This window comes from Candidatus Poriferisocius sp. (assembly GCF_965208355.1).
GTDB lineage: Bacteria > Actinomycetota > Acidimicrobiia > Acidimicrobiales > Bin134 > Poriferisocius.
This window is the reverse complement of record NZ_CBDBOM010000003.1, coordinates 2,813,585-3,042,367: the sequence shown is the minus strand read 5'-3', so window position 1 is coordinate 3,042,367 and position 228,783 is coordinate 2,813,585. Positions and strand designations below refer to the sequence as shown.

At 64.8% G+C, this 228,783-nt stretch carries 209 protein-coding genes, 4 tRNA genes and 2 pseudogenes (2 of these 215 only partly in view); 119 read left to right on the top strand and 96 right to left on the bottom strand.

The window, feature by feature from the left end; all coding sequences use genetic code 11:
* Positions 1–2,438 carry the 5' portion of a hypothetical protein gene (locus tag ACOGXH_RS15420; protein WP_419929973.1) on the bottom strand. It extends 223 nt beyond the left edge of the window, so 2,438 of the gene's 2,661 nt are visible here — the first part of the coding sequence; it begins with the start codon at positions 2,436–2,438; its stop codon lies beyond the left edge, outside the window.
* Positions 2,435–3,433, bottom strand: a complete 999-nt coding sequence (locus ACOGXH_RS15415; protein ID WP_419929972.1) for a hydroxyacid dehydrogenase — start codon at positions 3,431–3,433, stop codon at positions 2,435–2,437. Before ACOGXH_RS15415 ends, ACOGXH_RS15420 begins: the two co-directional genes overlap by 4 nt.
* A 62-nt stretch (positions 3,434–3,495) precedes the next feature.
* Here ACOGXH_RS15415 and ACOGXH_RS15410 point away from each other — a divergent pair, with 62 nt between their 5' ends.
* A complete protein-coding gene (locus ACOGXH_RS15410) occupies positions 3,496–4,347 on the top strand; it encodes an SDR family oxidoreductase (RefSeq protein WP_419929971.1) in 852 nt (283 codons plus the stop codon).
* Between the two features lie 13 nt (positions 4,348–4,360).
* On the top strand, positions 4,361–5,200 hold the full coding sequence (locus tag ACOGXH_RS15405) for an acyl-CoA thioesterase (protein ID WP_419929970.1): 840 nt from the start codon (positions 4,361–4,363) through the stop codon (positions 5,198–5,200).
* Positions 5,201–5,217: 17 nt separating this feature from the next.
* Here ACOGXH_RS15405 and ACOGXH_RS15400 read toward each other — a convergent pair whose 3' ends face one another.
* Both ACOGXH_RS15400 and ACOGXH_RS15395 read right to left on the bottom strand, forming a co-directional pair.
* Positions 5,218–6,684, bottom strand: coding sequence for an aldehyde dehydrogenase (locus ACOGXH_RS15400; RefSeq protein WP_419929969.1), 1,467 nt, complete (start codon positions 6,682–6,684; stop codon positions 5,218–5,220).
* A gap of 4 nt (positions 6,685–6,688) precedes the next feature.
* Positions 6,689–7,573, bottom strand: a complete 885-nt coding sequence (locus ACOGXH_RS15395) for a fumarylacetoacetate hydrolase family protein (protein ID WP_419929968.1) — start codon at positions 7,571–7,573, stop codon at positions 6,689–6,691.
* Positions 7,574–7,598: 25 nt separating this feature from the next.
* On the opposite strand from ACOGXH_RS15395, the gene ACOGXH_RS15390 reads away from it, so the two are divergent.
* A complete protein-coding gene (locus ACOGXH_RS15390) occupies positions 7,599–8,105 on the top strand; it encodes a MarR family winged helix-turn-helix transcriptional regulator (protein ID WP_419929967.1) in 507 nt (168 codons plus the stop codon).
* Positions 8,106–8,107: 2 nt separating this feature from the next.
* On the opposite strand, the gene ACOGXH_RS15385 is transcribed toward ACOGXH_RS15390, so the two are convergent.
* The 13 genes from ACOGXH_RS15385 to ACOGXH_RS15325 form a co-directional block, all read right to left on the bottom strand.
* The gene (locus ACOGXH_RS15385; RefSeq protein WP_419929966.1) at positions 8,108–9,571 is read right to left on the bottom strand and encodes an aldehyde dehydrogenase; all 1,464 of its coding nucleotides are present in this window, start codon (positions 9,569–9,571) and stop codon (positions 8,108–8,110) included.
* Positions 9,571–9,810 (bottom strand): ferredoxin, encoded by a 240-nt coding sequence (locus ACOGXH_RS15380; RefSeq protein ID WP_419929965.1) that lies wholly within the window; start codon positions 9,808–9,810, stop codon positions 9,571–9,573. Before ACOGXH_RS15380 ends, ACOGXH_RS15385 begins: the two co-directional genes overlap by 1 nt.
* Entirely contained in the window at positions 9,807–11,066 is a 1,260-nt protein-coding gene (locus ACOGXH_RS15375) for a cytochrome P450 (RefSeq protein ID WP_419929964.1), read from the bottom strand. Before ACOGXH_RS15375 ends, ACOGXH_RS15380 begins: the two co-directional genes overlap by 4 nt.
* Before the next feature lies 1 nt (position 11,067).
* Positions 11,068–12,411, bottom strand: coding sequence for a glutamine synthetase family protein (locus ACOGXH_RS15370; RefSeq protein ID WP_419929963.1), 1,344 nt, complete (start codon positions 12,409–12,411; stop codon positions 11,068–11,070).
* Between the two features lie 23 nt (positions 12,412–12,434).
* The gene (locus ACOGXH_RS15365) at positions 12,435–13,415 is read right to left on the bottom strand and encodes an alcohol dehydrogenase catalytic domain-containing protein (RefSeq protein WP_419929962.1); all 981 of its coding nucleotides are present in this window, start codon (positions 13,413–13,415) and stop codon (positions 12,435–12,437) included.
* Between the two features lies 1 nt (position 13,416).
* Positions 13,417–14,583, bottom strand: coding sequence for an acyl-CoA dehydrogenase family protein (locus ACOGXH_RS15360; RefSeq protein ID WP_419929961.1), 1,167 nt, complete (start codon positions 14,581–14,583; stop codon positions 13,417–13,419).
* Positions 14,584–15,276, bottom strand: coding sequence for a GntR family transcriptional regulator (locus ACOGXH_RS15355; RefSeq protein WP_419929960.1), 693 nt, complete (start codon positions 15,274–15,276; stop codon positions 14,584–14,586).
* Positions 15,273–17,165, bottom strand: coding sequence for an ATP-binding cassette domain-containing protein (locus tag ACOGXH_RS15350; RefSeq protein WP_419929959.1), 1,893 nt, complete (start codon positions 17,163–17,165; stop codon positions 15,273–15,275). Before ACOGXH_RS15350 ends, ACOGXH_RS15355 begins: the two co-directional genes overlap by 4 nt.
* A complete protein-coding gene (locus ACOGXH_RS15345) occupies positions 17,165–18,052 on the bottom strand; it encodes a branched-chain amino acid ABC transporter permease (protein WP_419929958.1) in 888 nt (295 codons plus the stop codon). The genes ACOGXH_RS15350 and ACOGXH_RS15345 overlap by 1 nt, the downstream gene beginning before the upstream one ends.
* Positions 18,049–18,759, bottom strand: a complete 711-nt coding sequence (locus ACOGXH_RS15340) for an ABC transporter ATP-binding protein (RefSeq protein WP_419929957.1) — start codon at positions 18,757–18,759, stop codon at positions 18,049–18,051. The genes ACOGXH_RS15345 and ACOGXH_RS15340 overlap by 4 nt, the downstream gene beginning before the upstream one ends.
* Positions 18,760–18,806: 47 nt before the next feature.
* Entirely contained in the window at positions 18,807–20,030 is a 1,224-nt protein-coding gene (locus tag ACOGXH_RS15335; protein WP_419929956.1) for an ABC transporter substrate-binding protein, read from the bottom strand.
* 117 nt (positions 20,031–20,147) lie between these two features.
* Positions 20,148–21,188, bottom strand: a complete 1,041-nt coding sequence (locus ACOGXH_RS15330; protein ID WP_419930389.1) for a peptidase M29 — start codon at positions 21,186–21,188, stop codon at positions 20,148–20,150.
* Positions 21,189–21,205: 17 nt separating this feature from the next.
* Complete coding sequence (locus ACOGXH_RS15325) at positions 21,206–22,417, bottom strand: acyl-CoA dehydrogenase family protein (RefSeq protein WP_419929955.1); 1,212 nt, start codon at positions 22,415–22,417, stop codon at positions 21,206–21,208.
* 120 nt (positions 22,418–22,537) lie between these two features.
* Between ACOGXH_RS15325 and ACOGXH_RS15320 the strand changes: the two genes are divergently transcribed.
* Genes ACOGXH_RS15320 through ACOGXH_RS15305 form a run of 4 tightly spaced genes read left to right on the top strand, consistent with a single transcriptional unit; the run spans position 22,538 to position 26,188 of the window.
* Complete coding sequence (locus tag ACOGXH_RS15320; protein ID WP_419929954.1) at positions 22,538–23,353, top strand: acetoacetate decarboxylase family protein; 816 nt, start codon at positions 22,538–22,540, stop codon at positions 23,351–23,353.
* Entirely contained in the window at positions 23,353–24,624 is a 1,272-nt protein-coding gene (locus tag ACOGXH_RS15315; RefSeq protein ID WP_419929953.1) for a cytochrome P450, read from the top strand. The genes ACOGXH_RS15320 and ACOGXH_RS15315 overlap by 1 nt, the downstream gene beginning before the upstream one ends.
* On the top strand, positions 24,624–25,484 hold the full coding sequence (locus tag ACOGXH_RS15310; protein ID WP_419929952.1) for a catechol 1,2-dioxygenase: 861 nt from the start codon (positions 24,624–24,626) through the stop codon (positions 25,482–25,484). Before ACOGXH_RS15315 ends, ACOGXH_RS15310 begins: the two co-directional genes overlap by 1 nt.
* A complete protein-coding gene (locus ACOGXH_RS15305) occupies positions 25,481–26,188 on the top strand; it encodes a type 1 glutamine amidotransferase (RefSeq protein ID WP_419929951.1) in 708 nt (235 codons plus the stop codon). Before ACOGXH_RS15310 ends, ACOGXH_RS15305 begins: the two co-directional genes overlap by 4 nt.
* Positions 26,189–26,209: 21 nt before the next feature.
* On the opposite strand, the gene ACOGXH_RS15300 is transcribed toward ACOGXH_RS15305, so the two are convergent.
* Together ACOGXH_RS15300 and ACOGXH_RS15295 are read right to left on the bottom strand one after the other, a co-directional pair.
* Positions 26,210–27,523, bottom strand: a complete 1,314-nt coding sequence (locus ACOGXH_RS15300; RefSeq protein ID WP_419929950.1) for a glutamine synthetase family protein — start codon at positions 27,521–27,523, stop codon at positions 26,210–26,212.
* Between the two features lie 48 nt (positions 27,524–27,571).
* A complete protein-coding gene (locus ACOGXH_RS15295; protein WP_419929949.1) occupies positions 27,572–28,375 on the bottom strand; it encodes an alpha/beta fold hydrolase in 804 nt (267 codons plus the stop codon).
* 51 nt (positions 28,376–28,426) lie between these two features.
* Here ACOGXH_RS15295 and ACOGXH_RS15290 point away from each other — a divergent pair, with 51 nt between their 5' ends.
* Positions 28,427–29,134, top strand: a complete 708-nt coding sequence (locus ACOGXH_RS15290; protein ID WP_419929948.1) for a gamma-glutamyl-gamma-aminobutyrate hydrolase family protein — start codon at positions 28,427–28,429, stop codon at positions 29,132–29,134.
* Here ACOGXH_RS15290 and ACOGXH_RS15285 read toward each other — a convergent pair.
* The 4 genes from ACOGXH_RS15285 to ACOGXH_RS15270 form a co-directional block, all read right to left on the bottom strand.
* Complete coding sequence (locus tag ACOGXH_RS15285) at positions 29,131–30,156, bottom strand: sterol methyltransferase (protein ID WP_419929947.1); 1,026 nt, start codon at positions 30,154–30,156, stop codon at positions 29,131–29,133. The two genes, ACOGXH_RS15290 and ACOGXH_RS15285, sit on opposite strands and share 4 nt — an antisense overlap.
* Positions 30,157–30,305: 149 nt before the next feature.
* A complete protein-coding gene (locus tag ACOGXH_RS15280) occupies positions 30,306–31,226 on the bottom strand; it encodes an alpha/beta hydrolase (RefSeq protein ID WP_419929946.1) in 921 nt (306 codons plus the stop codon).
* Positions 31,219–34,176 (bottom strand): ABC transporter permease subunit, encoded by a 2,958-nt coding sequence (locus tag ACOGXH_RS15275; protein ID WP_419929945.1) that lies wholly within the window; start codon positions 34,174–34,176, stop codon positions 31,219–31,221. Before ACOGXH_RS15275 ends, ACOGXH_RS15280 begins: the two co-directional genes overlap by 8 nt.
* Entirely contained in the window at positions 34,176–36,377 is a 2,202-nt protein-coding gene (locus ACOGXH_RS15270) for an MFS transporter (protein WP_419929944.1), read from the bottom strand. Before ACOGXH_RS15270 ends, ACOGXH_RS15275 begins: the two co-directional genes overlap by 1 nt.
* 336 nt (positions 36,378–36,713) lie before the next feature.
* Between ACOGXH_RS15270 and ACOGXH_RS15265 the strand changes: the two genes are divergently transcribed.
* Entirely contained in the window at positions 36,714–38,162 is a 1,449-nt protein-coding gene (locus ACOGXH_RS15265; protein ID WP_419929943.1) for an ABC transporter substrate-binding protein, read from the top strand.
* Between the two features lie 58 nt (positions 38,163–38,220).
* A complete protein-coding gene (locus tag ACOGXH_RS15260) occupies positions 38,221–38,958 on the top strand; it encodes an SDR family NAD(P)-dependent oxidoreductase (RefSeq protein ID WP_419929942.1) in 738 nt (245 codons plus the stop codon).
* A 3-nt stretch (positions 38,959–38,961) separates the two neighbouring features.
* Here ACOGXH_RS15260 and ACOGXH_RS15255 read toward each other — a convergent pair whose 3' ends face one another.
* Together ACOGXH_RS15255 and ACOGXH_RS15250 are read right to left on the bottom strand one after the other, a co-directional pair.
* Positions 38,962–39,639, bottom strand: a complete 678-nt coding sequence (locus ACOGXH_RS15255; RefSeq protein ID WP_419929941.1) for an SDR family NAD(P)-dependent oxidoreductase — start codon at positions 39,637–39,639, stop codon at positions 38,962–38,964.
* Between the two features lie 20 nt (positions 39,640–39,659).
* Entirely contained in the window at positions 39,660–41,399 is a 1,740-nt protein-coding gene (locus tag ACOGXH_RS15250) for an IlvD/Edd family dehydratase (RefSeq protein ID WP_419929940.1), read from the bottom strand.
* 330 nt (positions 41,400–41,729) lie between these two features.
* Between ACOGXH_RS15250 and ACOGXH_RS15245 the strand changes: the two genes are divergently transcribed.
* From ACOGXH_RS15245 to ACOGXH_RS15225, 5 genes are all read left to right on the top strand, one after another.
* Positions 41,730–42,590, top strand: coding sequence for an SMP-30/gluconolactonase/LRE family protein (locus ACOGXH_RS15245; protein WP_419929939.1), 861 nt, complete (start codon positions 41,730–41,732; stop codon positions 42,588–42,590).
* A gap of 138 nt (positions 42,591–42,728) precedes the next feature.
* A complete protein-coding gene (locus ACOGXH_RS15240; protein ID WP_419929938.1) occupies positions 42,729–45,194 on the top strand; it encodes a glycoside hydrolase family 2 TIM barrel-domain containing protein in 2,466 nt (821 codons plus the stop codon).
* 8 nt (positions 45,195–45,202) lie between these two features.
* A complete protein-coding gene (locus ACOGXH_RS15235) occupies positions 45,203–46,111 on the top strand; it encodes an SDR family oxidoreductase (RefSeq protein WP_419929937.1) in 909 nt (302 codons plus the stop codon).
* 111 nt (positions 46,112–46,222) lie between these two features.
* Positions 46,223–48,253 (top strand): GMC oxidoreductase, encoded by a 2,031-nt coding sequence (locus ACOGXH_RS15230; protein WP_419929936.1) that lies wholly within the window; start codon positions 46,223–46,225, stop codon positions 48,251–48,253.
* A 197-nt stretch (positions 48,254–48,450) separates the two neighbouring features.
* Positions 48,451–49,311: a fumarylacetoacetate hydrolase family protein gene (locus ACOGXH_RS15225; protein ID WP_419929935.1), complete on the top strand. Its 861-nt coding sequence runs from the start codon at positions 48,451–48,453 to the stop codon at positions 49,309–49,311.
* Positions 49,312–49,340: 29 nt separating this feature from the next.
* Here ACOGXH_RS15225 and ACOGXH_RS15220 read toward each other — a convergent pair whose 3' ends face one another.
* From ACOGXH_RS15220 to ACOGXH_RS15210, 3 genes are all read right to left on the bottom strand, one after another.
* Positions 49,341–49,994, bottom strand: coding sequence for a GntR family transcriptional regulator (locus tag ACOGXH_RS15220; protein WP_419929934.1), 654 nt, complete (start codon positions 49,992–49,994; stop codon positions 49,341–49,343).
* Positions 49,995–50,176: 182 nt separating this feature from the next.
* Positions 50,177–50,599, bottom strand: a complete 423-nt coding sequence (locus tag ACOGXH_RS15215; protein WP_419929933.1) for a nuclear transport factor 2 family protein — start codon at positions 50,597–50,599, stop codon at positions 50,177–50,179.
* Between the two features lie 6 nt (positions 50,600–50,605).
* Positions 50,606–51,343 (bottom strand): hypothetical protein, encoded by a 738-nt coding sequence (locus tag ACOGXH_RS15210; RefSeq protein ID WP_419929932.1) that lies wholly within the window; start codon positions 51,341–51,343, stop codon positions 50,606–50,608.
* A 26-nt stretch (positions 51,344–51,369) separates the two neighbouring features.
* Between ACOGXH_RS15210 and ACOGXH_RS15205 the strand changes: the two genes are divergently transcribed.
* The 3 genes from ACOGXH_RS15205 to ACOGXH_RS15195 all read left to right on the top strand — a co-directional run bounded on the left by ACOGXH_RS15205 (position 51,370) and on the right by ACOGXH_RS15195 (position 54,616).
* A complete protein-coding gene (locus tag ACOGXH_RS15205; RefSeq protein ID WP_419929931.1) occupies positions 51,370–52,140 on the top strand; it encodes a DUF1295 domain-containing protein in 771 nt (256 codons plus the stop codon).
* A gap of 98 nt (positions 52,141–52,238) precedes the next feature.
* Positions 52,239–53,195 (top strand): YbaY family lipoprotein, encoded by a 957-nt coding sequence (locus ACOGXH_RS15200; RefSeq protein ID WP_419929930.1) that lies wholly within the window; start codon positions 52,239–52,241, stop codon positions 53,193–53,195.
* A 227-nt stretch (positions 53,196–53,422) separates the two neighbouring features.
* On the top strand, positions 53,423–54,616 hold the full coding sequence (locus ACOGXH_RS15195) for a Fic family protein (RefSeq protein WP_419929929.1): 1,194 nt from the start codon (positions 53,423–53,425) through the stop codon (positions 54,614–54,616).
* A 178-nt stretch (positions 54,617–54,794) separates the two neighbouring features.
* On the opposite strand, the gene ACOGXH_RS15190 is transcribed toward ACOGXH_RS15195, so the two are convergent.
* Genes ACOGXH_RS15190 through ACOGXH_RS15175 form a run of 4 tightly spaced genes read right to left on the bottom strand, consistent with a single transcriptional unit; the run spans position 54,795 to position 59,384 of the window.
* Entirely contained in the window at positions 54,795–56,369 is a 1,575-nt protein-coding gene (locus ACOGXH_RS15190; RefSeq protein WP_419929928.1) for a sulfatase, read from the bottom strand.
* A complete protein-coding gene (locus tag ACOGXH_RS15185) occupies positions 56,366–57,808 on the bottom strand; it encodes an alpha/beta hydrolase domain-containing protein (RefSeq protein WP_419929927.1) in 1,443 nt (480 codons plus the stop codon). Before ACOGXH_RS15185 ends, ACOGXH_RS15190 begins: the two co-directional genes overlap by 4 nt.
* Before the next feature lie 15 nt (positions 57,809–57,823).
* Entirely contained in the window at positions 57,824–58,603 is a 780-nt protein-coding gene (locus tag ACOGXH_RS15180) for an SDR family oxidoreductase (RefSeq protein WP_419929926.1), read from the bottom strand.
* Positions 58,587–59,384, bottom strand: coding sequence for an SRPBCC family protein (locus ACOGXH_RS15175; RefSeq protein ID WP_419929925.1), 798 nt, complete (start codon positions 59,382–59,384; stop codon positions 58,587–58,589). The genes ACOGXH_RS15180 and ACOGXH_RS15175 overlap by 17 nt, the downstream gene beginning before the upstream one ends.
* 87 nt (positions 59,385–59,471) lie before the next feature.
* Between ACOGXH_RS15175 and ACOGXH_RS15170 the strand changes: the two genes are divergently transcribed.
* Positions 59,472–60,263 (top strand): phytanoyl-CoA dioxygenase family protein, encoded by a 792-nt coding sequence (locus ACOGXH_RS15170; RefSeq protein ID WP_419929924.1) that lies wholly within the window; start codon positions 59,472–59,474, stop codon positions 60,261–60,263.
* Between the two features lie 13 nt (positions 60,264–60,276).
* On the opposite strand, the gene ACOGXH_RS15165 is transcribed toward ACOGXH_RS15170, so the two are convergent.
* The 5 genes from ACOGXH_RS15165 to ACOGXH_RS15145 are packed head-to-tail and all read right to left on the bottom strand — an operon-like array spanning position 60,277 to position 68,378.
* Positions 60,277–61,269 carry an endo-1,4-beta-xylanase gene (locus ACOGXH_RS15165; protein ID WP_419929923.1) on the bottom strand — a complete coding sequence of 331 codons (993 nt, stop codon included), beginning with the start codon at positions 61,267–61,269 and terminating at the stop codon, positions 60,277–60,279.
* Entirely contained in the window at positions 61,266–61,847 is a 582-nt protein-coding gene (locus tag ACOGXH_RS15160; protein ID WP_419929922.1) for a TetR/AcrR family transcriptional regulator, read from the bottom strand. The genes ACOGXH_RS15165 and ACOGXH_RS15160 overlap by 4 nt, the downstream gene beginning before the upstream one ends.
* A complete protein-coding gene (locus ACOGXH_RS15155) occupies positions 61,844–64,666 on the bottom strand; it encodes an ABC transporter permease subunit (protein ID WP_419929921.1) in 2,823 nt (940 codons plus the stop codon). The genes ACOGXH_RS15160 and ACOGXH_RS15155 overlap by 4 nt, the downstream gene beginning before the upstream one ends.
* Positions 64,663–66,879 carry an MFS transporter gene (locus tag ACOGXH_RS15150; RefSeq protein WP_419929920.1) on the bottom strand — a complete coding sequence of 739 codons (2,217 nt, stop codon included), beginning with the start codon at positions 66,877–66,879 and terminating at the stop codon, positions 64,663–64,665. Before ACOGXH_RS15150 ends, ACOGXH_RS15155 begins: the two co-directional genes overlap by 4 nt.
* Positions 66,880–66,893: 14 nt before the next feature.
* A complete protein-coding gene (locus ACOGXH_RS15145) occupies positions 66,894–68,378 on the bottom strand; it encodes a hypothetical protein (protein ID WP_419929919.1) in 1,485 nt (494 codons plus the stop codon).
* Between the two features lie 86 nt (positions 68,379–68,464).
* Between ACOGXH_RS15145 and ACOGXH_RS15140 the strand changes: the two genes are divergently transcribed.
* Entirely contained in the window at positions 68,465–70,864 is a 2,400-nt protein-coding gene (locus tag ACOGXH_RS15140; RefSeq protein WP_419929918.1) for a glycoside hydrolase family 3 protein, read from the top strand.
* 30 nt (positions 70,865–70,894) lie between these two features.
* Here the strand turns inward: ACOGXH_RS15140 and ACOGXH_RS15135 are convergent, their stop codons facing one another.
* From ACOGXH_RS15135 to ACOGXH_RS15110, 6 genes and pseudogenes are all read right to left on the bottom strand, one after another.
* Positions 70,895–71,563: a type 1 glutamine amidotransferase domain-containing protein gene (locus tag ACOGXH_RS15135; protein WP_419930388.1), complete on the bottom strand. Its 669-nt coding sequence runs from the start codon at positions 71,561–71,563 to the stop codon at positions 70,895–70,897.
* A 141-nt stretch (positions 71,564–71,704) separates the two neighbouring features.
* Positions 71,705–73,477: pseudogene (locus ACOGXH_RS15130) on the bottom strand (sulfatase-like hydrolase/transferase); the annotation flags it as partial.
* Positions 73,474–73,926: an SRPBCC family protein gene (locus ACOGXH_RS15125; RefSeq protein ID WP_419929917.1), complete on the bottom strand. Its 453-nt coding sequence runs from the start codon at positions 73,924–73,926 to the stop codon at positions 73,474–73,476. The pseudogene ACOGXH_RS15130 and the gene ACOGXH_RS15125, both read right to left, overlap by 4 nt.
* A 31-nt stretch (positions 73,927–73,957) precedes the next feature.
* Complete coding sequence (locus ACOGXH_RS15120) at positions 73,958–76,240, bottom strand: arylsulfatase (RefSeq protein WP_419929916.1); 2,283 nt, start codon at positions 76,238–76,240, stop codon at positions 73,958–73,960.
* Positions 76,233–77,075: an MBL fold metallo-hydrolase gene (locus tag ACOGXH_RS15115; RefSeq protein ID WP_419929915.1), complete on the bottom strand. Its 843-nt coding sequence runs from the start codon at positions 77,073–77,075 to the stop codon at positions 76,233–76,235. Before ACOGXH_RS15115 ends, ACOGXH_RS15120 begins: the two co-directional genes overlap by 8 nt.
* 64 nt (positions 77,076–77,139) lie before the next feature.
* A complete protein-coding gene (locus tag ACOGXH_RS15110) occupies positions 77,140–77,751 on the bottom strand; it encodes a DinB family protein (RefSeq protein ID WP_419929914.1) in 612 nt (203 codons plus the stop codon).
* Between the two features lie 37 nt (positions 77,752–77,788).
* Between ACOGXH_RS15110 and ACOGXH_RS15105 the strand changes: the two genes are divergently transcribed.
* Positions 77,789–78,796 (top strand): NADP-dependent oxidoreductase, encoded by a 1,008-nt coding sequence (locus ACOGXH_RS15105; protein ID WP_419929913.1) that lies wholly within the window; start codon positions 77,789–77,791, stop codon positions 78,794–78,796.
* 77 nt (positions 78,797–78,873) lie between these two features.
* The gene (locus tag ACOGXH_RS15100; RefSeq protein WP_419929912.1) at positions 78,874–79,527 is read left to right on the top strand and encodes an NYN domain-containing protein; all 654 of its coding nucleotides are present in this window, start codon (positions 78,874–78,876) and stop codon (positions 79,525–79,527) included.
* Positions 79,528–79,725: 198 nt separating this feature from the next.
* Here the strand turns inward: ACOGXH_RS15100 and ACOGXH_RS15095 are convergent, their stop codons facing one another.
* A complete protein-coding gene (locus ACOGXH_RS15095) occupies positions 79,726–80,706 on the bottom strand; it encodes a hypothetical protein (RefSeq protein WP_419929911.1) in 981 nt (326 codons plus the stop codon).
* Between the two features lie 231 nt (positions 80,707–80,937).
* Here ACOGXH_RS15095 and ACOGXH_RS15090 point away from each other — a divergent pair, with 231 nt between their 5' ends.
* Positions 80,938–81,453: a hypothetical protein gene (locus tag ACOGXH_RS15090; RefSeq protein WP_419929910.1), complete on the top strand. Its 516-nt coding sequence runs from the start codon at positions 80,938–80,940 to the stop codon at positions 81,451–81,453.
* Here ACOGXH_RS15090 and ACOGXH_RS15085 read toward each other — a convergent pair.
* The 8 genes from ACOGXH_RS15085 to ACOGXH_RS15050 form a co-directional block, all read right to left on the bottom strand.
* Complete coding sequence (locus ACOGXH_RS15085; protein WP_419929909.1) at positions 81,446–81,862, bottom strand: P-loop NTPase fold protein; 417 nt, start codon at positions 81,860–81,862, stop codon at positions 81,446–81,448. The genes ACOGXH_RS15090 and ACOGXH_RS15085 overlap by 8 nt on opposite strands.
* 118 nt (positions 81,863–81,980) lie before the next feature.
* Positions 81,981–84,935, bottom strand: a complete 2,955-nt coding sequence (locus ACOGXH_RS15080; protein ID WP_419929908.1) for an N-6 DNA methylase — start codon at positions 84,933–84,935, stop codon at positions 81,981–81,983.
* Positions 84,936–85,353: 418 nt separating this feature from the next.
* Positions 85,354–89,514, bottom strand: coding sequence for an NACHT domain-containing protein (locus tag ACOGXH_RS15075; RefSeq protein ID WP_419929907.1), 4,161 nt, complete (start codon positions 89,512–89,514; stop codon positions 85,354–85,356).
* Positions 89,511–90,767 carry an ATP-binding protein gene (locus ACOGXH_RS15070; RefSeq protein ID WP_419929906.1) on the bottom strand — a complete coding sequence of 419 codons (1,257 nt, stop codon included), beginning with the start codon at positions 90,765–90,767 and terminating at the stop codon, positions 89,511–89,513. Before ACOGXH_RS15070 ends, ACOGXH_RS15075 begins: the two co-directional genes overlap by 4 nt.
* Before the next feature lie 212 nt (positions 90,768–90,979).
* Positions 90,980–91,588: a TetR/AcrR family transcriptional regulator gene (locus tag ACOGXH_RS15065; RefSeq protein WP_419929905.1), complete on the bottom strand. Its 609-nt coding sequence runs from the start codon at positions 91,586–91,588 to the stop codon at positions 90,980–90,982.
* A 32-nt stretch (positions 91,589–91,620) separates the two neighbouring features.
* Entirely contained in the window at positions 91,621–92,790 is a 1,170-nt protein-coding gene (locus tag ACOGXH_RS15060; protein WP_419929904.1) for a glutathione S-transferase family protein, read from the bottom strand.
* Complete coding sequence (locus ACOGXH_RS15055; protein WP_419929903.1) at positions 92,787–93,722, bottom strand: haloalkane dehalogenase; 936 nt, start codon at positions 93,720–93,722, stop codon at positions 92,787–92,789. Before ACOGXH_RS15055 ends, ACOGXH_RS15060 begins: the two co-directional genes overlap by 4 nt.
* A complete protein-coding gene (locus ACOGXH_RS15050) occupies positions 93,722–94,438 on the bottom strand; it encodes a hypothetical protein (RefSeq protein ID WP_419929902.1) in 717 nt (238 codons plus the stop codon). Before ACOGXH_RS15050 ends, ACOGXH_RS15055 begins: the two co-directional genes overlap by 1 nt.
* A 65-nt stretch (positions 94,439–94,503) precedes the next feature.
* Between ACOGXH_RS15050 and ACOGXH_RS15045 the strand changes: the two genes are divergently transcribed.
* The 3 genes from ACOGXH_RS15045 to ACOGXH_RS15035 are packed head-to-tail and all read left to right on the top strand — an operon-like array spanning position 94,504 to position 97,730.
* Positions 94,504–95,583, top strand: coding sequence for a DUF2855 family protein (locus ACOGXH_RS15045; protein WP_419929901.1), 1,080 nt, complete (start codon positions 94,504–94,506; stop codon positions 95,581–95,583).
* Positions 95,584–95,629: 46 nt separating this feature from the next.
* Entirely contained in the window at positions 95,630–96,565 is a 936-nt protein-coding gene (gene gshB / locus ACOGXH_RS15040; RefSeq protein ID WP_419929900.1) for a glutathione synthase, read from the top strand.
* 7 nt (positions 96,566–96,572) lie between these two features.
* Positions 96,573–97,730: a glutamate-cysteine ligase family protein gene (locus tag ACOGXH_RS15035; protein ID WP_419929899.1), complete on the top strand. Its 1,158-nt coding sequence runs from the start codon at positions 96,573–96,575 to the stop codon at positions 97,728–97,730.
* 22 nt (positions 97,731–97,752) lie between these two features.
* Here ACOGXH_RS15035 and ACOGXH_RS15030 read toward each other — a convergent pair whose 3' ends face one another.
* A complete protein-coding gene (locus tag ACOGXH_RS15030) occupies positions 97,753–98,334 on the bottom strand; it encodes a hypothetical protein (protein WP_419929898.1) in 582 nt (193 codons plus the stop codon).
* Between the two features lie 279 nt (positions 98,335–98,613).
* Here ACOGXH_RS15030 and ACOGXH_RS15025 point away from each other — a divergent pair, with 279 nt between their 5' ends.
* From ACOGXH_RS15025 to ACOGXH_RS15015, 3 genes are all read left to right on the top strand, one after another.
* The gene (locus ACOGXH_RS15025) at positions 98,614–99,942 is read left to right on the top strand and encodes an ABC transporter substrate-binding protein (RefSeq protein WP_419929897.1); all 1,329 of its coding nucleotides are present in this window, start codon (positions 98,614–98,616) and stop codon (positions 99,940–99,942) included.
* A 33-nt stretch (positions 99,943–99,975) separates the two neighbouring features.
* Positions 99,976–102,699, top strand: a complete 2,724-nt coding sequence (gene ppc, locus ACOGXH_RS15020; protein ID WP_419929896.1) for a phosphoenolpyruvate carboxylase — start codon at positions 99,976–99,978, stop codon at positions 102,697–102,699.
* 96 nt (positions 102,700–102,795) lie between these two features.
* Entirely contained in the window at positions 102,796–105,153 is a 2,358-nt protein-coding gene (locus ACOGXH_RS15015) for an ATP-binding protein (protein WP_419929895.1), read from the top strand.
* 3 nt (positions 105,154–105,156) lie between these two features.
* On the opposite strand, the gene ACOGXH_RS15010 is transcribed toward ACOGXH_RS15015, so the two are convergent.
* Positions 105,157–107,814, bottom strand: a complete 2,658-nt coding sequence (locus ACOGXH_RS15010) for a heterodisulfide reductase-related iron-sulfur binding cluster (RefSeq protein WP_419929894.1) — start codon at positions 107,812–107,814, stop codon at positions 105,157–105,159.
* A gap of 188 nt (positions 107,815–108,002) precedes the next feature.
* Between ACOGXH_RS15010 and ACOGXH_RS15005 the strand changes: the two genes are divergently transcribed.
* Positions 108,003–109,367 (top strand): ammonium transporter, encoded by a 1,365-nt coding sequence (locus ACOGXH_RS15005; protein ID WP_419929893.1) that lies wholly within the window; start codon positions 108,003–108,005, stop codon positions 109,365–109,367.
* Positions 109,368–109,390: 23 nt separating this feature from the next.
* Here the strand turns inward: ACOGXH_RS15005 and gpmA are convergent, their stop codons facing one another.
* Positions 109,391–110,158 carry a 2,3-diphosphoglycerate-dependent phosphoglycerate mutase gene (gene gpmA, locus ACOGXH_RS15000; RefSeq protein ID WP_419930387.1) on the bottom strand — a complete coding sequence of 256 codons (768 nt, stop codon included), beginning with the start codon at positions 110,156–110,158 and terminating at the stop codon, positions 109,391–109,393.
* A gap of 130 nt (positions 110,159–110,288) precedes the next feature.
* On the opposite strand from gpmA, the gene dnaK reads away from it, so the two are divergent.
* The 13 genes from dnaK (at position 110,289) to purQ (ending at position 122,676) form a co-directional block, all read left to right on the top strand.
* The gene (dnaK, locus tag ACOGXH_RS14995) at positions 110,289–112,145 is read left to right on the top strand and encodes a molecular chaperone DnaK (RefSeq protein ID WP_419929892.1); all 1,857 of its coding nucleotides are present in this window, start codon (positions 110,289–110,291) and stop codon (positions 112,143–112,145) included.
* Positions 112,142–112,708, top strand: coding sequence for a nucleotide exchange factor GrpE (locus ACOGXH_RS14990; protein WP_419929891.1), 567 nt, complete (start codon positions 112,142–112,144; stop codon positions 112,706–112,708). Before dnaK ends, ACOGXH_RS14990 begins: the two co-directional genes overlap by 4 nt.
* Before the next feature lie 18 nt (positions 112,709–112,726).
* On the top strand, positions 112,727–113,626 hold the full coding sequence (locus tag ACOGXH_RS14985; protein WP_419929890.1) for a DnaJ C-terminal domain-containing protein: 900 nt from the start codon (positions 112,727–112,729) through the stop codon (positions 113,624–113,626).
* The gene (locus ACOGXH_RS14980; RefSeq protein ID WP_419929889.1) at positions 113,623–113,955 is read left to right on the top strand and encodes a heat shock protein transcriptional repressor HspR; all 333 of its coding nucleotides are present in this window, start codon (positions 113,623–113,625) and stop codon (positions 113,953–113,955) included. The genes ACOGXH_RS14985 and ACOGXH_RS14980 overlap by 4 nt, the downstream gene beginning before the upstream one ends.
* Before the next feature lie 34 nt (positions 113,956–113,989).
* Complete coding sequence (gene egtB, locus ACOGXH_RS14975) at positions 113,990–115,270, top strand: ergothioneine biosynthesis protein EgtB (RefSeq protein ID WP_419929888.1); 1,281 nt, start codon at positions 113,990–113,992, stop codon at positions 115,268–115,270.
* Positions 115,267–116,247, top strand: a complete 981-nt coding sequence (gene egtD, locus ACOGXH_RS14970) for an L-histidine N(alpha)-methyltransferase (RefSeq protein ID WP_419929887.1) — start codon at positions 115,267–115,269, stop codon at positions 116,245–116,247. Before egtB ends, egtD begins: the two co-directional genes overlap by 4 nt.
* A gap of 111 nt (positions 116,248–116,358) precedes the next feature.
* Positions 116,359–117,645: an adenylosuccinate synthase gene (locus tag ACOGXH_RS14965; RefSeq protein WP_419929886.1), complete on the top strand. Its 1,287-nt coding sequence runs from the start codon at positions 116,359–116,361 to the stop codon at positions 117,643–117,645.
* Between the two features lie 64 nt (positions 117,646–117,709).
* Positions 117,710–118,990: a phosphoribosylamine--glycine ligase gene (gene purD, locus ACOGXH_RS14960; protein ID WP_419929885.1), complete on the top strand. Its 1,281-nt coding sequence runs from the start codon at positions 117,710–117,712 to the stop codon at positions 118,988–118,990.
* Positions 118,987–119,442, top strand: coding sequence for a 5-(carboxyamino)imidazole ribonucleotide mutase (gene purE, locus ACOGXH_RS14955; protein ID WP_419929884.1), 456 nt, complete (start codon positions 118,987–118,989; stop codon positions 119,440–119,442). Before purD ends, purE begins: the two co-directional genes overlap by 4 nt.
* Positions 119,435–120,835 (top strand): adenylosuccinate lyase, encoded by a 1,401-nt coding sequence (gene purB, locus ACOGXH_RS14950; RefSeq protein WP_419929883.1) that lies wholly within the window; start codon positions 119,435–119,437, stop codon positions 120,833–120,835. The genes purE and purB overlap by 8 nt, the downstream gene beginning before the upstream one ends.
* The gene (locus ACOGXH_RS14945; protein ID WP_419929882.1) at positions 120,832–121,722 is read left to right on the top strand and encodes a phosphoribosylaminoimidazolesuccinocarboxamide synthase; all 891 of its coding nucleotides are present in this window, start codon (positions 120,832–120,834) and stop codon (positions 121,720–121,722) included. The genes purB and ACOGXH_RS14945 overlap by 4 nt, the downstream gene beginning before the upstream one ends.
* Positions 121,719–121,979: a phosphoribosylformylglycinamidine synthase subunit PurS gene (purS, locus tag ACOGXH_RS14940; protein ID WP_419929881.1), complete on the top strand. Its 261-nt coding sequence runs from the start codon at positions 121,719–121,721 to the stop codon at positions 121,977–121,979. The genes ACOGXH_RS14945 and purS overlap by 4 nt, the downstream gene beginning before the upstream one ends.
* A 34-nt stretch (positions 121,980–122,013) precedes the next feature.
* Positions 122,014–122,676: a phosphoribosylformylglycinamidine synthase subunit PurQ gene (purQ, locus tag ACOGXH_RS14935; RefSeq protein ID WP_419929880.1), complete on the top strand. Its 663-nt coding sequence runs from the start codon at positions 122,014–122,016 to the stop codon at positions 122,674–122,676.
* Here the strand turns inward: purQ and ACOGXH_RS14930 are convergent.
* Positions 122,673–123,071 (bottom strand): hypothetical protein, encoded by a 399-nt coding sequence (locus tag ACOGXH_RS14930; protein ID WP_419929879.1) that lies wholly within the window; start codon positions 123,069–123,071, stop codon positions 122,673–122,675. The two genes, purQ and ACOGXH_RS14930, sit on opposite strands and share 4 nt — an antisense overlap.
* 149 nt (positions 123,072–123,220) lie before the next feature.
* On the opposite strand from ACOGXH_RS14930, the gene purL reads away from it, so the two are divergent.
* Genes purL through purM form a run of 3 tightly spaced genes read left to right on the top strand, consistent with a single transcriptional unit; the run spans position 123,221 to position 128,005 of the window.
* Positions 123,221–125,419 (top strand): phosphoribosylformylglycinamidine synthase subunit PurL, encoded by a 2,199-nt coding sequence (purL, locus tag ACOGXH_RS14925; RefSeq protein ID WP_419929878.1) that lies wholly within the window; start codon positions 123,221–123,223, stop codon positions 125,417–125,419.
* A complete protein-coding gene (purF, locus tag ACOGXH_RS14920; protein ID WP_419929877.1) occupies positions 125,412–126,917 on the top strand; it encodes an amidophosphoribosyltransferase in 1,506 nt (501 codons plus the stop codon). The genes purL and purF overlap by 8 nt, the downstream gene beginning before the upstream one ends.
* Before the next feature lie 29 nt (positions 126,918–126,946).
* On the top strand, positions 126,947–128,005 hold the full coding sequence (gene purM / locus ACOGXH_RS14915; RefSeq protein ID WP_419929876.1) for a phosphoribosylformylglycinamidine cyclo-ligase: 1,059 nt from the start codon (positions 126,947–126,949) through the stop codon (positions 128,003–128,005).
* On the opposite strand, the gene ACOGXH_RS14910 is transcribed toward purM, so the two are convergent.
* Positions 128,002–129,288: a cytochrome P450 gene (locus ACOGXH_RS14910; RefSeq protein WP_419929875.1), complete on the bottom strand. Its 1,287-nt coding sequence runs from the start codon at positions 129,286–129,288 to the stop codon at positions 128,002–128,004. The two genes, purM and ACOGXH_RS14910, sit on opposite strands and share 4 nt — an antisense overlap.
* A gap of 99 nt (positions 129,289–129,387) precedes the next feature.
* Between ACOGXH_RS14910 and ACOGXH_RS14905 the strand changes: the two genes are divergently transcribed.
* From ACOGXH_RS14905 to ACOGXH_RS14880, 6 genes are all read left to right on the top strand, one after another.
* Complete coding sequence (locus ACOGXH_RS14905; RefSeq protein ID WP_419929874.1) at positions 129,388–130,392, top strand: hypothetical protein; 1,005 nt, start codon at positions 129,388–129,390, stop codon at positions 130,390–130,392.
* A 51-nt stretch (positions 130,393–130,443) separates the two neighbouring features.
* The gene (locus ACOGXH_RS14900) at positions 130,444–131,337 is read left to right on the top strand and encodes a TIGR03619 family F420-dependent LLM class oxidoreductase (RefSeq protein WP_419929873.1); all 894 of its coding nucleotides are present in this window, start codon (positions 130,444–130,446) and stop codon (positions 131,335–131,337) included.
* 79 nt (positions 131,338–131,416) lie between these two features.
* The gene (locus ACOGXH_RS14895) at positions 131,417–132,226 is read left to right on the top strand and encodes an alpha/beta fold hydrolase (protein WP_419930386.1); all 810 of its coding nucleotides are present in this window, start codon (positions 131,417–131,419) and stop codon (positions 132,224–132,226) included.
* Positions 132,227–132,296: 70 nt separating this feature from the next.
* A complete protein-coding gene (locus ACOGXH_RS14890) occupies positions 132,297–132,545 on the top strand; it encodes a toxin HicA (RefSeq protein ID WP_419929872.1) in 249 nt (82 codons plus the stop codon).
* Positions 132,538–132,858 (top strand): type II toxin-antitoxin system HicB family antitoxin, encoded by a 321-nt coding sequence (locus ACOGXH_RS14885; protein ID WP_419929871.1) that lies wholly within the window; start codon positions 132,538–132,540, stop codon positions 132,856–132,858. The genes ACOGXH_RS14890 and ACOGXH_RS14885 overlap by 8 nt, the downstream gene beginning before the upstream one ends.
* 90 nt (positions 132,859–132,948) lie before the next feature.
* A complete protein-coding gene (locus tag ACOGXH_RS14880; protein ID WP_419929870.1) occupies positions 132,949–133,590 on the top strand; it encodes a uridine kinase family protein in 642 nt (213 codons plus the stop codon).
* 43 nt (positions 133,591–133,633) lie between these two features.
* Here ACOGXH_RS14880 and ACOGXH_RS14875 read toward each other — a convergent pair whose 3' ends face one another.
* The 5 genes from ACOGXH_RS14875 to ACOGXH_RS14855 are packed head-to-tail and all read right to left on the bottom strand — an operon-like array spanning position 133,634 to position 138,853.
* Positions 133,634–134,434, bottom strand: coding sequence for an HAD hydrolase family protein (locus tag ACOGXH_RS14875; RefSeq protein ID WP_419929869.1), 801 nt, complete (start codon positions 134,432–134,434; stop codon positions 133,634–133,636).
* Between the two features lie 29 nt (positions 134,435–134,463).
* Positions 134,464–135,453, bottom strand: coding sequence for a mechanosensitive ion channel family protein (locus ACOGXH_RS14870; protein WP_419929868.1), 990 nt, complete (start codon positions 135,451–135,453; stop codon positions 134,464–134,466).
* A 41-nt stretch (positions 135,454–135,494) separates the two neighbouring features.
* Complete coding sequence (locus ACOGXH_RS14865) at positions 135,495–136,337, bottom strand: hypothetical protein (RefSeq protein WP_419929867.1); 843 nt, start codon at positions 136,335–136,337, stop codon at positions 135,495–135,497.
* A gap of 52 nt (positions 136,338–136,389) precedes the next feature.
* The gene (locus tag ACOGXH_RS14860) at positions 136,390–138,060 is read right to left on the bottom strand and encodes an AMP-binding protein (protein ID WP_419929866.1); all 1,671 of its coding nucleotides are present in this window, start codon (positions 138,058–138,060) and stop codon (positions 136,390–136,392) included.
* Positions 138,061–138,091: 31 nt separating this feature from the next.
* Positions 138,092–138,853, bottom strand: a complete 762-nt coding sequence (locus tag ACOGXH_RS14855; protein WP_419930385.1) for an enoyl-CoA hydratase/isomerase family protein — start codon at positions 138,851–138,853, stop codon at positions 138,092–138,094.
* Positions 138,854–138,917: 64 nt separating this feature from the next.
* On the opposite strand from ACOGXH_RS14855, the gene ACOGXH_RS14850 reads away from it, so the two are divergent.
* The 4 genes from ACOGXH_RS14850 to ACOGXH_RS14835 are packed head-to-tail and all read left to right on the top strand — an operon-like array spanning position 138,918 to position 142,659.
* Positions 138,918–140,072, top strand: coding sequence for an acyl-CoA dehydrogenase family protein (locus ACOGXH_RS14850; protein WP_419929865.1), 1,155 nt, complete (start codon positions 138,918–138,920; stop codon positions 140,070–140,072).
* A gap of 3 nt (positions 140,073–140,075) precedes the next feature.
* The gene (locus ACOGXH_RS14845) at positions 140,076–140,834 is read left to right on the top strand and encodes an SDR family NAD(P)-dependent oxidoreductase (protein WP_419929864.1); all 759 of its coding nucleotides are present in this window, start codon (positions 140,076–140,078) and stop codon (positions 140,832–140,834) included.
* A gap of 42 nt (positions 140,835–140,876) precedes the next feature.
* Positions 140,877–141,635 carry a carboxymuconolactone decarboxylase family protein gene (locus ACOGXH_RS14840; protein WP_419929863.1) on the top strand — a complete coding sequence of 253 codons (759 nt, stop codon included), beginning with the start codon at positions 140,877–140,879 and terminating at the stop codon, positions 141,633–141,635.
* Positions 141,636–141,678: 43 nt separating this feature from the next.
* On the top strand, positions 141,679–142,659 hold the full coding sequence (locus ACOGXH_RS14835) for an amidohydrolase family protein (RefSeq protein ID WP_419929862.1): 981 nt from the start codon (positions 141,679–141,681) through the stop codon (positions 142,657–142,659).
* Here ACOGXH_RS14835 and ACOGXH_RS14830 read toward each other — a convergent pair.
* Complete coding sequence (locus ACOGXH_RS14830) at positions 142,656–143,165, bottom strand: nuclear transport factor 2 family protein (RefSeq protein WP_419929861.1); 510 nt, start codon at positions 143,163–143,165, stop codon at positions 142,656–142,658. The two genes, ACOGXH_RS14835 and ACOGXH_RS14830, sit on opposite strands and share 4 nt — an antisense overlap.
* Before the next feature lie 50 nt (positions 143,166–143,215).
* On the opposite strand from ACOGXH_RS14830, the gene ACOGXH_RS14825 reads away from it, so the two are divergent.
* Genes ACOGXH_RS14825 through ACOGXH_RS14815 form a run of 3 tightly spaced genes read left to right on the top strand, consistent with a single transcriptional unit; the run spans position 143,216 to position 146,305 of the window.
* Positions 143,216–144,049 (top strand): SDR family oxidoreductase, encoded by an 834-nt coding sequence (locus ACOGXH_RS14825; protein ID WP_419929860.1) that lies wholly within the window; start codon positions 143,216–143,218, stop codon positions 144,047–144,049.
* A gap of 54 nt (positions 144,050–144,103) precedes the next feature.
* Entirely contained in the window at positions 144,104–144,967 is an 864-nt protein-coding gene (locus ACOGXH_RS14820) for a hypothetical protein (RefSeq protein WP_419929859.1), read from the top strand.
* A gap of 15 nt (positions 144,968–144,982) precedes the next feature.
* Positions 144,983–146,305 (top strand): amidohydrolase family protein, encoded by a 1,323-nt coding sequence (locus ACOGXH_RS14815; RefSeq protein ID WP_419929858.1) that lies wholly within the window; start codon positions 144,983–144,985, stop codon positions 146,303–146,305.
* On the opposite strand, the gene ACOGXH_RS14810 is transcribed toward ACOGXH_RS14815, so the two are convergent.
* The gene (locus ACOGXH_RS14810) at positions 146,302–147,507 is read right to left on the bottom strand and encodes a cytochrome P450 (protein WP_419929857.1); all 1,206 of its coding nucleotides are present in this window, start codon (positions 147,505–147,507) and stop codon (positions 146,302–146,304) included. The genes ACOGXH_RS14815 and ACOGXH_RS14810 overlap by 4 nt on opposite strands.
* 91 nt (positions 147,508–147,598) lie before the next feature.
* Here ACOGXH_RS14810 and ACOGXH_RS14805 point away from each other — a divergent pair, with 91 nt between their 5' ends.
* From ACOGXH_RS14805 to ACOGXH_RS14770, 8 genes are all read left to right on the top strand, one after another.
* Positions 147,599–149,047 carry an ABC transporter substrate-binding protein gene (locus ACOGXH_RS14805; RefSeq protein WP_419929856.1) on the top strand — a complete coding sequence of 483 codons (1,449 nt, stop codon included), beginning with the start codon at positions 147,599–147,601 and terminating at the stop codon, positions 149,045–149,047.
* 102 nt (positions 149,048–149,149) lie between these two features.
* Positions 149,150–150,247, top strand: coding sequence for a branched-chain amino acid ABC transporter permease (locus tag ACOGXH_RS14800; RefSeq protein WP_419929855.1), 1,098 nt, complete (start codon positions 149,150–149,152; stop codon positions 150,245–150,247).
* Between the two features lie 3 nt (positions 150,248–150,250).
* Complete coding sequence (locus ACOGXH_RS14795) at positions 150,251–151,354, top strand: branched-chain amino acid ABC transporter permease (RefSeq protein ID WP_419929854.1); 1,104 nt, start codon at positions 150,251–150,253, stop codon at positions 151,352–151,354.
* On the top strand, positions 151,351–152,298 hold the full coding sequence (locus ACOGXH_RS14790; RefSeq protein ID WP_419929853.1) for an ABC transporter ATP-binding protein: 948 nt from the start codon (positions 151,351–151,353) through the stop codon (positions 152,296–152,298). Before ACOGXH_RS14795 ends, ACOGXH_RS14790 begins: the two co-directional genes overlap by 4 nt.
* Positions 152,298–153,008: an ABC transporter ATP-binding protein gene (locus ACOGXH_RS14785; protein WP_419929852.1), complete on the top strand. Its 711-nt coding sequence runs from the start codon at positions 152,298–152,300 to the stop codon at positions 153,006–153,008. The genes ACOGXH_RS14790 and ACOGXH_RS14785 overlap by 1 nt, the downstream gene beginning before the upstream one ends.
* Positions 153,009–153,013: 5 nt before the next feature.
* On the top strand, positions 153,014–153,700 hold the full coding sequence (locus ACOGXH_RS14780; RefSeq protein ID WP_419929851.1) for an SDR family NAD(P)-dependent oxidoreductase: 687 nt from the start codon (positions 153,014–153,016) through the stop codon (positions 153,698–153,700).
* Positions 153,693–154,208: a VOC family protein gene (locus ACOGXH_RS14775; RefSeq protein ID WP_419929850.1), complete on the top strand. Its 516-nt coding sequence runs from the start codon at positions 153,693–153,695 to the stop codon at positions 154,206–154,208. Before ACOGXH_RS14780 ends, ACOGXH_RS14775 begins: the two co-directional genes overlap by 8 nt.
* Before the next feature lie 30 nt (positions 154,209–154,238).
* Complete coding sequence (locus tag ACOGXH_RS14770) at positions 154,239–155,561, top strand: FAD-dependent oxidoreductase (RefSeq protein ID WP_419929849.1); 1,323 nt, start codon at positions 154,239–154,241, stop codon at positions 155,559–155,561.
* Here ACOGXH_RS14770 and ACOGXH_RS14765 read toward each other — a convergent pair whose 3' ends face one another.
* Genes ACOGXH_RS14765 through ACOGXH_RS14755 form a run of 3 tightly spaced genes read right to left on the bottom strand, consistent with a single transcriptional unit; the run spans position 155,562 to position 158,135 of the window.
* A complete protein-coding gene (locus ACOGXH_RS14765; protein WP_419929848.1) occupies positions 155,562–157,043 on the bottom strand; it encodes an FAD-dependent oxidoreductase in 1,482 nt (493 codons plus the stop codon).
* A complete protein-coding gene (locus ACOGXH_RS14760) occupies positions 157,043–157,381 on the bottom strand; it encodes a nuclear transport factor 2 family protein (RefSeq protein WP_419929847.1) in 339 nt (112 codons plus the stop codon). Before ACOGXH_RS14760 ends, ACOGXH_RS14765 begins: the two co-directional genes overlap by 1 nt.
* Positions 157,374–158,135 (bottom strand): SDR family NAD(P)-dependent oxidoreductase, encoded by a 762-nt coding sequence (locus ACOGXH_RS14755; RefSeq protein ID WP_419929846.1) that lies wholly within the window; start codon positions 158,133–158,135, stop codon positions 157,374–157,376. The genes ACOGXH_RS14760 and ACOGXH_RS14755 overlap by 8 nt, the downstream gene beginning before the upstream one ends.
* A 64-nt stretch (positions 158,136–158,199) precedes the next feature.
* Here ACOGXH_RS14755 and ACOGXH_RS14750 point away from each other — a divergent pair, with 64 nt between their 5' ends.
* The 6 genes from ACOGXH_RS14750 (at position 158,200) to ACOGXH_RS14725 (ending at position 163,629) form a co-directional block, all read left to right on the top strand.
* Positions 158,200–158,415, top strand: coding sequence for a ferredoxin (locus ACOGXH_RS14750; RefSeq protein ID WP_419929845.1), 216 nt, complete (start codon positions 158,200–158,202; stop codon positions 158,413–158,415).
* A 65-nt stretch (positions 158,416–158,480) separates the two neighbouring features.
* Complete coding sequence (locus ACOGXH_RS14745) at positions 158,481–159,248, top strand: SDR family NAD(P)-dependent oxidoreductase (RefSeq protein WP_419929844.1); 768 nt, start codon at positions 158,481–158,483, stop codon at positions 159,246–159,248.
* A gap of 29 nt (positions 159,249–159,277) precedes the next feature.
* On the top strand, positions 159,278–160,471 hold the full coding sequence (locus ACOGXH_RS14740) for a cytochrome P450 (protein WP_419929843.1): 1,194 nt from the start codon (positions 159,278–159,280) through the stop codon (positions 160,469–160,471).
* Between the two features lie 14 nt (positions 160,472–160,485).
* On the top strand, positions 160,486–160,902 hold the full coding sequence (locus tag ACOGXH_RS14735; RefSeq protein WP_419929842.1) for a Zn-ribbon domain-containing OB-fold protein: 417 nt from the start codon (positions 160,486–160,488) through the stop codon (positions 160,900–160,902).
* Positions 160,902–162,428: a class I adenylate-forming enzyme family protein gene (locus ACOGXH_RS14730; protein ID WP_419929841.1), complete on the top strand. Its 1,527-nt coding sequence runs from the start codon at positions 160,902–160,904 to the stop codon at positions 162,426–162,428. The genes ACOGXH_RS14735 and ACOGXH_RS14730 overlap by 1 nt, the downstream gene beginning before the upstream one ends.
* A 34-nt stretch (positions 162,429–162,462) precedes the next feature.
* Positions 162,463–163,629 (top strand): thiolase family protein, encoded by a 1,167-nt coding sequence (locus ACOGXH_RS14725; protein ID WP_419929840.1) that lies wholly within the window; start codon positions 162,463–162,465, stop codon positions 163,627–163,629.
* A 10-nt stretch (positions 163,630–163,639) separates the two neighbouring features.
* Here ACOGXH_RS14725 and ACOGXH_RS14720 read toward each other — a convergent pair whose 3' ends face one another.
* Positions 163,640–164,530, bottom strand: a complete 891-nt coding sequence (locus ACOGXH_RS14720; protein ID WP_419929839.1) for a phosphotransferase — start codon at positions 164,528–164,530, stop codon at positions 163,640–163,642.
* Between the two features lie 94 nt (positions 164,531–164,624).
* Here ACOGXH_RS14720 and ACOGXH_RS14715 point away from each other — a divergent pair, with 94 nt between their 5' ends.
* Entirely contained in the window at positions 164,625–165,809 is a 1,185-nt protein-coding gene (locus tag ACOGXH_RS14715) for an MFS transporter (RefSeq protein WP_419929838.1), read from the top strand.
* 39 nt (positions 165,810–165,848) lie between these two features.
* The gene (locus tag ACOGXH_RS14710) at positions 165,849–167,663 is read left to right on the top strand and encodes an NAD(P)-binding protein (protein ID WP_419929837.1); all 1,815 of its coding nucleotides are present in this window, start codon (positions 165,849–165,851) and stop codon (positions 167,661–167,663) included.
* 15 nt (positions 167,664–167,678) lie between these two features.
* Here the strand turns inward: ACOGXH_RS14710 and ACOGXH_RS14705 are convergent, their stop codons facing one another.
* From ACOGXH_RS14705 to ACOGXH_RS14670, 8 genes are all read right to left on the bottom strand, one after another.
* Positions 167,679–168,761, bottom strand: a complete 1,083-nt coding sequence (locus ACOGXH_RS14705) for a hypothetical protein (RefSeq protein ID WP_419929836.1) — start codon at positions 168,759–168,761, stop codon at positions 167,679–167,681.
* A 553-nt stretch (positions 168,762–169,314) separates the two neighbouring features.
* The gene (locus tag ACOGXH_RS14700; protein WP_419930384.1) at positions 169,315–170,019 is read right to left on the bottom strand and encodes an ABC transporter ATP-binding protein; all 705 of its coding nucleotides are present in this window, start codon (positions 170,017–170,019) and stop codon (positions 169,315–169,317) included.
* A gap of 85 nt (positions 170,020–170,104) precedes the next feature.
* A complete protein-coding gene (locus ACOGXH_RS14695) occupies positions 170,105–170,896 on the bottom strand; it encodes an ABC transporter ATP-binding protein (protein ID WP_419929835.1) in 792 nt (263 codons plus the stop codon).
* Positions 170,893–172,785, bottom strand: a complete 1,893-nt coding sequence (locus ACOGXH_RS14690; protein WP_419929834.1) for a branched-chain amino acid ABC transporter permease — start codon at positions 172,783–172,785, stop codon at positions 170,893–170,895. Before ACOGXH_RS14690 ends, ACOGXH_RS14695 begins: the two co-directional genes overlap by 4 nt.
* A complete protein-coding gene (locus ACOGXH_RS14685; RefSeq protein ID WP_419929833.1) occupies positions 172,782–173,888 on the bottom strand; it encodes a branched-chain amino acid ABC transporter permease in 1,107 nt (368 codons plus the stop codon). Before ACOGXH_RS14685 ends, ACOGXH_RS14690 begins: the two co-directional genes overlap by 4 nt.
* Positions 173,889–173,993: 105 nt before the next feature.
* Positions 173,994–175,265, bottom strand: coding sequence for a branched-chain amino acid ABC transporter substrate-binding protein (locus ACOGXH_RS14680; protein WP_419929832.1), 1,272 nt, complete (start codon positions 175,263–175,265; stop codon positions 173,994–173,996).
* Positions 175,266–175,410: 145 nt separating this feature from the next.
* Positions 175,411–176,595: an alpha-hydroxy acid oxidase gene (locus ACOGXH_RS14675; protein ID WP_419929831.1), complete on the bottom strand. Its 1,185-nt coding sequence runs from the start codon at positions 176,593–176,595 to the stop codon at positions 175,411–175,413.
* 7 nt (positions 176,596–176,602) lie between these two features.
* Positions 176,603–177,550, bottom strand: a complete 948-nt coding sequence (locus tag ACOGXH_RS14670; RefSeq protein WP_419929830.1) for a ketopantoate reductase family protein — start codon at positions 177,548–177,550, stop codon at positions 176,603–176,605.
* Positions 177,551–177,584: 34 nt separating this feature from the next.
* On the opposite strand from ACOGXH_RS14670, the gene ACOGXH_RS14665 reads away from it, so the two are divergent.
* Positions 177,585–178,271, top strand: a complete 687-nt coding sequence (locus tag ACOGXH_RS14665) for a class II aldolase/adducin family protein (protein ID WP_419929829.1) — start codon at positions 177,585–177,587, stop codon at positions 178,269–178,271.
* Positions 178,272–178,318: 47 nt separating this feature from the next.
* Here ACOGXH_RS14665 and ACOGXH_RS14660 read toward each other — a convergent pair whose 3' ends face one another.
* A complete protein-coding gene (locus ACOGXH_RS14660; protein ID WP_419929828.1) occupies positions 178,319–179,170 on the bottom strand; it encodes a ChbG/HpnK family deacetylase in 852 nt (283 codons plus the stop codon).
* Between the two features lie 32 nt (positions 179,171–179,202).
* On the opposite strand from ACOGXH_RS14660, the gene ACOGXH_RS14655 reads away from it, so the two are divergent.
* From ACOGXH_RS14655 to ACOGXH_RS14645, 3 genes are read left to right on the top strand one after another with little or no spacing between them, the layout of a single operon-like run.
* Positions 179,203–180,093, top strand: coding sequence for a phytanoyl-CoA dioxygenase family protein (locus ACOGXH_RS14655; RefSeq protein ID WP_419929827.1), 891 nt, complete (start codon positions 179,203–179,205; stop codon positions 180,091–180,093).
* Between the two features lie 24 nt (positions 180,094–180,117).
* Positions 180,118–180,585 (top strand): VOC family protein, encoded by a 468-nt coding sequence (locus tag ACOGXH_RS14650; protein WP_419929826.1) that lies wholly within the window; start codon positions 180,118–180,120, stop codon positions 180,583–180,585.
* A gap of 20 nt (positions 180,586–180,605) precedes the next feature.
* The gene (locus tag ACOGXH_RS14645) at positions 180,606–181,679 is read left to right on the top strand and encodes an isopenicillin N synthase family dioxygenase (RefSeq protein ID WP_419929825.1); all 1,074 of its coding nucleotides are present in this window, start codon (positions 180,606–180,608) and stop codon (positions 181,677–181,679) included.
* Positions 181,680–181,762: 83 nt separating this feature from the next.
* On the opposite strand, the gene ACOGXH_RS14640 is transcribed toward ACOGXH_RS14645, so the two are convergent.
* The 3 genes from ACOGXH_RS14640 to ACOGXH_RS14630 all read right to left on the bottom strand — a co-directional run bounded on the left by ACOGXH_RS14640 (position 181,763) and on the right by ACOGXH_RS14630 (position 182,089).
* Positions 181,763–181,838, bottom strand: a tRNA-Phe gene (locus ACOGXH_RS14640).
* A gap of 13 nt (positions 181,839–181,851) precedes the next feature.
* Positions 181,852–181,926, bottom strand: a tRNA-Asp gene (locus tag ACOGXH_RS14635).
* A 90-nt stretch (positions 181,927–182,016) separates the two neighbouring features.
* Positions 182,017–182,089 (bottom strand) — tRNA-Glu (locus ACOGXH_RS14630).
* Positions 182,090–182,187: 98 nt separating this feature from the next.
* On the opposite strand from ACOGXH_RS14630, the gene ACOGXH_RS14625 reads away from it, so the two are divergent.
* Positions 182,188–182,652, top strand: coding sequence for an NfeD family protein (locus ACOGXH_RS14625; RefSeq protein ID WP_419929824.1), 465 nt, complete (start codon positions 182,188–182,190; stop codon positions 182,650–182,652).
* Between the two features lie 9 nt (positions 182,653–182,661).
* Positions 182,662–183,600 (top strand): SPFH domain-containing protein, encoded by a 939-nt coding sequence (locus tag ACOGXH_RS14620; protein ID WP_419929823.1) that lies wholly within the window; start codon positions 182,662–182,664, stop codon positions 183,598–183,600.
* Positions 183,601–183,604: 4 nt separating this feature from the next.
* On the opposite strand, the gene ACOGXH_RS14615 is transcribed toward ACOGXH_RS14620, so the two are convergent.
* From ACOGXH_RS14615 to ACOGXH_RS14605, 3 genes are read right to left on the bottom strand one after another with little or no spacing between them, the layout of a single operon-like run.
* On the bottom strand, positions 183,605–184,081 hold the full coding sequence (locus tag ACOGXH_RS14615; protein ID WP_419929822.1) for a DUF2017 family protein: 477 nt from the start codon (positions 184,079–184,081) through the stop codon (positions 183,605–183,607).
* Positions 184,081–184,389 (bottom strand): ATP-dependent Clp protease adapter ClpS, encoded by a 309-nt coding sequence (gene clpS / locus ACOGXH_RS14610; RefSeq protein WP_419929821.1) that lies wholly within the window; start codon positions 184,387–184,389, stop codon positions 184,081–184,083. The genes ACOGXH_RS14615 and clpS overlap by 1 nt, the downstream gene beginning before the upstream one ends.
* Positions 184,386–185,297: a COX15/CtaA family protein gene (locus ACOGXH_RS14605; RefSeq protein ID WP_419929820.1), complete on the bottom strand. Its 912-nt coding sequence runs from the start codon at positions 185,295–185,297 to the stop codon at positions 184,386–184,388. Before ACOGXH_RS14605 ends, clpS begins: the two co-directional genes overlap by 4 nt.
* Before the next feature lie 132 nt (positions 185,298–185,429).
* Between ACOGXH_RS14605 and ACOGXH_RS14600 the strand changes: the two genes are divergently transcribed.
* The 10 genes from ACOGXH_RS14600 (at position 185,430) to serS (ending at position 196,272) form a co-directional block, all read left to right on the top strand.
* Positions 185,430–186,398 carry a heme o synthase gene (locus tag ACOGXH_RS14600; protein ID WP_419929819.1) on the top strand — a complete coding sequence of 323 codons (969 nt, stop codon included), beginning with the start codon at positions 185,430–185,432 and terminating at the stop codon, positions 186,396–186,398.
* Positions 186,399–186,527: 129 nt separating this feature from the next.
* Positions 186,528–188,171: a cbb3-type cytochrome c oxidase subunit I gene (locus tag ACOGXH_RS14595; protein WP_419929818.1), complete on the top strand. Its 1,644-nt coding sequence runs from the start codon at positions 186,528–186,530 to the stop codon at positions 188,169–188,171.
* Positions 188,171–188,767: a cytochrome c oxidase subunit 3 gene (locus tag ACOGXH_RS14590; RefSeq protein WP_419929817.1), complete on the top strand. Its 597-nt coding sequence runs from the start codon at positions 188,171–188,173 to the stop codon at positions 188,765–188,767. The genes ACOGXH_RS14595 and ACOGXH_RS14590 overlap by 1 nt, the downstream gene beginning before the upstream one ends.
* Before the next feature lie 57 nt (positions 188,768–188,824).
* Positions 188,825–189,658, top strand: a complete 834-nt coding sequence (locus tag ACOGXH_RS14585; RefSeq protein WP_419929816.1) for a hypothetical protein — start codon at positions 188,825–188,827, stop codon at positions 189,656–189,658.
* Between the two features lie 34 nt (positions 189,659–189,692).
* Positions 189,693–190,967, top strand: a complete 1,275-nt coding sequence (gene coxB / locus ACOGXH_RS14580) for a cytochrome c oxidase subunit II (protein ID WP_419929815.1) — start codon at positions 189,693–189,695, stop codon at positions 190,965–190,967.
* A gap of 19 nt (positions 190,968–190,986) precedes the next feature.
* Complete coding sequence (gene ctaD, locus ACOGXH_RS14575) at positions 190,987–193,092, top strand: cytochrome c oxidase subunit I (RefSeq protein WP_419929814.1); 2,106 nt, start codon at positions 190,987–190,989, stop codon at positions 193,090–193,092.
* A 4-nt stretch (positions 193,093–193,096) separates the two neighbouring features.
* The gene (locus tag ACOGXH_RS14570) at positions 193,097–193,723 is read left to right on the top strand and encodes a cytochrome c oxidase subunit 3 (protein ID WP_419929813.1); all 627 of its coding nucleotides are present in this window, start codon (positions 193,097–193,099) and stop codon (positions 193,721–193,723) included.
* Positions 193,724–193,731: 8 nt separating this feature from the next.
* Positions 193,732–194,082 (top strand): cytochrome C oxidase subunit IV family protein, encoded by a 351-nt coding sequence (locus tag ACOGXH_RS14565; RefSeq protein ID WP_419929812.1) that lies wholly within the window; start codon positions 193,732–193,734, stop codon positions 194,080–194,082.
* A gap of 7 nt (positions 194,083–194,089) precedes the next feature.
* Positions 194,090–195,001, top strand: a complete 912-nt coding sequence (locus ACOGXH_RS14560; RefSeq protein ID WP_419929811.1) for a cytochrome c oxidase assembly protein — start codon at positions 194,090–194,092, stop codon at positions 194,999–195,001.
* A complete protein-coding gene (serS, locus tag ACOGXH_RS14555; protein ID WP_419929810.1) occupies positions 194,998–196,272 on the top strand; it encodes a serine--tRNA ligase in 1,275 nt (424 codons plus the stop codon). Before ACOGXH_RS14560 ends, serS begins: the two co-directional genes overlap by 4 nt.
* A gap of 6 nt (positions 196,273–196,278) precedes the next feature.
* Here the strand turns inward: serS and ACOGXH_RS14550 are convergent, their stop codons facing one another.
* The 7 genes from ACOGXH_RS14550 to orn all read right to left on the bottom strand — a co-directional run bounded on the left by ACOGXH_RS14550 (position 196,279) and on the right by orn (position 201,058).
* A complete protein-coding gene (locus tag ACOGXH_RS14550; RefSeq protein WP_419929809.1) occupies positions 196,279–196,602 on the bottom strand; it encodes a fluoride efflux transporter FluC in 324 nt (107 codons plus the stop codon).
* Positions 196,599–196,985 carry a FluC/FEX family fluoride channel gene (locus tag ACOGXH_RS14545; protein ID WP_419929808.1) on the bottom strand — a complete coding sequence of 129 codons (387 nt, stop codon included), beginning with the start codon at positions 196,983–196,985 and terminating at the stop codon, positions 196,599–196,601. The genes ACOGXH_RS14550 and ACOGXH_RS14545 overlap by 4 nt, the downstream gene beginning before the upstream one ends.
* Positions 196,986–196,992: 7 nt before the next feature.
* A complete protein-coding gene (locus ACOGXH_RS14540) occupies positions 196,993–198,120 on the bottom strand; it encodes a cytochrome c biogenesis CcdA family protein (protein ID WP_419929807.1) in 1,128 nt (375 codons plus the stop codon).
* A 68-nt stretch (positions 198,121–198,188) separates the two neighbouring features.
* Positions 198,189–198,728, bottom strand: coding sequence for a TlpA family protein disulfide reductase (locus tag ACOGXH_RS14535; protein ID WP_419929806.1), 540 nt, complete (start codon positions 198,726–198,728; stop codon positions 198,189–198,191).
* An 18-nt stretch (positions 198,729–198,746) separates the two neighbouring features.
* Positions 198,747–199,085, bottom strand: a complete 339-nt coding sequence (locus ACOGXH_RS14530; RefSeq protein WP_419849009.1) for a WhiB family transcriptional regulator — start codon at positions 199,083–199,085, stop codon at positions 198,747–198,749.
* 348 nt (positions 199,086–199,433) lie between these two features.
* Positions 199,434–200,510: an MBL fold metallo-hydrolase gene (locus ACOGXH_RS14525; RefSeq protein WP_419929805.1), complete on the bottom strand. Its 1,077-nt coding sequence runs from the start codon at positions 200,508–200,510 to the stop codon at positions 199,434–199,436.
* A complete protein-coding gene (gene orn / locus ACOGXH_RS14520; RefSeq protein WP_419929804.1) occupies positions 200,510–201,058 on the bottom strand; it encodes an oligoribonuclease in 549 nt (182 codons plus the stop codon). Before orn ends, ACOGXH_RS14525 begins: the two co-directional genes overlap by 1 nt.
* 101 nt (positions 201,059–201,159) lie before the next feature.
* Here orn and dut point away from each other — a divergent pair, with 101 nt between their 5' ends.
* Entirely contained in the window at positions 201,160–201,597 is a 438-nt protein-coding gene (dut, locus tag ACOGXH_RS14515) for a dUTP diphosphatase (RefSeq protein ID WP_419929803.1), read from the top strand.
* Here dut and ACOGXH_RS14510 read toward each other — a convergent pair.
* A complete protein-coding gene (locus tag ACOGXH_RS14510; RefSeq protein WP_419929802.1) occupies positions 201,594–201,968 on the bottom strand; it encodes a hypothetical protein in 375 nt (124 codons plus the stop codon). The two genes, dut and ACOGXH_RS14510, sit on opposite strands and share 4 nt — an antisense overlap.
* Before the next feature lie 97 nt (positions 201,969–202,065).
* Between ACOGXH_RS14510 and ACOGXH_RS14505 the strand changes: the two genes are divergently transcribed.
* Positions 202,066–202,845 carry an aspartate dehydrogenase gene (locus ACOGXH_RS14505; RefSeq protein WP_419929801.1) on the top strand — a complete coding sequence of 260 codons (780 nt, stop codon included), beginning with the start codon at positions 202,066–202,068 and terminating at the stop codon, positions 202,843–202,845.
* A 95-nt stretch (positions 202,846–202,940) separates the two neighbouring features.
* Positions 202,941–204,215, top strand: coding sequence for an ammonium transporter (locus ACOGXH_RS14500; protein WP_419929800.1), 1,275 nt, complete (start codon positions 202,941–202,943; stop codon positions 204,213–204,215).
* A gap of 22 nt (positions 204,216–204,237) precedes the next feature.
* Here the strand turns inward: ACOGXH_RS14500 and ACOGXH_RS14495 are convergent, their stop codons facing one another.
* Both ACOGXH_RS14495 and ACOGXH_RS14490 read right to left on the bottom strand, forming a co-directional pair.
* The gene (locus tag ACOGXH_RS14495) at positions 204,238–204,987 is read right to left on the bottom strand and encodes a hypothetical protein (RefSeq protein ID WP_419929799.1); all 750 of its coding nucleotides are present in this window, start codon (positions 204,985–204,987) and stop codon (positions 204,238–204,240) included.
* 37 nt (positions 204,988–205,024) lie between these two features.
* A tRNA-Lys gene (locus tag ACOGXH_RS14490) sits at positions 205,025–205,097 on the bottom strand.
* Positions 205,098–205,149: 52 nt separating this feature from the next.
* Between ACOGXH_RS14490 and ACOGXH_RS14485 the strand changes: the two genes are divergently transcribed.
* Positions 205,150–205,338, top strand: coding sequence for a hypothetical protein (locus tag ACOGXH_RS14485; protein WP_419929798.1), 189 nt, complete (start codon positions 205,150–205,152; stop codon positions 205,336–205,338).
* On the opposite strand, the gene ACOGXH_RS14480 is transcribed toward ACOGXH_RS14485, so the two are convergent.
* On the bottom strand, positions 205,335–205,931 hold the full coding sequence (locus tag ACOGXH_RS14480; protein ID WP_419929797.1) for a histidine phosphatase family protein: 597 nt from the start codon (positions 205,929–205,931) through the stop codon (positions 205,335–205,337). The two genes, ACOGXH_RS14485 and ACOGXH_RS14480, sit on opposite strands and share 4 nt — an antisense overlap.
* 70 nt (positions 205,932–206,001) lie before the next feature.
* Here ACOGXH_RS14480 and ACOGXH_RS14475 point away from each other — a divergent pair, with 70 nt between their 5' ends.
* From ACOGXH_RS14475 to hemL, 11 genes are all read left to right on the top strand, one after another.
* Positions 206,002–206,238 carry a MoaD/ThiS family protein gene (locus tag ACOGXH_RS14475; protein WP_419929796.1) on the top strand — a complete coding sequence of 79 codons (237 nt, stop codon included), beginning with the start codon at positions 206,002–206,004 and terminating at the stop codon, positions 206,236–206,238.
* A 65-nt stretch (positions 206,239–206,303) separates the two neighbouring features.
* Positions 206,304–207,518, top strand: a complete 1,215-nt coding sequence (locus ACOGXH_RS14470; protein WP_419929795.1) for a glycosyltransferase — start codon at positions 206,304–206,306, stop codon at positions 207,516–207,518.
* A 10-nt stretch (positions 207,519–207,528) separates the two neighbouring features.
* A complete protein-coding gene (locus ACOGXH_RS14465; protein ID WP_419929794.1) occupies positions 207,529–207,984 on the top strand; it encodes a YbjN domain-containing protein in 456 nt (151 codons plus the stop codon).
* Between the two features lie 153 nt (positions 207,985–208,137).
* Positions 208,138–208,932 carry a pyrroline-5-carboxylate reductase gene (gene proC, locus ACOGXH_RS14460; protein WP_419929793.1) on the top strand — a complete coding sequence of 265 codons (795 nt, stop codon included), beginning with the start codon at positions 208,138–208,140 and terminating at the stop codon, positions 208,930–208,932.
* A 138-nt stretch (positions 208,933–209,070) separates the two neighbouring features.
* The gene (locus ACOGXH_RS14455; RefSeq protein WP_419929792.1) at positions 209,071–209,265 is read left to right on the top strand and encodes a helix-turn-helix domain-containing protein; all 195 of its coding nucleotides are present in this window, start codon (positions 209,071–209,073) and stop codon (positions 209,263–209,265) included.
* 45 nt (positions 209,266–209,310) lie between these two features.
* Positions 209,311–210,174 (top strand): SAM hydrolase/SAM-dependent halogenase family protein, encoded by an 864-nt coding sequence (locus ACOGXH_RS14450; RefSeq protein WP_419929791.1) that lies wholly within the window; start codon positions 209,311–209,313, stop codon positions 210,172–210,174.
* Between the two features lie 98 nt (positions 210,175–210,272).
* Positions 210,273–210,908, top strand: a complete 636-nt coding sequence (locus ACOGXH_RS14445; RefSeq protein ID WP_419929790.1) for a precorrin-2 dehydrogenase/sirohydrochlorin ferrochelatase family protein — start codon at positions 210,273–210,275, stop codon at positions 210,906–210,908.
* A gap of 18 nt (positions 210,909–210,926) precedes the next feature.
* Entirely contained in the window at positions 210,927–212,177 is a 1,251-nt protein-coding gene (locus ACOGXH_RS14440; RefSeq protein WP_419929789.1) for a glutamyl-tRNA reductase, read from the top strand.
* Positions 212,178–212,187: 10 nt separating this feature from the next.
* Entirely contained in the window at positions 212,188–213,048 is an 861-nt protein-coding gene (gene hemC, locus ACOGXH_RS14435) for a hydroxymethylbilane synthase (protein WP_419929788.1), read from the top strand.
* 31 nt (positions 213,049–213,079) lie between these two features.
* Positions 213,080–214,543 (top strand): uroporphyrinogen-III C-methyltransferase, encoded by a 1,464-nt coding sequence (gene cobA / locus ACOGXH_RS14430; protein WP_419929787.1) that lies wholly within the window; start codon positions 213,080–213,082, stop codon positions 214,541–214,543.
* A gap of 47 nt (positions 214,544–214,590) precedes the next feature.
* Positions 214,591–215,844, top strand: a complete 1,254-nt coding sequence (hemL, locus tag ACOGXH_RS14425; RefSeq protein ID WP_419929786.1) for a glutamate-1-semialdehyde 2,1-aminomutase — start codon at positions 214,591–214,593, stop codon at positions 215,842–215,844.
* Here the strand turns inward: hemL and ACOGXH_RS14420 are convergent.
* The gene (locus ACOGXH_RS14420; protein WP_419930383.1) at positions 215,841–217,064 is read right to left on the bottom strand and encodes a geranylgeranyl reductase family protein; all 1,224 of its coding nucleotides are present in this window, start codon (positions 217,062–217,064) and stop codon (positions 215,841–215,843) included. The two genes, hemL and ACOGXH_RS14420, sit on opposite strands and share 4 nt — an antisense overlap.
* Before the next feature lie 17 nt (positions 217,065–217,081).
* A complete protein-coding gene (locus tag ACOGXH_RS14415) occupies positions 217,082–217,858 on the bottom strand; it encodes a c-type cytochrome (protein ID WP_419929785.1) in 777 nt (258 codons plus the stop codon).
* 201 nt (positions 217,859–218,059) lie between these two features.
* On the opposite strand from ACOGXH_RS14415, the gene ACOGXH_RS14410 reads away from it, so the two are divergent.
* The 13 genes and pseudogenes from ACOGXH_RS14410 to nuoF all read left to right on the top strand — a co-directional run.
* A complete protein-coding gene (locus ACOGXH_RS14410; RefSeq protein ID WP_419929784.1) occupies positions 218,060–218,644 on the top strand; it encodes a hypothetical protein in 585 nt (194 codons plus the stop codon).
* Entirely contained in the window at positions 218,644–219,060 is a 417-nt protein-coding gene (locus ACOGXH_RS14405; RefSeq protein WP_419929783.1) for an NADH-quinone oxidoreductase subunit I, read from the top strand. The genes ACOGXH_RS14410 and ACOGXH_RS14405 overlap by 1 nt, the downstream gene beginning before the upstream one ends.
* 99 nt (positions 219,061–219,159) lie before the next feature.
* Entirely contained in the window at positions 219,160–219,885 is a 726-nt protein-coding gene (gene extP / locus ACOGXH_RS14400) for a selenite/tellurite reduction operon b-type cytochrome ExtP (RefSeq protein ID WP_419929782.1), read from the top strand.
* Between the two features lie 42 nt (positions 219,886–219,927).
* A complete protein-coding gene (locus ACOGXH_RS14395; RefSeq protein WP_419929781.1) occupies positions 219,928–220,716 on the top strand; it encodes a menaquinol-cytochrome c reductase cytochrome b subunit in 789 nt (262 codons plus the stop codon).
* Positions 220,717–220,725: 9 nt separating this feature from the next.
* Positions 220,726–221,598 carry a ubiquinol-cytochrome c reductase iron-sulfur subunit gene (locus ACOGXH_RS14390; RefSeq protein ID WP_419929780.1) on the top strand — a complete coding sequence of 291 codons (873 nt, stop codon included), beginning with the start codon at positions 220,726–220,728 and terminating at the stop codon, positions 221,596–221,598.
* Entirely contained in the window at positions 221,598–222,929 is a 1,332-nt protein-coding gene (locus ACOGXH_RS14385) for a c-type cytochrome (protein WP_419929779.1), read from the top strand. The genes ACOGXH_RS14390 and ACOGXH_RS14385 overlap by 1 nt, the downstream gene beginning before the upstream one ends.
* Positions 222,930–222,931: 2 nt before the next feature.
* A complete protein-coding gene (locus tag ACOGXH_RS14380; protein WP_419929778.1) occupies positions 222,932–224,068 on the top strand; it encodes a hypothetical protein in 1,137 nt (378 codons plus the stop codon).
* Between the two features lie 23 nt (positions 224,069–224,091).
* Positions 224,092–224,559 carry an NADH-quinone oxidoreductase subunit A gene (locus ACOGXH_RS14375; RefSeq protein WP_419929777.1) on the top strand — a complete coding sequence of 156 codons (468 nt, stop codon included), beginning with the start codon at positions 224,092–224,094 and terminating at the stop codon, positions 224,557–224,559.
* A gap of 109 nt (positions 224,560–224,668) precedes the next feature.
* Positions 224,669–225,133 (top strand): annotated as a pseudogene (locus tag ACOGXH_RS14370) (NADH-quinone oxidoreductase subunit B); the annotation flags it as partial.
* 56 nt (positions 225,134–225,189) lie between these two features.
* A complete protein-coding gene (locus tag ACOGXH_RS14365) occupies positions 225,190–225,663 on the top strand; it encodes an NADH-quinone oxidoreductase subunit C (RefSeq protein ID WP_419929776.1) in 474 nt (157 codons plus the stop codon).
* A gap of 114 nt (positions 225,664–225,777) precedes the next feature.
* Complete coding sequence (locus ACOGXH_RS14360) at positions 225,778–227,067, top strand: NADH-quinone oxidoreductase subunit D (protein ID WP_419929775.1); 1,290 nt, start codon at positions 225,778–225,780, stop codon at positions 227,065–227,067.
* A gap of 3 nt (positions 227,068–227,070) precedes the next feature.
* Positions 227,071–227,691: an NADH-quinone oxidoreductase subunit NuoE gene (gene nuoE / locus ACOGXH_RS14355; protein ID WP_419929774.1), complete on the top strand. Its 621-nt coding sequence runs from the start codon at positions 227,071–227,073 to the stop codon at positions 227,689–227,691.
* Positions 227,688–228,783: the 5' portion of an NADH-quinone oxidoreductase subunit NuoF gene (gene nuoF / locus ACOGXH_RS14350; protein WP_419929773.1), read on the top strand. It continues 242 nt past the right edge of the window; only the first 1,096 of its 1,338 coding nucleotides appear in the window; it begins with the start codon at positions 227,688–227,690; its stop codon lies beyond the right edge, outside the window. The genes nuoE and nuoF overlap by 4 nt, the downstream gene beginning before the upstream one ends.

The following is a 228,783-nucleotide window of genomic DNA, read 5'->3' as shown; positions in this document are numbered from 1 at the left end:
GCAGGCACCCCTGCCCCCAGGCAGTCAAACGCGGTGCCGGTGGTGAGCATCCCGGAGGGGGCGAACGGGAGGATGACCGCGTCAAAGGCCTTCATACGCCGCAGATACTGATTGAAGTCGAGATGGCCATGCTCAGCGATGATGCGGGGATCGTCGGGAACAGCTACCGACAGGTCCACCCGGATGACCAGCTGGATGTCGTCTCGGGCACAGGCGGCCACGGCGTCCACCACCAGTTGCAGGTCTTTCTCGACTCGGGGGGTGCCGATCACCGCCACTCGGAGCCCGCACGGCGCCCATCCCTCGGACAACTCCACGTCTTGTCGGGTGGTATTGGCCACCGCTTCGTATTCGCGGCCCCAGTGGCCGTGAGGAATGACATGGTGCTCGGTGTGAGCGCCGTAGCGGTAGGTGCCCAGGGCCACGTCCCGACCCACTTCGCTGTGATGGATGACCGCGTCGGCCGCGTCGGCCCACAGTTGGTAGCTGGCCCCGGCCTCGTCAGTCTTGAAGAAGTGGGGGAGCAGGTTGTGCTGGGTCCACACGACGGCGGTGCCGGTGGCCTTGACCTGCTCCAGCACTTCGGCGGTGCGCTCGGGGTCGACACCGCTCCACCACTCGGGCCAGGCCATGTGCAGCACGTCGATGTCCCGCAGCCTTCTGATCAGCTTGTCGTCGGGAATGCCCGCGCCGGATGCCACCACTCGGTCGGCCAGCGGGTCGTACAGCGATCGGTCGTAGGGGTGGCCGTGGATGGTGCTGGCCACCCGCAGCCGGGGAGTAATCCTCCAGGTGAAGTCCACCGACGCGGCTGGTTCGATCTCAGCCTGGATCACCCGGGGCAGCTCGCCCCAGAAACTGCGCCACTCTGCTAGCCCGGCAGTGTCGATGGTCTGAACACGACCGGTATCGATCCCCACGTCAATCGGCCGAGCATCGGATTCGGCCACCGAAAGGGTGAGGGGGCCGGGCAGGGCGTCGGGGTCGTCAAATCGGAGTTGTTCGGACACGACCAGCGAACGGGCTTCTACCTTGTATGTGGCGGTTCTGCTTCCGGCCACCACCGGATCGCTGCTTCCCGCTGGTGCCCACCCGTCGTGGACCACGGTGACTGCCCCTGGAGTGTGCTCCACCAATACGGGCAGACCAGCGGGAATCAGCGGGGCACTGCTGGTGCCAGCCATTTCGTCTCGCCCCCGGGGGGAAATCACCGGCAACATGACCGGATGCCCAGAAGTGGGCTGCTCCAACAGGCCAGGTCCCCGAGGGGAAGAGGCGTAATCGGCGGAGAAGCCAAAAACAGTGGGCAGGGCGAACGACAGTGACTTCGACCGGTACGACCACACCGTGGCCCGCCCGGAATCGTCGAATCGGATGAAGCGCTCGGCCGGCAGGAAGGCATCGGTAGATGGCGCGCCCCCTACATCTGGTCTGCGGCGCAGCTCCAGGGCCGACAGAAGGAGCTTTCCATAGATGTCCAAGGTCATCTGAAGCCGCCGGGCCGGGCCTCGGTAGAACATTGCCGCCCGGTTCTGGTGGGCGGCGATCACCCCGTTGGGGAACCATTCCAGTAAATCTTCGAGCGTGGCTTCGGCCCGGGCCAACCAGCGGTCTTGCGGGGCGTTCAGGTCGCGCCCGGCGGCGATGGCGGCTAACTCAATGGTGATGGCCATGCCCAGCGCGCCGATGGAGCGCCCCCACACAACGGCCCCGCCCGGCTGGGCGACCTCGTCGAGATCGCGAAGCACCTGGGACAGCCCATCGGCCCAACCCGGGCCGAGTTGGTCCACGAGGGGCTCGGCGAACAAGTACATGTCCGGGGTATAGATGTCGAAGTGGGTGAAGGCGCCCATGCCGTCGTTTATCCAACCGGTGGGGCTGGTGAACATGGAGCGCACCCGGTCGAGCAGAGCAGGCAGCTCGGCAGGCTCATCGTCGCCCCGGAGGCGGGCCAGGGCCCGGAGACACCGAGTGGCAACCACCGCAAAATTGGGAGGGATGGCGTCGGTGTCATCGAGCCGGGCGATGATCTCCTTGGAGTACACGGCGTCGAGCACGGGTTGGCGTAGTTCAGCGGGCAGCGCATCCAGGCCGCCCAGACGCAACGCGGTCTCCCCAACCCGATAGCTGTAGAAGCCCTCGACCGCGCCAGGGTCGAGCGAGGCGATAAGCGGCGGGATTCGATCTTGCAGGTCGCACCCGGCGACCTCTTCGACCCCGCAGTCGATGAGCAGCCCCAGCACGTACATCAGGTCGGCAGTGGTGTCGTCGAGCACCGGATGGCCGGCGAATATGCCGGGCAGCTTGAAGCCGGGAGCAGCCGACTGCTCGAACTCGGCCATCTTCTCGGTCGTCGCCGTCACCAGGCGGTCGGCCAGCGCCCCTGCGGTGGTGGCCTCGGCTAGAGGAAGCTCGGGAAAGCGAAAGTCCATGCTCATGCCATGGTGGCCAATCGGTCGCGAGTCACCTCATTGAGGGCCGGCTCACCAGCGGACCACCGGCGGACTTCCTCGATCACGTAGTCGGTCATGCGGGCCAGCTCAGTGCCCTGGCTGCCCGCCAGATGGGGGCTGATCCACACGTTGGGCATCGCCAGCAGCGGGCTGTCTTCGGGCAGCGGCTCGGGATCGGTCACATCCAATATGGCGTACAACCGCCCCGACGACAGGTGGGGCAAGAGCGCCTCGTGATCGATCAGGGGGCCGCGGGCGGTGTTGATCACCGTGGCGCCGTCGGGCAACGCCGAGAGCTGGTCGGCGCCGATCATGTGCATGGTCTCGGGCAGGGCCGGCGCGTGGATGGACAACACGTCGGCACCCGCGCACAGTTCTTCCAATTCCACCTTGTCCACTCCCAACGAAGCCGCCTCTTCGGGGGAGACATAGGGGTCATAGAGCGTCACCTTCAAGTGGGGGAAGGACCGCAACAGCTCGATCACCCGCCGACCGATCAACGAGGCCCCGACAATGCCGATGGTGCGGCCATAGTTGCCCCACTGGCGGTCGCCCATAGCCGACAGGGCCGAGAAGTCCGCCGGGCCCCGGCGCCACAGCACCCCCTTGTTGGCAAACATGATGGCGGCCAAAGTGAACTCGGCCACCGGCTCGGCGTTGGCGTTGGCCCCGCTGGTCACCCGGATACCGCGATCCCACACCGCCTCGGTCAGAGTCATCTTGACCGTGCCCGCCGCGTAGGCGAAGAGGCCCAGCTGGGGGGCCCGATCCAGCACGGCGGCGTCCAGCGGGGGGCATCCCCAATGGCCGACGATCACCTCGGCTTCGGCCAGCACGGCGGCGGTCTCGTCGTCCCATGCTCCGATGGGCTTGTCATTCAACAGCGGCCCCAATGCCCGCAGCCGGTCGAGATCGGCCTCGCCAAACAGATCCATTCCCGGCCAATGGGCGATTGCGATGTTGGGTTGCCCTCTGCTCATTGCCAGCAGTCTCCCAATATCGGCTAGACCATTCACAAGCAAGACCAAAAAGGGGAACGGATATGGCTGATCTGGTCAACTACGAGGGCAAGCGGGTGCTGGTGGTGGGCGGGGCCACCGGGATGGGAGCGGCGGCCGCCCAGAAAGCGGCCTCGCTGGGGGCCCACACCATCGTTTTGGACATTGCCGACGTCGCCTACGAGTGCGGGCAGTCCATCCATGTGAATCTGGGCGACCAGGCCAGTGTGGACGCGGCCGTCGAGGCCATCGAAGGGCCAGTGCACACCGTGCTGGCTTGCGCGGGGGTGGCCGACGGCACCGGCAACCTGATGCTGATCAACTTCACCTCGCAGCGACATCTCATTGAAGCGCTGATCAAGGGCGGCAAGCTGGGCCGAGGCAGCTCGGTGAGCTTCATCTCCTCGGCGGCCGGGTTGGGCTGGATGAGCAACCTCGAGCAGGTGCAGGACTTTCTGGCCACCCCCGACTGGGACACCGCGGCGGCGTGGATCGACGAGCACGAGGGCACCGACAGCTACATGTTCAGCAAGCAGGCCATCAACGGCTACGTGGCCGGTCAGGCGTTCCCCTTCCTGCAAAAGGGCATGCGCATCAACTCCATCATGCCCGGCCCCACCGACACGCCCTTGGCCCGGGCCAACGCCGACCTGTGGCTCGGTTTCGGGGCCAGCTACCGGGAGGCCGCCGACGTGCCGACCCTGGTTCCCGAGCAGATGGGCGACACGCTGCTGTTCCTGAGCAGCGACGCGGCCAGCGGTATCAACGGGATCAACCTGCTGGTGGACCAGGGCCACACCAATGCCTCGCTGGTGGACGCCTGGGACGATCCATTTGTGAAGGTCATGGCCGGGATGATGGATTTCGATCCGGCCATGTTCGGGATGGATGAATGAGCACTAGCGCCCGATGAGCGGCGAACTGCCCGACATTTTGGAGCTCACCGAAGTCGGGGAGCGGCGCTATCACGTCTTTCAGCCGGCAGAGTCGGCCGAGGGGCGCGATGTGGTGTTCAGCGGGCAGCTCATGGCCCAGATGATGATGGCGTCGGATCGGGAGGCGGGCGGCGCCAAGGACATTCGCTCCGTCCACTCCATCTTCGCCCGGGCCGGCACCTACACCCTGCCCATCGAAGTGGACGTCGACTCCATGCAGGCCGGGCGCACCTGGGCCAGCGATGCGGTGACCGCCACCCAGGGGGGCAAGCTGCTCAGCCGGGCGCTGATTTTGATGAGCACGCTGGACGACGACTTGATGCGCCACGAGCCGGTTATGCCCGATGTGCCCGGTCCCGACGGTTTGGACCCCGGATTCGCCTTCATCTTTCCGGGGGCCGATTGGCGGCCGGTGCCGGGCGAGCCGGCAATCGACGGAGTGCCGGTGGAGCGGGCCTGGCACCGCTACGAGCCAGGGGTGGACTCCCAGGCGGCCAACCAAGGCATCGCCGGGTGGGCCACCTGCGGCAACATCATCGGATTGGCCATGCGCCCCCACCGGGACACGATCCGCATCGAGGACGCCCACCGCACCCTTTCCACCGGGGTGATCGCCCACACTCTGCATTTCTTGGACCGCCTCGACGTTTCTCAGTGGCTGCTCATCCAGATGCTGGGCACCAAGGCGGCCAACGGACGGGTCTATGGCCAGGGCGAGGTGTTCACCGCCGAAGGCCAGTTGGTGGCCACGTTCCAGCAAGACTCCATGGCCAAAGCCGCCCCCGCCCCTATGGACCCCTCCCGCTCGATGTAGCAGAGTTTGCCCAGCGTTCACTTGGTGGTGTCGTCGAGGATCATCAGGGTTTTGATGTCGCTGTGGAAGTCGAGGGCGTAGTCGCCGCCCTCCCGGCCGATTCCGGAGATGCCGCAGCCGCCGAATGGGGCGGTGAGGTCGCGCACCAAGAAGGTGTTGACCCACACCAGACCGGCCCGCACCGCCGCGCCCACCCGTTCGGCCCTTGACTGTGACGCTGTCCAGATCTGGGCCGACAGGCCGTAGTCGGTGCTGTTGGCCAAGGCGATCGCCTCGGCCTCATCGGCGAATGTCTGGAGAGTGAGCACCGGGCCGAAGATCTCCCGCTGCACCACCTCGCTGTCGTTGGACACCGGTTCGATAAGCGTCGGCTGGTAGTGGAGGCTGCCGTCAATCGGTTGGCCACCCCGCACAACGATGTCGCCCGCCTCCCGGGCCCGCTCCACGAATCCGTGGACCCGGTCGCGGTGGTCGGGGTGGGCCAGCGGGGCAATGTCGGTGGCCGGATCCCGGGGGTCGCCCAGCACCAGCGCGTCGGCGTGGTGGTGGAACCGCTCCAGAAACTCGTCTCGGATTTCGGCGGCCACCAGCAGCCGGGTGCCGGCCAGACACACCTGTCCCGAGTCGTCGAACTGCCAGGCCGCTCGGTGGGCGGCAGCGTCGAGATCGGCGTCGGCGAACACCACGAACGGACCCTTGCCGCCCAACTCGGCGGTGAACGGGACGATGTTGGCCGCGGCGGCCCGCCCAATGTGGCGGGCCGTCTCGGGCGATCCGGTGAAGGTGATGCGGCGCACTCGGGGGTCGGCCACCAGCGCGGCGCCCACCTCCTCGCCGATGCCCTGCACCAGGTTGTAGGCGCCGGGCGGGAATCCGGCCTCCAGGGTGAGCTCGGCCAGCAGTGCGGCCGACAGCGGAGACCACTCGGCCGGTTTGTGGATGACGCTGTTTCCGGCGGCCAGCGCAGGGGCCAGCTTCCAGGTGCTGAGCATGAACGGCGCATTCCAGGGGGTGATGACCACCGCCGGGCCAGCGGGCATGCGCTGCACTTGGTTCCGCATGCTCTTGGCGTCCCAGGTGCTGTTCTCGTGCTCGGTGATCAGGTCGGCATAAGTGCGGAAGTTGAGCGCGCCCCGAGCCACCAGCCGCTGCTTCATGGACTCATAGAGAAAGCCCATGTCCAAGGTCTCAACCAGGGCGATGTCGTCGTTGCGGGCCTCAATCAGATCGGCCAGTCGGTGGAGCGCGTCGGCTCGCTCCCCGACGCTGAAGGCGCTCCAGGCCTCGAAGCCCTCCACCGCGGCAGCCACCGCGGCGTCCGCCGTGGCATCGTCGCCCCGAGCGATGTCGGCCAGATGCTCCCACCCCATCGGCGACCGGGTCTCAAACCGCTGAGGCGAGGACACCCACGATCCCCCAATCAAATGGTCGACCGGCACCGACACCCCGCCGACGTCCTGGCGGGTCCCCATGCCAATCTTCACCGCGTTATTCCTCCTCGACAGTGGACTCGTAGTGCTGGGCGCCGGGGCCTTGGGGGGCACGAATGCCCCGAAACTCCCAATCCCCGCCTTTGGCGGTTGACTGCACTTCTTCGGAGTTCGACGGCTGCGCGCCCACGTCGTCCCGGATGGGGGTGGGGCCGGAGACGATGGTGTTGGTGAGCGCGCCCAGGCCCTCCACCTCTACGGTGACCACGTCGCCGGGCTCCACCGGGCGGGAGTAGGCGGGGGTGCCCGACAGCAGGATGTCGCCCGGCACCAGGGTGATGGTCCGGGCGATGTCGGCCACGATGTAGTGCATGTCCCATTCCATCTCGTCGGTGGTGGCGTCCTGCTTGACCTCACCGTTCACGATGGTCTGGATGCGCTTGCCCTGGAAGTCCCAATCGGTGACCAGGCCGGGGCCCACCGGGCACAGGGTGTCGCTGCCCTTCACCCGCAGCATCGACCCGGCATCGGTGTCCCGAAAGTCGTGGAGGCCGTAGTCGTTGGCCACGCTGTAGCCGGCGATGTAGTGACCGGCGTCGGCGGGGGACACGTTGCGGCAGGTCTTGCCGATCACGATGGCGATCTCGCCCTCGTAGTTGAGCCATTCACAGCCGATTGGGCGCACGACGTCGCTTTTGTGGCCGGTTAGTGCGGTGATCGGCTTATGGAAGTAGGTCGGCGCGGGCGGGAGCTTGGTCATGAACTCCTCCACCCGGCTGCGGTAGTTCAGGTGGATGCAGATGATCTTGGTAGGCGTGACCGGCGCCAAATGGACGGCATCATCGATGGTCACCGATCGGCCGTCACCGGAGACCAGCCGGTCTCCAACGCGTTCGACATCGCAAGGATAACCGTCGAGGAGGATGCGGCGGAATTCGGGCATGTCTGGCAATCTACCTAGGGATCCCATGGCGACAGACTCCACTCACGACGAACGCCTCCTTGATGCCGAGGTCGACATCCAGGCTCGGCTGGGTGACCAGCCCCTCGATTTCGACTCGATGCAGGCCATCTCCAACATTTACCGGGCCGCCGCGGCCGTGCGCCGCCGGGCTGAGCGAGAAGTGCTGGCCGAAGCCGGTTTGTCGTGGGGCGGCTTCACCATCATGTGGGTGTTGTGGGTGTGGGGAGAGATGGAAGCCGCTCAACTGGCCTCCGAGTGCGATCTGGCCAAAGGCACGTTGACGGGGATGGTGACCACCCTGGAAAAGCAGGGTCGGGTGGAGCGCACCCGCATGCAGTCGGACCGCCGCCGAGTGACCGTGGCTCTCACCCCGGCCGGACTCCGGACAATTGAGCAGCTGTTTCCCCAGTTCAACGAGTTCGAGGGCAAAATGAGCGGCGGCCTCAGCGTTGCCGAGAAACACGATCTGGCCCGGCTCCTGCGAGCAGTCACGACGAACGCCTCTGAGTAGGGTCATCCGATCACAAACGGGTCGCGGGTGGCGCCGGTGAGCTCGATCCAGACTGTCTTTGTCTGGAGGAAGCCGTCGAGGGCTTCGAGCCCGTTGTCCCGGCCGTAACCTGACTGCTTGAAGCCGCCGAAGGGGGCCATGTAGCTCACGTTGCGGTAAGTGTTTATCCACACCGTGCCCACCCGGAGTGCTCTCGACACTCGGTGGGCCCGGCGGATGTCGTTGGTCCAGATGCCTGCGGCGAGCCCGTAGTCGCTGTCGTTGGCCAGCTTCACCACCTCGTCCTCGTCTTCAAAGTCCAGCACCGCCAGCACCGGGCCGAACACCTCCTCCCGGACGATGGTGGACTGGTTGGTCACCCCGGTAATCACGGTGGGGCGAACGAACCGTCCGCCGAGTTCGGGGTCGACCACACCCCCTGCGGCAATGGTGGCCCCCTCAGTGCGGGCTTGGTCGATCATGGCCAGGATCCGATCCCGCTGAGCGTCAGAGGCCGACGGTCCCATCTCGGTGGCAGTATCGGCAGGATCGCCCAGCACCAGCTCATTGGCTCGGGCCACCACCCGGCCCACCACCTCGTCGACGATGTCCCGGTGGATGTAGGCCCTCGATCCGGCAATGCAGGTCTGACCGCTGGCCGCGAAGATCCCGGCCAGGAGCCCGTTGGTCACCGCTTCGGGGTCGGCATCGGAGAAGATGATCTGGGGCGACTTTCCCCCCAGCTCCAGCACTGTGGGGGTCAGGTTGTCGGCTGCGGCCCGGGCCACGTGCTTGGCGGTGGCTCCGCCGCCGGTGAAGGTGATCTTGTCGATGTCGGAATGAGAAGTGATGGCCGCGCCCACCTCGGCGCCGCCGGTCACCACGTTGATGACCCCGGGGGGAATTCCGGCCTCTGCCGTCCGCTCGGCCAGCAACAGGGCGGTGACCGGGGTGATGTCGGAGGGCTTGACGACCACCGTGCATCCGGCGGCCAAGAGCGGGGCGAGCTTCCAGGTCAACAGGGCCAGCGGCGAGTTCCACGGGACGATGGCGCCCACCACCCCGATGGGCTCGCGCTCGGTGTACACCAAGAAGTTGGGCGACGGGCTGGGCAGCTGCTCCCCGCCGATCTTGTCGGCCATCCCGGCGAAAAAGTCGTAGTAGCCCTGCAAGCCCTTGGCCTGGGCTGACGTCTCGCGGATGATCTTGCCGTTGTCCCGGGTCTCGACCTGGCCCAACAGCTCGGCGTCGCGGGTTAGCAGCTCGCCCAGGCGGCGCATCAGCCGGGCCCGCTCGGTGGCGGCCATGGTGGCCCAGGGGCCGTCGGCGAACGCCCGGCGAGCGGCTCGGACGGCGTCGTCCACAGCGGCCGGGTCGTCGGCCACCTCGGCCCAGGGCTCCCCAGAGAACGGATTGGTTGTGGCCATGCGCCGGCCATTGGGCGGGGGAGCGAATCCCCCGTCGATCCAGTTGTCGTAGGTCTCCATCAAAACTCTCCTTCCACTATGGATATGGCCTGCCCTGGGCAGCGATCCACTACTACATCGGCTCGGTCTCGGGGCAAGAGGCCGTCGCCAACCACCGAGGAAATGACTATGTCGTCGTCCAACTCGAATACTTCAGGTTCGAGCATCTCGCAGACTCCGCCGCCGATGCACAGCTCCCGGTCCACCGCCACCCGAACCATCGCTTCGGCCCTGCCGCCTCTGTCGGCCCCTGCACTCATCGGGTGCCCTTCGGTTGCATGCCCACCGACTGCACGCCGTGGACGAAATTCGACCGGGCTCGCACCGGCTCCGAGGTCTGCTCCAGGCAGATCGACCGCTTGGCCATCTCCTCCAGCAGCACGGTGACTTCCAGCCGGGCCAGAAAGGCCCCTAGGCACAGGTGGGGACCGCCGCCGCCGAAGGCGAAGTGGTCGCTGTTGGCCCGGCTTACGTCGAACCTGAATGGGTTCTCGAACACGGTCTCGTCGCGGTTGGCCGAGGCGTACCACATCACCACCTTGTCGCCCTTGGCGATGCGGGTGCCGGCCAGTTCAGTATCGGTGGTGACCGTGCGCCTCATGTGCATCACCGGGGTGGCCCAACGCAGGATCTCCTCGGCGGCCGACTCGATCATCGACGGGTCGTCGAGCACTCGCTGCCACTCATCGGGATTGGCGGCTAGCGCCAGCGCCCCATGGCTGATGGCGGTGCGGGTGGTCTCATTTCCGGCGAACACCAGCAGGTGGAACATGTTGCGGTACTCGCTCCTCGACATCCGCTCGTCGTCGGATTCGGCCTGAACCAAGTGGGATACCAGATCGTCTTGGGGATCATCTTGGCGCTGTTGGCGCATCCCCTCGCCATACTCGAACAGCGCGTGGCTGGCCGGGCTGTTGAACGGCAGCAGGCGCAACTCGGTGGTATTCCCGAACGCATCGGGGGGAATCGACTGGGCGTCGCCGGTGCCCTCCACCAGGTAGTTGGACAGCTCCACCAGGTAGTCGGCGTCCTCGACCGGTACGCCGAGCATGGTCAAGATCACCTGAATGGGCAGCGGGGCGGCCACCATTTCCACCCAGTCGCCTCCGCCCTGGGCGGTGAACTCGTCGAGCAGTTCGATGGTGATGGCCCGCACCGTCTCCTCCCACCGGCGGATGTTCTTGGGGGTGAAAGCACCGGCCACCAGGCGTCGGAGCCGGGTGTGGTCGGGGGCGTCGGTATCGATCAGCGATCGGCGGGCCTCCAGCGCGTCGGCCTCCAGATCCCACAGGTTGGTATGGCCGATAGCTGAGGAGAACAGCTCGGGGGTCCGGGACACATAGCGCACCTCGGCGTGGCGGGTCACCGCCCAGAAGCCCCCGTCCTCGTAGGGGTGCCAGGCCAGGCCGGAGATGGCCCGCAGTTGGGTGAAGCGGTCGTGGGGGATCCCCTCGAGATACAGGCTGGGCTCGGTGACGTTGGGTGTCTCCACCACGGCGGCCGATGTCGCAGCCATCTCAGCAGTGCTCCGCATACCGGGCCCGCTCCCAGTTGTTCACCTCGTCGGGATGGGGCGAGTTCTCCGCGGCCAACGAAAGCTCGTGGTCGGCCAAGCACAGGAACCCCTCGGAGAACATCTTTCCCAGAAGCTCGGACAGCGGGCTGTTCCGGTAGGTGGCAATAGCCCCGGCCAGATCGGTGGGCAACGCCAGAGAGTCGCCGGGGTCGGCGTACATGTCGCCCTCACTCATGGCCGGCAGAGGCAGTGCCCGCTCGATCCCGTCGAGTCCGGCGGCCAGGATGGCGGCAATCATCAGGTAGGGGTTGGCGTCAGCCCCCGCGGCGCGGTGCTCCACCCGGTTGGCCGCTGAATCGGGCTCGCAGATGCACCGGCAATACACCGAGCGGTTGTCCAGGCCCCAGTGCACGTGGGTGGGCACGAACGTGTAGGGGCGGATGCGCTTGGGTCCGTTGATGGTGGGGGCACCCAGCAGCGTCATGGATTCGGCGTGCTCGAGCAGCCCGGCAACCCAGTGCGCCATGAGCAGGTTGGGCTTGCCGTCGGAGTCGGCAAAGGCGTTGGCCCCGCCCTCGGACAGGCTGGTGTGGATGTGCATGCCCGAACCCGACGGCTCGGTCCACAGCTTGGGCATGAAGGTGGCCCGCATCCCGTGCTGGACGGCCACCTGCTTGACGATGCTCTTGAGCAGCACGGTGTTGTCGGCGCAGGTCATGGCGTCGGCGTGGCCGATGTTGATCTCCATCTGCCCGGGTCCGTACTCGGGGTTGGACGACTCCAATTCCAGCCCAGCGGCCAGCAAACCGTGGCGCATGTCCCGCACGCAGTCCTCCAGCTCCAGGGCGTCGGTGAGCGAGGAGTACTGGATGTGGTTCTGCACCGGCGTCCAGTCGGGAGCACAGATGTAGAACTCAAGTTCGGTGGCCACCACCGGGTCCAAACCGGCTTGGCGGCACCGTTCGATCTGATCGGCCAGCACGTTGCGGGGGGCGGCGAAGTGCGGTTGGCCGTGGGGGTCGAAGGTGTCGGCGAACACCAGGGCATAGCCCGGACGATGCGAGAAGATGCGCCCGGTGGAGACGTCGGGCACGAGGTGGCAGTCGAGAAAGCCCGACTCCATGTTGATGTAGGGGTGATCGGGGAGGTCGTTCTGCATGTCGAACGTGAAGATGGCATCGGCGATGTTGAGGCCGCCATCGACGGTCGTCGAGAAGAACCGCTCCACCGGCACCCGCTTGCCCCGGATATGGCCCAGGGTGTCGAGTGTGGCCACCTCGACGGTGTGAACCTCGGCCTGCTCACAGGCGGTGCGGAAGTCGTCAACGCCGGAAAATTCAGCCATGTTTCAAGTACCTCTCTGACGGTTCAGTTGGCATGGGCTTGGTTGATCAGCAATACCAGTCGGCCTTGGACGTCGCCGGTGCGCAGACGGTCGTGGGCGAGTTGGGCATCGGTGAAGGGCATGGTTTCCACCGGGGCGATGATGGACGGCTCCCGGCGGGCCAAGTCGAGGAGTTCCCCCAGCTGCGGCCGAGTGCCCCAGATGCTGGACATGAAGTGGGCCTCGTGGGGAACGGCCCCAACGCCGAACGGAATGCGGCCGCCGTACAAGCCGACTGCCACCACCAGGCCCTGCCTGGCCACCGCACTGGCCGCTATGGCCAGCGTGGCATCGCTACCCACGAAATCGATCACTGCATCGCACAGCGGCAGCTCGTCGTCAGCGTCAAGCGCCCCGTCGGCGCCCATGGCCAGCGCCGTGGCCCGCTTGTCGGCGGCCCGGTCGAGGACCAGCACTTCGGCGTCGGACAGCAGCTTGAGGTAGCGAAGGGCGAACTGGCCGATCCCGCCGGCGCCGATGACCAGCACCCGGCGCTTCCGACCAGGACGGCGCAGCGTCTCCAGAGTCTGCTGCACCGCCCGGTAGCCGGTGAGGCCCCCGCAGGCCAGCGGCGCGCTGGCCACCGGATCGAGATCGCCCAGCGGATACAGGTACGCCCGATCGGCGATGGCCATGCGCTCGGCATAGCCCCCGTCCACCACCAGGCCGGCCTCGGTGGCATCGGCGCAGATCATCTCGTTGCCGTCGGCGCACTCCCGGCACTGCCCACAGCCCCAGGGGGCGTACACCATCACCGGTCCCAGGTCGGGGTGGAATCCGGTGACCTCGTGGCCCAACACGATGGGCAGGGGACTGGGGAATTCGCCGGCCACCACATGCAGGTCGGAGTGGCACAGCCCGCAGGCAATGACGTCGATGACCTCGGTGCCGTCGGCACCGGGCTCGGGGTAATCGTCCACCACCACGAGGGGCGAATTCCGAGCTTCAAGGACGACGGCCTGCATGTCAATAGCTCTTGGGCAGGCCGAGGCACTTCTGAGCCACGAAGGCCAGCACCAGGTTGTTGTTGACCGGGGCTACTTGATACAGCCGGGTCTCGCGGAACTTGCGCTCGATGTCGTACTCCACCGCGAACCCGAATCCGCCGTGGGTGTTGAGCGCGGCATTCCCGGCCTCCCAGGAGGCCTCCGACGCCAGCAGCTTGGCCATGTTGGCCTCGGCACCGCACGGCTCCCCGGCATCGAACAGGTTGGCCGCCTTCCACCGCATGAGGTCGGCAGCCTCGAGGTTGGCGTAAGCCCGGGCCAGCGGGAATGCCACTCCCTGGTTCATGCCGATGGGCCGTCCGAACACCTCTCGACCCTTGGCGTACTCGCTGGCCCTTTCCAGGAAGAACCGGCCGTCGCCGATGCACTCGGCGGCGATGAGAATCCGCTCGGCGTTCATGCCGTCGAGGATGTGGCGGAAGCCCTGGCCCTCGGTGCCCACCAGGGCATCGCCGGGCACCACCACGTCGTCGAAGAACACCTCGGTGGTGTTGTGGTTCATCATCGTGGGGATGGGGTTGATAGTCAGCCCTGGCACCAGCTCCCCGTTGTCATCTCTCAGCTCGATGAGGAAAACCGACAGGCCATCGGTGCGATTGTCCCCCTCGTCGGCTGGGGCGGTGCGGGCCAGCAGAATCATCAGATCGGAGTACAGCGCCCGCGACGTCCAGATCTTCTGGCCGTTGATGCTCCAGCTGTCCCCATCCCGAACCGCTCGAGTCTGGATAGCGGTGGTCTCCGATCCGGCGGTGGGCTCGGTTACCCCGAAAGCCTGCAATCGCTTGCGCCCGTCGGCCACCAGGGGCAGGTACCGCTGCTTTTGCTCCTCGGACCCGTGGCGCAGCAGGGTGCCCATCACGTACATCTGGGCGTGGCAGGCGCTGGGATTGCCCCCGCTGGCCGAAATCTCCTCCACGATCACCGACGCCCCGGCCAGGCTCAGCCCGCCGCCGCCGTACTGCTCGGGGATGAGCGATCCGAGCCAGCCGTGAGCAGTCAGCTCGGCCACGAACTCCTCGGGGTAGCCGCTGGGCTCGAGCTCACGCCAGTACTCGTTGCCGAACTTGTCGCACAGTCGGCGCACCTCAGTGCGGATGAGTTCGAAGTCGTCGGGTGCGGCGGTCACTCAGTCCTCCCAGAATCCTTGGCGCTCCAGATGAGCCACCGCCGCCATGCCCGACTCGTGGAGGTGATGCTCCATCCGGCGGCGCGCCTCCTCGGGGTCGCGGTCGACGATGGCCTCGAGGATGGCGGCGTGGTGCTGAACGGCCTGAGCGTCCCATCCGTCGGTGAACTCGTAGTAGTCGGCCGGGACCGAGCGCTCCAGCAGGCGAAGGAGCCAGCGGGTCCGGCGGGGAGCGGTGCGGTTGATGATGCGGTGGAAAGCCCAGTTCAGAGCAGAGAGGTCGTCGCTGGTGCCGTCGACGAAACGCTCGTGAATGGCTCGCAGCTGCTCGATCTCATCTTCGCCCAGAGTGTCGGCCGCGATGGCCGCGGCCCGGCCCCCAACCACGCCGAACAGCTCGTAGTGGTCGACGATGTCTTCGGGGGTCAGATCGGCCACCACGGCGCCCCGCCGGGGAATCAGGTCCAACAGGCCTTCCTGGCCGAGGATGACCAGCGCCTCCCGGATCGGGCTCCGGCTCACATCAAGCGCGGCGGCCAGAGCTTCTTGGTCGATCTTGGTTCCCGGCTTCAACGCACCGGTGAGGATCTGCTCCCTCACATAGAGCACCACGTCGTCGGCCAATCCGCCCCGCCGGCGGTTGGGCGGTCGGGTGCCCTGATAGGGATCGGGGAAGACGGCCAGTTCGGTCATGACGCCGCCGATCCGAGGTAGGCGGCCTGCACCGAGGGGTCGGCTTGGATCTCCTCTGGGGTGCCCACCGCGATGACCAAGCCGCGATCGAGGCAGTAGATGCGGTCGCAGATCCCGATGATGAAGTCCAGATCGTGATCGATGACCACCACCCCGGCGCCCACCAGCGCCGCCATGGTCTGGACTTGCTCGACCATGGCCAGCGACTCGGTATCGCTCATTCCCGAAGTGGGCTCGTCGAGCAAGAGGAACAGCGGTCGGGCGGCCGCGGCCCGGGCCAGCTCCAACCGGCGGGAATTGCCGTAGTCGAGTTCGCTGGCCCGCCGGTCCCGGTGGTCCCACAATCCGGCGGCGGCCACCAAAACGTCGGTTTCCGGGGTGGAGCGATCGTCGTGTTCGGCGATGGCCACCAGCCGGGTCACCTCCACGTTCTCCCGAACAGTGAGCGATCCGAACAGCCGGAGATTCTGGAAAGTGCGCACCAGCCCGGCTCGGGCGACCTCATGCGACGGGGTGCCGATGAGGTCAACACCGTTCAACTTCACTTGGCCCGAGGTGGCGGGGACCAGTCCCGTAATGACGTTGAGCATCGTGGTCTTGCCCGCGCCGTTCGGTCCGATGATGCCCACCACTTGGCCGCTGCTCACTTCGAATCCCGACTGGGAGAGCGCTTGGAACCCGCCGAAGACCACGCTGACATCGCCTACCTCGAGCCGGGCCTCCTGGTCGGCATCCATGGTGGCCTGCGGTACCGGGGGCGCGCTTTGGGTCCTGGTGAATCGACGATAGAGCCACTCGTCGAATTCCCAGTCGCTGAGGATTCCCTTGGGCCTCCAGATCATGAAGCCGAGCATGGCCACGCCGAGGAACACGGTTTGGAGGTTCTCCCGGAAGATCCAGTCCAACGGCTCGCTGTCGAGACCGAGGCCGAAGACTTCGAACCCGTCTTGGCCCATTCGGCGGGCCAACTCCCGTCCTACCGTGATCACGGCCACGCCGAACAGCGCCCCGGTGACGCTGTTGCGTCCTCCCACAATGAGCATCGTCAGCGTCAGCAGGGTGAAGAAGAAGAAGAAGTCTTCGGGAAGGAGCGAGCCAGTCTCATAGACCTTCAAGCTGGCCCCTACCGAAACCACGGCCACCGAAGTCAACAGCGCGATCATTTGCTGGACCATGGGGTTCACGCCCATGGCCCGGGCCGCCAGGTCGTCCTCCCGCCCCGCCTTGGCCAGTCGCCCCCGCCGGCTCTGGGCGAAGAGACGGGCCAGCACCAGCGAACCGGCCAGCGCCGAATAGATGGGTACCCGGGTGTCGAGTTTGCCCCCGATGCGGAACGACAGACCGGCGCGCTCACCGCCGGTCAATTCCGGCCAATGGCGGGCCACTTCGTGGGTCACAAACAGCAGGGCGAGCGTGATGACGGTGGCGGCCACCGCCCCCGACTCGGCCCCCGAACGGGCCAGGCCGATGCCCACGAAAAAGGCCACCACCACCGTGACGGCGATGGCGACGCCCACTGCCCCCCAAGAACCCATATCCACATCGGTCAGCCCGAAGGGCGCGTCGGGGATGCGCTTGGCTTTCTCGACTGGGGCAATGGCGAAAATAGCGAACGTGTAGCCGGCAATCGCTCCGAATCCGATGTGGCCGAACGACAGCACTCCAGTGTTCCCGACATAGATCTGGATGCCCAGCACGATGACGGCGTTGATCATGGCGGTGGTGACCAGGCGCTCGCCCGCTCCGCCGAAATAGCTCTGATAGAGCAGCCCGAAGGCAATGAAGACGCCGAACAGGACCCCCACCCCGACGATGGGGAAGGCCACGTCGCGGCGCCAGTTGGGGAACATCCCGGCGTGGGCGGTCGAACGTCCCGTGTCCTCAGCCATCACACTCGCTCCGCGTGGGCTACCCGAATGAGGCCCTGCGGCCTGAAGATGAACAGCAGGGCGATCAGCAAGAACACGAATCCCTCGGTAAGGCTGGCCACCGAATCGGGCAGCCGCGACCGCAAGAGAACCTCAGCTAGGCCGAGCACGAAGCCACCCAGCACTGCGCCTCGCAGACTGCCCAAGCCCCCGATCAGCGCGGCCAACACCCCCTTGAGCATGGGAGTGATCCCGACAGTTGGAGTGGTGTGCCCTGATCGCATGAGCCAAAACACGCCGGCAATACCGGCCAGCAGGCCAGAGAGGGCAAATGCCCCTCGGATCACCGTGTCGGAGCGCACCCCCATGAGCCGGGCGGTATCGAAGTCGGCGGCGGCCGCTCGGAGGGCCAGTCCGAACATGGTGCGCTGAACGAGCCAGGACGTGCCCAGCAGGGTCACCAGAGTCACTCCGATCACCACCGCGTCGTACACCTCAACATTCAGCGAGCCGACTGGGAAGGTGTTGGCAACCCATCCTGGTTCTGAGAACGTCTTGACCGACGCGGACACGTAGAGCAAGAAGATGGCCGACACCACGAAATGGACGCCGAAAGACGTCAACAACAGGGTGAAGTCGGAGCTGCCTCGGACCCGGCTGAATGCAACCCTTTCAATGACGAGCGAGGTGACGATGGCGGTCCCGATGATGACCGGGGCGACCAGGTACCACGACCAGCCCTCGTTGATGGTCCAAAACGCCACATAGCCCGAGACGGTGATCAACTCGCCATGGGCGAAGTTGAGCAGGTGCATGACGCCGAAGATCACCGCCACTCCCAGGGCCAGCAGGGCGTAAATGCTGCCCCGACCCAGGCCGTCGATGAGGTTCTGGAGCAGTTCGGTCATTGCCCGTTGCCTCCGACGAAGGTGTCGAACAGGTCGGGGCGCTCCCGCAACTCTGCTCCCGTCCCTTGGGCCACGATCTCCCCCGACCGCAGCACGTAAGCCCGGTCGGCCGCCTCCAGCATGCGGGTGGCGTTCTGCTCCACCACCAGCAGGGTCCGTCCTTGGCTCCGGAGCGACTCGATCAGCTCGAACACCACATCCACCAGCACAGGAGCCAGCCCCAGCGATGGCTCGTCCATCATCAGCAATCGAGGCTTGGACATCAGGGCCCGGGCGATGGCCAGCTGCTGAGACTCCCCTCCCGAGAGATAGCCTGCGGCCACCGTCCGCTTTTCTCGCAACACCGGGAACCGCTCGCCCATCTCGTCGAGCAATTCGGCTCGCTCGTCGCGGGACTGGGTGATGCCGCCGATCTTCAGGTTTTCCTCCACGGTGAGGTCGCCGAAGATGCGCCGATGCTCGGGGACCAGCGCCACCCCCAGGCGCAGCAGCTTCTCCGGCGAGTGGCCGGTGATGTCAGCGCCCTCGAATGTGACCGATCCGGCTGCGGGGGAGAGCAGCCCGGCAATCGATCCCAACAGTGTGGTCTTGCCCGCGCCGTTGGGCCCGATGAGGCCGACCACCTCACCGGACCCGACGCGCAGTTCAGCGTCTCGAAGCGCTGAGATCGCCCCGTATCGGGTAGTCAATCTCGAGACTTCGAGCATGGGACTAATCGTATGTAAGCATCAGGCCTGAGTTATCCGGCCTGCGGTTACCCGATGGTGGCAACCAGGGTGTCCACGCCATCAACGATACGGTTGATCGGCACGGCCTTGGGCGGGATGCCGTTGGTGCCGGCGAAGGTGATCTCACCAGTCAGGCCTTCGAAGCCCTCGATTTGGGCCACGGCGGCGCCGATGTCGGCTGGCTCGGTGCAGCCGCAGTCCAGGATGCCCTGGATGCCCAGGAACATCGAGTCCACGTACAAAGCCATGAAGCCCCGGCTATCCAGCGCCTCGCCCTTGGCCGCTTCGTAGTCGGCCAGCATGGTGTCGATGCGATCACCAGGGGAGATGCTGGTATGCGGGGTGTGGGCGATGCCCTCGTTGTTGTCCTCGAACTGGATGCCGGTGGCGTCCAGGGCGTCGGTGCCGATGTAAGCGAGGCCGTCGAGGCCTTGGCCCTCGAGTTGGCCCCTCAGTGCGGTGACCTGGAATCCCAGGGCAGCGGAGAACACCACCTCGTTGTTCTGGGAGATGCCAGCGATCTCGTTTACTTGAGCCGAGAAGTCGGTGTCAACGGCCCAGACATAGGTCTGGACACTCACCACTTCGCCGCCCAGTTGCTCGAACTTGGCGATGAAGGCATCAGGGTTCACGCCGGTATAGGGGATGCCTGCACCTTCGGTGAAGACGATTGCTCGGGTGATGCCCTGGTCATAGGCCCACTGGGCCGCGGCACCGGACATGCCGAAGTCATCGAAGGTCACCAGGTACGAATTGTTCGAAGCGTCGGCCAGCGTCGGCTCGGTGGAGGCGGCTACGAACAGCGGGACTTGACCCTCGGTGGTCTGAAGGATCGGCAAGGCGAAGTCGGCGAACGGCGGGCCAATCAAGAAGTGGGCGCCCCAGTCCAGGAGCTCCTGGGTGGCCAGCACGGCGTCGTCGCCCACCTCGGCCACTCGGACCTCGACGGGGGAGCCGTAGATGCCGCCGGTGCAGTTGACCTTTTCGGCGATGAATGGCACCAGCTTCGAACCGGGGATGTCCACAAATCCGACCACGTCACTGAAGTCCATGGCCATGCCCACCCGGATCGGATCACCGGATGGCGCGTCGGCGCAGTTGTTCAGGTCGGCGGCCAGGATGGCGTCGATGTCAATTTCGGCTCCATCAGGCGCCGAGGTGGCTCCTCCGTCGTCGTCATTGCCGCAGGCAGACACCACCAAAGCGAATACCGCCAGCAAAGTGATCAAGAACTTGAACTTGAGTCTCATGAACTCCCCCTCCTCGGTCAGGTTTCGCGAACCTTACGGGAAAAGTCGTTTGGGAGCAAACGACCTTTGTATACAAAATTAAAAATACAGATTATGGCTGATGCTGTCAATGGCTCTTCAAGAAGGCAACAGTTCAGCGGCCAACTCGCCCGCCACCACCACGGGATTGCCGTCCAAAGTCACCGTGCAGCCTCGCATGGGCAGGTCGAAGTGGCCTCGGCAATATCGCCCGGCCACCTCGTTGGCCCCAGTCGAGTACAAGAAGTTGCCGGCGAAGGCCCGAAGCTCGGTCCCGTTGTGGTCGGCCTTGTCCCACAGGGCCATGGCCTCCCACCGGGCCGAGGTGTTCATGCCCCAACCCACGTGGCTTACGGCGTAGGCGTCAGGCTCATCGAAGGCAGCCAGATAGGAGCGGAACAACTCGGCGTCCACCCCGCTCCCCTCGATGGCGGTGATGTAGTCGTCCACCACGGTCAGAGTCACCGGGTCGCGGACGTACTCCTTGAAGGTGAGGTTCACGTCGCCGGGAGCCAGCACCACCGTGCCGTTCACTTTCCCCGAGGCCGGGAACGCCAGCACCAGACCGCCGGGCCAGTGGGCGATGGTCCCTGGATCGGTACACCAGCCGTGCGACCCGGCCCGCACCGCGCCGGCGAGGTCGACGGTCAGGTCGGTGCCCGCGTCGGAGACCACCTCCATCACTTCGGACTGCTCCAACAGGGCGACCCCGGCAGCCACTCGATCAGCCAGGGCCGGATCATGGGGCCACCGCTCGGTGTTCTCGGGATGCTCGTTGGAGATCATCAGCACCCGGGCGCCACCGGCCAGGATCTGGCCTAGCTCGGGAGCGTGGAGCAGCCCCTCCACCGTGCAGTCCACGATGAACTCGGCGTTGGTCAGCGCCCCCATTGCCGCCGGGTTGGCGGCCAGCGCCACCGACGCCCCGGTGGAGCGGATGGGCAGCGGCCCCGGGTTGGGCGGGGTGGTGACCACGACGTCGACGGGGGTAACCCCGCATTGCGACAGGGCCAGGCGGGCAGTCTGCACGATCTCGGGTCGGCTCCGGGTCTCCGACAGCACTACCGCAATCTCGGTCGGCACCAGCCTGCAGGCTTCGAACTGCTCGGCGTATCGCCTCACCCAGGTGCTCTCGATCATCGATGCTCGCCCCCTGCTCACACCGGGTTCTCAGTGGCGTCGTCGAAAAGGCCGGCCCGGCCCAAGCGCTCCAGGCACACATCCATACTCCAGGGGTGCATGGCTGCGCCGCATCGGGCGTCGCGGTAGAACTGCTCCAAGCGAGACGGCCGCAGCAGCGCCCGTCCCCCGCACACCCGCAGCGCCAAAGAGGCCAGTTGGGGGGCGCCATCCATGGTGGAGACCATCGAGCTCCACGCCCGCCGCACCGCATCTGGCTCAGGATCGACGCCAGACTCGGCCAGCACTCGATAGCACAGCGCTTGGGCCCGGTCGTAGATGAGGTTCATTTCGGCCCAGCCCTGCTGCTTGATGGGGTTGGAGCGCCGGGCGGTGGTTTCGCCGTCTCCGATGAGGTATTCGGCGGTGGCGTCCATGATGGCTCCCATCAGGCCGAGGTAGGCGAACGACAGGGTCATGAAGAAGTACGGCCAGCGGGCCGCGGCCTGATCGAACATCCCCGTGGGGATCCACTCCCGCTCGGCGGGGACGAACACATCCTCCAGCACCAGGTTTCGGGAATCGGTGGCCCGCATGCCCAGTGAATCCCACTCGCCCTCGATGTGCAGGCCGTCGGAGTCGGCGGCCACCCCCAGCAGGCGCACCCGGGGGTCGCCTTCGACGACGCACACGACGTTGTGGATGTCGGCCGCCCCGCTGAGCGAAGCGAATATCTTCCGACCGCTTACCCGGTAGCCATTGTCAACGGGAACGGCGGTGGTGGCGTACCCCTCGGTGGCCCCAGCGGCGATCCCCTCGGAGAAAGGCTGGCTGTGGATGCGTCCATGCTCGACGATGCCCTGCCACAGCTCGGCCCGACGTGAGAGCAGCGCGGACCGATCTTGGGAGTCGAGCTCCATGTCGTCGGCGATCTGGCCCACCAGCAGCGTGGTGCACACGTGCATGTTGAACGTCAGCCCGGTGGCGGCACAGTGTCGCCCAAGTTCCTCGGACGCCAGGGCATAGCCCACGAAGTCGGCGCCCAAGCCGCCTGCTGACTTGGGAATGCAAATGGCCAGCAGGCCGGCCTCGGCCAAGTCCTGCCAATTCTCATAGGGAAAGGACGCATCGCGGTCGTACTTGGCCGAGCGAGCCGCCAGCGCGGGGCCGAGCGCTCGAACCCGCTCCACGACGGCTTCCCGCTCTGGGGTCAGCACACCGTCTCGCGCCGCGAGATCGCCAAGCGTCACTGGGTTGCCTCGCATTTTTCGGTAGCAAAACCGTTTTCCACAGCCTCGACTCTATTTCCAGGATGGTCTGGAGCGTTAGCCCAGTTGAATCGTTTGGTACCAAACAAATATACTGCCGACGTGGCCGAACTCGAGGGGTTTATGTATCCCCGTACGCCGACTGGCGCCGGAAGCATTCTGCCCGGTCCGCCGTGGCACTACTCGGGCGACATGTTGACCGTGGAGTTCCGCACCGATCCGGCCAATGTGGCCGAACTCCTTCCCGAGCCGCTGAAGCTGGTCGACGACGATCCCGGTGCCGTGGCCCTCATCTGGGCCGATTGGCAGAGTTGCGGCGACAGTTTCGAGGAGATCCTCGATCCGGCCCGAGCCCAGTACAAAGAGGTGTTCTTGGTGGTGCGATGCTCCTATCGGGGCCAGATCTTCAGCCGGGCGGCCTACATCTGGGTAGACAAGGACTTCGCCATGGCCCGGGGCCACATCCAGGGCTATCCCAAGAAGATGAGCGAGATCTGGATGACCCGGCCGGTGGCCTACGGCAAGGCCGGACCCCGCCTCGAGCCCGGCGGTCAATTCGGCGCCACCCTCAGCACATGGGGGCGGCGGATCGCTGAGGCCCGGTTCACCATCTGGGGCACCGCTGAGTCGCCCGGGTTCGTCAACAGCCATCCCATGCTGCACAGCCGTCAAATGCCGGCCATCGAGATGGACGGGCGTGACTCTCTGGACGAGCTGGTGACCATGCGGGGCTATGACGCCGACCTCGGCCCCGTGTTCAGCGGCGACGCGGAGCTGGTGCTGCCGGAGAATCCCACCGAGGAGCTCACCCGCTTGGCGCCCTTCGAGGTGATCGGCGGCTACTACCGGCAAGTGGGCAACTCGATGGCTGGGGGCACCACGCTGTGGGCCGCCCCCAACCCAATGGAATCCGAGTGATGGCCGAGCCAGCCTTTGTCGATGACTACCTGGCCGACCTCGGCCCCGACGACGCAGACATCACCGACCACGACACGTATGTAGCCGGCGTCCCCCACGCCACGTTCTCCCGGCTGCGGGCCGAAGATCCGGTGCATTGGACCGAGGAGGCCGATGGCGCCGGTTTTTGGTCGATCCTGCGCTACGACGACTGCCTGGCGGTGAGCCGCGACGTCGAGACGTTCACGTCGTCACTGGGCATCCGCCTGGAGGAGATGGACGCCGAGCAGACCGAGGCCCGGCGGACCATGATGGAGATGGACCCGCCCGAGCACACCCGGCTGCGGCGCCTGGTGAACAAGGGCTTCACCCGCCGGACCGTCGAGACCTTCGAGGATTCCATTCGGGAGCTGGTGGGGGAGGTGCTCGACAAAGCGCTGGCCAACGACGAGTTCGACTTCGTCCACGACATCGCCGAGGAGCTCCCCATGAGGATGCTCGGTCGTCTGCTCGGCACCGACGATGAAGACGGCCGCAATCTGGTGGCTTGGGGCGATGCGCTGCTGGGCAATACCGATCCCGATTTCACCGACTACCCGGTTGACCTCACCGACACCGAGCAGTTCCGGATGGTGCCGTTTCGCAGCCCCGCCGCCATCGAGATTTTCCAGTACGCCCAGGAGGAGGCCGCCGATCGGCGGGTCTGCCCCCGAGACGACATCATCACCAAGCTGCTGGCCCCCACCATCGACGGCGATCCGCTCACCGATCTGGAGTTCAACAACTTCTTCACGCTGCTGGTGGCCGCGGGAAACGACACCACCCGCTACACCATGACCCACGGCATGTGGACCATGCTGAACCATCCCCATCTCTGGGAGGCGTGGAGGTCTGATCCCAGGCTGACCCCCACTGCGGTAGAAGAGATTCTCCGCACCGGGTCGGTCACCATGCACTTCCGCCGCACGGCCACCCGCGACCTGGAGATGCGGGGCTCGTCGATCCGGGCGGGCGACAAGGTGGTCATCTGGTTCATTTCCGCCGACCACGACCCCGAGGGCTTTGAGCGACCGTTTCGATTCGACTTGGGCCGGGAGCCCAACGACCACATGGCGTTCGGCCGCAACGGGCCTCATCTGTGCCTCGGAGCCTGGCTGGCCCGAATGGAGGTGAGGCTGGTGTTCGAGGAGTTGATGAAGCGGGTGAGCCGTTTGGAATCCGCCGGCCCCATCGATCGGCTGCGCTCCAACTTCATCTCGGGGATCAAGCGGCTTCCGGTGAAGGTGATTTGATGGGGGAGATTGTTGGGGCTGGTCTGATCTCCCACGTGCCCCCGCTAGTGATGCCCGAGGCGATTCGCCGCGAGCTCAACAACGGCGAGGACACCACGCTCTATCAGGGTCTCCACGAGTTGGGTGCCCAGCGGCTGGCCCCGCTGGCGGCCGACACCGTGGTGGTGGTGGACACCCATTGGTTCACCACCGTCGAGCACATCGTGACCTCCCACGATCGCCGCTGCGGACTGTTCACTTCCGAAGAGCTGCCCCGGGGTATGTGCCAGATGCCCTATGACATGCCCGGCGACAGGGAGCTGGCCGAGGTGTGGGCCGCCCAGGCCGCCGGGCGGGACGACACCTGGATCACCGCTATCGACGACCCCTTCCTGCCGGTGCACTATCCCACCATCAACCTGCTGCGGTTCTTGCAAGGCAATGAGGCTTGGGTTTCAGCGGGCATTTGCCAGACCGCCGAGCCGGACGACTTCCTGCTGTTCGGCGAGCTGTTGGCCCAGGCGGTGGCCGCTTTGGACCGCCGGGTAGTGGTGCTGGCCAGCGGCGGCCTGAGCCACCGGTTCTGGCCGCTGAGGCAATTCCGCGACCACGAGGCCGCCGATCCCGCGCTCCACCTCCGCACCCCTGAGGCCAGAGCCGCCGACGAGCGTGTCATCGACTCCCTCATCAAGGGCGATCATGCCGGGGTGCTCGACTTCTTGCCCGAGTTCTCCACCCATGCGCCCGAGGGATTCTTCGGCCACTACATGACCATGGTTGGCGCCCTGGGCGGGACGGCCTGCACCGTTCCCGGCGAGCAGTTCGGTGAATATGAGTCGGTCGCCGGAACCGGCCAAGTACATCTATGGTTCAGCCCGTGAAGCGCGCCCTGGCCATTGCCCACGAGTTGGACGGCCTCCCCGGCCAGATTGCCACTCGCTTGCGCCAGCGGGACTATGAGGTTCACATCCACGTGGTGACCCACGACTACGACCACCCCAACGTCTCTGTGCCCTTCCCGTCCAGAGACGATTACGACCTGCTGTTGCCGATGGGTTCAGTACGCACGCTCACGAACAAGGACGAGATCGACTCCTGGATCTACGACGAGCTTGAGATGATCAAACAAGCCCATGACGAAGGGCAACCCGTTTTGGGGATCTGCTTTGGCGGTCAGCTGATCTCCGAGGCGCTGGGCGGCATAGTCGAGGTGTCCCCGGTGACCGAGATCGGCTGGTTTGAGCTTGACGACGGCGAGGACGGCCCCAACCCCGCTGGGCCGGGGCCATGGATGCAGTGGCACCACGACCGGTTCACAGCGCCCCCCGGCGCCGAGGTGCTGGCCCGCAACGACAGTTCGGTGCAGCTCATCAGGATCGGACCCACGGTAGGAACGCAGTTCCATCCCGAGGTCGACGTGGCCCACGTCGAGTCGTTCCTCCGCCTCGCCCCCCAGGACTACTTGGACGAGTGCGGGGTGGACTTCGACCAGCTCATGGAGGAGACCCGCCAGCACGAGATGGCCAACATCAAGCAGTGCCACGCCTTTGTCGACTGGTACCTGGACGAGGTGCTCGCCGACTGAACCGGCCCCCAGCCGAACCGCTCAGTGGTACATGAGGTATTCGTCGAGCTCCCACTGGGTCACCTCGCCGCCGGGCTTGTCTTCGCCCACCGCAGCGATATAGCGCTCCCATTCAGCCTGTTTGTTGGCGATGAAGTTCTGGCACAGGTCGTCGCCCACCGCGGCCATCAGCGCAGGATCGGCCGTGAGATGCTCCAGCGCCACGGCCAGGCTGGGTGCCGCTCCCACATCGGTGTTGACCTCTTCGAAACCGTCAGATGTGAGTGGGTCGGGGCACTCCAAGCCATCGACCACGCCGAGCCGGGCAGCTTGGAGGACGGTGGCCACCCCCAGGTGGATGTTGACCGCTCCGTCGCCCACCCGGTTTTCGATCCGCGTGGCATTCCCCCTCGCCTCGGGTATCCGGTTGGCCGCGCAGCGGTGATCGTGACCCCAGTTGGCCCAGTAGCCGTTGAGCTCTGCCGGCTGGAGACGCCGGTAGGCGTTCACCGTGGGGGCGCACAGCGCGGTGAGGCCCTGGTGATGGGCAACCAGGCCGGCCAAGCATCCTTTGGCCAACCTAGACAGGCCGTCATCGGCTGAGGGGTCGTTGAAGGCGTTCTGGCCGTCGCCGTCGACCAGCGAGAAGTTCACGTGTACGCCGCTGCCGGCCACACCGACGAAGGGCTTGCCCAGAAACGTGAGGTCCAAGCCGTGGGCCAGGGCCACCTCCCGAGCCAGTACCCGGAACAAGAAGGCTTCGTCGGCCGCCTTGAGGGCGTCGTCGTATTCCAGCGTCAATTCGAACTGCGACTCGTCGTACTCGGCGTTGATGCTCTCCAGCGGAAAGCCGCATTCCCAGGCGATGCGCATAATGTCGTCGAGCAACCCGACCGGATCGGCTGAGCGGCCGGTGCCGTAGACGAACGACCGGGGAGTGTCCCACCGCTCCCAGCCACCCTGCCCGTCGGGCTGGAGCACATAGGCCTCGAACTCGATGCCCACCTTGGGTGCATAGCCGAGCTCGGCCCAATCGGCGATGGCCTGCTGGAGGGCATAGCGGGCTGAGACGGCATAGGGCAGCCCCCTGAAGTCCAGATGGCCGACGACCACACCGGTGGCGTCGTCCTCCCAGCTAGGGCGCACCTCGTCGGGGTCGAAGGAGGCCACCACGTCGGGGAGCCCTTCCAGCAGATAGGCGCCGGGGGCCGGGATCAGGCTGCGGTCGTACCCGAGGGCGAATGTGGTGATGCAGTGCCCGGTGCCCTGTTCGGCCAGATGGACGGGCAGATACTTGCCCCGGGCCAGGCCGAGATGGTCGGGCCACAGCACGCGAATCCGGTCGTAGTCGCTCATGGGGTGGTTCCTCTCATGACGAAGATGCCGCCAATTCGTCAAAGCCCATCATGGCTGAGTCGCCGGGAGCGAACCCAAGAACTCGCGGACGAGGTCATTGAACGCCTCGGGAGCTTCCGCCGGGCTGACGTGGCCCGCCGCCGGGATTATCTCCAGGCGGCTGTCTCCGATTGCGGCGTGAAGTTCCTCGCTGTAGGCCGGCGGGGTCTCTTCGTCGAGGTCGCCCACGATCACCAGTGTGGGCACGGTGATCTCACCAAGTTGGTGGCGTACATCGTGAGTGGGCAACAGCTGGCAGGCGGCCCGGAACCCAGCCTCGGGGACGCGGGTGAAGGCCGCAATGGTGCGGTCGCGCTCGACGCCCTCGAACCCTGGGGCGGTGATGCTGTCGATGACAGGTGCAGCGATGTCGGCCAGCAGAAGTCCGGCATCGATCATCTCGGTGCGCTCCTGGCGCCATTGTTCAGGGTCGGTCCCATCGCCCCCGAATACGGCGCTGGTGTCAGCCAGCACCAGCGATCGGACTCGCGTGGGATAGCGCAGGGCGGTGTGCAGGGCATGGTGCCCGCCGAACGACAAGCCGCACAGATGGGCGGAATCCACTTCCAGTTGGTCGAGCAGTTCAGCAATTGCGTCGGCGATGGCCTCGAAGGTGAGCGGGCTCACCGGGGACGACGCGCCGTAGCCGGGCATGTCCCACGCCACGCAGCGCCACTGGTCGCTGAGCGACTCGAGTTGGGGCTCCCACGCAGTCCGCGATCCGCCCAGGCCGTGGAGAAAGACCACCACATCGCCCTCGCCGGCCTCCCGCCAGGCAATGGTGTCGTCGACGTCTCGAATCGAGGAATCCACCACAATCCAAACTATCTTTGACAGTGAGAGCGTTTGGAAGCGAACAATTCGATGGCCACTAGACCCCCCTTGATAGGACTGCCGGGCCGGCGCAAGCGAGCCTTGGAGATGTCTGGCTTTCCCGAGGTCTTCGACGACCGTGATGTCGACCTGTACTTCGCCGACTACGCCCGCGGCGTCATGGAGGCCGGGGGCATTCCCGTTCACCTGCCCATTGAGGTCGATCCGGCGGTCGTGGGTGAGCGCCTCGACGGGATCGTCCTTCCCGGGGGGACCGACATCGACCCGATTCGCTACGGAGCTGAACCCCATCCCGAGCTGCTGACCCCTGAACAGGAGCGCGATGACCTGGAGCTCGGGCTGCTATCGGCTGCGATGGATGCCGATATCCCCGTCCTCGGCATCTGCCGGGGCATTCAGGTCATCAACGTCCACCAGGGAGGCACGCTGCACCAGCACGTTCCTGAGCACGGCCGCTTCGATCTTCCCATCGACACCGCCATCCACCAGGTGAGCTTCGTCGAGGGATCGATTCTGGGCGAGCTGTACGGCCCGTCTGCTCAGGTCAACAGCCTCCATCACCAAACGGTGGATCAGCTCGGCCGCGACCTGACCGTCACCGCAAAGTCCGACGACGGCGCCATCGAGGGCTTGGAGATGGGCGATCTGGTGGTGGCCGTCCAATGGCACCCCGAGATGATGCCCACCCGCCCCACCGACCCGATCTTCGGCTGGTTGGTCGAACGGGCCCGCCGCTAGTCCGGCTTGCGGGCGTGAATGAAGTACGCCGGCGTGAAGATGCCGAGCTTGCCGGCCTCGGCCAAGCCCGAAGCGCCGATGTTCAAGGTCTCTGAGACCCGAACCGCACCAGGCGGCACCACTCGGAGTGCCTCTAGGGCCCTCAGCGAATTGTGGGTGATCCATCGGCCTATAGCCGAGGCACGAATGCCGGTCAGGGAGAAGCCAGGGGTTACCAGGGGTTGATACCAAGGAATTGATGGACCGCCCTGGGCATCGAGATCCGTTGTCTCCAAGACCTCGAAGCCCACCGATTTCAACGCATGGTCAACGGTTGGCAGATCGTCGAGGTCGGTCAGGCCGGTTCCCAATAGGAGGTCGTTCTTGATTTTGAGGTGGTGGGGATTGTCAGCGTCGAAGCGATCTGTCAGACACCATTCGTAAGCGGCGAAGCACGCGCCGGGCTTCAGCAATCGATAAGCCTCGCCGTAGATGCTGACTTTGTCCGGGGCGCAGCAGGTGGCTTCGATTCCGTACACCGCGTCGAACGACTCGTCGGGTGCGTCGACGTTCAAGAAATCGCAGTGCAGGAAGTCGGCCAAATGGGATAGCTGTGCTTCTTTCGCCAGCTTCCGGGCCCGTTCGAGTTGGTAGGCATTGCTGTTCACGCCGACGATCTTGGCCCCAGAAAATCGGGCAATCTCCAAGAGCGGCCCGCCGATACCGCAACCGAGGTCGGCCACCACCATTCCAGGTGAAAGAGCGAGCTTGTGGGCCAAATAGTGCTCGTGGCGCCGGATGGATGCCTCCAAGCTCTCACCGGGGACGCGGGGGGCAAAATGGAATGACCTGCCCCACCCGTATTCGTAGAAGTCCGTTGCCACGTCGTAGTAGAGATTGTTGAACTCTTCGTGGTCGTGTTTCCCGACGCCAGGCTTGCTCTCCTTGACCGTCTTGAATCGGCGTTGATACTCACGGATGGTCGAGTCGACCCCTAAAGCTGCCTCTTTGTCTTTCAGCAGGTTGGCGAGCCTGGCAAGCAATGAACCCCTCCAATATGAGCTTCGACGGTGTTAGCACTGGCGGCCACACCGACGGGCTAGCCTAACGGTCCCCCTAGCCGCGATGCTCGACGACTAAGGCAGGGCGGCATGCAGTATCCGCTCGTGCTGCCGGAACTCGGCGCCGTCGGCTAGCCGGCGAGCGACTCTGCCGCGAAATCGACGGCTGAGGCGATGAACCGCTGGGAAACGGAGGCTTTTGGGACGAGCCTGTGGTATCCGTGCGGCCCTCCTCTTGCGACTTCGAGCGTGACCGGAACGCCAGCCTCTCGCAGGCGGTCGGCGTATTCGAGGTCCTCGTCGTAGAAGAGGTCGACGTCTCCCACCCCGATCCAGGCCGGAGGGAGACCGGCGAGTTGCTCCCGACGAGCAGGGACCGCGAATTCCGGGGCGGTGTCGCCGCCGGGTTCGGTTCCGAGGTAAGACGACCACCCAAAATAGTTAGAGCCGTTGTTCCACCCCCGAGGCTCTCTCCGTCCGATGTCAGGTCTGACCGCGGTCCGGTCATCTAGCATGGGACAAGCAAGGAGCTGACCTCTGATGGTTACGCCCTCATCGTGGAGACGCTGAACGAGCGCGGCTGCGAGCCCGCCGCCAGCGCTCTCTCCTCCGATGACGACCGTATCGGGGTCGAGGCCGTGGCTGGCACCGTGGTCGAGCACCCATCCCATTGCGGCCCTCAAGTCGTCCAGAGCTGAGGGAAATGGGTGCTTGGGAGCGAGACGGTAACCGGCAACAACAACGACGCAGTCGATGCTCCGGCAAAATGCCTCTCCCCAGTAGTCCTCGGTCTTGTTCGATCCCATGATGTAGCCGCCGCCGTGTATCCAGAACACCACGGGGGCGGGAGCTTTGGAATCGGAGCGCCTGTAGATGACCATGGATGTCGAGGCCTCAGGCGTCGCAATCTCGCCGACCATCAGACCATCTGTGTCGGGTTTTGCGGAGGAAAAACCCACCAGCCATTGCAGCAGACGTGTGCTTGTCGGCCCCAGAATCAGTCTGGGCATTCTGCGGAACGTTCTCCTCAATTCGGGGTCGATGTCACTCATTGCCTCCATTCCTTTGTTCTTGAGCGTGAGGCCGCCTCTCTTGATCTCGGGAGCGGGTCAGGCCGTCGCTGATGGCAATGGCCCGCTCGTCGGTGCCGAGGTAGCTGGCGATCACCAGGGGGTCGTTGCGAACCTCGGAGGGGGTTCCCTCGGCGATCACCTTGCCGGCCTCGAGGCAGTACACCCGGTCGCTGATGCTCATGATGAGGGGCATGTCGTGCTCGATGATCAGCATGGCGGCGCCCAGTTCCCGGCGGATGTAGACGATGAGCGGCCCGAACGCCTCGGTCTCCCGCTGGGCCACCCCGGCGGTCGGCTCGTCGAGGCATAGCACCCGGGCGCCGAGGGCCAGCAGCCCGGTGATCTCCACGATGCGCCGGGTGCCGGTCGAGAGGTCGCTGATGTAGGAGTCGCCGTAGCGTCCCAGCCCCAAGAAGTCGATCAACTCGTCGGCCTCAGACCGCCTTCGCCGCTCCAGGGCGAAGGAATGGGGCAAGTGCAGCGCAGTGCTCATGATGGGAGTGCGGCCGCGGGCCTCCAAGGCCACCTGGACTGTTTCCCGCACTGTCAACTCGGGGAACAAAGCGGCGGCTTGGAAGGTGCGGCCAAGTCCGGCTCGAGCCCGCCTGGGGGCAGCAAGACGGCTGATGTCGACGCCGAGCAGCTCCACGTTTCCAGTGGATGGGACGTAGCCGCCCACTGCGTTCATGAAGGTGGACTTGCCTGCGCCGTTGGTGCCGATGAGGCCGACGACCTCGTCCGGGTGGACCAGTATGGTGGCCTCCGACACGGCTTCCACCCCGCCGAATCTCACGCTGATGTCGCGCCCGGCAAGCATGGGGTCGGTGGCGGGACGCGGGTCGCGCGGCCGGGACAGGCTGGTCGGCGAGGATCGGATGGACTTCCCTCCCGGGTCGGGGCCCAGTCGCCGTTCGGCCGCGGCGATGAGAGCGTTTCGGGCGCTGTAGCCGATCTGAACCAACCCGCCGGGGAAGTACATGATCACCAGCAAGAGCCCGACGCTGGACGAGAAGAGCACTACCGTTTGCGAGCTGGTGAACAGGTTGGGCAGCCCGTATACCCAGATCGCCCCCAGAAGCGCGCCGACCGACGAGCCGAGCCCGCCGATCACCACCATCCCGATGATTTCCAGCGAGTTCTCTACTTGGAAGAAGCGCTCGCTCAACGGCACGTTCTGCACCAGTCCGGCTAGCAGGGCCCCGCCGAGTCCGGCAATGCCGCCGGCTAGGGCGAACGAAGACATCTTCGAGCGCACCGGCCCCACTGTGTAGCCTGCCGCGGAGTCGGCGTTGTCGCGCACCGCGATGATGGAGCGGCCGACGCCCGAGCGGCGCAACCGGCTGACGATGATCACCACGATCAGCAAGAAGGCCAGGCATACGTAGTAGTAGGCCTTCTGTGACTTGAGGTCGAGGCCAAACAGCTCGCCCCGGCGGAAAGACACCGACGAAGAGCTGCCTCCGGTGAAGAACGGCCGCCGGTAGAGGTACTGCTGGGCGGCGAGGGCAAACACGAACGTGGTCACGGCCAGATACAGGCCGCGAACCCGCAGGGACCCGACCCCGATTGCTGCGGCTACCAGCGCGGAAAAGAGCGCGGCCAGCGGGATGGCTGCCATGAACGGGATCCCGCCTGCTTCAAATTCGACGTCGAAGAAGTCGTACGACAGGGCGTCGCCCGGCAAGAACCCGGTTCCCACGGTGAAGTCCATGGCCAGCCCTCGTCGGAGGCCGGCAGCGAACAGGGCACCCATGCCGGCGAATGCCATCTGGGCCAAAGAGAGCTGTCCCGACCAGCCGGTGATGATAGTTACCGACAGCCCGCACACCGCGAAGCACAGCACCGTGGCGTATAGGAGCTGGCGGGAAGGCAGGTTGGATATGCCCGGCAGCTGGACCAGCACAATGCCGAGCGCCAGCAGCGCGCCCAGCGCGATCGGGGACAGGTGGCGTAGCCACCACACCTGGCGCAGTCGTTCGGGTACCGGCCGGACCTTGGGCGTGAAGGAAAAGACACCTGTTTCGCGCTGGCTGCGGCTCTGGAAGTAGACGGCCACCAGCGCGCCCAAGAAGATGACGAAGTCGAGGAGCCCGATCTCCAGGTAAAAGTTGAACCGGAGCAGGGCGTCGAGGATGCCGATAGCCATCCCGGCCAGAATCGCCCGGGGAAACGAGACCATTGCGGCCAGCACCGCGGCGACCATCGCCCGGCCCAGGGTTTGCGAACCGAGGTCGGCCAAGCCGGCAATCTGCCCGGTAGATCCGGAGAGCATGATCATCGACGCCGAGGCCAGCAGCCCGGCCATTACCCACACGAACGTGGACACCGTCTTAGGGTTGATGGCCGACAGGCGGGACAGGTTGGGGTTGGAGGCCGACGCGGTCACCGATTTGCCGAACGTCGTGCGGTTCATCAGCCAGCCCAGCAGCAGGGCCAGCAGCGGTACCGCGATGAGGATGGTGAGCTGCGGGCCGCGGACGCGGATTTCGGTGAACCAGACGTCTTCCCAGATCGAACCGGCTACCACAGGGTAGGTGTTGCCGGACACCTCAATTTCGGGGAGCAGCGATATGACGAGTTGGGCTAGCTGGGCGATGCCCACCGTGGCGACCAGCACGATCACTCGGGGCGATCTGAACAGGCGGCGAATCACAGTCAGTTCCGCCGCGGCGGCGAACAGCACGCCCAGCAGCAGCGAGAACGCAAGTGCCAGCCAGAACGGCCAGCCGTAGTTCACCACCAGCAGCGCCATCATCGAGGCGGCGATGATCCCCATATTGCCCACCGCGAAGTTGATGACTCGGGTGGAGCGGTAGATCAGCACAATGCCCATGGCCACCAATCCGGTGACCAGTCCGTTGACCACCCCGTCGAAAACGATCTGTTGGGTGATCCATGTCCCCAGCACTGGGAGGGAGGCGATGCCCATCAGCCGCCCTCGGTGCCCAGGAACACGGCCCGGGCCAAGTCGTCGCGCTCGGCCAGCTCCCGGGCCGGCCCCTCGAAGCGCACTTGGCCCTTTTCCAAGAACACGGCCCGGTCGGCGATGGCCAGCGCCACGTTCAGCGACTGCTCGACGATGATCATGGTCTGGCCCTGCGCTTTGAGCTGCTCGATGCTCTCCAGCAGCGACTGCACCACCACCGGCGCCAGGCCCAGCGACAGCTCGTCGATCATCAGCACTTCGGGCTCGTGCAGCATCACTCTGGCCAATGCCAGCATCTGCTGCTGTCCGCCCGACAGATTGCCGGCCAGCTCCTTGGGGCGTGCAGCCAGGTCGGGGAACATCTCGAAGACCTTCTCGATGCGGCGGTCCCGGTCGTCGGGGTCTTTGCGATACGCGTATGCCCCCATGAGCAGGTTGTCGCGGACCGACAAATCGATCCACACCCCTTCCCCGCCGGGTAGCAAGTGAAGGCCCATGATCGCCCGCTGCTCGGGGGTGGCGAAGGTGATGGTCTGTCCGTGCAAGCGCACCACTCCCCGCTCAGGGGTGACCAGCCCGGTGATCACTTTGAGCGCGGTGGACTTTCCCGCGCCGTTGGTGCCTAGCAAGGCCAGCGTCTCCTGCTTGCGGACTTCGAAACCGAGGTCGAACAGCACCTGCACCTGCCCGTAGCTGAAATCCACTTGGGCCATTTGGATGGCCGGGATGTCGTCAGGATCAGTCTCGGCCCGTCGGCGCTCTTCGGCCTGCTCCTCTTGGAGCTCGCCGACGATCAGCGAGAGGTCTCGGCGTAGCCGGCCGGCACCCCGCAGCACGAAATAGGCGCCGACCGGCATGGCTGACGCGGTGATGATGGTGATGGCGGTCTGCTCGCCAAGCTCGTTCTGGAGGAAGCCGGCGATGATGCTGCCTCCCACGCCGCCGCCCATCACCATGAAGAACGTCAAGAAGGTGGCGCCCATGCCCCTCAGCCGATAGGGGAACACCGCCTGGATGGCGGGCTGCACCATGGAGAATGCCCCCCCCAACAGGGTCGAGTTGATAGCGGCAAACAAGATGAACAGGGCGAGGTTGGGCATGGCGTATTGGATGGGCACGAGCACCCCAATGGGCATCAGCAAGATCCCGATGATCCGCAGCGCCCGGTCGGGGTCTTTGCGGTAAGTGGCGTCAAACCGGCGCCCCACGAGCGGCAAGACCGCCAGCAGCCCTATTCCCGCAGGAGCCGCCGCCAGGCCGCGCTCTAACGCGTTGAGGTCGAATTTCTCTTCCAAAAAAAACGACCCGATCGAACCCGCCGGGAACAGGGCGAAGCCCATTGCCGCGAAGGCGATGGTCAGGTTGCGGATGGTGTCGATGTTCCAGATGCGGGCAAAAGCGGCCTCTACCGAGATGGGCATCTTGTCGTCCTGTTGGAGGCCGGCGCCCAGTACGTGCTTTTGCTCCCACTGGCCGCGGGGCGGCTCCCTCAAGAAGAAGGCGAAGAACGCAAACGCCGCTGTGGGCAATCCGAGAAGGTAGAACGCCCAGCGCCACCCGTCGTCTCCGCCCATCCACACAGCGATGCCTCCGGCGAGGATTGGGCTGACAGAGCCGAAGACGAGTCCTGCCCCGGCGTTGGTGGCGAACATGCGGCCCCGGGTCTGGACCGGGTAGGCGTCGGCCAGCATGCTGGGATGCACAGTGATGGTGTTGGACTTCGAGACTCCGGAGAAGAACCGCATGAAAAAGAACATCAGCGCGTTCACCGCCGCGCCCGACAGGGCGGTGAACGCGGCGAAGGCCCCGCTGGCGATGCCCACTATGGGGCCTCGGCGGAACCGGTCGGCCAGCCACCCCAGCGGCCCTGCGCCGAGCACCAAGAAGAAGAGCGATGCTGTGGTAATGGCGGTCATGGCGCCGTCGCTAACGCCGAAGCTCTCGCCGATGTCAGGGCCCAAGATGGCCAACGAGCTGCTCTCCAGCTCGTCGAGGCTGTTCAGCGCCAGCAACACAAGAAATGTCCGGTAGCCGCCCTTGAGCAGGCCTTCCTTCAGGGTCATTTCCTCCCCGCCCACACCGGGCAGCAAGTCGTCGGGGAACAGCACCTCGGCCTTTTGGGCATCGCGCCGGGCGGCCTCGCCCTCAAGCACCGTCGACGCTAGATCGTCGATGGCCTCGCCTTGAGAACGTTCGTTATCCAACTGCCCCCCTCGACAGGCGCCAGCCCGGCCCGTTTGCGCCAGGATATGGCGGTGGCGTTTGTCGCCGATGTCCGTGTGTGTGCCGAGCGCTTACTCGACGCAGGCCCAAGCGATGTCAAGAAATCGCGGCACCTTGCCAATGGGCCATACTATATTATAATAACTTCGAGTCGCGCTAACCGAAGCGGACGCGCCCGATGACAAAAGCGGCTGACCGGGGCTCAAGCATCCCTCGGATCAAGCACACAGAATCGGAGGAACAACATGGTAACCACAGTGGGGAATTCACAGGCCATGAGGAGGAGATGGTGGTGGCTACTCATCGCGCTGTCTCTCGTGGCCGCAGCATGCGGCGGCAACGACGACGATGCCGGTGCCGACACCGCTGAACCGGTGATCGCCGAAGAGCAGACGGCCGCGCCGGCCGAACAGTCCGCCGAAACGCCGGCGGCCGAACCTGCCGACGAACCTGCCGACGAACCCGCGGACGAACCGGACGACGAACCCGCTAGCCAACCCGGGGAAGCGCCGGCGGCCGAACCTGCGGACGAACCGGCCGAGCCGACGCCCGCCCCGACGCCGGTAGTTCTGACGGCCAGCTATCAGGGGGTGACTGAGTCTGAGATCGCCATTGGCGCGGCCGTTATCGATCTAGAGCAACTCGCGTCGTTTGGCATTGATCTCAGCCCGTTCCCGTTTGAGAACTTCTACCAGGCCTTAGCCGACGATTTGAATCAGCGGGGCGGCATAAACGGCCGCAACGTGGTCGTCCACCTCAGTTTGTTCCTTCCCTTCGGGGAGGCCGACAACGAGCGGGTGTGCACAGAGCTCATGGAGGACAAGAAGGTGTTCGTGGTCACAGGGCAGTTCCTCGAAGACGGCCCCCTGTGCATCACTGAACTGCACGGCCATCCTTATGTGGGACACTTCGGGGAGAACACCGAGCGCCAAGCCCGGTCCAACGGCCTGTTCTTCGCCACAGAGATGAACCAGAACCATATTCGAGTCGCCGCAGTGACCGAGATGATCCGGGCCGGAGACCTCGACGGCTTCAACGTGGGCATCTTCCACGGGCCCCCAACTGAAAAAGAGTACGCGGACGCGGTCGAGCCGCTGCTGGCAGATGCGGGAATAAGCGTCACGGGTGTTTACACATCGGGCCCGTTTCTCAACGACACGTTGGCCGACCAGCAGGCAGGCGACAACGTCGCCAGGCGTATGCAGGCCGATGGAGTGGATCTGATCCTCAATGTTGCCACCGGCGCGTTCGGCATCATCGGGTCGGTGCAGCGCATCGGATGGGAGGTGCCCATTGCCCAAACCAGCGGCCAGGCGTCCGGCCGGCTGACGCTTGCAGATGACCTGTCGCTCAGCGACGAGGTACTGGCCCGCACGTTCGCGGTGACGGTCTACGCTCCCAGCCCGGAGGAACTGCTGGCCGATCCCGGCGTGCAACAGCAGTGCATTGCCGTCTACGAGGAGCGCCATGGCGACGAGCCGCTCGACCTGGCCGACGACGAGGTGGTCGACACTGCTGTGGGCCACTGTGGGGCCTTCGCGCTCACAGTGAAGATCTTGGAGGCGGCAGGCGGCAACATCACACCTGAGACGTTTGTGGCCGCGGCCGAGGGACTCGGAACATTCGACCTCCCCGGCTTAGCCGGGGCGAGCCTATCGCCCAGCAAGCACTCGGTCGGCACGCTGATGCACCGCTACGAGTACTCCCCCGAAGCGAGAACCTGGCTGCCTGTCGGCGACCCCTTTCAATACGTGCACGGCGAATGACCGAGCAACTCGAGCCCTTAGTAGCCCCCAAGACGGGTTCTGACAGGACCTAATAGCCGTGGGTGCCGTCGCGATCACCGGTGCGGCCCGCGGAATCGGGCGGGCCATCGCGCAGCGTTGTGTGGCCGACGGTTGGAGAATTGCAATCCTAGACATCGATTTGAATGCGGCGAATGAAGCCGCAGCCCAACTCGGCTCACCGGCTGTGGCGGTGAGATGCGACGTTGCCGACGAGGCGTCCGTGAAGTCCGCGTTCGAGCAGGCGGTGGATGTTTTGGGTCCGCTTGATGGGTTGGTGAACAACGCGGGCGTCAACGCCTATGGCACGGCGACCACGATGACACGCGCCGAATGGGATGCGACCTTTGCTGTCGATCTCGAAGGGGCCTGGCTCTGCGCTCGGGAGGTGTTGCCGTCGATGATCGAGCGCAGCAGCGGCTCGATTGTGAACATGTCGTCGATCCACGCCCGGCTTACCCAGCCCGGAATGTTCCCCTATGCGGCCGCCAAAGCGGGGCTGCTCGGCCTGACCAGGAGCTTGGCCCTCGACTACGGGCCGATGGGCATACGAGTCAACGCGGTCTCGCCAGGCTGGACCGCTACCAGACTGGCCCTCGAGGGGGCGGCCGCCACCGGCGTCGACATCGAAGCCGTCGCGGCCCGCCATGCGTTGGGAAGGATCGCTCAGCCCGAAGACGTTGCCGCAGTTGTCGCTTTCTTGCTGTCGGATGATTCAGCGGCGATTACCGGCGCTGACATTCCGGTTGATTGCGGCCACTCGATCACATTCGCATAGCGGTCAATAGGTTGCGCGTCCGCCGCTGATGTCATAGACCGCCCCGGTCGAGAATGACACTGCGTCCGAGGCCAAGAACGCGATGAGTTCGGCCACCTCCTCGGGCCGACCGATTCGCTGCATCGGGATGAGCCCGGAGATGTGCGCCAGCACTTCGGGGTCGGTGTCTGAGTTCATGGGGGTGGCGATGACCGCTGGCGCTATCGCATTGACGATGACGCCTGACGTGGCCAGTTCCTTGCCCAACGACTTCGTCAGCGCGATCACTGCTGCCTTCGACGCCGAATAGATCGACAGATTCGGGTTCCCGTCTTTGCCCGCCATGCTGGCAAGGTTCACGATCCGCCCCCAACCCGCCTCGCACATTCCGGGAGCAAAAACACCCACGGTGTTGACCACGCCGACGACGTTGACATCGAAGACCCGGCGCCACTCCTCAGGGGCGGTGTCCAGCAGGGGTTTACCGGGGCCGACGATCCCCGCCGAGTTCACCACCACATCGACCGGACCGATCTTGCGGGCGGCGCGGGCGAGCTGTTCACGGTCGACGACGTCGGCGATGACGTCGGGGGAGCCCGAGAGATCAAGGGTGATGACCTCAAGCCCGTCCTCTCGGAGCTTGGCCGCCGCCGCTGCGCCGATGCCGCTGGAGCCGCCGGTGATGAGGGCTTTGCGTGCCATGCCGTACCTCTCCCTGGTTGTCAGTGCGAGTCGCGGCTCACGTCGGAACCGCTCGCCCCGATCAAGAAGTCGAGGTCGGCTCCGAGATGGGCTTGCAGGACAGAATCAACGTAGAGACGGCTCCAGCCTCGTGCTGGCGCCGCGAGCGCATCGGTGAACGCGGGCGGCGGGCGGCGGTCGGCCAGTTCTGTGCCGGGCACTTCAAGGCACAGCGACCTTGCTGGGACGTCCAAGGCGATGATGTCGCCGTCGCGTACTTTCCCGAGAGGCCCCCCGTCGGCGGCCTCAGGCGACACGTGCAACACGACCGTCCCGTAGGCAGTGCCGCTCATGCGGCCGTCGCAGACGCGCACCATGTCGCGCACGCCGCGCTCTAGCAGCTTCTGCGGCAGGGGCATATTCGACACCTCCGGCATGCCGGGGTAGCCCTTGGGGCCGCAGCCTCGAAGGACGAGAACCGAGCCCTCGTCGACGTCGAGATCCGGGTCGTCGATGCGGGCATGAAAGTCCTCGATGCTGTCGAACACGACGGCACGGCCCCGGTGTTGCAGAAGGTGTGGGGACGCGGCTGACGGTTTGCAGATCGCGCCCTCCGGCGCGAGGTTGCCCCTGAGCACAGCGAGCCCTCCCTCGGCGGCAACGGGATTCTGCAGTGGGCGGATGACCTCTGAGTCCCAGCTCTGGGCGCCGTCGAGATAGTCGACGAGCGGGCGGCCGGTGACGGTGGGAGAGTCGCTGCGGAGCTCGTCGCCGACCTCCTTCAACACGGGCAGGAGTCCGCCCGCCCGGTGAAAGTCCTCCATCAGGAAGCGGCCTGCCGGCAACAGGTCGACTAGGACCGGCACGTTCGAGCCGACGCGGTCGAAGTCGTCGAGGCTCAAATCGACTCCTACCCGGCCAGCGATGGCGAGAAGGTGGATGACCGCGTTAGTCGATCCGCCGATGGCGGCGAGGGCGACGAGCGCGTTGTGGAAGGCGCTCTCCGTGAGTATGCCTCTCGGCCGCCGACCTTGTTCGACCAACTCGACCGCCAGACGGCCGCTGCGCTGTGCCGCCTCCAACAGCCGGCTGTCTGCCGCCGGCGTGCCGGCAACACCCGGGATGGTCATGCCGAGAGCCTCTGCGACCAGCGCCATCGTGGACGCGGTCCCCATGGTGTTGCAGTGTCCCTTGCTCCGGATCATGGAAGACTCCGACGCGTCAAACAGCTCCTGGCTGAGAGTGCCGGCGCGGACCTCTTCGGCCAGACGCCAGGTGTCCGTGCCGCAGCCCAGCGGCACCCCGCGGAACGTGCCGGACAGCATCGGCCCACCAGGCACGAGGATTGCCGGGAGGTCCACTGAAGCTGCGGCCATGAGCAGCGCCGGGATGGTTTTGTCGCAGCCCCCGAGGAGGACCACGCCGTCGATCGGATTGGCACGCAGCATCTCTTCGGCGGCCATCGCAGCCAGATTTCGCCACAGCATCGCCGTTGGCTTGACCTGGGTCTCACCTAACGACAACACCGGAAGGTTCAGGGGCACACCGCCGGATTCCAAGATCCCGGCCCGCACAGAACCGGCGATCTCGTCCAGGTGGACGTTGCAGGGGGTGAGATCCGACGCGGTGTTCGCAATAGCGATCTGCGCCCGCCCGCGCAGGGCATCATCGGGAATACCTCGACGCATCCACGCCCGGTGAATGTAGGCATTCCGGCTGCTGCCCCCATACCACTGATCGCTCCGCAACTCGACCGGCGTTTCAGCCTCAGGTGGCGGCACAATCGCTCCTCTCCACAATCTGTCCCGAAAAGCAGTCGCCGCACGACGATACCAGGCCGAAGATTGGCTGCTGCCTTGACCCTCGAGTGCCCACTGCGACAAGCGTGTCGCGGTCGCCGTCGGGCATGACTTGAATTATAATATAATTTGATAACACCGCGAATGCCTGGGGTAGTCTCGGCCAGAGTCGCCGATCGGCAACGGATCCAAGGAGAAGAATTGCGCCAGATTCGGATCAGCCCAACAGGCAGGAAACTGGCGACCGTCACAGTCGTTGTTTGAAGGACCAGTGTTGTTCACAATGTCCCCCGATTCGGAAGCGATAGCCGCATGAATTCGGAGTGGGAAGTCGTTGTCGATGCGGGCGCTGTCCTAGGGGAGGGGCCTCACTGGGACGGAGAACGGCTCTGGTGGGTCGACATCGACGGCCACCAAATCCATCGCACTGATGTGGGCGACCGCTCCGACGAAGTCATCGACATAGGCGAGAAAGTCAGCTCGGTGATACCGCGAAGCGGCGGCGGGTTCGCGGCCGGCTACAGCGACGGTGTCGGGCTTCACAGCCCGGACGGCCACCACGAAATCCGACTGCTTATAGAAGCCGGCGATGCGCAGTCTCGCATGAATGACGCAAAGTGCGACCCCCGCGGGCGTCTCTACACCGGCACCATGTCGCCGGACGGCGCGAGTTCGGCCTTGTACCGAATCGACCATGACCTGGGCATCACCACCGTGGTTGACGGGGTGGGAATCTCCAACGGCATCGGCTGGAGCCCTGAAGGGACGCGGATGTACTACATAGACACCCCGGTTCTGCGCTTGGACGTGTTCGACTACGACCTGCTGCGAGGACAATGCGAAAACCGAAGGCCCCTCGTCGATTTTGCCAGTCAGACCGGGGCCCCAGACGGGCTGGCCGTCGACGCCGAAGGCTGCATTTGGGTAGCGCTGTGGCAGGGCTGGGCCGTTCAGCGGTACGACCCCGAGGGCGAGCTAATGCGACAAGTCTCCCTGCCCGTGTCCAAGGCCACGAGTTGCGCCTTCGGCGGCCCGGATCTCGACCGGCTCTTCGTGACCTCCGCGTCGGTCGAACTCAACGACGCGGAGCGCGCCGATCAGCCCCTCGCCGGAGCCCTCTTCGAAATCGGCCCGGGTTGCCGAGGCCAAATCGGAGTGCCGTTCGATGGGTAGAGCACCCGCTCAGCTCGAATGCTCCCGCTTGAGCGGAGCCGATCTCCTTGGTCGGTTCCCCCCGGCGGTCGGTCCTGACCCGCACCCGCACATTTCGACCACCTTGCACAAGACTCGAAGCAGAAAGGCAGCAATGAGATGTTGACTCATTGGAACCATGGCTGGACGGCCAGCACCCGATGGACATTCGCGGGCAAGAGCCCAGACGGGGCCGAAGTTCGACTGCCCCACGATCCCGTCATCTCCCTGGAGCGAGACCCCGAGGGTTCACCGTCGACCGGTTACTTTCCCGGCGGCGCATGGCAGTACGAGAAGACGTTCGAGGCGCCCGAAGAATGGAGAGACAAGAGGGTCACGGCATTCTTCGAGGGCGTCTACCGCAGCGCTTCGGTGTTCATCAACGGGGACTTCGTCACGAACCGCCCCTACGGCTACTCCGAATTCACCGCAGAGCTCGACCCCTACTTGAACTACGGAGGCGAGAACACCATCCGCGTCGAAGCCCGCTCCCACGACGACTCCCGGTGGTACTCAGGCGCCGGGATCTACCGCCACGTATGGCTCCACGTGGCCGATCTAGTTGACATCTCGCTCGACGGCGTGTCTGTGGCCACCTCGGAATTCGAAGCAGACACGGTAATGGCGACCGTTGAGACCGAGGTGCGGAATGCGACGCACAGCCTGCAAACCCCTCGAGTGAGTCATGAGATCATCGGCCCCGACGGACAGGTGGCTGCCACGGGCTCTGCGCCGATCTCGCTTCGGCCCGGGGAAACGGGGACGTGCCGCCAGCGAATCCTGATCACCGGTCCCCGACGCTGGGATCTCGATGCCCCCAATCTCTACGAATGCCGGACCCGCCTCTCCCTCGAGACCGGCGAGGAAACCGACCCTGATGCCACGGTCTGCTTCGGCATTCGAACGCTCGCACTCGACCCGACCCACGGCCTGAGACTGAACGGCAATGCCGTCAATCTCCGCGGCGCGTGCGTCCACCACGACAATGGGCCGCTCGGCGCCGCCACGATCGACCGGGCCGACGAGCGCCGGGTCGAGCTGCTCAAACAAGCGGGGTTCAACGCCATCCGCAGCGCTCATCAGCCGATGAGCCGGGCCATGCTCGACGCCTGCGATCGAATCGGCATGCTGGTGATGGACGAGACCTTCGACAGCTGGACGTGGGCGAAGTCGAGCTATGACTACGCGCTTCACTTCCCCGACTGGTGGCGCGCCGACCTCGAATCGATGGTCCGCAAGGACCGGAATCACCCAAGCGTCGTCATGTACAGCATCGGCAATGAGATCCCCGATGTCGGCAGCTCGGCCGGATCGATCCGCGCCCGCGAGATGGCCGAGGTGCTGCGGTCGAAGGACCCGACGCGCTACGTGGTGAACTGCACCCAACCCCTGCTGGCCATCCCCAAGTTTGCGGACATGTTCAGGGACATGGTGACCGATCGCCAAGAAGAATTAGAAGAAGAGTCGCTAGACGGCAACGTGAACGATTGGATCACTACGTTGCGGGAGATGCTCGACCCGATCCTGACCTCCGATCACGTGGGGGACGTCCTCGAGGAGTCGCTGGCCGTCCTCGACGTCGCGGGGTACAACTACACCGAAGTCCGATACGAGCTCGACGGCGAGAAGTACCCCAATCGGGTCATCGTCGGATCCGAGACCTCCCACGACGGAACCGCGACGAACTGGGCCACCGTGGAGCGGCTTCCCCACCTGATCGGGGACTTCTGCTGGACCGGATGGGACTACCTAGGTGAATCTGGCGTCGGGCGGGTGCAGTACGCAACCGGCGACGACGATTTCGGCGACCCGCTCGGCATCACCGGCCCGTACCCGTGGGTGCTCGCCCACGCCGGAGACATCGACATCACCGGCCACCGACGCCCGGCCTCCTACTTCCGCGAGATCGTTTTCGGGCTCCGCTCCGAGCCCTACATCGCCGTCCTGCGCGCCGATAAGCGCGACGCCGACATCGCCTACCAGGGCTCATGGTCCTTCAACGACGTGCTAGCCAGCTGGCACTGGCCCGGGTTCGAAGGCCAGACGGTCACAGTCGAGGTGTACTCAGCTGCCGACGAAGTCGAGCTCCTGGTCAACGGCGAGTCCCTCGGGCGGCAGCCCTGCGGCTGGTCGAACGGATTCACAGCCAGATACGACGCCGAATTCTCGCCCGGCGAGCTGGTCGCAATCAGCTATGCCGACGGCGCCGAAGTCGCCCGCAGCGCGCTGCGGTCGCCGACCGGGGACGTGCAGCTCCAGCTTTGCGCCGACCGCCCGACGATCCGGGCTGACGACACCGACCTGGCATATGTCGCGATCGAGCTCGTCGACGGCGCCGGCACTGTCTTCTCAGGAGTCGACCGGCAAGTCTCGGTGTCCGTAGAAGGCCCCGGCATACTGCAAGCTCTCGGCAGCGCCGACCCGACCTCGCTCGAGTCGTTTACCGGCGACCAGCGCCGCACCTACGACGGGAGGGCCCTCGCCATCATCCGGCCAACAGGACCGGGCCAGATCGCCGTCTCCGCCCGAGCCGACGAATGCGAGGATGCAACCGCAACTGTGGAAGCGGTCGGCTCGAATGAATAGCACCGCCAGTGGCTGAAACCCGCCCGGCTGGTACGGCTATGCCATTCGACATGGCCTGGGACATCGCCGACAAGGTCGTCCTCATTACCGGCGGCACAACCGGCATCGGACGCGCCACAGTGGAAGCCCTCGCGGCCCGGGGCGCTCATGTCGTCTTCACCGCACGCGACGCTGCCCTCGGCCGAACTGTCATCGATGAAGTCACGGCAACAACCCGCAACCCGTCGATCGAGCAGCGCCAGCTCAACCTTGACGACCTCGGAGCGGTTCGGAGCTTCGCATCAAACTTCATCGCCGACCACCCGGCCCTGCATGTGCTCATCAACAATTCTGCCGTGATGCTCCGAGAAAGACGCAGCACCGTCGACGGACACGAGCTCACATTCGGCGTCAACCATCTCGGCCACTTCCAGCTCGTCCGCTCGCTGCTGCCTCTGATCCAAGCGTCAGCCCCTGCCCGGATCTTGAACGTGGCCTCCGACGCCCACAAATGGGTGCGAGGAATGGACTTCGCCGATCTCAGCGCAAAAAGCGGCCGCTACGGGGCTCGGCGCGGCCGAAAGGCCTACGCCGCATCGAAGCTCGCAAACATGCTATTCACCCGAGAGCTGGCCAAGCGCCTCGACCCGGCCGCGGTGACCGCGAATAGCCTCCACCCCGGCGCGGTCCGCACGAGGCTCGGTCGCGACACCGAAGCCACGCAAATGGGCGAGTTCTTCTGGACTGTCATCGGAATGTTCTTCACGACCCCCCAAAAGGGGGCGCAAACCACGCTGTGGGCGGCGACAAGCCCAGAGTTGTCCCTAGTAAGCGGGCAGTACTTCGCAAAGTCCAAGATCGCGACACCGAACAAGAACGCATGCGACGACAACGCTGCCGCGAGGCTATGGGAAATCTCCGAGAGCCTCACGGCATGAGAACCCCGGCTAGATCAGCTCGCGCCAGAACACCTGCTTGCAGTGCCAGCCCATGGCGGCGAGCCGGCGACAGCGTTGAACCTTGCGGCCCGAACCTGTGAGCATCGTCTCGTGGAAGAATTAGCGGCTTCCCAACGTGCCCCGCTGACCCTGGCAGACCGGGCGAGGCTCCAGAAATGGATCGAGGAAATCATTCCACCCGAAGTCGATCACCGCGGGGGCTGGCTGGACGGTGTGGAGTCCTATCTCGACACCGAGTGGGATGGCCTCCTCACATGGGCGCAGGCGCCGGTCCGCGCCGCACTCGCCATGGACTCCGACACCTCGGAATCGGTTGCCGCGCTCGCCGACGAGCTTCTCGGCACTCTGATCCGCGTCGCCCACGAGGGCTTCTACGGCGCACCCCATCTCACAGACCCGCCAGGCTGGCGAACAGTCGGGTACTCGCCCCTGCCAGAGGGCGTGGTTCCCCTCGAACCCGATCCGCTGCCCGAAATCGCCTTGGGCGGCGCCGCAGAGCACTACGACACCATCGTCATCGGGGCGGGCACCGGAGGGGGCGTCGTCGCCGGGGTGCTCGCCGATGCCGGAGAACGCGTGCTGCTCGTCGAGCGCTCCCGCCAGCACCGAAGCGACGAACTGCGAAACGACCACCTCCGAGGCAAACGCGCCGCAATATATGCGCCCACAGCTGGCCCTGAGAACCCCGCTGATGAGCCCCGGGTGCAAGTCGACATTGGCGGCCGCGAATCAACGCTGTATGCCGACGATATGGGCTGGGGCCTGAACGCGATGACGGTAGGGGGCGGCACCCGGCTTTGGCAGGGCCAGGCCTGGAGATTCCTGCCTGAGGATTTCCGCATGGCGAGCGTCTACGGCGTGCCCGAAGGGTCGACGCTTGTCGACTGGCCAATTGGCTACGACGACATGGAGCCTTGGTACGAAGCAGCCGAACACCAGATCGGCGTGTGCGGCGACGCGGCCTTCCTTCGGAACTATCGTCCCCAGGCAAGCGACTTCCCGATGCCGCCGATGCCCAAAGACCTACGCGCCCACGCCTTGCAACGCGCCGCTGACGAGCTGGGGTGGCGCAGCGGGCCCCTTTCTTTCGCCATCAATACCCGCGCCCGCCACGGACGCCTGGCCTGTGTGAGGTGCTCACAGTGCTGCGGACACTCGTGCCCGGTCGACGCTAAAGCTGGCAGCCACAACACAGTGCTTCGCCGCGCCATGTCGCGCTCCTCGAACCGCATCGACCTTCTGCCCGCAGCACGCGCGCTGCAGATCACCGCACGGGGGCCTCGGGTGACCGGCGTTGCCATTGCCGCCGGAGACTCGACCCGGACGATCAGCGCCACACGAGTGGTTGTGAGTGCTGGCGCTGCTGAGACGCCCCGACTCCTGCTGTGGTCGGGGATTGGCAACGACCACGTCGGCCGCCACCTCCAAGGCCACACTTACGCGATTGTGTACGGGACACATCCCGACGGATTCGATCCCTGGACAGGGCCGGGGCACTCGTGGTCGACGCTGGACTTCAACCACCACAACCCAGACGTGATCGGAGGCGGCGTGATCCACGACAGCAACCAGAACCTGCCGATCTCGGCCGCTGGCACGTTCCCGGCAATGTCGGGCCTACCGCTCTACGGGCAAGAGCACAGCAACTTCATGCGAAACGACTTCGCCCGGGTGGTGACGATGATGGGCTGCGGCCAGCAGATCCCCAGCCAGACCGCACGAGTCACTTTGGACCCCACAGTGCGAGACAGCCACGGGGTACCCGTGGTGCGGTTCTCAGGAGGGGCACACCCCGCCGACGGCCCGATGCACGAATACCTGTCGGATCGTTGCACTGACTGGCTCGAAGCGATGGGATGTACCAGCATCATCGACCTCGGCGCTTACCTGCGTCAGTACTTCGCCCAGTTCGCGTCCTCCGGCGAGCACGGTGCCGGAACCTGCCGCATGGGCGACGACCCCGCCGAAAGCGCAACCGACCGGTTCGGCCGCGTCCACGGGACAGACAACGTCTTCGTCGCCGACGCGTCCCTACACCCCACCAACGCCGGTCTCAACCCGGGCCTGACAGTGCTGGCCAACGCATTCCGAATCGCCAACCACCTAGCAACAACCAGCTAACCGACCTTCCCACAAACACACCGGGTACCACTACGCGACGACCTGCTGTAGACGGCACGATACAGCCGATTCTCGACAAATAATATAATATAAGCTGCTCGGCTGACGCAGGTGGTAGTGCCCGGTCTCTGTCACAGAGCAAGTGACCCGACTGGGTTCTTGCCGTCAAGTTCAAGGCAGGTCGAGAAGGAACATCCGTGAAATTGATTCGAGTCGGTCCTGAGGGCCACGAGCGTCCCGCTGTTTTGGACCCCGTTGAAGGGTCGGCGTTGAGCGCTAGGTCCGTTACCGCGGACTATGACACCGAATTCTTCCGCAATGACGGTATCGACCGCCTGAGGGAGGCACTCGACGCTGGCAGCCTCCAGCCGCTCCAATCGAACATCTCGCGCCTCGGCCCCCCTATCAAGCGGCCCGGCAAGATCATCGGCATAGGGCTGAACTACCGAGGTCACGCCGCGGAATCGAACATGCCGATCCCCGATGAGCCAATTCTCTTTATGAAGGCACCCAACACCGTCATCGGGCCATTTGACAAAGTGCGAATTCCGCCCGGATCAACCAAGACTGACTGGGAAGTCGAGCTCGGCGTCATTATTGGCCGGCAGGCAAGCTACTTGCGGACTCCGATGGAAGCGCTCTCGCACGTCGCTGGGTACGCCGTTTCCAACGATCTCTCGGAACGGGAGTATCAGCTGGAACGCGATGGCCAGTGGGACAAGGGAAAGTCCTGCGACACTTTCAACCCCCTTGGGCCATGGCTCGTGACGAGCGACGAGATTCCCGACCCGCAAACGCTGAACTTGTGGCTCAACATCGACGATGTCAATGAACAAGCTGGCCACACCTCCGATATGATCTTCTCCGTCGAGCACATCGTTTGGTTCGTGAGCCAGTTCATGGTTCTTGAACCGGGCGACCTGATCAACACCGGAACGCCCTCGGGGGTTGGACTCAGCAAGACTCCCCCTCAGTACCTTCAGCCTGGCCAGGAAATGCATCTCGGAATCGACGGGCTGGGCGAGCAGAGAACGCAAACGATCGCCACGCCTAGCTAACGGCGCTGTGGTGTGCCTGTGCGGCACCTCTATGAGGCTGCTGCCACCTCGTCGCGGTCCTTAACGCTGGCCGCCTCGACAGCGCCCCGAATCAACTCAGCCGTGGATGCCAGATGGCTGCGCAGGGCTTCGGCTGCAGCAGAATGATCGCCATCGCGAAGGCACTCCACTATCAACCTGTGCTCGTCACTGGCGGCATCATGTCGGTAGTGAAGCGACAGCCGCTGATATCGAGCGGAGTGCAGCCAAAGCTGCTCGATCAGTTTCAGTCGCCGTGGTGAATCAGCCATTTCATAAATCGCAAAGTGAAAGTCGCGGTTGAGGGCGACAACTTCCGCGTGGTCGCCCCGGGCATAGCACTCCTGGGCTGCACCGAGATTGTCGAAGAGCATGTCGATCTTTTTTTCGTCGAAACCCGACGCTCGGCGCACCGCTTCGCATTCGAGTTCCGTTCGGATGCTGTATAAGTCATCGAGGTCTGCCACGGACATCGACGAAACCCACGCACCCCGGTTGTGGAACACCGTGACGAAGCCTTCGGACTCGAGAATTCGAAACGCTTCGCGCACGGGAATGAAGCTCGTACCGCACCTCTCAGCGATCAGCTTCGGTTGCAGCTTCGACTCTGGCTGATAGGTGCCGTCGATAATGCCCTCGCGGAGGTGGCGCACCACAAGCTCCACTGTGCTATCGGGGTCATGCATCGGATTGAACCATCGTTGGCGAGATCGGCAACAAAATATTATTTCATTTGGTTAGGAACTTTCATGGTTTGGCTTACAGGTGATGCCGTTACCCCCGGCGATGCCCCCTAATCGTTGGCAGCAACTCGGGGCCGCATCCTATGACGGAGGGATCGAAGCGGTCAGAGGCCGAAGCCGGTGAAGTCGCCGGACATGTCGGGTGGGCCGTAGTAGATGCGGTTGAGGGCCCGGCGGGCGAATCTCCACTGGCCGTCTTCGAGGCAGTACTCGTCGTCGTAGTAGCCGTACATGGTCATGGGGTCTTCGCCTGGTCGCTTGAAGTGCTCGATCACATACCAGCGCCCGGTGCCGGTGCCCGTGTCTTCGTCGAGGTCGGCCCAGCCGTTGAGGTAGGCGTGGATCACCCCGTCGAGGCGGGCCAGCATGCCCTGCCAACTAGACGAGATCTCGTCCCGACCGGTCCTTGTCATCGGGCCCATCTCCCACACCGCGTTGGTGGCCCAGGTTGACGCCCACTGCTCGGCGTCGAATCGGCACACTCCGTCGGAATAGCGGGCCAGCAGGGTTCGGATCTCGTCTGACATGGCGGCTCAGGCTAGCGGCGTGTAGCGCCAGGCAATGATCTCGTCGTAGTCCATCGAGCCGTCGGGGAAGACGGTGAAGTTCTTTCGCTGCTCCTCTAGCGCTGGTTTGGCTTCGGCGTACCGCGTGCCCACCTCGTACACAACGAGGTGCTGAAACGGCATCCCGTTGGTACCGACTTCGCCGTGATCGACGGCCCACTGGGGGGTGAGAACGTTGGCGGTGGCCCAGTAGCGCCGCCCGGTGAGGAAGCCCGGAGTCGCCATTACTTCCCGATAGTGGATGGTGTACCAGTGCTCGAACCACTCAAGGTTGCCCTTGGTGGGATTGGCCAGCGAGATCCCCAGATGGTCAACCTCAGTGGGTTTGGCCGTGCCGATCTGGGCACCGGCCTGGGTGAAGGCCCACATGGCCACGGTGTCGTGGTCCAAGCTGTCGCCGGGCCGAATGGAGTAGTCGCTCTTGGTCGTGATCGCCTGGACAGCCGCGGCCAGGTCGCCCTCGATCTCATAGATGGCCAAATACTCAAACGGCATCGGCAGATCGCGGCGGTCGGCGTGGTTGCGCATCCACTCGGGCGTCAGCACGTCGGCATCGGGGCTCATCCGGAAGCGCCGCCCGCTGACCACCCCGTGGCATGACGCAACCTCGTGGAGATGAACGTCGTACCACCGGCGGTACTGGTCCTCTTGGCCGATAACCGGGTTGGTGAAAACCAGCATCACATGGCGGTCGGCGGGGTCCACGAACCACCACGGTACGCTGATCGCCGATGGTCTTGTGGGTAGCGGCCGTGGTGATCGCCGGGATGATGCTGACGGTGTGGGCCATCAGCGTGGCGGTTCGAGACGCCGGCATCGTCGACATCCTGTGGGGCTTCGGCTTCGTGGTGGTGGCTTGGTTGAGCTGGCTGGTCACCGATGGACACGACGTGCGAGCCGCGCTGTTGGTGTTCATGGCCACCGCCTGGGGGCTGCGCCTGGCCATCCACCTGGCGTTTCGCAACATCGGCCAGGAGGAGGACTTCCGCTACCAATCCATGCGCCGCCGGGCCGGGGACCGATTCTGGATCACCAGCCTGGTGCGGGTGTTCGGGTTGCAAGCCGCGGCCATGTGGGTGATGTCGCTTCCCCTCATGTTCGGCATAAGCGACGCCGATCGCGGGTTGACCCCTTTGTGGGTGATTGGGACTGCGGTGTTCCTGGTCGGATTCGGGTTCGAGGCGGTCTCCGACTGGCAGCTCACCCGGTTCAAGGCCGACTCGGCCAACGCCGGCACAGTGATGAATCGGGGCCTGTGGCGCTACAGCCGCCATCCCAACTACTTCGGCGATGCCACGGCGTGGTGGGGGATTGGCCTGGTCGCCGCCTCAACTCCGATCGGGATCGTGGGACTGATCGCCCCGGCGCTCATCACCTGGATCCTGGTCAAGGTGTCCGGGGTGCCCATGGTGGAACACCGAATGAAGCGGAAGCGCCCCGGCTACGACGAGTACATCCAGCGAACCAGCGCGTTCTTGCCTCGCCGGCCAAAGTCGCTCTAAGCCGGGAACTTGATTGGCAGTTGCTTCGTCTCATTTGGTGAGGTCGAGCCAAGAGACATCGACCCACCCGTAGACTTTCCCGAGAGCGAGGTTTGCCGATGAAGGCCAAGCGCACGATCCAATTGATCGCCACCATCGGAGTAGCAATCGCTCTGCTAGTGGCCGCGGGATGCGGAGGCGGCGCCGAAGAGGAGCCGATCGCCGTGGTGGGCTCAGAGCCGGATGCCACCGCCACCAGCACTGCTCCACCATCCCCAGAGGCAACTCCTACGGGTGTTCCTCAGGAAGAATCTGAGTCGACTTCAACGACAGACCCCGTCGCCACCCCCACCGCCGATCCCGACGCCAATGCCGCAGTCACCGGCACCGTCACCTATCGGGAGCGGATTGCGCTTTCCCCGGGGGCGGTGGTCACCGTGCAGCTTCGGGACACTTCCCTGATGGATGTGGCCTCTGAGCTGATCGCCGAGCAGGTCATCACCAACCCGGGCCAAGTGCCGATTGCATTTGAAGTGCGCTACAACGAAGCCGACATCAACCCCCGCAACACCTACTCCATCCAGGCGCGGATCACCGAGTCTGACGGCCGGCTGGCCTTCATCAACGACACCGCCTACGACGTGATCACCCGGGGCAAACCCACCAGGATCGACATGGTGCTGGTGATCGTGCAGCCGCCCCCCGATCCCACCGGCGAGTGGAACGAGGAGAACTCCCGCCAATATGTAGAAGAAGAGGTCGAGGTGATCGGAGCCGAGGTGGTGGAGTACCACCCTGAGGTGATCATTCTGGTGGAGCACCACCAATCGACCGTTGAGAACTGCGTCCGCCGGGGCAGCCAGTCATTCGAAATCAGGGGATCGGACATCTACGCCACCATCACCCTTATGGTGCCGCCCCCCACCCCCTGGGCCATCGACTGCGACGCCGAAAGGGTCGTAGTTGAAGAGGTTCTCCGCTTCGGCGATGAGCTCACCCCCGGCCAGACCTACCGGGTATTCGTCAACGGCGTCGATGTCACCACCTTCACCACCCCCCTGGCCAACACCCAGTAGACGCCAGCCCTGACTGGGGAATCTCAGGTGGCCTGAGGAAATGCCGCCGCCAAAATTAAGAATGCCGAGGGCAATAGCCCGAGGAAGTGGAGCCCGGTCCCTCTCCGGACGGTGAGCGGCCGGGCTCTTGCGCGCCAGACTCAGCGGAAATTAGCTGCGCAACCCTGCGGACAAGAATTGAGACAACCTGATGGACAATTTATGGGGTAGATTGTAAGTTCCTGCTGGTGAAGGCCTACGAGGAATCCCATCCGTGGATCACGTTCAGCGCCGCTGATATCAACGATTTGCGACCTCAAACGTGGATGCAGCTGGGCGAGGCCAGGGCAATTTGCGAACAGATCTCCAGCACCCCGCTCACACCCGGACTCGCCGAATACCTCAAGGAAGTGGCGCTCATTAAGGGAGCGCATGCGACAACAGCCATCGAGGGCAACACTCTTGACGAAGATCAAGTAGCCGGCATTCACCGTGGCGAGTACACCGCGCCCCCATCACGGGCGTACCAAGAACGTGAAGTGCGAAATGTGCTTGATGCCCTCACCGACATCGACCGCCAGTCTCTCAGCGGAGAGCTACCGCCGGTCACGGCTGAATTGATCTGCGACTACAACCGGCAAGTGCTCAAAGACACCGAGCACGCATCTGACGCGAGGCCCGGCATGTTTAGAGATCACTCCGTCGTAGCGGGCAACTATCGAGGAGCGCCCGCGGAGGACTGCCCGCTACTGGTTGGCCGTCTCGCCGAATGGCTCGAGGGCGCCGAGTTTCGCTCCGACGACGCGGACTCGATCTTCGCGCTCAGCATCATCCAAGCGGTGTATGCCCATCTCTACATCGCATGGATCCACCCCTTCGGCGACGGCAACGGACGCACCGCAAGACTCTTGGAGTTCATGCTGCTGGCTCGATCTGGGCAGATGCCTCTGCTGGCCGCACACCTGCTCTCCAACCACTACAACCTCACCCGCGATCAGTACTACCGCGAGTTGCAAGCCTCTAGCCGATCAGGCTCGACAGTCAACTTCGTGACATACGCCATTCAGGGCCTGCTAGATGGACTGCAAGAGCAAATCGAATTGGTGCGCGGACAACAGCTCGAAGTCTCTTGGGCTGACTACGTCACCGAAGTAATGAATCGGTTCCCAACAAGTTCAGCCAGCGCACGCCAACGCTCTCTGGTGCTGGCCATGCCTGCGGATCGGGCTGTCTCCAGAGATGACCTGATTGGTCTCACCCCGGCACTGGCCGCCGCATACGCCCGAACTGGCCCTCGGACTCTGAGCCGAGACCTGAATCGACTAGCCAAAGCAGGATTGATCGTTCGAGACGGTCAAGAGTGGAAAGCAAACGTCAACCTCCTTTACGCCTTGCTTCCGCCCCAGGCACCGCTCAGTCCGAGAAGTTGCCCCCCGGCATAACGCACAGCATTTCGAACAGCAGGTTGGCGGTGAGGGCGAAGATGGGGAACACCTCTGTGCCTCTCAAAAACGAATATGCCCCGCCATTCCCGGCGTAACCGGGAAGGCGGGGAACAGTCCATTAACTTTACCAATGCCCCACCAAGAACGTCACAAGCGTGCTCCAGCGGGTGCTGAGCTAAACCATCCCCAAGCGGGCCAGTTGGTCGTCGGGGGCGGACACTTCGACAAGCGCGGTGTGGAGCAGGTCGAGCATTTCGCTCGCGCACGATTCGGTGCTGCGGTTCTCCTGCTCGTCGGGGTCGACATCGAGGTCGAACAGGAAGTGCCGGTCGACGCAGTTGCCGGCGCTGGCCCAGAACGGGAGCATGTCGCCGGGTTGGAAGGGCTGGCGGATCACCGGGATCTCCGACCCGGGCATCGTGTCCAGCCAGGCTCGGTCGTCGGGCATCGGCAATTCGGCCACCCCCTCCATGCCCAGGGGCATGGTGGACCACCGGTTGGACCACATCGACAGGGGGAAGTTGTCGTCTACTGATCCCCGGGCGTACTTCCGGGTGCCGTCGGTCACTTGCACCCACAGGCTGTAGTAGCCGCCCAGCGCCCATTCCCGAATGGAGTCGGCCTCGCCAGTGAGCAGCGGCGCCATTGATTGGCCGTGGGTGGGCTGCATCACCTCGGCGTCGAACACGTCGGCCACGGTGGCGAAGATGTCCACGTTGGTGGTCAACGCGTCGCACACCCCGCCACCGGGCTGGCCCGGCCAGTGGATGAGAAGCGGCGTGTGGGCCAGGGGCTCATAGGTCGGCACCCCCGGCTTGCCCCAGATGTCCCGACCCTCCCGAACGTCGCCGAAATAGTGGCCGTGGTCGGTACACACCACCAGCGCGGTGTCGTCCCACAGCCCCTGCTCGTCGAATCGGTCAAGGATGCGTCCGAACCAGTGGTCGATCATCGACAGCTTGGCTCCGTAGTTGGCCCTCACGTGACGAGCCTCCCGCTCGGAGAGATCGCCGGTGGTGAGGGCGCCGTCGGCGTAGGGGGGCATGAGGATCCACTCCTCGTCCCACACCTCCTCGTGGTAGCGCCCGGCCCACGGTTCGGGGGTGTCGAATGGCTCGTGGGGATCGAATTCGTCCACGAACAGGAACCACCGGTCGTGGTGGGAGGTGTCCTCGGCCAGGAACCGGGCTGCGGCGCTCATCGTCTGGGGGCCGGGGTAGTCGTCCTCGGTCCGGAAAAAAGTTCGGGACCGGTCGTACTCGTTGGCCTTCTCCGGGAACCCGAACACCCGGGAGTACCACCAGTTGCTCCGCCGGGCGGGCATGGCCGGGGTACCGATCCAGGAGGGGTCGTGGAAGGTGCGCCACGGATCGCCCTTGTGACCCCGCAGGTAGTCCCAGGCGTGGAAATCGGTGTGGTAGTTCTCCCCGCCCACTTCAAACAGGTGGGGGTGATCGGACACCAGCGCGGTGGTGACCCCTTTTCGGCGCAGCACCCGGGTGATTGGCTCTTCCCACAGCTCAATCGACCCCCACGGCTTCCACAGAAAGTCCAAAGCCCCGCACAAGATGTCGTGGCGCGCCGGCATGCAGGGCAGTGATCCCGTCACATGGCGGGTGAAGCGGGTGGCCCGCTCAGCCGCAAATCGATCCAAGTTCGGCGTCTCGAACTCTGTGCCGTCGTAGCACCCCAGCATGTGCCGGTTGAGCGAATCCAGCAGGATTACCGCGACGTTCGACGGTTTGCTCACTGGCTGCCTTCCTTCGTGCCCTCTGAAGGGCTGACCAAGTTGTAGGTCTCCGCGGCCACCGCGATGATCTCCTCCCGATCGACTTCCAGGATGAATCCGGCGGCGATGGTCTGGTCGAGGGCGGCGGTGAACGCCGATACGTAATCGTCGCGACCCCCTGGATAGAGGCGGGAAATTGCCCCCGGTCCTAAGGGGAAAGTGGTGCCGAACAGGTAGGCAAGGCCCTGTCCCGTTTGGCCTTCCCCGGACAGCACTCGAAGGGGAATGTCCACCCATGGGTTGCGGATGCCGCCAAGAGCATTGCCGAGCTCGTCGCGTCTGCAATTGGTGCCGCCCTCACCCAAAGCCAATCGGGGGGCGGCGGGTGGTGGCCCACCACCGCCCGCCCAGCGGTCAAGGTGCTCAAGGGCGGCTTGAGCCACATAGTGCTGATGGGGTGCGGAGTTGATGGGATTGTCCGTGGTCGTGATCACCAGCTCGGTGATCGGTTCGAGCATTCGGGCCATTTCCAAGGGTTCCAATTGACCGCCATCATCTCGCGATGCCACCAGCAGATAGGTGTCGGCATGGGAGGCACCCGGCAATTCCCAAACCCGGACGTTCGCGCTGTCGGGTTGCTCAATCGCTGCGTTGCGCAGCACGGTCACGTCGCTCTCGCTGCTCATCAGCAGCACTGGTACCCGGACGTCGGCGCGGATTTGCTCCGGGCAGTGAGTCATGACGTCGTACCGATCGTCGAGCACCCGAGGGCCGAAGGTGCCGGACAAGTCCGTTCGCACTCCGGGTCGCCCGAGGAGGAAGAAGCCGTCGAAGGTCTGCACTAGCGGATCGATGGCGTTTACGTAGGTGGACAGAAACGCCGCCGACTGCGACTCGCCTGCCGCTAACAGCCGTACTGGTACCAGATCGCCCAAGAGCGGCGAGCCGCTTTGGCGCAGGGCTTGGCCCACCTGGGTGAAGATGTCGTAGCTGAAGGCGTCGCCGGGATGGGACAGATGCCCATAGCGCTGCGGTTTGTACAGCTTGAGATGGATGCCGTCGGTGATGCCGCCACCGTCGATGCCGGCCTTTTGAGCCGAGACTCCCACCCAGGCATCGCCCCTTCGGATGATGTGGCGGTGCAGGAAGTCCCAGTGAGGGGAGGCGTCGATGCCCCCCGACACGTTCAGCCACTCCACCACCACAGTGCCGCTGAAATTGGCCTCGGCCGCCGGGCGTCGCACCAGCAGCCGAGTTATGAATGGCGCAGACTCCTCCGGCTCGGCGGCAATCTGCCCGTTTCGGGGCTGCTCACCAACTGCCCGGTACGACTGGGACTGGCCGCGGGCTTCAAACTCGGCTTCCAGGTAGCCCAGCTGCTCGAGGTCGAAGTTGCGGGGGATCAGCACCGGAGGGGTGCCGGGAAGCTCCTCGATGGCGATTGGCGTTGGTGTGGTCACCTCGGCGTGCCCGGACTATTGCTGCTCGACATTAGGGGAGAACTGGTTGGCCACTTCGGGTTCGGGAGATCGCAGCAAGAGCGACTCGATCCCGAAGGTGGGGGCGGCGAACAGTGCCGCGAAGCAAGAGACCAGTCCGTGGGCCACTTCATGGCCGTTCATGATTCCGGTGCGGAACCCTTGGCGCTGCCAGTGGGGGATGGCCGCTTCGAATGCCTCTGGGGTGAACGAATTGGCGAATTCGGTGGGCATGGTGGGCCCGAGAATGACGGTGACGAATCGGCGAGTCCCCAGTGACTCAGTGCGCCAACCTTCCATGGTCGCCTCTAGAGCTCGCTTGGAGGCGGCATAGGGAACCAACGAGTGGCGGGGCATCTCAGTGGAGTCGGAAGACACCGCGGCCACCACTGCGTCCTCGCTGAGATGGGGCAGGGCGGCCTTGATTATCAGGTTCGGTCCGAACGTGTTGACTCCGAACACCGCCTGCCAGTCCTCTTGAGTCAACTCGGCCATCGGCGCCATGGGCGACATGCCCGAGGTATAGACGATGCCGTCGAGGCCACCGAGCGCGTCAACCGCGTCGGCTACTCCCTGCTCGATGCTGGAAGGGTCGAGGGCGTCGATGACCACCACATGGCCGCCTCCGGCCTCGGCTACCGCTTCTTCGAGTGCTTGGCGGCGCCGGGCAGCGAACACCACATTGGCGCCATTGCGCTGAAGCTCGATGGCGGTTGCTCGGCCCAGGCCCGACGAGGCCCCTACCACCAGGATCTTGCGTTCACTCAGTGCTTCCATCTGCTCCTCCTTTACCAAGGGCACCAGTCAGCCAATCCTGCCAAAGGGGTCCATCCCGCTCGGCGGCCTCAGCTCCGTCGGACCCGTATAGGTATAGCCAGACCGAAGTGCCGGCGTGCTCGCCAAATGACTCCACCGCCACAAAGGCGGTGCCCGGTGCGGGCTCATCAAGCAGAAGGGCAATCCGGTACGGTCCGGCTTCCACCACCGTGCCGGCCAGCGGGGGAGCATCGGGCGAGTTGGCTTCGATCCGTTCGCCCACTTTCGGGGCCGACGGGATACCCAGTGCGGTTGTGAGCTCGGCCCATTGCTCATCTCGGGAGCTGGTTCCCATGGCGGTGGGCAGCACCGAGACGGCCGTCTGCCCTCCGAAGTGCTCCAAGTGCAGCCCGAGGTTGGACATGAACAGTCCCCAGCCCTCAACCATGGCGTCATATTGGGCGTCCCACTCGTTGCCTTCGCCGAAGCCGGAGTTCACCAGCCGCACCACACACCGGTCTTCGCCTGCGGGCTCCACAGTCCATTCGAACTCCAGTCCGTCCACACCCTCACCGCCGTCGAAGCAAATTCGCCGAGGCGGCTCCCACACCGCCACCCGACCGGGAATTTGCATCTCCGGCCCTGGTCCAAACGAAGCCATGGCCGCACCCCCGGCTCGTTCCTCCACCGTATGGGGCACATACCAAGAGGAGATCCCCGGCCCCGTGGCCACCGCCCGCCACACCTCCTCGGGCATGCCCGCTACCTCAACTTCCAACTCAATCGAGCGCTCTTCAACCATGGCCCAAACCCTAGACACTTGGGCTGAGAATGGCTTAGGTCGACCTGGCCACTGCCCACAGAATCGACCGTTGGTATATTTCTGGCGATGGGGTTGACTGAGGCGCAGCGGGCGAGCTGGGAGGAGAACGGGTTCTTCATTGAGCGGGGGTTCGCCGACCGGGTGATCGCCGACGCCATGATCGACCGGATAATCGAGATCGCCCGGGCCGACGCTGCCGGTGAGCAACGGCCCGATCTGTTCATCACCCCCGACAAGACGAAGGAGAACCCCCCCACTCCAGAGGTTGGAGTCTCCAAGATCTTCCGGGTCATGCGGGCCGAGCCGGTGTTCCACCAGTTCGCCACCGACCCCCGGTTGCTGTCGATGGTGGGCGATCTCATCGGTCCCGACGTGGACTGTTTCTTGTCCCAGTTCATATTCAAACATCCCGGCACCCTCGGCCAGCCCTGGCACCAAGACGACTACTACTTCCGCATGACCCCCTTGCCCCAGGTGGGGGTGTGGCTGGCCTGCACCGCGGCCACCCCGGACAACGGGCCGCTGTGGATCGTTCCCGGCTCCCATACCGAGCCGATACACGATGCCGTGCCCGACACCCGGGAAGGCGCCGGTTTGGCCTACGTCGAGATTGTCGACGCAGCCACCGACAACGAACAGGTGGTCCTCATGGAACCGGGCGATCTCTTGGTGTTCCACTCCCACCTGCGGCATCGGTCAACCGACAACCTCACCGATGGGATGCGGGCAGCCATGGTGTACCACTACGCCGCGGCTTGCTCAGAGGGATTCCTCGCCTTCAACCAGGATTGGACTGAAGTGCTGCGGGATGGTCAGCCGGTGCAGGCTTCCACCGACCCGGTGCCCATCGAGTTCTGAGCGCCAGGCGCGATCAACCGACGGGCGTGCGGCGGGCTCGGGACGCGAACGCCGCGGTCACCGCGTCGTAGGCCGGCTTCGGATGGCCCTCTCGGTCGAACAGCAGGGGGGCGCGATCGGGCCCGAAGTGCTCGTCCACCCACGAATGGGCGTCGCTCAATCCCCAGAATGTGACCTCCTGACAGGCGTCGACCGACAGCGCGGCGTCGACTAGCTCGCCGTAGATCCGGCCCTGCACGTCGAGGCGGGCGGGGTCGGTCGGATGGGCCAAGACGTCCATCTCGGTGACGGCCACCTCCAGCCCCATGTCGGAGAAGGTGGTCACCCCCCGGTAGAGCTGATCTGGATCGGGAGGACCCGGGGAGAAGTCGGGATAGAGCTGGTGGCCCTGGATGCCGATGCCGTGGAGGGGCAGATCCCGCTCAACCAAGTCGGCCACGATCCGGGTGAACAGGTCGTGTTTGTCGGGGATCACCTCGGTGTGGGTCTCATTGATCCACAGTTCGATGTTGGAATCGGCTTGATGGGCCACGGTCAGTACCTCGGCCAGATAGTCCTCGCCCAGCAGGGAGCGCCAGACGGAGTCGGCGGGGCGGCCCTCCAGCCAGTGCAGCGGCTCATTGACCACATCCACTCGGGCCACCGAGCCTGCCCAATGCGAGAACAGCTCATGGACGTGGTCGACAAGGTGTTGGCGAAGAGCGTCCGCGTCGGCGCATTGGGTGATGTAGTCAGGCGTGCCCCAATGGGGCCAAACCACGGTGTGGCCGCGCACCTGCATCTGGTGAGCCTCCGCAAACTCAACCAGCTCGTCACTAGCCTTCCAGTCCCAGCGGTCGGGCTCGGGATGGATCCATGACCACTTCATGGCCCGCTCCGCGGTCACCGAGTTGAACTCGTCGGCCAACAGCGACCGGTAGTGCTCGTCACCGGAGCCGAAGATCTGGTCGTTGACCGCAGCCCCGACCCGAACACCACCGGCTGCGGCCAGATCCCGCAAGCTCATGGCGCCTGCCTTGACGATTTGGTGACCCCGAACATTCGGGCCACGGTCTTGGACCACAGCTCGGGGTCGGGGGCGGGCCGGCCGTGGGCTTCCTGCACCCCGACGCCCGCCGACAGGGCGTTGATGACGTAAAGCACCACCTCGGGGGCGTCGAGGCGGCGGAGGGTGTCGAGGATCCAGGTGTTGCGGGCTGAGAAGATCTCCGCGACCCCGGCAGCAACGTCGGGATCATGGCGGGCCGCCGCGGCGGCGTCGATCTGCAAGAGCCGAAGGTGGCGGCTGTCCGGGTTGATGAACTGGAAGAACGTCTCCATCGGCCGCTCGACCGCGGCTTGGGCGTCGAACTGGGCATCGCGCTCGGCCAATTGCGTGCGGATCACCTCCACCAGCAGCTGGCCCTTCGAGCGGAAGTGCCCGTAGATCGCCCCCTTGGTGACCCCGGCAGCCACCGCAATGTCCCGCAGCGAGACCGCGGCGTAGCCCCGCTCGACGAACACTTCGGCGGCCACCTCCAGCAGCCGGGCCCGGGTGGCCTCGGCCTTGGGGGTGAGCGGGGGATCGGCGAACACTGAGCTCATGTCTCACCTCCTGCATCCGAACGGGCGATGGCCCGGGTGTCAGTGCCCAGGTAGCTGGTCACCACCCGGGGGTCGTCGCGCACTGCGGCCGGGGTCCCCTGGGCGATCACCTCCCCGGCGTCCAGGCAGTAGATCCGGTCGCTGATGGACATCACCAGGGGCATGTCGTGCTCGATCAACAGCACCGATGCGTCGAGCTCCCGGCGCACTCCGTGCAACAGCGGCACCAGGGCCTCAGCCTCCCGCTGGGCGACCCCGGCGGTGGGCTCGTCGAGACAGAGCAGGCGGGCTCCGCCCGCCACCAGGCAGGCAAGTTCCACGATCCGCCGGGTGCCAGTGGACAGCTCGGCCACAAACTTGTCGGCATAGTCGCCGAGGCCGAAGAAACCGATCAGGTCGTCAGCCGCGCTGATCTGTCGCCTTTCGCGGCGATCACCCGGAGGCAGAGCCAGGGCTGCGGGCCAGAACCGAGTGGGAATGCGCCGCTCCAGCGCCACCTGCACCGTCTCGCGCACGGTGAGATCGGGGAACAGGGTGGCGGCCTGAAAGGCCCGACCCAGGTGATGCCGGTGGCGGCGATGAGCGGCCAGCCGGCTCACATCGGTCCCGTAGATCTCCACTCGCCCGTTGGCCGGGACTAGCCCGCCCACCCCGTTCATGAACGAGGTCTTGCCCGCGCCGTTGGTCCCGATCAGTCCCACGATCTCCCCGTGGCCCACTTCGAGGCTCACCCGGTCTACCGCCACCCGGGGGCCGTAGCGTACGGAGAGCTCGTTAGTGGCCAGCGCGACGTTCGACGGCGGCGACGGGATCGAAGCCGGTGCGGGAATATCGCGAACTCGTACCGAGGGCGCCGGATGCCGCTGGGCGAACCAGCTGAGAAACGAGTCCCGGGCCAGGTACCAGAGCTGCACGAAGCCCCCCGGCGCGTACATCAACAGCACCAGGATTCCCAAGCTGCTGGTCAGCACCGGGATCAGAGCCGAGTCGGGCCAGAAGGCGGGAAGCCCGATCACCCACAGCGAGCCCAGCACTGGGCCGATCACCGAGCCGATGCCGCCGATCACCGCAATGGCCACCACCTTGAACGAGGTGTCCACCGAGAAGAACGAGAACAGCACCGTCGAGTAGAGCCCGGCCAACAGCGCCCCGGCGAACCCGGCCAATCCGCCGCCCAAGGCGAAGGCCAGCACCTTCGAACCGGTGGGCCACACGGTGGCCGCTGCCGCGGCCGACGGGTTCTCCCTGGTGGCCACGATCCGGCGGCCGATGCCGGTGCGACGCAGGTGGGCGGTGAACCCCACCCCCAGCACCAAGCCGATCAGGGCCAGATAGAAATAGGTTCGCTGGGGGGCCAGGTCGATGGGCCCGATATGGGCTCGTTCCAAGAGAGCGGAGGTTTGGCTGCCCCCGCTGAGGAACGGCCGGGTGAAGAAGAACTTCTCCGCCGCCACCGCGAACGCCAGGGTGACCACGGCCAGCAGCAGTCCCCGGGCCCGGAGCGCGCCGATGCCGACAACCACCGACGCGGCGGCGGCCACGGCTGTGCCCCACACCGCAGCCCACAAGAAGTGCAGCTCAGGCATGGGCACCACCACGTCTAACCCGGCCACCCCGAGACCGACATCGTTCCCCCTCGCCAAAGCGGTGGTGGTCAAAGCGCCCAGGCCGGCGAACGCACCTTGTCCCAAAGAGATCTGACCGCTCCAGCCCACCAGCACCACCAAGGAGAGCGCGGCCAGCGCCATCAACAGGATCTCGCTGTAGCGGAAGGTGCGGCTGGCCGTGGTGACGAAAACCGGCACCACCGCCACAATGGCCACCCCGACCGCGGCCAGGATTCGAGAATGGTGGCGAACCCACCAGATCGGGCGCAACTGCGCCGGTATGGGGCGAATCCGGGGGCTGAATGAGAAGGCGCCGGCTTCGTCGGGGGCGCCTCGGCGGGTGGTGGCAAAGATCCCGACGATGGCCACCAGCAGCAGCACTGCTTCGAACCGTCCCAAATCCAGGGGGTAGTTGAGCCGGATGAGCGCCTCGACAATGCCGAGGATTATCCCGGTGGACACCGCCACGCTGAACGAGACGAACGAGGCGCACACCGCCACCACCAACACCCGGGTCATGGTGGCGTGACCGGGACTAGTGGCCACGAACGAGCCGATGGAGTCGGCTTCCTGGAACACCGTGACCAGTCCGGCGAATGCTCCGGTGAGGGCCCACACCACCGTCGACACCCGGCCCGGGTGGATGCCGGCCAATCGGGCTCGATCGGGATCGGCCGCCGTGGCCCGGATGGCACGACCCCACGCCGACCACCGCACCCAGATGCTGAGCGCCACCACCGCGGCGGTCGAAGCCACGAACAAGACAAACTCCCCACCCTCAATCCGTATGCCGAACCACTCCAACTCTCGATTCCAAGGCGTGGGGAAACGATGGCGCTTATCCTCGGCCGACGCCTCGGGCAGGGCGAAGATGAGGGCTTGGGCCAACTGGGCCAGCCCTATGGTGGCCACCAGCAGGATCACCCGGGGGGCGGTGAACAGGCGGCGTACTACGGTCAGCTCGGCCAACCCCAAGAACAAGGCCCCGCCCAGCACCGCCAGCACCACCCCCAACCAGTAGGGCGCGCCGTAGCGGATCACCAGGTGGGCCAGCACCTGGCTGGCCAGCACCCCGGTGGCGCCCACCGCGAAGTTGATGATCCGGCTCGACCGGTAGATGAGGATGACGCCGAGGGCCAACAGGGCGTACGAGAGGCCGTTGACCGCCCCGATGAATATGTACTGCCGTCCGACCTCGAAGGCGAGGATCACGACGGGTCCTCCGGCTCTGGGCGGTCGTCGCCCAAGAAGACGGCCCGGGCGATGTCGCCCCGCTCGGCGAGCTCCGCGGTCGGTCCGTCGAAGCGGACCTGACCCTTCTCGATGAACACCGCTCGATCCGACAGGGCCGCTGCGATGTTGAGCGACTGCTCCACGATGATCATGGTCTGGCCCTCGGCCTTGAGCCGTTCCACGATCTCTATCAGCTCGCCAATCACCGCGGGGGCGAGGCCGAGCGACAGCTCGTCGATGAGCAACACGTCGGGCTCATGCATCAGCACCATGGCCAACGCCAGCATCTGCTGCTGCCCGCCGCTGAGCGCGCTGGCGGACTCGTCGAGGCGATCGGCCAACTCGGGGAAGATCCCCAGCACATGGTCGATGCGGGCATTGAGCTGGGCCCGATCCCGCCGCATGGTCCATCCCGCAGTGCGCAGGTTGTCCTCAATGGACAGCGGCAGAAACACCGCTTTTCCTCCGGGTAGCTGCTGGATGCCCAGATCTACTCGGGTCTGAGGCGAGGTGAGGGTGATGTCGCGACCGTGGTGGGCGACGATGCCCCGCGACGGCACGGCCAGCCCGCTGATCACCCGCAAGATGGTCGACTTCCCGGCGCCGTTGGTTCCGAGCAGCGCCAGGGTCTCACCCCGGTCCACGTGGAGGTTGACGCCGAACAGCACCTGTACCGGCCCGTAGGAGAAGTCGACATCCCGCAGGCCGACGGCCGGCAGCTGATCGGGATGGGCCCGCCGTCGCTGCAAGTCGGCGTGGTCCTTCTCGATCTCGTCCACCACCAGGGAGAGGTCGTGGCGGATGTGTCGGGCCCCCCAGATCAACAGAGCACCGCCGATCAGCTTGAACGGGATGGCCACGACCAGGATGGCGGTGCGCTCGTCGGTGGCATCCGACAACAGCCCGGCCACGATGGGCCCGAGCACGCCGCCGCCCAAGAAGATCACCATGATCGACAAGGCGGTGGACTGGGCCCGCAGCCGGTAGGGGACGACCCCCACCAACAGCGGGGAGATCATGCCGAAAATGACCACGCTCAGCACCGCGGGCACGATGCCCACCGCGGCGAACAGCACGGGATGGGGCATGAAGAATTGGATGGGAATGGCCACCGCGATGGGAAAGAACAGAGCGCCCACCCAGGCCAGCGCCCGAGCTGGGCTCTCCCGGTAGAGGGCGTCGTAGCGCTTGGCCGCCCACGGCGCGGCGGCGAAGGCCAGCATCCCGGGGACGAACCCGATCATCGCCCGCTCGAACGGGCTCAGCCCCCATCGGTCTTCGAGGAACAGGTTGACCAGAAAGCTCTGCCCGATGATCGAGAACACGATGATGCTGAACGAGATCCACGCCAGCTTCAGCGTCTTGATGGCCATCAGGCGCTGCCAAACCGCCCCCAGCGAAACCCGGGGCGGGTCGTCGTCTTCCTCCATCACCTCCCCGAGCACCGACTTCTGCTCGAATTGCCCCCGGGGCGGATCGGGAACGAACAGCGCCCAGATCCCCAAGGCCAAAGTGGGCCAGGCGAAGACCCAGTAGGCCCAGCGCCAATTGTCGTCCACCAGCAGCATGAGGCCGCCCACCAGCAGCGGGGCTATCCGCTCGCCGCCCCGGCCGAGCACGTTCTTTACCGCGTAGATCCGGCCTCGAGCCGAAATGGGGTAGGCGTCGGCTAGCACCGCCCCTTGCACCGGAAAGGTGTTCGACGTGCCAATCCCCATGAGCACGCCGACCATGAAGAATCCCAGAGCGGTGGCCTGGAACCCCCGGGTGAACATGGCCACGCTCCAGAAGATCGTGGCCAGCCCCACCAGGCGCATGCGGTTGACGCGATCCCCCAGCTTGCCCATGGGTATGGCGCACAGCGTGGTGGCTATGAGACCGCCGACTCCCATCGCCGCCAGACCAGCGTCGGAAACCCCAAATGAGTCTTGGATTTCGGGACCGAGGAGGCTGGGGATGGCCAGCTGGAAGGCATCGACCGCATCCAGGGTTCCCAAAACGGCCAGCACGCCGACGCCGCCGGTGGCCACCGCCTGGCGCAGCGTCATCGCTTCTTCGCCGACTCCGGGGAGGTCCTCGTCAGCGCGGACCTCGAGTTGATCGGCCTCAATCGCCTCCCGGGCCGCCTCTTCGTCGAGCAGCGCCCGGCTGAAGTCGGCGAAGCTGCGGCGATCGCCCGACGACTCGGTCATCTGCTGCTATGGAGTTACGGGGTGAGGTCGACTGGGTCGCCCAGTCCGACGATTTCGCCGTCCTCATCGGCATCGCCGTCGAACTGCACCAGCCGCATCGTGTCGTTGCCGTTGTACTTGCCCGGCCCGAACGACAAGAACGGGATCTCCGGCAGCGATGCCTGGGAGAGCGAGTCCAGTCCGGCCTGGAAGGACTCGTTGGTCAGATGCGGTCCGGCCGCGGTAGCGATCTGGATGAACATCGATAAATCGCGGCACGCCAACACGGTGTAATTCCAGTAGTTGGGGTCTTCCTCGCTGTTCTCCACTCCCGGACCGGGACGCTCGAAGCGAGCGTCGGGAAGCGCGGCCATCACCACGTCGAGGCACTCCTGGGTCTCAGCGTCCACTGGGTCGGTGGCCAGATCGAGTCGCTCCGCCGAAGAGATGATGCCGTCCAGCGCCATCGGATCGATGCCCGAGGAGATCGCCGTGGTGAAGTTGGTGGAGTCGACCGCGGCCATCTGAATCCCCAGCTCGCCGTAGGTGATGAGGCCGGTGGCCGCCGCTCCAAAGATCACCATGCGGTCAATACCAGCGTCGGTCACCTGCTCTTGCATGATCTCGGTCTGACTCTCCATTGCGTCTTCGTCGAGGACGAGATCGTCGATGTTCATGGTGATGGCGATCTCCACGCCGGCGTCGGCGAAGGCTGCTTCCACAACATCACCCATTTGATTTTGAGTTTCGGAACCGTCGTAGTGGGCGCCCACCGCGTTAGCGCCGTCGAACCAGCCTCTGCGGGCCAGTTCGGCGATGAACATCTCCTCTCGGGCCGTTCCCTCAGTTCTGAAGCTGGCCAGAGGGGCCCTGGCCCGTTCCAGCAGCTCTCCTCGGGCATTTACCTGAGAGCCAATGTGGATGGTCTCGTGCTGCTCCGACACGCAGAAGTTGGCGTCGCCCCGCAGCCCGCCCAAAACCGCGAACACCTGGTGATCCTCGGTGAGCGTGATACAGGCGGCCAGCATCTCGTTGGGAAGGGCCGGGTTGAAGCCGGCGATGTAGGCCTCAAGGGAGCGCCCATAGATGCCGCCTTCGGCGTTCACCGCGCCAATCAGGGCATCCCACACCGGTTGAGGCTCGCCGAAGAAGCCGAAGCCGAACACGGATACGTCCCAGTATCCCACCCCGATGCGGATGGTGTTCTCGGTGACGCCCCGGAAGCTGGCGGTGAGCACGATCGGCGTGGGCTCGGGAGTGGGCTCAGGCTCAGGCTCGTCCTCTGCTGGCGGCTCATCGGGGGCTTCCGCGGCCGGCTCAGGCTCGTCTTCTGCCGGTGCTGGCTCATCGGGAGTTCCTGCGGCCGGTTCGGCCTCTGGCTCGGCCGCTGCCGCAGTGGGGGACTCTTCGGCGGCCGGCTCGTCCTCGCCGCCGCCCCCGGTGGTGCAGGCGGTGACGACCACCGCCAAGGCCAGTAGCAAAGCCAACAGTAAGGCCGACAACGTCCGTGGGTATCTCATCGCGTTCCCCCTGATCCCTTCGCCGTTGCGCTCAAAATATACCAGTGGTAGAAAACTTGTCCAGAAGATGTTGAGGAGCGGGTTTCATGGTTGATGTGAAAGCGTTGGTTGGCGCTCTGACGCTGGAAGAGAAGTGCCTCATGGTCGCAGGCCAGAGTGCCTGGATCATCCCTGGGTGTGAGCGTTTGGGCGTCCCCGACTGGTGCGTCAGCGATGGACCCGTCGGGGTGCGGGGCCGCACGATGGGACCGGGCCTGGTGGTGCCGGGTCCCTCCGCGCTGGCCGCCACTTGGAGCCCCGCCCTTGTCCATGAACTGGGCCAGGCTCTGGCCACCGAGGCCGTCGACCGGAGGGTCGACATGATCCTCGCCCCCACGGTCAATCTCCACCGTTCGCCCCGTGGTGGCCGCCACTTCGAGTCTTACAGCGAAGATCCCGAGCTGAGCTCCCGGATGGCTGTGGCCTACATCACCGGAGTCCAGTCGCAAGGGGTGGGGGCCTGCGTCAAGCATTTTGTGGCCAACGACCAGGAATTCGAGCGCCGCACCATCAACGTCGACGTCGACGAGCGCAGCCTGCGGGAGATCTACCTCCCCCCGTTCGAAGCCGCGGTCAAAGAGGCCGGGGTGCGAGCGGTCATGGGCGCTTACAACTTCGTCAACGGCCACCACGCCTGCGCCCAACCCGAATTGCTGGTAGGAGTGCTCAAGGATGAGTGGGGGTTCGACGGGCTGGTGGTGTCGGACTGGAGCGCCATCAAGGAGACCGTGGCCCCCGCCGTCCACGGGTTGGATCTGGAGATGCCCGGTCTCGGCCGGTGGTGGGGCAAAGGCAAGTTGCTAGAGGCGGTCGAGGCTGGACTGGTTGACGAAGCGCTGGTTGACGACAAGGTGCGCCGCATTGTCGGCTTTCTAGATTGGGCCGGACGTCTCGGCACTCCCACCGATCACGACGAGGCCAGCATCGAGCGTCCCGAGCATCGCACTTTGGCCCGGCGGGCGGCGGTCGAGGCAATGGTGCTGGTTCGCAACCGCGACGACACGTTGCCCTTGGCTCCCGACAAGACGATTGCCCTGATCGGGCCCGGGGTGGTGGACACTGCCGTGCTGGGCGGTGGGTCGGCCAGCCTTGTCCCCCATCGCACCACCACGGTGCTGAATTCGCTGGAGGAACGCCTGGGCGAGCGGTTGATCGGCCATGCCCCTGGTGTAGACATGCGCCGCAAGGCCGAGGCGGTGCCCAAGTCGTGGATTGCCGATGGCGTGCGCTTCGAGCTCTATGACGGCATCGGATTCGACGGTGAGCCGTTTGAAACCCTCACTCAGCCGCTGCCGTTCAACGTTTGGTATGGCGAGCTATGGCCGGAAGGTCTCGAAGCCATGTCGGTGCGGCTTGAGTTCACCATGACACCCGAGCAATCCGGCCGCCACCGATTCTGCGCCCTGGGCTTCGCCCACACCCGCTTATACGTGGACGGTGAATTGGTAGCCGATAACCACGTCGATGGGTTCAGCGCCGGCCTTGGACTGCACGGTGGCCACGGCTTCTTCGATCTCGAAGCCGGCAAGCCCTACCAGATCCGCCTTGATCACGTTCCCCCCGAAGGCGGTCAGTGGATCTCCATCGTTGACGTGGGCGTGGAGTTGGCCAATCTCGACCGGGAGACGGGCCTGGACGAGGCGGCCGCATTGGCCGCTCGGGCCGAAACCGCAATCGTGGTGGTCGGTTCCAACGCCGAGTGGGAGTCGGAGGGCGGCGATCGGGATTCGATTGAGCTGCCCAACCAGCAAGACGAGCTGGTGGAGCGGGTGCTCGACGCCAATCCCAACACTGTGGTGGTGCTCAACTGCGGCGCACCGATGACCCTGCCGTGGCTCGACCGGGCCAAAGCGGTGCTGCTGGCCTGGTACCCCGGCCAGGAGGCGGGCGAGGCCATCGCCGACGTGCTGATGGGCGACGCCGACCCCGGCGGGCGCATGCCCACCAGCTGGGCGTGGCGGGAGCAGGACACCCCGGCCTATCTCAACTATCCCGGAGAGGCCGGCGTGGTGCGCTACGGCGAGGGGATCTTCGTGGGCTACCGCTGGTACGACGCCCGGGGCATCGTCCCAATGGTCCCGTTCGGCCACGGCGGCTCCTACACCACCTTCGAATGGGGTGCGCCTGAAGTATCCGGCGAGGGCACCGATGTCACCGTTTCAGTCCCGGTCACCAACACCGGCGAGCGGGGAGGCAACGACGTGGTGCAGGTCTACGTCGCCCCGCCGGAGGGCGGAGTGCCCCGACCCCCCAAAGAGCTGGCCGGCTTCGCCAAGCTCACCTTTGCCCCCGGCGAGACTGGCACTGCGGAGATTGAGCTCAACGAGCGCTCCTTCGCCCGCTGGGACCCCGAGGCCCACTGCTGGACCGTGGACCCCGGCCGGTACCAACTTCTGGTGGCCGCCTCAGCCACCGACATCCGCTCAGCCGTAACCGTCGAGGTCTGAGGCTCGACTCTGCGAACGGCGGACCTGATGTCAGGCTTCGCGAAGGGCCTTCGTTACGAGTTGCATCATTTCCCGGGCCACCATGGGAGCGGCGTTCTGGTTCTGGCCAGTCACCAGGTTGCCGTCGACCACCCAGTGGTTGGCCAGGGTGTCGCGGAACCGGGTGGTGCTCTGGAAGATGGCCCCGGCTCGGCGCAGTTCGGTCTCGGGATGATGGGGAGTGCTCTCGATGCCGAGTTCGTGTACCTGCTTGTCGGTCACCCCGGTCACCCGCCGGTCCTTCACCAGCAGCTCACCGCTGGCCCCTTTGGCCCGCAGTAGGCCGAGCGGTCCGTGGCAGACGCCGCCGATCACCCGGCCAAGTCGATTGGCCTCGGTGACTTGGGTGCCGAGGTCCTCCGAGAAGCCGAAGTCGAAGGCCGCCCCCCATCCTCCAGCCAAGTACACGATGTCGTAGTCGGCCATGTCGAGATCACCGATGGCCAGCGACTCGGTGACCTTCTGGCGTAGGTCGTCATCGGCCATGAACCGGTCGTCGGCCTCGGTGCGGATCACCGGCTTCAGCGACTGGGGTTCGATGGGGATCTCGCCGCCGGACGGGCTGGCCACGTGTACCTCCATGCCCGCGTCCAAAAAGGCGTAGTAGGGCACGGTCATCTCGCTGGAGAACACTCCGGTGGGCTTACCGATGTCGAGCATGCCGTGGTTGGTGGCCACCACCAGGGCCCGGCGGCCGCTGAGGTCTGCCTCAAAGCGCCGGTCGTCTTCAGGGTGCATGCCGACCCGCTGAAGCGCCTTGCGCAGCAGGCGGGCGGGAGGTGGGGGATTTTTCTTCATTGGACCCTCCGAGGGGATGCGATCGACGTAAGGCCAGGGCTGATTGCGGTCGGGTACACACCGGGTCCGTTCGGCAGCCAATTGGCCGGCGAGGTGAGCGAAGACGGCTTCGAAAGCAGAGTCGGCGGCCAGGTTCTGGGCTTCGATCGGATCGGCATCGAGGTCGTACAGCTCCCACTGATCGGGGAGCGGCTCGAAGCGGTGGACCGGACCGGCCGGTCCGTTGGCAGCCAGGTGGCGGACGCCGGGCTCGGTCCAGGTGGCCGGGTCGTCGAAGCTCCGCACGACTTTCCACAAATGGCCCGAACCGCCGGCCGCGTCGGCATCAGGCACCCGGGCCACGAGACCCTCGAAGTTGGCGGCGACGTGGGCGGGCACCTGAATGCGCAGTGGTGCCGGCGGCTTCGCCGCCCGCAGCATTTGCCGAGCCATTGCGCTCAAATTCGAGTCGCCCTCGGGCATGTTGTCGCGGGTCAACAGATAGACCGCCCGATCGGCGTCGGGTGCCGAAGCGCCATCCACCACCGGCATGAGATTGCGACCGGGCAGGGGATGAACCTCGGTGTGGGTCTTGCCAAGCAACGCGGCGGTCGACTCCTGGTCGATGCCGGCCGCGGCCAACAGCGTGGGTACGAGATCGACATGGGAGGTGGGGGCATCGTCGACCTGGCGGCCTCCGGTCGCCTCAGGCCCGACCCGGGCGATGGTGAAAGGAATCCGGGTGGCCTCGTCGTACAGGTTGAACCACTTCTGGTGGAGCCCGCCGTGGGCCCCCAACAGCTCACCGTGGTCGGCCGTCCGCACCAGCACTGCGTTCTCTGATCCTTGGTCGGTGACGGCCCGGCGAACCCGGTCCAGTGGGCCGTCGACCTCGGCGTGAAGGCGGTAATAGAGATTGCGGTAAGCCTGGGCCCGCGTCCGATAGGCCCGGTCGATGAGAGGCGGCGGCCCGTAGCACGACAAATACGAAGCCCGAAAGGCGACTTGGGCGGCTGGCTTGGTCGAGAGGTTCTCGCCATCGGTCGGCGACCGCGGCACCGGTGGTGGATCCTCAACCCCGGCGGTGCGGGGGCTGCCCCGTCGCAGCCACCCGGGTGCGAACACGATGTCGTGGGGGTTCACGAAGCTGGCCACCAGTAAGAACGGCCGAGCGGCCTGCGGGTCGCCGGCACGGCGGCGGGCATACCGGTCTTCGAGCCAGGCCACTACCCGGTCGGCGATCAGCGGGTCGCGCACGAATCCGGTGTTGGCGAACGACGGACCGTGGGGCTCGGGGCCGATCCATCCTGAGAATCCAAACGCATCCAGGGGGTCGGCATCGAGGTAGGTCTGGACGGCCATCTGGTCGACCGCACCCTCGCTGTCGTTGGTGGCCAGGGCGTCGCCGGTTGCCGGGTTGAACAGGTCGGCGTGGCTCATGTGCCACTTGCCCTGATAGTGGGTGTCGTAGCCCGCGGCCCGGAACCAGTGGCCCAGCGTGGGCACCTCATCAGGGCGCAGCCACCGCATCCGGGAGTCGTTCCACATCTTCCCCAAGCCATCGGTCTGGGTCACACCGTGGACGTCGGGGTACTGCCCGGTGAACAGGGTGGGCCGGCTGGGCACACAGGCCAACGAGCCGGTGTAGTGGCGCATGAACGAGACCCCGTGGTCGTCGAACCACCGGGTGCCGACGAGGGTCTGACGACGCCATTCCCTCAGCTCATCGGACTCGTAGGGCGGCACCGCCCGCTCTTGATCAGTCATGATCACTACCACGTCAGGGCGATCGGTCATCGGTCCGCTCCTGCGGTTTTGGCCATGTGCCTATCGAGTCCGGCGAGCATGGTCTCCGATGCCTTGGCCAATCGCCGGGCCACAATCTCGGCGATCAACTGCTGAGGCGGTCTAGGCCCGGCGTTGACCCGGCTGGTCAGCGAAACCCGGGTCCCCCGTGTCGTTTCCCGCAACGACCAGGTGTTAGCCACCGATCGGATCACCGGCGGGAGACCTTCGATGGAGTAGGACAGCGTTACCCCCGGCGCCCAGTCGACGACCCGCTCCACCAGCGAGGAGCGGCCCACCTGCACCCGGCGCACAGTGCCGACGCCCTCAGCCTGCTCACTCATCAGACAAGAGTGTTCGACGTTGGATGCCCACCCGCTTATGGCGCCGAAGTCGGCCAGCACGGCCCACACCGCCCCCGGTTCGGCGGCTATGTCTCTGGTGCAGGTGATCTCGGCCATGACTTCTTCGTGGTCTTCCTATTGCCAGCTCTTATTGACGGGCCATCTCGGTGCGGGCCGCGGCCTCGACATCTGCGGCTGATTGCCTGCCGAGCTCGATGACCACCTCATGGATTTCTCCGGTGAATGGGAACGAACCCTCATAGCGCTGCGAGACCGGCGAACCATGATCGAATCCGATGCTGTCGCTCAGCAGGGAAATCGACCTCATCATGAGCGGCAGCTCGGCTCGACCGCAGACACTTCCATCGATGGCGACACTCACGACCCCGCTCGAACGGCTGGTGCGACGGAGGCTCACCGCCAAAGTGCTGCGGCCCTGGGGCACTGGCAGTTCGGACTCCAAGATGGTGCGATTCATGAAGGCGTTGTAGTCGACCACCAGCCGTTCGTTCTCCACAAACACCGATATCCCGGCGCTGGCGCTCCCCGAAGCCCAGATAACCCCGTCGTCTCCGGCGGCCCTGGTGATCTCCGCGGCCAAATCCCATGCCCTTCCCCCCGGGGACGGGGAGGCCGACGACGGTATCGGTGAGATCGGCGGCCGGTACACATACCGACGGCTGGTGGGGTGGGGCGAGCGGTCGTTCGGCCTCGCGGCGAACAGCTCGATCGTGCGGTCGTCCAATGGGAGAACTCCGTGGCGTTCGGCCTCCTCCCACCACAGGCCAATCAGCTCTTCCAATACCTTGGGCTGATCGTCAGCCAGGTCGAAACACTCGGAGGGATCGGAGGAAAGGTCGTAGAGCTCCCATCGATCGTCATCGAAGTCCTGGCCATGGATATGGCGGGTGACGGCCTTCCACCACTTGCCGTCCTGTTCCACCACTAGCGCCCGCGAGCCGAACATCTCGAAGTACTGGAGTCTGTTGGTTGCCGGGGCGGCGGCGTCGCCCAGCACCGTGGCGAACGAGTGGCCGGTGACCGGGAGCTGCTCATAGCCGTTCAACGTGTTGGGCGGCGCGATCCCCAGCAGGTCGTACAGCGTCGGTGCCAGATCGGAAACGTTGATGAACTGGCGGCGCTTGGTGCCGCACTGGTCAGCCGCGATGCCGTCGGGCCAGTGGACGATCAACGGGACGTGGACGCCGCCCTCGTGGGTGTTCTGCTTGTACCACTTGAACGGCGAGTTGCCGCACTGGGCCCAACCCCAGGGGTAGTTGGTATGGCTGTGAGGACTGCCTATTTCGTCAAGGCGCTCGATGGCCTCATCGGGGTCTTCGAGTATGCCGGTGAAGAACTTCATCTCGTGCAAGACACCGAATGGCCCGCCCTCTTGGGAGGCGCCGTTGTCGGCCAGCACCACCAGGATGGTGTTGTCGAGTTGGCCAATGTCGCGCAGGCCGTCCACAAAGCGCCCGATCTGGTCGTCGGTGTGGTCGAGAAAAGCGGCAAAGGCCTCTTGGAGTCGGCAGGCCAGCAGTCTCTGATTCTCCGGCAGGCTGTCCCAGGGCTCTACCCCGTCATTTCGGGGAGCCAGCTCGGTGCCCGGCGGTATCACACCTGACTCGAGCTGCCGCTGGTACCAGCGCTGTCGTACCACGTCCCAGCCCTCGTCGTAGCGGCCGCGATACTTCTCCAGGTATGCGGGCGGGGCTTGATGGGGGGCGTGGGTGGCGCCGAAGGGCAGATAGGCAAAGAAGGGGCGGTCGGGTCGAACACCCTTGCTGTCCCGGATCATCTGGAGCAGTTGATCCACCAGGTCTTCGCTCAGGTGATAGCCGTCTTCGGGGCCCGCCGGTGGGTCGATGTGGTGGTTGTCGACTACGAGTTCCGGGTGGAACTGATCGGTCTCACCTTCCAAGAACCCGTAAAAGCGGTCGAACCCCCGACCCAGGGGCCACTGGTCGAACGGGCCAGCCGCCGATGCGTCCTGGGACGGCGCCAGGTGCCACTTGCCTGCGCAGAACGTGGCGTAGCCCTCCGCTCTGAGAACCTCGGCCAGTGTGGCGGCGTGGTTGGTGATGTGGCCGAGCTGGTGGGGGAAGCCAGTGCAGTGGTTCGACACCGACCGCATTCCCACCGTGTGCTGCGAGCGGCCGGTCAGAAGCGATGCCCGGGTGGGAGAGCACAGAGGGGTGACGTGGAAGTTGGTGAACTGGAGTCCGTCGGCGGCCAGCCGGTCCACGTTGGCGGTGTCGATGTCGGAGCCGTAGCAGCCGAATTGGGCGAAGCCGGTGTCATCGAGCAGCACGACGACCACGTTGGGCGCATCCTCGCCGGGGTGGGGTGGCTCCTCGAAGAACGGCTCGGAATCGGCCAGGGTCTTGCCAATCACGCCGGGGAACGGACGTCTGGTCGAAGAGTCAGCCATGAGCGTCGCTCTGTGCTGTGGTGACCGTGGTCAGGTCGTCGCCGATCACGATCTCGCCGGCGAAGTGCTCAGCGGCCCGGGCGATCCATTCGGGGTACTGCTCGGCGGTGGGGGCGGGCACCATGTGGGTCAATACCAGGCGCCGGGCGCCGACTCGGGCCGCGGTCTGGGCCGCCTCCACCACGCCGGAGTGATAGTCGAGGATGTCTTGGACCATGTCGTTGGGGATGAGCTCCACCAGATCCCGGCGAATCACCGTCTGCACGTAAGCATCGACGTCGGCGGCCAGAGCGTCCACGCCCGGGCAGGGAAGGGTGTCGCCCACCAATGCCACCGTCGTGCCGTTGTGCTCAAGGCGGTAGCCGATGGTGGGCCTTGCCGGCGCGTGGACCGTGGCCGCGGTGGACACCTGCACGTCGTTGACCGCGAACTGATCGTCCGGCTCCACCTCGGTGACCTCCACATTCGGACCCCTGGTGAGGACATCGTGGTGCTCAATGCGGTAGCCGATGTCGGCTTCCAGAGCATGGAGTTGGCGTTCCACGAACGGGGCGGTGCCCGGTGGCCCGAACACCGGAAGCGCAACGTTGCCCTGAGTCATGATCCAGTGCGTGGTGATGACATCGTTGAGATCGCAGATGTGATCGCTGTGCAAGTGGGTCACCAAGACGGCAGCCAAGAACGCCGGCAGCGAACCTCCCCCGGCCATGCGCATCACCACCCCTCGACCGGCATCGACCAGGATGTGGGTGTCGCCCGCCTTCACCAGCGTGGATGGACCGGCCCGATTGGCATCGGGCAACGGGGATCCGGTTCCCGTCAACACGATTTCCATCTCTCGCTCCTTTGCTGTGCGTGGATCGTCTGGCTCGAGGAGCGCCGGTGGATCCTCTGGGCGGTCAAGACGTCATGCCGCCCAGGCCCACCAGGCCCCGAGCCAGCTCGATCTCGCCCATGTGGCGCAACCCGTGTTGGTAGTGCCAGCACTCGAAGGCGTCGAGCACGGTGATGCCCTGGGGGCCAGCGCACATCGCACTGTAGGTGCTGGCGATCTGGGGCGGATAGGGCGGGGCGACGATGACCCGCTCGAAATCGGCGGGATCCATGTGCTCGATGTAGGCCTCAGTCCGGTTGAACACCGTCCGCTGGTACTCCTTGAACGCCTCGAAGTCGCCGATGCGCTGGTGGATCATGTCGCTGACCGGCCGCTCCTTGCCGTGGTCGTTTATGGCCATCTGCACTCGGGCTTGCCAATCGTCATTCCAGATGGGCAGTTCACCGGAGATACCCATGAAGGTGGCGTCCTGCATGTTGGTGTAGTGGAAAAGCGAGAACGCGATGGGCAGTACCCCTTCCCGTTCGAAGTGGTTCACGTGATGCAGCTCCATGGTGCTCACCGCTTGGTAGTAGAGCGAGTGCATGGTTCGCATGCGGCGCAAGAGCGAGTCTTGGATGAGGTTCAGCGTGTCGACGTTGCCCATGGCGGTTCCCTGGTCGTTCGTAGCGATCATTTGCCAGTATTACCCGCAAAACTTAGGCTGTCGGCTCATGACCTCGCAACCTTCGCAGGTCCGCCTGGTGGCCTACCCCTACGGGATTCCCGGCGACGATGTCTGGGAGTTCACCCACGATGCTCCGCCCGAGTTGTCCGATGGCGAAATCGAGGTGGATGTGCAGCTGATCTCCATTGATCCGGGGATGAAGGGGTGGGCGACACCCATGCGGAGCTACATCGAACCAGTGGCCTTGGGCGACGTCATGCGGGCGTTCGGAATTGGGCCGGTCGTGCGCAGCGCCAGCGATTTCTTCTCGGAGGGCGATGTAGTCTCCGGGTTCACTGGCGTGCAGACCCGTGCGGTGGTGGCCGCCCGCTCCATGCGCCCGATCGACATGGCGCTGGGACCGATCGAGCACCATATGAGCGTTTTGGGCATGACCGGATTCACCGGTTACTTCGGCATGCTGGATCTGGGGCGTCCTGAGGCCACCGACACCGTGGTGGTGTCGGCCGCATCTGGGGCCGTTGGCAGCGTGGCGGCCCAGATCGCCAAACGGCAGGGGGCGCGGGTCGTCGGCATCGCCGGCGGTCCGGCCAAGTGCGCATACCTGCTTGATGAACTGGGCCTCGATGCCGCCATCGACTACAAGTCGACGACCCAATCGGTGGTCGACGGATTGCGGGACGCCGCGCCCGGCGGGGTCGATGTGTACTTCGACAACGTGGGCGGCGAGATCCTTGGCGCGGTGTTGGGGCACATCAACCGACACGCCCGCATTGTGCTCTGCGGGGGAATCTCGCAGTACGGGGATATGGCCAACGCCACCGGACCCGACAACTACCTTCAGCTCATCACCAAGAGCGGTCGCATGATGGGGTTCACCATGCTCGACTACCTCCATCGCATCCCCGAGGCCGTGACCGATTTGGCCGAGTGGGTGGCCGATGGCTCAGTGAAGCATCGCCAGCACATCATCGACGGAATCGAGAACTTCCCCGAGGGCTTCCGCATGCTGTTTCGCGGCGAAAACCAGGGCAAGCTCTTGCTGCGGCCCTGACGGCCCCACCCATCTTCGAGGATTAACGCCTCGCGCCCCACAAGTTTTGTTCAGTGCCTCCCGTAGACTGATACGCCATGTCTCAGCAGCCTCAACCGCGCGCCATTGTGTACGTCGATGGCTTCAACTTCTATTACGGAGCCCTCAAAGGCAATTCGGATCTGAAGTGGCTCGACTACCGCAAGTTGGCCAGTCGTTTGCTGCGGGGGCACCACGTCGGTGCTGTCAAGTACTTCACAGCCCGAGTTCAGGATCGGCCTGATGACCCTGGACTAGCTCAGCGGCAGGACGTTTACATTCGCGCCCTCAAAGAGCATGCCAGAGCCGAAGTCCACCTGGGTCAATTCAAGCACAGGGAGAAGAATCTGCCCCTTGCCCGCGAACACCGTAAGGGGAAGATCAAGATGGCTCGCGTGGTACACACGGAGGAGAAGGGATCAGACGTCTCCCTTGGCGCGCATTTGGTGCGGGATGCCTGCCACAAGAACATGGATGTCGCGTTGGTCTTGTCGAACGACAGCGATCTCCAGACTCCGGTCACGATGGCCGAAGAGGAGGGAATAGTTGTCATCACGGTCAACCCCCACAAGCAGACCCAGCAGCCGAGACGCTTGTTAAGCGGTGATAAGCGGACATTGAGCCGGAAGCTGATTGAGCGATGCCAGCTGCCCGACCCGGTGACTACCCGGGCAGGCAAATTGATCCACAAGCCCAAAGAATGGAAGGCCTAGCGCGCAAAAGTCCGCCGAAGCGGACTTCTGCTGGGCCTAGCCCCTTGACAGAGAACTAGGTGGTTCGCCTTCATTTTAGGGACTCAGATGGATTTTTCAAGCCATTCTGTGCGCAACTTCGCCCTGTTGCCTCTGGCTGAGTTGTTCGAATTGCGGTTCATTGAGCAGGTTTCACTGCCAAGCGGATGCGGGCACCGTTCAACGGCTCCGCCCGCTATTGCCGATCTCCTCTGCGTACAGGAAATCACCGTGGATGGTGGGGCCGGTTCCCGAAGACTCAGTCAGCGCCTCGATATCAATTTCTGCTGTCCTAGCGGCGCTGTGCCTCACACGGTCCAAGCGCTTCCATTCCGCGCTGGTACTGGTCATGCGAAGTGCCATGTGGTGATTCCCGTTGAAAGACCTGGCGAACGCCCAGACCTCGTCGAAGCCCTTCATGTCGAATCTGGTATTGATGTCCGAGTACCGTTCGCCGTCACCGTCCAAGACGCTGTTGCATACTTCCTCTAGCTGTTGGGAGGCGCGCGATCCGTCGAGGGCCGCTACCAACCAGGCGGCACCCTGCCCGTGTGAGTCCTTCTGATCGATGCAGTCCTGTACCGCTTCCACCAAGTGGTCAACCCCTTCAAGGCACAGGGCGTAGCTTGTGCCAGCCCATGTCTTTACCAGGCCTGGCCCGCTGCTGACAGGCTCAGGCGTTCGCCAAACGCTGATGCGCCGCCTTAGCGATCGGGGTCTACCGGAATCGAAGACAACCTGGGCGTTGCGGAGTAGCTGCTTCGCCCGAGTACCCATCGCCTCCGCAGTGCCGCCAGCCGATTCGGCGTCGACCAGCAACGGAATAATCGTCTCGTCAACCAGGGCTTTGAATAGCTCGGAGGTCTCCGCAGTCGGTTCGCTTGCCGCCGGGTCGTTTATCCTCACTTCCCACCGGCACTTGAGATACCGCGACGGGAACTCCTTCCCATCGGCAGAGAACAGGTGATGGGAAGCCGAGTAGGTATGCATTCTGACCTCGGTGAGCACCTTTTGACCCGTCGTTAGCTCTAGCCTCAAGTCCGGGGTGCGCACACCTTTTTTCTTGCCGGCTTCCAACCACTCAAATGCCGCTACCACGCCCCAGCCGCAAAGCACTTCAAGTGCTTCCCGCTCCTCGACTTTCTGCCCCGACCTGGCCATCTCCAAATCATATTTTCCGCATCTGTCCAGTCCCTCCGGAATAAACGGCCTTACAAGCAAAAATGAGCTGGATGCGGTTCCTAGCAGGGCCCCCGTGGGGTTTTCTTCTGGCCGGGTGGTGTTGCCCTTCGTGAGCCGGCCAGCCTCCCGCTGTGATCGACAGACCGTTGTCCCGCATTCCAACTGCCAAACAGCAGATTGCAACGCAGCACCTGCCTGTGAGGTGAAAGGGTGACCGATTCCGGACTAGCTCGCCCGCAGGTAAGCGGGTTCGAGCGTGGCCAGAGGGTCAGGCTGCCGGGCGGCACGGGTATCGAGACGGTCGAAGCGGCCATTCCGAGAGCCGATGTCGGCTGGGACTTGTTCATCGTAGACGGCTCCAATCCGGGCGGATACCGGATGGAGAGCTTCACGGTGGCTGAGGCGGAGCAGGTTGTGGTGGTCGAAGAGAATGGCGCTGCCCCGCCAAAGAGGGTTATCGCCGGTTTGTGGGCTGAGTGGATGCTGAATTCGGCCCGGTCCGCCCGGTCGACGGTGCTGGCGTCTGTGCCGCTTCGGCCGTTCCCGCATCAGATGGAGGCAGTGTACGATCGCATGCTCCGTCAGCCGCTCTTACGGTTCTTGTTGGCCGACGAACCTGGGACGGGCAAGACGATCATGTCAGGTTTGTGGCTTCGCGAGTCGCAAAGTCTCGGCCGGGTCAAGCGTTGCCTTGTGGTCTGCCCCGCCCATCTGGTCATCAAATGACTGCGGGAGCTCCCTGGCCAATGGCATCCCGGTCGATCACCCCGCGGGACGCCACTTTGGCCAAGTGCCAGCTCCCGTCGATCAGAGCCCTCTTCAGGTCATCCCTCAACGAGCCGCCGAGCTCGGCGGCAATGGCAGAAACGACATCGACCAGAGGGTTGTTGGTGTAGCTCTGCTGCCAGGCATTGAACTCAACGACAGGGACGCTTCGGCCGCGTAGCACCGCGGCGCACATCTTGACGAAAGCGGTCTTGCCCGATCCCCACGGCCCGTCGATCGACACCACGCCATGACCGTCCACCCGTTGCATCACATCGCACAAAGCCCTGACCTGAGGGGCTCGATTGAGCCGGTCCCGAAGATACGGGGCACCGGGCGCAGCGGTGAACTCAGAAGGGGCAATTCGCATCCGGCCAATGTAGAAGAACAAGGCGACATGGCTGACACCCGGCCATCCCCCATCCAGAAGACCTACGACAACGGCACCGGCGGGCCACCTGCCGTGGCGCCGACTTGGCCAGAGGGGGCTACAAATCTGGGGCAATCGTTTGGTCGAGCAGAGATACGACCGCTCTCTCTATTTCTTGGCCGAGCTCATTTTCGGCCAGTTGTTTGCGGATTTTCGCCCGCATTGCTCCGTGCGCCTTCGAGGGTCTGATGTCCAGGCTGGCGACGAAGTGCTCGGCTTGGTCTCCAAGGTCAGCGAGGCTCATGTGGAGTTCGTCTTCGGCGTTGTAGAGCGGTATGGGCAGTCTCCAAAGGTAGGAGTTGATGTGTCGTCCTCCGCCCTTTCCTGAAGTCATGAAGGGTTCTACTGCCTTGGTAACGGCCACGCTGTTGAGGACGGCGCACAGGTATTGGGCTTCTTCGGTTGTTCGTGCGGCAGCCCAGTTGAGTTGATGTTCCACGATGGCTTGCTCGTCGACGACGCGGCAGGCCGTTACGTGCATTCCAGAGGCGCCGTAGACCACGCGGATGGGGGCAAGAGGGAACTGGGAGGTCAGCTTGTGGTAGTGGTTGATGTTCTCGTCGAGGGTCTGTTCGCCTTTGCCGTGTTGGTCCCACAGCGGGCGGGCTTCGTGCCACCAGCGCTTTAGTCCTTGATGGTCGTCGATTTCTTCATTCCGCATAATTTTGCCCTTGCGCAGCGGAAGGACTGCTTCAAGGGGGGTTCGCTGCCAAAAGGGCATGACCGATTCGCCGAGCAGCACTTGGTGGATGAACTGCGATTCGATGACTCCTTTAAGGGCGTCAATCTCCTTCCATGGATCGTTCTCGTAGATGCCTCTAGAAGAGCGCACTGGTCTGCGACCCTCGCCGACGCCGAGCGGTGGTTCTTGATCGAGTTCTACCATGATCAACATCCGTGGGGTGAGGTTGGCGCCGTTGGCGAAGCGCGCCTTGTAGGGCGATTCAATCTCGTCGTCGATGTCGATGCTGACCCGCTCGCCAAATTCTCGCTCGATGGACTCTTGCACCTCGGCCCACGGGGCGCCTGGGTCGAGCAGGTTGCCAGACCACCGCTCCACCTCATCTGGCAGCGCAGTGTGCTGGTCAGAGCGCCTGCCGAAGGCGACGCATGCGGTGCGGGGGAAGAACCGGTGGCTAATTGGAGAGATATCCCAGGCGGGGTCGAACTCCACGAGGGTGTGGCCTCCTTTGCTGAGGGGAAACACTCCGGATCGGAACCCTGAGGACTGCCCGCGGGTAAGCACGCCCGCGGGCATCACAAACGCGAACCGCCCTCCTGGAGCGAGATACTGTTCCACGGATCGGGCGACGAACAGATCCGCGAGATCTTGGTGAGTGGCGACGTTCCCGCCCGACCACAGCTTTCGCTCCTTGGCCATCAGTTGGAACACGACTTTCATGGCATCGGTCATATGCCGATACGCCAGCCACGGCGGATTTCCCACCAGAACAGTTCGCCGGTTCTCCTTGCGGGCCAGCCAGGCGGGCCGGGCCAGATTCCTCACGTAGTAGCCCCAAATGTGGTCGCGGCGTTCGTCATGCAGGCGGCACATTGTCTTGAATGTCGCCTCAACGGTGTCCAGGTCGGCCCCGGAAAGACCGTGGCGCTTAGCGATCCCAGCGATTGACGGAGCGTCTTTGCCCCGCTCCCGATCTGTGGCCATCTCGGCCATGTCAGCCACCAAGGCATCGAACGTGTCGGCGTCGTCTAGGAGCCGTTGTGGGAATCGGAGCTGATCGGCGAACATCTCCGCCCCGTCGTCGGTGCTGACGTTGAGCGTCTCGGACGCGAAGATGTCGCCGCGCTGGCCCCATTGAACGCTGTCACCCAGGAACACCGGGACCCGCAACGGCCGCCTGTCCGGCGCCGATAGCCGCACTGTGCCAATGGCCAGCAGATAGGTCACGCGGGCCAGGGTCACAGCGACGGGATGGACGTCCACACCGAAGACATGCGACGAGACGCCGGCGACGGCATCGCCATTGGACACTCCGGCCTTTTCGGCCGCCTCCAGATATCGCCGGACAGCGTGGAAAAGGAAAGTTCCCGATCCGCAGGCCGGGTCCATCACCGTCTCGGTGAGTGGATCGTCGACGACTTGCTCGGTGATGGCCTCCGCCAAGAAGTCCGGCGTGTAGTACTCGCCGAGGCGCCTGCGGGTCTCGACGGTGATAACGGACTCATAGATTGTCTTCATCACATCGTGGGTGACGGTTCCCCAGTCGAATTGCTCGAGCCTGCGAGCAAGAGAGGCAACCCATCGGCGCCCCGCGTCTCCGCAGTCCAGCGGCCAGTCGAAGAAGTCCTGCTCGACAACTCCGTGAATCTGGGACTCGTGCGAAAGAAGGTCGCCGCCGAGCAGGGTCGCTGGGGACAGATGGGAGATCGGATAGCCCAAAACGGCGTGTGCGACGCATTCCGCGGTGGCCACCAGCAGGGTGTGCTCGATGAATAAGTCCTCTTCGTCGGCGCTGAACTGGGTGCCCAGCGCTGTGGTAAGCAGCTTGGCCCACAGCTCCCGCTTGATCGCCACCTCCGGTTGACCTCGGTGGGCATCGTAGAGAACGCGCAATGCTGCGCGTTCAAGTTCGTGGCCGGGGCTGGCTGCCCCGATCCGGTCGGCTATTGCTTGCCTGGTCGGTTCCACCCGCTCCTCTGTGGTCAGCACCGAGGAGAGCCAGGTCACCAGCGCTTCCACGTTGGGCGCCGTCGCATCCACGTGATGCTCCGCGACGGCCACCAGCCCATCTTCGGTGTGGTGGAACAGATGCCAGTCACGCCCATCTGTGACGATGCCCACGTACTGTTGGGCGAGACTTCGGCTCCGCATCTCCACATAGCCGGCCAACTGGTCAGCGGCGTTGCCCAACGCGCCCGCCGGCGCCAGGTTCCGCTTCACCTCGATGACAGTGCAGCCCATCTCGATGTCGATTCGGCGGCGGTCGGCGAGCTGTGCTTCCAAATCAACGTCCAGGATGTCGCCTTCGGTGAGATTCAACCCCGACGCCAACAGCAACATTCGAACATCGGCCTGGACAGTCGCCTCCGTACGGCCACGGCGAGCACGATTCGCCAACCGCGAGACCAATTCGCCCAGATCGATATGGCCATCCAAACCCATAAATCGACTCTAGGCTAAGGCCTGCGGCTCCACCGGTTGCGTAGTTCCAGAGTTGGGAACTCGGGCGGGTAGGCGTATGACTCGCAGGTGTCGAGGCGCACTCCAGCGAAGGAGAAAATACGCTCATTCTTCGTCGATACTTCAAGGTCAACCGAGACGCAGCGAGATTATCTTGCCAATTGGCGCTGAACTCCTATGTCTTCTTCAGGAACTGCTTTCCGGCACGACGGGCATGTTAGATGCTCTATCAAAAGAAAGTCAGGGCCAGCGACCAGGAGACTGTCATCCTCTATTGATTGGGCCCCAATTAGGGTTTGGTGACATCAAGGACTCTGACAGAGGTCTTACTTGCTTGATCCGGGGTCAGATCGCCTTCCAGCAGCTCTCTCAACTCATCGGGAGTGGCCGGGTGATTGCCGTCTGGCCTTCGACTGATCTTGTCGCCGCCCGTCCACAGGACGAGGTAGATGCCGTGCCCGGAGGTTGCTGGGTCAGTGGTGTATTGCTCGATCAGCTGCTCTTGGAGGGCGCTCCAGAGGTCTCGGTGGGAGTCCTTCTTGATTTCGACAGGCACGTTGTACCCCCCGTAGCTCACTCGGATATCGGCACGCTTGTCCGATACGTAGTGGCCTTCGCGGGCCGCGTCGATTTCAGGAGGAAAGCGGGCTTGCAACATTGCAAGCAGCGCGTCTCGGCAGGCATCTTCGTGCTTCGCCGTAAGCTCAGGTTCCTCATTCCAGAATTGGCGCCAGATGTTGCTGCTGCTGCCCCGGATGTCATCGGCGATGCCGTCGAGGTGGTCATTCAGTAGCGCGGCCAAGTCGGATGCGTTGGCCGGCAGGCCGTTATCGAGTGTTCGCTGGACTTGTTCTACGCTGGGGTGGCTGTAGGTGGCGTCGCGCAGCAGCACGCGCTGTCGCTCCTCTGCCCATCTGAGCCGGTCTCTCCACTGGGAGAGTCGGGGGTTGTTGATCAGGTTCCTTAGCGCGATGTTGGCGTCGTAGCTGGCTCTTGAGCCGAGTGTTGAAATCAGGTCTTGTATCCGCCAGGAGGCATCTAGCTCAGGCGTGACCCACCCGGCTCCGCCGCCATCAACTTCGAATGGCTTGAACACGGGGCCCATGAGCTTGATGAGCACGGCAGACGCGTGGGGATCCAGTTTGTCGACAAGTGGGTCGCTGCCAAACCTCATTTTGCGGTGGCGGTTGCAGAGGAATCCGGCCACGTATCGGATTCTCTGCTGGCTCTTGCCTACGTATTCTTCAAACGGGGCGAGGTGCTGTTCGGGAGACAGCAGTGCGCCGGTCGTTAGCCACCGAATTCGCTGAGCGACGTCCATGCTGCGCATGGACAGTTTGTCATAGACCATTTCTTCGAGGTCGGGCTTGTCGGCCTGTAGCAACCTGTCCAGCAGTCGGTCGAGTAGGGGCATTTGTGCCTGCGGCGCGCGGACGGGAAATGAGGCGAGCAGCCTTGTAGTGAGCTCGTGCGCGAGGACTGGGTGGGTATGTTCAATTCGGTCTAGATCACTAAGGCCTGGTGGGATTTGCTCCCTGGCTCGCATCGCGGCGTGGGCGCACTGAAACAGAACACCGAGCACTAATTCATGATCATGTTCCAGCATTCGTTCGAACCAGGGTGTTGGTTCATTGGGATCACGATTTAGGACAGGCGAGACGCAGTAGTGGATGGCGAGGGCGCTGCGCTTGAGCGTGTCGTCGAGTTCGTCTAGGAGCGCTGGGTCTTCCTTTTGAAGCAAGTCCAGGCTCACCAGCACTGGGAAAGCCAGCAATGAGAATTTGGAATCCAAGTTCAGGGAAATCGTCTCGTCGGCCGCGGGTACGTCGTCCCGATAAATCGCCTGCCGCAATGCCGTCATGACCGCCTCAACGAGGTCAGGGTCGTCGCCGACGAACTCGCTGATGCGCTGGTCGGGTGGGATTTCAGTGTCGGATCGTCCCAACTTGCCGAAATACACCTGAGCTAGGGAGTGCAATCCGCGAGGGAAGAATCTGTTGTTTTGCAGGTCCGACTTTTGCGAACGCAGATCAGCCTCTCGCTGAGCCCTTTCCTGACGTTCCTTTTCATTCCGTTCTTCCAGACGCGCTTGCCAACGCTGCTGAGACTCACTCAACTCAGCGCTGTCAGGGGTAGAGGAATGCAGCGCTTCCAGTCGTCGGGCCAGCGCGTCATGCGAGCGCACTCGTGCACGCATGACGTCTAGCGTGAGCCCTTCGTTCATCCTGTGATTTGGAAGTAGCCAGTAAGACTGTTTGAGCAAGTCCTGGGATACATGCGGTTCAGTGTCTGCGAGCTCAAGCGCCACTTCGAGGCACCACAGCCCGAAGTCTGAGGGAAGCGAACTCCCTTGGAGCGCACCACAGAACTCGATTGAATTGCCCGCATGGGAGTCGGTTTGGTCGCAGTGTCTGAGCCAGGCCAGAAAAATGGACTTTTGGATGCCGGGATGCTCCTCCAACCATGTCTGGATGGGGCGAATATCTCGATCTTCCCAATGAAACCTGTCGAGGGGATCAGTGACAATGCAAAGCCAGCCATAGAGGCGGGGAAAATCGATTTCTTCGCCGCATTCCTCCAAGCCTCGGGCCAATAGCTGACAAGGCAGGTCGTCAACCAGGTATTTCCGTAGAGCGGGAACGAGAGTGGAGGCGTCTTCGTGTAGGGCATCGAGCAACTCTGCAACCTGCTCGGTCGACGAGTTCTCAAGCAGCTCATGGTGCAAGAACAAGGAGAAGCTCCCAATGACATTGTGCCGATCGCGGGGAGTCGCGTACCGCCAGACTTGTGAGGGGTTGAGAGGAGTTGGGTAGAGATTGCTGAGGAGGGTTCCGCGAAGCTGATCATCTGGATCGGTCACAACCCCACACTCGACGTCATCAAGGAGTCGAAGCAGTGTGTTCGTCGTATCCTCGCCTGTTGGGGCGATGCGGATAAATGCATCCAAAGCTGGGGTCTTGATCTCTTGCGGGCAGGCGTAGTCGCGAACGATTGACTCCAAGTCAGATGCCAGCACACGCAGCGAGATCAATTCCGGATCTTTGGCGACGGCCAGCACCTCGAGGACGAACTCCAATACTCGGTGGTCGCGGGTATCAGCGACCGGTTCGGCGAGCAGATCCCTGATAGCGGGGATCATGTCGTCAGAGGCGAGAGATCGGAATGCTTGAGCGGTGGATCCTATGTACGAGCTGCCGCGGTCGTCAGGTCTTTCGTGGCCGAAGAGTGGGGCTTGTTCGGCGAAGTTGGCTAGCGATTCCAGTAGCTGCATCTTTTCGTCGGTCGAGAAACCCTCAATGTCGCCATAGAGGCCCACGCCGACCGGGTCGGCTTTCACCAGCAGCGGACGCGCCTCACGGCTGTGGACCGCCAGCCAAGCTGAGAGGCCCCGGAGGACGGTGACGACCTTTCCATCGCTGGGGCTGGTCATGAGAGCCGTCACTCTTTTGGCGGGAAGCCCATTCTCAATTTGGCTGGCCAGGAACCGGCCGGCCAGGAACTCGGCGATGTGACGGTGGACGGGGCTGAGACGGCGCTCAACCGCTCCGGTGAACAGCCTGGTGGCCAGCGCTGGCCTCAGGCTGTTGTTGGGCAGTCTGTTCGGTGGATCCTGCAACTCTTCAATTGATGGGAACGAGGCACCATCGAATCGACGACTAGTCGAGAACCCCTCGGTGCCGGCAAGCAAATGCAATGCACACAGATAGCCGGCGGCATCCATAGTGGCATCGGACGAAATTGGATCAGCTCTCTCCAGGTGCTCCTCGTTCCACTCTGATGCCATCTTTTGGCAGGCCAACTCGAAGGTCTCCTGTCGGCTGTTGGGCCACTCGCCTCCTTGTTCCACTGCCTCGGCGAGCAGCTTCAGCGTCTGCGGGTTACGCAGAATCGCCTCAAGACCCTGTCGCCCAGCCTCTTCGATGAATTCCTCCACATCGTCTGAGAGATCAAGCGAGGTCAGCAGAGTTCTGATCCCAACGTCATCAAGGGGGTCGAGCCTCAGCACAGTGATTTGCGAATCAGGTGAAACAGTGGACAGGTTCTGGCGGTCGTTGGTGCCGAGCCAGTCTGCCTCTCGGCAAGAAATCCGGAACCAGGGACGTCCGAGCCGGTCGAGCCGACTGCGGATCTGATCCAGCGGCGTCAGCGAATCGGATGTCCCGGCGCGCGATTCGTCTAGGCCGTCGATGAAGAGGGTCTTTTCTCGCCATTCGGGATGAGAATCCACATCCAGGGTGGTGAAATCCCTGGCGCTCAAGAGTTCCGCAGCGTCGCCGAGCGCTTCAAATTCCTTTTCGAATTCGGTTGTCTTGCCCGACCCAGCATCGCCCAGCAACACATAGGCACGAATGTGATCGAATGCGCTGATTGGGAGGGACCTGGTAAAGATGAGGCCGCTGGCCTCATCTACGGCCAATTCGGTGCAGGTGCGATCGACTGGGCTGATCATGTCGCCTCGAGCCAGTAGTCGGCGGGTTCGGACAGGAATTCGTGGAGGGGAACACCGGTGTCACCGACGATGACGGTTGCCCAAGGCTGGAAGCGGCGCTCGAACTCCATGAGGCCCCGGTGTCTGGTCGGTGTCTGGCCGTTTTTGACCTCTATGCCCACCGTGTGCGGGCCCCTTTGGAGGACGAAATCCACTTCGTGGTTGCCGTCTCTCCAGTACTTGACGGTGATGCTCGGCGAAGCCGTGTTGACCAGGTGCGCCCCCACTGCGCTTTCGACCAGGCGGCCCCAGAACATGCGGTCGGCTCGGGCCTGTTCGAGGGAGTAGCCGGAGGCGGACGACATCAGCGCGGTGTTGAGCACATTCAGCTTCGGTATCGAGGCCCTGGCTGATACCGGACGCTCGGTGTGCTTGGAGAGGCCGGTGAGCAACCCGGCCTGGGAAAGCAAGTCCAGATACCTCGTCAAGGTGGTGGTGTTCCCCGCATCTTGCAGATGTCCGAGCATCTTGTTAAACGACAAGATCTGGCCGGAATACAGCGCCCCGACCTCGAAGAGCCGCTTGAGCAGGGCAGGCTTGTCGACCCTCGTCATTGAGAGCACGTCACGCTCGATGTTGGGCTCAACCAGCGCGCCGCGGATGTAGGCGCTCCACCGCTCCTGATCGTGGGATAGGGGAGCAGCCCCCGGATATCCGCCGAAGTACACGTACTCGTCCAAGCTGAAGCCGAATGCGTCGGCCATCTCCGGGTATGACCAGTGAGTGACATTGATCGGCTCGAACCGGCCAGCCAGGCTCTCGTTCAATCCGGACTGCATCAGAAGCGGTGCCGACCCAAGAACAACCACATGAAGGGGACAACCGCTAGCGCGGTCAGCATCCCAGAGGCCTTTGACCACTTCCGACCACTGTTCAATTTTCTGAATCTCGTCGAGGACCAAGACGAATCCCTGCCGAGAGGTCCACGCCTGGTGCCGGCACTGCTCCCAGAGTTCCACCAGCCATCGGGCATCCCTCTGAACAGGCCCGAAGACTGCATAGTCGACATCCGAGGAGGCTGGCCAGGGCTCAGCACTGGGCTCAGCGGCATCTATTGCCTCGTAGCGGTGCCCTAGTTCGGTGAGCGCGAGCGTTTGGCGCGCTGCGGTGGTCTTTCCGGTTTGGCGCGGGCCGAAGATCGCGACGAGCCGCTGTGGAGGCTCCGATAAGCGGCTGACAATCGTGTCGACGTGCGAACGCCGAAATTCGGCCATACCCGCAGTATACCAATCTGATTACGATATTGAGTAAAATTACTCAATATCGTAATCCCAAATGGAGCTGGGGTTGATCGAACTCCACATTAGCGTTTTGGGCATGACCGGTTTCACCGGCTACTTCCGCATGCTGTTTCGCGGCGAAAACCAGGGCAAGCTCTTGCTGCGGCCCTGAATCCCAAGGGGCCCTGAATCCCAAGGGGCCCTGTTCAGGGTCGGAGGATTGCCTCTAACGCGGACCGAAGCACGGCCTCGGTCTCGGCGATGGTGTATCGGCGGTGGCGGCGCAGGTAGTCGATGGTGTCGAACTGGAAAAGGACGTCGCCGGCGGACATACCGGCCTGACGATCGGATGTCGTCACGGCGCCCAACTCGAGAGCGAACTGGAGCTCGAACTGGTCGCGGAGGTCGTCGCGGGCTACGGCTAGCCAATCGCGAACCCGGGGGTGGTTGGGAGCATTGTGTACCGCAGCGCGATACACCGGGCCGGCTCTCTCATAGAGTCGGAGCCGCATGGCCGCGAAGTCGTCGATGCGGCGGTCGAGCGGTCCTTGGCCGATCTTGTGGAGGTGGCCAGCGTCTCTCATGAGCTCGCGATGGCGATGGATGGCGGATTCGATGAGCTCGCCGGGGTCGGCGAAGTATCGGTAGAGGGATCGCAGGGAAAGACCGGACCGCTTGGAGACCTGCTCGATGGACGGAATCAGCGATTCCTCGGCAAACATTTCGAGGACGGTGTCGAGAGCGGTGTTGATGTTGCGCTCTCGGCGGGCGACCCGCCCGTCGACGGATGCGTCGGTGCGGTCTACGTCGGTCATCGCAGTTTGACGGTAGCAGTCACTTGAGCATCTCAGTCGTCGGTGACTGGGCCCCAGACCTCGAGATGGTCGACCCGATCGACCCGTCGAATGGTCCGGAGGTCGAGCAGGGCCTCGACGCCCGTGTCGCGGAAGAGTTGGCGAACCCGAGCCTGATCGGAGGGTTCGGCGGCGGCCAGATCGTCGTGAAGGCGTTGGAGCAGCCAGAAGCGGTAGGGCTGGACGACGGTGGTGATGCGCGTCCCCCGCCACTCGAAAACGGCCTCGCCAATGTTGCGGCTGGCCGGGTTGTCTTTGCCGTTGGTGCCGGCAACCAAGTCGGGCCGGTCGGCTAGCCACTGATTGGCGTGTTCGTAGTGGGCCGTGATCTCGGGCAGCCATTCCTCGGCCACATGGCGCATCATCGATTTCAGCGTCTCGGGGACGTCGTTGTCGGAAATCATGTCGGTTTCGGCGTCGTACTCGTGGGCATAGGGCTCGCTGGTGGCCATGCGCTCGACCCACCGCCCCACCCGGGGCGCGTGAGCCTTGATCAGCGACTGCGGCACCGGATCGCGAAACAGATGGGCCCACATGGCGGCTATTAGTCCGAAATCGCCGATGGTGGGTTGTCCGCCGAGCAGGTATGGATGGTGGGCGAGGTGGGCGTTGAAGAGATCGAGCCATTGGTGGAAGGCCTGCTCGACTAGTGGAGCGGTCTCTGGGGTGGCTCCGAACTTCACCGTCGCCTTGCGCATGCGCCCACTGTTGTGCAGGAATACTCTCTCCCCCTCCTCCGGCGAGGCGGCCGGTGGCGCCACGAGGGCGAACTCCGACCGCAGATAGTCCAGGTTCTCGCGGTCGAAGTTCCACCGGTAGTGCATGGCCGGCCGCATCAGCCCTTCCCCGCCGAAGATCTCGAACAGGTGGCTGATGGCCAGGAGCACAGGCGACTCGGGGTATACCGACATCCGGCGCAACGGCTGGCCGTCGCCCTTCTCGAAGTGGTCGATGATGTCAGCGCCATCCTGAATGATCCGCCCGTCGGGCGTTTCCATGACCGGTATGATCCACCGGCCCACCGTTGGCACGATGTAGTTCAGATAGCGGTCGCTGCCTGGTGAGACCTCGACGAAGTCGATTCCCTGCTTGCGCAGGTAGGAGCGCGCCTTGCCGGTGAAGAGCGACACCGGGGCGCCATAGAGCGTGTAAGGACTGGTCATGTCGGAACCCCCAGCCAGGTCAACAGGGTTTGTGTGTACTGGTCGGGCAGGTCTTCTTGGAGGAAGTGGCCACCGCCCTTGAGAATCGTGTGGGGCTGGTCGGCGGCACCGGGAATCCGAGCAGTGATCGGCTTCCAGCCGTCAGGGGCCACCGCGTCGAGGTCGCTGAATATGGTGAGCACCGGTCGGTCGAACCGCTCCAGCACCTTCCACGCCTCGTAGTTGGCGGGATACATGGGGTTGTCGGGGCGGGTAGGCAGAAGCTGGGTGAAGGCCCGGCTCCCCACAGTGAGTTCCTTGTCGGGATAGGGCGCCCGGTAGGCAGACACAAGATCGGCGGTGGGCTCGGTCACCATGACCATGGGCAGCAGGGTCCACGGCTCCCACACCGGGGCTGCTGCCGCGAAGGCCTGGAAGTCGGCCAAGGGGCCAGATGCCTCGATCACCTCGGGGAGCGGCTCATTGATGTTCCGCCAGGGGAGGCCGGTGTTGGAGATGACCATGCGGCCGACCCGGTCGGGCTGTTCGGCCACCAGGCGCATGCCGATGATGCCGCCCCAGTCGTGCAGCACGAACGTGATATCGGCGAGGTCGAGATGGTCGAACAGCAGCGACCGCATCCAGTCGATGTGTCGGTCCAGCGAGTAGTCGGCCATCTCCGACGGCTTGTCAGACATGCCCATGCCCACCAGATCGGGAGCGATGGCCCGCCATCCAGCCGCGGCGACCGCATTTATCTGATGCCGCCAAAGAAAAGACCACGACGGGTTGCCGTGGAGGAAGACCACCGGCGCGGCGTCGGAGTCGCCGGTGTCGACAACGTGAACGCGCAGCTCTTGGCCGTCCCCGGAGGGAATCGAGATGTAGCGGCGCTTGATCGGATAGTCGGCCAGGCCATCGGCCGCGTCGTCGGGAGTGCGGAGAATGCGCACTAGAACAACACTCGGGTTGGGTCAGTCAGCGACCGGGCCACGTCGTCGAGGAGCGGGTCGGCGATCACTGCGTAGTTGGCCTCGTCGTGGGTGGTCCCGCCGGCCGCCAGCTCTTGGGCCGTTGCCGGGGAGATCAAGTCGAATCGGGCTTCGGCAAAGGTCCGGTGATCGCCGAGGAACCGGTCTTCGACCCAGAACCGGCCGATGCGGGTCGATTCGATCGCCTCGGCCAGATCGGGATACGAGGCGTCGGCCACAACTTGGAGAAGCAGGAGTTGGTCGGAGTCGGCTCCAGACGCCTGTGGCGGTATCGGGTCGTCTTCTGCCGGGAAGGTTGCCATGACAATGGTGAACTCCATTCCCGCGTCCTTATGGACGTGAGACTCTTGGAAGTCCTCGCGCATGGTCATCTCGGCTATGGCGGCGCGGTAGGGGTACTGCGCGATGGCGATCCGATCCCACTCGGTATCGTCGCCCAGCAGCTGATGGACCACCGGTGCGATCAGGATGATGCGAGCGCCCACCGCCTTCAGCTGCTCGTGGGGTGCGTAGACATCGTCGGCCTCGACGCCGGTGAGCGTGGAGGTCCGGCCATCCCCGTAGTCGGCGACGGCTCGGTACTTCATCAGATTGAGCGCCCACATCGGCCCGCCGGGCTCTTCTCGTTCGAACCAGGAGGCCACGTAGGTGTCGTTCAGCGCTCCATACCGGGGCATGGGCGGACCTTATAGTATTGCGCCTTTCACTGGCAATAGTTTGGGGCGACCGTTAGGGTTCCGCTATGGAATTCGAGGTCAACCGTCAGGACTATCGCGACACCCGGACAGTTGACTCGTCACCGGCCAAACTCGCACCGGGGCAGATCCGGCTGGCCGTGGAGAGATTCGCGCTGACCGCAAACAACGTGACCTATGCGGTTGCCGGCGACATGCTCGACTATTGGGGCTTCTTCCCTACGGAGGCACCCTGGGGGCGGATCCCGGCCATGGGGCTGGGCTCGGTGGTCGAATCCGCCCATCCCGACATCGAGACCGGCGGCCGCTTCTTCGGCTTCTATCCCATGTCGACCGAAGTGGTCATCACCGCTGAGCCCAAGGGAGACGCGTTCACCGACGTCGGGGTCCACCGGGCCAACCACGCTGCGGTGTACACCGATTTCAGCGATGTTGCCGCCGACATCATGTTCCGTGATGACCGGGTCGACGAGTTCCTCTTGCTCCGCGGGCTGTTCATGACGTCGTTTCTGGCCGACGATTACCTGGGCGACCACGGGTTCTACGATGCCTCGCAGACTCTGGTCACCAGTGCTTCATCGAAGACCTCGATCTGTCTGGCCGCGTGTCTGGCTCGTCGCGGGCACCGCAGCGTGGGTCTTACGTCGGCCCGCAACCGCGCCTTCGTCGAAGGTCTCGGCCTGTACGACGAGGTGATCGTCTACGAAGAAATCGACCAACTCGACCCCAAGGCCGCTTCGGGGCTGGTCGACATGGCCGGCAGCGACACCGTGCGGTCGGGGGTGCATGCCCACTTCGGCGAGGCTCTTCGCTTCTCCTTGACCGTTGGCGTCACCCACTGGGAGGACCCAGCATCGGGTGGGACTGAGTTGCCCGGTCCGTCGCCCAAGTTCTTCTTCGCTCCCGCCCAGATTGCCAAGCGCTCCCAGGAGTGGGGAGCTGCCGAATTGACGAGACGAATTGCCGCCGCGTGGCACGAGCTTCTCAACGACACCGATCGCTGGCTCACTGTCGTCCACCGTTTTGGGCCCCAGGAGACCGCGGCGGTGTATCACGACTTGCTCGAGGGCCGGTCCGACCCCTCGATGGGTTTTGTGGCCTCCATGCTGGGAGGCGCGCTGCGGTGACCTGCCCCATCTTGCTCGACCGCGAAGAGGGCGGCCCGGTCTAGCCATGGACATCGTGGTGATCATGGACGGGCCTGAGACCGTCGACCCGGAAACCGACACCACCTACGCGCTCATGCTGGCGGCCGAGGAGCGAGAGCACCGAACATGGCATTGCCAGGCCGGCGACATCGAATTGAACGAGGGCCGGGTTTGGGCCCGGGCCCGCCGGGCCCAAACCGACGAGGGAGCCGCCCTCCCACTGCGGCTCGATTCCCCTGAGCGACTGGATCTCGCCACCGTCGACGCAGTGCTGGTCAGAACCGACCCGCCCTTCGACTCGTCCTACCTCCATCTCACCCTGATTCTCGACCACCTGGTCAACGACACGCTGGTGGTCAACGCCTCCCGCGGTCTTCGGGATGCGAACGAAAAGCTCTACGTCTGCCGGTTTCCCGAGATCACACCCCCGATGATCGTCACCTCAGACGCCGACCAGTTGACGGCGTTCAGCCAGGAGCACGGTGCCGCCGTACTCAAGCCAATCGGAGGTCACGGTGGTCGGGGAGTGATGGTGCTGGATCCCCACGACCAAAACGCGCCGTCGATCATCGACACGTTGACCAGCCGCGGCCGCACGCCGGTTGTGGCCCAGAAGTTCATGGAGAACGTGGCCTCTGGCGACAAGCGCATCCTGCTCCTCGACGGTGATCCGCTCGGGGCCGTCTTGCGGCTGCCCACCGAGTCTGACTTTCGGGCCAACATCTGCGTGGGCGGCCAGGCGGTGGCGGCCGAGGTCAACGAGACCGACCAGCGGATCATTGATCGGATCGCTCCATCGCTGCGCGCCGACGGATTGATGTTCGTGGGAATCGATGTGATCAACGGCCATCTCACCGAGATCAACGTGACCAGCCCCACTGGGATCCAACAGCTCGGTCGCCTCACCGGAACCCGTCCCGCCCACGACGTGATCTCATGGCTCGAACGAGCCGCACGCTGACGCGGCTATGACAGCTGAGACCGACGTCATAAGCCGAGCGGCCGAAGCGTTTCCTCCCAGCTCGCCGACCCGCGTAGGAGCCGAGGTGGAGTGGCTGGTGTTCGACCGCGAAGACCTCCGCAAACCCATCCCGGCTGAACAAGCGGCCGGGGTGGCCGACGGTCCGTTGCCCGCTGGCGGCGCGATCACCATCGAGCCCGGGGGTCAAGTCGAGCTCGTCACCCGGCCATTTCCCGATCCGGTGGAGCTCGTCGATGCCGTGGCCGCTGACACCGCCGAGCTCGTCAGGCGATTCCAGGGGCATGGCCTGGCGCTGGTCTCGTTGGGCCTCGATCCCATCCGCCCGCCCCGGCGCACGTTGGACACCCCTCGCTACGAGGCCATGGAGAAGTACTTCGCGGCTCGTTCACCGGCCGGGCTCCAGATGATGAACCTCACCGCATCATTCCAGATCAACATCGGTTTCGGGCCCAATCCGGGCGTTACATGGCGCCGGGCCCAAGCCGTGGCCCCGGTCTTGATGGCAGCCTTTGCCAACTCACCCACCACCGATGGCGACGCATTCCAGTCGGCCTCTTGCCGCCAACAGATTTGGGCCGCCACCGACCCGACTCGCACGCGTCCCGTGTGCGGCGGGCCCGAAAACTGGGCCACCTATGTCCTCAACGCCAACCTGATGTTGCGATGGCGTGACCACCGCATAGAACCGCAGCTCGACGAGCTCACGTTCGGGGAATGCTTGCAAAGCAGCGATCCGCCGACCCGGGACGACCTCGAGTTGCACCTGACGACGCTCTTCCCGCCGTTGAAACCTCGGGGCTACCTTGAGGTTCGAATGTTGGATGCTCTTCCCGCGCCGGGTCGTATGGCCGCCACCGCCACGGTGTGGGCGGTTCTCACCGATCCCGATGTTGGTGACGCCGCGGATGCGATTTGCCGGGCAATCCCCGATGCATGGTGCCGAGCAACCCAGGCCGGCCTCGACGACCCTGCCGTTCGAGAAGCAGCCGCGGCCGTGCTCGACCTAGCCGTCCGCGCCAGCAGTGCGACCGCGCCATCGCAGGCCGACGCCTGCAAGACATGGCGAGACGAGCGCGTCCTTTCGCCCAACCCGCCGCAGCCGGTGGTCCAGCTTGTCGACCGCGCCCGAGAGGCAGTCGCTTAGGAGCAAGGCCTGGAGACGCGGCCTAAGCCGCGTCGTCGGGCGAGGCCAGGCGGCGAAGACGGTTCTTGTAGGGGCCATATCGCCAGACGAGATCGTCTCCGTCGCGATAGCGGGTGACCACCAGGCGCTTGCCCCGCAAATAGAGGTTCAGACGACCCTCTTCGAACCGGGCCGCCACTTCGATCTGAACACCGCCGGCCCCCTCATCGCGCACGCCTCCATCAAGGCTGCCGTCGGCGAACATGTCGTGAATGATTCCAGCCGCGGTGATTACCACTCGGTTGCCGGCCTGCTCGTTGCGTTCGATGTGGCCCTTCAGCGGTCCCCGGTACACCTGCCATACGCCGCGAAGGTCAGGGGCACCGTCGGCCAGCGGCTCGTCGCAACCGGCCAGAACCAGCGGCGGCCACTCCCGCCACCGGCCGGGGGGCGTTCGGACAACCGGCAAGTCGACCGCTTTGGTAGAGGCCGACTGGAGATCTGGCGCCAACTCCGGCAGGAGGTAGTGCTCGCTCCCGACCGGGGGCTGGGGTGGGTGACGCCGCACCCGAAGCGGTGCCGCTGCCACTGAACCGAGAGCCTTCACCACATCGCCGATTCGCATCGCCGATCCTCCAAATCAATTGCGCTTAACACTGGCATAAGGTATTGACATCAATACTGGCAAAACTATACTCGCATCGGCTGCCCATCATCCGCACCAAATGCGGCCACGGCCGTATATCTGGTGATCCATCCCAATCGCCTTGGAGGTCGAAACACCATGTCAAAGCTGGCCCGCCGATGTGCTGTTCTCTTGGTTGCCGCCCTGTTGGCGATGGGGTGCTCTGGATCATCCGAAGGTGAATCCGGCGCGGCTCCGACAGAGTCGGATTCAACGCCGATGTCCACCCCAGCCCCGGAAACTGAGGAACCGGCAACCGAGGAGCCGGGGACCGAGGACCAAGGCGTCGAGCCATCGCAAGCAGAGGATGCCCCCAGCGAGACTCCGGAGCCGGTCGCCGAAGAGCAAGCTTCCGTCGAGGAAACCGCCACTCCCGTTGTGTTGACGGCAACCGACACCGGGGTCACCGCCGAAACCATCAAGATCGCCGCAACCTTCCCGGACCTCTCGGTACTCGGGAGAGACAATGGCGACCTCGAAGCGAAGTTTCAGGTGGCAGTCGACGCCGTCAACCAGTCAGGCGGCATCAACGGACGGCAGATTGACCTGATCTTCTCGACCTACGTACCCATGGGCGAGGCCGATGCCGAGGCGCTGTGTGTGCGGAATGTCGAAGATGAGGGGGTCTTTGCGGTGGTGGGAATCCTCCTTCGGGAGATGCCGCTGTGCTACACGGAATTCAACGACACCATCGTCATCAACGCATTCGAATCCACCGCCGAGCTCTTCGAGCGGTCGGTGGCCCCTCTGATCTCGACCAATCCGCTGCCTGAGCGCCTGGTTGAAGTGAACGTCGACACGTTGGTCGATTCAGGGCACCTGGCCCCCGGGATGCGCATTGCCGTACACGGTTTGGCCACCAGGGAAGACCTTCACAACCGCTACCTTCAAGCGCTCGATTCGAGGGGAGTCGAGGTTGTGGCCCACACGCTTCGCACAACATTCGACGTTCTTGCCGCCGAATCCGAGGTGGATATCTTCGCCGAGCGCTGGCTGGCCAACGGCGCAGAGGCGGTTCTGGGAAGCTCGCCCGAATCAGGCCTGGACTTTGTCGGGGCGTATGAGCGCCGGGGCATCGACTTGCCCATGCTCTTGCCGGAGAACACCCACGTGGTGCCGTCGCTGATACGGGATTCCTTTGGCTACAGCCTTGCTCCCCTCGAACTTGCAGTGGTCCTCGTGCGCGATGTCGATCCGGCCTCGCTGTACCCCGAAAACATCGCCGGAGTCGCTGACTGCCTCGACCGCTTCGAGTCTGCCTCAGGTGAGGTTGTCAACATCGATCAGGCCGATGACGGCCCGGACAACCTGGTTCCCACCCTCTTGGCGTGTCAGGTCATCGATGTCTTTGCCGCGGTGGCCCGAGCGGCAGGCCCCGAGCTGACCACCGAATCGTTTGCCGCCGCCGCGGAGAGCATTGGCCCCATTGAGGTAACCGGATTGGTGGCCGGCTCGCTCGGTGCCGGAAAGTTCGACGTCTCTGATGCACCCGCCATGGTCGGGTTCTTCGACCCTGAGGCATTGGTGTTCACCGCCGGAGGCTCCTGACCCCATTCCGCGTAGAATAAAAATCTCAGAGTCATGGCTTCGGCAGACTATTTGGACCAAATCGACTCGGCGCTTCGCAACGACATCAGGCGGCTGGGCAATCAACTCGGCGATGCTTTAATCCGCCAGCACGGTCCTGATTTGCTCGAGCGTGTGGAGCAGGTGCGGGCCGTGGCCCGGGGCCTGCGGCGCGACGAGGAGTCGGGCGCAGCCTTGTCCGAGTTGCTCGACGATGTGGATGTAGTGGAGGCCATCCACCTGGTAAGGGCTTTCACGGTCTACTTTCACCTGGCCAACACCGCCGAGCAGGTCCACCGGGTTGAGGACTTGAAGGCTGAAGGCCTGGCTGGCAGCCTCCGCTTCGCTGACACGGTGGCCAAGCTCCAAGAACTTGGTATCGACCCGGCTGAGATCGTGGCCGCCACCCGGGGTGCCGACCTCCGACCGGTGTTCACCGCTCATCCCACCGAGGCTTCCCGCCGGTCGATACTCGACAAGCTCACCGAGATCGCCGTGCTCATTGAGCGTCGCAGCGAGATCGGCAGAGGCCCGGCCGACCAGAACCGAATCGACCGCCGCATCGACGAGCTCATCGATGCCATCTGGCAGACCGACGAGCTTCGCCGAGAGCGGCCCGATCCCGTAGACGAGGCCCGCTCCATCCTCTACTTCCTCACTGAGATCGCGGCCGACGGAGTTCCCGAGCTGTTCGACGACGTCGATGCCGTGCTGCGAAACATCGGTGGGTCGCTGGACGGGCCCCAGGTGCCGGTCCGCTTCGGGTCGTGGGTGGGCGGCGATCGCGATGGCAACCCCAATGTCACCCCCGAGACAACACTGGAAGTGCTGAATATTCAGCGGGGACGGGCGCTTCGCCTGTTGGTGACCGAGGTCGAGGATTTGTCGTCGGAACTGTCAGTTAGCACTGCAGTTACCGCCATCACCCCTGAATTGCAGGCTCAAATCGAAGCCGACCGGGACGACTTTCCCGATGTGGTATCCCGATTCAGCAAGTTGAGCGCGGGCGAGCCGTACCGACAGCGCTGTTCGGTGATCCACCAGCGCCTCTTGGAAGCCGCCGCTCAGCCCCCCGGCCCGAGGGCTTATGGGTCGCCCGCCGACTTGGAGGCCGACCTGGCCGTCATGGCCCGATCGCTCGAGGTCAACGAGGGATCGCTGATGGCAAGCGGCCGCTTGGCCCGGGTTCGGCGAATCCTAGCCATGATCGGTTTCCATCTCGCCACCCTCGACATCCGCGAGAACGCCACGGTCCACCATGAGGCCTTGGGCGAGCTGTTTGCCGAGTTGGGAACCGACTACGGCTTCCTGTCTCGGCCCGACCGCACCGCGCTGTTGGCCGCAGAACTGGAAAGCCGCCGCCCCCTGGCCCCTCCCGCGGGGTCGAGTGCCCATGGCTCGCTTGCTCTATTCGCTGCCCTGCGCCTGGCCCTCGACCGCCACGGTGACAGCGTTATCGAGAGCTACATCGTCTCCATGACCCAGGGCGTCGACGATGTGCTCGCCCCCGCCGTGCTGGCCCGCGAGGTCGGCTTGGTGGACATCCCCGGGGGCATCGCCCGAATTGGCTTCGTGCCGCTGTTCGAAACCATCGATGATCTCCGAAGAATCGGACCCATGCTCCGAGAGCTGTTGGCCGTTTCTGGGTACCGGCGGCTGGTGCAGCACAGGGGCGACAAACAAGAGGTGATGGTTGGCTACTCCGATTCCAACAAGGATGGCGGCATAACCACCTCGCAGTGGGAGATCCACAAGGCATTGCGTGAGATCGCCGAGGTTTCAGCGGAGACCGGCATCCAAGTCGTGGTATTCCACGGCCGGGGCGGCACGGTTGGGCGAGGCGGCGGCCCTACCAATGCCGCCATCTTGTCGCAACCGGCTGGGGTGGTGGCCGGAGCGATGAAGATCACCGAGCAGGGCGAGGTGATCGCCGACAAGTACGGGTTGCCCCGGCTGGCTCAACGCAACCTGGATCTCGCCTTGTCAGCGGTGCTGGAGGCCACGGTCGCGCACCAAAGCCCTCGTCACGGCCATGGAGGTATCGACGCCTGGAATGAAGTCATGGAGCTCATGTCGGCTCGGGCCTATGAGGCATACCGCGGTCTGCTCGACACCCCCGGGTTCGTGGAGTACTTCCAGACCTCTACCCCAGTGGAGGAGTTGGCGGCCATGAATATCGGCTCGCGCCCGGGCCGTCGATCGGCATCGGGAGTCGGGATCGACGACCTGCGGGCCATCCCCTGGGTCTTCGGGTGGACTCAGTCGCGACAGATCATCCCCGGTTGGTTCGGGGTGGGCACTGCTCTGGCCGCGGTCGGCGAAGCTGGCTATGAAGAACTGCTACCGACCATGTATGAAGGCTGGCAGTTCTTTCGCACGTTTGTCTCCAACGTGGAGATGACTCTGGTCAAGACCGATCTGGCCATTGCCGGGCACTATGTCAGTCGCCTGGTTGCCCCCGAACTCCATCACTTCTTCAACACAATTGTCGAAGAACATGATCTCACCGTCGCCCACATCGGCAAGCTGACCGGCGGCGATCTGCTCGGCGATCTTCCGGTGCTCAAGCGGACGCTGGCTGTGCGCGACGCCTATCTCGACCCCATCAGTGTCTTGCAGGTAGAACTCTTGGCTCGGTCTCGGGCTGCGTCTGGCTCCCAGGATGATTTCCGGCGGATCCAGCGAGCACTCTTGCTGACCATAAACGGGGTTGCCGCTGGCCTGCGCAATACGGGATAGCGGCACTGACGGGCCACAATTGTGAGGGCGGCTCCGTGTCAATTGAGGGTTTGTGACGCTTTTGTGAGTTTTGACGTAATAGGGTAAAACTTGATGGTGAGCAATGTGAGTACCGGGCAGGACGTCGCCGTACAGAGGGAGCGACTCTCTCAGCTATGCGATGCCATTTTGCGCATAAACGAGAGCCTCGACTTGGAGTCGGTGCTGCAAGAGGTATTGGACAGTGCCCGGTCACTCACCGGTGCTCAAGTTGGCGTGATTGTGCTGGTTACCGGCCAGCAGAGGCCCGCGGAGTTTCTCTTTTCCGGCATGACGCCCGAACAGGCTGGCGAACTCGAGCGGCTTTCGAACAAATGGGAGCTCTTCGAATACTTCTACGCCATCGAGGGACCGCTTCGGCTTGATGACTTCCAGAGCTATCTCGAAGAGCATGAACTCTCTGAGTTCCGCGCTCCCTTTCCGATTAGCCCGGCCACGGCCTATCTGGGGGCGCCGATCCGATATCAAGACCAGCGGGTGGGCGCCATCTTCATGGCCGAGAAGGATGGAGGATTTTCCGTCGAAGACGAGGAAACCCTGGTCATGTTCGCCTCCCAGGCGGCGCTGGTCATCTCCAATGCTCGCCAGTACCGCCAAGAGCAGCGGACGAGGGCCGATCTAGAAGCCCTGGTCAACATTGCTCCCATGGCTGTATTGATCTTCGAGGCCGATTCTGGGGAGCTGAGATCGGTCAACCAGGAGGCGATGCGGATCATTGGCGAATTGGGCCTGAAAGGCGACTCACCGCATCAGATGGTCAGCGCCGCGACCTACCGACGTGCCGACGGTCGGGTGATCTCAGGGGATGGGATTCCCCTGGAACAAACGATGAATTGGGGGGAGACCGTTTGGGAAGAGGAGATCATCATCGAGATCCCCCATGGCCAGAAACTTGTTGCCAGTGTGAACGCCACCCCCATTCGCGGCGCCGACGGCGCGGTGGAGTCGGTGATCGTGACCGCACAGGACTTGGCCCCCCTCGCCGAGTTGGAGCGACAGCGTACCGAGTTCTTGGGCATAGTCGGACACGAACTCCGCTCGCCGCTCACCGCCATCAAGGGGTCCACTTCCACCCTGCTGGAGGGCCAATTCTCACTCGATCCCGCTGAGATGATCGAGTACCACCGCATCATCGACGAGCAAGCCGATTACATGCGCGATCTGATCAACGACCTTACCGACATTGTGCGAATTGAGTCGGGGACGCTGGCGGTCAACCCGGTGCCGCTCGAGCTGGTTCGATTGGTGGACGAGGCCCGCAATGTCTTCTTGAGCACAGGGGGCCGAGAGCACATCCGAATCGACCTCCCCTCTGACCTGCCATTGGTGATGGCCGATCAGCGGCGCATGGTCCAGGTGTTCATCAACCTGCTTACCAACGCGGCGCGCAACTCCAACGAGAATTCAACTATCAGCTTGGAGGCCCGGGTCCAAGACGTCCACGTCGCCGTGTCGGTGACCGACACCGGCCGAGGCATTCCGACCGAGCGGTTACCGCGCCTGTTTGCCAAGTTCTATCAGCCGGATGGTCCTGACCAGAACCGCGATCTCGGACTGGGGTTGGCCATCTGCAAGGGGATCGTGGAGGCGCACGGCGGGCGCATTTGGGCCGAGAGCGACGGCCCCGGTCTGGGCAGCACATTCACGTTCACCCTTCCCGCCTCTGAACAGAGCACACCCCACGTCGTTCCTCAAAGAGCCAAAGCTGCGGCTCGGGCCCGAAGGACGGTCAGCAGCGATCTGACCCAGATCCTGGCCGTGGACGACGATCCGAGGACGCTCAAGCACGTTCGCGACTCGTTGGCCAATGCAGGATTCGAACCGGTGGTGACCGGAGACCCTGACGAAGTGATCTCGTTGATCGAGGAGACCCAACCCCAAGTGGTGCTGCTTGACCTGATGTTGCCCGGCAAAGACGGCATAGAACTGATGAAGGATGTGCTCGCTGTTTCCGATGTGCCCGTTATCTTCTTGTCGGGCTACGACCAGGATGAGCTGATCACCAAGGCCTTCGAGATGGGCGCGGTCGACTATGTGATCAAGCCCTTCTCGCCTACCGAGTTGAACGCACGGGTTCGGGCCGCGTTGCGCAAGAGGCCCGATCAGCCGATGTCCTTCGAGTTGGACGACTTGGCCATCAACTTTGCCGAGCGATCGGTGACCGTCGCCGGGGAGCCGGTCGATTTGACCCCCACGGAATTCCGCCTCTTGGCCGAGCTGTCATCCAAGGCCGGCACGGCTATGGACCACGACTACCTGCTGCAAAAGGTGTGGGGCCCCGACCAACCGGGCGACGCTCGCCGGATGCGCACGGTGGTCAAGAACCTCCGGCAGAAGCTCGGCGACGACGCCCGCAACCCCCGCTACATCGCCACCGTGCCCCACGTCGGCTACCGCATGCCGAAGCCGACGTAGAGATCAGTCGTCCTCTTCGCGCTCCGCAATAAGGGCGGCGGCTTGGGTGGGCCACTTCCACTTGCTGATCCGACCGGGAATCTCTAAGGCGACCTCTAGCGCCTGCACTCCGGCGTCGTCGAGGGCGGCCAGGTCTTCATAGGTGACTATTCCGTGCTCGGGCAGCGCCCGAGCCAAGGCGGGGTCGGTGCCCATGATGCGGATGAAGTCGTCCGGCGCCCTGGTGGGCGCCGCGGGCTTGGCCTCGGGGGCAACGGCCTCGGGTTGTGGCTCTGGTTGCGGTTCGGGCTCCGGTTCAGCCTCGGTCTCCGGAGCCGGCGCTTCCTCGACTTCTGCTGGGGGAGTCGCCGTCGCGGCTTCGGGAGCTGCTTCGGCCTCGGTCTCCACATCCACGGCGGCCTGGGGCTCGGCCACTGCAACAGCCCCTGCCGCAGGGGCTGGTGAGCGGATGGTGAGCAGTTCAGATTGTCGGGCTTCCTCCACCGCGGCGTCGCGGTTCTCCAATGCCTCCAGCAGGTGCATGGAGATGTCGCCCACCACTACGTCGTCGTCGGCCCCCTCGGCCTTGATGCCGTCGTCGATCATGATGTAGCAGAACGGGCAGGCGGTGGCGATGCGGTCAGCCCCGGTGGCCAGCAGCTCCTGGGAGCGCTCCACGTTCACCTGCTTGCCGATGGTCTCCTCCATCCACATGCGGGCCCCGCCGGCGCCGCAGCACATTCCCTTGGTGCCGTTGCGCTCGGCCTCCACCACCTCGACGCCGCCCAGCGATCCCACCACTCGGCGGGGGGCCAGGTACACGTCATTGTGGCGGCCCAGATAGCAGGAGTCGTGGTACACCACCCGCTCGTCGAGGCGGGCCCCGGTCATGTCGAGGCGACCGTCGTCGATCAGCGCCTCGAGGAACTGGGTGTGGTGAACCACCTCGTAGTGCCCGCCGAGCTGGGGATACTCGTTGGCCAGGGTGTTGAAGCAGTGGGGGCACTGGGTGACGATCTTCTTGACCCCCATCTCATTGAGAGTCTCGATGTTCTGCATGGCCAGCATCTGGAAGATGTACTCGTTGCCCGAGCGCCGGGCCGGGTCGCCGGTGCAGTTCTCAGCCGGTCCCAGGATGGAGAAGCTGATCTCGGCCCGCTGGAGCAGCTTGGCCACTGCCTGGGTGACCTTGCGGTTCTTGTCGTCGAAGGAGCCGGCGCAGCCCACCCAGTAGAGGTACTCCGACTCCAGCGGGTCGCCCCCGTCGAGCACGGCGATGCCCTCAAAATCGGTGGCCCAGGCCCCCCGGTCGCCTTGCGACATGCCCCAGGGGTTTCCCGAGTTCTCCATCGACCGGTAGGCCTGGCCCAACTCGGTGGGGAAGTCGGACTCCATCAGCGACAGGTAGCGGCGCATGTCGAGGATCTTGTCGAGGATCTCGATGTTTACCGGGCAGATCTCATCGCACGCCTTGCAGGAGGTACACGCCCAAACCTCCTCGCCGGTGATCCGCTCGAACACCGAGTTGGCCTCCACCTTGATCTCCGGCACCGTGCCCAGCGGCGGCGTGGTGGCCGGCTCGCCGGTGGCAGCCATGACCTCGCCGGTCTTGAGCACGATCTCCCGGGGGTCGAGCGGCTTGCCGGTGGCATGGGCCGGGCACACCGATGTACACCGACCGCACATGGTGCAGGCGTCGGTGTCCAGCAGCTGCTTCCAGGTGAAGTCCTCCACCGTGGCCGCCCCGAACGACTCCAGGTCGGTCTCCATCAGGTTGGGCATGGGCTTCATGGCGCCCTTGGGCCGGTCTTTGTCCCGCAGGTACATGTTCAGCGGGGAGGTGAACATGTGGCGCAGCATGGTGATGGGCAACAGCACCAAGAAGGCCACGAAGGCGACCACGTGGCCGGCCCACCAGAACTGGTGCCAGTGGTCGAGGCCCTCAAGGCCCCGCATCTGGGTGGCGACCTGATAGCCGAGCACCGACCATTTCTCGAATTCGGGCACGCCGTGGTCGGCGATGCGGAAAACCTCGGCGCCGAATCCGGTGACGCCGATGGCGAAGAATGTGCCCAAGATCACCGCGTGCTCGGGCCGCGACTTGATGCGGATGCGGTAGGGGCGCAGCCGCCGGGGGCCGTAGCGACGCACGATGGCCCACATCACCCCGACCAGGAAGATGGCCCCCGCGATGTCGCCCACCGCGGAGTACACCTGGTAGATCCGGCCGTGGAGGAACTTGGCCCCGTCGGGGAGTTGCTCGTCGATCTCAAGAGTGGTGGTGACCCCCAGCAAGATGATGAACCCCACATAGATCATGGAGTGCATGATCCCGGCGCCGGGCTCTCGCAGGAGGGTGCGCATGTACATGCCCCGCCGGAGGTCTTCGAGTCGGGTCTTGGCGTTGGCCAGGGTGGTGCGGCGGTTGTCGGGACCACCTCGCTCCCAGTTCTTCACCCGCTTGGCGAACTCCCAGGAGGCCCACACCAAGAAGATGGGGATGATGGTGTAGAAGGCCGCCTTCCAACCGTTGGGGATGTTCTCCCACGGATGGCGGGTGATCTCCGCCGGGTTCTTGAACTCGGTGATGGCCGAGGCGATGCCCGAGGCGATGGTGAAGGCGGCGAAGCCCAGCCCGAGGCCGAGCACGATATGGAAGGGACGCAAGCGCTTCGGGTCCATGGCGACCCCAACCTAGTGGCCGACACTGTCCGGTTCCGTACTCAAGCTGGCACTACGAGATGGGCGAAGCCTGCTTGAAGTTCACAGCGCAGAAACAATCGTGAAACTTGGCCTTCCTACCGTGTTTCCGATTGCGCCGGGGCCGCAGTGGCGCGGGCGCAGTAGTCGGCGAAGGAGGGCCGGTAACCATGAAAAGGAAATTCGGAATAGGAGCGCTGATTGCCGCCGTAACGGTGCTCATCGGGGCTGTGCCCGCAGCAGCTCAAGACGGTGGCGCTGAGGCCGTGCAAGTGGTGTTGGACAACCTCTGGGTGTTCATCGCCGGCATCTTGGTGTTCTTGATGCAGGCCGGCTTCGGCATGGTCGAGGCCGGTATGACCCGGGCCAAGAACGTCGGGAACATCATGGCCAAGAACCTGGCCGACATGTGTATTGGCGCGCTGGCCTTCTTCGCGTTCGGCTACGGCATCGCTTTCGGCACTGACGGAGCGTCGCTGATCGGCACCGACGGCTTCTTCTTGAGCGGCACGTTCACCACCTTCGGCGACGGGCTAAGCACTCCCACCTTCTTCTTCTTCCAGGTGGTGTTCGCAGCCACCGCGGTGACCATTGCCTCAGGAGCCATGGCTGAGCGCACCAAGTTCACCGCCTATTTGGTGTTCAGCTTCTTCATGACCGCGCTGATCTACCCGGTGGTGGTCCACTCCTTCTGGCATGGCGACGGGCTGCTCTCCGATCTGAAGATCGGCGACGCCCGGTTCGGCGACTTCGCCGGTTCTACCATCGTGCACAGCACCGGTGGCTGGGCCGCCCTGATGGGGGCGATCTTCCTAGGACCCCGCATCGGCAAGTACGACGAGAACGGAAACCCCAGGGCCATGCCTGGCCACAACATCGCCTTCGTTGTGTTGGGCGTGTTCATTCTGTGGTTCGGCTGGTTCGGGTTCAATCCCGGCTCGGAGTTGGCCGCGGATGACTTCGTGATGCGCGCCGCGGTAACCACCCTGTTGGCCGCGGCTGCCGGAGGGGTGACTGCCGGGACGGTCATTTGGCGCAAGGCCGGCAAGCTGGATGTGGCCATGACCGGCAACGGCGTGCTGGCCGGTTTGGTTGGTATTACCGCCGGCACCGGCACCATGAATCCATTGGGTGCAGTGGTTACGGGCGCCATCGCCGGGGTGATCGTGGTGTACTCGGTGCTGTTCTTCGACCGGGTCCGTATTGACGACCCGGTAGGGGCCATCTCTGTCCACGGCGTGTGCGGGGTGTGGGGCACCCTGGCGGTGGGCCTGTTCTCCCGCTATGACGATGCGTTCGTGGGCCAGGACAATGCGGGTCTCTTCTACGGTGGAGGCATCGACCAATTGGTCGTGCAGCTCATCGGAGTGGTGCTGGTGTTCGTGTGGGTGACGGTCACCACCGGCATCCTGTTCGCAGTCATGAAGAAGACGATGGGTCTTCGGGTGTCTCGCGAGGAAGAGATCGGCGGTCTCGACCTCCACGAGCACGGTGTGCCCGGCTACGGCCCGGACACTTCCGTTTCTGTGGGCTGAAACTCCTACAGCCCGACAGGCGCTTAGCCCGCTTGTTTGGCCACCGCCGCGGCCGCTTCGGCTGCCGCCGCGGGGTCGAGCGAGCGGGCGAGCGTCGTCTTGGCCTCGACGGGCATCATGTCCGAACCCAGCTCATAGGCCAAGGGCATGCCGGTGGGGATGTTGAGCTCGGCAATGGCGTCGTCGTCTATCTGGTCTAGGTGCTTGGCCAGAGCCCGCAGGCTGTTTCCGTGGGCCGCTACCAGCACCAACTGACCGGCCCGCAGATCAGGGACGATCTCGTCGTTCCAGTAGGGCATCAGCCGCTCCACCACGTCGGCGAGACACTCGCTCTTGGGCAGCTGCTCGGGGGGAATGTGCGAGTAGCGGGGGTCGGTGTTGGGGTTCCACGGGTTGTCGTCGGAGATGGGCGGCGGCGGCGTGCGGTACCCCCGGCGCCAGGCGTAGAGCTGATCGTCGCCAAAGCGCTCTCGGGTTTCGGCCTTGTCCAACCCAGTGAGGTCGCCGTAGTGCCGCTCGTTCAGCCGCCAGTGCTGCTTCAGCGGTATCCCGGTTCGGTTCATCTCCGCCAGGGCGATCTCGGCGGTTCGGATGGCCCGGGTCTGCACCGAGGTATGCACGATGTCAGGCAACAGCCCGGCCTCGGCTAGGGCTGCCCCTCCGGCCCGGGCCTCGGCCTCGCCTTTCGGGGTGAGATCGCAGTCGAACCACCCGGTGAACTGGTTGGTGGCGTTCCACTGGCTCTGTCCGTGGCGGAGCAGGATCAGGATTGCGGGATTCACTCCGGGCAGCGTAGCGGCTCCGACCCTTAGTGGAGACCACTCAAGTTTTGGGATATGGCAATTTGAAGGGTATCCTGGACGCGGAAATAATTCTGGCAGTAACCAGACAAACAACCAGACAAACAAGGAGTCAAACACGATGGGAAAGGTCGTCGGCATCGATTTGGGCACCACCAACAGTGTGGTTGCCGTGCTCGAAGGCGGTGAGCCATCCGTTATCGCCAACGTCGAGGGTTCTCGCACAACCCCGTCGGTGGTGGCCTTCTCCACCGACGGAGAAGTGTTGGTAGGTGAGGTGGCCAAGCGCCAGGCCATCACCAACCCCGATCGAACCATCCGCTCGGTCAAGCGCCATATCGGCACCGGCTGGTCGGAAGACATCGACGGCAAGGCCTATAGCAGCCAGGAGATCTCGGCCCGGGTCCTGCAAAAGCTGAAGCGGGACGCCGAGACCTACCTGGGAACGGAGGTGACCGAGGCGGTCATCACTGTGCCGGCCTACTTCGACGACGCCCAGCGCACCGCCACCAAGGAGGCGGGCACCATCGCTGGGCTGGAAGTGCTGCGGATCATCAACGAGCCCACTGCGGCTGCGTTGGCCTACGGCCTGGACAAGGGTGACACCGACCAGACCATCCTGGTATTCGACTTGGGCGGGGGCACCTTCGACGTGTCGGTCTTGGAGATCGGCGACGGGGTGTTCGAGGTCAAGTCCACCAGCGGCGACACCGCCCTGGGAGGAGACGACTGGGACGACCGGGTGATCGGCTGGCTGGTGGACTCGTTCCGCAACGACCACGGGGTTGACCTGAGCAAGGACAACATGGCCATGCAGCGGCTCAAGGAGGGCGCCGAGCGGGCCAAGATCGAGCTCTCGCAAACCCAGAGCACCAATGTGAACCTGCCGTTCATCACCGCCACCGACGCCGGCCCGCTCCATATGGACTACGAGCTAAGCCGGGCCAAGTTCCAAGACCTCACCAGCGATCTGCTGGACCGGTGCCGCAAGCCGTTCGAACAGGCCCTGTCCGACGCCGGCTTGTCCGCCGGAGACGTAGACCACGTGATCCTGGTGGGCGGCTCCACCCGGATGCCCGCGGTGGTCGACTTGGTGACCGGCATAACCGGGACCCAGCCCCATCAGGGAGTCAACCCCGACGAGGTGGTGGCAGTGGGCGCCGCGGTGCAGGCCGGGGTGCTCAAGGGCGAGGTCAAGGATGTGCTGCTGCTGGATGTGACCCCGCTGTCGCTGGGTATCGAGACCAAGGGCGGCGTGATGACCCGGCTCATCGAGCGCAACACCACCATCCCCACCCGCCGTACCGAGGTGTTCACCACCGCAGACGACAATCAGCCCACGGTGGAGATCCACGTGCTCCAGGGCGAGCGGGAGATGGCCGCCTACAACAAGACTCTGGGCAAGTTCCAGCTGGTGGACCTTCCGCCCGCGCCGCGGGGCGTACCCCAGATCGAGGTGACCTTCGACATCGACGCCAACGGAATCGTCCATGTGTCGGCCAAAGACCGGGCCACCGGCAAAGAGCAGTCCATCACCATCACCGGGCAGACCTCGCTGGACAAGGACACCATCGATCAGATGGTCGCCGACGCCGAGGCCCACGCCGCCGAAGACGCCCGCCGCCGGGAGGAGGCCGAGGCTCTCAACAACGCCGACAGCCTGGTGTACCAGGTGGAGAAGCTGCTGGCCGATGCTGGCGACTCGGTGGAAGCCGGCCAGCGCGCCGATGTTGAGGCCAAGCTGGACGAGTTGAAGTCGGCCGTCGACGAGAAGGACTTGGACCGAATCCGCTCGGCCACCGAGGAGCTGTCGGCCATCAGCCAGCAGATCGGCGCGGCCATGTATGAGCAGGCTGCGGCCGCGGCGGGCGATGCACCGGGAGACTTCGGCGGAGACGCCGGGGCTGATGCCGCCGATGACGACGACATCGTCGACGCCGAGATCGTTGAAGACGAAGAAGACGGAAGCTCCCAGTGAGCGAGGAGCCCCTAGCTGACCTGGCCGATGAGGACCAGGCTGTCGAAGAGGCTGCTGGCGAGCAGGCTGCTGGCGAGCAGCTTCAGGAGGCTGGCGACCCTCAGGCTGCTGGCGACCCTCAGGTTGCTGGCGACCCTCAGGAGCCCGCGCCCTCGATGGATGAGCTGTTGGCCCAGCGGGATGGCTATCTCAACGACCTCCAGCGAGTGACCGCCGAATTCGCCAACTACCGCCGCAAAGCAGCCGAGCGCCAGCAGGAGACGGTGGCCATGGCCGCGGCCGACATCGTGGAGAAAGTGCTGCCGGTGTTGGACGCCTGCGACGCCGCGGTGGCCCAAGGGGCCGAGGATGTCATTCCCATTCGGGACTCGCTGTTCGGCGCGCTGGAGAAGGAGGGCTTGGCCAAGTTGGACGATCCTGGCGCCCCGTTCGACCCCACATGCCATGAGGCTGTGGCCCACGAGCCGGGGGAGGGAGAGGCGGTTATTGCCGAGGTCCTGCGGGCCGGCTACGTATGGAACAGCCGTGTTCTGAGACCCGCCATGGTGAAGGTCCGGGGGTAGGACGGAGGCGATCGCAGCATGGACGTGAAGCGGGAATGGCTGGAGACCGACTACTACAAGGTCCTTGGCGTCTCCCCGTCGGCCTCAGACAAGGAGATCACCAAGGCCTACCGGAAGCTGGCCCGAAAACTTCACCCCGACGCCAACCCCGACGATGCCAAGGCCGAGGAGCGGTTCAAGGAGGTGTCGGCGGCCTACGACGTGTTGGGCGATGGAGAGCGCCGGTCCCAATACGATCAGGTGCGCCACATGGGGCCGATGAACTTCCAGGCCGGTCCGGGCGGCTTCACCATGGAAGGCGATATGGCCGACATCTTCTCGGCTTTCATGAGCGGTGGCCGATTCGACCGGGGCGGCCCACCCTTCGGAGGGCAAACCCGCCCGGTGCGGGGGCATGACCTGAGCGCCCAGCTGTCTCTGGACTTCGCCGAGGCGGTGCGAGGCACCACCACCGATTTGACGCTGAGCGGCGACACCGCTCGGACTGGGCGCTCCATCTCGGTTCGCATCCCTGCCGGGGTGGCCAACGGACAGAGGATCAAGCTGGCCGGCAAGGGAGAGCCGGGGTTAAACGGAGGCCCGCCCGGCGACCTGTACGTGAAGGTAAAGGTCAATCCGCACCCGGTGTTCGGCCGCCAGGGCAAGAACCTCACCGTCACCGTGCCGGTGACCTTCGCCCAGGCCGCGCTGGGAGCAGAGATCTCGGTGCCTACGTTCGAAGGCGACCCGGTGACGCTGCGTCTGTCTCCCGGCAGCCAACCCGGCCAGGTGCTGCGGGTACGGGGGAAGGGGGTGGAGACCGCCAAGGGAACCGGCGATTTGCTGGTGACGGTGGCCCTGGAAGTCCCCACCGAACTGAGCGACGAGCAGCGCCAAGCCCTGGAGGCATTCGAGAAAGCTATGGAGGCAGGACCATGATCGACCCCCGAGGCCGCGATCGGGCGGTGTATGTCATCTCGGTGGCTGCTGAGTTGGCCGGGATCCATCCCCAAACCCTCCGGATATACGACCGCCGGGGCCTGGTGCAGCCGGCCCGCACCGGTGGGGGCAGCCGGCGCTACAGCGATGCCGACATCGAGAAGCTCCGCCGGGTACACGAGCTCACCAGCGAGGGCATGAACCTCGACGGCGTGGAGCGGGTGCTGGCCCTCGAAGCCGAGGTGGCCCGGCTCAGGGAGCAAGTGGCTCGGCTCACCCGTGAGCTCGAGTCAAAGCGGGCCGACATCGTGTTGTATCGAAGAAAATGAAAGAGGGCGGGTAGAGTTCAGCACTGCCACCTTTGTGACTGTGACACCGACTCTCGCTTCCGACCTCTTGGTGGGCTATCAATCCGTCCGCTCCTACACCGACGCGCTCGCCGATCCCTTGAGCAGCGAAGACCAGTGCATTCAGTCGATGCCCGATGTCAGCCCCACCAAGTGGCATCGGGCCCACGTCACCTGGTTCTTTGAGACCTTCCTGCTCAAGCCCCGTCTAAAGGGCTATCGCGAGTACCACCCGGCCTTCGGCTTCCTGTTCAACTCGTACTACGAAGCGGTAGGGGAGCGACACCCCCGGCCCGAGCGGGGCAACCTCTCCCGTCCCTCGTGCGAGGAGGTGGCCGCCTACCGAGCCCATGTGGATCAGGCCATGGCCGAGCTGTTGGCTGTTCCAATGGACGATGGCCCATTAGACGATGCCACCGCAGAGCTGGTGGTTCTGGGCCTGAACCATGAGCAACAGCATCAGGAGCTTCTGCTCATGGACATCAAGCATGTGCTGTCCACCAATCGGGCGATGTGGCCGGCCTATCACGATCTTCCTCCGACGCTGGCCGCGTCGTCGGACAATGGTCAGCCGGCAGCCGACTGGACCAGTTTCGACGGCGGAGAGGTTTGGGTGGGCCACGATGGCGACGGTTTCGCCTTCGACAACGAGAGCCCCCGCCACCGGACAATCCTGCCCCCTTATCGGTTGGCCAACCGGCTGGTTACGTGCCGACAGTGGTTGGAGTTCATAGCCGATGGCGGCTACGACACCCCTACTCTGTGGCTGTCGGACGGCTGGCACCAGCGGCTGGAAAATGGCTGGGACGCGCCCTCCTACTGGGACTTCCACTCCGACGACGGCTGGCGGGTTTTCACTCTCCACGGACTTCAACCGCTGTCACTCGACGAACCGGTGTGCCATCTCTCGTATTACGAGGCCGATGCCTTCGCCCGCTGGGCCGGCGCTCGGCTTCCCACCGAGGCCGAGTGGGAGCACGCTGCCGCAGAGCAGAGGCCTGAGGGCAACCTTGGCGACCAAGGCCGATGGCATCCCGCGGCCGCCCCGCCCGGCAACGGCCTCCGCCAGCTCTTTGGAGACGTGTGGGAGTGGACGTCCAGCCCCTACGGCTCCTATCCCGGATTCCGGCCCGCACCGGGCGCGGTGGGCGAGTACAACGGCAAGTTCATGGTCAATCAATTCGTGCTCCGGGGCGGGGCCTGTGTGACTCCTCCGGGCCACATCCGGGCCACCTACCGCAACTTCTTCCACCCCCACACCCGCTGGCACTTCTCTGGCGTTCGCCTAGCCCAATGATCGAGCCGGTTGTCGACATCCATTTGGATCGCGCGTGGATCGATCGAGCGCTCCGGGCCGACGTGGCCGAAGGGCTCGCCTCCCAGCCCAAGGAGCTGCCCCCCAAGTGGTTCTACGACGACCGGGGCAGCGAGCTGTTCGACCAGATCACCCGCCTGCCCGACTATTACCCCACCCGGCGGGAGCGGGAGATCCTCGAGCGCGAGGTGGACGCGATAGCCGAGCGGTCGGGGGCTGACACGGTGGTGGAGTTGGGGTCGGGCACCTCGGAGAAGACCCGAATCGTGCTGGATGCCTTGGCGGCCACCGGGCGGCTCCGCCGCTACGTTCCGTTCGACAACAGTGAGGCCACCCTCAGGACTGCCGCCGCCGAATTGGCCCAGGCCTACGAGGGGTTGGCCGTTCACGGAGTGGTAGGCGACTTCGAGCACCATCTGGGGCACCTTCCCGATGGCGGTTGTCGGCTCTTGATGCTCTTGGGCGGCACGATCGGCAACTTCCCCCCAGCGCCGCGCAAGGACTTCCTGGCCGCCGTGGCCGATGCCATGGTCCCGGGGGACACCTTTTTGTTGGGTTTCGACCTGGTAAAGGACCAGGACCGGCTGGTCGCGGCCTATGACGACCCCGAGGGCGTGACCGCGGCGTTCAACCGCAACGTGCTGTCGGTGATCAACCACCGCCTCGACGCCGATTTCGATTTGGGCCAGTTTGAGCATGAGGCCCGCTTCGATCTCGAAGAGGAGTGGATCGAGATGTGGCTGCGGTCTCGCTGCGACCAGCAGGTGACTATCGGCGGACTGGGAATGACCGTGGACTTCGCCCAGGGCGAGCGCATGCGGACCGAGATCAGCGCCAAGTTCCGGCCCGAGAACATCGGCCCGGAACTGGCTGGCGTGGGATTGGCCATGGAGCGCTTGTGGACCGACTCTCGGGGCGATTACGCGCTGACCATGTCCCGCATGGTGGCTGGTCGATAAGTCCCCTGGGCGGGCGGCTCTCGTGCCCGTCCAAATGCCCTTTATTGCTCGTCAATCCCCGGTTGGGCGCGAGTAGTGTCAACTCGTAAGCCACGCTGATGAGGTAGCGCTTTGCCAGCAACCGTGGTCGTCGGGACGCAATGGGGTGACGAGGGCAAGGGCAGGTTCACCGACCTCCTAGCCCGCGACATGGACTTGGTGGTGCGCTATCAGGGCGGCCACAACGCCGGGCACACCCTGGTAGTGGAGGGCGAGACTTTCAAGCTCCAGCTCGTGCCCAGCGGGGTTCTCTATCCCCACGTGACCCCGATGATCGGCAACGGCGTGGTGATCGATCCCAGGGTGCTCATCGACGAGATGGACCGCCTGTCTGAGGCGGGAGTGGACTGCGGGCGGCTCAAGATCAGCGGCAACGCCCACCTCATCTTGCCCTATCACCAGACGCTGGACGTGGTGGCCGAGCGGCATCTGGGGCGAAACAAGCTGGGCACCACCAAGCGGGGCATCGGCCCGGCCTACGCCGACAAGGCGGCCCGAGTTGGACTGCGGGTGCAGGACTTACTTGATCCCAAGATCTTTCGGGAGAAGCTCGGCGTGGTGCTGCATGAGAAGAACCCGCTGCTGGCCAAGGTGTACAACCGACTGCCGTTCGACGTCGAGACACTGGCCCATCAGTACCTGGAGGAGTGCCGTCCACGTCTGGAACCCCACATTGCTGACACGGTGGGGTTGCTCCACGATGCCCTGGAGGGGGGCCAGAACGTGCTGTTCGAGGGGGCCCAGGCCATGTTCTTGGACCTGGACCACGGCACCTATCCCTTCGTCACCTCGTCAAACCCGGTGGCCGGCGGAGTCTGCGTCGGGGCGGGGGTTGGCCCTCGCCACATCGACCGGGTGATCGGGGTGACCAAGGCGTACATCAGCCGAGTGGGGTCGGGGCCGTTCCCCTCCGAGCTGACCGACGAGATTGGCGACCACTTGGTAGATGTGGGCCGGGAGTACGGCACCAATACCAAGCGCCGCCGCCGCTGCGGTTGGCTGGACACCGTGATGCTGCGCCAGGCGGTGCGGGTGAATTCTCTGTCGGATTTGGCCATCACCAAGCTCGACGTGCTCGACGCCCTCGATCCCATCAGGGTGTGTGTGGCCCACGAGGTGGACGGCGAGCGCCGCGACTCGATGCCCTACCACCAGTCGGAGATCCACCGGGCGGTGCCAATCTATGAGGAGCTGCCTGGATGGTGTACCGACCTGAGCGAGGTTGGTGATCGCTCAGAGCTGCCCCGAGAGGCTGAGGACTATCTGCGGTTCATCGAGGAACAGGCCGGTGTTCCCGCCACCCTGGTCAGCGTGGGCCCTGGGCGGGATCAGTACATCTCCTTCAGCCCGGTCCCGTGAGGGTCCCTCCCATGGTCCGGTACACAGGATCAGCTGTGGCCATTGAGAAGTCAGGATCAGCCCCGTGAGGGTCTGCGTCGTTGGCAGCGGGGGTCGGGAGCACGCCTTGGCCCATGTGCTCGGCCGATCTTGCGACGTAGTGGTTACCCCGGGAAATCCCGGCATTCCCGGCTCGATTCCTGCCCCAGCCACTGAAATCGACGCCGATCTGTATGTGATCGGCCCCGAGGCCCCATTGGTGGACGGCATGGCTGACGAATTGAGAGCTGCGGGCCGGCTGGTGTTCGGCCCCGGTGCCGACGGGGCTCAATTGGAGGGATCGAAAGCGTGGATGAAAGAACTGCTGGTGGCCGCCGGCGTGCCGACTGCGGGTCACGGATCGTTTACTGAGCTTGAGCCGGCCCTCCGCTTTCTGGACGACATGGGCGACCTTTTTGTGATCAAGACCGATGGACTGGCCGCCGGCAAAGGGGTGCTGGTCACCGAGGATCGGGCGGAGGCCGACGACGCGGTGCGGGCCTACCTGTCGGGGGAGGCCTTCGGCGACGCCGGGCGCCGGGTGGTGATCGAAGAAGGTCTCACCGGACCCGAGCTGTCGGTGCTGGCCGTATGCGACGGCCATCGTGCCGTGCCGCTGGCCCCGGCCCAGGACTTCAAACGCATCGGCGAGGGAGACGTCGGTCCCAACACCGGTGGTATGGGCGCGTACTCCCCCGTGCCGGTGGCCGGAGCCGACGTGGTGCAAGAGGTGATGGACCAGGCGGTTCTCCCCACGCTGGGCGAGCTCCGCCGCCAGGGCATCGACTATCGGGGCGTGCTGTATGCCGGGCTCATGCTGACCCCCCAAGGCCTGAGGGTGCTGGAGTACAACGTGCGCTTTGGCGATCCCGAAGCCCAGGTGGTGCTGCCCCGGTTGTGGTCAGACCTGGCTGATCTGTTGGCGGGCGCAGCCGCCGGATCGCTGGAGGACGATCCGGTGTTCGACGATGACGCCGCGGTGACAGTGGTGTGCGCTTCCGAGGGCTATCCCACCTCCCCCCGCACCGGCGATCTCATCGCCGGCATTGAGGCGGCCAATGCCGTCGAGGGGGTGACGGTCTTTTGTGCCGGGGTGGCATCAGCCGACGAAGGCCGTCTTGGTGCCATTTCGCCTGATCAGAACAGCCAAGGGTTGGTTACCGCCGGAGGCCGTGTGCTCAATGTCACCGGTCAGGGACCCGACTTGGCCACCGCCCGAGAGCGGGCTTACGCCGGGGTCACCCACATTGATTGGCCGGGCCGCTACGTTCGCTTCGACATCGCCGCCGCGGCGGTTGAGAGCGTCTCACAGAGGGAATCGGCATGAGCTTGAAAGTCGCCGTCATCATGGGTTCGTCGAGCGACGAGGACACCATGGCTCCGGCCCGCGCCACGCTGGAGCAGTTCGGAGTGGAGTGCCATTGGGAGGTCATGTCGGCCCATCGCACACCGGAAAAAGTCCGCCAGTTTGTGTCCGAGGCCCGCGATGCCGGTTTCGGAGCCATCATCTGCGGCGCGGGAATGGCTGCTCACCTAGCCGGGGCCACTGCGGCCCAGACCACCTTGCCAGTGATCGGTGTGCCCCTGGCCGGCGGGGCACTGAACGGCGTGGACTCCCTGTATTCCACGGTGCAGATGCCCAAGGGCATCCCAGTGGCCACGGTGGCCATCAACGGGGCCATGAACGCCGCTTTACTGGCCATTCAGATTCTGGCGGTGACCGACGCGGGGCTGGCCGAAAGGCTGGCCGCCCATCGAGCTGAGATGGCCGGTGGCTGACAAAGACCAGATTCCCGACGTTCTGGCCGATCGCTACGCCAGCGCGGCCATGGCGGCCATCTGGTCGCCGGAGGGCAAGATCAAAGCCGAGCGCCGCCTGTGGGTGGCGGTGCTGGAGGCCCAGCGGGACCTCGGCATCGAGGTGCCCGACGGGGTGGTCGAGGCCTATCGGTCGGTGGTCGACCAGGTGGACTTGGAATCCATCCGGGAGCGGGAGCGGATCACTCGCCACGATGTGAAGGCCCGCATCGAGGAGTTCTGCGCATTGGCCGGACACGAGCACATCCACAAGGGGATGACGTCGCGCGATCTCACCGAGAACATCGAGCAGCTTCAGGTACGCGACTCCTTGCGCCTGGTGCGGGACAAATTGGTGGCGGTGGTGGGCGCCCTGGGCCGACAAGCCGAGGCCCATGCCGAACTGGTGACGGTGGGCCGCTCCCACAACGTGCCCGCTCAGGCCACCACCCTGGGCAAGCGGTTCGCCAACTACGGCGAAGAGGCTCTGGTGGCCCTGGAGCGGATCGAAGACCTGCTGGGCCGTTACCGCTTGCGGGGGCTGAAGGGCCCGGTGGGCACCCAGCAAGACCAGCTTGATCTGTTTCTTGGCGACCCTGACCAGGTGGCCGAACTGGAGCAGCGCATGGCTGCCAGCCTCGGGTTTGCGGCCACGATGGGCAGCGTGGGGCAGGTGTATCCCCGGTCGCTGGACTACGACGTGGTGTCCGCGCTGGTGCAGGCATCGTCGGCGCCCGCCAACCTGGCTCGGACCATCCGGCTCATGGCCGGCCACGGATTGATCTCCGAGGGGTTCCAGGCCGGGCAGGTGGGATCGTCGGCCATGCCCGGAAAGCGCAACGCCCGGACCTCCGAGCGCATTGGCGGGCTGTCCGCGGTGGTTCGGGGCTTCGCCGACATGGTTTCCTCCCTGGTGGGCGACCAGTGGAATGAGGGCGACGTGAGCTGCTCAGTAGTTCGCCGGGTGGCTCTGCCCGGAGCGTTCTTGGCCCTCGACGGCCAGCTCGAGGCGGCGCTGGTGGTGCTCAATGAGCTCGCGGTGTTCGAAGAAGCGATCGCCGCGGAGCTGACCGCCAATCTGCCGGCGCTCACCGCAACCCGGGTGCTGATGGCCTCGGTAGCCGCAGGAGCGGGCCGGGAAGAGGCCCATCGCATCATCTCTGAGCATGTCCCCAAGGGAGACGGGTTCTTCATGGCCATTGCCGAAGACGAGAGGTTGCCGATTGCTACCTCCGACGTCGAACAGATCGAGAGCCAGCCTTTGGCACTGACTGGGGCGGCCGCGGGTCAAGCCCGAGCCTTTGCAGCCAGGGCCCAAGAGTTGGCCGCCCAGAATCCCAATGCAGCCCACTATCAACCGGAGTCGATCCTGTGAGCACCAAGAACATCAACCTGCGCCCCGTTCATTCCGGCAAGGTCCGCGACATCTTCGACGCCGGTGAAGGCCGGCTGCTGATGATCGCGTCCGACCGCATCTCGGCGTTCGACGTGGTCATGGATGAGCCCGTGCCCGAGAAGGGGAGAGTGCTGACCGCCATGTCGGCCTACTGGTTCGAGACCCTGGCCGATGTGCTGCCCAGTCATCTCATCTCCACCGATGTGGCCGACTTCCCCCCCGAGGCCCAGGCCAACGGCGTGGCCGGACGGACCATGCTGTGCCATCGGGCCGAGATGCTGCCCATCGAGTGCATCGTGAGGGGGTATCTGAGCGGCTCGGCCTGGAAGGAATACAAGAGCCAGGGCACCATGCACGGCCAGGCGCTTCCTGAAGGTCTCCGGGAATCCGATAAGTTGCCGGAGCCGGTGTTCACCCCCTCCACCAAGGCCGAGTCGGGCCACGACGAGAACATCTCCTACGACCAAGCAGTGGAGCTGGTGGGCTCTGATCTGGCTGAGCAGGCTCGCGATGCGTCCCTGGAGCTATACGGCCGGGCGTCCGAAGCCGCGGCGAAAAAGGGCATCATCATCGCCGACACCAAATTCGAGATGGGCCTAGTGGACGGGACCCTGGTAGTGGCCGACGAGGTGCTCACCCCCGACTCCTCCCGCTTCTGGCCGGTGGATGGCTGGGAGCCGGGGGCCACGCCGCCGTCATACGACAAGCAGCCGGTTCGCGACTACCTCAGCACCTTGGACTGGGACAAGCAGTACCCGCCGCCGCCGTTGCCCGACGAGGTGGTAGAGGCCAGCGCGGCCCGCTACGTCAGCGCCTACGAGATCATCACCGGCCGCAGTTTCGCCGACTGGCCCGGAAGCTCATGAGCACCGAGTTCAATGTGATCGTGGAGGTGAGCCTCCGCGAGGGGATCGCCGATCCCGAGGGCCTGACCATCGAGCGGGCGCTGCCCGCGCTGGGATTCAACGGCGTGAGCGACATTCGGGTGGGCAAGAGCCTGCGGTTTGTGGTGGAGGCTTCTGATGAGCCCGAGGCCCGAAGCCAGGTTGAGTCCATGTGCGAGCGCTTCTTGGCCAACCCCGTCATTGAGGATGTGAACATCACCCTGGGCCCGTCGGCATGACAGTGCCCTCGGTTGACCCGTGCTGGGAACGCGTATGACCGCCACAGTTGGAGTTGTGGTATTCCCCGGATCAAATTGCGAGCACGATGTAGTGGAAGCGGTCGACGCGGTTGGCGGTTCTGGCGAGCTTCTTTGGCACAAAGACAACTCGTTGGGTGATGTCGACGCGGTGGTGCTGCCCGGCGGTTTCGCCCATGGGGACTATCTCCGCACCGGGGCGATGGCCCGTTTTTCACCGATCATGGACGCAGTGGCCCGATTCGCCCAGGACGGCGGACCGGTGGTGGGCATTTGCAATGGGTTCCAGATTCTCACCGAGGCTCAATTGCTGCCCGGAGCCCTTTACAAGAATCAAGGGTTGAAGTTCTTGTGTCAGCCTGCGGTGTTGCGAGTGGAATCAACCGACTCAGTGTTGACACGGGGATTGAAAGTGGGCGATCAGCTGAGTATCCCGATCAATCACTTTGAAGGCAACTACGTCTGCTCTGAAGAAACCCTCGCAATGTTGCAGGAAAACAACTTAATCGTGTTCACATATCAAAACAACCCCAATGGGGCAACTGCTGATATTGCAGGTATTCGCAATGAAAAGGGCAACGTAGTGGGACTAATGCCCCACCCTGAGCGTGCTGCTCACCCGTTGCTGGGGAGCACCGACGGTGCCAAAATGTTGAAAGGACTGATCGGTTTTGACTAATCAGTCGAGCGAGTGCGGGCCACCCCGGCTGCTTTCAGCACGCTGGCCGGCACGCCGACCTCACGCCATGCCGCATAGGAAATGCCCTTGCGCTCGCTGTAATCAGCAGCGATTGTGATGAATTCGCCTTCAATCGCGCTGATGTCCACCGTTTCTTCTTCTTTGGCGAGTTCGGCTTCCAAGTCCATGAGCTCTTGGATCAAATGAACTCGCTTCAGAGGCTTGGCCTGTGCAATCTCACCCGGGAGCTCCGAGATGCGAGCCTGCATTCTTTCAGGAGAGCGTTGCCGACCTCGCTTGGGCTTGGTCGAGTCAAGCGCAGTCAAATAACGGCTGACCGTGCGGCCTTGAGCTTGTCCAGCAGCCCGCGCGGCTTTGGCTTCTTCAGATACCATTTTTTCTCCTTGGTCAGGTTAAGGATGAGTTTCAGCTGTTTCTGTAGCTTCTTCTATACAACTATATTCGCCATTCTTTTTCAAGCTGCTGTTTCAAACATGTGCATTTGTAACGCCTACTTGCCTTGGAATAATAAGGGTTATTCGGAATGAACGAACCGCTGCATCGGTCGCTTGGTCTGACAGATGACGAGGCAAAAGCCATCGAGAAGATCTTGAATCGTCCGCCGAATCATCTCGAATTGGCGATGTATGCGGTCATGTGGTCGGAACATTGCTCATATAAATCCTCTCGGTTGCATTTGCGCCGTTTGCCCACTGAAGCCCCCTGGGTATTGGTCGGCCCCGGTGAGAATGCCGGAGTTGTAGATGTAGGTGACGGCATTGCCGCTGCCATTCGGATTGAAAGCCACAACCACCCTTCGGCCATTGAGCCCTATCAGGGGGCGGCAACCGGCGTGGGCGGAATCCTGCGGGACATTTTCACCATGGGCGCCCGCCCAATTGCGGTGATGGACTCATTGCGGTTTGGCCTCCCCAGCGATCCCCGCAGCCGCTGGATTGCCGAAGGAGTGGTGTCGGGCATCTCCGGGTACGGCAACGCGGTGGGGGTGCCGACGGTGGGGGGCGAGACGGTCTTCGACGATACCTATACCGGCAACCCTCTGGTAAACGTGCTCTGCCTCGGCTTGATGCCGGCCGATCGGCTGGTGCTGGGCCGGGCCAGCGGGGAGGGCAACCTGGCGGTGCTGCTGGGCGCGTCCACCGGGCGCGACGGCATTGGAGGGGTGAGCGTGCTGGCCTCGGCGTCTTTTGGCGACGAGGAGAAAGAGGCAGAGAAGCGGCCCAGCGTGCAGGTGGGCGATCCATTTGAAGAGAAGCGCCTCATCGAGGCCTGTTTGGCCCTGCTGGACGCCGGCCTGGTGGTGGGCATCCAAGATCTCGGGGGTGCCGGGCTCACTTGCGCCACGAGCGAAACCGCCTCTCGGGGAGGCGTGGGCATGGACGTGGACGTGGCCGCCGTCCCCCGCCGTGAGCCGGGCATGGAGCCCTTCGAGGTCCTCACCAGCGAGTCGCAGGAGCGGATGCTGGCCATAGTGGCTCCGGATGGTTTGCCCGAAGTGCTGGCCATTTGCGATCGCTGGGATGTGCAGGCCGCGGTGGTGGGCCGGGTGGCCGAAGGCGGGCAGCTTCGGGTGCGCGACGGATTGGAAGGCCCGGTGCTGGGAGAGCTGCCGGCGGCCTCTCTGCACGAGGACGCGCCGCTGTATGACCGGCCCCGCCACCCGCCTGCCGACTGGGAGGATGCCAGGGCCGACACTGCTGATAGCTTGCCGCCGCCCGCAGACCTAGCCGCTGATCTCTTGGATCTCTTGAGCAACCCTTCTTGGGTTTACCGCCAATACGACCACATGCTCTATTGCAATACCGTGGCGGGTCCCGGGGGCGACGCCACCGTGCTGCGGCTCAAGCATCCCGCCACCGGAGCCGACACCGGCCGGGCCTTGGCCCTCACCACCGACGGCAACAATCGCTGGTGTGCGGTGGATCCCCGAGCCGGCACCGCGCTGACGGTGGCCGAATCGGTGCTCAATTTGGCCTGTGTCGGGGCCCGACCGCTGGCCTTGGTCAACTGCCTGAACTTCGGCAACCCCGAGCATCCCGAAGTGATGTGGCAGTTCTCCGAGGCGGTGGACGGAATGGCCGAGGCCTGCGAGGCATTCGGCATTCCGGTAGTGGGCGGCAACGTGAGCCTGTACAACGAGTCCAATGGCCACAACATCGATCCCACCCCGGTGATCGGATTACTCGGGCTTATCGACAGCTTGACGCGGATTCCCCCCGGGTTGGCGTGGCAACACGGTGATCGGGTGATCGTTCTCGGGGAGGCTGGCGCGGGGCTGTCGGGCTCGCTGTGGGCTGCTTCTGTTGCCGGGCACAAGCGGGGCCGGCTGCCTGAGCTGGACTACGAGCAGCATCGGCGATTGGCCGGTCTGGTGGCCGGTCTGGTGGCCGACGATCGGCTGTCGGCCGTCCACGATGTGTCGAGCGGCGGCATGGGAGTAGCCCTGGCGGAGATGGCTGCTGTGTCCGGCGTGGGCTTTCGAGGGGCTCGCATTCACGACCACGCCGAGCTGTTCAGCGAGGCCCCCTCTCGCGTAGTGGCAGCAATAGACCCCGAGCTGCTGCCCGAGGTGGAGGCGGCGGCGGCGGCCACCGGCGTGGCGGTGGCCCGCATCGGTCTGGCCACCGGCGATCGCTTCGCCATCAAGGGGCTGCTGGATTTGGATATGTCGGCGATAGCCGACCGTTGGCGTTCGGCCATGTCAGACTTAAGCAGTGGCTGATCCCATGGACGACTCTCCCCGGGAGGCCTGCGGGGTCGTTGGCATCTACGCACCCCATGATCCCGTTGCCCACTTGAACTATCTGGCTCTCTACGCCTTGCAGCACCGGGGCCAAGAGTCGGCTGGCATCGCGGTGAGCGATGGCGAGAACATCACCGTGGTCAAGGACATGGGCCTGGTGGCAACCGTGTTTGACGACCGCACGCTGGCCACCCTCGAGGGCTGCCTGGGCATCGGGCACACCCGCTACTCCACCGCAGGTTCCAGTACATGGCGCAACGCCCAGCCCGTCTTTCGCAGCGCGGGCGACCACCAGTTTGTGCTGGGCCACAACGGCAACCTCACCAACACTGCCCAGCTCGCCGAGGAGACGTCGATCCTGCCCGGCATGATCGGCTCAGACAGCGACCTGATTGCCGAGCTGCTGGCCATTGAGATCGGTCAGATGCCCCCGTCGAGCCGAGCCGATGGCAAGGTCCTCGAGGAGGCGCTGAAGAAGGTCTTGCCCCGCTTGGAGGGGGCGTTCTCGCTGGTGCTGGCCGACGAGAAGCGGGTGATAGGCGTGCGCGACCCCAACGGATTCCGCCCCTTGTGCCTGGGCCGGCTGGATCGGGGATGGGTGCTGGCCTCGGAGACTCCGGCGCTCGACATCGTGGGTGCCCACCTGTTGCGGGAGCTGGCGCCGGGGGAGATGGTGGTGATCAACGGGGAGGGTGTGAAGTCGGTGAGCCCATTTCCCGAGGAGCGGGTGGATCCCCGCCTCTGCCTCTTCGAGTTCGTGTACTTCTCCCGCCCCGACTCGGTGATCTATGGCCAAAGCGTGCACCACGCCCGAGTGCGCATGGGCGAGCTGCTGGCCGAGCAGTCCCCGGTGGAGGCCGACCTGGTGATGGGCGTTCCCGAATCGGGGCTGCCCGCGGCTGAGGGGTTCTCACGGGCCAGCGGCATCCCCTATGGCCAGGGGCTGGTGAAGAATCGCTACATCGGGCGGACGTTCATCGCTCCGAGCCAGCAGATGCGGTCGATGGGGGTTCGCATGAAGCTCAACCCCCTGCGGGACAGCATCGAGGGCAATCGTCTGGTGGTAGTGGACGACTCCATCGTGCGGGGCACCACCACAAGGGCTCTGGTAGCCATGCTGCGGGAGGCGGGTGCCGCTGAGGTCCACCTCCGCATAAGCTCGCCGCCATATCGCTGGCCGTGTTTCTTCGGCATGGACACCGGCGATCGCACGGAGTTGTTGGCCGCCCACCTCAGCGTGGCCGAGATGTGCGACTACGTGGGGGCCGACACTCTGGCGTTCATCGACCTGGAGGGGTTGACCCAAGCCACCGGGGCGGTGGGAGCTGGCTTCTGCAACGCCTGTCTTACCGGGGACTATCCGGTGGCGGTGCCGGTGGCACCCCCGGGTTCGATCTCCTTGGGGCGCGGCGCGGCCCAGTTTGCTGACGCCGAAGTCGAGGCCTCGCCCTCGCTTTGGGCCACCGGTAATGGTTGAGGCTGCGACCCGGTTGGAGGCTCCCTCTAATGGTTGAGACCTACGAAACCTCGGGGGTGGACATCGCCGCCGGCGAGGAAGCAGTACGGCGCATCAAGGAGCATGTGAGCTCAACGTTCCGGCCCGAGGCCATTGGCGATATCGGCGGGTTCGGGGGGCTGTTCGACTTCGCCCGCCACGGCTACAAGAAACCGGTGCTGGTGTCGACCACCGATGGGGTGGGGACCAAAGCGTTTGTGGCCGCCGCGACCGGTCGGTTCAACACCATTGGCATCGACTTGGTGGCCATGTGCGTGGACGATCTGGTGTGCCAGGGGGCCGAGCCGCTGTTCTTCTTGGACTACATCTCGGTGCAGAAACTCGATCCCGAGCGGATCGAGCAGTTGGTGGTGGGAGTGGTTGAAGGGTGTCGGCAAGCGGGATGCGCCCTGATCGGCGGAGAGATGGCCGAGCACCCTGTGGATGAGCCCGATGACGAATTCGAGCTCGTGGGGTTTGCCGTGGGGGTTGTGGAGCGGTCGCGGCTGATTACCGGGGTCGAGGTCCGCCCCGGCGACACTCTCATCGGGCTGCCGTCGCCGGGTCTGCGGAGCAATGGCTACTCCCTGGCCCGCCGGCTCTATTTCGAGGTGGCCGAGCGGGGTCTGGACGATCCCGCCTGGGAGGGGAGCTCCCACTCGGTGGCCGATGAACTTCTGCTGCCGTCAGTGATCTACGCCCCTGCGGTGCTGGCCATGCTGGCCAAGGTGGATGCCAGGGCAATCGCCCATGTGACCGGCGGGGGCATCGGCGGGAACTTGGCTCGGGTGCTTCCCGACAAGGTTGATGCGGTAATGGACCGGAGCAGCTGGGAGCAGCCGCCGGTATTCGCTGAGTTGCAGCGCATCGGGGAGGTGGCCGACGAGGAGATGGCCAAAGTCTTCAATCTTGGGTTGGGCATGATCCTGGCGGTGAGAGACAAGGACGCCACCAAGGCCATCGACCTGCTCCGCACCGGCGGCCATCGGGCCACCGTCGTCGGCGAGGTTGAAAAGGGCGACGGCCAGGTTCGACTGGTGGGCGAGCCTGATCTGGCTGACTTGTCCTAGCGGGCCTGGACTTCCACTCGGCAGGATCCCTCAGCCCGGGCCACACCCCCGATTTGGTCGGGACGCGGCTTGGGATCATCGAACCGGGGTTCGAGATCGAAGGCGTTGAACAGCCGCTCGATCACCCGGGACATCGCCATGACCGAGAAGGGCCGGGCCGGACAGGCGTGGGGGCCGACGCCGAAGGTGATGACCAACTCCGAGGGAAGCCCCGGGGGCGACACCAGGCGGGGGCCCTTCCATCGGTCGGGGTCGTAGCGGTCCAACCCAGGCCCAGCTTCCATATTGGTCAGCGGCAGGAACGTGGCCAGCGAGGCCCCGGGGGAAACCTCGTAGGTCTGAGTGCCATCGTCGATGGTCACGGGTTCGAGCACCGTGCGAAGCATGATGGAGCGCTGGCCGATCCGGGTGGACTCCAGCGCGCAGCGCGACACCAAGTCGTGGTCGTCGTCTTGACTGGCCCGCACTCGGGCCAGCACATCGGGATGCTGAACCAGATGGACCAGCGACCATCCCAGCGCCGCGAACAGGTTGGACATCGATCCGAGGTGGACCAAGATCACGTCTCGAGCCACTCCGATGAGCCGTTCAGGGTCAGAGACGTCGGCCCATCGCTCGAGGATCATGTCCAGCAGGTCGCCGAGGGGCTCGCGGCGGGAGGCGATGGATTCAGCCAGGATCTGCTCGGCCTTGGCCATGGCGGCGTATTCGGCGGCCTTGCCCGACTGGGCCACTTCCTGCATTCGGGTAGGGGCCACGAATGCCTCCGACCCGTCGAGAACATCCAGAGCTTCGATCAACTCCTCGAACCTGTCTGAGCGCAGGATCTCACGGCCTCCCCAGCTGGCCAAGCCCATGCGGTGGCCGAGTCGGCGGGTGAAATCGAACAGGTCGATCTCGTCGCCGGGACTCAGTTCTGAGAGCTGCATTGTGATCGCCACTTCGAGGGCCTCGAGATAGTCGGCCACATTGGGCCGGGTGAACAGCTCGTGGGGAAGGGTTCGCCGACCGTCGAATAGCTCGTCGGGAAGCTTGCGGATCAGCATCTTCCAGTCGGCGATGCCCTTGCTGGCCTGCTGTTCGGGGACGGCGTAGAAGTCTCTGAGGCCGGTCGGTGAGAACAAGAACAGATAGCGGTCGTCGCCGCCGTCGATCACGAAGGTATCGCCGCACGCCGACCGGGCCGCGCCGATGGCCGCCACCGTGTCGCTGACCGGCCCATCCCAGGGGAGCACGCAGTCGGCCACGGTGGGCATCGGTGTGATTGCAGGCAGTTCAGCCATCGGGGTCTTTTCTATCCGGTTTTCGTCCAGAGTTGGCCAAGATTCTGGTTTGGGCCTGTTTTCCCACCCCGAGGGCTCGAAGCCTATTGTCGTTGCCTGATGCTGCTCAGCAACTCCGACGAGTACCTCCATCCGCCACCGCCGGGCAGCAATGCCCTGTGGAGCGACAACTTCTGGTTCTCGGTGTGCGACCGGGATGCCGACGTGTACGGAATCAACCACATCCACGCCAGCCTGTCGCACGGATATGTGCGGGCCAGCGCGTTCTACGTGATCGACGGGGTGGCGGTGCAATGGGCCTCCCGCCAGCCGCTTGATGCTGACTTGGAGTTCTCGGTGCTGGGCGACGGCCGGGTGTCGTACTCGGTGGAGGAGCCGTTTGCCCGCTATCGCTGGCAGCTTGATGCCCCCCGCTTCGGCTTCGATCTGACCTTTGAGGATCGCTTCGGAGTGTTCGACTACAACGACTGCTTCGGCGGGAATCCGCTGGGAGCCTACGAGGGCTATGGCGGGCACTACGAGCAGGCGCTGGTGTGCCGGGGCGAGTTGGAGACCCGGGATGGTCCTCGGGCCGGGGAGCGCCGGGCGGTGCAGAGCTGGTCGCATCGGGACCACTCCTGGACCCACCGGTTCGAGCGGCCCGGTCCCTGGGATGTGCGGCATCGCCGCACCCAGGCTGAGTCGTGGGGCCACTTCTGGCCGTCGGTGCAGCTTCCCGACCGGCACTTGAACTCCTTTGGGTGGATGAGTCCGACTCAGCCGCTGCCCGGTGACACGCCGGCGGTGGGGGGCTGGATCGGCGACGCTGATGGCACCCGTGCCTTGAAGTCGGCCTCTTGCGTTCCTCGCCTGGAGGAGGACCAGCGCACCGCCATGGCCTTCGACATGACTTTCGAGACCACCGATGGTGAGGTGCTCACCGTGCGCACCGGCCGCAAGCACGCCCATACCCGCAACGGGCTCATGCGCGACGAGAACGACGCCGAGGTGCGGCTCGACTGCCACGAGCCGTTCTTCGACTTTGAGGTACTGGAGACCGGCGAGCGGGGCTACGGGGTGGTGGAGTATTCGATTCACCCGCCCTGGCCCCGTTATCGGTACTGAGAAGGTTCGTGGGCTGATGGGCGCAGCCGATCTCAGCGTGGGGCGCATCAAATGAAGTGGGGCATCCACTTGCCCCAACTGGGCCGGTCTGCCTCGCTTGATCTGCTGGTAGAGATTGCCAAGCAGGCCGAGGCCGCGGGCTTCGATGACGTGTGGACCGCCGACCACGTGGCCGTGCCGGTGGACTTAGAGGGGATGCCGTCGTTCTTCCCTGAGCCAGTGCCATTGCTTTCTGCGGTGGCGGCCCACACCCAGCGGGTGGGATTGGGCACCTCGGTGCTGATCCCCGCCTACCGGAACCCCATGCAGTTCGCCAAGCAATGGGCCACCCTCGACTGGCTGGCTCCCGGCCGCACCATCCTCGGCGTGGGGGCCGGATGGCTGGAGCCGGAGTTCGAGGCCTGTGGCGTGCCCATGGTGCACCGGGCCGAGCGCCTGGACGATTACATCGCCGGGTGGCGGGCTGCCTGGTCGGGGTCCACGGAGTTTCACAGTGAGTTCTTCAGCTTCACCGGCGTGCGGATCAACCCCCAGCCCGCCGCGCCGATCCCGATTTGGATCGGCGGCTCGTCCCCCGGTGCCCTCCGCCGGGCGGCCCGCTGTGACGGCTGGATGGGCACTTGGGCCCCGCCCGAGGTGTTCGCCGAGCGCCTAGAGGTACTGCGGGCTGAGCAGGATCGCCTTGGTCGCGCGCCTGAAGAAACCACCATCTCCATCCATATGGAGCTGAGGCTGGGCGACCCGCTGGACAGCGCCGGCCGCTGGTCGGTGGTGGGCGACGGCTACGGCGACCGTGAAATGGTGATCGGCGACGTCGACCACGTTGTCGAAACTCTGGCCCCGTACATCGACGCTGGACTCGAGCACGTGCTCCTCGTCCCCCTCGCCCTCTCTCCCGACGAATGGCGCCAACACGTCGATGAGTTGGCTGGGCTGATCGCCTAGCTGGATTCTTGGATATGCGGAGCCCCCAGTGAGTAGCAGTTTGACAGGGCGGCTTGAGGGGCCGACTGCTGCTGGTTTGATGTACTCAGACACCGGTGGCGACGGGCCGGTGGTTGTGCTGCTCCATGGGGTGTTGATGAATGGCAGCCTGTGGGATGAGGTCGTCGATGGTTTGCGGGACAGCTATCGCTGCATTGTCCCGGAGCTACCGTTCGGCGCTCACCGCACCCCAATGCCCGATGACGCCGAGCTCGATCTGGAATCACTGGCCAAGCTGATCGCCGAGTTTCTGGTGGAGCTCGACCTCCACGATGTCACTCTTGCCTGCAATGACTGGGGCGGGGCCCAGCTAGTGGTCAGCCCTGGCGGGTCGGATCGGGTGGCGAACTTGGTCTTGATCTCCTGCGAGGCGTTCGACAACTACCCGCCCGGATTGCCGGGTCGCCTGCTGTGCCTCAACGCCTCATTGCCGGGTGGCACGTTCTTGACCTCTCAGTTGTTGCGGCCCCGCTGGATCCGGCATCTTCCGCTCACCTGCGGCAACATGACCCAGAAGTGGGTGCCCAACGACCAGTTCATGAGTTGGATCCATCCCCTCCGCCACAACCGCAAGATTCGCCGCGACCTGGACAAGTACCTCCGCAACGTCCCCACGAAAGGCCAGCTGCTTGAGTGGGCCGAACAGCAACGCTCGTTTCAAGGCCGTGTCCTCATCGTCTGGGCCAGCGACGACAAGCTCATGCCCCCCGCCCACGCCGAACGTTTGGCTGAACACTTCGACAACTCAGAGTTGGTGTGGGTCGACGACAGCCGAACCCTCATCCCCATCGACCAACCCGAAGTCCTCACCACCCACCTAAGGAAGTTCCTCGACTCCCCTTCACTTTGATCGCAGCGGATTCTTCTCGGGCGCTTCTTGCCATTGCCATTTGTGATATCAATACTAGTATCATCTAAATGTGGATGTGGAAGGTCTGGTAGAGGCGTTCCGCGAAAATCCAAAGGGGGTGCGATTTGCTGATCTTGCCAAAGTGTGTGATGCGTATTTTGGCCAGCCACGCAAGTCGGGTGGCAGCCATCGGGTGTATCGCATGCCATGGGCGGGCGACCCGAGGGTGAACCTTCAGAATCGCAAAGGAATGGTCAAGCCATATCAAGTACGGCAAGTACTCAAGGCCATTGAGAAGTTGGAGGCAGGCGATGAGTGATCGCTACACCTACCGAGTGACCTGGTCGGCTGAGGACGAGGAGCATGTGGGTCTGTGCCTGGAATTCCCGTCGTTGAGCTGGCTGGCCCCGGTGCCCGAAGAGGCGTTTTCTGGAATCCGCGAGGTTGTGCGTGAAGCCCTGGTTGACATGTTGGCCAACAACGAGACGCCGCCCCAGCCGTTGGCTGATCGGGCATACAGCGGCAAGTTCGTCGTGCGCATCCCACCCGAGACCCATCGAGATCTAGTGATCCGCGCCGCGGAGAACGGCGTCAGCCTCAATCGCCTAGTGAGCTCCCTGCTGGCTGATTAACTGCATTGTCGTAGGCGCAACAATCCTTGCTGTTGATTCAGCTCCAAAATACGGTCAACCAGGCAATCCGATGACGGGCAAAATGGTCCAGTGTCAATTGGTGTCAGCATGAGCTTGCCGATCTCAGACATCGCAAGAATTGTTATAGGACTAGGGACAGCGATCAGGATCGGCATCGATGGGCCGGGTGCTTCGGGGAAGAGCACACTTGCCGCTGGGCTTGCAGTGGCTTTGCCGAATGCGGTTCTGGTGGAAGGGGATGACTTCTACCGGCCCGAGTCGGACTCCAGCCGTTCTGAGATCGAAGTTGCCGGACTGTTCGATCTCTCGCGGCTCGAGTCCCAAGTGCTCATTCCTCATTCTCAGGGCAGGGAACTTCAGTATCAGCGCTACGACTGGGAGACCGGATCCGTTGGAGATTGGGCTACTGGTGCCAACGGAGCCCCACTCATTGTCGAGGGCATCTACTCGACCCACCAGATGCTTCGAGATTTTTACGACTTGAGGATATGGGTCACCGCTCCACGGGCAGTCCGATTGGCCCGGGGTATTGAGCGTGATGGAGAAGAGGCAAGAAGCAAGTGGGTTGACGTCTGGATGCCGGCAGAAGACCGCTATGTCGCCGAACAGGCGCCACAAGACCATGCCCACCTAGTGCTAGACGGCAGCGGCGCCAGTATTGATCAGGCTGGCGAAGCGATGTTTGCTGTCGTAGGGGGAACGCATTTCTAGAGGCTTTGTCAGGCGGGACCATTGAGCGGCACTGCTGGCTTCCTCAACTTACGAGCTTGGGGATGGTGGACCAGCCGGATTGTTCGGGGGGAGGGATGATGTGGTCGGGGTTGGCGGCTTGGGCTGCGTAGCTGTTGGCGATGGCCATGCTGATGGAGGCGGCCTCTAGGAGCTCTAGATCGTTTACCCCGTCACCGACGGCGGCGAATTCGATGTCGAGTCCCTTCCATTTGCAGAAGGCCTCGACTCCGGACACCTTGGATATTCCGGGGGGCGATACCGTCAGCCGGCTTCCTCCGTAGAGGGGATCGGGTTCGTCGACGCGGGCGATGCCCAGTGACCGCGAATGGACTTCCTTGGCCGCCAAGTGTGCGAGATCGGAGGGCAATCCGGTCAGCACCAGCTCTAGGACATCGTCGTCCACGTCGCTGGGGCTGAGGGCGTGGTTGACGTCTTCGTCGAGGAATCTCAGATGGCTGGGTTCGCTGGAGGGACTCTCAGGCATCACTACGTCGCCGCCGGGCTCGCCGCGGTCGTCGATATAAAGGCAGGGTCGGATGCCGTGGGCGCCGAGGATGTCCAGCAGCTCCCACAAGGCCGCAGAGTCGAACGCGATGCAGTGGAAGCGCTCATTTGTGGCGAAGTCCATCCCGATCGATCCGTCAAGCGCGACCGCAGGCAATTCGAGACCGTTCAATTCGAACAGTCGGGAGATGTTCCGCAACCGACGCCCGGTAGCGGCCAGCACGACGTGTCCCGCCGCCTCCAGCTCGGCCAACGCCTCCAAATGAGCCGCCGGGGCAACGCAGTCCAACCCCCAGAACGTTCTATCCAGGTCGGTCACTACCAGCATTGTTTGCGTCGTATTCGTGACTAGTCGCCGGGGTTGAAGCGGCGCAGGATGCCGGAGCGGACCCGCCACCGGGAGAGCTGGCGGACGAGGGCGGGGGGCACGGCGGACTGTGCGCCGGTACCTGGGGTAGCCGAGATGATCCCGGCCCGGCCGCGGTAAGGCTGGGCGTCCTCGTTGTCGCCCGACCACACCACCACCTGCGGGAAGGCGATGGTGATGCCCGCGGCGGCAAAGCTCTGGTGTACCGACAGGATCACGTCGTGGCGGGTGGCCAGCTCCGTCGGCACGTCGCTGTCGTGCCAGTAGTAGAGGGTGAAGTCGATGCTGGACGACCCAAAACGGGTCAACAGCGCCTGGGCCGGCGGCTCAGCGCTGACCCGTTCCACCTGTCCGAGCGCTTCGATCAGGCACTCGGTGGCCGCTTGCAGGTTGGAGTCATAGGCCACGCCCACCTCCAGCTCGCTGCGCCGCAATTCCTCGTTGGTGAGGTTGACGATGGGCCCGGCGGCCACCTCGCTGTTGGGAACCCGCACCGCAGATCCGTCAAGTCCCCGCAGCACGGTGGTGCGGGAGTCGATGTCGGTGGCCACGCCCAGGTGGTCGCCCAGCAGCACCGTGTCGCCCACCCTGAAGGGCCGACGGGCCTGAAGGATCAGCCCGGAGAAGAAGTTCTCCACCAGCTTCTGCAATGCCAGCGCCAGCACCAAGCCGCCCAGCCCGATGGCGCCGATCAGCGGCCCGACCTGTACTCCGAGACTGGTGAGCGCATAGAACAGCCCGATCAGGAAGAGGAGATAGCCCACCAGCCTGGCGGTGACTATCGCGGCAAAGCCTGGCCCCACCACGTGGATCAGCACTCTTCGCACCAGGCGGGCGGCCAGCACCGCCACGACAATCGTGGCCGCCACGATGATCCCGGCCTGTATCCAGTCGGACACGGTAAGGGCCTCGTCGATGATCGAGTCGTCGGACGACTGTGCCAGCAGATCTGCTGCCGCCAGGATTGTCATCGGAGCGCTGTTTGCATGTCGGTGGTCACTCTAGTGACGCCCTACCGATTCAGCAGCAGGCTGGCGGCTTGGGGGCAGGGCATGCCGACCTCCACGCCAGCGGTGGCGGCAAGGGCGTTGGCGGCAGAGATGATGCCGTCGTGGTAGTGGGACAGGCCGCTTCCCATGCGGGCCCGGCGGGCGTCGACGGTGGCACCGGCCAGGCCGTCGGCCTCCACGATGTAAAGCCCGGCCATGCCGGAGTCGTCCATGCCCCGCCCGCCGTCGGAGCATATAAACCCGAACGGTCGGCACCGGCGCAGGTAGGGCACCGCCGAGCGGCCGGTGTGGCCGGCGGTGACCAGCACGTTGCGGTCAGTGTCCTCGGCGGTGCCGAAGGCGATGGAGTCGGCGGCCACCACGCAGCGCCCGTCGGGGGAGGTTTCCATGACCGTGCGGTTGGTGATCTCTGAGGCGGCAGCCTCAACCGGATCGTTGTCCAGCAAGGCCGCGGCCGCCTCTCGCACCGCCATGCCCGCGCTCACCCCGCAGTCCAGAGCCAGCTGGTTGACGTAGCTGATCAAGCCGTTGTTGTAGAGGTGTACGCCGTCGCCCAAATGAGCGGTCATCACGTCGGCCACCGCGGCGGGAATGCCCAGAGCCTCCAGGTACCACAGCCCGGCGATGGCCGATCCCTCCGGCCCCACCCCGCAGTCCATCCCAATGGCCGCTCGAGGCCGGTGCTCGGCGATGAATCGGGCAGGCAGCACGCCGCAATACGACGAGTTGACGCACACGTCCCGACCCCGGTTGGCTTCGTCCACGTCGTAAGCCGAGTCCATGCACATCACCCGGCCCCGGGTCGAGGCCAGCACCTCGGTCTGCTTGTCAGCGCTCTGGCTCATCGACTCTCCCCTAGGTTCATCGGCGACAGATCGATCCTGCCTGGCCCATTGCTCACCGGCGGTCCTTCGGTCGGCTGATGGGGCCCCGGTCGAATGTCTGATCGTCCACCCCCTGGTCCCGCAGCTCCACTTTCCGCACCTTCTCCGACGGGGTCTTGGGCAGCTCAGGGGTGAAGCGCACGTAGCGGGGCACCGCGAAGTAGGGCAGGCGACGGTCGGCATACGCCCAGAATTCATCGGCGCTGAGGGTGGCGTCGGGCTCCAAAACCACCGCGGCCAGCACCTCGTCCTCTCCGGCCTCCTGGTCGGCGGGCACCGCCACCACCGCCACCTCGGCAATGGCCTCATGGCCCATCAGGGCCTGCTCCACCTCGAACGAGCTGATGTTCTCCCCCCGGCGGCGGATGGCGTCTTTGAGGCGGTCGACGAAGTAGTACCAACCCTCGGCGTCCCGGCGGAGTCCGTCGCCGGTGTGAAACCACAGATTCCTGAACGCGTCCCAGGTCTGCTCGGCCATGCCGTAATAGCCCATGCATGTGGTCCACGGAACCCGGGAGCGCACCACCAGCTCGCCAACCTCTCCCACCGGCACCTCCTCATCGGTGTCGGGGTCCACAAGGCGGATGTCGAACCAGTCCCGGTTCAAGAGCCCGGCCGCCCCCGCCGGGCGATCCTCCCCGTAGGGGGTGAGGATGGGCATGCACGTCTCGGTTAGCCCGAACACCTCTACGAATGCCTCGATCCCGAACCGAGCCTTGAACTCCTCCAGCACGCTCGACATGGTGGGAGCGGCGAACACGCACCGAAGCTGGTTGTCGGCATCGGCTTCGGTGAGGGGCTGCTGCCATACGAAGTCCATCATCACCCCGACGAAGTTGGTGACGGTGGCCCCGCTGTGCCGCACTTGGTCGAGCCAATGGCTGGCCGAGAACCGCTCTTGGAGCACGTAGCGGGCTCCAGCGATCAGCGCCGGATAGGCGGCCAGGAAGTGCGAGTTGCCGTGGAACAGCGGCCCGCACGACATGTAGGCATCGGCGTCGGTCAGCCGGGTGAGCGACACGCACTCATCGGCGAACAGGTGCATGTGGGCGTGGGGCATCATCACCCCTTTGGACAGCCCGGTGGTGCCCGACGTGAAGAACACCGACCCGAGGTCCCGATACGACACCTCGGGCAGGGCTTGGGCGGCGCTGTCTTCGCTGAGCAGGGTATCCCAGCGCTGCCACCGCAGCCCGGCCTCGTCCAGCACCCGTCCGCCCTTGGCGATCTCGCCGTCGTCGCCCAGCAGGTAGAAGCAGCCGATGGAGCCCACCGCCTCGGGCAGCTCGACAAACCGGTCGGCGTAGTCGGCGTGGATCACCGCCGCCGACGGCGACACCGTGGCGGTCTGGTGTTCGAGGAATGATCCCCGGTAGGCGGTGTTGATCGGCACCTCGGCCATACCGGCCACCGCTGAGCCCAGCCAGCTCCAGATGTAGGCCGCCGAGTTGGGCGCCATGATGAGCAGCCTGTCGCCGGGAGCGGCCCCGCCGGCCAGCAGTCCCCGCCCCACCCGCTGGGCAATGTCGTAGCTCTGGGCATAGGTGAACCGCTCGGAGGTCCAGCCCACCTCCAAGTAGGTCTTGTCGCCGTGGGTTCGGGCCCGCTCGGCCAGCACCGCCGGCGCGCTCCACAGCGCCTTGTCGTCGAAGGTGGGCCGGTACTGGTCGTAGTAGCGGGTCATGGAACAGGCCTGTGGCTGGGGCAGCGCAAACTCATCGGGCGGTTCTCGGGGGGAATTGCGGACGGCGCTTTTCCATGAACGCGGTGGCGCCCTCGACCATGTCGGGTGACCCGATGGCCTGGGCCAGAATGCCCAGCCCGGAGGCCATGTTGTCGCGCAGCTGGTTCCAGTACACGTTGGAGCTGATCTTGGCCGCCTCCAGATAGCGGGGGCTCATGGCCAGCAGCTCCTCGCACCACCGCAAGACCTCGCCCTCCAGTTCTTCGTCCGGCACCACTGCGTTGATCCACCCCATGTCGCAGGCCTGCTGAGCGGTGTATTTGCGGCACAAGAAGGCCACTTCTTTGGCCCGCTTCTCCCCGACGGTCATGGCCAGCAGGTTGGTGCCCCCCAGTACCGGGGCGCTGCCCACCTTGACCCCGGTCTGGCCCAGCTCGGCCGATGCCGCGGCGATGGCGAAGTCGCAGGCCACCACCAGTTCGTTGCCGCCCCCGAAGGCCGGGCCGTTCACCGCGGCGATCACCGGCATGGGGGCGTTGCGGATGGCGTCGAACAGCTCCAGCGAGCCGTAGAACATCGTCCGCAGCTCATAGAAGTTCGCTTCGGCCAGATTAGCCAGATACCCCCCGGCGCAAAATGCCCGGCCCTGGCCGGTGATAACCACCACCCCGGCGTCGACGTGCTCCCGGAATGCGGCGATGATCTCGTCGATGGTGTTGCGGTCATAGGAGTTCAATCGCTCGGGCCTATTCAGCCTCAGCCAGACGATTCGATCGTTTCGCTCGACGATGATGTCGTTCACGGTTGTCCCCCTGTTGTAGCGCGATTTATTCGCAGCGCGTACTGTCCGGCATCGTATGGCGTTCGAGCTCGACTCCGACACACGGGCCATTCAAGAAGAGGCCCGGGCGGTGGCCCGCCAAGTGGCCGCGTTCGCCGCGGAGGCCGACGAGGCCAGCCACATCCACCAGCCCACCCTCGATGTGCTGCGGTCCAGCGACCTTTGCTCGCTGATGGTGCCGGCCGCTCATGGCGGTCGCCACGAGCGAGTGGATCCGCTGGCGGTGTGCGTGGTTCGGGAGGCCCTCATGCGGGCTTCGTCGCACTTGGACTCGTTGTTCGCCCTCCAGGGCATCGGCAGCTACGCCATTGCCGTAGCCGGCACCGACGAGCAGCGTGAGCAGTGGCTGCCCCGAGTGGCTCGTGCCGAGGTGCTGGCCGCGCTGGCCCTGACCGAACCGGTGGCCGGGTCCGACCTGCGGGGGATCGAGACCACGTTGACCGACCACGGCGATGAGGTGGAGCTGAACGGGGCAAAATCGTTCATCTCCAACGCCGGGGCGGCCGGCTTCTACACCACCATGGCCCGGGAGGAGAACCGGTTCTCGCTGGTGCTGGTGCCCGCCGATGCCCCGGGCGTGTCGATCGAGCCCTCGCCGGAGATCATCGCCCCCCATGTGCTGGGCGAGGTGATCTTCGACGGGGTGCGATTGCCGGCCTCTGCCCGGCTGGGCGATCCCGGCGCTGGTTTCCGCCATGTGCTGGCCACCCTGTCGGTATTCCGCATCTCGGTGGCTGGGGCCGCCGTGGGGCTGATGGACGGTGCGCTGACCTGTGCCGCCAGCCACGCGGCCACCCGAGAGCAGTTCGGTCGACCGCTGGTGCGGCTGGGACCGGTGGCGGGACTTCTGGCCGACTCTTGGGCCGAGTTGGAGGCCACCCGCCTGCTGGCCTACGCCACAGCCGAGGCCGCCCGGGAGGATCCGTCGGCCTACCTCGACCGGTCGTCGCTGGCCAAGCTGGCCGCCACCGAGGCGGCCAGTCGGGTGGTGGACCGCTGCGTACAGGTGATGGGCCGATGGGGGCTCATTCGGGGCTCCGACATCGAGCGCTACTACCGCCAGGCCCGACCCATGCGCATCTATGAAGGCGCTTCCGAGGTGCTCCGGCTGGGCATCGCCACCCGGCTGTGCGACGAAGTTGCCGACCGACAGGGTGAGGAGGGGGAGTAGGCGATGGCGGTGGATTGGGGCCTTGACGGCCACGTGACGGTGGTGACCGGGGCCAGCCGGGGTTTGGGAGAGGCCGCAGTCCAGGCCATGGTGGCCGAAGGGGCCAAAGTGGTGGCTGCGGCCCGCTCTGAGAAAGCCCTGGATGCGCTGGCCGACCAACTGGGTGACGCGGTGGCTGCCGTGCCGTGCGACATGCGAGACCGAGACGCAGTGGCCGGGCTGGTGAACGAGGCGGTGAGCCGGTTCGGCCGACTCGACTCGGTGGTCAACAACGCGGGCATCGCTCCCGCCTCCAAGTTCGTCGACCAGCCCGACGACGTGTTCGACGAGGTGCTGGCCGTGAACCTGGCCGCCCCTGCGGCCCTGGCTCGTCGAGCTGCATCACATTGGATTGACGCCGGGCGGCCCGGATCGGTGATCAACGTGGCCTCGACATCGGGGCTCAAGGGCAAGCCGACTCTGGCCGCCTACTCGGCGTCTAAAGGCGGGCTGATGCGGCTTACCGAGGCGCTGGCCGGAGAGTGGGCCCGCTACAACATCCGGGTGAACGTGATCGCCCCCGGAGCGTTCGAAACCGATGCCCAGGCCGCGGTTTTGGGCGATCCCGACACCCTGGCCGCCCGGCTCCGCAAGATTCCCGCCCGCCGCATGGGCCACCCCGATGAGCTCGGACCGCTGGTCTGTTACCTAGCATCGGAGGCGTCCGGGTTCGTTACCGGTTCGTGTTTCGTGATCGACGGCGGAGAAGTGTCCAAGCTTTGATGTTGAAGCTCTGACAATGAAAATGGCCAAGGGAGGAAAGAGATGACCATGCAAGCTGCTGCAACGGATGCGCAAGCTGGGTCCAACAACGCGGTCCACAGCGAGTTGGGCAGTCCCGCACTGGCTGGCGGGGAGCTGGCCGCAATCTCCCCCAAGTTCGCCGAGGGCTACGCCCGCATCCGCGACGTGACCGACCGAGACGGGGCCTGCCCCGCGTGGGCCAAGGCGCTGTACATGGCCTGCGCCGCCGCGGTTCGGGGCCAGCCGGAGCTGACCCTTAGGGAGATGACCCGGTCTCGCGAGTTGGGGTTGAGTCTGAGCGACGCTCGGGGCGCATCGCTGGCCGTGCTCATCTCCCGGGGCGAGGCCACCTACAACGCCTTTGCCCGGGCCATCGACCAGGCATTCGACATTGCCGCCGACCAGTCCTCCGAGCCGATTCCCGACTTCTCTCTGGATCGCCAGGCCGCGCTGGACTACTTCCAGAGCTACTTCGGGTTCGTTCCCGACTACATCGAGGTGATGGCCGACAATGCCCCCCGGGCCTTGGAGGGCTACGTGCTCATGCGGCAGTGGTCGCTGGCTGAGAACATGCTCGACGCCAAGCACGTGGAGCTGCTGCTGTGCACCATCAACGCCGCCGAGTTCTCCAGCCGGTTCGTGAACATCCACGCCAACGGCGCCCGCAACGCCGGGGCCTCCGAGGCCGAGATTACCGAGGCGGTGGTGTGCGCCATCCCCATCTCCGGCGTGGCCTCCTGGCTGCCCGGCGCCGACGGCATCATGGAAGGCCGCCAATAGGTTTGCCCGCCACCTCCAAGGCAGGCAGCGGAGGCTCACCCCCATGACCGGACTCATCGACGTCCACGCCCACATCGTGCTGGAGGGCACGATGGGCGCGGCCGGGCCGTGCGGTCCCGAGATCGGCGCCCACGACGACGGCACCCCCTGGTTCCGGGTGGGGGGCTACCAGCTCGACGGGGTGGCCTACCGAGGATCGCTGTTCATCGAGCTGGATATGCGCCTCGAGGCCATGGACGCCCAGGGGATAGCAGTGCAGGCCCTGTCGCCCAATCCGCTCTCCTACCTGCACTTCATCGAGCCTCAGTTGGCCATCGACTTCTGCCGCCGCCACAACGATGATCTGGCTGCCGCGGTGGCTGCCCACCCCGACCGCTTCGTCGGGCTGGCCGCGCTGCCCATGCAGGACGTGGACGCCGCCTGCACGGAGCTTCAGCGGGCGGTGCGGGACTTGGGCCTGCTGGCCGGCTACACCGGCACCGATTTCGGCACCCCGCTGGACGACCCGGCCCTCGACCAGCTCTGGTCGCTGTGTACTGAGTTGGACGTGCCCCACTTCTTGCACCCCACCCAGTCGGGCATAGACGGCCCGCTGCTCGATCCCCGGCTGCGCCGCTGGGACCTCGACCTGGTGCTGGAGTACTCCTACGAGGAGACGGTTGCGGTGGCCACCCTGGTGTTCGGCGGGGTCACCGAGCGCCACCCTGACTTGGATCTGTGCCTGTCCCACGGTGGCGGCACCACGCCGGTGCTGTTGTCCAAGCTCCGCAAGCTGGCCGAGCGCCGCCCCGCCGCTCCCGAATGGATCAAAGAACCAGGGGTATTCGACCGAGCCCTCAGCCGCCTATGGTTCGACTGCCACATCACCGGCCCCGCCGAGCTCAATCTGGCCTTGGAGCAATACGGCACCGACCGCCTGGTCTACGGCACGAACTTTGGCGGCTGGGACCGGGGCACGGGCCCCGACGTCGCCGACCTGGCCGAAACTCTCAACGCCAACGCCACCCGCCTGCTGAGGCTCTAAGCCCCCTCTTGCTGGCGGGCGGCCCAGCGGGCGTTGGAGACGGCCTCTACTTCGGGGTTGCCTTCGAGGAAGGTCTGCTCCAGTAGGCGGTGGGCGATGCGCCAGCCGTCGGGAGTGCGGACCATCTGGTCGATGTACTTGCCGCCGACGATGAAGGTGTCGCCGCCCGGAGTGTCGGCGATGTACTTGGTGGCGATGAAGTAGCAGCCGGCGATGGCCTTGTCGCCGTCCACCTGCGCCCAGTGACAGCCGTTGATGTGCTGGCTGGCGTCGGCTGGCTCCAGCGAGGAGGCGCACTTGGCCACGATGGCCTCGAGCCCCTCGAATCGCTCTCCCCGATAGTCGGCCACCGCGTCGGGCAAGAAGACCTCCTTGAGCGCCTCCCACCGGTGGTTGTCCAGACTCCAGGCGTAGCGAATCTGGATGTGGCGAATGGCGTCGCGATCCAAGAGGTCTTGAATGCGCTCCACGTCTAGGCCCTGTGCGTCTTCTGATCTGGTCTCCATAGGCCGCTCAGATTACGGTGCCGGGCGCAGTCAATTCACAGGAGGCAACGATGAGCGGAAGACTGGAAGGGCGGGTGGCAGCCATCACCGGGGCGTCCAGTGGCATCGGGCGGGCCGCGGCTGAGCGTTTCGTGGAAGAGGGCGCAAGGGTGGCCATTGGCGACATCCAGGACGACGCCGGCCAAGAATTGGCCAAATCCTTGGGCGACGCCATCTACGTTCATTGCGACGTGACCTCCGAAGACGACGTGGCCGGACTGGTGGACGCCGCGGTTGCCGAATTCGGCCAGCTCGACGTGATGTACAACAACGCTGGCATCGTCGGCGCGGTCGGCCCCGTCGACACCACGCCGGCCGATGAGTGGCACGCCAGCATCGACGTGCTGCTCCACGGGGTGTTCTACGGCGTCAAGCACGCCGCACGGGTGATGAAGCCCCGGATGACCGGCTCGATCATCTCCATGTCCAGCACCGCCGGGGTGATGGGCGGCTTGGGCCCTCACGCCTACGCTGCGGCCAAGCACGCCGTGGTCGGCCTGACCAAAAACGCCGCCGCAGAGCTGTGCCGCTTCGGCATCCGGGTCAACTGCATCGCCCCTGCGTCGATGCTCACTCCGATGGTGGCCTTCGCCCACACCGGCGATCACACCAACATGGACGGCGCCCGAGAAGAGCTCACCGCCAACTCCCCGCTGATCGGCCGCCCCGGCCTAGCCGCCGACGTGGCCAACGCCGCTCTGTGGCTGGCCTCCGACGAGTCGGGCTACACCAGCGGCCACACCCTGGCCACTGACGCCGGGTTCACCACCGGAGCCCGCGCCGACGCCCCCGGCTTCGCCGACTACGCCCCCATGATCCGCGAAGCCGGTCGCACCGGGCTGTAGTGGCCGCAGGCTCCAAAGAGAAGACCAAGAGAATCCAAGGAGTAACGTCGAATCGTGCCTGAAGAAGCCCCACTGCTGGCCAACGAGGAGGATCACCCCCAAGAGGTGGTCTACACCGACGGCGACCGCCGGATCGTGACCATGGACTCGGCCCGCTATGTGGACGCCCGCAACCGGGACACTGACGTGGTGGTGCCGTCGTCGTATTTGGGCGTGCTTCCCGCCCGCCTCATGGCCCCCCATCGGCCTAAGGGGGTCATCGGCCACGACGGCTGCATCGGCAAAGACGGCGCGGGCATCTCCGGGCTGTGGTTCCTGGAGGCACTGGGCATCCCCGCGGCCACCGCCGACGGGATGAGCGCAGAGCTTGGCAACGGCCTCGATCTCTTTGAGACCGGGGTCATATCCCGGCTCAACATCTACGCCGAGCGCTGCGGCGTTGTGGAGGGCATGGCGGTGGCCGAGGCGGCCAAGCTGCTGTTGAACAACGATCCCGGCGAGGTGGACGAGGGCACCAAGATTCGCCGCGAGGTCAAGGCCACCACCGACGCCGGACGACAGATCGTGGTCACCGACTCCATCGTGTTCGCCCTGCCCGAGGACTCCCGCAATGTGCTGGTCACCGCCGGCCACACCGGGCGCAGCGGTGCCGACTTTCTCTTGGAGGTGAGTCCCCACGGATTCATCTGCTCCGACGGGGGCCGCAGCAAGAACGACGCTGGCATCGCCGGATTGGCCATCACCGAGGCCCACGGACTGGCCGGAGCGTGCTGCGATGCGTGGAGTGCTCCGGTGGGCGATGCGTTCAAGGCGTACGATGAGGGGATAATCAGCGCGTGCAACCAGCCGGCCCGCGACCGGGGCGTCGAGGTGGGAATGTCCGTCAAAGACGCGGCCGCAGCCCTGCTGGGGGATTGAGAAGGACCGAGCCAGATGTCTGAGCCGACGCCCATCGTGATCACCGGGGGAACTGTGATCGACGGCACCGGCGCCCCGCCCCAGCCCAACACGGCGGTGTTGCTGGAGGGCGACCGGATTGCCGCCATTGGCCCTGATGCTGGGGCTGACCAGCCGGACGCCACCGTCATCGACGCCGCCGGATGCACGGTCATGCCCGGACTCATCGACGCCCACGTCCACTGCACCTTCGACGACGTGCAGTCCAACGACGAGCTGTTCTTCCACCGCGACCACACCCTGGCTGCCCTCATTGCCGCCCAGAATCTCCAAAAGCTGCTGCTGGCCGGGGTGACCGGGTTCTGCGACCCCGACACGTTGTTCTCCATGGGCCCATCGCTGCGCGACGCCGTGGACGCCGGTGTGGTGGAAGGCCCCCGGATGGCCACCGGAGTGCAGGCCTTGGTCACCGCAGTGGGCGGCACCGCTGGGCGGCTCATCCCCGACACCGGGGTAGTGGGCTACGCCCAGGTGGTGACCACCGTCGACGAGATGATCCAGATGACCCGGCGCCACATCAAGTACGGGGCCGATTGGATCAAGATCCACGCCACTGGCTCGATCCCCCGTCACAAGGGTGAGCTGTTGGCCTGGAAGCCCGAGGAGCTGAAGGCGGTGTGCGACACCGCCCACGAGCTGGAGACCCCGGTTATGGCCCACGCCCGCTCAGCCGACAGCACCCGGGCTTGCGCCGAGGCCGGAGTCGACCTCATCCTCCACGCCTCGTTCATGGACGAAGCCGGCCTAGAGGCGGTGATCGACGCCGGTGCCGCCCTCATGCCCACCTTCACCTTCTTGGCCAATCTGGCCGACTACGGCCACCTGGTAGGCGCCGGTGAGGGTATGCAGGACGTGTTCCGGGGCGAGATTGAGGCCACTGCCAAGATGATGGCCAAGGCCCACGACGCCGGAGTGCCGCTGCTGTGCGGCTCGGAGTCGGGGTTCGCCCTCACTCCCTATGGCCACTGGCATGCCCGGGAGATGGAGGTGCTGGTGGAGTCGGTGGGGCTGTTGCCGCTTCAGGCCATCGCCTGCGCCACTGCCAACGGGGCCATCGCCCTGCGCATGGAAGGGGAGGTGGGCACGCTGGCGCCGGGCATGGCCGCCGACGTGCTGGTGGTGGACGGCGACCCGGCCGCCGATGTCACCGTTCTGGCCGACCGGTCCAACCTCCGCCAGGTGATCAGCCGGGGCAAGCCGGTGGACTTGGACCGTCCCTGGCCCACCCGGGCGCCCATTTCCGGCGAGAAGGTGGCCAACTGGGCCGCCCAGATCCTCACTAGGGATCTGCTCAACTAGGCCGCGGCGAACACCACCGGGTAGCGGCCGAAGTAGGGCCGGGTGGTGGAGGCGTCCATCTCCGGTGGATCGTCGGGGTCGGGGCGGCAGCCGTGGTCGAACAAGGTCTGTACCGCCGCCGGCACCAGCCCGAACAGGTGGGTATCCAAGTCGTCTCCGTCCGCGAAGGAGACTCCCGAGGCCAGGTCTTGGCCGATGCAGGCGTGCATGCCCTGGCCGAAGCTCAGCCCCCACGGGGCAATGCCGTCGGGCAGAGCTCGGTCGGGGTTGAAATCGGCGGCATCGTCGCCGAACACCGACTGGTCCCGGTTCACCGACAGTAGATCCAGCGTGACCCGGTCGCCTTCGGCGATGCGCACCCCGCTGGACAAGTCGATATCGGCCAGCGCCCAGCGCATCCCGGTGGGACTGGAGGGCTGGAGCCGTATGGTCTCGTGGGTGCACTTCTGCACAAAGAGCCGGTCTTCGCGCACCCGATGCTCATCCTCGGGGTGCTCGGCCAGCCAGCCGAAGATGTTGTGCACCACCCGGTTGAAAGCGGTGGCGGAGGTGTGGGCCCCGGCCAGCATGTAGAAGGCGATCTCCCGGCGAATGGTCTCCTTGCTCAGCTCCAGTCTGTCTTGGTTGTGCATCAGCACCATCAGCACGTCTTTGGGCAGATCGTCGGTGTCGATCTCCCCGGCCTCGAATTGGTCGAGCAGCGCCTGGCGCCGATTCATGCCCGGGGTAAGGAACTCGGCGTCGAATGCATCCAGGGCAGCCTCGATCTCGACCACCTTGGCCTCTTTGTCGCCGGTGTAGTGGGCCAGGGTGGCCCCCTCGATGAAAGTGGTCAGGTAGTCGTAGAGGTGGAAGGTCTCCTCCGGGGTTCCTTGGGGCCGGTCCACCCCGGCGGTGAAGGCGGCCAGGTTCATCATCACCTGGTGGCCGAGCTTGACCAGCTCCGCTTTGCCCTCGGCCAGATAGGGGGCCAGCGTCGCCTCGATGATGGGCGGGAACAAATCCTGCTCGTACAAGGTGAACGTGTCCCGGCGGAAAAGGCGGTTCTCGAGGCGACGGCGATCCCGGTGCTCATCGCCATGGAGGTTCACCACCACATCGCTCATGATCACCTCGCCGGCGTCGTATAGGGCTTGGCGAAGGTTCTTGTTCCGGTAGCACTCACGGGCTTCGGCGAACGTGGTCACGGTGATTTCTGCCATCTCCGGTATTTTGCCATAGCGAATTGTCTGTTAGGGTCCCGAACTTGTGTACGTCCGATCAGTGCACATCCAACGATCTGGAGGGGTATCCATGTCCAAGCTCTTGAAGGTTCTGGCGCTGCTCTTTGCAGTGGCCCTGGTAGCTGCCGCATGCGGCAACGATGACGACGATGGCGGCGCCGCACCCGCTCCGGCGGCCACCGAGGCGCCGGCAGCGGACGATGACGACGACCACGAACACGAGGACGACGACGACCACGACCACGAACACGAGGACGACGACGACCACGAAGAAGAAGAGATGGCCGACGAGATGCCCGGCGTAGTCGAAGAAGACGGCGACATGGCTGAAGAAGACGACATGGCCGAAGAAGAGATGGTCGAGAGCTGCGGGGCCAACACCGACGGCGATGTGCGCGGTGTTGACACCGAGAACGGCGTGATCACCCTCGGCACGTCCCAGCCGTTTACCGGTCGGGCCGCCGTCGCTGGCGAGGGTCTGTTGGGCGGCTTGCAGATGGCGGTCGACGAGGTCAATGCCGCTGGCGGAATCGACGGCTGCACCTTCGAGCTGGCATGGGAGGATGACCGCTTCGAGATCGAGCAGATGGTTACCAACGTCCGCAAGATGATCGAACAGGACAACGTGTGGGCGTTTGTGGGGACCGCAGGCTCGCAGGCCATCCCGTCCACCTATCCCGACATCGAGGCCGCTGGCACCCCGCTGTGGGGGCCGGTGTCGCCCGCCGACCAGGACATCCAAGAGGTGTACCTCACCAACCCGACCCGTACCGAGCAGGGTCGCATCTGCATCGACTACTTCGCCGAGCAAGGTGTGACCAAGGTGGCGGCCATCGGCCAGGACAATGAACTGGGCGAAGAGGCGTTCAACGCCATTGATATTCAGGCGCCCGTCAACGGCATGGAGATCACGGCCAAAGAAGAGGTTGAGGTGCTTTCTGACGTGGTCGGCCCTGCCGTGCTAGCGGTCATCGACTCTGGTGCCGAAGCAGTGCTGACCGCACTGGACAACGCCCAGAATGGCCTGGTGCTCGACCAATTCCATGAGGCCGGATTCGACGCCCTGGTGTGCTCCGATGCCGGTTCCTCTGGTGCCGGTGGCCAGAACACGGTTGGCTTGGCCAATCCCGAGGCTGCCGACGGGTACCTCGGTGCCCTACAGGTCGCACTGCCCGACGGTGACCACGAGTTTGTCCAGCACTGGAGTGCGCTGTGGGACGCCTACGACGGTCCCGGTAAAGATGGCGGCGCCCCCAACTTCAGCCTTCAGACCTACTCGATTATCACCGCATTCTTCGAGCTGTTCGACCGGCTGGACGGGGACTACTCCTATGAGAACTTCCACGCCACCGCCGAGGCGTTGACGAATGATCCCATTCTGGTGCCCTCCATCCCACCGGTGGCCTGCGGGACACTGCCCGGCGGCCACAGCTGCGCTTCCGGTGCCGGCGTTGCTCAGTATGACGCTGCCACGGAATCCTGGAGCCAGGTCCGGGGCTTCCAGCAGCCAAATTCCTGATCTAGAGCAATCCCTGGGGCTAGCCCACAACGGCTAGCCCCAGGGCTTTGCCCAGATGCGGGATTCCGACAAAATGCCTTAAGCGGCTGAGGGGGAACAGGAGTGGATCAACTCCTCCAGCAAATTGTGGTTGGCTTGGAGGCCGGCTCGAGCTACGGCCTCATCGGCCTGGCCATCGTGGTCATCATGAAGTCCACGGATGTTCCCAACTTCGCCACCGCGGAAATGGGGCTGGTGGCCGCCTACATGGGCTGGTTCCTATCCGCTGACCCTGACAAGGGCGGCGTGGGCTGGCCCTTCTGGCTGGCCATTGTCCTCGCGTTGGCCTTTGCCGGGGTGTTTGGGGCCATCACCCAGTTCTTCCTGGTCCGTCCCCTGACCGGGCTGTCAACACAACCCTTGGCGGCGTTCTCCGCCCTCGGTCTGGGCTACATCAGCATTGACTTCCTGAACAATGAGGGGCTTCCCACTTTCCTGGACTGGTTCCCGGTCACCAGCGAGGGATTCCCCCTAGCGGTGGCGGTGATCTTGGCCATCATTACCGCGGTTTTGACCTACCTGATGATGCGCTACTGGGTGAAGCCCCTCGGCAAGGTGGATCACTTTCCGCTGCTTCTGCTGACCATCGGTCTGACATTCGCGCTGGGCTCTCTGATCGAAAACCTGTGGGGAGCTACCCCGCAGCGTTTCGACGCTCCGTGGTCGGGAGAGACCTTCGACCTGGGCAGCACCCGGATCGGGTGGGACCAGGTCGTCACCATCGTGGTGGGGATGGCCATCGTGGTGGGATTGGCGCTGTTCTTCCGATCCAAGTGGGGGGTGAGGATGAGGGCGATCGCCGAAGACGGCCCCACCGCCCGAATGCTGGGCATCAACGCCGGGGCAGTCTCGCTTATTGCCTGGGCCATCGGGATTTTCGTGGCCGGGGCCGCCATGATCCTCAACACCAGTTCCACGGTGTTGGAGTTGGGCAGCGCTGAAGGCCTCATTCTCAAAGGGTTTATTGCCGCGGTACTGGGCGGATTCGTGTCGATGGGGGGAACATTCGCCGGCGGTCTGCTGGTTGGATTGGGGGAGGCCCTGGCCGGCGGTCAGATCTCCACCAGCTTGCAGCCCACCATCGCTCTGCTGGTGGTGGTTGTGGTGCTCTTGGTGGCTCCAGGCGGATTCAGCCGTACCGCTAGGACTCGGGAGGTGTAGGCGATGACAGTTGCCTCCGCTCCTCCCCGACCTCTTTACCCACCCAAACCCCCTGGGCTTCGCCGATATCAGGAGCAGCTCACCACTATCGGGGTATTCGTCTTCCTGGCGTTTCTGCCGTGGATTCCCATTCTTGGCTGGACCGACATCTTCGACAGCGGCAACAACTTCGGACGAGGGAATCTTGCCTTCGTCTTCGCCTACGGTGCCGCCGCGGTGGGCTTCAACTTGTTGGTGGGCTACTCGGGAACCTTGGGTTTGGCCGTGGCCGGGCTGTTTGCTCTGGGGGCATATGGCACCGCAGTGCTGTCGGCCCCCAGCGACGCCCGAGAAGCACTGTCCGGGTATGACTGGCCATTCTTTTTAGCTCTACCGGTGGTGTGCATTGCCGCCGCCATCATCGGAGTGCTGGTGGGCTTTCCCGCCGCTCGGCTCAAGGGCTTCTTCCTGGCCATCGCCACGCTGGCCCTCGGCGAGCTGATCGTCACCATCATCCGGCTCGACGATGACGTATGGAGTGGCCTGAAGACCAACGGCGGCACCGGCAAGCAGGTTCCCCAATTTCTTGTTCCCGGTCTCGACCGCATCCTCAGCGCCTACATGCTGTCGCTTGGGGCGCTGTTTCTGATGATGTTGGCCTACATCGTGCTTACCAACCGGCGTTTGGGCCGCACCCTTAAGGCGGTGCGCGACATCGACATCGCCACCGGCCCCCTGGGCATCTCGTCTACCTATTACAAGCTTGTCGCCTTTGGCCTGTCGGCTTTCGCCGCTGCGCTGGCCGGGGCCATGTGGGCCCAGAACAGCTCGTTTGCCAACCCATCCACCTTCCGCACCCGGCTGCTGGTCTTCTTGCTGGTGGTGCTGATCGTCGGTGGCCTGGGCCGCAAGTGGGGGCCGTTGATCGGCGCCATTTTCTTTGTGTTCCTGCGCCAGAAGCTGCAAGACACCCAGAAGCTGCTGTTCTTGATCTTGGGAATCGCGCTGATCCTGGCCGTCCTCGTCTTGCCCAACGGGATCGCAGTGTTGCCCAAGCAGATTCGCGACAGCCGGTGGGTGAAAGACCTCCAGCGAAGACTGGAGTCGTTGTTGGACTTCTCGACATGAGCGTCGTCGAAACTGCTCCGTCGGGTGCCAGCCCCGCCGATGCCGTTGCTTCGCTGGCCGTGGAGGACCTACATGTGGCCTTCGGCGGAAACCGAGTGCTGATAGGGGTTGACCTCAACTTCACCCCCGGTTTCAACGGGCTCATCGGGCCAAATGGGGCGGGCAAGACCACGGTATTCAACGTGGTATCCGGCTACGTTCGCAGCAGCGAGGGGGCAGTCCAACTACACGGCGAGGATGTGCTGCATATGTCCCGTACCCAGCGGGTCAAAGCCGGCATCGGTCGCACGTTTCAAGCCCCTCGGTTGATTCTCGATGCCACCGTGATGGAGAACACGCTGTTGGGCCGCCATCATCTGTTCCGCTGGGGGCACTTTGCCGAACTGTTGCTCTTGCCCCAGCAGCGTCGGGAGGAGACCGAAGCCCGCCAGATCTGCATGGACATGCTCGACCGGTTTGGGCTGGCCGATGTGGCCCATGAGGAGGCCGGCGCCCTATCGCTGGGTTCACAGAAACTGGTAGAGGTGGCCCGGGCCCTGGTAGCCAACCCCACTGTTGTGCTGCTAGATGAGCCCGCCGCAGGGTTGGGCGCCGACGACGTGACCGTGCTGCTGCGGGGATTGCGGGAGATCCAAGCCGAACGCAACCTGTGTGTGATCATCATCGAGCACGACCTGCAATTGGTGACCAGCCTGTGTCCCAAGATCAGCGTGCTGCATTTCGGCGAGATCATCTCCGAAGGCAGCCCCGAGCATGTGACTTCTGATCCTGCGGTCATCGAGGCCTATCTGGGCCACGGCTTCGAGGCCGAAGACGGCGGCGAGATTCACGAGGTGGAGGGGCCGCTGTCGGAGCATCACCACATCGACCATGTGGAAGAAGAGAGTTCGCTGGAAGAGGTGTGGACCGATGACGACGCCCCTGAGCAGGAGGAGTCGTCGTAGTGCTGCTCGAGATTAACGACCTGGTTTCGGGCTACGGCCGCCTCGAAGTGCTGCACGGAGTCTCGCTGTCGGTGGAAGAGGGCGAGATCGTATCGGTGCTGGGGGCTAACGGCGCGGGCAAGACCACTTTGCTGCGGGCCATATCCGGCGTGCTGGACACCTGGTCGGGTTCCGTGGTGCTCGATGGGGAGAATCTGGGCAGCCTGGCCATCGAGCGGCGGGCCATGCGAGGCCTCGGTCACTTGCCCGAGGGGCGGGGCATCTTCCAGAACCTGTCGGTGAAGGAAAACCTGGAGCTGGGACTAGGGCTGCGGACCGACGGCGCGGCGGCAGTTCGCCGCGACCGCGACCGGCTGTTTGACCTGCTGCCCGCGCTGGCCGAAAAGATCGGCGAGCAGGCTTCGTCGTTGTCGGGCGGACAGCAGCAGATGCTGGCGCTGGCTCGGGCCATGATTACCCGGCCCAAGCTGCTGATGATCGACGAGTTGTCGTTCGGCTTGGCCCCCAACTTGGTGGACCAGCTGTTCGAGCTGGTGGTGGACCTGCGGGAAGAGGGCGGCACCACCTTCTTGCTGGTGGAGCAGAACGCCGGGGTGCTGGAGGTATCCGACCGCACCTACGTACTGCGCACCGGAAACAACGACATCAGCGGGCCCTCGGCCGAGTTGCGGGCCTCCCACGACCTGGTCCGCTCCTATCTGGGCCACTGACGCTGATGCCGGGCCGCGTGCTGGTAACCGGCGGGGCGTCGGGTATCGGTGCGGCCACCTGCCGAGTATTGGGGGGTACGGGTTGGGACGTAGTGGCTACCGACATCGCTCCCGCCGACGGGGTTGTCGGCCTAGACGTGACCGATGAGGTTGCCTGGGATCAGGTGCTGGACCAGGCGGGGCCGCTGGCCGGCCTGGTGAATTGCGCCGGCATCCGCACCCGCAGCTCGATTGCGGATACTTCGGTTGAGGAATTCCAACGCCATATGCGGGTGAATGTGGTCGGCACCTGGCTGGGCATCCGGGGGTTTTTGCGCCGCCACCAGCCCGGCGAGTCAGGGGCCATCGTCAACGTGTCTTCGGTGAACGCAGAGATCGCGGTACCCGACCAGGCCCACTACGTGGCTTCCAAAGGGGCGGTGTCGGCGCTGACCCGGGCCGCGGCAGTGGAGGCTGCTCCGCTGGGGGTGCGGGTAAATGCGGTAGCACCGGGGCCGGTGCGCACCCCCATGACCGCAGAGCGGCTGGGCGACCCGGAGCAGGCCGCCTGGCTGGACGCCCGGGTGCCGATGGGCCGGGTGGCCGAACCGGCCGAGATCGCCGAAGTCATCTCGTTCTTGCTAAGCGACAAGTCGTCCTACATCACGGGCGAAGTTCTATTCACCGACGGAGGGTGGCACGGAAATGCCTGACTCAACATCCAATTCGATTTCAGGGCTGGTGCCCCTCGACGACTTCTACCACTTCGGCGTTGTGGTTACCGACCTGGATGCGGCGATGGCCGAGTGGAGCGCCATCCATGGTTTCGAATGGGGAGTCGTCCAGAACCGGGAATTCATGGTGCGCCAGCCCAATGGGGTGGTGCTGGCTGAGTTCCAGTTCACCTACTCCATTGCCGGGCCACCCCACATTGAGCTGATCAGGGGAGCTCCCGGCACCGTTTGGGATCCGGCCACTGCGGGCGGCGTGCATCATCTGGGCTACTGGAGCCATGACCTAGTGGCCGACGCCCAACGACTGGCCGACGCCGGCTACGAGCCCTTGGCCTCTTACGACGCGGCCGACGGTCGCCCGCTGGGCTTCACCTACCACTGGTTGCCCACCACCGGACTCCGGGTGGAGCTGGTGGACGCCAACCGCCGCCAAGACTTCCTCAACTGGCTGGCCGGGGCCGACTTCCCCGCTGCCACTGACCGCTAGTCGACAATCCGCCGATAGCCTGAAATTGCAATGGAAACCTTCGATGTAGTCGTCGTAGGAGGGGGACCGGGGGGCGCAGCGGCTGCTCTGGCCGCCGCCCGGGACGGCGCCTCGGTGGTGCTGTTGGAAGCCGACAATCAGCTCGGAGGCAACGCGGCCCGCTCCACTGGATATCTGGCCTTCGCCGATTTCGAAATGCAGGCCGACAACGGGGCTAATGACACCCCAGAGGGCTTCTTGGCCGACATGCAGGCTGAGATCGATCGTCAAAAGCACCGCTACGGGCTGATTTTCGACGAGGATCTGGCCCGGCGCTACGCCGAGGAATCGGCGGCCACCTACCGGGAGCTCATCGAGCTTGGCTTCCGGTTCGACCGGTTCCTGCCTCGCCCGGTGCAGCACACCGTGGACCGGATGGTCAGCGTGGCCGATACCACCATGTTCACCACCTGCTTCGAGCCTGCACTTGTCGATGCCGGAGTGGATATCCGATACAAGAGTCGGGCGATTCGCTTGCGGAGCGACGGCGAACGAGTCTCCGGGGTGGACACCGATACCCGCCGGCGCTTTGAGGCGGCTAACGGGGTCATCCTCGCCGCGGGCGGCTATCAGGCCAACTCGGATCTACGCACTCGCTTCCAGCCCGAGGCCAAGGCCACCACCCCCTATTTGGGCACCGAGCTCTGCCGGGGCGATGGACACCTAATGGGGCTGGCAGTAGGCGGCGACCTGATCAACATGACCATGATCCCCCCGCTGGTCATGGTGGGTTCCGCGCTGGTGGAGGATGCCATCGCGGTGAACCGCAGCGGCCTTCGCTTCCACGACGAGGCTGGTCCGTACGACGATCGGGTCGCGGCCCTGGAAACCCAGCCCGATCAGCAGGCCTGGTATGTGTTCGACGACCGCGTCGCCCAGGCCAAGGCCCAGCTCGTGGACGAGATGCCCGAACCGGCGGTATCTGGGACCGACCCCGCTGGTCTGGCTGCGGCTATTGGGTGCGACGCCAACGGCTTGTCCCAAACGCTGGGTCGCTGGAATCACACCGTGGTATCGGGCACCGAGCGCGACCCCGAATTCGGCCGAGTGATCTTCGGCCAGCCCCGAACCGGCATCGTCGAGCCGCCGCTGTGGGCCGCCCCCATGGTGGTGGGCATCAACTTCCCGGCTGGAGGCTTCCGGGTCAACGCCGATATGCAGGTGCTCGACGTCTTCGGCGACCCAATCCCCGGCCTGTTCGCGGTGGGCGACTGCGTTGGCGGGGTCAGCCCTGCCATCGGCCTAGGAGGGGTGAAGATCACCGCCGCCCTCACCCTGGGCCGCATCGCCGGCAGAGTCGTCGCTGGCCGCTAATCAGATCTGGTTTTCGCCGAGAGCATGTTCTACGGCGATTTGGCCGAAGCACAGAGCTTCCGACAGGTTGGAACCGTCGCCGGGATAGAGCAGGCCTGAGGCCTGGCCCAGTTCTCCTGCCCCGTACAGTCCGGGGATCGGGTCGCCGAAAGCGTCCAATATGCGGCCGTGGCGGTCGCGGCGGGGACCCCCGGTGGTGTTCGATCCTCCTGGCCACAGCACCACGCAGTAGTAGGGCGGCTCTTCGATGGGGACCATGGTGTCGGCCGGGCGTCCCCACGGGTCGGATTCGCCGTTGCGACAGGCATGGTTGTAGGCGTCCACGGTGGCCGCTGCCTGCCGGGCGGCTTCCTCGGTCATTCCCGCGGCTACTGCCGCCTCCGCAATGGTGGCTCCCGGGGCGATCCAGCCCTGTTCGATTTCCGCGGAGTTGTCGTCGCTCCAGTCGTAGAGTCCTACAGCCACCGCACCGAAATGGGAATAGGTGAGCGGCCCCGCCTTGCGTCGGGATTCATCGAAGAACCAGTAGCAGGGCACTCGAGGGTAGGTGTTGGTGGCTGGCTCGTAGGCCAGCAGGTCGTAGTAGAAGTCGTGGCGCAGCAGCGCTTGATTGTGCTCGTTGGCGAATCGGTTGCCAGCTTGATCGCAGATCACATAGCCGGGCGGGTCGATGCCGATGATGAAGTTCAACGGCTGTCCGTTGTGATCGAAGTGGCCGATCGCCCGGCCGATCATCTGGTTCATGTGCCACATGGAAGCTCCGACGCTGGCAGCCATGCGCACCCCGTCACCGGTGTTTTCGGGGTTGCCGTAGAAGTGGACCGGGTACACCCGCAGGTGGTCGCGCTTGAAATCCTCGTCGAACTCGTAGCCGCCGCAGGCCAGCACCACGCCGTGTCGGGCACCCAGAGCAATTGACTGGCCATCGCGAATGGCGGTCAACCCGGTCACCCGGCCATCGGCATCTTGGACTAACCGGGAGGCGGCGGTTTCCCACCGGATAGGGATGTCCCGCCGGGTTACTGCGGCAGCCAGTCCCTCGAAGAACCGGGGACCCGCTCCGGCCGCGGCGGCCAAGCGTTCGCTCACTCCGCCGGGCTGCACGGCCACTATCGACTCCGCGCCCCCAAAATCGGGATGCTCGGCCCCGGCGGAGGGCACCATGTCCAAGCCGCCGATGGCTTCTTCGAACCACCGCGACAGGCAGGCGGCCCGTTCGGCCCAGGCATGGGATACGTCGTAAGGCACCATTCCCGACGCGCAGACATCCAGATAGCGGGCCCCGGCCTCCACATCGGTCACCGTCATGACCATGCCCCCCGACATCCGGGCCGACGGGGTATGGCGGTGCTCAGGGCACTTTTCCACCAGCACCACCGAGGCGCCGGCATCGCTGGCGGTGATGGCTGCGGCGGTGCCCGCGGCGCCGAATCCGACTACCACTACGTCTTGGGTTTCGTCGAAGAGTTGTGAACCGCTCACTAGAAGTCCCCGCCGTCGAGGGTCACTGTCTGGCCGACGATCATGCCGTCGGCCACCTCGAAGCGATCAGTGCCCGAGGTGCCGTCGCCGGGGCCGCCCACCAGTTTCCAGGCCACCGCCACCAGCGCGCCTTCCAATCGGGGCTCGGCGAATTCCACCAGGCCGTCGCCCAGACGCACCGGCACGGTGGCGAAGTAGCCGGCAATGGCGTCTCTGCCCTGGTAGGTCACATCCCGCACCAGCACCGCGTCGGCGGCGTAGTCGGCAGCCATTGCCTTGGGGTCACCGGTGTGAATTGCGTCGAGGTGGTCTTTGACTGTTGTGATCGGGTCACGCATTGGTGATGCCGAGGCTGAGGCCCCCGTCCACCGTGAGCACTGATCCGGTGGTCCATTCAGCGCCCATCAGGTACTCGAATGCCTCGGCGATCTCGGTAACGGTGCCAATGCGTCCCAAGGCGTGAGCCGACCCCAGCCCCTCCAAGCGGGCTTTGGCCTCGTCGTCACCCATCAGCCCGGCCCGCTGGTTCAATTCGGTAAACACCGCGCCTGGCCGCACGCAGCCCACCCGGACCCCTTGAGGGCCCAGCTCTGCGGCCAGCACACCGGTGAGCGCCTCCAGCGCGCCCTTTGTGGCGGCATAAGGGGCCACGCCGGGAAAGGCCCGCTGGGTGTGTACCGACCCCACGAACAACACGCATCCCCTTCGTTCCCGCAGGTGGGGCAGCGCTTCGCCCACCAGCATCATCCCCGCCACCACGTTGGCGTGGAACACGTCGAGCAGAGCCTGTTCGTCGAGTTCATCCACCGGACCGCGGTACATGTTGCCTGCGTTGCTGATCAGGGCATCCAGCCCGCCGCCGTGTTCCACCGCGGCCTCGATCATTGCCGTGCGGTCAGTGGCCACCGTCACGTCCCCGGCCACGGCTCGACACCGATCCCCGAGACGAGCAGCCACCTCATCAACCCGGTCTTGGCGACGACCGGTGATAATCACCCGCGCCCCCCGCCCAGCCAGGTGTTCGGCCGCCCCCGCGCCGATACCCGAACCGCCCCCGGTGATCAATACGGACATCCCGTCGATGGGCTTCATCGACTTGCGACCTTACTGGGCAGCCGTCAGACCATCAGGGTCATGTGGTGGCTAGGGTCATGCCATGGCCTACCGGGTGGAGATCGACCAGGATGAGTGCATGAGCTCGGGAAGGTGCGTGGCCGACTATCCCGCGGCCTTCGCGTTCGACGACGACGAGCTGGCTACCGTGCTGCCCACCTCAGGGAATCTCACCGACCAGCAGCTCCTCCGGGCGGCCCGCAACTGCCCCTCCCGGGCCATCCAGGTATTCGACGACAACGGCAACCTGCTGGAGTAGCTCCGGTAGCCGCCGTACATGGCAACCACCGCTGATTCACAGACGGACCACTAAGGTTTGCGCTCGTGACGAAATCGATCATTGTGACGGGGGCCGGACACGGCATTGGAGCCGAGATCGCCCGGCAGGCTGCCGCCGCCGGCTACCGGGTGGGGGCGCTGGACATCAACGGCGAGGCCGTCGAGCAGATTGCCCAGTCGCTCCCCGATGCAGTGCCCCTGGTGGCCTCAAGCACCGACTCCAGTGCTGTTGAAGCCGCGCTGGATGCCTTCGGCACCCCTGATGCGCTGGTCAACAACGCGGGCATTGTGCGCTTCACCCCCCTGGTCGACCACTCGGAAGACGATTGGCGGGCGGTGGTGGATGTGAACCTCACCGGTCCATTCGTGTGTGGTCGAGCGGTGGCCCGCCGGATGATCGCCGAAGGACGCCAAGGGTCGATTGTCAACATCGCCTCCATCAACGGTATCGCTCCCGGCCCCAATTCCGGGGCCTACAGCCCGACCAAGGCCGCGGTGATCCAGCTCACCCGCCAGATGGCCATCGAATGGGGTGCGGCCGGCATCCGGGTCAACTCGGTGGCCCCCGGCATCATCGACGACGGCATGTCGGCGCCCGTCCTGGCCGACCCCGAAGTGCGGGCCACCCGATCGGCCCGCACTCCTAGCCGGCGCCTGGGCACGGCCGACGACATCGCCAAAGCGGTGATGTGGCTGTGCTCGGAAGACGCCGAATACGTCAACGGCCACAATTTAGTGGTGGACGGTGGCGTGGTTTCGACCGTGCTGGCCGGAATGCCCCGCCCCGCGTCCATCGACGGCATCGACGAATAGGGCTGAAAGGCCCCAAGGAGGAAAACCCGATGGCAGAGTTCACCCTCACCCGGTTCGACGACGTTCGCGACGGCTATCGGCAAAAGGGCCTAAAGCAAGCGCTCTACGACGCCGCCGGGGTGATCATGGCTGACACTCTGCTCACCCTGTGGGGAGACGATCACCGTCGGCGCCGCCGGCTGGAGAATCGGCTGTTTCGCCGGGAGACGTTTGAGCACTACGAACGGGATCTTCTGCCCATTGCGGTGGACGCAGTGCTGGACCCCGCCGCGGCCGCAGGACAGGGCGACGTGGTGCCGTTGGCCCGGCGCATCGTGGTCAACCTCACCGCCGCCGCTGCCGGGGTGGACTACTCGGAGGGAACGGCGGAAGAGACTGATCGGCTGTATTCCTATGCGGTGAAGTTCAGCGAGGGGGCAACTGCGGTCCACAGCACCAGAGACCCTGAGGAGCTGAGGGCGGAGGTGGCCGACGCGTTGGAGCGCTGGGACGAGGAGTTCTTCGCCCCGTCGCTGGCTAGCCGCACCGACCTGTTCGAGCGGTTCGTCGCCGGGGAAATCCCCGAGGACGATCTACCCCGAGACGTGCTCACCGTGCTGGTGCGCAATCAGGATTCCCTGGATCTGCCCCGCGACGTGGTCCGTCGGGAGGTGGCCTTCTACATACTGGCCGGAATGCACTCCACCGGGGCAGCCACGACCCACGCCGTTCACGGCGCCTTCGGTTGGTTCGACGACCACCCAGAAGACCGCGCCCGCATGGTCGAAAATCCAGTGTTCCTCCAGCATTGCGTCCATGAGTCAATGCGGCTGCACCCGGCCAGCCCCGTGGCCGGCCGCGAGGCGGTGGAGCCGGTTACGTTGCGCGATGGCACCGAGATGGCGGTGGGCGACACGGTGATGTTCGACCTGTGGTCGGCCAATCGGGACACCGAAGTGTTCGGGGCCGACGCCGACAGCTTCAACCCGCTTCGCTCGATTCGCGACGACGTGCCTCGTTGGGGCCACACCTTTGGCGGGGGACGCCACGCCTGCATCGGCATGGAGCTTGACGGCGGCGTGCCCGCCGACGAGAACACCGGGGCGCCCATTCTGCTGGGCACGGTGGCGCTGATCCTGCGGGGCTTGCTGGCCCGCGGTGCACAGCGCGACCCCGACAATCCTCCCCAGCAAGACCCCAACATCGCCCGGGTCTGGTGGGGCACATACCCCGTGCTGTTCTGATAAGCAGATCGCTGATGGACGGGCCGACTGACGAGCTTGAGGACCGGAGTCTGCGCCCGCTCACCGGAGAATTCTGGGCTGCGGTCGACCGGGGTGAGCTGGTTCGACCGGTGTGCGGAGACTGCGGCCAGAGCTTCTTCGTTCCCCAGTTCGCCTGCCCACAATGTCAGAGCACCAACTGGACCTATGAGCCCAGCAGCGGACGGGGCCGGGTGTACAGCCACACCACCATCCACCGCCCGCCCACTTCCGAGTTCGACGCCCCCTACGTCCTGGCCGACGTGGACATCGAGGAGGGGTGGCACCTGCTCACTTGGATCGTGGGGTGCCAGCCCGAGGACGTGGCCATCGACATGGCGGTGAGCGTGCGCTTTGTGACTGGCCCCGACGGCCATCGGCTTCCGGCATTTGCCCCTGACGGGGCAGCCTGATGAACGTCGGCTTGGCCTTCGCCCGCAACGCGGCCCGTCATCCCGGCGACCCCGCCATATTCGGCGAGCGGGAGCTGAACAATCAACAGCTCGATGAGCGCACTAACCGCATCGCCAATGCCCTATTGGTCGCCCATGGCCTGGGCAAGGGCGACCGGGTGGCGCTGCTGGTGGCCAACCGCCCGGAGGTGGTGGAGGTGCTGGGCGGCATCACCAAGGCCGGCGGATGCTATGTGGGGCTCAACTTCCGACTCGGTCCAGTGGAGCTGGAGCAGGTGTTCGACAACGCCGATCCAGTGCTGGCCATCACCGACGCCGAGCACCGCGACCAGCTCGACGGGTTCGACTTACCCATTATCGACATCGACCGCGACCTCGACGCCTTGGCCGACGCCGCATCAGCCACTGTCCCCGACACGCTGCATCGGGTCCGACCGGAGGACGATTTCTGCATCGTCTACACCAGCGGCACCACTGGGCGGCCCAAAGGGGTGCATTTCGACCACGCCCGGGTGCTTCAGCACGCCACCGTGGCCTGCTTGGAGTACGAGATCGACCGCCACAGTCGCTACCTCATTCAGATTCCCCACAACTCCAGCGTGAACATCACAATCCTGCCCTGCCTGCTCATCGGCGCGGCCCAGGGGTTTGTCGACAGCCGCAACTTCGACCCGGTGCGCTATGCCCGCCTGGTGGAAGAGCACGGGGTGAGCCACTCGTTTCTGGTGCCCACCCAGCTCATGCGTCTGCTCGACCGCCTCGAGCGGACCGACGACCACCGCCTGGGTTCGCTGCGCACCCTGGGCTACGGCTCGTCGCCCATCTCGCCCGACCGCCTGGCCGAGTTGGTGGAGCGTTTCGGCCCGGTGTTCAACCAGCTCTACGGCATGGCCGAGATTGCCTCCATTGGCACCATCTTGCGCAAAGAAGACCATGTGCGGGGCTTGGAGGAGCGGCCCGAGCTGCTGTCGTCGTGCGGGCAGCCGTCGTACGCGGTGGACGTGCGGGTAGTGGACCCCGATGGCCGGGACGTCGCGGTGGGGGAGCGGGGCGAGGTTGTCTTCGGCGGCCCCCATGTGATGAAGGGCTACTTCCGGGATCCCGTGCGCACGGCCGAAGCGCTACGGGACGGGTGGATGCACAGCGGCGATGTGGCCGAGATCGACGAGGAGGGCTTCATCTACATCGTCGACCGTATGAAGAACCTCATCATCCGGGGCGGGCTCAACATCGCCCCCACCGAGATCGAGAATGTGCTGTATCGCCATCCCGCCGTGCTGGAGGCGTCGGTGATCGGCGTGCCCGACCCCGAGTGGGGCGAGGCCATCGTGGCCGTGGTGGCCCTTAAGCAAGGCGCATCTGCCGACGACCAAGAACTGCGGCTGTGGTGCCGGCAGTCGGAGCTGACCTCCATCAAGATCCCCGAGCGGGTGGAGTTCGCCGACTCGCTGCCCAAGAACGCGGTGGGAAAAATCGCCAAGGAGGAGCTCCGCTCCCGGTATTGGGGAGAGGGCCGGAAAGTATGAGCCGGGCTCGCTATTGGGGAGAGGGCCGGCGGGTGTGAGCGGTCCGCATCCGCTGCATCAAGTGGCCATCGTCGGGGTGGCCGCCACCGAGATGGCCCGCCAGCTCGACACCACCTCGGCGGAGATCTCCTTGCGGGCGGCACGGGCCGCGCTCGACGACGCCGGGCTGTCGGTGGCCGACGTCGACGGAGTAGCCGCCCGCTGGCCCGGCCCAGGGGGCACTGTGTTCCAACCCGGCTCAGCCGACTGGGCCGAGGTGTTCGGCCAGCCGCTGCGCTGGGTGTGCGACACCTATCCTCAAGGCGTGCCTGGCGCGCTGGACGCCGCCGCCGCGGTGGCCGCCGGACTGTGTGAGGTGGCGCTGGTGTTCGGTGGCCAGGCCGGGTTCATGGGCGGCTCGGCGGTAGCCGACTACACCCGGCCCGACAACGAGTTCATCGCCTGCTGGGGTTCGCTCACCGCAGCCCAGTTCGCCCTGGTGGCCCAGGCATACCGGCACCGCTTCACCCCCGATCCCGAGCGGGTGGCCGCCATTGCCGCCGCCATCCGCAACGCCGGCTCCAACAACCCTGCCGCGGTGATGGCTGGCCGCGGTCCCTATACCGCGGCCGACGTGCTGGACTCACCGATGGTGGCTGAACCGTTCCGCCGGCTCGACCTGTGCTTGGCCACCGAGGGGGCCGCGGCCATGGTGATTACCACCGCCGAGCGGGCCCGTGATCTTGCTCAGCCCCCGATGGCCATTCTGGGCGGGGGAGCGGAATGGCACCGCCAGCAGTACGTCAATCCACCCCGCTACGACGAGGTGTGGAGCTTGGGGGCCGACGCTGCCCATCGGGCGTTCGAATTAGCCGGCCTCGGGCCACAAGATGTGGACGTGTTCGAGCTTTACGACATCAACACCTACGAAGTGGTGCGCCAGTTCGAGATGCTGGGGCTGTGCGCCGAGGGCGAGGGAGCCGACTACCTGTGGGAAGCAGGCATCGGCGTCGATGGCCGCCACCCGCTCAACACCGACGGCGGCCTGCTCAGCTACAGCCACATCGGCTGGGGCGGCCCCACACTCAAAATAGTAGAGGCCGTGCGCCAGCTGCGGGGCACCGCCGGCCCCGGCCAACTCCCAAACGCCGAGGTCGCCCTGGTCACCGGCGCCGGCTCCGGCGCCCAATACCACAACGTGATGATCTTGGGCCGGGGATAGCGGCCCAGAGCTAGTTCGTCGCCCAGTCGAGCTCCGTCTTCATGGCCTGTTCGCCGCGGCGGCCGATGGTGAGCAGGCGGGGGTCGTCGGTGCGGCCGTCGAGCCAAGCCCGGATGGCTCGCATCGAGGCGGTGAAGGAGCGGACCCGCTCGAAACGAGCCGCGTAAGCCAGGCGCTCCTGGTCAATGGGGTGGCCATAGTCGTCTGAGTCCTCAATGGTGCACCAGCCCGAGAAGCGGTGGGTAAAGGCCACGTCGCACATTGGGTCGCCGGCCCAGACGCGCTCCCAATCCAAGATCCCGCCCAGCTCTCCCGGTGCGGTCCAGCTCAGGTTGGCGAACCGGAAGTCGCCGTGGCACCACACCGCGGTCTCGTCGCAGTCGGGTCGATGGGCTCGCAGCCACACCAGCGCCGCTTCGAATTCGGGGTGCCGGTTAGGAGCGGCCCGCCGGTATACAGCTTCGGTGCGGTCGAGCTCGGCGTCGTAGGCCTCGGCCACCGTTATCGGCGCGGTCATATTGTGCAGCTGGCCCAACGCCGCGGCGGCGGCGGCGATGTACTCCGGTTGGTGTTCGGTCACGGCGGCGAGCCGCAGCACTCGCCCCGGTACCCTGGTATGGACCCCAAAGGGCCGTCCGATGGGGTTGTCGGGGCCAGATTGCACGGCCAGCACACGCGGTGCAGGCACAATCCCCGCCACCCGGCGGAGGTTGGCGGCTTCGACTTCCGGATCGTAGGGGTCGAGCGGGCCGCCCCGGGGTGCCACCCGCACGATCACGTCGTCCACCCCCAGCGTCACCCACGAGAACCCCCGGTCCAGGCGCTCGATACGGGGATGGACACCTACACGGTCAAACACCTCGGATACCGCACGGCCCACCGCAGCAGGCGACAAATCCATCAATGGAGCGTACCGGGCCACCCATGTGGCTCAGACCGCTGGACCGGTTCCGCCGCCCAGTAACGTCGCCCGGAGTGGTGAGCGGACGCGACGCATGACAGCAAGGATGGGGGTTGGCCGGGGTCCGGCGGTGGTGGCGGCCAGCATGCTGGCGCTGGGGTTCGGGTCGAGCCTGGGCTTTTTCCCGGGCTATTTCGTCGCCGCGTTACGCGATGATCTGGGCGTTTCCCGGGCTCAAGTTGGGCTGCTGGTGAGCCTGCATTTCGGATGCACCGGATTGGGCTCCATTATTGGCGCCCGGATCACCGAGAGAGTCGGAACCCGGAACGCGGTGATTGCCGACCAATTGATCGTGGCCGCTGCCGCGTGGACCGCGGCGGTTCTCGACAGCTACGCCGCATTGGTTGGAGCCGCCGTCTTCGCCGGCTTCGGCTACGCCTTGGCCAACGCGGCCACCAACGAGGCGGTGGCCGCCGCGGTGCCCGAAACCCGCCGAACCCTGGCATTGTCGGCCAAAACGTCCGGTGTGCCGATGATCGCCTTGATCAGCGCCACCCTGGTGCCCTGGGCGTCCGACCGCTGGAGCTGGAACCTAATTTTGATGATTGCCGGGACTGCGGCTGGGGCCGGAGCGCTCATCTCGTCGGTGGTCATTCCCGACATCCGCGCCTCCCAGCGGGGGACCCAGCCCGGCGCTTCGGTACTTCCCAGAGGGTTTTGGTGGTTTGCGGTGTCGGCTTGCTTCTTGGTCGGCTCAGGGCAACCGCTGTTTTCGTGGACAGTGCCGTACCTCGACGAAGCCCTGGGCACCTCCAAGCCGGTCGCTGGCGTAATTTCTGGGCTCGCGGCAGGGGTCGGCGCCATTTGTATGTCGCTCACCGCGTTGCGGGCCGACTACCTCGGGCGAAGCCGAAGGGTGCCGCTCATCGTCGGATTGTGCTCGGTGTTGGCCGCGTCAAATCTGGTCATCATGAGCGGGTTGACGCTGGGTGTGGCGATTGCCGCTGTCGGCATGTTCGTCGGCTTCATCGCCCAGCTGGCGGCCATCGGCATCATGCACGCTGCGGTGGTCGACCGGGCACCCCACGCCGTGGCCCGGGCCACCGGCGTCACCATGACCGGCTACTACTTGGGGGCGTTGGCCACGCCGGTGACATTTGGCGCACTGGTGGACTGGCTGGACACCTACACCTGGGCCTGGTTGGCCATGGCCGTATGCACCGGGGTCTCCGCCGCCTGCTTCGCCCGCGCCAACCGGGTGGGAGACGTGGTGCCTTGATCGGTGATGCGACGACGACCAAGCTCCCCAATTGAGGAAATGAGCTACGAGCACGCCCTGGCGCCGATTGAGATCAATGGGCTGGAGATCAAGAACCGGGTGGTGCGCACCGCGCACGGCACCAACATCGGCCAGGGGCGGATCACCGACGAGTTAATCGCCTACCACGAGGCCCGAGCCGCCGGAGGGTGCGGGCTGACCATTCTAGAGGCGGCGTCGGTCCACCCCACCGACATGGGCACGCTGTGGCTGCACGATGCCTCGGTGGTGGACGGCTATCGCCGGCTGATGGACCGCCTGGCCCCCTACAACATGGCGGTGTTCCAGCAGCTCGGCCATCTGGGCTACGAGGGAGTGACGGCCGACGAGGGACCGCCGTGGTCGGCATCAGAGCTGGCCGGTCCCAGCATCCGCCGTTCGGCCAAAGCAATGGCACAAGACGATATTGATGAGCTGGTCGATGCCTTTGCTCAAGCCGCTCGGTGGAGCATCGAAGGCGGGCTTCACGGGGTTGAGGTCCACATCGCCCACGGCTACCTCCTCCAACAGTTCATGTCGCTGGCCACCAATCAGCGCACCGACCGCTACGGCGGCTCATGGGAGAACCGCATTCGGCTGGCCCGCGAGGTGGTCGCCGCGGTGCGGGAAGCCATCGGCCCAGAGACCCAGCTGGGAGTACGGATCGGTTCAGAAGCGGTGGGCGACGGGGGAGTGACCGAGCACGACTGCGCCGAACTGGTGAAAATTCTGGCCGGCGACGGCCTCATCGACTACGTGAACCTCACCTACGGCAGTTGCCTGCGGCCCCACAAGATCATGGGCGGAATGCACGAGCCCCCTGGTTACGAGCTGGAGGCGGCCGCCCCGGTGGTGGCGGCGGTTGATCTGCCCGCCATCGTGACCGGCCGGTTCCGCACCCTGGCCGAGGCCGACGAGCTGATCGCCGACGGGGTAGCCGACATGGTGGGCCTCACTCGGGCCCACATTGCCGATCCCAATCTGGTGGCCAAGAGCATTGAAGGCCGAGAGGCCGAGGTTCGCCCCTGTATCGCCGGCAATGACGGTTGCGTCGGCGGCCTCAACCGGGGCCGCCTCTCCTGTGCCGTCAACCCCGCGGTGGGACGCGAGCTGGAATTCCGGCGCCCGGATCCGAGCCCCCAACCCCGGCGGATTGTGGTTGTCGGCGGCGGACCCGGCGGCATGGAGGCGGCTCGACTGGCCGCTGAACAGGGTCATTCCGTGGTGCTGTTCGAGGCCCGCAATCGCTTGGGCGGCGCCGTCCGGCAGGCCCAAGAGCTGCCCACCCGGGCTTTGCTGGGCGACATCTGCGACTGGCAAGAACGGGAACTGGCCCGCCTCGGCGTCGATGTGCAGCTGAATCAACCCGCCGATGGGCAATCCATCACCTCAGCCCGCCCCGACCTTGTGGTGGTGGCCACCGGCGCCACCGGCGCCGAGATCCCCGACGTCAGCACCATGCCCAAGGGCGCCACCGCCGTGGTCGATGACCGCTTCGGCGGCTACGAAGCCCTCGGCCTGGCCGAGTGGCTGGCTACCGAGGGGCTGTCAGTAACGCTGACCACTCCCGGCCGCCGGGTGGCGGCCAACGCCCTGCTCGACCTAGTGGTCCAACCTGCCCTGGAGCGCCTGCAAGCCTTCGAAGTCGATATCCACACCAAAGTCGATGCTCCACCCGAGGCCGACCTAACCCTCACCGTGGCCAAACACCCTTACGATTCGCTATCCGCCGATCTCACCGCCACCGGGCTCACCGTCCGGGTCATCGGCGACGCCCGCACCCCCGGCACCATCCTCACCGCCATCGCCGACGCCCACCGCATCGACTTCCGCTAGGAGCCTCTGCGGGTTCTACTGGAACGACACGAATACTGAATTTGGAGTGAGTTCTAGGACTTGTTCGGGGGTGGCCATGGGGGAGTCTTCGTCGTAGAAGTTCTTCCAGCCCCAGTGGAATTGGTGAGCGTCGTCCATGGTGGTCAGGGCGTCCCAGGTGCTGTATTTGGCCCGCATGGAGCCTTGGCCGTCCATGTGGATGAGGATCGCCAATTCGGGGGGAGTCTCGATGGCGGCGCGGTTGGTGATCATGGAGTAGCGGAATTGGTGGACGATCAGCAGTTTCTGGGGGAGGGCATGCTCGCGTACCAGACCGGCCAGCCACTCCACCACTTGGTTGATCTCGGCCGCGTCCACTGTGCCGATCTGCTGAAGGTGTACCTCGTGATGCTTGAGCCTCCACTCCGGATCGAGGGCCAGACCAACGTTGGGAAGAAGGAGGAACTCCTCGTAGACCTTCGCCTGCGACAAAAAGTCGCTTCGTCCCGACTGGAGGTCAAGCACCACGTACATGTCGTTGGCGGTGGCGGTTTCGATCCACGGCCTGATCACGTCCCGCGCGGTCATGGCCGAATAGTCCCCGTCGCTTCCGGCGCTGGCCGACGCAACGGTGGTGATGATCTCGAAGGTGGGCAAAATCACCGCGCCGTCGGCGTCGTATCCCTGGGCGATGGATTGGAGCCGCTCGGCACCTGCTTGGGCGCCCTGCTCGCCCAGCACGCCAAGGCTCGACGTAGAGGGGTGGCCGTAGATGGCCACCATTCGGCGATCAAAGCCGGCATCGAACATGAGCAGACCACCCCCAGGAATCTGATGGCCCCCGCGGATTACATCCAGTTGCCACAGCGTGTCCTCGCTGAGGTCCGGGGCCAACTCCACCTCTGAGGCGTCGAGGATCTTCTTCATAGTCTGGGAGGGAAGGGCTCGGAGGTCCCCGGTGGCGACTATCACCGTATTGCCGACCTGGTGGCCGTGGGCCGCCAATTTTGCCGCCTGCTCTCCGTTGGCCACCAGCCACACCCGCTCGGGGGTCGCCAAGGGGGTCGGCGTTGCCGTTTGTCCGACGGCATCGGATGGCTCAAGGTTGGAATCGGCCATGGCGACGCGGCTGTCTTCTAGATCGAATGCGACGGATGCGAACTCAGCCCCAGATGTTGAGGTGGCGCCACGCGCCGTCGCTACCAGTCCGACATTTGGTGGGGCCGGATTCAAATCACTGGCCAGGCCGTCCTCGGATATGGCTGAGCTGTGCGTATCCGTTGACGCATTACCAACCGGCAGGCACGAAGAAGCGACTGCCGCCAGGGCGATGACGCCCACGAGCCGGGCCACCCGGCAGCCGGTCATGCGCTTTGTCTTGGGGGCTTGAGGACCCCCCAACGATTCCCAGATGCAAGTCTTGGGACCAGGGCGAAATCGCACCAGTGGCTCCTTCAGATTCCACCAGGCTTTGGCACCATTCAGCGCAAGGCCTGTTACGAATCCGCATGCCCTGGTCCGTGCCCGAGTTACCGGGCAAGTACCCCCTACAAAGCGGCAGCCAACATGCTAGCGGAACAGCAAGTATCTCGAAATGGCAATCGACGAGATTCCCGACGCGTCTCCAACCGGGGCCAAGTGGCCAGTGCGGGTGGCCCTCTTGGAGTTGCCCCTACCGCTCAGCGGTGCCGAGGTAGGAGGCTTGGAGGTCGGGGTGGGCCAGGAGGTTCTCGGCGGTGTCGTCGAGCACCACCCGGCCGGTTTGCAGCACCCAGCCCCGGTCGGCGATCGACAGGGCCATGTTGGCGTTCTGCTCCACCATGAATACGGTCAACCCGGCTGCGTGGATCTGCTGGATGAGCTCGAAATTCTGCTGCACCAGCGCGGGGGCCAGGCCCATGGAGGGCTCGTCCATGAGCAGGATCTGGGGACGGGCCATGAGCGCTCGGCCCATGGCCACCATTTGCTGTTCGCCGCCCGACAGCGTGCCCGCCTTCTGGGTGAGCCGCTCCTTCACCCGAGGGAACAGCTCAAAGACCCACTCTCGGTCGGCCGCCACCCCATCAGCGTCGGTGCGCAGAAACGCGCCCATCTCCAGGTTCTCCCGCACGGTCAGGCGCTTGAACAGCCGGCGGTTCTCCGGGACCATCGTTACCCCCAGCGCCACCCGCTCCCGGGTGGGCTGATGGGTCACCACCTCTCCGTTCACCATCACGTCGCCGGTAGTGGGCTTCACCATGCCGAGGATGGTCCGCAATGTGGTCGACTTGCCGCTGGCGTTGCCACCCAGCAGGCACACCAGCTCGCCGGAGAAGATGGCCAGATCCACATCCCTGAGGATGTGAACAGCCCCGTAATGGGTGTTCACCTTTCGCATCTCCAGCACTGGCTGTACTTGGGCGGAGGCAGGCTGGGCCGGAGCCGGGGAGGCAGTGCCGGGGGTGTCCGGGCTCATCGGCTGCTCAACTCCCCTCGGCCGATTGGCCCAGATAGGCCTCGATCACCTGCGGGTTGGCCGATACCTCGGTGTAGGTGCCCCGGGCGATGGCCTCGCCATGGTCCAGCACCACCACCCGGTCGGAGATGTCCCGCACCACCGACATGTCGTGTTCGATGAGCACGATTGTGTAGCCCATCTTGTCGCGGAGCTTGCCGATGAGCTGGGTCAGCTCAGCCGATTCCACGGGGTTCATGCCCGCCACCGGCTCGTCCAACAAGATCAGTTTGGGGCTGGTGGCCATGGCCCGGGCGATCTCCAGGCGGCGGCGATTGGCATACGACAGAACCGAGGCCGGCTGGTCGAATCGGTAGCCGGTGAGCCGGGTGCCGAAGAAGCCCAGCACCTCTTTGCCCCGGGCCCGCACCTGCTCTTCCTCGGTGCGGAAACGGCGTGTTTGGAGTAGGGCGTCAAGCATCCGCTGGCGGGTGCGGCAATGCTGGGACACCATTACGTTCTCCAGCACCGTCATGTTGGCGAACAACCGCACGTTCTGGAAGGTGCGGGCGATACCGCGGGAGGTGATCTTGTTGGGGTCGAGCCCCAGCAGCGACCGGCCTTCGAAGGCGATCCGCCCTTCGGTGGGCTTCACCATCCCGCTGATGGCGTTGAAGAAGGTCGTCTTGCCTGCCCCGTTGGGGCCGATCACCGCCACGATCTCGCCCTCATCCACGGTGAAGTCCAAATCGTTGATGGCGTGCAGGCCGCCGAACACCACGTGCAGCCCGGTGATCTCCAGCATCGGCTGAGAGCTCATGGCTGCTCGCCTTTCGAGCGACTCCCGCCGCCGGTGGCATTGTCGGCCTCGGCTTGGGCCCGCAGCCAGGCATCCTGATTCATCTCGTCGATGTGCAGCTCCCGGGCTCTTCGCACGCTGGGTATCAGGCCCTCGGACCGCTGAAGCATCATCCACACCAGCAACGCGCCGTAGATCAAGATCTTGTACTCGGCGAACTCCTGGAGAAGCCCCGGTTGGTTGGGTCCGCCCAAGACGCCGATGAGCACAACAGCGCCGGCGATGACGCCGGGGATGTTGCCCATGCCCCCGAATATCACCACTACCAGAATCACGATCGACACGATGATGGCGAAGCTATGGGGGAAGACCGACCCCACTTTGGCCGACAAGATGGCGCCGCTGAACGACCCCAGCACCGCGCCGGTGACAAACGCCATGAGCTTGGCGCTCACCGTGTCCACCCCCATGACCTCGGCCACGGTCTCATCCTCACGGACGGCCATCCAGGCTCGGCCGATGCGGGAGTTCTCCAGCCGCCACGAGACGTAGATGGCGATGGCGCAGAAGAACAGCACCAGATACAGCACCGACCGAGGCTCGAACCCCCGCACGGTGGCCAGTCCGAACACCTCCACGCCGGGAATATTGGTGATCCCCTGGGCGCCGTTGAACGTCCCCGACAGCCAGTCGGACAGAAGCAGGATTCGGATGATCTCCCCGAATCCCAGAGTGACCACGGCCAGATAGTCGCCCCGCATCCGGATCACCGGCGCGCCGATGAAAAGCCCCACCAGCCCGGCCAACAGCATGGCGATGAACAGGGCGCCGAACCACGGCATCTCGGGACTGAACCGGGGTGATCCGGGGGAGGTGAGCACGGCCACGCTGTAGCCGCCCACTGCAAAGAAGGCCACATAGCCCAAATCGAGTATCCCAGCCAGCCCCACAATGATGTTGAGCCCCAGCGCCAGCAGGATGAACAGCCCGACGTTGGCCAGCAGTTCGTTGGTGAGCCGGCCCAGGAACAGCGGGAGCACCACGACGGCGGCGATGACGAGGGCGTAACCCAGCAGCCGTCGGGAAGCGAACTTCCGCCACACTGCTCGACTCCGGTCGGGTTCACCGGGCGCGGCTGGGCGCTGTCGGCTGCCAACCAACCCAGCCCGCATAGCAGAGTCCCGATAGGCCCAGATCCCGGCCATCACCGCGATAGTGGCCACTGCCACCACGATGGCTGCCGGGTAGGTGAGGCCGCGTTTGGGTCCATAAAGCCAATCGGACACCGCCTCGATATGGAAGCCCTGGGACAAATCGGTGATCACGCTCTCCAGCACTGCTGCGCCGAACACTGTCAACCCCGCGATCACCGCCGTTCGGGTGATCCGGGTGCTGGCCCAGTGCATCCCTCCGCCCAGCGCCCCGGTGGCTGCTCCGATAACGGGCCAGATGACCGCGCCCATCCATACCGACTCCTCAAACTGCAAGATGGCCAGAAGCTGGGGACTCCAGTTAACCAGCGGGTCGCGGATGTCGAAGTGGGTGATCCCCACCACTAGAAGGGTGAGCCCGGCGTTGCCCAATGCCCCGGCGATTGCCCCGGCCAAAACGTCGCGTCCACCTCTGGCGTACGCCGTCATCCCCTCCAGTACCTGCTCGCGGCCAACCCAGTAGCTCACCACCAGCGGCAGCCATATCAGCGACAGATAGCCGAGACTCAGGATCGGGTCGATCAGCAGACGCCGGTCGAAGTTCACTGGCATTCCGCTAAGGGCGATGAACACCTGTCCCAGCGCCAAGATGGCCCCCGCTCGCACCAATTTCTGCCAGTCTTGGTCCAGCAGCCGCCGACGACTGGCGGCATCCGCCGATGCAACCTGAGTGGCGGGGAAGTCCCCGGTCACGGTCATGTCCGCTCCTCAGAGGGGAGCCGCTCGCCGAAGATGCCGCTGGGCCGCACCAACAACACGATGATGAGCACGGCGAAGGCCACCGCGTCTCGCAGCTGCGACGGCCCGCTCACCCCCAGTGGCTCCAGGATCATCAGCGGACCCAGTGATTCGGCCACCCCGATGGTTAGACCCCCGGCCATCGACCCCCCGATGTTGCCGATTCCTCCCACCACTGCGGCGCTGAATGCCTTGATCCCGGGCAGGAATCCGGCGGTATGGAGGACGCTGTTGAACAACAGCCCCCACAGAATGCCGGCCACCCCGGCCATGGCCCCGCCGACGGCAAACGTCTTCACGATGATGCGGTTCACGTCGATGCCCATGAGCGAGGCAATCTCAGCGTCTTCCGCCACTGCTCGCATGGCTTTGCCGGTTTTGGTCCGCTCCACCAAGTACCACAGTCCGATCATGGCCACAGCGGCCACCGCCAGCACCAGGATCCGGGTGCCTTGGATCTCCAGAAACGTCCGCTTCTCGGTGAGCCAGTCGGGCATCCTCGCATACGACTTCGTGCCCGGCCCAAGCAAGACCAGGATGAAGTTCTGGAGGAAGAACGACACCCCGATCGACGTTATGAGCGGAATGAGCCGGGGTTTGCCCCGCAAGGGGCGGTAGGCCACCCGCTCCATGATCATCGCGGTGACCGTGCACACCACCATGGAGAGGCACACCACCAACAGCAGACAGAGCACGAAGTTGCTCTCCCAGGCGCCCGCTTCAGCCAGTTTGCTGGAGGTGACCGCACCGGTTACCGCCCCGATCATGAAGACTTCGCCGTGGGCGAAGTTGATGAACCCCAGCACCCCGTACACCATCGAGTAGCCCAGCGCTATGAGCCCGTACATAGCCCCCTGGGCCAGCCCGGCCACCACCAGATCCCGAAACTGCTTCCCGGTCAGGCTGAGGGCATCGGGGTTGGCCCATCGGGCAAACGGGTTGTTGGCGTCGATGGCCTGGGCAATGAACGCCAGTAGTCCCGCGCCGATGAGTGCTAGAGCGGCAATCCGAAGGAAGGTGAGGAACCAGTCGACCCGAGTGCGTTGCTTGGTGGTCAGCTGCATCAGACTTGGCCTACTCGCCTATGGCTCGTCCTCCAATGACAGCCAACCCTACGCCACCGCCGCCCTTGGGCAGCGGCAGCGCAGAGTGTCGACTACGGCGCTTTGCTAGGGGTACGCGTAGACGACGTTGTTCTTGCTGGCCTCGATGTTGGCTGCGCTCTGGTGGAAGATCACGGTGATCTTCTGAGAGGCGCAATCTCCGAATTCGTCGCAACTCAGGGAGCCGGTGACGCCGTTGTAGCCGCTTACCGCATTGAGGTACTGGCGGACGCCGGCCCGGTCGATGTGCAAGTCGCCGTCCTCCACCCAAGATGCGGCTGCGATGGCATCCAACAGCAGCGTGGTTGCGTCGTAGGAATGGCCCCAAAAGGCCGCTGTCGGCAACTCGCCGTAGGCCGCCTCATAGGCGTCCAAGATCTGGTCGGCGTTGCGCCCGGTGCCCTGGTTCACATTGGTGCCGAACCGCAGGTCGGGACCGGAGAAGTACATGCCCTCGGAGTCGGCCAGTTCCAGGAAACCGTCCACCAGCATGCCGTCGGCGGCGAGCAGCTGGGTGCTCTCCAGACCCGAGACGGTGGGGGCTTGGGCGGCCACGTGGTCGCCTTCCGGCGGGAAGATGGGGAAGAACAGCGCACCGGGCGATCCGGTGGCCAACTCGGTCAGGGCGGGCACCATATCGGTGTCGCCCTTGTTGATGCCGACGATGCCGGTGGTCGTTCCCCCGATTTCCTCATAGGCGTTGCTGAAGGCCTGGGCTAGTCCCTGGGTGTAGGGATCGCCATCGTGCATGGCCGCGGCGGCGGAAATGCCGAGCTCTGAATACACGAAGTTGGCCATGGCCGCGCCCTGCACCAAGTCATTGTGGGCGGTGCGGTAGTAGCCCGCGTTGTAGCTCTCACCGGCGTTGCCCTCGAAGTCGGAGGTGAGGGCGGGAGAGGTGTTGGACGGTGAGATCATGACCATGCCCGCCTGGGTGACCAAGGGGGAGGCGGCCACCGCCGCGCCGCTGCAAGAGGTGCCGATCACGCCGATCACCTGTTCGTCGGCCACAATCGTCTGGGCCGCAGCCTGACCGCCCTCGGCAGAGCAGAGGTCGTCGAGGGGGGTGCCAAGGTCGACGGAGAAGCCTTGGATGTCGCCGTAGTCGGCGATGGCCAGCTCGACGCCTCGCTGGTTGGGAAGGCCGAGGAAGGCAACGGGGCCGCTGATGGCGTTGAGCGAGCGAATCTGGATGGACTCGCCCTCGGGGACGGTGACGACGCCGAGAGAGCCGTCACCGACTTCGGGGGCAGCATCGTCGTTGCCGCAGCTAGCTGCCAACAGCGCGAAGACCGCCAGCAAGGCGACCACCACCGTGAACGCCCTGCGAGTACTCATAGTTTTTCCGAGAATTTTGAGCCGATCCATGACAGCCCCTCCTTGCCCTATGCCTTTTGACCTATAGCTACCACCAGCGTAAGCCCACCGCATACCTGAGGCAACAAAGGCATACAGAGCTGTATCCGACCGGCATCCCGCCCGGTCAGGTCACTAGATCGGGGCCGATGTCGTCGAAGCGGGGGCGACCTATCAGGGCCAGAGTGCGGTCGATGTCGGCGCGGTAGATGTCGAGTATGCGGGATACTCCAGCCTCGCCAGCCACCGCCAGTCCCCAGAACCAGCTGCGCCCACCCATTGCCGCCTGTGCACCCAGGGCCCGGGCCTTCACGACGTCGGATCCCCGCTGGCAGCCGCCGTCCACCAGCACCTCGGCTCGATCGCCCACCGCTTCGGCAATGCGGGGCAGCACCGCGAAGGCCCCCGGCACCGAGTCCAGCTGGCGACCGCCGTGGTTGGACACAATCACCCCGTCTGCTCCCCATCGCACGGCAGCCTCAGCGTCGGCCACGGTGATTACCCCCTTGACCAACAGCGGGCCGTCCCACTCCCGCCGCAACCATGACAAGTCGTCCCAGGTGCGGGACGGGTCGGCCAGCTCCCTATCGACATAGGCCCCAATGGCGCTGGCGTCGTCCCCGATGCCCAAATCCACCAGGCTGCCGAAGGTGATGTCGGGGCCGGTGATCAACTGGCGCAACCACCTCAACCGCCGGGAGGTGTCCAGCGCGCTGTTCCAGCGGATGCGAGGGGGCAGCGACATGCCGTTGCGCAAGTCGCGCTCCCGCTTGCCCACCACTGGCACATCCACGGTCAGCACCAGTGCCTCATAGCCGGCGTCTCGGGCCCGGTTTACCAGCGATCGCACCACCTCGGGGCTCTTCCACAGGTAGAGCTGGAACCAGCGTCGTCCGTCGGGGGCGGCCGCGGCGATGTCCTCCAGCGAATAGCCCGATCCGGTGCTCACCGCGAACACCGTGCCCGCCGCGGCGGCGGCCCGGGCCGCGGCTAGCTCGCCCTCCCGATTCACCAGCGTGGCCAAACCGGCGGGGGCCAGCAGGAACGGCAGCGACGCCGGCTGGCCCAACACGGTGGTTGACAAATCCCGCTCGGCCACGTCCACCAGAAAGCGCGGGGCCAGCTCCACCGCATCGATGGAGGCCCGATTGGCGGCGATGGTCAGCTCGCCCTCGGCGCCACCCTCCACGAAGTCGAACACCATCTTGGGCAGCCGCCGGCGGGCCTCCTCCCGAAAGTCGTCGTAGGTGTGCCACCGGCTGGCCCCCTTGGGGGCTCGGGCCAGCATCCCGGGCAGGGCGCGCAGCTTCATCGTCTCGTCATCCGGTTGGCATGGCCGCGGTCAGCAGCCGGGTTACGGCCCGCAGGGTGGGCACCTCGAGTCCGTGGCCGTTGGCGATGTCCACCAGGTCGCCGAACACCGCCTGCACCTCGAAGGGCCGTCCCCGGTCGATGCTTTGCAAGATGGACACTCGCACCTCGGTTTCCCCGACCGCTTCCATGCCCTCGCCCACGGCTCGCAGCCGCCGATGGGCATTCTCCCGGCTCTCCTGGGTGAGCGCTCGTATCTGGAATGGCCCGTGGCCGTCGATCAGCTCCACTCCCTCCGCCGCGGCAATGGACGCGCCCTCGCAGGCCAGGTCGTAGAACACGTCCCGGGTCTCGGGCATGAGGAAGATCCGGTGGTACACCAGCCGGGTCAGCCCCACCACCCCCATAGCGGCGGCGGCCAGAACCCCCTTGGACCACAGCGCGGGGGCGATGTCGTCGTGTACCTCCAGCTTGCGCCCCGGCAGGGCCTGGGCGATGGTCGCTGCCGTGCCCGGCTCGGTGGTGGGCAGATCGCCCAGCAAAGTGGGGCCGTCAAAGGAGTGGGTAGCGTGTCCGGGCTCGCCCAACGTGCCGCCCACCAGCGACACGCAGCCCACCGCGGCAGAGCCGAAACGGGCCACCAGCGGCTCGGCCTGGCGAACGCCGTTTTGCACCGAGAAGGCCGCTTGGGCCGCTCCCGGGTAGCCGCCGAGCAGATCGGGATTGTCGAATGCCTTGCTGGCCAGCAGCAAGATGTCGCAGTCCCCGGCCTTGTCGGGGTCGCTGACTGCCCGCACCTCCACCGGCGGCCGGTCGTCGATTCGCAGGCCACCCCGGTTAACGGCTTCGGTGTGAGCCGGGCGGGCCACCAGGGTCACTTCGGCCCCGGCCTCGGCGAACCACGCGCCATACACCGATCCCAGCGCTCCCGCGCCCAGAACTACGACACTCGTCATTGGCCAGCTCTCATCTGTGCCATACCCTAGAGCCATGACTACTCCGGAGATTGTCCACGACGTCGTGTTGGCCTGTCGGGCCTTGACCGTTCGAGGGTGCGACACCGGCATCGGCGGCCATGTCAGCGTGCGGGCCGACGGGGAGGACGCCTTCTGGATCAACGCCTTCGACCGGACCTTGGGGGAGATAACCGCTGACGACGTGATGAAGCTCGACTACGACGGCAATCTGCTGGAGGGCAACCGAGAGGTGAGCCTGGGGTTTGAGTTCCACGCCGGTGTGTATAAGCACCGCAGCGACGTCAACGCCATTGCCCACAGCCACGGCCGGTGGATCACCGCGTTGGCCTCCCTGGCCCGGCCGCTGAAGATGCGCCACAACCTGTGCTGTATCTTCCACGACGACCAGGTGCTCAGCCCCGACGACCGCTTCGAGTCCATTGGGCCGGCCATCGAGACCAACCACACGGTAATCATCCCCTGGCACGGCGCCATTACCGTGGGGGCCACGCTGGCCCGGGCCGCGGCCCTTCACGCCACTCTGGAAGACCAGGCCCAGCTCGACGTGACCCTCGAGCCCACCGACGCCCCCGAGATCCCCGAGCACTTGCGCCTCGGCCTCAAGAAGCTGGTGGACGACCAGGCCGGCTACCTGGAGCAAACGTGGACCCTCATGCGCCGCCAAGGCCAGCGCCATCTGGCTGCGCATCCTCAGGGCTGAAGGAAGGAGCTGACCAGAGTCCCCAACGGCTAGGGGACTAGGCGCAGCTATGCCAGATCAGCCATAGAGGCCAGCTCGTAGGGCTGTTCGGTCAGCCACTCCTTCCAACCGTCGGTGCCGAACAGCTCGAACTCATCGGTGCGCACATGGAAGGTGTCGGGCTCGATCACCTCAACCTCGGCTCCTCCCGGCGCGTTGGGATGGAAGGCGCAGAACACCAAGTCATCTTCCAGACTGCCGAGCATCCCCTGGTAGTCGACCGGCTCCTGCGGTGGCCGGGAGAAGTCGGTCTCCAGCACCACGTCGAAAACCGGCATTCCCGCCGCTCGGGCAATGGCCGCCGCGGCCTTGATGCCCTCGTCGGCGGCTTGGGCCTCAGCAGAGCTGGCCACATGTCGGTTGGGGCCGTAGGCGGCCAGCGAGTCGCAGATTAGAACCGGCACCCCGTAGTCGATGCCCACCGCCACATAGCGGTCGCACCACTCCGGGGCCAGTGCCGAGCCCATGTGAGCATCGAGGTGCGTCACGTTGATCCCCGCCGCTAGCGCCCGGTCGATCTGCGCCCGCCATTCCTGCTCCACCGCATCGGGATTGGCGTTGCGCCTCACCTCGGCAACGGTGCGCCACAGCAATCCGTGCTCATCAACCAGCCCTGACGATGATCCCACCGAGCTCACCGGACCCCAGCGGTAGTGCTTCTTCTCGGCGTTGAGCGTGAGGTGGATTCCGCAGTCCAGAGAGTCGTCGCTCGACGCGATCTCCGCGATCTCGCTGAACCACGGGCACGGGACCATCACCGAGCCGGAGGTGATCGTTCCGAAGTGCGACAGCTCCACATAGGCCCGGTTGGCGCCGTGGCACATGCCCACGTCGTCGGCGTGTATCACCAGTCGAGTCACTGTTTGGAAATTAGTCCGCTTACCATCTTGTCGTGGCCCTGAGTCATTTCCCGCCCACCGCCGAACCGGCCGAGGTAAGCAATCACCTGCGCGACTTCGGCTATGCCATCGTCGACGACGTAGCCGACGCAGCCACCATGGACCGGCTCCAAGCCGAGGCCATGCCCTACATCGAAGCCTCCGATGCCGGGCGCGACGAGTACGACGGTCGCTTCACCCGCCGCACCGGCGCCCTGGTGGCCCGCTGTCCCACCGCCCGCAAGCTGGTAATGGACCCGGTGGTGGTCGGGGTGGTGAGCCATTTCCTCAGCCACGTGAGCGCGGTGCAGCTGCACCTCACCCAGATCATCTCGGTGGAACCCGGCGAGACCCGCCAAAAGCTGCACCGTGACGAGATGGCCTTCGACTTCTTCCCCTTCGGGGCTGACTACCACGTGCAGGCCAACACCATGTGGGCGCTCACCGACTTCACCGCCGACAACGGCGCTACTCACATCCTGGCCGGCTCATCGGGACTCTCCGATGAAGAGTCCTTCCAACTCCCCGATGCCCAGGCTGAGATGCGCCGAGGCAGCGTGCTGTTCTACGACGGCAAGGTGCTGCACGGCGCCGGGGCCAACACCAGCGCCGGGGTGCGCAGGGGGGTCAACATCACCTACGCCGTGGGCTGGGTACGCCAGGAAGAGAATCAATACCTGGCCTGCCCGCCGGAGATCGCCCGCACCCTCGACGACGACCTGCTGCGAATGATGGGCTACACCCAAGGTGCGTTCGCCCTCGGCTACGTCGGCGACCAAACCGACCCTCTGGCCGCCCTTCGGGGCGGCACGGCCAAGGCCAAGACCATCGGCTCAGTGGCTCAGTTCAACGAAAACGCCCGTGAATTCGTCACCGACATCGACGACCTGGAGGAGTCCGGCTAGCTGCTACCGGGCTACCGTGCTGACATGGCTTTGATCACCGATCCCTTCCATAGCGGCATTGTCGTGGCCGATGTCGAGGAAGCCATGGCCGAGATTTCGGCCTCTACCGGGATGACCTGGCACTCATTGCAGTCCCTCGATCTGAATTTGCTGGTGGACGGCGAGGTGGTGTCCGCCAGCGTGCGTTTCACCTACTCGGTGGAGGGCCCGGTGCAGCTTGAACTGGCCGACGGCCCCAAGGGTTCGTTCTGGGATGTCGATTTGTACGGAGGGCTCAACCATCTCGGCTATTGGACCGAGGACCTTCACGGCGACATCGCCGCCTTGCAGTCCGGGGGTTGCGAGCTGATCTACGGCGGTGCCGCCGAGGGCGGCGGCTTGGAGGGGTTCGCCTTTCTGGTGCCGCCCGCCGCGGGGATAAGGATCGAGTTGATCGACGTGGCCATGCGCCCCGCCTTCGACCGCTGGTTCGCGGGCGGCGAGTTCGGCTGACCCACTAGGGGCTCGCTGCGATGACCGCTACCCTGGATCAGGTGACCTCTCCGGCCGCGTTCGATCAGATCCCGGTGGTGGATCTGGGCCCGCTGTCGGGATCGCGGACCGAGCGGGAAGCCATTGCTGAGGAGCTCTGCCGGATCTGCCACGAGGTGGGCTTCTTGCTAGTGGTGAACCACGGGGTGTCCGGCGGGGTAAGCGAAGGCATCTTCGACATGATGCACCGGTTCTTTGCCCTATCCGGTGAGCAGAAGAAGCTGATCGACAAACGGCGCTCCCGTCACTTCCGCGGCTGGGAGCCGGAGGGGGCGGAGTACACCAACAACCGCCCCGACATCCGAGAGCAGATCGACTGGTGGACCGAGTGGCCCGCCTACCCCGTCGACATCGAGCCCTACTATCTGCGCTTGCTGGGTCCCAACCAGTGGCTGCCCGAAGACGTGCTGCCCGGACACCGGGAGCTCACCAACCAGTGGTTCGACGAATTAGGGGGCTTGGCCAACCGCCTCTTGGGGGCGCTCTCGGTGGGGCTGGGGCTGGGAGAGGATTACCTGGAGCGGTTCTTCGGAACCCAAACCATGTCGCTGGCCAAATTCATTCACTATCCCCCTACTCCCGCAGGAGAGGCCGGGGTCAACGCCCACCGCGACACCGGGTTCTTGACCGTGCTGGATCACGGTCCCACCGCCGGGCTGCAAGTGCAGAACCAGGAGGGTGAGTGGATCGACGTGCCTTCGATTGAGGGGTCGTACGTGATCAACCTGGGCGAGACGCTCCAGGCCATGACCGGCAACTACCTGGTGGCCACCGCCCATCAGGTGATCACCACCGAAGAGCGTTACTCGGCGGGCTATTTCCACGGTCCCTCGCTGGACGTCGCCCTGGCCCCGCTGCCGCTCGACGACCGCTTTGCCGCTGCGGTGGCCGCCAGCCCCCACCACAACAGTGCCGGGTTCATGGCCAGCATCGCCGAAACCGAGGCCGGCGTGGCCGATATGTCCAGCTCATACCGTCCCACCACCTACGGCGAGCAGCTCTGGAACTACTTCTCCCGCAGCTACCCCGAAAACGTCGCCACCCACTACGGCTGAGACAAGAACACCGTTAGCAGCACCCCGCAAAGGGCACGGCCCGGAGCGGGGTTGGGCTTCGCTCCGGGCCGTTGGGGGGTGGGTGGTGGTCGGGACCGGCGTCGATCCGGTGACCTTCCGCTTTTCAGGCGGACGCTCTGCCAACTGAGCTACCCGACCATGTTCTGTTGTGCGGTCCCGACGGGATTTGAACCCGCGACCTCCGGCTTGACAGGCCGGCGTGCACTCCAAACTGCACCACGGGACCTTGTTGTCGCTGCCCCGGAGGGCAGTGTTGTCGCTGCCCCGGCGGGGCAGATTTGTCGCCGCCTGTTGCGAAACGAAGCGCCGAACCTAGCACCCCCAACGGGATTCGAACCCGTGTTACCGCCTTGAAAGGGCGGCGTCCTAGGCCGCTGGACGATGGGGGCTCTCGACCCGCGAAGGCCGATTTACGTTAGCAGCCCTCTCTGGCGGAACCGCATCGAAAAACAGATACCATGATCCCGAACCGCGAAAGGAGCACAAGGTGGAGAACGAGGTCTGGCGCTGGCTCTGGACGTGCTCCGCGGTGGTGTTCTCGCTGGCCGAGGTATTCACCGCCGGATTCTTCCTGCTCCCCTTCGCCATCGGCGCCGCGGCGGCGGCGGTGCTGGCTTGGGTGGACGCTCACATCCTCTGGCAGTGGCTGGTCTTCTTTGTGGGCAGCGCAGTCAGCTTCGTGTACTTGCGCCGGTTCGTCCGCCGCCTCGACAAAGATGAGCAGCCCCGAGTGGGGGCCAGCCGCCTCCTCGACGCCAAAGGCAAAGTCATCGAGCGGGTGGACGAAGATGCACAAACCGGTATGGTCCGCCTAGGTGGCGAGGAGTGGCGGGCCTCCGCCGCCGAAATCATCGAGGTCGACACGCGGGTCATGGTGACCGAAATCGATGGCACTCACCTGGTGGTAGTGCCGGTCCCCCAAGAGCAATCAACTGAGAACACAGAAAGCTAGGTAGCAGTCATGGAAGCCGTGGTCGCCCTCTTCATCATCATCGCGCTTGCGCTCATCCTCATCGCCGCGCTGGGAATTCGCATCATTCGCCCCTATGAGCGGGGCCTCATTGAGATGCTGGGCCGCTACCAGCGCACGGTGGACTCTGGTTTGCGCTGGATCCTCCCGTTCGTGCAGCGCATCAGCAAGGTGGACATGAGAGAGCGGGTCATTGATGTGCCGCCACAGGAGGTAATCACCAAGGACAACGTGGTGGTAACGGTGGACGCGGTGATCTTCTTCGAGGCCACCGACCCGGTGAAGCTCAAGTACAACGTGGGCAACTTCCAGCTAGCCGTCACCAAGCTGGCCCAGACCAACCTCCGTAACGTGGTGGGCGACCTCGACCTCGATGCCGCCCTCACTTCCCGAGAGCTGATCAACGGCAAGCTGCGCCAGATCCTCGACGACGCCACCGACAAGTGGGGTACCCGGGTGGTGCGGGTAGAGATCCAGCGCATCGAGCCGCCGCCCGACGTCACCGAGGCCATGCACCGCCAGATGAAGGCCGAGCGCGACCGGCGGGCCATCGTCACCGAGGCCGAGGGCGACAAGCGGTCGGCCATCTTGCGCTCGGAAGGTCTAAAGCAGAGCCAGATCTTGGAAGCTGAGGGCGAGGCCGAGGCCATCAAGCGGGTGGCCGACGCCGAGCGCTACCAGCTCGAGACTGTGGCCCAGGGCGAGGGCGACGCCATCCAATTGGTGTTCAACGCTATCCACGCCGGCGATCCCACTCCCGACCTGATTGCCATCCGCTACCTGGAGGCACTGAAGAGCGTGGCCGACGGCAATGCCACCAAGATCTTCCTGCCCCTAGACACCAGCGGCCTCACCAACGCCATGGCCTCTCTCTCGGAGATAGCCCGTGCCGGCCAGGGTGAACCGGCGGCTCGGGCTGTGGAGGAGTAGGCGCCTACAGCTCGGAGGTCGATGCCTCCACCAAGTGCTCCAGTAACCAGCCCAGGTACCAATAGGCCGACCGAGCCACCGACTCCGGGTCATCCTCGTCGGCTTCGTCGAACTCGTCGTCCTCGGTGACCCCTAGGCGGGTTCCCAAAACGAGGCGGATGTCGTTGACCGCCCCCATCCAGGCGGCCAACTGCTCTTGGTCCAAGACCGTCGCCTCGGCCAGCTCGGCAACCATGTCCAATCGGGACAGCCTCTTTGTCACCAGCTCGTCTCGCACCATGCCCTGGAACTCGGCCTCGGCCTCGGAATCGTCGGGCCGAGCAGTGGGGAACAACCGGGCCAGCATCTCGTCGTTGGGATCGTCGGCCAGCAGCCCCCGCAAATCGGGAGCGATGGCGGCGATGAGCGCCCGTTCCTCTTCCCTCAGGTCCAGGCGGTAGGTCCCGTCCTCGTTGGGCTCTATCGGTCGCCGGGGAGCCATCAGTCGTCGTGCTCCATAGTGGCCCACAAGCCGTGCTCATGCAGGCGAAAGACATCCATCTCCGCCTTTTCCTTGGGACCGTCCGACACCACGGCCCGGCCCTTGTAGTGAACGTCCAGCATCAGCTGGGTGGCCTTCTCCTTGCTATAGCCGAACAGCTTCTGGAACACGAAGGTCACATACGACATCAAGTTGATGGGATCGTTCCACACGATCACCTTCCACGGCCGGTCGGGCCGCACATCGGTGTCATCGGTGGTCTCCTTCACCTCCGAGGGGGCAATCTCGACGGGTGCTGCCGGAGTCATGCCGGCACCGCCTGGGCGACGTCGGCCTCTGCCTGCACAAGCGGGCCTCTCACGTTGAGCCAGAAGAACACGGTGGCTATCCACAGTAGGGCGGCGCCGGCGATGTGGGCACCCACCAGCAGCACTGGCACTCCGGTGAAGTACTGCACGTACCCGATAAGCCCCTGGGCCAGAGCCACCCCCAGCACGGTCCGACCCCAGAGCTGTGCCCGCTCGGGGGCGCCCCGGTGGCGCAGCCACCACACCAGCCCGGCCAACACCACCAGCAGCACCACCACTGTGGTCCCGTGTATCTGGGCCACATCTCTCACGGCCACGTCGATGCGCTCGGCGTCCTCATCGCCGCTGTGCGGCCCGGCCCCGGTGACGATGGTGCCGGTAACGATCACCACTGAAGTGATGGCCACGACCGCATTTCCCATCCAATGGGGCCGGGGTCGGGGCTCGCTTTGGCGTTCGTAATCCTCGGATGACCGCCAGAGCAGAACCACCGCATTCCACAACAGCACCATCGACAACAGGAAGTGGCCTATAACCAGCGCCGGAGGCAGCTCGTAGAGCACGACCAATCCACCCAGCACAATCTGGGCCAGCACCCCAGCCACCAAGCCCCACGACAGCCATACCAGATCAGCCCGCCGCGGCGCCCGCCAGTGGGAGCCCAGCACCGCAGCAATCACGATGGCCGAGACCAGCCCTGTGATGAGCCGGTTGATGAACTCGATCATGGCGTGGGTTTCCAACGGAGCCACCAACTGGTCGTTGTCGCAGGCTGGCCAATCAGGGCAGCCCAGCCCTGATCCGGTGAGCCGGACCGCGCCCCCGCTCACGATGATCAAGGCCAAAAGGGCCAGCGCCCAAATGGTGATCTTGCGATAGGTAGCGGGAGAGACCCGGGGTTGGATCACGCTCCGAATTGTACGGGTCGCCTATGACAGTCGGTCATCCCAAGCTGGGGGTTTTCGGGTCGATTGTCGCGGGCATAGGCCATTCCCGATACCTTGGCCTGCCCTGCGCCGAAACCGTACTCTTGGCTGGTCATGGGTGTTGCCCGCTTGTCTCCTCGCAGCCGCACGCGCGTTGCCGAACCGAACACAAGCCCCGGTATCAGCCCTGCCCGCCATTCCTCCCGCAACCCCCTGCGCTCGGTGCGGGCCTATGTATCACTCACCAAGCCCCGCATAATCGAGCTGCTGCTGGTCACCACGGTTCCCACCATGGTGGTAGCCGATCGGGGAATTCCCTCGGTGTGGCTGATGGTGGCCACCGTTGTCGGCGGGACACTCGCCGCCGGCGGGGCCAACGCCATCAACATGTACGTGGATCGCGACATCGACCGCCTCATGGAGCGCACCAGGAATCGACCCCTGGTGACCGGCGAGATCGCCCCCGTTCGAGCACTGGTTTTCGCCATTGTGCTCGAAGCGCTGGCCTTCATCTGGCTGTGGGGATTCGTGAACCTGCTCAGCGCGGTTCTGGCAGTGTCGGCCACCGCGTTCTATGTGTTCGTTTACACGCTGTGGCTCAAGCGCACTTCTTCTCGCAACATAATCATCGGCGGGGCCGCCGGGGCCGTGCCCGTGCTGGTGGGCTGGGCGGCGGTCACCAACAGCCTCGACTGGGCGCCGCTGGTGCTGTTTGGCGTCATCTTCTACTGGACGCCCCCCCACTTCTGGGCCCTGGCCATTCGCTATCGCGACGACTACCGGGCGGCCAGCGTTCCCATGCTGCCTGCGGTGGCCAGCACCCGCACCACCGCGGTGCGGATGATTGGCTACACCGTGGTTCTGTGGGGGCTGTCGCTGCTGTTCAGCGCGGTGGGCGAGATGGGCCTGGTGTATTTCGTGAGCGCCGTGGTGTTGGGAGCCGTCTTCTTGTACTACGCCGTCCAAGTGCTGCGCACCCAAGCCACCGCATCGGCAATGCGGCTGTTCTCCTACTCCATTACCTACATCACGCTGCTGTTCGCCGCGATGGTTGTCGACCAGGTGGTTCGCACCGGTGTCTGACCAGGAAATTGCCCCCATGGCAAGCGGAAAAACCCGATATCAGCGGCTACTTCGGCAAAGCTGTCTGATGCGAGAAACGCCGAAGGCGATGTGTAAAGTTCCGACCGAAATCCGCCTTCGTAGAACACGATGACCCTCACCGAGACAAGGCCAGAAGCAGAAGCGGTCGCGGCAGGCGACGACTCGAGGCCGGCGACTCAGTCGTCGGCCCCCCAGTGGACCCCTCCGACCGGCTTGGCTCGATTCCTGAGCACCGGCGACCACATGACCATCGGCCAGATGTATGTGGTCTTCTCGCTGGTTCTGTCGGGGCTGGCCCTCACTCTGGGCATGCTGATGGGCATCGAGCAAGCCGATATCGACGGAGGCTTCGGTGTTTTCAGCAACGCCAACGAGGTCTTCCAGGTATTCGGCCTCTATCGGACCACGCTGATTCTGTGCGGTCTGGTGCCGCTTTTCTTGGGCCTGGCCACCGCGATTGTGCCCCGCCAGCTTGGCGCCTCTTCGGTGGCGTTCCCCCGGGCGGCGGCGGCGGCGTTCTGGACCTGGTTGGTGGGCGCCGTTGCTCACATCGTGGCCACCTTCTCCTACGGCGGGCTGGGCTCGGTGCAGGCCGGTGCGGCCCGCGAGCAATCGGTGGAGCTCACCGTCCTCTCGCTGGGCCTGATCGGCCTGGGCCTTCTGGTCGGGTCCGGGGTGGTGTTCACCACTCTGGTAACCCAGCGGCCGGCCGGGATGGACCTGCTCCAAATGCCCGCCTTCTCGTGGTCGATGCTGGTGGCCACCGGCGTGTGGCTGTTCTCGTTGCCGGTGCTGTTGGCCAATCTGGTTGTCTCCTGGGTGGACATGAGGGGGGCCGACGCCCTGGCCTTCGGCGGGGGAGGCGCTCCCTTCGATCAGGTTGCCTGGGCATTTGATGCTCCGCAGGTATTCGCCTGGACGATCCCGTTGCTCGGCATCACCGCCGAGGTGTTCACCGCCGCCCACCGCAGCACCCCCAAGATGTTCGAGCCCATGGCCTTCATTGTGGGGGTCTTCGGCTTCTTCTCATTTGGCGCTTGGGCCCAGAGCTTCTTCGACAGCGCCGACCCCACCGCCACCGATGCCCACGTCGTGACCAACGAGGTGCTGTTCACCGCATTCGCCCTGGCTATCGCCCTGATGGTGGTGGTCTACGGCGGTTGGCTGGCGTTCAACGCCTACTCGGCCGGACAGCGCCCGCAGATCACTCCGCAGTTCGCCCTGGTCACCGTGTCCGGCGCCCTGCTGACCGCCGCAGCCGTGACCGGTGTGCTCCGGGTGGCCGAACCCGCGCTGGGCGTGCTGCGAGAAGCCGACGGCGACATCTGGCGAGGCTTCTTCGACGCCATGGACGACCTCGAAACCTCCAGCCTGGTCAACGGGTTGATGAATCTCGCGGTGCTGGCCGGGCTGCTGGCCGCAGTGGCCGGGCTCTTCCACTGGGCCCCCAAGATGCTGGGCCGCTCTCTCAACGCACCGCTGGGGTTCTTGGCCGTGCTGCCGTTGGCCGGGGGCGCCATCCTCGTTGGGGCCACCGATGTGCTGGGCGGATTCTTCGACCAGCCAAACCGGCCCTTCGAAACCGGCAGCATTGGCGACATCGACGCGCTTGGCTTCGTGGAAGCCCTGAATGTGATCGGACTGATCGGCTACATCGCCGTGCTGGGCGGTTTGGCGCTGGTGGCGCTGAACGTGGCCCGCAGCCTGGGCGCAGCCCCCACGGCTGAGGCCGAAAGTGAAGGGGCGGCCTGATGGCTGATATCCCCGTCGGAACTCCCCTGGCCGCTCCACTGCCTCGCCAGCGCACCCTGTTGGTGGGCACCGTGTTCGGCACCGCCGCCACGCTTATGTACTTTGCCGGCCTGCTGGGCATGTACTTGCGGGAGCGGTCCGATGCTCTATCCGGTGGCGGGGAATGGATCCCCTCTGGCGCAAACATCCAGCTGGCCCCGCCCACCGTTGCGGCGTGGACCATGCTCATGTCGGTGGTCACCATGCAGTGGGCGGTGTACTCCATCGCCCGCGACGACCGCACCCACGCCATCATGGCCACCTCGCTGACCACCCTGTTCGGCCTCTCCGTGGTGGTCACAACCTCGTTCCAGTACACCGAGATGGGTTTGGTGGCCGACGAGTCGATCGCGGCGGTGTTGATCTACACCATTTCGGCGTCGCACCTGGCCATGATCGCTATCGGCTTGGTGTTCCTGCTCCTGATGGCTTTTCGGGCCCTGGCCGGCCAATACAGCAGCCGCCAGACCGACGGCTTCGTGGCCGCGTCCATCTACTGGTATGCCGTTGTATTCGTCTATGTCGTCATCTGGACGGCGATCTTCGTGCTGAAGTAGGCGCTCAGTGTTCACTGTTGAGTTGACTCCCCGCTATCGAAGCCAAGCAGGTTTCTAGTGTTCACCCCCGGCTTCCGTTTGTTCTTCGGCTTCACCCTCGCCGCGGTGGCCGCGGCCGCCGTCTATGGCGTGGCCAGCGGCAGCGCGGGCGAAACCGAGTACTTCGCAGTGCTCAATGTGGAGACCTGGGTGGGCGTGCTCAGCCTGGGCTACAAGGGCGGTATCGGCGACCACGTGGGCTATGTAGTGCTGATGGGCTTCGCCGTTCTGTCCGCGTTGGTGGCCCTGTTCTTGGTGGCCTTCCGCGACGCCGATGCCGAGTCGGTGGGCGAGCTGATGGACGACGGCCAGACCCCCGAGACCCAAGCCGATCTGGAAGCCAACTACTGGCCCGCCGTGGCCGCCTTCGGAGCGGGGGCGATGATCGTGGGGCTGGCTACTCACGCCACCATCTTCGTGATCGGACTGGTGATCGTGGGAGCGGCGCTGTTCGAGTGGATGCTCGCGGCGTGGGCCGACCGGGCCACCGCCGACCCCGAGGTCAACCGCAATCTGCGCAATCGCATCATGCGGCCGGTGGAATACCCGATCACCGCGGCGCTCGGCGTGGCTGTGCTGGTGCTGGCCCTGTCGCGGGTGTTCTTGACCGTGTCGCAGTTCAGCGCGGTGATTGTGGCCGGGGTAGTGGCAACCGTGATCTTCTTTATCGCGGTGGTGTTCGCCGTCGGCCCCAAGATCAGCCGGTCGGTGATCGCCGGAACGGTGGCTGTTGTATGCGTCGGCGTACTGGTCGCCGGTGTGGTCACTGCGGCGATGGGCTCGCGCGACTTCCACCACAAGGCGCCGGCGGGCGATCACGGCGAACCCGCGACCGAGGACGGAGGCCACTAGTCATGGCGCCGAAGTCCACTAGGGGCGGTGCCCGATGAGCGGGCGAGCCAGGGGCCTGGTCTGGCTGTCGAGCCTGTTGGTGATATTCGGCGCCATTGCCTTGATCGTGGTCGCCATCGTGGTCGACAAAGACCACCCGCTGTCCACCCTGTCGCCGGTCGGCCGCCAAGGACGCGACATCGCCGAGCTCATCAACCCCATCTTCATCGTGGCCGGCGTGGTCTTCTTCCTGGTTCAAGGAGCGGTACTGGCGTTGTGGTGGCGCTATCGGGTGGCGGGCTCCGAATCTGGTGATGGCGAATTCGGTTACTACGACGACGACGAATTCCCCGAACAGACCCACGGCAATAACCGACTTGAAATCGCCTGGACCATTGTGCCCACCGTGCTGTTGGCCGTCATTTCGGTGTTCACCCTGGTGGCGCTGTTCGCCCTCGACGATGTGAAGGCCTCCGAAGACGACTTGGTGGTGACGGTGATCGGCCAGCAGTGGTGGTGGGAGTACCAGTACCACCTGGACGGCGACACCTCCAGCCCGCCCGACTTCGTGACCTCCAACGAGCTGGTGATCCCCGTGGGCCAAGACGTGGCCCTCGACATCAAGTCGCGCGACGTGATTCACTCGTTCTGGATTCCCAAGCTGAACGGCAAACGAGACGCCGTTCCCGGTCGCAGCCACGACTGGGTGATCCAGGCCGATGAGCCCGGCCGCTTCCGGGGGCAGTGTACGGAGTTCTGCGGACTGTCCCACGGCTACATGAAGATGGTGGCCGTGGCCCTCCCGCGCGCAGAATTCGCCCAGTGGCGCGACAACCAGCTGACCCCGGCTGATGACCCCACGGAAAGCACCGAGCCGGGGGTGGCAGAGGGCTGGGACACCTTCAGCCAGCAGTGCGCCAGTTGCCATGTGATCGTCGGGGTTACCTCGCCGGCCAACCGCGGTGGAGACGTCAATGCGCCAGCCGACACGTGGGACATCTACGGCGAGGCCGACAGGGGTGACGCCGGCGCCTACTTGGATGCCGAGACCCTGGTGGCCGGTGCGGCCCCCAACCTGACCCACCTGATGACCCGGGGCACGTTCGCCGGGTCGGCGTTCGATCTCTATCTCAACGCCGGCGACCACATCCCGTATCTCAACCTGGCCGACCGGGGAACGCTCAACCGGGGTGAACTCGAGGCCTGGATCTTCAATGCTCCCGAGCGTAAGCCGGCCGACGCCGACGACCTCCGGGGGATGCCCGCCCGTACTGGCTTGAGCCCCGACGACATCGACAATGTCGTTGACTTCCTGTCCACCCTCGACTGATTGTGATTGCGAAGAGCCGATGACCATCACTGATCGCACCGTCACCGCCCCCGAGGAGACTCTGGCGCTGCCGGCGGGCCCGGCCATCGCCCATCGCCCCCTTGGCGTCTTCACCCGACCCCAGGGCAGCGAGGGCTGGCAGAGTTGGCTGTTCACCGTCGACCACAAGCGCATCGGCATCATGTACGGCGCGGCCGCTCTGTTCTTCTTCTTGGTGGGCGGGGCCGAAGCCCTGTTCATCCGCCTCCAGCTGGCCACCCCCAACGGCTCGGTCATCGGGGCGGGCACCTACAACGGCGTGTTCACCATGCATGGCGTGACCATGGTGTTCCTTGTGATCATGCCCATGGCCGCAGCCTTCGCCAACTACCTGCTTCCACTACAAGTGGGGGCCCGGGATGTGGCCTTCCCCCGGCTGAACGCATTCAGCTTCTGGTGCTTCCTGGCCGGCGGCCTCTTGCTCACCTCCTCGGTCCTCATCGGCGGCTGGTTCCAGAACGCCCCCGACGGCGGCTGGTTCGCCTACGCCCCCAACACCGGCCTGCTTTTCTCACCCTCCAAGGGCATCGACTTCTATGCCGTCGGCTTGCAGATTTTGGGCGTCGCCTCGCTGGTCAGCGCCATAAATCTGATCGTGACCGTGTTGAACATGCGAACGAAGGGGATGAGCTTCTTCCGAATGCCGGTGCTCACCTGGATGTTGCTCATTACCCAGTTCCTGTTGCTGTTTGCCCTCCCGGTCATCACTGTGGCCCTGTTCTTGTTGATGTTCGATCGGCTGTGGGACGCCAACTTCTTCAATGTGGAGGCCGGGGCCGATCCGCTGCTATGGCAGCACCTGTTCTGGATATTCGGCCATCCCGAGGTGTACATCCTGATATTGCCCGCCTTTGGGATCGTGTCGGAGATCATCCCTACGTTCTCCCGCAAGCCGCTGTTTGGCTACCACTTCATGGTCGCCTCTGGCATCGCCATCGGCTTCATGGGCTGGGGCGTGTGGGCCCACCACATGTTCACCTCCGGCGTCGGACCACTGTCGGTGGCCGCCTTCTCGGTGTCCACCATGTTCATCGCCGTGCCCACCGGGGTGAAGATCCTCAACTGGCTGGCCACCATGTACCGGGGACGGCTGCGATTTACCACCCCCATGCTCTACGCCGTGGGCGTGGTGTCAATGTTCACCATCGGTGGCCTGTCCGGGGTGACCCACGCCATCGCACCCTCCGACACCCAGCAGACCGACACCTATTACATCGTGGCCCACTTCCACTATGTGATCTTCGGCGGGGCCCTGCTCGGGCTGTTCGGCGGCTTCTACTACTGGTGGCCCAAGGCGTTCGGCTACAAGCTCAACGAGGTATGGGGCAAGGCCAGCTTCTGGGTGATGCTCATAGGGTTCAACTTCACATTCGGACCCATGCACATCCTCGGTTTGCAGGGGATGTCCCGGCGCATTGCCACCTACCGAGCCGATGAGGGCTTTGCGCTGTGGAACATGGTGGCCACCATCAGCTCGTTCGTCATCGCGCTGGGCGTGGCCATGTTCTTCTGGAACGTGTTCGTGAGCACCCGGAACTGGCGGCGGGCCGGCCGACCCGATGTGGGTCCCGACCCCTGGGATGCTCGCGGCTTGGAGTGGATGACCGCCTCTCCGGTGCCCGAGCACAACTTCGACTCCGAGATCGAGGTGGAGCGCCTCGACGAGTTCTGGCACCGCAAATACGGCAAAGACGAGAGTGGCCGGATTGTCAAGGCCTCTCCCACCTCGGAGGTGGCCCACGACGGCAGCAACACCAACGTGCATCTGCCGTCGCCGTCGTACTGGCCCATCGTCTTGGGCGGGGGCATCCTGCTGGTGGGCTACGGCATCATCTACAATCTGTGGCTGGCCGCCGCCGGCCTCGTGCTGCTAGTCGGGGCCATCTACGGGTGGATTCTGGAGCCGGCCGACGATCCCGATGCCGCCGGCCACCACGACGACCACTCCGACGATGGCGATGACCACGGCGACCCCGACAGCAACGGCGGTCCCAGCGGCAACGGCGATTCGGCAGAAGCCGAGGGTCCGGAGGATCGGGGTGGCGATTCGGCAGAATCCGAGGAGGAGGCTGCGACCGTTGGCTGACGTAATGACCTCCGAAACAGGGGCCGCTGAGGCCGCCACCCGATCTGCTCACGCCGAGGAGCACCACACCAGCACCGGTATCTCCAACGAGAAGCTGGCCATGTGGGTGTTCTTGGGTTCGGAGTGCCTGCTTTTCGGCGGACTCATCTCCGTCTACATGTTCAACAAGGGGCGCATCGGCCCCAACGACGTCGGCCCTAACGACGTGTTCGACATCCCCTTCACCTCGGTCAGCTCGTTCGTGCTGTTGATGAGCTCACTGACCATGGTGTTCGCAGTGTCGTCAATCGCCCGGGGCGATCTGCGGGGCAACCGCATCTGGCTAACCACCACCGCCGCGTTGGGAGCCACTTTCGTGGCCGGGCAGGTGTACGAGTTCACCGCCTTCTACAGCGAGGGCCTCGGATTCACCACCAACCTGTTCGGATCGGCCTTCTACGCGCTGACCGGCTTCCACGGGGCCCACGTCACCATCGGCATCATCATGCTCATGTCGCTGCTTGTGATGTCGCTGCGGGGCAACCTCACCCAAGAGCGGGCCGAGACCGTGGAGATCATCGGCTTGTACTGGCACTTTGTCGACATCGTATGGATCGTGATCTTCACGATCGTGTACCTCTTCCCGCAGTAGGATCCGCTATGGCCACCGTCACCCCTGAATCCCCTGACACGGGCCACCCCCCCGACGAACACGCGTCGGACGGCGGTCACGCCCACCCCACCGATTGGCTCTATGTCAAGGTGGCCATCGCCCTCGGGCTGCTCACCGCATTCGAGGTGTTCACCTACTTCGAGTCGCTCCACGGGTGGGGCGACACCGCAATAATCATCATGCTCATCCTCATGATGCTGGTGAAGTTCTTCTTGGTGGTGGCCTTCTTCATGCACCTGAAGTTCGACTCTCCGATCTTCTGGCGATTATTCGTATTCGGCCTGATCTTGGCCATGGCGGTGTACATGGTCATGCTGACGGCGTTTCGCATCTGGTAGTTGGCCGATGGCCTTCGCGGCTGACACCGATATCTGGCGGTACCAGCCCCACGCCGAAGTCTGGATAATCCTGCTGGCCGCGATTGCCATGGCCTGGTACGCGGCCCGGATCATCGCCCCCAAAGCAGCTCCCGTGGGTGAGGCCCCCTTTGCCCGCCACCACAAGCTGGCTTTCGTCGGGGCGATGGTACTGCTGTGGGTGGCCAGCGACTGGCCGATGCACGACATCTCAGAGGAGTACCTGTATTCGGTCCACATGATCCAGCACTTGCTCATCACGCTGGTGGTGCCGCCGTTACTGTGGGCGGCCATTCCCGAATGGCTGGCCCGGCTGGCGCTCAGCGGCGATGGCAGCGTGGGCGTCTGGGTGCGGCGGCTGGCTCGGCCGGTGGCCGCCGGGTTGCTGTTCAACTTCATGGTGGCGGTGAGCCACATTCCCTGGGTGGTCAACACGTCGGTGGAAAGCGGCGCACTGCATTACTTCGTACATCTGCTGCTGTTCGCCTCGGCTATGGCGATGTGGCTGCCGGTGTGCGGCCCGATTCCCGAGCTGCACATGCGGGAGCCGGGCAAGATGGTCTACTTGTTCTTGATGTCGGTGGTGCCGACCGTGCCCGGCGGATTCTTGACCTTTGCCCAGGGAGCGGTCTACAGCGCCTACGACCACGACGTCCGCTTGTGGGGCATCGGCCTCCAGGCCGACCAGCAAGCCGCTGGGCTAATCATGAAATTGGTGGGCGGCATGTATCTGTGGACGTGGATCGGGGTGCTGTTTTTCCGCTGGGCCGGCGCCCAACAGCGGGCCAATACCCAGATGCGGGTGGTGACCACCGTTCCATCGGGGCCCATCGCCGCTGACACCCGGGTCCCGGTCACTTCGGGTTCCAACGGCTCTAACTCCACCAACGGTTCTCGATGATCGACCTGCGCCTGGTGCGCACCGACTACGACGCGGTTGCGGCTGCGATGGCCCGCCGGGGGATCGACCTGTCTGAGCTGGAGCAGGTAGCCGCCCTCGATGAGCGCCATCGCAGCCTTACCACCGAGCGCGATGTGATGCGCCATGAAGTCAAAGAGCTGTCCCAGCAAGTTGGCCAGCTCAAACGCGACGGCCGCGACGCCGAAGCCGACACCGCCGCAGCCGAGAGCCGCAAGCGGGGCGAGCGGGAGAAAGCCCTGGCCGCCGAGGCCGACGCCGTAGCGGCCGAGATCCACGACCTGCTGCTGCACATCCCCAATCTGCCCGCCCCCGATGCCCCCGACGGAGCCGATGAAGGCGACAATCCGGTATTGAAGGTGCAGAACTTCGACCCCGATTCCTACGGCGAGCACCAGCGGGTGCCCCACTGGGAGTTCGCGGTGGAGGCGGGCTGGCTGGATATGGAGCGGGCCGCCAAGCTGTCGGGGTCCATGTTCGCCATGCTCCGGGGTCCGGGAGCGTCTTTGGCCCGGGCCATGGTCCAGTTCGGGTTAGACCGCAACGCCGACCGCTACGAGGAGATCCGCCCGCCCACCCTGGTCCACAGCCAGGTCATGGTGAGCACTGGCCAGCTCCCCAAGTTCGCCGACGACGCCTACTGGCTGGAGCGTGACGACCTGTGGGCCATCCCCACCGCCGAGGTTCCGCTCACCTCGCTGGCCTCTGGCGAGATCCTCGACGAGGCCGACCTGCCGATGAGGATGATGGCCTACACCCCCTGCTACCGCCGGGAGGCCGGGGCCGCCGGCCGTGACACTCGAGGCCTGCTAAGGGTTCACGAGTTCGACAAGGTGGAGATCTTGGCCTACGCCACTCCTGAGCAGGCCCCCGCGGTACACGCCGAAATCTTGGAGCGGGCCGAAGCCGCGGTGGCTGAGTTGGGCTTGGCCTACCGCATCGTGGACATCTGCACCGGCGATTTGGGCCAGGCCCACCACCGGTCGTGGGATGTGGAGGTGTACGCCCCTGGTGCCGACCAGTGGCTGGAGGTGTCGTCGGTCTCCTGGTACTCCGAATACCAGGCCCGTCGGGCCAATCTGCGCTACCGGCCGTCAGAGGAAAAGGGCACCCGCATCCTCCACACCCTCAACGGCTCGGCCCTGGCCGTGCCCCGAGTGTGGGCCGCCCTGGTAGAGACCTACCGCCAGCCCGACGGCTCCGTGGTCATACCCGACGTCCTGCGCCCTTACCTCGGCCGCGACGTTCTCTGAGGCCAGTCAAGCCGATATGGCCAGTCCGCCCGCGGCGGCGGCGAGGCCGAGGGTGAGGCTGGCGGCGGCGTAGGCGATGGCCCGGGTGCGGGCTAGGGATGTCAGCTCTACTGCGAGAGTCGAGAGCGTGGTCAGCGAACCCAGGCCCCCGACGCCCACTGCGGTCAACACCGGGTTGTCAGCCCCGACCAATAGCCCCAGAGCGAAGCTGCCGAGCACATTCACTCCCAGGGTGCCCCATGGCCAGGCTGGTGTGTTGAAGCGCTGTGCGGTGGCGGCTCGAAGCAGGGTTCCGGCCACAGCCAACACTACGAAGCCGAGGGCGGTCACTGGGCTTCCTTCAACTGAACTGTCCTCAGGGTAGCCCCGACAACAGCCAGTGCCACCCCGCCCAATACGGACACCGCCAGATAACCGGCGGCATATCCCCAGCTGCCGTCACGGGCCATCTCCGCTACATCCACGGTCAGGGCTGAGAAGGTGGTCAGGCTGCCGCAGAAGCCGGTCCCCAGTCCGAGGGTCATCGGAAGCTGGGCCCGGGCCGACCAGGCGGCCGCGGCCAGGTAGCCGAGCACAAGACAGCCGGACAGGTTTATGGCCAGCACTCCCCAGGGCCAGACGTCGGTGGCGGGCAGGGCCTCGACCAGCCCCCAGCGCGCCCCCGCTCCAGCCAGCCCGCCTATCCCGACAGCCCGTGCGGCTTTCGGTGTCAACGACAAGCTATGGGCTCACGCTTTCGGGCACCGGGTCTTCAGCGCGGCGCCCAGACCGCAATCGCACCCACAGCACCAGCGCCACCAGCAGCGCAGCCAGTACCTCCCAGAGCACCGGCCAGCGAGCGGGATCGGCGAACCAGTTGCCCATCCGCTCGGGGATATCAGCAATGGTTCGCAGAATCGGCAGCACTAGGAGATCGCCCTGATATTGGAATGCTTCCGACATCACGTAGCCCACCGCCACGATGGCGGAAGCGACAAATAGTTGGGGTTGGGGGATGCGGCGGCGGAACGACCACAGCAGCACGGCCAGCACCATAAAAGCGGCGGCCAGGCCGAACCGGTTGCCGCCCACGTCGATGATCCAGTTCTCCAGTCGGACCGACACCCGGTTGGAGGCCTCCACGAACGGGTTGTTGGCGTCGAAGTCGTCGCGCAGAAGGACTTGGACTTCCCACCAGCCGTAGAAGCCCAGCACCACACCGGCCACCACCAAGAAACCACCGGAGATCTTGTTTATGTGAGGCAGCAAGCGCCGCATGTGGGCGGTGACCCCTGATCGTCCCATGGCTACCGCCAGGGTCAAGAAGGTGATGACCAACCCCATGCCCAGGGCGTAGGCCAAGAACCGCAGAGTTCCCTCCCACACGCCGTCGGTGCTGAACGATCCGCTGACGCTGCCGAAGAACACCGGGCTGGCGCATCCCAGCGACACCACCGCATACGACACCCCGAACAAGAACATGGAGATCAGCCCTTGGCTGTCGCCGCCCTTGGACAGCCGGGGTACAGAGATCTTGGGCTCGAAGCCGGCCAGCATGGCGATGCCCAGTACCACCATGAGCCCGCTGATCACCAGGGTGATCCACGGGCCTCGATCGGCAATTGTGGATGTGGAGATGAGCGACGAGGTGAGGGCACCGATGATGCCGAAGAAGGCCACGAATCCGGCGGTAAGGGTGAGCCCGACCAGCAATCCACGAAGCACGTTTCGCCCGGTGTCGGTCGACTGGTCTTGGCCGCCGATGCCCAGGAAGTAGGCCAGGTAGGCCGGTAGCATGGCGAACCCGCAGGGGTTGACGGCGGCGACCAGACCAGCTCCGAATGGAACCGCCAGATCGAGGTCGAACACAACCCCAGCCTATTGAGGAATTGCTCGAAAGAGGGTGCCAAAGAGTCTGGGCGGCGGGTCCTGTCGCTCTACGGGGTGAGATGTGTGTTCAGTTGCTCGGTGATCTGGTCGAAGGTCAGGCCGCCGGTGTGCTGGTAGACGATTTCGCCGTCGGTGGTGATGAACAGGGTGGTGGGCATGCCCAGAATTTCGTAGGCGTTGCCAATGGCGGAGTTTGGGTCTATTCCGGTGGCGTAGGTCACCCCGGTGTCGGTCACGATCTCTCGGGCCCGGGTGGGGGTGTCGTTGACCGCCAAGCCGACAAAGGCGATGTCGGGGCGCTGTTGGTGGACAGACTCCAGCGCCGGCATCTCCGTTATGCACGGCGTACACCATGAGGCGAAGAAGTTGAGCACCACCGGACGGTCGAGGAAGTCGCCCACTGTAGTTGTGCCGCCATCCAGCATCTCGAACTCGATGTCGGTGGCTTGGACGTCGTCGCCGGCTCCCGATCCACAGGAGCCGGCGACGACGGCGATCAGCGCCGAGGCGACGATCAGCGCGGCCGTGGCCAGCGGGCGGCACCGCCCGGTCATTAGGCCAATCCGGCTATTGGCCGAATCAGCCATCAAACCGGGGTCCGGCCATCAGGCCGAGCGGAGCCGCTCACGCAGGTGTACGGGCACCGGTACCTGGACGAATTCGTCCTCGGGACGAGGAACCTTGGCCGGACGACCCCGACGACGCTTGCTGGTCAGCACCTTGCCATTGCGGAACAACTGGCCACCCCACACTCCCCACGGCTCGCGGCGAGCGATGGCGCCCTCTAGGCACTCGGCCATTACCGGGCACTCGGCGCAGATGGCCTTGGCCCGGGAGATGTTCTGGAGTTCGTCGGAGAAGAAGATCTCCCCAAGCGAGGCGTCGATGGTGCGGCACGCGGCCTCCAAGCGCCACGGTGCGTTTTCAAAGAGCAGGGCCTCCATTGTTCTCTCCTTTCGGGGGTCTTCGGTTAGGTGCTTCCTGATGGTTGGTTGAGTGGTGGTTACAAACTGAAAAGGCCGCCGGATTTTTCCGGCGGCCTCGGCAGATATTTGATCCTTGTAGGTGCTCTACGTGGACCCTCCCCGAGGCCTTCCGGTGGCGGTCTTGTGACCAAACACGCATGGTGTCGGCCAATAGCCCTGGTTAATCCGGGCAGTTTCGGCCATCGCTACGCGCGCGGCACGGCCTTGATGGCCGAATGCGAGATAGCTCTGGGCGAACATGACCACTACTCAACAGTGTATTGAGTGCGATGTCAATTTATTTCCCGATCATTTTGGGGCGGACCGCTAGAGCCCGGGCTTGATCTCGAATGTCACCAGGCCATCGGAAGTGACGTCTTGGTGGGCTTCGCCGATCACCTTGAGGTGTACAAGGTGGGCGAAGGTCTCACTGGCGGCCATGTCGCCCCAGGCCCGCTCGCTGAACAGCACCCGCATGAATTCCTCCACGGTGGCGCAGCCCAGCTTGGGGCTGGCGTGGCGCAACACGTTCAGCCTCTCGTGATGGTGATCGCAGATGTCGTCGGCTCGGGCTCCGATGTCCGAAAACGGGTGTCCGTGAGCAGGCAGGGCCATAGTGGCGCCCTCCAAAGTCTTCATGCGCTCCAGCGAGTCGAAGAACTCGGCCAGCGAATCGTCGGTGTCGCTACGGCCGGCGATGTGGGGGGTGATGGTGGGCAGCACGTGGTCACCAGAGAACACCGCGCCGTACTCGAGGTCGTACAGGCATAGGTGGTCGCCGGTGTGGCCGGGAGTGTGGAGCGCCACCCAGTCCCGTCGGGCGAAACGGACGACCTGGCTATCCACCACCTTCACCGTCGGCTTGGGAGTCTGGAACCAGCGGGCGTGGAAGTTGTCCCTGGCCCGGAACCGCTGGATGTACTCCCGGCTGGGGGGAGTACGCTCGGTTCCCCACGGGGTGCGAGCGCGAAAGCTCTTCTCGATCCGCTCCAACACCTCCTCTTCGGAGGCGTTGGCTTCGGCGTCGTGGTCTTCCCTCGCCTCGTTGCGCTCAAAAAGCGGGCGGAAGCTTTCGTGGGTCAAGATGTCGGCGCCGGCCTCTTCTCGCAGCCGTTCGGCGCCGCCGAAGTGGTCGTGGTGGGAGTGGGTGATGATGGCGGTGTGGACATCGCCCACCTTGTAGCCAGCCCGGTCGAGCCGGTCGACCAGGGCGTTCCAGGAATCGGGGCCGGGAAGGCCGGGGTCGACCACCGCGACCCCTCGCTCGTCTTCCATCACGTAGCAGTTCACGTGGCCCAGCCCGGGCAGGTTCACTGGCAACATGGTGCGAAGCACTCCGGGGACCACCTCGGTTATCTCGGTGGTGGCCTCTTCTTGCTCCTGCTTGCGGGGCCGCTCGGTCATTAGTCCGCCCCTGGAGGGAGGGAAAAAAACGTGTCCCGGTAGTGGCGCAGCTCGTTGAGGCTCTCGCGGATGTCGTCGAGGGCCCGATGGCCTTTGGCCTTCTGAGGCGCTTTGCGAAATGCCGGGGGATTCCATCGGCGAGCCAGTTCCTTGATGGTGGAGACGTCGATGGAGCGGTAGTGCAAGTAGTTCTCCACCTCGGGGAGCTGGGCGGCCAGGAACCGGCGGTCTACCCCGATGGAGTTGCCGCACAGCGGCACGCTGCGGGGCTTGTCGATGTGGGTCTTGAGAAACTCCAGAGTCATCTGGCCCGCGGCCTCCAGGCTCAGGGTGGATGCCTTGATCTCCTCCAGTAGCCCGCTCTTGGTGTGCATTTCCACCACCACCGGTTGCATGGAGGCCATCGCCTCCGGTGGTGCCGAAACCACCAGGTCAGGCCCCTCGGCAATCAGCTCCAAGTTGTCGTCGGTGATGAGAGTGGCGATTTCCACGATCACGTCAGTGGCCGGGTCTAACCCCGTCATCTCCAAGTCCATCCACGCCAGCATGCTGGTTTGACCCTAGAGCCTTGCATGGACCGAACCAGCACCGGCGGGTAATCGACACGGATCAGGAGAAGTATCCGCTCAGGACAGGTATTGTCACCGCCGTGTTGGAGATCCCCATCGTTCGCAGCCGTCCTGACCTGCCATTTCCCCGCTACGCCACGGAGGGCGACGCCGGGGCCGACCTGGTAGCCAGCGAAGACGTTGAGCTGGCCCCGGGAGGTGGCCGGGGCCTTGTGCCCACCGGTACGTTCATTGCCATCCCCGAGGGGTATGCCGGGTTTGTGCAGCCCCGCAGCGGCCTGGCCCTGCGCCACGGCGTCACCTGTTTGAACACTCCGGGCCTGATCGACTCCGGCTACCGGGGTGAGCTGAAGGTGCTCCTGGTGAACACCGACCCCGCCGAGCCATTTCTGGTCCGCCGGGGCGATCGGATCGCCCAACTCGTGTTGCAAAGGGTGGAGCAGGCCGACTTCGTGGAAGTGGAGGAACTGCCCCCTTCGTCACGGGGATCAGGAGGATTTGGCTCTACCGGCGCCTAGCCCAAACCCTTGGCTGACTTTTGGAGCCATAGGCGGTGCTCGTCGGGGTCGAGCTTCCACGAGTCCACCAGCTGCCCCGCGGACGACTCGAAGCGGTCGATCCGGCTGTGGGGGATGGGTTTGCATCCCCGGTTGTCCAACTGGGCCTCAATGGTGACGATCCCCGCCTTGCTCTGATAGTCGAACGAGATTGAGTTGTCGGGCTGCTCAGGATCAAGTAATAGCAGCACCGCCTCCTTGATGGCCTGGCTCAGTTCGGCGACTTCCTCGGAGGGGAAACCCTGGTGGGTGGCGGCGTGGATAGCGGCGATCTCTGCCATGCGACCGTACCGCTTGAGCGCAGGCACCTTGACTCTCACGTCGCCGACCACGGTTCTCAGCCTTCCATGACCGCCGGTTCCATATGTTGAGGGTACCAACAAGAGCAACAGAACATTGAAAATGGAGTGCAACCGATATTCTTTCTCGATGCTTCGAGTCGGCTTGATCGGTTGTGGGGCCATCGGTTCAGTGGTGGCCCGCGAGCTGTCACAGGGTGCCGTCAAGGGGGCAGAGCTGACCGCGGTATTCGATCTCGTGGTCGACCACCCGCTGAAGGTGGAGGATCGGGACTCGCTGCTATCCCGATCTGATGTGGTGGTGGAGGCGGCTGGCCATGGGGCGCTTTACGAGCACGGGGTGGCGGTGCGGGAATCAGGCATCAACTTGCTGGTGGTGAGCATTGGGGCTCTGGCCGACGAAGACTTAGAGGCTCGGCTGCGACAGGCCGAAGGCGGGCGCCTCTTTCTGTGCACTGGGGCCATCGGCGGGTTCGACATCCTTCGGGCGGCCATGCTGTTCGGGCCGCTGGAGGAGGTGGCCATTGCCAGCACCAAGCCTGCCGCGGCACTGAGCCGCCCGTGGATGGAGCAAGCGGTGCAGGGGGCTCTGGCCGAGGGGACTGAGCCGGTGACAGTGTTCGACGGTCCGGCCCGACAGGCCTGTGCCCTCTTCCCGGAGTCGGCCAACGTGACCGCCACCTTGTCGCTGGCCACGGTGGGGTTCGATCGGGTGCGGGTGCAGATGGTGGGCGACCCGGAGGCTACCCGGGTGCGCCATGTGGTGACCGCCTCAGGGGTTGCCGGCAACTACGAGCTGTCGTTTGAGAATGCCGCCTCCCCTGACAACCCCCGCACCAGCGCGGTCACCGCCTATTCGGTGCTCCGAGCCCTCGGTGACATCGGCCAACCCCCAGTTTCTTTCCTTTAGGCCAGAAACCCTTGATGGATTTGGTGCCTGTATGTAGCTTGACGCTGAAGGAGCCGCCTGTCTGACTATGGACAAGCGGGGGACAGGGGGAAGTCATGGTCGAGTTGCCAGACCAGTTTATTTTCAACACGTTTGCCTTCCTGATCTGGGGTGCATTGGTGATGTGGATGTGCGCCGGCTTCACGATGTTGGAGTCCGGGGCGGTCCGCACCAAGAACGCCTCCATGATCTGCCTCAAGAACATCGGCATCTACTCCATCGCTGGTCTGGCCTATTTCATCATCGGCTACAACATCATGTACATCGATGTCGGTGACCTGATTGGCTCCTTCGAGTTCCTCTACGGGCCGTCGGGGGCCGAGAAAGCCCTGCTTGATGGAGACATGAGCGCGGTCGGAGACGTGGTGGACAATGGATACGCGGTCATGTCCGACTGGTTCTTCCAGATGGTCTTCGTGGCCACCGCCGCATCCATTGTGTCGGGGGCCATCGCCGAGCGGATCAAGCTCTGGGCGTTCTTCGCCTTCACCATCATCTTGACCGCATTCATCTACCCCATCGTGGGTTCTTGGACCTGGGGTGGCGGTTGGCTGGCCCAAGAGGGCTTCCAGGACTTCGCCGGCTCCACCATCGTCCACGGCACCGGGGGCTGGGCGGCGTTGGCCGGAGTGCTGGTGGTGGGCCCTCGTTTGGGCAAGTTCAAGAAGGACGGCAGCGTGAGGCCGACCCCGCCCTCCAACGTGTTGGTGGTGACGTTGGGCGTATTCATCTTGTGGCTCGGCTGGTTCGGATTCAACGGAGGATCCCAGCTCGCGCTGGGTACCCCGACTGATGCGGTGGCGATGACCATTGTGCTGGTCAACACCAATCTGGCCGCCGCGGCTGGCGTGCTGGCCGCCTTGGCCGTTTCCCGTTCCATTCTGGGAAGGATCGACCTATTCGCCGGTCTGAACGGCGCAATCGCCGGACTGGTAGCCATCACTGCTGGTCCCACCATGGTGGACCACTGGTGGGCGATGGTCATTGGTGCCATTGGCGGTCTGCTCTGCACGCTGGGCATCAAGGTGCTGGAGATGGTCAAGATCGACGATGTGGTCGGCGCCATTCCTGCCCACCTCATCGCCGGCATTTGGGGCACTCTGGCCGTGACCATTGCCGCAGGGGGCCGATTCCACATTCAACTGCTGGGCATCGTCTCCATCGGGGCCTTCGTTTTCATCGTGTCGCTGCTGGTGTGGAAGGCGCTGGACCTGTTGATGGGTCTGCGGGTTTCGGCCGAAGTCGAGCGCATGGGCCAAGACGTCGGCGAACTCGGACTCGAGGCGTACCCCGAGTTTGTGTTGATGCCCGAGCCGAACGACTTGGACTAAGGGTCCGAACTCCAACACCCCACTAGGTGCAGGGTTCCCCGGGGGCGACTGCGGGAAGTCGTCCGGACCTCATCGAGGTAACCGACGTACCGTCGGTCTCCCAGATCACCCGGTAGTCGACGTCGGCCTCGTCAACCGGGACGTACTGGATGGAGTTGCCGCTGCCGTCGGCATAGGGAGACACCACCAGTCGCTCACCGAACAGCTCATGAAGTTGGGCTTCGGTGCTGCCCACGCTGGCCCCCGAGCGGGTGGTGATGCTCGGGTTGGTGATGTCGATCCGTTCGATGCTGCTGTTGTAAATCGTGAGCACCACACCCGATGGCCCGCCGGCTGGGGCCAGCAGATAGCACCGGGGGGTGCCTTCTCCGGGGCCGCCGGTCCACAGGGTGGTGACCGCGTCGCCTGCCTCATCCGGGGTCATGCCGAAGTAGACCGAGCCGAGTCCCACGGTGCTGAGCTTGTCGTCGCTGTTGAAGGCCGGATCGTCGAAGTTTTCCGGCTCAGGCCGTTCCACGGGCTCGGAAGTCAGCACGGGCACCGGTGTGGACTCCTCGACCGGGGCGGGTGTTGGCTCAACCTCTGGCGCCGGATCGGGCTCCTCTTCGACAGGCTCCTCTTCGACGGGCTCCTCGATGGGCGCCGGTGTGGAGACGGGCGCCGGCTCTTCGGCAGCTGGTTCCGGCGTGGCCTCGTCGGCGGACTCGTCGTCGTTCCCGCAGGCCGCGAAGAGCAGAGCCAAGATGGCGATCAATGCTATAGAGCGTCGCATGGCCCTCAGCGTAGTAGGAAGATCGGTTCGAGTCTTGTAGGCCGCCTGGGACTCGAACCCAGCACCTTGAGATTAAAAGTCTCCTGCTCTACCTGATGAGCTAGCGGCCCGCCGTCACTGTATCGCCCAGACCCTTTGGTGTGGTCGGTAATATGCCCCACGGTGGAAGCCTGGGAAGCCCTGCTGGGCGACGTGGAGAGCGAGTTGATCGACGTGGAGGCCGTGCTGGCCGAACTCGAAAACCTCGACGCACTGCGCCTTCGGATCCAGGCCGCCGAGGCCGACGGCAGCATCGGCCAGCGCCCCGTGCTCCAGCGCTGTGCCGAGCTGTTTCAGAGCACTGCCGGCTAGAGCAGATCAGCAGGGGGTAGCTGAATGTCCACCTTGTCGAGAGGATGGACTCTCTCCCCAGCCTCCATCTGGCCATTGGCTACCGTCACCCAGCGGCCGCTCATGTTGGTAACCCGCTCGGGCGGGCAGCCCAGATGGTCTTCTAGCGAGTAGATCACCCCTCCGTGGGTGACCACCACCGCAGTCCGGCCGCCAACCAAATCAGCCAATCGTTTGAGGCCTGCCAATACCCGGTCGAGCAGGGCGTCATCTTGTTCCCAGCCGGGCGGGCGTCGGCCATTTTCCAGGAATCCAGGGAACTGCTTTTCGATCTGTTCCCGAGTCAGCCCTGAGAACTCCCTCACGTCCCGCTCGATCAGCTCGGGCATCGGGATCGGCGGGTCGCAGTCCATGATCTCGGCGATGATCTCTGCGCTGACTCGGGATCGTTGCAAGGTGGAGGCGGCCACTACGTCGACCGGGTCGATCCGGGCCGCAGCCGCGGCCGCCTGCTGGCGACCGAGCTCCGACAGCGGGGGATCAGCCTGGCCCTGCCAACGCCGCAACGCGTTCCACTCCGACTGCCCATGTCGGATCAGCAGTAGACTAGCCACGGCTTTCACGGTAATTGCTGCACCTTTGCGGACTGCGGCAGTGGCGGAGGATTCCCGTAGAATTCTGTCCATGGCCACGTTGCGTCTGTTCGCGCACGTCAGGGAGGCGGCTGGCACCGGAAGAGATGAAGTGCCCGGCGCCACCGTCGAACAGGTTCTGGCTGCCGCGGCCGATCGCTACGGGGCGGCGTTTGCCGAGCAACTTCAGATATGCCGGGTGTGGCTGAACGGCGAGCCCGTCACCGGGGCTGAACCAGTGGCCGACGGCGACGAGGTAGCTGTGCTGCCTCCTGTCTCCGGGGGATAGCCTTTTTTGGCCATGTCCTGTTATTGGTTGCCGACCCATCACGCCGTGATCCAGAGCGTGAGGCCATGACCCAGAACGTGGCCGTGCTGTCCCTGCATACGTCGCCACTGACCCAGCCGGGAGTGGGCGACAGCGGGGGCATGAACGTCTATGTGAGGGAGATGGCCGCGGCGCTGGCCCACGCGGGCAGCGAGTGTCGAGTGTATGTGCGCCGGGCCCAGGACGGCCTGCCCGATGAAGTGCCCATCGAACCCGGCGTGACCGTGGTCCACGTCGATGCCGGTCCCGTCGGTTTGGGCAAAGACAATCTCTTCGAAGTGGTGGACGAGTTCGCCGAAGGCGTGTTGGCTGACTTCCAACGGAACGGCCAGCCCGATGTGATCCACGCCAACTATTGGCTGTCGGGTGTTGCGGGTCACCGGGTCAAACATGCGGTGGGCGTGCCGTTGGCAGTGACCTTTCACACGCTGGCCCGGGTAAAGGCAGCCACCGGCGACCCCGAGCCGGAGCAGCGGGCCCTGGCCGAGTCCGAGGTGATCGGCTGCGCCGATGTGGTCATCGCCTCCTGTGAACCGGAGGCTCAACAACTTCAGAGCTTCTACGGTGCACCGTCTGAGCGGATAGAGCTGGCTCCGCCGGGGGTCGAGCACGCGCTGTTTTCTCCCGGCGACCGAGAAGGGGCTCGGGCTGCTCTTGGCCTTGGTCCCGGGCCGATTCTGCTGTTTGTGGGCCGGATCCAGCCGCTCAAGCGACCCTTGGTGGCGGTGGAGACGTTGGCCCTTCTGGAGCGCAAAGACGCTCGCCTGATGGTGGTAGGCGGCCCCAGCGGCACCGAGGGCGAGGTTGAATACCGGCGCCTGCAAGACCGCATTCAGTCACTGGGATTGGCCGATCGGGTAGCGCTCATTCCACCCCGCCCCCACCACTGGCTGTCGACGTACTACCGGGCGGCCGACGTCGTGCTGGTTCCCAGCCGCAGTGAGTCGTTTGGGTTGGTAGCCCTCGAAGCCGCCGCCAGCGGAACCCCGGTGGTGGCCGCCCCAGTGGGTGGCCTGCGCTCGGTGGTGGATCACGGCCGCACCGGATTCCTGGTGGACGATCCCACCCCAGAGGCGTTCGCCGCCCAGGTAGCCGCGCTGATCAACAAGCCGCTGCTGGCCGCCGAAATGGCCATGAATGCTGCCGAAAGGGCTCGGTTGTTCTCCTGGACTGCCATGGCCAAATCCCTTCAAGCCACCTATCGCCGGGCTCAGTCCCGAGTGCCTGTCGATTGCACCTGATCGATTACCCATGATTCTGGGGGCCGAAGAGTTAGCCGCTTTGGAATCAGACATAGATGCGTGGCTGGAGGATCAGCTTCACACCAACCCGACAGTGCTGACCGTGGACCGAGGGGAGCCCGGCCAGCGCCGCTGGTACGTGCGGATGGTGGGGGAGGAGAAGACGGTCTCCACCGTTTGGTTCACTCTCGGCCAACGCCAATTGCACTGCGAATGCCATTTCATGCCCGCACCCGAGGAGAACGAGGCCCGGCTGTACGAGTACCTGTTGCGGCGCAACCGAGAGCTGAACGGGCTGCGCTTTGCCATTGGGGTGGAGGACGCAGTGTTCTTGGTTGCCGAAATGTCGGCCCACACGGTTACCGAAGCGGAGATCGACCGGCTCTTGGGCTCGTTCTACGCCTACTCGGAGCGGTGGTTTCGCCCTTGCATGCGAATCGGCTATGCCACTCGATTCAACAATTAGCCATTGTCAGTAATTATCAATTGATTTCAATATAGTTAGGATGTAAGTTCCTCGCGCAATGCTCCTGGCCGGTGGGGGTGATCGGGGAAGTCCTCCCGCCGGCCAGAGCATTTTTGTCCGATGAGACCGCCTCAGGCCTGCTATAGCAGAGAGGTGGCAATTCGACTGCAACTCATCGGCGGGGGTCGCATGGGTGAAGCCTTGCTCGGCGGCCTTCTGGCCGGCGGGTGGGCTCAGCCTGGCGACCTGGCTGTCGTGGAAATGATCGCTGATCGGCGAGCAGAGTTATCCGATCGCTTCAGCGGGGTGACGGTGACCGACCACCCTGTCGAGCGGGCTGATGCGGTACTGGCGGTCAAGCCCGACGACGCCGCCTCCGCAGGGGACAGTCTTAGAGAGGCCGGGGTTACCAGGGTTCTCAGCATTGCTGCCGGGGTCACCACCGCGTCCTTGGAGTCCGTTCTGGGTGAAGAGACCCGAGTGGTTCGAGCCATGCCTAACACTCCTGCACTGGTAGGGGCCGGTGCGGCGGCTATCGCCCCGGGCCGTCATGCCGCTGAGGAAGATCTCATTTGGGCTACAGGAATCCTCGAAGCGGTTGGCACGGTGGTGGTGTGCGAAGAGCGAATGCTTGACGCGGTCACCGGGCTATCCGGCTCCGGGCCTGCCTATGTGTTCTGGCTGGCGGAGATATTGACGGCCGCGGGCGTAGAGGTTGGTCTTTCCCCCGACATGGCTGATGCGCTCACCCGACAGACTCTTCTCGGGGCGGCCCGGCTGCTGACCGAGTCGGGGGAGCCGCCCGCCGATCTGCGGGCCGCGGTTACGTCACCGGGGGGCACCACTGCCCGGGGGATCGCCGAACTGGAAGCCCGCAGTGCGGCCGCCGCGTTCATCGCCGCAGTTGCTGCCGCCACAGAGCGCAGCCGCGAACTGGGTGCCTCCTGAGCACGCGAGAAGCACACCCGAGGCCGGTTACAACAAGGTAAGTCCACGTTTTCCTTGTTCTTTCGGAAGCGGGGTGGCACTCGACGGGCAGTGCCGCGTAAGGTGAGCGGCGCACAGCGGAGTGAGGGGTGTGTTGGCATGGCAAAGCCAGAAGGGCGGGACAAACTCATGACCGTGGCAGAGGTTGCTGCCCTCATGAGAGTCTCAACGATGACGGTGTATCGGCTGATCAAGGCCCGAGACCTTCCTGCTGTGAGGATCGGCAAGTCGTACCGATTGCGCGAGGGAGACGTCGACAGCTACTTGGCCAGTCGCTACACCCAGGCAGGCTGACGCTGCCGCTCCCCCCTGGACACACCACTAGGTGGTGGCCAAGCAATGACAATGCGATACGACACCATCTCGTTTCTTTCGGACTACGGATTAGGCGATGAATTCGTCGGCGTGGTGAAGTCGGTGATTCGCTCGGTCGCTCCGGAAGTTGTGGTGGTAGACATCACCCACGACATCGCTCCCCACGATGTGCGAGCGGGGGGCCTGGCTCTGGCCCGCAGCGCCCAATATCTGGTGCCCGGCGTCGTGCTGGCCGTAGTCGACCCCGGAGTGGGCGGTACTCGCCGAGCGGTGGCAGTGGAGGTGGGCGAGGGAACCTCGGTGCTGGTCGGCCCCGACAACGGACTGCTGGCCCCGGCCGTGGCCATGGTGGGAGGAGCTTCTCGTGCGGTTGAGCTGACCGCCGAGGGTTACCACCTTGCTTCTCCCGGACCTACTTTTGCCGGGCGCGATGTGTTCGCCCCCACCGCCGCCCACCTTTGTCTGGGTGCCGATATCGAAGAGGTGGGAACTCCGATCCCGGTGCATTCTCTGGTGCCTGGGGTGGTGCCGGTTAGCCGGACCGAAGGAGACCAGATCCACGCCGAGGTGCTGTGGATAGACCGGTTCGGCAACTTGCAGCTCAATCTGGATCCCACCGATCTGGAGCCACTGGGAGCCGCCCTCCGGCTCACCGCCGGCGATATCGGCCGCAACGCGATTCGAGCCAACACCTACAGCGACCTGGAGAGTGGGGAATTGGGGGTGCTGGTAGACTCGTATGGCTTGGTGGCCATCGCCGTCAACCGAGGATCAGCGGCAATGGAGTTGAGCTGCGTAGAGGGAGACTCCATCACCGTCGAGTCCGGTGGGGCTGCTCCGGCCACCCCGGTCCAACTGCAACCCAAACGATCGGACGAACTGGCATGAGACCCGGAACAACCATCGCCATCGCCATCTTGTTGTTGGCCATTCTCATCGCTGCGGTCATTCAGCTTTTCGTGCTGGCTCGTTAGCGGAGCCCGGCCATGCCCATCGATGAGGTCCTTTATCCGGTGAATCTGCGGATTCGCGGCCACCGCTGTCTAGTGGTGGGCGGAGGACAGGTAGCGCTGGCCAAGACCGACGGATTGCTGGAAGCGGGGGCAGTGGTGGATGTGATTGCCCCTGAAGTGGTTTCCGAACTGGAGGCCCGTTCCGGCGTGACCATTCATCACCGGAACTACCGGTCTGGCGACGTGGTGGGCTACCGGCTCGTGGTGGCGGCCACGGGCCGAGCCGAGGTGGATGGCGAGGTCTACCGCGACGGCGAGGCCGCTGGGGTGTGGGTGAACAGTGCCGACGACCCCGATCACTGCTCCTTCACCCTGCCCAGCAGACTGCGTCAGGGACCGCTGTTAGTGACTTGCTCTACGGGAGGGCACAGTCCGGCCCTGTCACGCTGGCTCCGCCAACGATTGGAACAAGAGATTGGCCCTGAATACCAAACCCTGTTGTGCCTGCTCAGCGAGGCGCGAGAACGCATTCAGAAAGCGGGGATGCACACCGAGGGCCTGGCTTGGCAAGATGTATTGGATTCGGGGATGCTGGAGTTGATCCGCTCCGGCGAAACCGGACAAGCGCAAGCAAAGATCGACCAATTGGTCGACAACACCTTGATGTAGGCGAAAGTCTGGCAAAACGTGTCCGTACTGGCGATAGGCATCAACCACCGATCAGCACCGCTCGGCCTATTGGAGCGGATGACCATCGATGAGTCCGCCCTGCCCAAGGCACTGGCCGATCTGATCGGTCGAGAGCACGTTTCCGAGGCGGTGGTGCTGTCCACTTGCAACCGCATCGAGGTCTACGTGTTTGCCGAGACCTTCCACGGAGCTTTCCAGAATGTGCGGGACTTCCTTGCCGAGACCGCCCATGTGGCACCTGAGCAGTTCAGCGATGCCCTCTACGCCCATTACGAGGCCGATGCGGTGTCGCACCTGTTCTCGGTGGCCTGCGGCTTGGACTCAGCCGTGCTCGGCGAGAACGAGATCCAAGGTCAGGTGAAGAGCGCATGGGAGACGGCCCGGTTGGAGGGCACCTGCGGCTCGTCGCTCAACAATCTCTTCCGCCACGCCACGGAGGTGGGCAAGCGGGCCCGTACCGAGACTGGCATTTCCCGCCACATCACCTCGGTATCCCAGGCGGCGGTGGCCCTGGCCACCGAGCGGCTGGACGGTTTGGCCGGCCGCCGGCTCATGGTGCTGGGGGCCGGAGACATGGGCGAGGGCATGGCGGCCAGCCTGGCCAAGAGCGAGGCCGCAGAGGTGGTGGTGGCCAATCGCACCACCGGCCGGGCCGAGGAATTGGCCCAGCGGATCGGAGGCCGTGCGGTAGGCCTCCACGAGATGTCCGTCGAGTTGGCGGTGGTGGACGTGCTGCTCACCTCTACCGGTGCGTCGTCGATGATTCTGGAGCATTGCGACGTGGCCGAGATCATGGCTGAGCGGGCCAATCGCCCGCTATTGATCGTGGACGTTGCGGTGCCCCGCGATGTGGATCCCGCGGCGGGCGATCTGGACGGGGTGACCCTGCTGGACATGGACGATCTGCGGGCGTTCGCCGATCGGGGACTGCGAGAGCGCCGCGCCGAGTTGGATCGGGTGCGGGGCATCATCGATGACGAACTGAACCGGTACCTGGACCACAGCTCGGCCCGTGAGGCGGCTCCCTTGATTGCCGCATTCCGGACTCGGGCGGAGATTCTGCGCAAGGAGGAGCTGGACCGCCATGCGGGTGGTCTGTCCCCGGCCGAGCGGGAGGCAGTGGAAGCGGCCACCCGGGGCTTGGTGGGCAAGCTTCTGCACGAACCCACCGTCAGGCTGAAAGACGCGGCCGGATCACCGCGGGGCGATCGCTTGGCCGAAGCGCTCCGGGACCTGTTCGATCTCTAGGGACCACCCCATGCTGCGGGCCGCCACCCGGGGCAGCGCCTTGGCCCGCTGGCAGACCACCCACATCGCTGAACTGCTGGGAAGTACCGCCGACGTCGAGCCGGTTCTGGTCACCACCGCCGGCGACCGATTGGCCGACGAGCCCATCTCGGCCATCGGTGGCAAGGGAGTATTCGTCAAAGAAGTGCAGTCCGCGGTGCTCTTTGGGAGGGCCGACATCGCCGTGCACTCGGCCAAGGACCTGCCTGCGGCCACCCCCGACGGTCTCGTGATAGCTGCGGTGTCCCGCCGAGCCGATCCTCGAGATGCGTTGGTTGGCTGTCGCTTGTCCAATCTTCCCCAAGGCGCCCTGGTGGCCACTGGCTCAGCGCGCCGCCGGGTGCAGCTTCGAGAGCTTCGCCCCGATCTGCGGTTCGCCGAACTGCGGGGCAACATCGGCACCCGGCTGGAAAAAGCCTCCGACTACGACGCGGTGGTAATGGCCAAGGCCGCTTTGGACCGCCTGGGTGAGCACCCGTCGGTGGTCGACGTGTTGGGCTGTGAGGTCATGGTTCCTCAGGTTGGCCAGGGCGCCCTGGCGGTGGAGTGCCGTGCCGATGACCACAGGGTCCTCGCCCTGCTGGCTGCCATTCAAGACCCGGTTGCCCGCCGAGAGGTAGATGCCGAGCGGGCTTTTCTGACCACCCTGGGCGGCGATTGCACCTTGCCCGCAGGGGCTCACGCCCACGTTCGGGGTCACACGTTGGCCATGCGGGCGGTATTGGCCGACAGCATCGACGGCCGCTGCCACACCGTGGTGGGCGAAGGCGATGACGGAGAGGCTTTGGGACAGGAGTTGGCCCGCCAGCTTCTCGACTTGGTGGCCCAATGACCGTGTATCTCAAGCTGGCTTGGACAGTTCAATGACCGTGTATCTGGTGGGCGCGGGGCCAGGCGATCCCGATCTGTTGACCCTGAGAGGGGCCGAGGTGCTGGCCAGTGCCGATGTGGTGGTGTACGACCGGCTGTCGGTGGCCTCGCTCCTCGACTTGGCTCCGCCCGATGCCGAGCGCATCTCGGTGGGCAAACAGCCTGGAGGGCCCCGCACCTCCCAAGACGACATCAACGCTTTGCTGGTGGCCCGAGGACGGACCGGTCAACAGGTGGTACGCCTCAAAGGCGGCGACCCCTTTGTGTTCGCCCGGGGTGGTGAGGAGGCGGCCGCGCTGGCTGCCGCTGGCGTGGCCTTTGAGGTCGTCCCCGGCATCACCTCCGCAGTGGCGGTTCCCGCCTACGCCGGAATCCCCGTGACCATGCGGTATTCCTCCACTTCGTTCACCGTGGTCACCGGCCACGAGGACCCGGCCAAGGGCGAGGAGTCAGTCAACTGGGAGGCCGTTGCCGCCCTGGGGGGCACGCTGGTGGTGCTCATGGGTGCGGCCCGGTGCCGTCCCATCTGCGAGCGCTTGATCGTCGCCGGCATGGCCCCCGACACCCCGGCGGCCGCAGTGCAATGGGGCACCCGGCCCAACCAGCGCACACTGCGGGCCACCCTGGCCACTCTGGCCGACCTGGACCCCCAGCCGCCCGCCACCATTGTCATAGGCGAGGTGGCGGCTGCTGATCTGGCTTGGTTTGAGAACCGGCCCCTGTTCGGCCGCCGCATTGTGGTGACCCGGGCTCGGCCTCAAGCCGCCGCGCTGGCCACTGAACTTCGCCGTCGAGGGGCGGAGGCTGTTGAATTGCCCACCATCGCCTTTGAGGCCCCGAAAGACCTCGACCGCTTGGTGCAGGCTGCTGCCGAGGTTGGCCGCTACGACTGGGTGGTGTTCACTTCGCCCACCGGGGTCAACCGATTCTTCGAGCACCTGCGGGATGCCCGCAGCCTCGGGGAAGCGCGGGTAGCCGCCATCGGACCAGGAACTGCCGCCGCGCTGGCCGACCGCAACGTGGCCGCCGACCTGGTGCCCGAGCAGTACGTGGCCGAAGCCCTGCTGGAAGCTCTGGCCGATGAGGTTGGCTCCGACTGGCCCGGACGGGTGCTCATTCCCCGGGCCGAGACCGCCCGCGATGTGCTGCCCGAGGGTCTCGTCGCTGCGGGCTGGGACGTGGACGTTGTTCCCGCCTATCGAACCGTGTCCCCTGCCCCCGACCCCGCCGCGGCGGCCGTGCTGGCTGACGCTGAGGTCATCACCTTCACGTCGTCGTCCACCGTGACCAACTTCGTGGACACCTACGGTGTCGACGCGGTGCCCAAGGTGGTGGCTACCATCGGCCCCGTCACCTCCGCTACTGCCCGTGACCGGGACCTGGAAGTGGCCATCGAAGCCACCGACTACACCGTCGATGGCCTTGTCGCCGCCCTGGAGACCTTCTTCACCCGCTGAGCTTCTCGCTGCCGAATTGGAAGAACCCAAAAACTACGATCCCAGGCATGGTCACCAACCGGGAGTTGTTTGAGCGGGCGCGGCGGGTGATTCCTGGGGGGGTCAACTCGCCGGTGCGATCGTTCCGGTCGGTGGGGGGCACGCCGTACTTTGTGGCTCGGGCCGAGGGTCCCTACGTGTGGGACGTAGAGGGGCGCCGCTACATCGACTACGTGCAGAGCTACGGCCCCGGCATTCTGGGCCATGCCCATCCTGCGGTCACTGAGGCAGTGGTCAAGGCCGCCGCCGACGGCACCAGCTACGGAGCACCCACCGAGCGCGAGGTCCTGCTGGCCGAGACGCTGTGCGACCGGGTGCCTGGCATGGACTGGACCCGGCTCACCTCTAGCGGCACCGAGGCTGCCATGGCCGCCATACGCCTGGCCCGGGGGGCCACCGGCCGTACCAAAATCATCAAGTTCGCCGGCTGTTACCACGGACATAGCGACGGGCTGCTGGCCGCGGGGGGCAGCGGGGTGGCCAATCAGGGGCTGGCCGATTCGGCCGGGGTCACCCCCGGAGCAGTAGCCGACACCGTGGTGGCCCCCTACAACCAGATCCCTACCGTGGACGACGACGTGGCCGCAGTGGTGGTTGAGCCGGTGGCGGCCAACATGGGGGTGGTCGCCCCGATTTCCGGTTTCCTGGAGGGGCTGCGAGCCGCCTGCGACGAAGCCGGTGCCCTGCTGGTGTTCGACGAGGTCATCACCGGCTTCCGCCTGGCTCCCGGCGGGGCCACCGAGTGGTTCGGGGTGGCCCCCGACCTGTGGTGCTTCGGCAAAGTGGTGGGTGGAGGCTTGCCCATCGGCGTTTTCGGAGGCCGGGACAACCTGATGGAGCATCTGGCTCCTCTGGGCGGCGTGTACCAGGCCGGCACCCTGTCGGGGAACCCGCTAGCCACCGCGGCCGGCTTGGCCACCCTGGAACAGCTCACCCCCGACACATACCGCAGTCTGGCCGACACAGCGGCCCGTTTGGCCGACGGCATGACCGCGGCCGCCTCGGGCGTCGGAGTGGCCTGCATCGTGCCCCGGGTGGGATCGCTGCTGGGCGTGTTCTTCTGCTCTGACATACCCACCGACTTCGACCAAGCCAAAGTCGCCGCGGAGAACGGGGTCTATCCCCGGGTATTCCACGCCCTACTCGAGGCAGGTGTGGCCTTCGCCCCTGGACCCTATGAGGCTCTGTTCCCCAGCCTGGCCCACACCGACGATCACATCGACACCACAGTGGAAGCCTTCGCCGCGGCTCTCGAGAACTAGGGCGACGCGGCCATGGTGGCCCGGGCGGCCGCCTTGTAGATGTACTCAGCCGGCCCAGGGTCGTCAGGGTCCATGAGGTTGGCCATGATCCGTAGGGCCCATTCCATGGCTGGGCGAGACTGCATGCCAATCCGGGTGAGCTCCCGCAATAGAGCAGGCTTGCCGATCAGCCGGGCGAATATCCGAGCCACCCGGAAATAAGTCCCGTAGTTCTCCTCCAGCAGGGCCGGGTACTGCCAGATAACCCCTCCGTCGCCGGTGGCGATAGCTTCGGCCACCAGATCGGCGGCCATCTTTCCGGTCTCGTAGGCGTAGTCGATGCCTTCGCCGTTGAATGGGTTCACCGACCCGGCCGCGTCGCCCACCACCAGGTAGTTGGGCCCCACCTTTGGGTTCACCGACCCGGCCATGGGCAGGCGTCCACCCACCGGCTCCATCAGCGGGCGATCGGGATCGATTTCCCAGTAGGCGGGCAGCGTGGCTGCAAACTCCCGCATCAGATGCGAAGTGTTCACCGAGGTGTAGTCGCGGAATGTGGACAACAGCCCGACGCCCACGTTCACGCAGCCGTCGCCCAGCGGGAAGATCCAGCCGTAGCCGGGCAAGGAGTTGCCGTTGCGGTCCCGCATGTCCAGTGCGCTCTCGATCCACGGGGTGTCGTGCAGCGGACTCTCGAAATAGGTGCGGATGGCCATGCCCTGGGGATAGGCCCGGTCTCGGGCTGTTCCCAGGGCTCGGCCGAACCGGGAGTTGGCCCCGTCAGCCACCGCCACATAGCGGGCCTGGATCTGACAGGTCCGCCCGTTGGTCTTGTTCACCACCTCGGCCCCGTCGAGCAATCCGTTGACCAGCATCGGCTGGGTGGCCTCGGTGGCCAGCAGAAACTCGGCGCCGGCGGCCACGGCATGGTCGGCCACCATCTGGTCGAGCTCCCGTCGCCGCACCACATAGCCGTAGTCGGGAAACACCGGGTGTTGGGGCCAGTCCATCTCCATCGTGCGCTTGTGGGCTACCGCCCGCAGGCCCCGATAGCGGTGGTAGCGGGTGAGCTCGTCGCCCAAGCCCATGTCGCACAGCGACTTGACCGCCCGGGGGGTCAGCCCATCGCCGCAGGTCTTGTCTCGGGGGAACTCTTTGCGCTCAACCACCACCACGTCGAGGCCGTGGCGGGCAGCCCAATAGGCGGTGGCTGCTCCCGCCGGACCGCCGCCGACTACCAGCAGGTCGCGTCGAGGCGTCAGCCCGCTCCGATCCCGGCGCTCGCCATCAGGCCGTTCAACGTGCTGGGGAAGGTCTGGCCGACGTCGAACTGATTGGGCAACACGCCATCGGCCTCGAACAAAAGTTCGAGGTCGTGCAGATCGGCCTCGGATGCCCCGCCAAACTCCACCCGTTCGAAGTAGGCCACAGCCAGGATTTCCCGAGCGGAGAGCTTGTCGCCGTTGGAGGGCATACCAGCCGTGGAGATTTCGCCCTGGTCGTTGTATACCTGTCCGGCGGGGGGCGAGCCGTTGACCACCCAAATCACGTGGTCCCGCCAGTCGACAAATGCGGCCAAGACTTCGCCGCCGACCAGTGCCGGGCCGATCCCGCCGCCGCCCTCGGCCCCGTGGCAGCCGGCGCATCCGCCATCGCCGTCGTAGACCTCCCGGCCCATGGCGATGATCTCGGTGTCCCGCTCGGGGGATTCCAGGGTGCCGGCGAAGATGATGGCCCAGAACGGCAGGAAGATGAGCACCGGCACGGCCCACACCGGGATCTTCTTGCGGGTCAGAGCGGCCTGAACCCACGGCTTGACCGGCTCGGGAAGAGGTTCGGGCTCCGGCTCCAGGTCGGGGAGCTCGGGCAGAGACGGTGTCGCGGTGGCCTCAGGAGCCTGAGTTTGAGCCACCGCAGGAGCGGCGGCGGTCTCCGATGGCGGAACCTCTGCCGCCGGTTCGTCGCCGGTGGTCGCGCCGAGGTCCTTGCGACGATCTTGCGATCGTTTCAGCAGATGCTCGGGTACTTCTACCAACGCTCCTCCGGTGTGACTTTCGACCGGAACAGCCTCCGGTCCCGTGCCACATTACGCTCGCCCAACGCTAACGGCCCAACCCACGCGAACAGTGACTTTGGGCCTTGGTTGGGAGGCATGGGCAGCAGTCACTCTGATGTGTAGAAGTGCAGGGTGGGGCTACTACTATCAATCGCGACCGCACCCATTTAAGGGAGGACCGTGGCCGCGAACAGGCCCATAGACATCGCCGTCACCAAGTTCTACAAGGCCCTCGGAGGATGCTTCGTCCTCTATCTGGCACTGTGGGCATTCATCGCCGTCCACCAGTACGACGAGGGATTGGGTGCGCCGTACTTCAACGTGGCCTTCACCGCCTCCTTGGTGGTCTCCGTGATGGGCACCGTCGCATTCTTGGAGTATGCCCGCCGCCGGCCGGTGGGCAAGTACCACACTTGGGGCGAGGCCATGCTGGGCGCCGCACTGATCTTCTTCTTGCTCTTCTGGATCTACGGCGTGGTACCCCACCAGTGGCTGGTGTATGCCGACAGCGAGCTGGGCTGGCGCAAGGACCGTCTCATTGAGGGCTACTACGTGGGCAACCAGGGCATCATCTCCTGGGCCCTGCCATTCGACCTTCCCTACCTGGTATTGCGCGATGTGATCGCAGTGTTGATCTACGGTTTGGCGTTGGCCGGGAATATCGCCGGCTGGATGGTTTGGCAGAGCCGGGGCAAGACCGCCCCGGTCGAGGTGGAGAAGTCCGAGTACGGGCGTCCGATCGTGAGAGAAGGGAGCACAGTCTGATGGCTAGCAGCGATGCCAACCCCCCCATGCCTGAGTTCCGCGACGACTACGTGCTGGTCGAAGTGGACAACGACTACCTCCAGAGCAAGGTCAAGCCCAAGCAGTTCATCCACATCGATCAGTCCGAGTGCATCATGTGCGAGGGGTGCGTGGACATCTGCCCGTGGAAGTGCATCCACATGGTCGCCCCGGATGCCGTCGACCTGGCGGTGGGTGCCGAACAGCCTGGCGTCGACCCCAGCGACCATGTGATCTTCACCATCGATGAGGATGCCTGCACTCGCTGCGCCCTGTGCGTGGACCGATGCCCCACGGGAGTGATCACGCTGGGCCGGTTGGGCGATCCCGGGGGCGACGGCGACCCGCATACGCGAATGACCAGCTACGGCTACGGCTACGGCATGCGGTTGACCTAGAACTAAGGCCCGGAACGGACAAGAGGACACAGGAGCACCGTGGCAAAGCAGCCCAGACCACCGGCGAGCGAGCGAGCCAAGCAGGCCGCGAGCCAAATGATGAGCGACATGCAGGGCTCGCAGGCTTGGTCGTCGATCTTTCGTCCGGGTTCGATCTTCCGCAAGGGCTACAGCGACAGCCCCCGAAACCGCAGCTACGTGATCATGAACAGCGTGCTGTACCACCTTCACCCGGTGAAGGTGAAGCGCCACGCGGTGAAGGTCAGCTACACCCTGTGTTTGGGCGGTCTCAGCTTCTTCTTGTTCATCCTCCTCACCGTGACCGGCATCTTCTTGATGTTCTTCTACCGCCCCACTGCGGCGCAGGCCTGGGATGACATCTACACCCTCCAAACCTCAGTCGCCTTTGGACTGCTGGTGCGCAACATGCACCGATGGGCCGCTCACCTCATGGTCATCACCGTGTTCTTGCACATGGCCCGGGTCTTCTATCACGGGGCCTATAAGCCACCCCGGGAGTTCAACTGGGTAATTGGCGTCATTCTGCTGACCCTCACCTTGCTGTTGTCGTTCACCGGCTACCTGCTGCCGTGGGACCAGCTGGCCCTATGGGCGGTGACGGTGGGAACCAACATGATGGGGTTCACCCCTGTATTCGGCGATCAAGTGCGATTTGTGTTGCTGGGCAGCGTGGAGATCGGCACCGACACGCTGCTGCGTTGGTATGTGCTTCACGTGCTGATGCTGCCCTTTGTGATCGTCATATTCATGGCCATCCACTTCTGGCGAGTAAGAAAGGACGGAGGTATTTCCGGGCCGCTCTAGAAGCGTCGTCGCAACGACGTTCCTGGCCCGATCTGAGAGCCCATGGCGGAAGTCCCTGAACACCTCCTGAAGCGAGCCCAAGAGGCCCGTGAGCGCGCCCAAGCCCAACAGGGCGGCGGCGGTGAGGCCGCGCCCGAATCCTCGGGAGCGGAGTCGTCCGATGCTGGCTCCGATGAGGGCTCGGGCGGGCCCAAGATCCCCGACCACTTGCTCGATCGGTCCAAGTCGGCCCGCGATCAGGCCGGGGCTGGCGGTGCCGCCCCGGCGGCGGCTGCCGCAGTGGCCACGGCCCCGATGCCCGCCGGACCGGCCCAGCCCGAGCCCACCGGCCCCGGCGGAGGAACCCAACGGCTGCTCACCGTGGTCAAGTCGGGCTCCATCCAGGATGTCAAGGCCACCCCCACCGACAAGGTCCACGTCTGGCCCCACCTGCTGGTGGTGGAGTTTGTAGCTGCGCTGATCTTCACTGCATTCACCTTGATCTTCTCGATCTTCGTGAACGCCCCGCTGCTGGAGCTGGCCAACTTCAACGAAACGCCCAACCCGTCCAAGGCACCGTGGTACTTCCTCGGCCTCCAAGAGCTGCTCACCATGTTCCACCCGATGGTGGCTGGTGTGACCATCCCCGGCATTGCGTTGTTCTTGCTGATCCTGGCGCCGTACGTCGACCGCAACCCCAACAAGAAGCCCGAAGATCGCAAGTTCGCCATCTCGCTCATGACCATCCACCTGATGTTCTGGGCGATCCTCGTTCTCATCGGATCCTTCTTCAGGGGACCCGGCTTCAACTTCGTCTTCCCGTGGGAAGTCGGGCTCTTCTTCGATCTGTAGGAACTGACTATGGGCGTCGCACTCTCCATCGCCATACCGATCATCGTGGTGGCCGCGGTCATCGTGTTGATCGGCGCGGCCCGACGAAGGGAGACCATGGCGGCCGAAGGGCGGCTCACTCGGGAGACCCGTCGCCGGGACCGGGGCCGGGTGGACATCGACGACCCTGCCGGAGCACCCGACGCTCCCACGGGACGAGAGGTGGAGCGGGCCGCGGTACTGGCTCGTCAGACCGCGGGCACCGAGTTGGTGGAGGCCGCCGATGCATCGGTGGAGGAGTGGACCCCGCCCGATCCCGATGCCGTCGGGGTGAGCCGCCGCCAGTTCTTGAACCGCAGCACCGTGGCCATGATGGGCTTCAGCCTCACCGGCTTCGGCGCCGCCTGTGTGGCCTTTCTGTGGCCGCCGTTCGTCACCGGCTTCGGCGCCGATGTGAACGCCGGTTTGGTCGCCGATGTGAAGTCGAAGATCAGAGGCGAGAACGGGTTTCTGTACCTTCCCGAGGGCCGGGCCTGGGTCACCGAGTACCCCGCGGCGGCCCTGCCCAAAGCGCAAGACACCTACAGCGCCCCGGAGCTGACCGGAATGGAGGCCGGGCTGGTTGCCTTGTTCCAGAAGTGCCCCCATTTGGGCTGTCGGGTGCCGAACTGTTTGACCTCGCAGTGGTTCGAGTGCCCCTGCCACGGTTCCCGCTACAACCAGGTGGGCGAGAAGCGAGGCGGGCCCGCCCCCCGGGGCATGGACCGGTTCGCCATGTCGGTGAACGCCAAAGGGGAGTTCATCATCCGCACCGGCACTGTCATCCAGGGGCCGCCCATCGGGGTGAACACCACCGGTCAGGAGCCTGAAGGCCCGAGCTGTCTTGGGGGAGCATCGCACTGATGCACCTACTTGCCGCCTCAACCCAGCGCAACCTGGGCATGGCCATCGCGGTGGTGGCCATCGTGGGCTTTGCCATCTATCTCATCTACAACGTGTTGTGGGCCGGCCGCGGCGAAAAGGGCTCAGAAGTAGAGCTGGCCCCCAACCGCAAGCCCTACCTGAGCGACGAGGAACTGGAGACCTCCAAGCTCGACCTTGCCCTGGTCAGCGGCCTGGTCACGCTGGTAATCATCGGGGTTGCTTTGCCGCTGTACTGGCTGGGTGAGCCCGGACGTCAGCAAGGCTACTTGGAGTACTCCCGGGATCAATTCACCAGCCGGGGGGCCGGTCTGTTTGAAGAGTCGTGCTCCAGCTGCCACGGCGGTGGCGGTCTCGGCGGTACCACCGACCACACCGTCACCGACGACAACGGGAACTTCGTGGCCGCCATCAAGTGGGAGGTTCCCGCGCTGACCACCACGCTGTACCGCTTCTCCGAAGAAGAGGTGCGCCACATCCTCAACTACGGTCGCCCGCCCACCCCCATGCAGCCCTGGGGGGCGCCGGGCGGCGGCCCGATGACCACCCAGCAGGTGGAAGAGCTGATCCAGTACATCCAGAGCATTCAGCTTGCCCCCCATGATGTGGAGGGCGAGGTATTGGCTGGCCTCATTACCCAAGTGCGAGATGACGTATTGGCGGCCAATCCCGGTCTGGATTCCAGGTTGGAAGAAGCCCGAGCCGCGGTTGCGGCCGCGGGAGCCGATGATGAAGCCGCCGAAGCCGCCGCAAGGGAGGTGGCTGATTTGGAGAGGGAGCTCCGCGAGATTAGCGAGCAGTACATTCGCGACTTGGCGTCGGCTGATCGGGGAGAGCTGCTGTTCAACAACGGGGTGTACGGCTGTGCTCGGTGCCATACGCCGCGAGACTCGTGGCAGTTCACCGGACCCGAAGAAGAACCCGGCGCCGGTCCAGTGGTATTGACCAGGGGGTCGGATGCCGAGGCCGCGATGGTGGCTCAGCTTGGGAATCTGATTCCTGCTGACATCCCCGGCGGCGGCGGATTCGGGCCCAACCTCACCAACGGCGCCACCCTCCGGCAGTTCGACAGCGCCGAGGGCCACGAGGGCTTTGTCACCATCGGCTCTCAAGAAGGCGTGGGCTACGGCAACTTCGGCCAGGGCGACGGCGGGGGCCAAATGCCGGCCTTCGGCGCATGTGTGGGCGACCGGGACTCGAGTGACCGCAGCCCCATATTCGGCTTCTGCACGCTGGAGGATGGCAGTACCCGGCCGGGCACGCTGACCGCCGCGCAGATTGCCGACATCGTGGCCTACGAGCGGGGGTTGTGAGCATGGGCTCGGTTTTCTCCGCATTGAGCGCCCTAGGGGCCATCTCGTTCGACAACGAGATCCGCGGCTTGCTAACGGTGTTGTTGGGTTCGGCCATCCTGATGGGGTCGGTGTGGCTCATCATCTCCACCAACACCGGCTTCCGCCTCGGCTCCCTTATCGCCATCTCGGCCATCTTCGGGTGGACGGTGATGATGGCATTCCTCTGGTCGCTGTACGGAATCGGGCTGCAAGGGGCTCGGCCCACCTGGGAGGTGCAGGCCATCCACATCGGCAACCCGTCGATCACCGACAACGAGGCCAATCCACCCCCCGAGATTCTCGACGATCTCCCCAACCCGTTGACTTGTGCCACCCTGGGCGACGGAGACTGCCTGCCCAAGGCCATTCAGGTGGTCCGCGTTCTGGGCGACAGCAGCCAAAAGATGGAGCTGGACTCCATTGATGCCGGAGACATACGGGCTGAACTGACCGCCTTCAATGATGCCTTAGCCGACGACGACCCCCGCAAGCTCGCAGGCGATGAGATCGAGAGCGAAGTGCAGCGCCTTGCCGAAGAGCAGCGCATCCGCAACGAAGACCTGACCTTGAGTGAGTTGAAGGGCGTCCATCCCGATCTCACCGACGAGGCAGAGCGCCTAGGTTGGCTGGAGCTGGGCGATTGGAACCTTCAGACCACCCAGGCCGCCGGCGAGGCCATCACCGCGGCCAGCGACTATCTCGCCCAAGCCGATCTGGGCTTTGGCGAGACCGACGCGCAGAGCAACTCATTCGTGGTGCTGGATGCCTACCAGCAGGGGGGCAAGCCCAAGCGGCTCAACAACGGGGTATGGGAGCGGGTCAGCAACAAGGTCATCACCAGTGCGATGCCCCGCCACCCCACCAACTACACGGTGGTGCAAGTCCAGCGGTCGATCTACAAGGAGCCGGTGGCCGGCCAGGCGCCGCCTCCCACGGAGGTCGATCCCAATGAACCGGTCATCTCGGTGCTCATGCAGCGCAACCTGGGCCGGTTCCGCCTGCCCAGTATTCTGGTCACCATCGGCTCGGGACTGTTGTTCTTGGCGTCGCTGCTGATGCTCCACACCCGCGACCTGGAAGTCCGCCGTCGCCTGGAGGGCGAAGGCGCGGCCCCATGATCGTATTGGGGGGGTAGTCCGCGATGACCGGCCAGTACCTGCCGATCCTCGCCCTCGGAGTCTTGGCCGTGCTGTTCGCCGCGTTGAGCTTCGGCGCCTCCCGTCTGCTGGCCCCCCGACGCCAGACCAAAGCCAAGCTGGCCCCCTACGAGTGCGGAGTGGAGGAGAGCACCGACGCCCCCGAGCGATTCGGGGTTCGATTCTTTCTCATCGCCATGATCTTCATCGTCTTCGACATCGAGATCATCTTCTTATACCCCTGGGCGGTGTCCTACCGGGGACTGGGGTTGTTCGGACTAGTGGCCATGGGGATCTTCGCCCTGGCGGTGTTCGAGTCGTTCGTCTACCTCATTGGCAACGGTGCTCTCGACTGGGGACCCTCCCGACCGATATGGCGGCGTGACCCCCGGGTTTCGGCCCGGCGCACCAGCGACACCACCATCCGCCGGGTAGGCCTGGACGGTCGAGGCGCACCGGAGGAGGCGGCATGAGACTTCGGGGGAGCCAGCTGCGATGGAGGGGCCACAAATGAAGCTACCACTCGTGGGTGATCCCAAAGCCATAGCCGACCGCGGGCTTGAGGGGGTCGACCACAACTTCGTGACCGGCAAGCTCGAAGACCTGGTCAAATGGTCTAGGGCTCGGAGTTGCTGGCCGGCCACCTTCGGTCTGGCCTGCTGCGCCATCGAGATGATGGCCACCGGCGGCGCTCACTACGACCTGGCCCGCTACGGCATGGAGGTGTTCCGGGCTTCTCCCCGCCAGGCCGACTTGATGATCGTCGCCGGCCGGGTGTCCCAGAAGATGGCCCCCATTCTGCGCCGCATCTACGACCAGATGATGGAACCCAAGTGGGTGATCTCCATGGGGGTGTGCGCTTCCAGCGGTGGCATGTTCAACAACTACGCCATCGTGCAGGGCGTGGACCAGATCGTGCCGGTGGATGTGTACGCCCCCGGCTGCCCGCCCGGCCCGGAAACCCTCATGCACGCCATCTTGACCCTCCACGACAAGATCACCACCGGGGAGATCACCCGCCGCCGGGATGAGACCGGTGCCGGTGCCAACCTCACCGTCGACCAACGCGACGGTCAATCATCAACGGGCGTGGTAATTCGTACATGAACGATTCGGTGCGACACGTGCCCCGCGACCAGCTCGGCGAGACGGCGGTAATACACGTTTCGCGCGACCAGCTCACCGAGACGGTGGCTGGCTTGCGCGACGAGGGCTATGTGTCGGTCCTCGACGTGACCGCGGTGGACTACTTGGAGCACCCGGGCCGCACCGATCTGCCCCCCGAAGTGGAGCCCGAGCGGTTTGAGCTGGTGGTCACCCTCATCTCCCACGCCGCGCCGGGCCGCATCAGGCTGCGGGTTCAAGTGCCGGCCGACGATCCCACCGTCGCCACCTTGTTCGACCTGTACCCCGGCACCGAGGCATTGGAACGGGAGGTGGCCGACATGTTCGGCATCGTCTTCGAGGGCCATCCCGACCCCAGCCGCATCCTCATGCCCCCCGACTGGGAGGGCCACCCGCTGCGGAAGGACTTCTCAGTGGGGCACATTCCCGTTCAATTCAAGGCCACCCAATGACCGCGCTGAAGACCGTGGGCATGATCCACATTCCCGTTCAATTCAAGGCCACCCAATGACCGCGCTGAAGACCGTGGGCATGATCCACATTCCCGTTCAATTCAAGGCCACCCGATGAGCGCACCTGAGACCGCGGTCGAAGCCACCACCGACGCAGCAGTTCGCCGTCGGGAGGACAGCGCCGTGCTCCGCATTAGCGAGGACGACGGCGAGCGCTTGGAGGCCGAATCCAACGCCAGCGACACCAGCATGATCATGAACATGGGGCCTCAGCACCCCAGCACCCATGGCGTGCTGCGGCTCATGCTGGAGATGGAGGGGGAGACGGTGATGCGGTCCAAGCCGGTCATCGGCTACCTCCACACCGGCATGGAGAAGACCGCCGAGACCCTCACCTATCTCCAAGGCCCCACCAACGTCACCCGCATGGACTACGCCTCCCCGCTGTTCAGCGAGCTGGCCTTCTCGATGGCCACCGAAGCGCTCCTGGGCCTGGAGGTTCCTCCTCGAGCAGTTTGGATCAGGATGCTGATGTGCGAGCTGAACCGCATCAGCTCCCATCTGCTGTTCCAGGCCACCAACGGTATGGACATCGGCGCGGTGTCGATGATGATCTACGGCTGGAGGGAGCGGGAGGAAGCCCTTCGCCTGCTGGAGACCATCACCGGCTTGCGGATGAACCACAACTACATTCGGCCCGGCGGCGTGGCTGCCGACCTGCCCGACGGCTGGCGCGACGAGGTTCTCACCCTCATTGATGCCCTGCCCGCCCGGCTCAATGAGTTCGACACTCTGCTCACTGGCCAGCCCATCTACCGGGAGCGGTTGCAGGGCGTAGGGGTCATCAACACCGCCGAGTGCCTGGCCTTGGGGGTGACGGGGCCCATCCTGCGCTCCACCGGCTATGCCTGGGACCTGCGCCGGGACATGCCTTATCTGGCCTACGACCAAATGGACTTCGACGTGGTGGTGGGCACCTACGGCGACTGCTTCGACCGCTATGCCATCCGGCTGAACGAAATCAGGGAGTCGATCCGCATATTGGCCCAGATCCTCGACCAGATGCCCTCGGGCGACTACCGGGTGCAGGACAAGAAGGTCACCCCGCCGCCCCGGGCCCGCATCGACGAGTCGATGGAGGCGTTAATCCACCACTTCAAGATCTTCACCGAGGGGTTCAAGGTGCCTGCCGGCGAGGTGTACGCCGCAGTGGAGTCCCCCCGGGGGGAGCTGGGCTGCTACATGGTGTCGGACGGCTCGGCGGTGCCCTACCGCATGCATATCCGCGGCCCCAGCTTTGTGAACCTGCAAACCCTGCCCCACCTGATGCAGGGCGGCATGGTGGCCGACGCGGTGGCCATCATCTCCTCGGTCGACCCGATCATGGGGGAGGTGGACCGCTAAGCCATGGCCCGCCTGAACGCCAACAACCTCACCATCGCCCAAGAGATTTTGAGCCGGTATCCGGTTCCCCGCTCCGCGCTCATTCCCCTGCTGCACCTGGCTCAAGAACAAGACGGCTATGTCACCGAGGACGCCATGGCCCACATCGCCGAGTTGGTTGGGGTCACCCCGGCTGAGGTGATGGGCACGTGCAGCTTCTATGAGATGCTCAAGCGGGAGCCGGTGGGTGACTACATGGTCAACATCTGCAACGGCATCTCCTGCCATCTGCTGGGCTCGTCGGAGCTGATCCACCACGCCGAGGCGACCTTGGGGGTGAGGCCCGGCGGGACTACCGACGACGGCAAGATCACCCTGGAAGCCGTGGAGTGCATTGCCGCCTGCACCGAGGCCCCGTGCCTCCAGGTCAACTACCGCTACCGCAACCAGGTCACCACCGATGAATTCGACCAGCTGGTCGAAGACCTGCGGGCCGATACCGCAGGGGTGGCTCCCCACGGCCAGTTGGCCAAGGTGCGCCAGCACATCGGCGACAACCGCCGGGCTGGGGTGTCGCCCCCCGACGGCCAGGGCGAGCCGGCCTGGATGGCCCGCAACCCCTCCGACAATGGAGACGGCTCGTGAGCGCGCCCGCCCCCCAGGACCTGCGGATCATCACCTCTCGCTTCGACACCGAAGACGGCCACACCCTGGCCGGTTACGAGCGCACCGGGGGCTATGCCGGGCTGCGCCGAGCCCTGGAGATGGCCCCGGCCGACGTCCACGGCGAGGTTCGTACCGCCAGCCTGCTGGGCCGGGGTGGTGCCGGCTTCCCCGCCGGGGTCAAATGGGGCTTCTGTCCGCCCGGCGTGTGGCCCCGCTATCTGGTGGTGAACGGCGACGAGTCGGAGCCTGGCACCTATAAGGACCGCCTCCTCATGGAGCGCGATCCCCACCAGCTCATCGAGGGCTGTTTGATCGCCTGTTATGCCCTCGGGCTCACCCAGTGCTTCCTGTATGTGCGCGGCGAGATGGCCCACGCCCAAGAGCGGCTAGCTGCCGCCCTCAACGAGGCCTACGAGGCGGGTTACGTGGGCGCCAACGTGCTGGGCGCCGAGGACTTCTCGGTAGACATCACCCTGCACTGGGGGGCGGGGGCCTACATCGTGGGAGAGGAGACCGCCCTCATCGAGAGCCTGGAAGGCGACCGGGGAATGCCCCGGCTCAAGCCCCCCTATTTCCCGGCGTCCATCGGCCTCTACGGCAAGCCCACCATCGTCAACAACGTGGAGACCCTGGCCAACCTGCCGTGGATCGTGTCCAACGGCGGGGCGGCCTTTGCCACCATGGGGGCGGACAGCTCCACCGGCACCCGGGTGTTCGCGGTGTCGGGCCATGTGGCTACCCCCGGGGTGTTCGAGGTGCCCTTCGGCACCACCACCTTCCGCGACATCATCTTCGACCCCCGCTATGCCGGCGGCATGCGCCCGGGCCGGACCCTCAAGACGTTCATTCCCGGCGGCGCGTCGGCCCCGTGGTTCTTCGAGGAGCATCTCGACTTGCCCTTGGAGAAGACCACCGTCGACCAGGCCGGATCCATGCTGGGCTCGGGGGCCATCGTGGTCATGGACGACACCACCGACGTGGTGAAGGCCTGCCACAACGTGGTGCGGTTCTTCGCCCGGGAGTCCTGTGGCAAGTGCACGCCGTGTCGGGAGGGAACCTCCTGGCTGGAGA

Bases quoted from the DNA above. Each gene is read 5' to 3' on its own strand.
- ACOGXH_RS15415 (WP_419929972.1), bottom strand. From the start codon at position 3,433: ATGAGCAGAGGGCAACCCAACATCGCAATCGCCCATTGGCCGGGAATG.
- ACOGXH_RS15410 (WP_419929971.1), top strand. From the start codon at position 3,496: ATGGCTGATCTGGTCAACTACGAGGGCAAGCGGGTGCTGGTGGTGGGC.
- ACOGXH_RS15405 (WP_419929970.1), top strand. From the start codon at position 4,361: ATGAGCGGCGAACTGCCCGACATTTTGGAGCTCACCGAAGTCGGGGAG.
- ACOGXH_RS15395 (WP_419929968.1), bottom strand. From the start codon at position 7,573: ATGCCCGAATTCCGCCGCATCCTCCTCGACGGTTATCCTTGCGATGTC.
- ACOGXH_RS15390 (WP_419929967.1), top strand. From the start codon at position 7,599: ATGGCGACAGACTCCACTCACGACGAACGCCTCCTTGATGCCGAGGTC.
- ACOGXH_RS15385 (WP_419929966.1), bottom strand. From the start codon at position 9,571: ATGGAGACCTACGACAACTGGATCGACGGGGGATTCGCTCCCCCGCCC.
- ACOGXH_RS15380 (WP_419929965.1), bottom strand. From the start codon at position 9,810: ATGAGTGCAGGGGCCGACAGAGGCGGCAGGGCCGAAGCGATGGTTCGG.
- ACOGXH_RS15375 (WP_419929964.1), bottom strand. From the start codon at position 11,066: ATGGCTGCGACATCGGCCGCCGTGGTGGAGACACCCAACGTCACCGAG.
- ACOGXH_RS15370 (WP_419929963.1), bottom strand. From the start codon at position 12,411: ATGGCTGAATTTTCCGGCGTTGACGACTTCCGCACCGCCTGTGAGCAG.
- ACOGXH_RS15365 (WP_419929962.1), bottom strand. From the start codon at position 13,415: ATGCAGGCCGTCGTCCTTGAAGCTCGGAATTCGCCCCTCGTGGTGGTG.
- ACOGXH_RS15355 (WP_419929960.1), bottom strand. From the start codon at position 15,276: ATGACCGAACTGGCCGTCTTCCCCGATCCCTATCAGGGCACCCGACCG.
- ACOGXH_RS15350 (WP_419929959.1), bottom strand. From the start codon at position 17,165: ATGGCTGAGGACACGGGACGTTCGACCGCCCACGCCGGGATGTTCCCC.
- ACOGXH_RS15345 (WP_419929958.1), bottom strand. From the start codon at position 18,052: ATGACCGAACTGCTCCAGAACCTCATCGACGGCCTGGGTCGGGGCAGC.
- ACOGXH_RS15340 (WP_419929957.1), bottom strand. From the start codon at position 18,759: ATGCTCGAAGTCTCGAGATTGACTACCCGATACGGGGCGATCTCAGCG.
- ACOGXH_RS15335 (WP_419929956.1), bottom strand. From the start codon at position 20,030: ATGAGACTCAAGTTCAAGTTCTTGATCACTTTGCTGGCGGTATTCGCT.
- ACOGXH_RS15330 (WP_419930389.1), bottom strand. From the start codon at position 21,188: ATGATCGAGAGCACCTGGGTGAGGCGATACGCCGAGCAGTTCGAAGCC.
- ACOGXH_RS15315 (WP_419929953.1), top strand. From the start codon at position 23,353: ATGGCCGAGCCAGCCTTTGTCGATGACTACCTGGCCGACCTCGGCCCC.
- ACOGXH_RS15310 (WP_419929952.1), top strand. From the start codon at position 24,624: ATGGGGGAGATTGTTGGGGCTGGTCTGATCTCCCACGTGCCCCCGCTA.
- ACOGXH_RS15300 (WP_419929950.1), bottom strand. From the start codon at position 27,523: ATGAGCGACTACGACCGGATTCGCGTGCTGTGGCCCGACCATCTCGGC.
- ACOGXH_RS15290 (WP_419929948.1), top strand. From the start codon at position 28,427: ATGGCCACTAGACCCCCCTTGATAGGACTGCCGGGCCGGCGCAAGCGA.
- ACOGXH_RS15280 (WP_419929946.1), bottom strand. From the start codon at position 31,226: ATGAGTGACATCGACCCCGAATTGAGGAGAACGTTCCGCAGAATGCCC.
- ACOGXH_RS15275 (WP_419929945.1), bottom strand. From the start codon at position 34,176: ATGGGCATCGCCTCCCTCCCAGTGCTGGGGACATGGATCACCCAACAG.
- ACOGXH_RS15255 (WP_419929941.1), bottom strand. From the start codon at position 39,639: ATGGCACGCAAAGCCCTCATCACCGGCGGCTCCAGCGGCATCGGCGCA.
- ACOGXH_RS15245 (WP_419929939.1), top strand. From the start codon at position 41,730: ATGAATTCGGAGTGGGAAGTCGTTGTCGATGCGGGCGCTGTCCTAGGG.
- ACOGXH_RS15240 (WP_419929938.1), top strand. From the start codon at position 42,729: ATGTTGACTCATTGGAACCATGGCTGGACGGCCAGCACCCGATGGACA.
- ACOGXH_RS15215 (WP_419929933.1), bottom strand. From the start codon at position 50,599: ATGTCAGACGAGATCCGAACCCTGCTGGCCCGCTATTCCGACGGAGTG.
- ACOGXH_RS15205 (WP_419929931.1), top strand. From the start codon at position 51,370: ATGGTCTTGTGGGTAGCGGCCGTGGTGATCGCCGGGATGATGCTGACG.
- ACOGXH_RS15200 (WP_419929930.1), top strand. From the start codon at position 52,239: ATGAAGGCCAAGCGCACGATCCAATTGATCGCCACCATCGGAGTAGCA.
- ACOGXH_RS15180 (WP_419929926.1), bottom strand. From the start codon at position 58,603: ATGGAAGCACTGAGTGAACGCAAGATCCTGGTGGTAGGGGCCTCGTCG.
- ACOGXH_RS15175 (WP_419929925.1), bottom strand. From the start codon at position 59,384: ATGGTTGAAGAGCGCTCGATTGAGTTGGAAGTTGAGGTAGCGGGCATG.
- ACOGXH_RS15170 (WP_419929924.1), top strand. From the start codon at position 59,472: ATGGGGTTGACTGAGGCGCAGCGGGCGAGCTGGGAGGAGAACGGGTTC.
- ACOGXH_RS15165 (WP_419929923.1), bottom strand. From the start codon at position 61,269: ATGAGCTTGCGGGATCTGGCCGCAGCCGGTGGTGTTCGGGTCGGGGCT.
- ACOGXH_RS15160 (WP_419929922.1), bottom strand. From the start codon at position 61,847: ATGAGCTCAGTGTTCGCCGATCCCCCGCTCACCCCCAAGGCCGAGGCC.
- ACOGXH_RS15150 (WP_419929920.1), bottom strand. From the start codon at position 66,879: ATGACCGAGTCGTCGGGCGATCGCCGCAGCTTCGCCGACTTCAGCCGG.
- ACOGXH_RS15145 (WP_419929919.1), bottom strand. From the start codon at position 68,378: ATGAGATACCCACGGACGTTGTCGGCCTTACTGTTGGCTTTGCTACTG.
- ACOGXH_RS15140 (WP_419929918.1), top strand. From the start codon at position 68,465: ATGGTTGATGTGAAAGCGTTGGTTGGCGCTCTGACGCTGGAAGAGAAG.
- ACOGXH_RS15135 (WP_419930388.1), bottom strand. From the start codon at position 71,563: ATGCTCGACATCGGTAAGCCCACCGGAGTGTTCTCCAGCGAGATGACC.
- ACOGXH_RS15125 (WP_419929917.1), bottom strand. From the start codon at position 73,926: ATGGCCGAGATCACCTGCACCAGAGACATAGCCGCCGAACCGGGGGCG.
- ACOGXH_RS15120 (WP_419929916.1), bottom strand. From the start codon at position 76,240: ATGGCTGACTCTTCGACCAGACGTCCGTTCCCCGGCGTGATTGGCAAG.
- ACOGXH_RS15115 (WP_419929915.1), bottom strand. From the start codon at position 77,075: ATGGAAATCGTGTTGACGGGAACCGGATCCCCGTTGCCCGATGCCAAT.
- ACOGXH_RS15110 (WP_419929914.1), bottom strand. From the start codon at position 77,751: ATGATCGCTACGAACGACCAGGGAACCGCCATGGGCAACGTCGACACG.
- ACOGXH_RS15105 (WP_419929913.1), top strand. From the start codon at position 77,789: ATGACCTCGCAACCTTCGCAGGTCCGCCTGGTGGCCTACCCCTACGGG.
- ACOGXH_RS15100 (WP_419929912.1), top strand. From the start codon at position 78,874: ATGTCTCAGCAGCCTCAACCGCGCGCCATTGTGTACGTCGATGGCTTC.
- ACOGXH_RS15095 (WP_419929911.1), bottom strand. From the start codon at position 80,706: ATGGCCAGGTCGGGGCAGAAAGTCGAGGAGCGGGAAGCACTTGAAGTG.
- ACOGXH_RS15085 (WP_419929909.1), bottom strand. From the start codon at position 81,862: ATGCGAATTGCCCCTTCTGAGTTCACCGCTGCGCCCGGTGCCCCGTAT.
- ACOGXH_RS15075 (WP_419929907.1), bottom strand. From the start codon at position 89,514: ATGATCAGCCCAGTCGATCGCACCTGCACCGAATTGGCCGTAGATGAG.
- ACOGXH_RS15070 (WP_419929906.1), bottom strand. From the start codon at position 90,767: ATGGCCGAATTTCGGCGTTCGCACGTCGACACGATTGTCAGCCGCTTA.
- ACOGXH_RS15065 (WP_419929905.1), bottom strand. From the start codon at position 91,588: ATGACCGACGTAGACCGCACCGACGCATCCGTCGACGGGCGGGTCGCC.
- ACOGXH_RS15060 (WP_419929904.1), bottom strand. From the start codon at position 92,790: ATGACCAGTCCTTACACGCTCTATGGCGCCCCGGTGTCGCTCTTCACC.
- ACOGXH_RS15050 (WP_419929902.1), bottom strand. From the start codon at position 94,438: ATGCCCCGGTATGGAGCGCTGAACGACACCTACGTGGCCTCCTGGTTC.
- ACOGXH_RS15045 (WP_419929901.1), top strand. From the start codon at position 94,504: ATGGAATTCGAGGTCAACCGTCAGGACTATCGCGACACCCGGACAGTT.
- gshB (WP_419929900.1), top strand. From the start codon at position 95,630: ATGGACATCGTGGTGATCATGGACGGGCCTGAGACCGTCGACCCGGAA.
- ACOGXH_RS15035 (WP_419929899.1), top strand. From the start codon at position 96,573: ATGACAGCTGAGACCGACGTCATAAGCCGAGCGGCCGAAGCGTTTCCT.
- ACOGXH_RS15030 (WP_419929898.1), bottom strand. From the start codon at position 98,334: ATGCGAATCGGCGATGTGGTGAAGGCTCTCGGTTCAGTGGCAGCGGCA.
- ACOGXH_RS15025 (WP_419929897.1), top strand. From the start codon at position 98,614: ATGTCCACCCCAGCCCCGGAAACTGAGGAACCGGCAACCGAGGAGCCG.
- ppc (WP_419929896.1), top strand. From the start codon at position 99,976: ATGGCTTCGGCAGACTATTTGGACCAAATCGACTCGGCGCTTCGCAAC.
- ACOGXH_RS15010 (WP_419929894.1), bottom strand. From the start codon at position 107,814: ATGGACCCGAAGCGCTTGCGTCCCTTCCATATCGTGCTCGGCCTCGGG.
- ACOGXH_RS15005 (WP_419929893.1), top strand. From the start codon at position 108,003: ATGAAAAGGAAATTCGGAATAGGAGCGCTGATTGCCGCCGTAACGGTG.
- dnaK (WP_419929892.1), top strand. From the start codon at position 110,289: ATGGGAAAGGTCGTCGGCATCGATTTGGGCACCACCAACAGTGTGGTT.
- ACOGXH_RS14985 (WP_419929890.1), top strand. From the start codon at position 112,727: ATGGACGTGAAGCGGGAATGGCTGGAGACCGACTACTACAAGGTCCTT.
- ACOGXH_RS14980 (WP_419929889.1), top strand. From the start codon at position 113,623: ATGATCGACCCCCGAGGCCGCGATCGGGCGGTGTATGTCATCTCGGTG.
- egtD (WP_419929887.1), top strand. From the start codon at position 115,267: ATGATCGAGCCGGTTGTCGACATCCATTTGGATCGCGCGTGGATCGAT.
- purE (WP_419929884.1), top strand. From the start codon at position 118,987: ATGAGCTTGAAAGTCGCCGTCATCATGGGTTCGTCGAGCGACGAGGAC.
- purS (WP_419929881.1), top strand. From the start codon at position 121,719: ATGAGCACCGAGTTCAATGTGATCGTGGAGGTGAGCCTCCGCGAGGGG.
- purQ (WP_419929880.1), top strand. From the start codon at position 122,014: ATGACCGCCACAGTTGGAGTTGTGGTATTCCCCGGATCAAATTGCGAG.
- ACOGXH_RS14930 (WP_419929879.1), bottom strand. From the start codon at position 123,071: ATGGTATCTGAAGAAGCCAAAGCCGCGCGGGCTGCTGGACAAGCTCAA.
- purL (WP_419929878.1), top strand. From the start codon at position 123,221: ATGAACGAACCGCTGCATCGGTCGCTTGGTCTGACAGATGACGAGGCA.
- purM (WP_419929876.1), top strand. From the start codon at position 126,947: ATGGTTGAGACCTACGAAACCTCGGGGGTGGACATCGCCGCCGGCGAG.
- ACOGXH_RS14910 (WP_419929875.1), bottom strand. From the start codon at position 129,288: ATGGCTGAACTGCCTGCAATCACACCGATGCCCACCGTGGCCGACTGC.
- ACOGXH_RS14905 (WP_419929874.1), top strand. From the start codon at position 129,388: ATGCTGCTCAGCAACTCCGACGAGTACCTCCATCCGCCACCGCCGGGC.
- ACOGXH_RS14900 (WP_419929873.1), top strand. From the start codon at position 130,444: ATGAAGTGGGGCATCCACTTGCCCCAACTGGGCCGGTCTGCCTCGCTT.
- ACOGXH_RS14895 (WP_419930386.1), top strand. From the start codon at position 131,417: ATGTACTCAGACACCGGTGGCGACGGGCCGGTGGTTGTGCTGCTCCAT.
- ACOGXH_RS14885 (WP_419929871.1), top strand. From the start codon at position 132,538: ATGAGTGATCGCTACACCTACCGAGTGACCTGGTCGGCTGAGGACGAG.
- ACOGXH_RS14870 (WP_419929868.1), bottom strand. From the start codon at position 135,453: ATGACAATCCTGGCGGCAGCAGATCTGCTGGCACAGTCGTCCGACGAC.
- ACOGXH_RS14865 (WP_419929867.1), bottom strand. From the start codon at position 136,337: ATGAGCCAGAGCGCTGACAAGCAGACCGAGGTGCTGGCCTCGACCCGG.
- ACOGXH_RS14860 (WP_419929866.1), bottom strand. From the start codon at position 138,060: ATGACCCGCTACTACGACCAGTACCGGCCCACCTTCGACGACAAGGCG.
- ACOGXH_RS14850 (WP_419929865.1), top strand. From the start codon at position 138,918: ATGGCGTTCGAGCTCGACTCCGACACACGGGCCATTCAAGAAGAGGCC.
- ACOGXH_RS14845 (WP_419929864.1), top strand. From the start codon at position 140,076: ATGGCGGTGGATTGGGGCCTTGACGGCCACGTGACGGTGGTGACCGGG.
- ACOGXH_RS14840 (WP_419929863.1), top strand. From the start codon at position 140,877: ATGACCATGCAAGCTGCTGCAACGGATGCGCAAGCTGGGTCCAACAAC.
- ACOGXH_RS14835 (WP_419929862.1), top strand. From the start codon at position 141,679: ATGACCGGACTCATCGACGTCCACGCCCACATCGTGCTGGAGGGCACG.
- ACOGXH_RS14830 (WP_419929861.1), bottom strand. From the start codon at position 143,165: ATGGAGACCAGATCAGAAGACGCACAGGGCCTAGACGTGGAGCGCATT.
- ACOGXH_RS14825 (WP_419929860.1), top strand. From the start codon at position 143,216: ATGAGCGGAAGACTGGAAGGGCGGGTGGCAGCCATCACCGGGGCGTCC.
- ACOGXH_RS14815 (WP_419929858.1), top strand. From the start codon at position 144,983: ATGTCTGAGCCGACGCCCATCGTGATCACCGGGGGAACTGTGATCGAC.
- ACOGXH_RS14810 (WP_419929857.1), bottom strand. From the start codon at position 147,507: ATGGCAGAAATCACCGTGACCACGTTCGCCGAAGCCCGTGAGTGCTAC.
- ACOGXH_RS14805 (WP_419929856.1), top strand. From the start codon at position 147,599: ATGTCCAAGCTCTTGAAGGTTCTGGCGCTGCTCTTTGCAGTGGCCCTG.
- ACOGXH_RS14795 (WP_419929854.1), top strand. From the start codon at position 150,251: ATGACAGTTGCCTCCGCTCCTCCCCGACCTCTTTACCCACCCAAACCC.
- ACOGXH_RS14790 (WP_419929853.1), top strand. From the start codon at position 151,351: ATGAGCGTCGTCGAAACTGCTCCGTCGGGTGCCAGCCCCGCCGATGCC.
- ACOGXH_RS14780 (WP_419929851.1), top strand. From the start codon at position 153,014: ATGCCGGGCCGCGTGCTGGTAACCGGCGGGGCGTCGGGTATCGGTGCG.
- ACOGXH_RS14775 (WP_419929850.1), top strand. From the start codon at position 153,693: ATGCCTGACTCAACATCCAATTCGATTTCAGGGCTGGTGCCCCTCGAC.
- ACOGXH_RS14770 (WP_419929849.1), top strand. From the start codon at position 154,239: ATGGAAACCTTCGATGTAGTCGTCGTAGGAGGGGGACCGGGGGGCGCA.
- ACOGXH_RS14760 (WP_419929847.1), bottom strand. From the start codon at position 157,381: ATGCGTGACCCGATCACAACAGTCAAAGACCACCTCGACGCAATTCAC.
- ACOGXH_RS14755 (WP_419929846.1), bottom strand. From the start codon at position 158,135: ATGAAGCCCATCGACGGGATGTCCGTATTGATCACCGGGGGCGGTTCG.
- ACOGXH_RS14750 (WP_419929845.1), top strand. From the start codon at position 158,200: ATGGCCTACCGGGTGGAGATCGACCAGGATGAGTGCATGAGCTCGGGA.
- ACOGXH_RS14740 (WP_419929843.1), top strand. From the start codon at position 159,278: ATGGCAGAGTTCACCCTCACCCGGTTCGACGACGTTCGCGACGGCTAT.
- ACOGXH_RS14735 (WP_419929842.1), top strand. From the start codon at position 160,486: ATGGACGGGCCGACTGACGAGCTTGAGGACCGGAGTCTGCGCCCGCTC.
- ACOGXH_RS14730 (WP_419929841.1), top strand. From the start codon at position 160,902: ATGAACGTCGGCTTGGCCTTCGCCCGCAACGCGGCCCGTCATCCCGGC.
- ACOGXH_RS14720 (WP_419929839.1), bottom strand. From the start codon at position 164,530: ATGGATTTGTCGCCTGCTGCGGTGGGCCGTGCGGTATCCGAGGTGTTT.
- ACOGXH_RS14715 (WP_419929838.1), top strand. From the start codon at position 164,625: ATGACAGCAAGGATGGGGGTTGGCCGGGGTCCGGCGGTGGTGGCGGCC.
- ACOGXH_RS14710 (WP_419929837.1), top strand. From the start codon at position 165,849: ATGAGCTACGAGCACGCCCTGGCGCCGATTGAGATCAATGGGCTGGAG.
- ACOGXH_RS14705 (WP_419929836.1), bottom strand. From the start codon at position 168,761: ATGGCCGATTCCAACCTTGAGCCATCCGATGCCGTCGGACAAACGGCA.
- ACOGXH_RS14700 (WP_419930384.1), bottom strand. From the start codon at position 170,019: ATGCGAAAGGTGAACACCCATTACGGGGCTGTTCACATCCTCAGGGAT.
- ACOGXH_RS14695 (WP_419929835.1), bottom strand. From the start codon at position 170,896: ATGAGCTCTCAGCCGATGCTGGAGATCACCGGGCTGCACGTGGTGTTC.
- ACOGXH_RS14690 (WP_419929834.1), bottom strand. From the start codon at position 172,785: ATGACCGTGACCGGGGACTTCCCCGCCACTCAGGTTGCATCGGCGGAT.
- ACOGXH_RS14685 (WP_419929833.1), bottom strand. From the start codon at position 173,888: ATGCAGCTGACCACCAAGCAACGCACTCGGGTCGACTGGTTCCTCACC.
- ACOGXH_RS14680 (WP_419929832.1), bottom strand. From the start codon at position 175,265: ATGAGTACTCGCAGGGCGTTCACGGTGGTGGTCGCCTTGCTGGCGGTC.
- ACOGXH_RS14675 (WP_419929831.1), bottom strand. From the start codon at position 176,595: ATGAAGCTGCGCGCCCTGCCCGGGATGCTGGCCCGAGCCCCCAAGGGG.
- ACOGXH_RS14670 (WP_419929830.1), bottom strand. From the start codon at position 177,550: ATGACGAGTGTCGTAGTTCTGGGCGCGGGAGCGCTGGGATCGGTGTAT.
- ACOGXH_RS14665 (WP_419929829.1), top strand. From the start codon at position 177,585: ATGACTACTCCGGAGATTGTCCACGACGTCGTGTTGGCCTGTCGGGCC.
- ACOGXH_RS14650 (WP_419929826.1), top strand. From the start codon at position 180,118: ATGGCTTTGATCACCGATCCCTTCCATAGCGGCATTGTCGTGGCCGAT.
- ACOGXH_RS14645 (WP_419929825.1), top strand. From the start codon at position 180,606: ATGACCGCTACCCTGGATCAGGTGACCTCTCCGGCCGCGTTCGATCAG.
- ACOGXH_RS14620 (WP_419929823.1), top strand. From the start codon at position 182,662: ATGGAAGCCGTGGTCGCCCTCTTCATCATCATCGCGCTTGCGCTCATC.
- ACOGXH_RS14615 (WP_419929822.1), bottom strand. From the start codon at position 184,081: ATGGCTCCCCGGCGACCGATAGAGCCCAACGAGGACGGGACCTACCGC.
- clpS (WP_419929821.1), bottom strand. From the start codon at position 184,389: ATGACTCCGGCAGCACCCGTCGAGATTGCCCCCTCGGAGGTGAAGGAG.
- ACOGXH_RS14600 (WP_419929819.1), top strand. From the start codon at position 185,430: ATGGGTGTTGCCCGCTTGTCTCCTCGCAGCCGCACGCGCGTTGCCGAA.
- ACOGXH_RS14595 (WP_419929818.1), top strand. From the start codon at position 186,528: ATGACCCTCACCGAGACAAGGCCAGAAGCAGAAGCGGTCGCGGCAGGC.
- ACOGXH_RS14590 (WP_419929817.1), top strand. From the start codon at position 188,171: ATGGCTGATATCCCCGTCGGAACTCCCCTGGCCGCTCCACTGCCTCGC.
- coxB (WP_419929815.1), top strand. From the start codon at position 189,693: ATGAGCGGGCGAGCCAGGGGCCTGGTCTGGCTGTCGAGCCTGTTGGTG.
- ctaD (WP_419929814.1), top strand. From the start codon at position 190,987: ATGACCATCACTGATCGCACCGTCACCGCCCCCGAGGAGACTCTGGCG.
- ACOGXH_RS14570 (WP_419929813.1), top strand. From the start codon at position 193,097: ATGACCTCCGAAACAGGGGCCGCTGAGGCCGCCACCCGATCTGCTCAC.
- ACOGXH_RS14565 (WP_419929812.1), top strand. From the start codon at position 193,732: ATGGCCACCGTCACCCCTGAATCCCCTGACACGGGCCACCCCCCCGAC.
- ACOGXH_RS14560 (WP_419929811.1), top strand. From the start codon at position 194,090: ATGGCCTTCGCGGCTGACACCGATATCTGGCGGTACCAGCCCCACGCC.
- serS (WP_419929810.1), top strand. From the start codon at position 194,998: ATGATCGACCTGCGCCTGGTGCGCACCGACTACGACGCGGTTGCGGCT.
- ACOGXH_RS14535 (WP_419929806.1), bottom strand. From the start codon at position 198,728: ATGGCTGATTCGGCCAATAGCCGGATTGGCCTAATGACCGGGCGGTGC.
- ACOGXH_RS14530 (WP_419849009.1), bottom strand. From the start codon at position 199,085: ATGGAGGCCCTGCTCTTTGAAAACGCACCGTGGCGCTTGGAGGCCGCG.
- ACOGXH_RS14525 (WP_419929805.1), bottom strand. From the start codon at position 200,510: ATGACCGAGCGGCCCCGCAAGCAGGAGCAAGAAGAGGCCACCACCGAG.
- orn (WP_419929804.1), bottom strand. From the start codon at position 201,058: ATGCTGGCGTGGATGGACTTGGAGATGACGGGGTTAGACCCGGCCACT.
- ACOGXH_RS14505 (WP_419929801.1), top strand. From the start codon at position 202,066: ATGCTTCGAGTCGGCTTGATCGGTTGTGGGGCCATCGGTTCAGTGGTG.
- ACOGXH_RS14500 (WP_419929800.1), top strand. From the start codon at position 202,941: ATGGTCGAGTTGCCAGACCAGTTTATTTTCAACACGTTTGCCTTCCTG.
- ACOGXH_RS14495 (WP_419929799.1), bottom strand. From the start codon at position 204,987: ATGCGACGCTCTATAGCATTGATCGCCATCTTGGCTCTGCTCTTCGCG.
- ACOGXH_RS14475 (WP_419929796.1), top strand. From the start codon at position 206,002: ATGGCCACGTTGCGTCTGTTCGCGCACGTCAGGGAGGCGGCTGGCACC.
- ACOGXH_RS14470 (WP_419929795.1), top strand. From the start codon at position 206,304: ATGACCCAGAACGTGGCCGTGCTGTCCCTGCATACGTCGCCACTGACC.
- ACOGXH_RS14465 (WP_419929794.1), top strand. From the start codon at position 207,529: ATGATTCTGGGGGCCGAAGAGTTAGCCGCTTTGGAATCAGACATAGAT.
- ACOGXH_RS14455 (WP_419929792.1), top strand. From the start codon at position 209,071: ATGGCAAAGCCAGAAGGGCGGGACAAACTCATGACCGTGGCAGAGGTT.
- ACOGXH_RS14450 (WP_419929791.1), top strand. From the start codon at position 209,311: ATGACAATGCGATACGACACCATCTCGTTTCTTTCGGACTACGGATTA.
- ACOGXH_RS14445 (WP_419929790.1), top strand. From the start codon at position 210,273: ATGCCCATCGATGAGGTCCTTTATCCGGTGAATCTGCGGATTCGCGGC.
- hemC (WP_419929788.1), top strand. From the start codon at position 212,188: ATGCTGCGGGCCGCCACCCGGGGCAGCGCCTTGGCCCGCTGGCAGACC.
- cobA (WP_419929787.1), top strand. From the start codon at position 213,080: ATGACCGTGTATCTGGTGGGCGCGGGGCCAGGCGATCCCGATCTGTTG.
- hemL (WP_419929786.1), top strand. From the start codon at position 214,591: ATGGTCACCAACCGGGAGTTGTTTGAGCGGGCGCGGCGGGTGATTCCT.
- ACOGXH_RS14405 (WP_419929783.1), top strand. From the start codon at position 218,644: ATGGCTAGCAGCGATGCCAACCCCCCCATGCCTGAGTTCCGCGACGAC.
- extP (WP_419929782.1), top strand. From the start codon at position 219,160: ATGAGCGACATGCAGGGCTCGCAGGCTTGGTCGTCGATCTTTCGTCCG.
- ACOGXH_RS14395 (WP_419929781.1), top strand. From the start codon at position 219,928: ATGGCGGAAGTCCCTGAACACCTCCTGAAGCGAGCCCAAGAGGCCCGT.
- ACOGXH_RS14390 (WP_419929780.1), top strand. From the start codon at position 220,726: ATGGGCGTCGCACTCTCCATCGCCATACCGATCATCGTGGTGGCCGCG.
- ACOGXH_RS14385 (WP_419929779.1), top strand. From the start codon at position 221,598: ATGCACCTACTTGCCGCCTCAACCCAGCGCAACCTGGGCATGGCCATC.
- ACOGXH_RS14380 (WP_419929778.1), top strand. From the start codon at position 222,932: ATGGGCTCGGTTTTCTCCGCATTGAGCGCCCTAGGGGCCATCTCGTTC.
- ACOGXH_RS14375 (WP_419929777.1), top strand. From the start codon at position 224,092: ATGACCGGCCAGTACCTGCCGATCCTCGCCCTCGGAGTCTTGGCCGTG.
- ACOGXH_RS14365 (WP_419929776.1), top strand. From the start codon at position 225,190: ATGAACGATTCGGTGCGACACGTGCCCCGCGACCAGCTCGGCGAGACG.
- ACOGXH_RS14360 (WP_419929775.1), top strand. From the start codon at position 225,778: ATGAGCGCACCTGAGACCGCGGTCGAAGCCACCACCGACGCAGCAGTT.
- nuoE (WP_419929774.1), top strand. From the start codon at position 227,071: ATGGCCCGCCTGAACGCCAACAACCTCACCATCGCCCAAGAGATTTTG.